Annotated in this window: 151 protein-coding genes and 2 pseudogenes (1 of these 153 running past the window's edge); 62 read left to right on the forward strand and 91 right to left on the reverse strand. The window is 73.6% G+C overall.

Translation table 11 applies throughout. The features are described from left to right. Positions 1-759, reverse strand: partial view of a DUF4349 domain-containing protein gene (locus tag FB457_RS09295; protein ID WP_145781459.1) — the 5' portion only. It extends 210 nt beyond the left edge of the window; 759 of the gene's 969 nt are visible here — the first part of the coding sequence; the start codon lies at positions 757-759; the stop codon falls past the left edge of the window. Between the two features lie 270 nt (positions 760-1029). Between FB457_RS09295 and hemG the strand changes: the two genes are divergently transcribed. Both hemG and hemQ read left to right on the forward strand, forming a co-directional pair. Next, positions 1030-2469, forward strand: coding sequence for a protoporphyrinogen oxidase (hemG, locus tag FB457_RS09300; protein WP_145781461.1), 1440 nt, complete (start codon positions 1030-1032; stop codon positions 2467-2469). Then, positions 2466-3212 (forward strand): hydrogen peroxide-dependent heme synthase, encoded by a 747-nt coding sequence (gene hemQ, locus FB457_RS09305; RefSeq protein ID WP_047018652.1) that lies wholly within the window; start codon positions 2466-2468, stop codon positions 3210-3212. Before hemG ends, hemQ begins: the two co-directional genes overlap by 4 nt. Positions 3213-3249: 37 nt before the next feature. Here the strand turns inward: hemQ and FB457_RS09310 are convergent, their stop codons facing one another. The 3 genes from FB457_RS09310 to hemE form a co-directional block, all read right to left on the reverse strand. Beyond that, entirely contained in the window at positions 3250-4905 is a 1656-nt protein-coding gene (locus FB457_RS09310; protein ID WP_486588967.1) for an alpha/beta hydrolase, read from the reverse strand. A 177-nt stretch (positions 4906-5082) separates the two neighbouring features. Beyond that, positions 5083-5817: a TIGR04222 domain-containing membrane protein gene (locus tag FB457_RS09315; protein WP_145781463.1), complete on the reverse strand. Its 735-nt coding sequence runs from the start codon at positions 5815-5817 to the stop codon at positions 5083-5085. A 137-nt stretch (positions 5818-5954) separates the two neighbouring features. Beyond that, positions 5955-6962 carry a uroporphyrinogen decarboxylase gene (hemE, locus tag FB457_RS09320; protein WP_253911655.1) on the reverse strand — a complete coding sequence of 336 codons (1008 nt, stop codon included), beginning with the start codon at positions 6960-6962 and terminating at the stop codon, positions 5955-5957. 191 nt (positions 6963-7153) lie between these two features. Between hemE and FB457_RS09325 the strand changes: the two genes are divergently transcribed. From FB457_RS09325 to FB457_RS09350, 6 genes are all read left to right on the forward strand, one after another. After that, positions 7154-7846 carry a DUF3000 domain-containing protein gene (locus FB457_RS09325; protein WP_047018648.1) on the forward strand — a complete coding sequence of 231 codons (693 nt, stop codon included), beginning with the start codon at positions 7154-7156 and terminating at the stop codon, positions 7844-7846. A gap of 206 nt (positions 7847-8052) precedes the next feature. Beyond that, positions 8053-8745, forward strand: coding sequence for a response regulator transcription factor (locus FB457_RS09330; protein WP_047018647.1), 693 nt, complete (start codon positions 8053-8055; stop codon positions 8743-8745). A 105-nt stretch (positions 8746-8850) separates the two neighbouring features. Beyond that, a complete protein-coding gene (locus FB457_RS09335; protein ID WP_078898486.1) occupies positions 8851-10110 on the forward strand; it encodes a ribonuclease D in 1260 nt (419 codons plus the stop codon). A 390-nt stretch (positions 10111-10500) separates the two neighbouring features. Continuing rightward, positions 10501-11721 carry an acetyl-CoA C-acyltransferase gene (locus FB457_RS09340; protein ID WP_145781466.1) on the forward strand — a complete coding sequence of 407 codons (1221 nt, stop codon included), beginning with the start codon at positions 10501-10503 and terminating at the stop codon, positions 11719-11721. Then, positions 11718-13850, forward strand: coding sequence for a 3-hydroxyacyl-CoA dehydrogenase NAD-binding domain-containing protein (locus FB457_RS09345; protein WP_145781467.1), 2133 nt, complete (start codon positions 11718-11720; stop codon positions 13848-13850). The genes FB457_RS09340 and FB457_RS09345 overlap by 4 nt, the downstream gene beginning before the upstream one ends. A 79-nt stretch (positions 13851-13929) precedes the next feature. Beyond that, entirely contained in the window at positions 13930-14322 is a 393-nt protein-coding gene (locus tag FB457_RS09350) for a PIN domain-containing protein (protein WP_047018644.1), read from the forward strand. Positions 14323-14412: 90 nt separating this feature from the next. On the opposite strand, the gene dxs is transcribed toward FB457_RS09350, so the two are convergent. The 5 genes from dxs to FB457_RS09375 form a co-directional block, all read right to left on the reverse strand. Then, the gene (gene dxs / locus FB457_RS09355) at positions 14413-16380 is read right to left on the reverse strand and encodes a 1-deoxy-D-xylulose-5-phosphate synthase (protein ID WP_145781469.1); all 1968 of its coding nucleotides are present in this window, start codon (positions 16378-16380) and stop codon (positions 14413-14415) included. Between the two features lie 218 nt (positions 16381-16598). Beyond that, positions 16599-17924 carry a sugar ABC transporter permease gene (locus FB457_RS09360; protein WP_047018642.1) on the reverse strand — a complete coding sequence of 442 codons (1326 nt, stop codon included), beginning with the start codon at positions 17922-17924 and terminating at the stop codon, positions 16599-16601. Further along, on the reverse strand, positions 17921-18712 hold the full coding sequence (locus tag FB457_RS09365; protein ID WP_047018641.1) for an ATP-binding cassette domain-containing protein: 792 nt from the start codon (positions 18710-18712) through the stop codon (positions 17921-17923). The genes FB457_RS09360 and FB457_RS09365 overlap by 4 nt, the downstream gene beginning before the upstream one ends. Before the next feature lie 121 nt (positions 18713-18833). Further along, on the reverse strand, positions 18834-19943 hold the full coding sequence (locus FB457_RS09370; RefSeq protein ID WP_078898485.1) for an ABC transporter substrate-binding protein: 1110 nt from the start codon (positions 19941-19943) through the stop codon (positions 18834-18836). Positions 19944-20073: 130 nt separating this feature from the next. Next, complete coding sequence (locus tag FB457_RS09375; protein WP_047020467.1) at positions 20074-21279, reverse strand: ROK family transcriptional regulator; 1206 nt, start codon at positions 21277-21279, stop codon at positions 20074-20076. Between the two features lie 479 nt (positions 21280-21758). On the opposite strand from FB457_RS09375, the gene FB457_RS09380 reads away from it, so the two are divergent. Together FB457_RS09380 and FB457_RS09385 are read left to right on the forward strand one after the other, a co-directional pair. Further along, the gene (locus FB457_RS09380) at positions 21759-22376 is read left to right on the forward strand and encodes a hypothetical protein (RefSeq protein ID WP_145781471.1); all 618 of its coding nucleotides are present in this window, start codon (positions 21759-21761) and stop codon (positions 22374-22376) included. Further along, the gene (locus FB457_RS09385) at positions 22367-23401 is read left to right on the forward strand and encodes a hypothetical protein (protein ID WP_145781472.1); all 1035 of its coding nucleotides are present in this window, start codon (positions 22367-22369) and stop codon (positions 23399-23401) included. The genes FB457_RS09380 and FB457_RS09385 overlap by 10 nt, the downstream gene beginning before the upstream one ends. Positions 23402-23481: 80 nt before the next feature. Here the strand turns inward: FB457_RS09385 and FB457_RS09390 are convergent, their stop codons facing one another. The 11 genes from FB457_RS09390 to FB457_RS09440 all read right to left on the reverse strand — a co-directional run bounded on the left by FB457_RS09390 (position 23482) and on the right by FB457_RS09440 (position 38163). Beyond that, positions 23482-24411, reverse strand: coding sequence for a carbohydrate ABC transporter permease (locus FB457_RS09390; protein ID WP_145781474.1), 930 nt, complete (start codon positions 24409-24411; stop codon positions 23482-23484). A gap of 50 nt (positions 24412-24461) precedes the next feature. After that, on the reverse strand, positions 24462-25493 hold the full coding sequence (locus FB457_RS09395; protein WP_145781476.1) for a carbohydrate ABC transporter permease: 1032 nt from the start codon (positions 25491-25493) through the stop codon (positions 24462-24464). Between the two features lie 44 nt (positions 25494-25537). Continuing rightward, positions 25538-26959, reverse strand: a complete 1422-nt coding sequence (gene ngcE, locus FB457_RS09400; protein WP_145781477.1) for an N-acetylglucosamine/diacetylchitobiose ABC transporter substrate-binding protein — start codon at positions 26957-26959, stop codon at positions 25538-25540. A 371-nt stretch (positions 26960-27330) separates the two neighbouring features. Next, complete coding sequence (locus FB457_RS09405; RefSeq protein WP_145781479.1) at positions 27331-27579, reverse strand: hypothetical protein; 249 nt, start codon at positions 27577-27579, stop codon at positions 27331-27333. 270 nt (positions 27580-27849) lie between these two features. Next, a complete protein-coding gene (acnA, locus tag FB457_RS09410; RefSeq protein WP_145781583.1) occupies positions 27850-30564 on the reverse strand; it encodes an aconitate hydratase AcnA in 2715 nt (904 codons plus the stop codon). A 218-nt stretch (positions 30565-30782) separates the two neighbouring features. After that, complete coding sequence (locus FB457_RS09415) at positions 30783-31607, reverse strand: SAM-dependent methyltransferase (protein ID WP_047020464.1); 825 nt, start codon at positions 31605-31607, stop codon at positions 30783-30785. Positions 31608-31746: 139 nt separating this feature from the next. Then, entirely contained in the window at positions 31747-33363 is a 1617-nt protein-coding gene (locus tag FB457_RS09420) for a hypothetical protein (protein ID WP_253911466.1), read from the reverse strand. After that, positions 33350-35398, reverse strand: coding sequence for an ATP-binding protein (locus tag FB457_RS09425; protein WP_253911465.1), 2049 nt, complete (start codon positions 35396-35398; stop codon positions 33350-33352). The genes FB457_RS09420 and FB457_RS09425 overlap by 14 nt, the downstream gene beginning before the upstream one ends. 36 nt (positions 35399-35434) lie before the next feature. Continuing rightward, on the reverse strand, positions 35435-36328 hold the full coding sequence (locus FB457_RS09430) for a hypothetical protein (protein WP_047018632.1): 894 nt from the start codon (positions 36326-36328) through the stop codon (positions 35435-35437). Between the two features lie 164 nt (positions 36329-36492). Then, positions 36493-36891 (reverse strand): RidA family protein, encoded by a 399-nt coding sequence (locus FB457_RS09435; protein ID WP_047018631.1) that lies wholly within the window; start codon positions 36889-36891, stop codon positions 36493-36495. 93 nt (positions 36892-36984) lie between these two features. After that, positions 36985-38163, reverse strand: coding sequence for an acyl-CoA dehydrogenase family protein (locus FB457_RS09440; RefSeq protein WP_047018630.1), 1179 nt, complete (start codon positions 38161-38163; stop codon positions 36985-36987). Between the two features lie 160 nt (positions 38164-38323). On the opposite strand from FB457_RS09440, the gene FB457_RS09445 reads away from it, so the two are divergent. The 3 genes from FB457_RS09445 to FB457_RS09455 all read left to right on the forward strand — a co-directional run bounded on the left by FB457_RS09445 (position 38324) and on the right by FB457_RS09455 (position 41835). Further along, on the forward strand, positions 38324-39961 hold the full coding sequence (locus FB457_RS09445; RefSeq protein ID WP_047018629.1) for an AMP-binding protein: 1638 nt from the start codon (positions 38324-38326) through the stop codon (positions 39959-39961). Positions 39962-39970: 9 nt separating this feature from the next. Next, on the forward strand, positions 39971-40807 hold the full coding sequence (locus tag FB457_RS09450; RefSeq protein WP_145781480.1) for a PaaX family transcriptional regulator C-terminal domain-containing protein: 837 nt from the start codon (positions 39971-39973) through the stop codon (positions 40805-40807). A gap of 200 nt (positions 40808-41007) precedes the next feature. Further along, positions 41008-41835: an alpha/beta fold hydrolase gene (locus tag FB457_RS09455; protein ID WP_145781482.1), complete on the forward strand. Its 828-nt coding sequence runs from the start codon at positions 41008-41010 to the stop codon at positions 41833-41835. A 135-nt stretch (positions 41836-41970) separates the two neighbouring features. Here FB457_RS09455 and FB457_RS09460 read toward each other — a convergent pair whose 3' ends face one another. The 4 genes from FB457_RS09460 to FB457_RS09475 form a co-directional block, all read right to left on the reverse strand. Beyond that, positions 41971-44280, reverse strand: coding sequence for a bifunctional salicylyl-CoA 5-hydroxylase/oxidoreductase (locus FB457_RS09460; RefSeq protein ID WP_145781484.1), 2310 nt, complete (start codon positions 44278-44280; stop codon positions 41971-41973). A 5-nt stretch (positions 44281-44285) separates the two neighbouring features. Continuing rightward, positions 44286-45113, reverse strand: coding sequence for an enoyl-CoA hydratase family protein (locus FB457_RS09465; RefSeq protein ID WP_047018625.1), 828 nt, complete (start codon positions 45111-45113; stop codon positions 44286-44288). 162 nt (positions 45114-45275) lie between these two features. Beyond that, entirely contained in the window at positions 45276-46274 is a 999-nt protein-coding gene (argF, locus tag FB457_RS09470) for an ornithine carbamoyltransferase (protein ID WP_047018624.1), read from the reverse strand. Between the two features lie 143 nt (positions 46275-46417). After that, a complete protein-coding gene (locus tag FB457_RS09475) occupies positions 46418-47368 on the reverse strand; it encodes an AraC family transcriptional regulator (RefSeq protein WP_047018623.1) in 951 nt (316 codons plus the stop codon). A gap of 102 nt (positions 47369-47470) precedes the next feature. Between FB457_RS09475 and FB457_RS09480 the strand changes: the two are divergent. Continuing rightward, a pseudogene (locus FB457_RS09480) lies at positions 47471-47847 on the forward strand (SDR family NAD(P)-dependent oxidoreductase); the annotation flags it as partial. Positions 47848-47863: 16 nt separating this feature from the next. On the opposite strand, the gene FB457_RS09485 reads toward FB457_RS09480, so the two are convergent. From FB457_RS09485 to FB457_RS09505, 5 genes are all read right to left on the reverse strand, one after another. Beyond that, complete coding sequence (locus FB457_RS09485) at positions 47864-49105, reverse strand: arginine deiminase (protein ID WP_047018622.1); 1242 nt, start codon at positions 49103-49105, stop codon at positions 47864-47866. Between the two features lie 117 nt (positions 49106-49222). Continuing rightward, positions 49223-51889 (reverse strand): polynucleotide kinase-phosphatase, encoded by a 2667-nt coding sequence (locus tag FB457_RS09490; protein ID WP_145781486.1) that lies wholly within the window; start codon positions 51887-51889, stop codon positions 49223-49225. Continuing rightward, complete coding sequence (locus FB457_RS09495; RefSeq protein ID WP_047018620.1) at positions 51886-53412, reverse strand: 3' terminal RNA ribose 2'-O-methyltransferase Hen1; 1527 nt, start codon at positions 53410-53412, stop codon at positions 51886-51888. The genes FB457_RS09490 and FB457_RS09495 overlap by 4 nt, the downstream gene beginning before the upstream one ends. A 327-nt stretch (positions 53413-53739) precedes the next feature. After that, on the reverse strand, positions 53740-54678 hold the full coding sequence (mmuM, locus tag FB457_RS09500; RefSeq protein WP_145781488.1) for a homocysteine S-methyltransferase: 939 nt from the start codon (positions 54676-54678) through the stop codon (positions 53740-53742). After that, positions 54675-55022, reverse strand: a complete 348-nt coding sequence (locus FB457_RS09505; RefSeq protein ID WP_145781489.1) for a nucleotide pyrophosphohydrolase — start codon at positions 55020-55022, stop codon at positions 54675-54677. The genes mmuM and FB457_RS09505 overlap by 4 nt, the downstream gene beginning before the upstream one ends. Before the next feature lie 117 nt (positions 55023-55139). Here FB457_RS09505 and FB457_RS09510 point away from each other — a divergent pair, with 117 nt between their 5' ends. Next, positions 55140-55877, forward strand: coding sequence for a TetR family transcriptional regulator (locus FB457_RS09510; RefSeq protein WP_222439491.1), 738 nt, complete (start codon positions 55140-55142; stop codon positions 55875-55877). Continuing rightward, positions 55840-56061 (forward strand): hypothetical protein, encoded by a 222-nt coding sequence (locus FB457_RS09515; protein WP_047018616.1) that lies wholly within the window; start codon positions 55840-55842, stop codon positions 56059-56061. The genes FB457_RS09510 and FB457_RS09515 overlap by 38 nt, the downstream gene beginning before the upstream one ends. 145 nt (positions 56062-56206) lie before the next feature. Here FB457_RS09515 and FB457_RS09525 read toward each other — a convergent pair whose 3' ends face one another. Further along, complete coding sequence (locus tag FB457_RS09525; protein ID WP_047018615.1) at positions 56207-56422, reverse strand: hypothetical protein; 216 nt, start codon at positions 56420-56422, stop codon at positions 56207-56209. 583 nt (positions 56423-57005) lie between these two features. Here FB457_RS09525 and FB457_RS09530 point away from each other — a divergent pair. After that, positions 57006-59846 carry an AfsR/SARP family transcriptional regulator gene (locus FB457_RS09530; RefSeq protein ID WP_164492595.1) on the forward strand — a complete coding sequence of 947 codons (2841 nt, stop codon included), beginning with the start codon at positions 57006-57008 and terminating at the stop codon, positions 59844-59846. Positions 59847-60046: 200 nt separating this feature from the next. Beyond that, positions 60047-61618, forward strand: a complete 1572-nt coding sequence (locus FB457_RS09535) for a helix-turn-helix domain-containing protein (RefSeq protein WP_145781491.1) — start codon at positions 60047-60049, stop codon at positions 61616-61618. A gap of 115 nt (positions 61619-61733) precedes the next feature. On the opposite strand, the gene FB457_RS09540 is transcribed toward FB457_RS09535, so the two are convergent. The 6 genes from FB457_RS09540 to FB457_RS09565 all read right to left on the reverse strand — a co-directional run bounded on the left by FB457_RS09540 (position 61734) and on the right by FB457_RS09565 (position 68076). Next, positions 61734-62528, reverse strand: a complete 795-nt coding sequence (locus FB457_RS09540) for an SDR family oxidoreductase (protein ID WP_145781492.1) — start codon at positions 62526-62528, stop codon at positions 61734-61736. A gap of 173 nt (positions 62529-62701) precedes the next feature. Further along, positions 62702-63985, reverse strand: a complete 1284-nt coding sequence (locus FB457_RS09545) for an AAA family ATPase (protein WP_253911464.1) — start codon at positions 63983-63985, stop codon at positions 62702-62704. Between the two features lie 149 nt (positions 63986-64134). Beyond that, positions 64135-64506: a cell division protein SepF gene (locus FB457_RS09550; RefSeq protein WP_047018612.1), complete on the reverse strand. Its 372-nt coding sequence runs from the start codon at positions 64504-64506 to the stop codon at positions 64135-64137. A gap of 296 nt (positions 64507-64802) precedes the next feature. Then, positions 64803-66368 (reverse strand): alkaline phosphatase D family protein, encoded by a 1566-nt coding sequence (locus FB457_RS09555; protein WP_047018611.1) that lies wholly within the window; start codon positions 66366-66368, stop codon positions 64803-64805. Continuing rightward, on the reverse strand, positions 66365-66946 hold the full coding sequence (locus FB457_RS09560) for a phosphoesterase (protein ID WP_145781494.1): 582 nt from the start codon (positions 66944-66946) through the stop codon (positions 66365-66367). Before FB457_RS09560 ends, FB457_RS09555 begins: the two co-directional genes overlap by 4 nt. 125 nt (positions 66947-67071) lie before the next feature. Next, complete coding sequence (locus FB457_RS09565) at positions 67072-68076, reverse strand: winged helix-turn-helix domain-containing protein (RefSeq protein ID WP_047018609.1); 1005 nt, start codon at positions 68074-68076, stop codon at positions 67072-67074. Positions 68077-68264: 188 nt separating this feature from the next. Between FB457_RS09565 and FB457_RS09570 the strand changes: the two genes are divergently transcribed. Then, positions 68265-69530 carry an SH3 domain-containing protein gene (locus FB457_RS09570; protein ID WP_047018608.1) on the forward strand — a complete coding sequence of 422 codons (1266 nt, stop codon included), beginning with the start codon at positions 68265-68267 and terminating at the stop codon, positions 69528-69530. A 46-nt stretch (positions 69531-69576) separates the two neighbouring features. Continuing rightward, positions 69577-70404 (forward strand): peptidoglycan DD-metalloendopeptidase family protein, encoded by an 828-nt coding sequence (locus FB457_RS09575; RefSeq protein WP_047018607.1) that lies wholly within the window; start codon positions 69577-69579, stop codon positions 70402-70404. Between the two features lie 154 nt (positions 70405-70558). Here the strand turns inward: FB457_RS09575 and FB457_RS09580 are convergent, their stop codons facing one another. Continuing rightward, positions 70559-71368 carry a hypothetical protein gene (locus FB457_RS09580; protein ID WP_145781495.1) on the reverse strand — a complete coding sequence of 270 codons (810 nt, stop codon included), beginning with the start codon at positions 71366-71368 and terminating at the stop codon, positions 70559-70561. Between the two features lie 175 nt (positions 71369-71543). On the opposite strand from FB457_RS09580, the gene FB457_RS09585 reads away from it, so the two are divergent. Further along, positions 71544-71783 (forward strand): hypothetical protein, encoded by a 240-nt coding sequence (locus FB457_RS09585; RefSeq protein ID WP_047018605.1) that lies wholly within the window; start codon positions 71544-71546, stop codon positions 71781-71783. A 3048-nt stretch (positions 71784-74831) separates the two neighbouring features. On the opposite strand, the gene FB457_RS09595 is transcribed toward FB457_RS09585, so the two are convergent. From FB457_RS09595 to FB457_RS09645, 11 genes are all read right to left on the reverse strand, one after another. Continuing rightward, positions 74832-75431: a hypothetical protein gene (locus tag FB457_RS09595; RefSeq protein ID WP_047018604.1), complete on the reverse strand. Its 600-nt coding sequence runs from the start codon at positions 75429-75431 to the stop codon at positions 74832-74834. A 195-nt stretch (positions 75432-75626) separates the two neighbouring features. Then, on the reverse strand, positions 75627-75818 hold the full coding sequence (locus FB457_RS09600; RefSeq protein ID WP_047018603.1) for a DUF397 domain-containing protein: 192 nt from the start codon (positions 75816-75818) through the stop codon (positions 75627-75629). After that, positions 75815-76663, reverse strand: a complete 849-nt coding sequence (locus FB457_RS09605) for a Scr1 family TA system antitoxin-like transcriptional regulator (RefSeq protein WP_145781497.1) — start codon at positions 76661-76663, stop codon at positions 75815-75817. The genes FB457_RS09600 and FB457_RS09605 overlap by 4 nt, the downstream gene beginning before the upstream one ends. A 145-nt stretch (positions 76664-76808) precedes the next feature. Next, a complete protein-coding gene (locus FB457_RS09610; RefSeq protein ID WP_145781498.1) occupies positions 76809-77831 on the reverse strand; it encodes an alpha/beta hydrolase in 1023 nt (340 codons plus the stop codon). Positions 77832-77906: 75 nt separating this feature from the next. Beyond that, the gene (locus FB457_RS09615) at positions 77907-79550 is read right to left on the reverse strand and encodes a phosphodiester glycosidase family protein (RefSeq protein WP_145781500.1); all 1644 of its coding nucleotides are present in this window, start codon (positions 79548-79550) and stop codon (positions 77907-77909) included. A gap of 144 nt (positions 79551-79694) precedes the next feature. Beyond that, positions 79695-82088 (reverse strand): glycoside hydrolase family 43 protein, encoded by a 2394-nt coding sequence (locus FB457_RS09620; protein WP_145781502.1) that lies wholly within the window; start codon positions 82086-82088, stop codon positions 79695-79697. After that, positions 82085-83554 (reverse strand): sulfatase family protein, encoded by a 1470-nt coding sequence (locus FB457_RS09625; protein ID WP_047018598.1) that lies wholly within the window; start codon positions 83552-83554, stop codon positions 82085-82087. Before FB457_RS09625 ends, FB457_RS09620 begins: the two co-directional genes overlap by 4 nt. After that, the gene (locus FB457_RS09630) at positions 83551-84534 is read right to left on the reverse strand and encodes an aliphatic sulfonate ABC transporter substrate-binding protein (protein WP_047018597.1); all 984 of its coding nucleotides are present in this window, start codon (positions 84532-84534) and stop codon (positions 83551-83553) included. The genes FB457_RS09625 and FB457_RS09630 overlap by 4 nt, the downstream gene beginning before the upstream one ends. Positions 84535-84596: 62 nt before the next feature. After that, positions 84597-85376 carry an ABC transporter ATP-binding protein gene (locus tag FB457_RS09635; RefSeq protein ID WP_145781504.1) on the reverse strand — a complete coding sequence of 260 codons (780 nt, stop codon included), beginning with the start codon at positions 85374-85376 and terminating at the stop codon, positions 84597-84599. Continuing rightward, positions 85373-86185, reverse strand: coding sequence for an ABC transporter permease (locus tag FB457_RS09640; protein WP_047018596.1), 813 nt, complete (start codon positions 86183-86185; stop codon positions 85373-85375). Before FB457_RS09640 ends, FB457_RS09635 begins: the two co-directional genes overlap by 4 nt. A 16-nt stretch (positions 86186-86201) precedes the next feature. Continuing rightward, a complete protein-coding gene (locus tag FB457_RS09645) occupies positions 86202-87404 on the reverse strand; it encodes an ROK family transcriptional regulator (RefSeq protein WP_047018595.1) in 1203 nt (400 codons plus the stop codon). Between the two features lie 272 nt (positions 87405-87676). Here FB457_RS09645 and FB457_RS09650 point away from each other — a divergent pair, with 272 nt between their 5' ends. The 3 genes from FB457_RS09650 to katG all read left to right on the forward strand — a co-directional run bounded on the left by FB457_RS09650 (position 87677) and on the right by katG (position 92813). Then, positions 87677-89029 carry a family 43 glycosylhydrolase gene (locus FB457_RS09650; protein WP_145781506.1) on the forward strand — a complete coding sequence of 451 codons (1353 nt, stop codon included), beginning with the start codon at positions 87677-87679 and terminating at the stop codon, positions 89027-89029. Positions 89030-89140: 111 nt separating this feature from the next. Beyond that, positions 89141-90226 (forward strand): magnesium and cobalt transport protein CorA, encoded by a 1086-nt coding sequence (locus FB457_RS09655; RefSeq protein ID WP_145781508.1) that lies wholly within the window; start codon positions 89141-89143, stop codon positions 90224-90226. Between the two features lie 355 nt (positions 90227-90581). After that, positions 90582-92813, forward strand: coding sequence for a catalase/peroxidase HPI (katG, locus tag FB457_RS09660; RefSeq protein ID WP_047018593.1), 2232 nt, complete (start codon positions 90582-90584; stop codon positions 92811-92813). Between the two features lie 99 nt (positions 92814-92912). Here katG and FB457_RS09665 read toward each other — a convergent pair whose 3' ends face one another. The 7 genes from FB457_RS09665 to FB457_RS09695 form a co-directional block, all read right to left on the reverse strand. Next, a complete protein-coding gene (locus tag FB457_RS09665; protein WP_047018592.1) occupies positions 92913-93380 on the reverse strand; it encodes a GtrA domain-containing protein in 468 nt (155 codons plus the stop codon). Positions 93381-93632: 252 nt separating this feature from the next. Next, positions 93633-94205 (reverse strand): dihydrofolate reductase family protein, encoded by a 573-nt coding sequence (locus tag FB457_RS09670; protein ID WP_047018591.1) that lies wholly within the window; start codon positions 94203-94205, stop codon positions 93633-93635. Positions 94206-94345: 140 nt separating this feature from the next. Further along, positions 94346-95443: a baeRF3 domain-containing protein gene (locus tag FB457_RS09675; RefSeq protein WP_145781509.1), complete on the reverse strand. Its 1098-nt coding sequence runs from the start codon at positions 95441-95443 to the stop codon at positions 94346-94348. 86 nt (positions 95444-95529) lie between these two features. Further along, the gene (locus tag FB457_RS09680) at positions 95530-96414 is read right to left on the reverse strand and encodes a universal stress protein (RefSeq protein WP_047018589.1); all 885 of its coding nucleotides are present in this window, start codon (positions 96412-96414) and stop codon (positions 95530-95532) included. Positions 96415-96626: 212 nt separating this feature from the next. Continuing rightward, positions 96627-98096, reverse strand: coding sequence for a glycoside hydrolase family 76 protein (locus FB457_RS09685; protein ID WP_145781510.1), 1470 nt, complete (start codon positions 98094-98096; stop codon positions 96627-96629). Positions 98097-98226: 130 nt separating this feature from the next. Next, positions 98227-99654 (reverse strand): multicopper oxidase family protein, encoded by a 1428-nt coding sequence (locus FB457_RS09690; RefSeq protein WP_253911463.1) that lies wholly within the window; start codon positions 99652-99654, stop codon positions 98227-98229. A 763-nt stretch (positions 99655-100417) separates the two neighbouring features. Continuing rightward, positions 100418-102733: a serine/threonine-protein kinase gene (locus FB457_RS09695; protein ID WP_145781512.1), complete on the reverse strand. Its 2316-nt coding sequence runs from the start codon at positions 102731-102733 to the stop codon at positions 100418-100420. A 185-nt stretch (positions 102734-102918) separates the two neighbouring features. On the opposite strand from FB457_RS09695, the gene FB457_RS09700 reads away from it, so the two are divergent. Beyond that, positions 102919-103599 carry a hypothetical protein gene (locus FB457_RS09700; protein WP_047018586.1) on the forward strand — a complete coding sequence of 227 codons (681 nt, stop codon included), beginning with the start codon at positions 102919-102921 and terminating at the stop codon, positions 103597-103599. Positions 103600-103669: 70 nt separating this feature from the next. On the opposite strand, the gene FB457_RS09705 is transcribed toward FB457_RS09700, so the two are convergent. After that, positions 103670-104788 carry a peptidoglycan recognition protein family protein gene (locus FB457_RS09705; protein WP_047018585.1) on the reverse strand — a complete coding sequence of 373 codons (1119 nt, stop codon included), beginning with the start codon at positions 104786-104788 and terminating at the stop codon, positions 103670-103672. Positions 104789-105048: 260 nt separating this feature from the next. Between FB457_RS09705 and FB457_RS09710 the strand changes: the two genes are divergently transcribed. From FB457_RS09710 to FB457_RS09760, 11 genes are all read left to right on the forward strand, one after another. Beyond that, positions 105049-105684: a helix-turn-helix domain-containing protein gene (locus tag FB457_RS09710; RefSeq protein WP_047018584.1), complete on the forward strand. Its 636-nt coding sequence runs from the start codon at positions 105049-105051 to the stop codon at positions 105682-105684. A gap of 64 nt (positions 105685-105748) precedes the next feature. Continuing rightward, positions 105749-106945, forward strand: a complete 1197-nt coding sequence (locus FB457_RS09715) for an NAD(P)/FAD-dependent oxidoreductase (protein ID WP_047018583.1) — start codon at positions 105749-105751, stop codon at positions 106943-106945. Positions 106946-107069: 124 nt separating this feature from the next. Then, a complete protein-coding gene (locus FB457_RS36015) occupies positions 107070-107321 on the forward strand; it encodes a (2Fe-2S)-binding protein (RefSeq protein ID WP_253911462.1) in 252 nt (83 codons plus the stop codon). Then, the gene (locus FB457_RS09725) at positions 107318-108679 is read left to right on the forward strand and encodes an FAD/NAD(P)-dependent oxidoreductase (RefSeq protein WP_216725725.1); all 1362 of its coding nucleotides are present in this window, start codon (positions 107318-107320) and stop codon (positions 108677-108679) included. Before FB457_RS36015 ends, FB457_RS09725 begins: the two co-directional genes overlap by 4 nt. Before the next feature lie 96 nt (positions 108680-108775). Then, positions 108776-109780: a proline racemase family protein gene (locus tag FB457_RS09730; protein ID WP_145781514.1), complete on the forward strand. Its 1005-nt coding sequence runs from the start codon at positions 108776-108778 to the stop codon at positions 109778-109780. Positions 109781-109876: 96 nt separating this feature from the next. Further along, positions 109877-110149: a hypothetical protein gene (locus FB457_RS09735; protein WP_253911461.1), complete on the forward strand. Its 273-nt coding sequence runs from the start codon at positions 109877-109879 to the stop codon at positions 110147-110149. 87 nt (positions 110150-110236) lie between these two features. Continuing rightward, positions 110237-112066 (forward strand): DNA helicase RecQ, encoded by a 1830-nt coding sequence (gene recQ / locus FB457_RS09740; RefSeq protein ID WP_047018580.1) that lies wholly within the window; start codon positions 110237-110239, stop codon positions 112064-112066. Positions 112067-112280: 214 nt separating this feature from the next. Next, a complete protein-coding gene (locus FB457_RS09745) occupies positions 112281-112907 on the forward strand; it encodes a (2Fe-2S)-binding protein (RefSeq protein ID WP_047018579.1) in 627 nt (208 codons plus the stop codon). Continuing rightward, positions 112904-113887, forward strand: a complete 984-nt coding sequence (locus tag FB457_RS09750; RefSeq protein ID WP_047018578.1) for an FAD binding domain-containing protein — start codon at positions 112904-112906, stop codon at positions 113885-113887. Before FB457_RS09745 ends, FB457_RS09750 begins: the two co-directional genes overlap by 4 nt. Further along, the gene (locus tag FB457_RS09755; RefSeq protein WP_145781515.1) at positions 113884-116070 is read left to right on the forward strand and encodes a xanthine dehydrogenase family protein molybdopterin-binding subunit; all 2187 of its coding nucleotides are present in this window, start codon (positions 113884-113886) and stop codon (positions 116068-116070) included. Before FB457_RS09750 ends, FB457_RS09755 begins: the two co-directional genes overlap by 4 nt. A 14-nt stretch (positions 116071-116084) precedes the next feature. Beyond that, positions 116085-117239 (forward strand): XdhC family protein, encoded by a 1155-nt coding sequence (locus FB457_RS09760; RefSeq protein WP_047020454.1) that lies wholly within the window; start codon positions 116085-116087, stop codon positions 117237-117239. On the opposite strand, the gene FB457_RS09765 is transcribed toward FB457_RS09760, so the two are convergent. Next, complete coding sequence (locus FB457_RS09765; protein WP_047018576.1) at positions 117236-118369, reverse strand: PQQ-dependent sugar dehydrogenase; 1134 nt, start codon at positions 118367-118369, stop codon at positions 117236-117238. The two genes, FB457_RS09760 and FB457_RS09765, sit on opposite strands and share 4 nt — an antisense overlap. A gap of 90 nt (positions 118370-118459) precedes the next feature. Here FB457_RS09765 and FB457_RS09770 point away from each other — a divergent pair, with 90 nt between their 5' ends. After that, positions 118460-119158 (forward strand): TetR/AcrR family transcriptional regulator, encoded by a 699-nt coding sequence (locus FB457_RS09770; RefSeq protein ID WP_047018575.1) that lies wholly within the window; start codon positions 118460-118462, stop codon positions 119156-119158. 104 nt (positions 119159-119262) lie between these two features. On the opposite strand, the gene FB457_RS09775 is transcribed toward FB457_RS09770, so the two are convergent. The 14 genes from FB457_RS09775 to FB457_RS09840 form a co-directional block, all read right to left on the reverse strand. Further along, positions 119263-120198 carry a phosphotriesterase family protein gene (locus FB457_RS09775; RefSeq protein ID WP_047018574.1) on the reverse strand — a complete coding sequence of 312 codons (936 nt, stop codon included), beginning with the start codon at positions 120196-120198 and terminating at the stop codon, positions 119263-119265. Beyond that, a complete protein-coding gene (locus FB457_RS09780) occupies positions 120195-121142 on the reverse strand; it encodes a shikimate dehydrogenase family protein (RefSeq protein ID WP_047018573.1) in 948 nt (315 codons plus the stop codon). Before FB457_RS09780 ends, FB457_RS09775 begins: the two co-directional genes overlap by 4 nt. Beyond that, positions 121139-121906 (reverse strand): bifunctional 4-hydroxy-2-oxoglutarate aldolase/2-dehydro-3-deoxy-phosphogluconate aldolase, encoded by a 768-nt coding sequence (locus FB457_RS09785; protein WP_486588968.1) that lies wholly within the window; start codon positions 121904-121906, stop codon positions 121139-121141. Before FB457_RS09785 ends, FB457_RS09780 begins: the two co-directional genes overlap by 4 nt. After that, positions 121903-122919 (reverse strand): NAD(P)-dependent oxidoreductase, encoded by a 1017-nt coding sequence (locus tag FB457_RS09790; protein ID WP_047018572.1) that lies wholly within the window; start codon positions 122917-122919, stop codon positions 121903-121905. Before FB457_RS09790 ends, FB457_RS09785 begins: the two co-directional genes overlap by 4 nt. Continuing rightward, positions 122916-124406: a xylulokinase gene (locus FB457_RS09795; RefSeq protein ID WP_145781517.1), complete on the reverse strand. Its 1491-nt coding sequence runs from the start codon at positions 124404-124406 to the stop codon at positions 122916-122918. Before FB457_RS09795 ends, FB457_RS09790 begins: the two co-directional genes overlap by 4 nt. Continuing rightward, positions 124403-125599, reverse strand: coding sequence for an ABC transporter permease subunit (locus FB457_RS09800; protein ID WP_145781518.1), 1197 nt, complete (start codon positions 125597-125599; stop codon positions 124403-124405). Before FB457_RS09800 ends, FB457_RS09795 begins: the two co-directional genes overlap by 4 nt. Further along, complete coding sequence (locus FB457_RS09805) at positions 125596-127146, reverse strand: sugar ABC transporter ATP-binding protein (protein WP_486588969.1); 1551 nt, start codon at positions 127144-127146, stop codon at positions 125596-125598. Before FB457_RS09805 ends, FB457_RS09800 begins: the two co-directional genes overlap by 4 nt. Before the next feature lie 51 nt (positions 127147-127197). Further along, positions 127198-128226, reverse strand: coding sequence for an ABC transporter substrate-binding protein (locus FB457_RS09810; protein WP_047018568.1), 1029 nt, complete (start codon positions 128224-128226; stop codon positions 127198-127200). A gap of 2 nt (positions 128227-128228) precedes the next feature. After that, positions 128229-128843, reverse strand: coding sequence for a glucose-6-phosphate isomerase family protein (locus tag FB457_RS09815; protein WP_047018567.1), 615 nt, complete (start codon positions 128841-128843; stop codon positions 128229-128231). Positions 128844-129055: 212 nt separating this feature from the next. Further along, the gene (locus tag FB457_RS09820) at positions 129056-129835 is read right to left on the reverse strand and encodes a GntR family transcriptional regulator (RefSeq protein WP_047018566.1); all 780 of its coding nucleotides are present in this window, start codon (positions 129833-129835) and stop codon (positions 129056-129058) included. A gap of 367 nt (positions 129836-130202) precedes the next feature. Continuing rightward, positions 130203-130640 carry a TIGR02611 family protein gene (locus FB457_RS09825; protein ID WP_145781522.1) on the reverse strand — a complete coding sequence of 146 codons (438 nt, stop codon included), beginning with the start codon at positions 130638-130640 and terminating at the stop codon, positions 130203-130205. A 126-nt stretch (positions 130641-130766) separates the two neighbouring features. Then, positions 130767-134777, reverse strand: a complete 4011-nt coding sequence (locus FB457_RS09830; RefSeq protein ID WP_486588970.1) for a golvesin C-terminal-like domain-containing protein — start codon at positions 134775-134777, stop codon at positions 130767-130769. A gap of 46 nt (positions 134778-134823) precedes the next feature. After that, on the reverse strand, positions 134824-135378 hold the full coding sequence (locus FB457_RS09835) for a hypothetical protein (protein ID WP_047018563.1): 555 nt from the start codon (positions 135376-135378) through the stop codon (positions 134824-134826). A gap of 133 nt (positions 135379-135511) precedes the next feature. Continuing rightward, positions 135512-137092: a helix-turn-helix domain-containing protein gene (locus FB457_RS09840; RefSeq protein ID WP_145781525.1), complete on the reverse strand. Its 1581-nt coding sequence runs from the start codon at positions 137090-137092 to the stop codon at positions 135512-135514. Between the two features lie 169 nt (positions 137093-137261). Between FB457_RS09840 and FB457_RS36020 the strand changes: the two genes are divergently transcribed. From FB457_RS36020 to FB457_RS09860, 4 genes are all read left to right on the forward strand, one after another. Continuing rightward, a complete protein-coding gene (locus FB457_RS36020) occupies positions 137262-137609 on the forward strand; it encodes a LacI family DNA-binding transcriptional regulator (RefSeq protein ID WP_486588971.1) in 348 nt (115 codons plus the stop codon). Continuing rightward, complete coding sequence (locus FB457_RS09850) at positions 137521-137904, forward strand: hypothetical protein (RefSeq protein ID WP_486588977.1); 384 nt, start codon at positions 137521-137523, stop codon at positions 137902-137904. The genes FB457_RS36020 and FB457_RS09850 overlap by 89 nt, the downstream gene beginning before the upstream one ends. Positions 137905-138500: 596 nt before the next feature. After that, on the forward strand, positions 138501-139496 hold the full coding sequence (locus FB457_RS09855) for a LamG-like jellyroll fold domain-containing protein (RefSeq protein WP_145781529.1): 996 nt from the start codon (positions 138501-138503) through the stop codon (positions 139494-139496). 139 nt (positions 139497-139635) lie between these two features. Continuing rightward, positions 139636-141159, forward strand: coding sequence for a PQQ-dependent sugar dehydrogenase (locus FB457_RS09860; RefSeq protein ID WP_047018559.1), 1524 nt, complete (start codon positions 139636-139638; stop codon positions 141157-141159). A 147-nt stretch (positions 141160-141306) separates the two neighbouring features. Here FB457_RS09860 and FB457_RS09865 read toward each other — a convergent pair whose 3' ends face one another. The 4 genes from FB457_RS09865 to FB457_RS09880 all read right to left on the reverse strand — a co-directional run bounded on the left by FB457_RS09865 (position 141307) and on the right by FB457_RS09880 (position 146005). Next, positions 141307-142017 carry a GntR family transcriptional regulator gene (locus tag FB457_RS09865; RefSeq protein ID WP_125937607.1) on the reverse strand — a complete coding sequence of 237 codons (711 nt, stop codon included), beginning with the start codon at positions 142015-142017 and terminating at the stop codon, positions 141307-141309. A 144-nt stretch (positions 142018-142161) separates the two neighbouring features. Beyond that, on the reverse strand, positions 142162-143025 hold the full coding sequence (locus tag FB457_RS09870; protein WP_047018557.1) for a dihydrodipicolinate synthase family protein: 864 nt from the start codon (positions 143023-143025) through the stop codon (positions 142162-142164). 193 nt (positions 143026-143218) lie between these two features. Then, entirely contained in the window at positions 143219-145486 is a 2268-nt protein-coding gene (gene secD, locus FB457_RS09875) for a protein translocase subunit SecD (RefSeq protein WP_145781531.1), read from the reverse strand. A 78-nt stretch (positions 145487-145564) separates the two neighbouring features. After that, positions 145565-146005 (reverse strand): hypothetical protein, encoded by a 441-nt coding sequence (locus FB457_RS09880; protein ID WP_145781533.1) that lies wholly within the window; start codon positions 146003-146005, stop codon positions 145565-145567. Between the two features lie 284 nt (positions 146006-146289). Between FB457_RS09880 and FB457_RS09885 the strand changes: the two genes are divergently transcribed. Further along, positions 146290-146952: an HNH endonuclease family protein gene (locus tag FB457_RS09885; RefSeq protein WP_047020452.1), complete on the forward strand. Its 663-nt coding sequence runs from the start codon at positions 146290-146292 to the stop codon at positions 146950-146952. A 548-nt stretch (positions 146953-147500) separates the two neighbouring features. Here the strand turns inward: FB457_RS09885 and FB457_RS09895 are convergent. Next, positions 147501-148016 (reverse strand): GNAT family N-acetyltransferase, encoded by a 516-nt coding sequence (locus FB457_RS09895; RefSeq protein ID WP_047018554.1) that lies wholly within the window; start codon positions 148014-148016, stop codon positions 147501-147503. A 298-nt stretch (positions 148017-148314) separates the two neighbouring features. On the opposite strand from FB457_RS09895, the gene rpmG reads away from it, so the two are divergent. Genes rpmG through FB457_RS09910 form a run of 3 tightly spaced genes read left to right on the forward strand, consistent with a single transcriptional unit; the run spans position 148315 to position 149919 of the window. Beyond that, positions 148315-148479, forward strand: a complete 165-nt coding sequence (rpmG, locus tag FB457_RS09900) for a 50S ribosomal protein L33 (protein WP_047018552.1) — start codon at positions 148315-148317, stop codon at positions 148477-148479. Between the two features lie 27 nt (positions 148480-148506). After that, the gene (locus FB457_RS09905; RefSeq protein WP_047018551.1) at positions 148507-148758 is read left to right on the forward strand and encodes a type B 50S ribosomal protein L31; all 252 of its coding nucleotides are present in this window, start codon (positions 148507-148509) and stop codon (positions 148756-148758) included. A gap of 3 nt (positions 148759-148761) precedes the next feature. Then, on the forward strand, positions 148762-149919 hold the full coding sequence (locus FB457_RS09910) for a CobW family GTP-binding protein (RefSeq protein ID WP_145781536.1): 1158 nt from the start codon (positions 148762-148764) through the stop codon (positions 149917-149919). A gap of 5 nt (positions 149920-149924) precedes the next feature. Here the strand turns inward: FB457_RS09910 and FB457_RS09915 are convergent, their stop codons facing one another. The 3 genes from FB457_RS09915 to FB457_RS09925 form a co-directional block, all read right to left on the reverse strand. Then, entirely contained in the window at positions 149925-150587 is a 663-nt protein-coding gene (locus FB457_RS09915; RefSeq protein ID WP_047018549.1) for a response regulator, read from the reverse strand. Then, the gene (locus tag FB457_RS09920) at positions 150584-152041 is read right to left on the reverse strand and encodes a sensor histidine kinase (protein ID WP_047018548.1); all 1458 of its coding nucleotides are present in this window, start codon (positions 152039-152041) and stop codon (positions 150584-150586) included. The genes FB457_RS09915 and FB457_RS09920 overlap by 4 nt, the downstream gene beginning before the upstream one ends. A 68-nt stretch (positions 152042-152109) precedes the next feature. After that, complete coding sequence (locus tag FB457_RS09925; RefSeq protein ID WP_347615710.1) at positions 152110-152973, reverse strand: hypothetical protein; 864 nt, start codon at positions 152971-152973, stop codon at positions 152110-152112. A gap of 383 nt (positions 152974-153356) precedes the next feature. Here FB457_RS09925 and FB457_RS09930 point away from each other — a divergent pair, with 383 nt between their 5' ends. The 10 genes from FB457_RS09930 to FB457_RS09975 all read left to right on the forward strand — a co-directional run bounded on the left by FB457_RS09930 (position 153357) and on the right by FB457_RS09975 (position 160669). Continuing rightward, entirely contained in the window at positions 153357-153806 is a 450-nt protein-coding gene (locus tag FB457_RS09930) for an SRPBCC domain-containing protein (protein ID WP_145781538.1), read from the forward strand. Further along, positions 153803-154201, forward strand: a complete 399-nt coding sequence (locus FB457_RS09935) for an ArsR/SmtB family transcription factor (protein ID WP_047018546.1) — start codon at positions 153803-153805, stop codon at positions 154199-154201. The genes FB457_RS09930 and FB457_RS09935 overlap by 4 nt, the downstream gene beginning before the upstream one ends. After that, the gene (locus FB457_RS09940) at positions 154198-155010 is read left to right on the forward strand and encodes an SDR family oxidoreductase (RefSeq protein ID WP_145781540.1); all 813 of its coding nucleotides are present in this window, start codon (positions 154198-154200) and stop codon (positions 155008-155010) included. Before FB457_RS09935 ends, FB457_RS09940 begins: the two co-directional genes overlap by 4 nt. A 7-nt stretch (positions 155011-155017) precedes the next feature. Further along, positions 155018-155221, forward strand: a complete 204-nt coding sequence (locus tag FB457_RS09945) for an isocitrate lyase/phosphoenolpyruvate mutase family protein (RefSeq protein WP_047018544.1) — start codon at positions 155018-155020, stop codon at positions 155219-155221. Continuing rightward, positions 155218-155610, forward strand: coding sequence for a SpvB/TcaC N-terminal domain-containing protein (locus FB457_RS09950; RefSeq protein ID WP_486588978.1), 393 nt, complete (start codon positions 155218-155220; stop codon positions 155608-155610). Before FB457_RS09945 ends, FB457_RS09950 begins: the two co-directional genes overlap by 4 nt. Beyond that, positions 155610-156125: a hypothetical protein gene (locus FB457_RS36025; RefSeq protein WP_486588979.1), complete on the forward strand. Its 516-nt coding sequence runs from the start codon at positions 155610-155612 to the stop codon at positions 156123-156125. Before FB457_RS09950 ends, FB457_RS36025 begins: the two co-directional genes overlap by 1 nt. A gap of 226 nt (positions 156126-156351) precedes the next feature. Then, entirely contained in the window at positions 156352-157440 is a 1089-nt protein-coding gene (locus FB457_RS09960) for a 2-keto-3-deoxygluconate permease (protein WP_253911456.1), read from the forward strand. Next, the gene (locus tag FB457_RS09965; RefSeq protein WP_145781544.1) at positions 157437-158699 is read left to right on the forward strand and encodes a four-carbon acid sugar kinase family protein; all 1263 of its coding nucleotides are present in this window, start codon (positions 157437-157439) and stop codon (positions 158697-158699) included. Before FB457_RS09960 ends, FB457_RS09965 begins: the two co-directional genes overlap by 4 nt. Further along, positions 158696-159784, forward strand: coding sequence for a 4-hydroxythreonine-4-phosphate dehydrogenase PdxA (pdxA, locus tag FB457_RS09970; RefSeq protein ID WP_047018541.1), 1089 nt, complete (start codon positions 158696-158698; stop codon positions 159782-159784). The genes FB457_RS09965 and pdxA overlap by 4 nt, the downstream gene beginning before the upstream one ends. 12 nt (positions 159785-159796) lie before the next feature. Then, a complete protein-coding gene (locus FB457_RS09975) occupies positions 159797-160669 on the forward strand; it encodes a UTRA domain-containing protein (protein WP_145781546.1) in 873 nt (290 codons plus the stop codon). Positions 160670-160700: 31 nt separating this feature from the next. On the opposite strand, the gene FB457_RS09980 is transcribed toward FB457_RS09975, so the two are convergent. The 6 genes from FB457_RS09980 to FB457_RS10000 form a co-directional block, all read right to left on the reverse strand. Beyond that, a complete protein-coding gene (locus FB457_RS09980) occupies positions 160701-162056 on the reverse strand; it encodes a type I glutamate--ammonia ligase (protein WP_047018539.1) in 1356 nt (451 codons plus the stop codon). A gap of 128 nt (positions 162057-162184) precedes the next feature. After that, positions 162185-162607: a VOC family protein gene (locus FB457_RS09985; RefSeq protein WP_173534947.1), complete on the reverse strand. Its 423-nt coding sequence runs from the start codon at positions 162605-162607 to the stop codon at positions 162185-162187. Between the two features lie 70 nt (positions 162608-162677). Then, positions 162678-163610, reverse strand: coding sequence for a DUF5996 family protein (locus tag FB457_RS09990; RefSeq protein ID WP_145781548.1), 933 nt, complete (start codon positions 163608-163610; stop codon positions 162678-162680). 18 nt (positions 163611-163628) lie between these two features. Then, a complete protein-coding gene (locus tag FB457_RS09995) occupies positions 163629-163988 on the reverse strand; it encodes a UBP-type zinc finger domain-containing protein (RefSeq protein ID WP_047020448.1) in 360 nt (119 codons plus the stop codon). A 183-nt stretch (positions 163989-164171) separates the two neighbouring features. Further along, positions 164172-164444: a carbohydrate-binding protein gene (locus FB457_RS36030; protein WP_486588981.1), complete on the reverse strand. Its 273-nt coding sequence runs from the start codon at positions 164442-164444 to the stop codon at positions 164172-164174. Beyond that, the gene (locus FB457_RS10000; RefSeq protein WP_486588972.1) at positions 164378-165097 is read right to left on the reverse strand and encodes an NEW3 domain-containing protein; all 720 of its coding nucleotides are present in this window, start codon (positions 165095-165097) and stop codon (positions 164378-164380) included. Before FB457_RS10000 ends, FB457_RS36030 begins: the two co-directional genes overlap by 67 nt. A gap of 209 nt (positions 165098-165306) precedes the next feature. Here FB457_RS10000 and FB457_RS36035 point away from each other — a divergent pair, with 209 nt between their 5' ends. Both FB457_RS36035 and FB457_RS35170 read left to right on the forward strand, forming a co-directional pair. Then, positions 165307-165648: a hypothetical protein gene (locus FB457_RS36035; protein ID WP_253911455.1), complete on the forward strand. Its 342-nt coding sequence runs from the start codon at positions 165307-165309 to the stop codon at positions 165646-165648. Positions 165649-165766: 118 nt separating this feature from the next. Then, positions 165767-166501: a GNAT family N-acetyltransferase gene (locus FB457_RS35170; protein WP_186461952.1), complete on the forward strand. Its 735-nt coding sequence runs from the start codon at positions 165767-165769 to the stop codon at positions 166499-166501. Here FB457_RS35170 and FB457_RS10015 read toward each other — a convergent pair. Further along, on the reverse strand, positions 166461-167831 hold the full coding sequence (locus FB457_RS10015) for a helix-turn-helix domain-containing protein (RefSeq protein WP_145781550.1): 1371 nt from the start codon (positions 167829-167831) through the stop codon (positions 166461-166463). The two genes, FB457_RS35170 and FB457_RS10015, sit on opposite strands and share 41 nt — an antisense overlap. Before the next feature lie 170 nt (positions 167832-168001). On the opposite strand from FB457_RS10015, the gene FB457_RS10020 reads away from it, so the two are divergent. Together FB457_RS10020 and FB457_RS10025 are read left to right on the forward strand one after the other, a co-directional pair. Next, positions 168002-168409: an adenosylhomocysteinase gene (locus FB457_RS10020; RefSeq protein ID WP_047018535.1), complete on the forward strand. Its 408-nt coding sequence runs from the start codon at positions 168002-168004 to the stop codon at positions 168407-168409. After that, positions 168406-169068: a haloacid dehalogenase-like hydrolase gene (locus tag FB457_RS10025; RefSeq protein WP_145781552.1), complete on the forward strand. Its 663-nt coding sequence runs from the start codon at positions 168406-168408 to the stop codon at positions 169066-169068. The genes FB457_RS10020 and FB457_RS10025 overlap by 4 nt, the downstream gene beginning before the upstream one ends. A gap of 63 nt (positions 169069-169131) precedes the next feature. On the opposite strand, the gene FB457_RS10030 is transcribed toward FB457_RS10025, so the two are convergent. The 4 genes from FB457_RS10030 to FB457_RS10045 all read right to left on the reverse strand — a co-directional run bounded on the left by FB457_RS10030 (position 169132) and on the right by FB457_RS10045 (position 171486). Beyond that, a complete protein-coding gene (locus FB457_RS10030; protein WP_145781554.1) occupies positions 169132-169488 on the reverse strand; it encodes a CU044_2847 family protein in 357 nt (118 codons plus the stop codon). Continuing rightward, positions 169485-169934: a hypothetical protein gene (locus FB457_RS10035; protein ID WP_047018532.1), complete on the reverse strand. Its 450-nt coding sequence runs from the start codon at positions 169932-169934 to the stop codon at positions 169485-169487. Before FB457_RS10035 ends, FB457_RS10030 begins: the two co-directional genes overlap by 4 nt. Positions 169935-169998: 64 nt before the next feature. After that, positions 169999-170976 (reverse strand): trypsin-like peptidase domain-containing protein, encoded by a 978-nt coding sequence (locus tag FB457_RS10040; protein ID WP_186461953.1) that lies wholly within the window; start codon positions 170974-170976, stop codon positions 169999-170001. 180 nt (positions 170977-171156) lie between these two features. Next, positions 171157-171486 carry a hypothetical protein gene (locus tag FB457_RS10045; RefSeq protein WP_186461954.1) on the reverse strand — a complete coding sequence of 110 codons (330 nt, stop codon included), beginning with the start codon at positions 171484-171486 and terminating at the stop codon, positions 171157-171159. 116 nt (positions 171487-171602) lie between these two features. On the opposite strand from FB457_RS10045, the gene FB457_RS10050 reads away from it, so the two are divergent. After that, complete coding sequence (locus tag FB457_RS10050) at positions 171603-172445, forward strand: alpha/beta fold hydrolase (protein ID WP_047018529.1); 843 nt, start codon at positions 171603-171605, stop codon at positions 172443-172445. Positions 172446-172652: 207 nt separating this feature from the next. Here FB457_RS10050 and FB457_RS10055 read toward each other — a convergent pair whose 3' ends face one another. Next, positions 172653-173864 carry a glycoside hydrolase family 5 protein gene (locus FB457_RS10055; protein ID WP_486588973.1) on the reverse strand — a complete coding sequence of 404 codons (1212 nt, stop codon included), beginning with the start codon at positions 173862-173864 and terminating at the stop codon, positions 172653-172655. Positions 173865-174590: 726 nt separating this feature from the next. Between FB457_RS10055 and FB457_RS10060 the strand changes: the two genes are divergently transcribed. Both FB457_RS10060 and FB457_RS10065 read left to right on the forward strand, forming a co-directional pair. Then, the gene (locus FB457_RS10060) at positions 174591-176597 is read left to right on the forward strand and encodes a glycoside hydrolase family 9 protein (RefSeq protein WP_047020443.1); all 2007 of its coding nucleotides are present in this window, start codon (positions 174591-174593) and stop codon (positions 176595-176597) included. Between the two features lie 285 nt (positions 176598-176882). Beyond that, positions 176883-177138 (forward strand): annotated as a pseudogene (locus FB457_RS10065) (cation:proton antiporter); the annotation flags it as partial.

Below are 177138 nucleotides of genomic sequence, written 5' to 3' on the forward strand. Positions count from 1 at the left end.
GGTGACGCCGGTGCCGTCGTCCTCGTCCGCCGGGGGCGCTGCGGCGGGCCGGCGCAGCTCCAGGGTGATCGTGCCGAGTTCCGTGCGCTCCTTGAGCGAGGACTGCTGGGCGAGGAGCGCTTCCAGGTCGGCCTGGCGGGTGCCGAGTTCCCCCTCCAGGGTGACGACGTCAGCGAGTTTCGTGGCGTCGTCCATCAGGTCCCTGATGCGTGCGACGCTCGCGCGCTGGGACCGTACCCGGCTGTCGACGTCCACGACCTCGTCGGTGACGTCCTTCACCTCCACGTCGCGGTCGACGACGCGGCCCAGCTCCGCGAGGTCGCCGAGGACGGCGTCGTACTCCCCCGCGGGGACCCGCAGGGTGAGCCTGGCGCGCGCGGGGGCGCCGGGCTCCTGGCTGGTCGACTCGTCGCCGACGTAGCCGCCGGCGCCCTCGGCGAGCGTGCGGGCGGAGTCGGCGGCTCCGGCCAGGTCCTTGGTACGGATGGTGATCGCGGCGGTGCGGACGAGGGCCTGCGGCGCGAGGGCGACGCCCTCGGCGGCGGTGGCGCCGCCGCGGGGTGCGGACGAGTCGGCGGAGTCACCGCCGGCGTCGGCGCCGCCGTCTTCGCGCGGTGCCGCCCCCTGCGCCTTGGCGTCGTCACGGGCGGAGCCGCCGTCGGCGGAGTCCGCCCCGCTGCCGGAGCAGCCGCCGACGGCGAGTGCGGCGGCGAGCAGCGCGGCGGCGAGCGCGGGTCTGGTGCTGATACGTGCGGGCATCGTCGAACCCCCCAGGTGTCGGGTCTGTGCTGCTTCGACGGGGCGGCGGGCGCGGAGGTTCGGGACGGCGGGTCCCGGAAGGGTCACGATCGGACTACGCGGAGGGCGCGGCGCGCCGGGCGAGGGTCCCGGCGGGTGCGTGCGAGGGCTTCGGTGGCGCGCGGCGGGCTCGTTCGCCGTCGCCTCCGGGGGTCTCGTACGCGGGGCGTCGGCGCGGGATGTCCACAGGCTCGCACGGCGTGTCCGCGGCGGTCTGAGACAGTGGCTTGCATGAGCAGCGCACAGCCCGCGGAGCCCGGGCCGCCCAGGGTCGTCGTCATCGGCGGCGGCATCGCCGGACTCGCCGCAGCGCACCGGCTGCTGGCCGGCGGCGCGCGGGTCACGGTGCTGGAGGCAGGCACCCGGCTCGGCGGCAAGCTGCACGCGGGCGAGGTGGCCGGCGTGCCGGCCGACCTCGGCGCGGAGGCCCTGCTGGCGCGCCGCCCGGAGGCCGTCGGCCTCGCCCGCGCGGTGGGGCTCGCCGACGCGCTGCAGCCGGTGGCGGCGGGCGGCGCGGCGGTCTGGACCCGCGGCAGGCTGCGGCCGCTGCCCGGCGGCCAGGTGATGGGCGTCCCCGGCGACCTGGACCGGCTGGCGGCGGCGGAGGTGCTGTCTCCCGAGGGCCTGTCGCGGGTCGCCCGCGAGGCGGAGCTGCCGCCGGCGGAGCCGGGCGAGGACGTGGCGATCGGCGCGTTCGTCGCCGAAAGGCTGGGTGCGGAGGTCACCGACCGGCTGGTGGAGCCGCTGCTGGGCGGGGTGTACGCGGGCGACGCGTACCGGCTGTCGATGCGCGCCGCGGTCCCGCAGTTGTTCGCGGCGCTGCGCGAGGAGCGGACGCTGCTGGGCGCGGCGCGGGCGGTGCAGTCCCGCGGCGCGGCCGCGGGCCCGTCGCGGGCGCCGGTGTTCATGGGCATCGAGGGCGGCGTCGGCCGCCTGCCGGCGGCGGTGGCGGAGGCGGTGCGGGAGGCGGGCGGCGAGATCGTCCTCGGCACGGAGGTCGCGTCGCTGGAGCGCAGGGGAGGTTTCCCCGGCCCCGCCCCCGCCCGGTGGCGGGTTCTCGCCGGGGGGCGGGCCTACGACGCCGATGCCGTCGTGCTCGCCGTGCCGGCCGCCGCTGCCGCGCGGCTGGTGCGGGGGGTCGCGCCGCGGGCCGCCGCGGAGTTCGACGGGGTGCGGTACGCCTCCATGGCGCTGATCACCCTCGCCCTCCCCCGCCGGGAGGCCGAGGCCCAGTTGCCCGCCGGGACCGGCTTCCTCGTGCCGCCGGTCGACGGGCGGACCATCAAGGCGTCGACGTTCTCCTCCGCCAAGTGGCACTGGGCCGGCGACGACGACGTCTTCCTCCTGCGCACCTCCGTCGGCCGCATCGACGACGACAAGACCCTCGAACGGGACGACGCGGACCTCGTCACCGCCTCTCTCGACGACCTCCGCGCCGCCACCGGGCTCGCCGCCCGCCCGGTCGCGAGCCGCGTCAGCCGGTGGCGCGGCGCCCTGCCGCAGTACGAGGTCGGGCACGACGCCCGCGTGGCCCGCATCCGCGGCACGCTGCCCGCCGGGCTCGCGGTGTGCGGCGCGCTCTACGACGGCGTGGGCATCCCCGCCTGCATCGCGAGCGCGCACCGGGCCGCCGACGAGTTGCTGGGGCGCCCTGGGACAATGACCGCATGAGTGACGCAACCCCCCCGCCGGCCGACGCGCCCGCGGCTCCGTCCCGCTCCGCGAACGCCGGCAAGAAGGCCAAGGACCTCAACGAGGTCATCCGCTACACCCTCTGGTCCGTCTTCCGGCTCCGCGACGCCCTCCCCGAGGACCGCGCGGGCTACGCGGACGAGGTGACCGAGCTCTTCGAGCAGCTCGCCGCGGAGGACGTCGTCGTGCGCGGCACGTACGACGTGTCCGGGCTGCGCGCCGACGCGGACGTCATGATCTGGTGGCACGCGGAGAGCTCCGACGCGCTGCAGGAGGCGTACAACCTCTTCCGCCGCACCCGCCTCGGCCGCGCCCTCGCGCCGGTCTGGTCGAACATGGCGCTGCACCGCCCCGCCGAGTTCAACAAGTCGCACATCCCGGCGTTCCTCGCGGACGAGACCCCGCGCGCGTACGTGAGCGTGTACCCGTTCGTCCGCTCCTACGACTGGTACCTGCTGCCGGACGAGGACCGCCGCCGCATGCTCGCCGACCACGGCAAGATGGCCCGCGGCTTCCCGGACGTGCGCGCCAACACGGTGCCCTCGTTCTCCCTCGGCGACTACGAGTGGATCCTCGCCTTCGAGGCCGACGAACTGCACCGCATCGTGGACCTGATGCGCCACCTGCGCGGGTCCGAGGCGCGGCTGCACGTCCGCGAGGAGGTGCCGTTCTACACCGGCCGCCGCAAGCCGGTCGCGGAGCTGGTCGCCTCCCTCGCCTGACCCCGGCGCCGGCGGTCCCCGGTCCGGCGCGCCGGCCTCAGGCGAGCGCCGGGCCGCCCGTTCCCGGCGCTGCCGACCGCTTCCCGCCCCGCTCCGCCTTCGGCTCCGGGTGCGGTGCGCAGCTCACGTCGCCGGGCGTGCGGCCGGTCAGCAGGTACGAGTCGACGTGCTTGTTGACGCAGCCGTTCCCGCCCCCGGCGAGCCCGTGCGACCCGGCGTCCTTCTCCGTCACCAGGTCCGCCGAGCCGCCAAGCCGCCGCGCGAGCTCCCGCGCGCCGTCGTACGGCGTGGCCGCGTCGCGCTCGGCGGCGAGGAGGAGCACCGGCGGCAGCTCGCCGGCGTCGGTGCGCACGTCGAGGGGCTGCTGCCGCGGGCCGGTCCAGAACGCGCACGGCAGGTTCATCCAGGCGTTCGCCCACGTCTCGAACGGCGCCACGCGCGCGAGCCGGCTGTTGTCGCGGTCCCAGGTCTCCCAGTCCGTGGGCCAGGGCGCGTCGTTGCACTCGACGGCGGTGTAGACGGCGTTGCCGTTCTCCTCCGCCGCGTTGTCCGACGGGTCGTCGGCCGCGAACTCCACCAGCGTCCTCTGCTTGCCGCCCAGGAAGTCCGCGAGCGCGGTGGCGGCCTGCGCCCAGTACCCGTCGGCGTATGCCGCACGCAGGAAGCCCGCCTGCAACTGGGCCGTGCCCACCCGCCCGCCGGCCGGCTCCTTCTCGATCGTCTCCCGGGCCCGCTCGTACGCCGCCGCCACCTCCCACCGGGTGCGGCCGAGGTGGTAGACGTCGTCGTGCTTGGCGACCCACCGCTGCCAGTCGGCCCAGCGCTCCTCGAACGCGGCGGACTGGCGCAGGTTGTTGCCGTACCAGATCTGCCGCGGGTCGGGGTCGACGGGGCTGTCGAAGACCATGCGGCGCACGTGGTCCGGGTAGAGGGCGGCGTACAGGCTGCCGAAGTAGGTGCCGTAGGAGGCGCCGAGGTAGGTGAGCTTGCGCTCGCCGAGCGCGGCGCGCAGCACGTCGAGGTCGCGGGCGTTGTTGAGGGACGTGTAGTGCCGCAGGCCCGCGATCTCCGCGCAGCCGTCGGCGTACGCGCGCGCCTTCTCGACCCGGGCGCGCTTCTCGCGCTCCGAGGGTCGCTCGGAGGTGTTCGACGGCGCCTTCATGAACTCCCCGGGGTTCTGGCAGGACAGCGCGCCGGAGCGCTGGACGCCGCGCGGGGCGTAGCCGACGAAGTCGTACGCCTCGGCCAGCCGCCGCCACTCCGGCGAACGGCTCAGCAGCGGGAAGTACGTGCCGGAACCGCCGGGTCCGCCGGGGTTGAAGACGAGCTTGCCCTGGCGCTCGGCGCGCGGTCCCGTGGCCCCGATGTGGCTGACGGTGAGCTTGAGCTGCCGGCCGCCGGGATCCGCGTAGTCCAGCGGCACGGCGACGGTGCCGCACTCGATGGGATTCGGCAGCCCCTCCGCCGCCGGGCAGGGGCCGTAGTCGACCCCGGCCTTCGCGGCGCGGGCGGCGGCGACGGCGACCCCGCGGGCCCCGGGCCCTTCGGCCGCCCGGGAGACGGGGGCGGGGGCGTGGGCGGGGGCGGGGGCGGGGGCGGGGGCGCCCGAGCGTGCGGCGTCGGCGGCGGGGGCCGCGGCGAGGCCGGTGAGAGCGAGCGAACCGAGGATTCCGTACAGCACTGCTGCTCTCACGAAGGGCCCTTCCGGCGTGACGAGGCGTGGCGAGGGGCGATGAGGCGTGGCGAACGGCCGCGCGGAGCGGCGTGCGCGACGGGAGTAAAAGAGGGTAAAAGTGATAATTCTTGGCGGAGTTGCTGATGTAAAGGACCCGGGCGGGGGTGTCGCGGTGCACGTCGGCCCGGACGGGACCTAGCGCGCGAGCGCGGCGCGCATCTCCGGGTCGGGCAGCGCGGCGGGCCCGTGGACGGCGAGTCCGGTGAGCAGCGAATCCGCCTCGTCGAGGGTGGCGAGCAGCCCGCGGCCGTCGGGCGTGGCCCAGCGCGTGTACTCGCCGACCTCCAGCCGGGCTATCGCCAGACAGCCGCAGACAAGTATCAGCGGCAGCACGAACCAGCCCGCGATCGGCTCCTGCTCCGGTGGCCGCAGCGCCAGCGCGGCGGTCCCGGCGCCGAGCACCACCACCCCCGCGATCCGTACCTGCCGCACCGCGGCGCGCACGGCGGACCGGATCGGCGCGGGCACCGCGAGCCCGGCCGCGGCGAGGCCGTCGTCCAGGTCGCGCAGCGCGTCGGCGGCGGAGGCGGCGGCGCGGATGGCCGGAATCGTGTTCTGCCCGCCGGACCCGGCGGCGGCGATCACCGCCCGCTCGACGGGGTCGCGCCCCTCGGGCGCCGCGACGGTCGCCCAGCCGGTGTGCGCGAGCAGCAACCGCCGCTCCCGCGCCAGCGCGACCAGGGTGACGTCGACGACCCGCCGCGGCCCGCCGGCGAGGAAGGCGGCCTCGTACAGGGTCAGCTCACGCGCCCTGCGGACCTGCGCCGGCTCGGGCTCCGGCTGTGCCGCGGCGACGGAACCGACGAGGACCAGTCGCCCGCACGTCAGCAGCGCGGCCGCCCAGGCGACGAGCGCGAAGCACACCCACATGGCGGTGTTCTACGCGATCGGGGGTACAGGGCGCCAGTCCTATCTTTCCGAACGCGGCCGTGATAGCGGGGTGTTGCGGACCCGTTGCCGACAGCAACCCGTACGGGCGGACCGGCCGGGCGGGAGTCAGGTCGGAGTCAGCGGGCCGAGGACTCGTGCACGTACTCCACGAGCCGCGTGAGCGCGTCCGGGTCCGTCGTCGGCAGCACCCCGTGGCCGAGGTTGAACACGTGCCCCTCCAGCCCCGCCGCCGCCTGAAGCACCTCGCCGGCCTTGGCCTCCATCGCCTCGCGGGGCGCGAAGAGCACCGCCGGGTCGAGATTGCCCTGCAGCGCCTTGCCGGGGCCGGCGCGGCGCGCCGCCTCGTCCAGCGGCACCCGCCAGTCGACGCCGACGACGTCGGCGCCGGACTCGCCCATCGCGGTCAGCAGCTCGCCGGTGCCGACGCCGAAGTGGATACGCGGCACGCCGTACCCGGCGACGGCCGCGAAGACCTCGGCCGACGCGGGCAGCACCGCGCGCCGGTAGTCGGCGGGGGCCAGCGCGCCCGCCCAGGAGTCGAAGAGCTGCACAGCGGAGGCGCCGGCCTCGATCTGCACCCGCAGGAACGCCGCCGTGATGCCCGCGAGCCGGCCGACCAGCTCGGCCCAGAGCTCCGGGGCGCCGTACATCATCGCCTTGGTGTGCTCGTGGTTGCGCGAAGGGCCGCCCTCGACCAGGTAGCTGGCCAGCGTGAACGGCGCCCCGGCGAAGCCGATGAGCGGCGTCGCGCCCAGCTCCTCCGTCAGCCGGCCCACGGCCTCGGTCACGTACGGCACGTCGTCGGGCTCCAGCGGGCGGAGCTGCGCGAGGTCCGCGCGGCTGCGGACCGGCTGGGCGACGACGGGCCCGACGCCCGGTTTGATGTCGAGGTCGACGCCGATGGCCTTGAGCGGCACGACGATGTCGCTGAAGAGGATCGCGGCGTCCACGCCGTGCCGCCGTACGGGCTGCAGCGTGATCTCGGTGACGAGGTCGGGCCGCCGGCACGAGTCGAGCATGGCGATGCCCTCGCGCAGCCGCCGGTACTCGGGCAGCGACCGGCCCGCCTGCCGCATGAACCACACGGGTGTGTGCGGCACCGGTTCGCGCCGGCATGCGCGCAGGAACGCGGAGTCGGCGGCCGGGCCCGCGGGGGCGGTGGCCGTGGAAGCGGCACCGGCGGTGGACGTGGCGGAGGGGCGGGGGGCGCTGTCGGCACTCACCCCAGCATCTTCGCACGGGCGTGGGAGTCGAGATCCGGCCACCCGGGTGTCCCGCAGCGCTTCTGCACGCCGCGCCCCCTAGTCTTCCGGGCATGGTTGCGGCTCCTGGACACCTCGTCGACGAACCCGATGGCCCCCCGGAAGGACGGCCGGGGGGCGGAGCGCTGCCGCCCCCGTTCCGGCGGGCCGTCGAGGCGCTCGACTCCGCTGCGGTACGACCCGAAGTGACCCTGCGGTCGACGCGTGCGCCGCGGGGCATCGCCCCGTTCGCGTACGCCCTGGAGGCGGACGTCGAGGAGGGCGCGGAGGGGGACGCCGAGCCCGCCGACGGGCGGCTGGTGCTGCTGCACGACCCGGACGGGCAGGACACCTGGCGCGGTACGTTCCGCTTCGTCACGCTGCTCCGCGCGGAGCTGGAGCCGGAGATGGCCGCGGACCCGCTGCTGCCGGACGTGTGCTGGTCCTGGCTGACCGGCGCGCTGGACACCCGCGGGCTGAGCTACGGCGAGCCCAGCGGCACGGTGACGCGCGCGTCCTCGCACCACTTCGGCGGGCTGGCGGAGCGCGGCACGACGACGAAGGTCGAGATCCGGGCGTCCTGGACGCCGCAGCCGTCGCGCGCGGCCGGGGACGGCGCACCGGACGCGGCGGCGCACCTGGCGGCGTGGGTGGAGATGCTGTGCCAGTGCGCGGGCCTGCCGCCGGCCGCGCCGCCGGCGGCGCCGGAGCCGGACGCCGCGCCGATCGTGTCGCTGCCGCAGCGCCGCGGCTCGCGCCGGCGCTGAGCGCGCGGCCCCGGGGCCGGGACGGCGCAGTCGATCGCCTATCCGAATTGTCCGTTTTTTTCTCACTAATTCGTGATCATTGCCTAAAGCCCCTCCGGGCTCCTGCCGAAGACGTGAGAGACCTTCCGTACGCGGCCCGTACGCGACACGGAACGTCCCGGCTCTCCCAGCCGGCCCCGTCCCCGCACACCGTCTGGAGGGACCTGGTGTCTGTTCTCCTCGAGCAACCCACAAGCCTGGTCGCCTACCGCCCCAACAAGCCGACGGCCATGGTCGTCGTGGCCGACCCCCGCGTGCGCTCGACCGTCACCCGCCACCTGTGGGCGCTGGGCGTGCGCGACGTGATCGAGGCGTCGTCCATCGCGGAGGCCCGCCCCCGGATCGCCAACCCCCGCGACATCTGCGTCGCCGACGTCCACCTGCCCGACGGCTCCGGCCTCACGCTGCTCTCCGAGGCGCGCTCCGCGGGCTGGCCCAACGGCCTCGCGCTCTCCGCCGCCGACGACATCGGCGCCGTACGCAACGCCCTCGCGGGCGGCGTCCGGGGCTACGTCGTCACCGGCACCCGCACCGGCATGGGCCTGCCCACCCGCCCCAACGCCGCGCACATCGGCGCCGCCGCGGGCCGGCTCCACCACCGCCGCCCACCGGGCTCCCCCGGCGCCGGCGGCAACTCCGGTCCGCCCGGACACCCCGGCGGTTACCGCGAGCTGTCCGGCCGCGAGGTCGAGGTGCTGCGGCTGGTGGCGGAGGGCCAGTCGAACAAGGCCATCGGCGTCTCGATGGGACTGTCCGCGCTGACCGTCAAAAGCCACCTCGCCCGCATCGCACGCAAGCTCGGCACGGGCGACCGCGCCGGCATGGTGGCGGTGGCACTTCGTACCGGGATCATCCACTGACCGGGGCCCGGTGACGGGCCCTCTCCAGGCAGCCGCGCGGCGCCCGTCGACGTAACGTTCCGTCGACGGGCGCTGTCGTGCACGACTCACAGATACCCTTGACACGTGACCGACGCCCAAGAGACCGCAGCAGAGGACAGACTCCCCGCCCCCGGAGCACCGACTTCCGGATCGGCGCCGGTCCCCCTTCTCGATCCCCGCGAGGGCATTCCTCCCGTCACCGCGGACCCCGGGGCGCTCGCCGAGGTCGTCCGCGCGTTCGCCGCGGGCAGCGGTCCCGTGGCCATCGACGCGGAGCGCGCCAGCGGCTACCGCTACGGGCAGCGGGCGTACCTCGTGCAGTTGCGCCGGGAGGGCGCGGGCACGGCGCTGATCGACCCGGTGGCCTGTCCCGACCTCTCCGGGCTCGCGGCGGCGATCGGCGATGCGGAATGGGTTCTGCACGCGGCGACCCAGGATCTGCCGTGTCTCGCCGAGATAGGCATGCGTCCTGGCGCGCTGTTCGACACGGAGCTGGCGGGGCGGCTGGCCGGCTTCCCCCGGGTCGGGCTCGGCGCGATGGTCGAGAACGTCCTCGGGTACGCGCTGGAGAAGGGCCACTCCGCCGTCGACTGGTCCACCCGGCCGCTGCCCGAGCCGTGGCTGCGCTACGCCGCGCTCGACGTCGAGCTGCTGGTGGACCTGCGGGACGCGCTGGTCGAGGAGCTGACGGCGCAGGGGAAGCTGCGGTGGGCGGAGGAGGAGTTCGCGGCGATCGCCGCGGCGCCGCCGCCGGAGCCGCGCCGGGACCCCTGGCGGCGTACGTCGGGCATGCACAAGGTACGGCGCAGGCGCCAGCTCGGCACCGTACGGGAGCTGTGGACGGCCCGGGACCGCATCGCGCAGCGGCGGGACATCTCGCCGGGCAAGGTGCTCGCGGACACCGCCATCGTGGAGGCGGCGCTGGCGATGCCGACGTCCACGCGGGCGCTGGCCGCGCTGCCGGGCTTCGGGCACCGCATGGGCCGGCGGCAGCTGGAGCAGTGGCTCGCCGCGGTGGAGCGCGCCCGCGCGCTGCCGGAGTCCGAGCTGCCGCAGCCGGGCCTGCCGCTGAACGGCCCGCCGCCGCCGCGCGCGTGGGCGGACAAGGACCCGGCCGCGGCGGCACGCCTGTCGGCGGCGCGGGCGGCGGTGACGGCACGCGCGGAGGAGCTGGGCCTGCCGCAGGAGAACCTGATCGCACCGGACACGGTGCGCCGCATCTGCTGGGAGCCCCCGAAGGAACCCACGGAGGAGTCGGTGGCAGCAGCCCTCACCGACCTCGGCGCCCGCCCCTGGCAGATCACCCAGGTCACCCCCCTCCTGACAGCAGCAGTCAGCAACTGACCCCGACCTCGGCCCAGGAGCGGTGCGGACCCCGGTCCGGTGGGGTGGGCGGCGACGCCGTACGGGCCCGAGGCCGGTAAACCATCGGACCCGGCGGGGGCGGCAAGGCACGCGGGCCGGAGCCCCGGCGCCCGGGACGTGCGCCCGGGCGAAGCCGTGGCGGCGGCCGGTCACCGGTCCCGGTGCCGTAAGGCGCCTCCCGCAGCCGCCCCGCCCGCCGCGCCGCAGCTCCCCATCCCGGTATCGTCCCCCCGGCGAGGGGACTGTGAGGCACAACTCCGGCAGGCCCCTGGGCAGCTTCTGTTACCCGTGAGTAGCATGGGGGCGAGCCGTGCCCGTCCCCCGCGGGCCGGTGCCGCGTGAACCCGCATCCCCTCCGGAGGAGAGCCCGTGCCTCGTACCGCAAGGGACGTCGTCTTCGTCGACGGCGTCCGGACCCCGTTCGGCAAGGCGGGCCCGAAGGGCATCTACCACGAGACCCGCGCCGACGACCTCGTCGTCAAGTGCATCCGCGAGCTGCTGCGCCGCAACCCCGCCCTCGACCCCGCCACCGTCGACGACGTCGCCATCGCCGCCACCACCCAGATCGGCGACCAGGGCCTGACCATCGGCCGCACCGCCGGCATCCTCGCCGGGCTGCCGCCGACCGTGCCCGGGTACTCCATCGACCGGATGTGCGCCGGCGCCATGACCGCCGTGACGACGACCGCCGCCTCCACCGCCTTCGGCGCGTACGACATCGCCCTGGCCGGCGGCGTCGAGCACATGGGCCGGCACCCGATGGGCGAGGCCGTGGATCCCCACCCGCGGTTCGTCTCCGAGAAGCTCGTCGACGAGTCCGCCCTCTTCATGGGCATGACCGCGGAGAACCTGCACGACCGCTTCCCGCACCTGACCAAGGCCCGCGCCGACGCGTACGCGGTGCACTCCCAGGAGAAGGCCGCCAAGGCGTACGCGAACGGGCGGATCCAGGCCGACCTCGTGCCCATCTCCGTCCGCCGCACCACCACCGAAGCCGGCGAGACCGGCTGGGGCCTGGCCACGCAGGACGAGCCGATGCGCCCCGGCACCACGCTGGCGAACCTCGCGACGCTGAAGACCCCCTTCCGCGCCCACGGCCGGGTCACCGCCGGCAACGCCGCCGGGCTCAACGACGGCGCCACCGCCTCCCTCATCGCCGCCGAGGACGTGGCGCGCGCCGCCGGGCTGCCGGTGAAGATGCGGCTGGTGTCGTTCGCCTTCGCCGGCGTGGAGCCCGAGGTGATGGGCGTCGGCCCGATCCCGTCCACCGAGAAGGCGCTCGCCAAGGCGGGCCTCGGCATCGGCGACATCGGCCTGTTCGAGATCAACGAGGCGTTCGCCGTGCAGGTGCTCGCGTTCCTCGACCACTTCGGCATCGCCGACGACGACCCCCGCGTCAACCAGTACGGCGGCGCCATCGCCTTCGGCCACCCTCTCGCCTCCTCCGGCGTGCGGCTGATGACGCAACTGGCCCGGCAGTTCGAGGAGCAGCCGCAGGTGCGGTACGGCATCACCACCATGTGCGTCGGCTTCGGCATGGGCGCCACGGTCATCTGGGAGAACCCGCACTTCGAGGGGGCAGGCAAGTGAGCAGCAGCACCGTGGAACTTCTCAAGGGCGCGGCCGGGCGCTTCCCGGACGAGGTCGTGACAGAGGCGCACGTACGCCACCTCGACCTGCCGGGCGGCGCGGGCCGGTTCGCGCTGATCACCCTCGACAACGGCTTCGACCACACCAAGCCGACCACCTTCGGCCCGCAGTCGCTCGCCGGCCTCGACGCCGCGCTCGACCAGGTCGAGAAGGAGGCCGCGGAGGGCGCGATCGTCGGCGTCGGCGTCACCGGCAAGCCGTTCATCTTCGCCGTCGGCGCCGACCTCAAGGGCGTCGAGGTGCTCGGGCGGCGCGACGAGGCGCTGGCCATCGGGCGCGGCGGGCACGAGGTGTTCACGCGGCTGGCCGATCTGGGCGTGCCGACGTTCGCGTACTACAACGGCGCCGCGATGGGCGGCGGCGTCGAGATCGGGCTGCACTGCACGTACCGCACCGTCTCCACCGCCGTGCCGGCGTTCTCGCTGCCGGAGGTCTTCCTCGGGCTGGTGCCCGGCTGGGGCGGCTGCACGCTGCTGCCGAACCTCATCGGCGCGGACCGCGCGGTCACCGTCGTGATCGAGAACAGCCTCAACCAGAACCGGCAGCTCAAGGGCAAGCAGGTCTACGACCTGGGCATCGCCGACGCGATCTTCGAGGGCGCCGACTTCCTGGAGCAGTCCCTCGCCTGGACCGCCGCCGTCCTCGGCGGCGAACTGGAGGTCGTACGCCCGGACATCGACCGCGGCGAGGCGTGGGACGCGGCGATCGAGCGCGGCCGCGCCGTCGCCGACGACAAGGTGCACGGCGCCGCCCCGGCGGCGTACCGCGCGCTGGACATCATGGCCGCGGCGAAGAACGGCGACCTGCGGCAGGGCTTCGCGGCCGAGGACGAGGCGCTGGCCGACCTGATCATGGGCGGCGAACTGCGGGCCGGGATCTACGCCTTCAACCTCGTGCAGCGGCGCGCCAAACGGCCCGCCGGGGCGCCGGACAAGAGCCTCGCCCGGCCGGTCACGAAGGTCGGCGTGGTCGGCGCGGGGCTGATGGCCTCGCAGTTGGCGCTGCTGTTCGTCCGCCGTCTCGAGGTGCCCGTCGTCCTCACGGACATCGACCAGGAGCGGATCGACAAGGGCGTGGCGTGGGTCCACGAGCAGATCGACATGCTGCTGCTGAAGGGCAGGGTGAACCAGGACGCGGCGAACCGGCTCAAGGCGCTGGTCACCGGGTCGATGGACAAGACCGCGGCGTTCGCCGACGCCGACTTCGTGATCGAGGCGGTCTTCGAGGAACTCTCCCTCAAGCAGCGGATCTTCGCCGAGCTGGAGGAGGTCGTCCCGCCGACCGCGATCCTCGCGACGAACACCTCGTCCCTGTCGGTGACGGAGATGGCCGCCGGGCTCCGGCACCCCGAGCGGGTCGTGGGCTTCCACTTCTTCAACCCGGTGGCGGTCCTGCCGCTGCTGGAGATCGTACGGGCCGCGGACACCGATGACGCCTCGCTGGCCACGGCGTTCGCCGTCGCCAAGAAGCTGAAGAAGTCGGCCGTGCTGGTCAAGGACGCCCCGGCGTTCGTGGTCAACCGCATCCTCACCCGCTTCATGGGCGAGGTGCTGGGCGCAGTGGACGAGGGCACGCCGGTGGAGGTCGCGGACGGGGCGCTGGCGCCGCTGGGGCTGCCGATGTCGCCGATCGTGCTGCTCGACCTGGTCGGCCCCGCGGTCGCCCACCACGTCGCGGGCACCCTCGCCGCGGCGTTCCCCGACCGCTTCGCGCAGTCGGCGAACCTGGGCCGGGTCGTGGAGGCGGGCAAGCGGACGCTGTACGTCCATGACTCGGGCAAGCCGGAGCTGGACCCGGAGGTGGCTGCGCTCTTCCAGGTCGGGGAGACGGCGCTGACGGAGGAGCAGGTACGCGACCGGGCGCTGGACGCCATCGCGCAGGAGATCCGGCTGATGCTGGACGAGGGCGTCGTGGCCGAGGCGCAGGACATCGACCTGTGCCTGATCACCGGCGCGGGCTGGCCGTTCCACCTGGGCGGTATCACGCCGTACCTGGACCGGGAGGGCGTCAGCGAGCGCGTCACGGGCCGCCGGTTCCTGCCGCCGGGCGTGGCGAGCGTCCCGGAGTAGCGGTACGTCACCGGTGCCCCGGCCGCCTGCGTGCGGCCGGGGCACGTCCGTGTCGTACGGGCGTGGGAGGGTGGGCGGCATGGACGCTCCCCTCCCGCTGCTCGTCGTGGACGCCGCCAACGTCGTCGGGTCGGTGCCCGACGGCTGGTGGCGCGACCGGCACGGGGCGGCGGAGCGGCTGCGCGACGGCCTCGTGCCGTACGCCTCAGCGGGCGTGGCGGGGCTGCCGGGGCCGGTGGAGGTGGTGCTCGTGGTCGAGGGCGCGGCCCGCGGGGTGGCTGCGGTGCCGGGGGTACGGGTGGTGGCGGCGGACGGCAGCGGGGACGACCGGATCGTGGAGGTAGTCGCCGAGGCGGCCGAGCGGGATCCGGAGCGCCGCGTGCTGGTGGTCACGGCGGACCGCGCACTGCGCGACCGCGTCCACCGCCACGGCGCGGCCACGGCGGGCCCGCGCACGGTCCGGCCCGGCTGACGCCCGCGGGCACGGGCGGGCGCGGGCCGGTGCCGAGACACGGCGAAGGGGCGGCCCGCACGAGCCGCCCCTCGTCCGCCGTCGCGGCGCTCAGTCCCCGGCGACCTTCGACACCGTGCCCTCCCCGGTGCCCTGGGCCGCGAGGTCATCGGCCTGGTCGTCCGCGCGCCGGTCGAGCCGGGCGACCAGGCCGGTGACCTGCCGGGCGATGTCCGGGGCCGTCAGGCCGATGTCGGCCAGGACCTCCTGGCGGGAGGCGTGGTCCAAGAAGCGCTCCGGGATGCCGAAGTCGCGCAGCGGCATGTCGACGCCCGCGTCGCGCAGCGCCTGCGCGACGGCGGAGCCGACGCCGCCGGTGCGGATGTTGTCCTCGACGGTGACGACCACGCGGTGCCGCTCGGCGAGCGGCGGCAGCGCCGCGTCGACGGGCTTGACCCAGCGCGGGTCGACGACCGTCGTCGTGATGCCCTGCTTGTCGAGCAGCCCGGCGACCTCCAGGCACATCGGCGCCAGCGCGCCGACGGAGACGAGCAGCACGTCGGGGTGCTCCGCGCCCTCGGTGCCGGCCGCCGGCTCGTGGAGCACGTCCATGCCGCCGGTCCGGCCGATCGCGGGGACCGCGGGGCCGACGGCGCCCTTGGAGTAGCGCACGACGGTCGGGGCGTCGTCGACGTCGACGGCCTCGCGCAACTGGGCGCGTACCTGGTCGGCGTCGCGCGGGGCGGCGATCCGCAGCCCGGGGACGACCTGGAGGATCGACATGTCCCACATGCCGTTGTGGGAGGCGCCGTCGCTGCCGGTGACCCCGGCCCGGTCCAGGACGAACGTCACCCCGCAGCGGTGCAGCGCGACGTCCATCAGCACCTGGTCGAACGCCCGGTTGAGGAACGTGGCGTAGACGGCGAAGACCGGGTGCAGGCCGCCGGTGGCCAGGCCGGCGGCGGAGACCGCGGCGTGCTGCTCGGCGATGCCCACGTCGTAGACCCGGTCGGGGAAGGTCTCGGCGAACTTCTGCAGGCCCACCGGGCGCATCATCGCGGCGGTGATCCCGACGACGTCGGGGCGCTCGCGGCCGATCCGTACCATCTCGTCGGCGAAGACGGAGGTCCAGTCGGCGCCGCCCGCGGCCACCGGCAGGCCGGTGTCCGGGTGGATGACGCCGACCTGGTGGAACTGGTCGGCCTCGTCCTGGCGCGCGGGCAGGTAGCCGCGGCCCTTCTCGGTCAGGCAGTGCACGATGACGGGGCCGCCGAAGCGGCGGGCGCGCTGGAGGGCGGACTCGACGGCGGCGATGTCGTGGCCGTCGATGGGGCCGACGTACTTCAGCCCCAGGTCCTCGAACATGCCCTGCGGTGCGATGAAGTCCTTCAGGCCCTTCTTGGCGCCGTGCAGGGTCTCGTACAGCGGCTTGCCGACGACGGGCGTACGGTCGAGCAGCTCCTTGCCGCGGGCGAGGAAGCGCTCGTAGCCGTCGGTGGTGCGCAGCGTGGCGAGGTGGTCGGCGAGGCCGCCGATGGTCGGGGCGTACGAGCGTTCGTTGTCGTTGACGACGATGACGAGCGGGCGGTCCTGCGCGGCGGCGATGTTGTTCAGCGCCTCCCAGGCCATGCCGCCGGTGAGCGCGCCGTCGCCGATGACCGCGACGACCGCGGCGTCGCGGCCGAGAACCTCGTTGGCCTTGGCCAGGCCGTCGGCCCAGCCGAGGACCGTGGAGGCGTGGCTGTTCTCGATGACGTCGTGGTCGGACTCGGCCCGCGACGGATAGCCGGAGAGGCCGCCCTTCTTCTTCAGCTTGCCGAAGTCCTGGCGGCCGGTGAGCAGCTTGTGCACGTACGACTGGTGGCCGGTGTCCCACAGCACCCGGTCGCGGGGCGATTCGAAGACCCGGTGCAGCGCGATACTCAGCTCCACCACGCCGAGGTTGGGGCCGAGGTGGCCGCCGGTGCGGGCGACGGATTCCACCAGGAAGGTGCGGATCTCCGCGGCCAGCCGGTCGAGCTGCTCGGGACCGAGCCGGTCCAGGTCGCGCGGTCCCTTGATACGGGCCAGCATTGCCACCCGTGCCTCCTTGCTGTCGCAGCCTGCCTTCGGGCCGTACGGCCCCGGGCCCCGCCGTCCGTACGGACGTGCCGGGCCCGGAACGTCCGGTCGAGTCTAATGTTCCCGATGTCCGGTCGCTGATCCGACAGTGCGATGTATGCCACAGGCCCGCAACGCCTACACCCCCGTACCGGGATCGGTACGGGGGTGCAGGCGGTTGGCGGGCGGGGCGCCGGTCAGGCGCGTCCGGCCGTTTTCTGGGTGCGGCGGGAGACGGAGTCGATCACGACCGCCGCCAGCAGCACCGAGCCGGTGATCATGTACTGCACCGGCGCGTCGATGCCCTTGAGCGCCAGGCCCGACTGGATGGACATGATGACCAGCACGCCGAGCAGCGCGGACCAGCTGCTGCCGCGGCCGCCGTAGAGGCTGGTGCCGCCGATGACGGCCGCCGCGATCGCGTTCATCAGCAGCGTGCCGCCGCCCGCGCCCTGGTTCGCCGCGGCGATGGTCGACGTCATGAAGAGGCCGCCGACCGCCGCCAGCGTGCCGGAGACGGCGAAGACGGCGATGCGCATCAGGTCGACGTCGATGCCCGCCCGGCGGCTGGCCTCGACGCTGCCGCCGAGGGCGAAGATCCGCCGGCCGAAGCCGGTGCGGCGCAGCGTGAAGTCCGCGCCGACGACCACGATGAGGAAGATGAGCAGCGCCAGCGGCAGGCCCTTGTACTGGTTCAGCACGTACGCCGGGACGTACGCGAGCACCGCGAGCACGGCCGTGCGCAGGATGATCTCGCTCAGCGGCCGCGACGGCACCCCGGCCGCCTCGCGCCGCCTCGCGCCGACGTACGCGGCGGCGAAGTAGCCGCCGACGGCGACCGTGGCCACGCCGTAGGCGGCGGCGACGTCGGTGAAGTAGTACGTGGTGAGCTTGCCGACCACGCCGTCGGAGTCGATGTTGATGGTGCCGGAGCTGCCCAGGATGTAGAGCATCAGGCCCTGCCAGCCGAGGAGCCCCGCGAGGGTCACGACGAGCGGCGGGACGCCGATCCGGGCGAAGAAGAAGCCGTGGAAGGTGCCGGTCGCGGTGCCGACGAGGATCGCGAGGATGATCGCCGGGACTTCCGGCATCCCCTCCTGGACGGCCAGCACGGCGAACACCGCGCCCGCGAGCCCGCTGACCGACCCGATCGACAGGTCGATCTCGCCGAGCAGCAGGACGAAGATGATGCCGACGGCTATCAGCCCGGGACCGGCGATGTCGATGGAGATGTTCGAGAGGTTCTGCGCGGACAGGAAGGCGTCGTCCAGGCCCTGGAAGATCGCCATGATGAGGATCAGGCCGACGATGACCGGGACGGAGCCCAGCTCGCCCCCGCGCATGCGGCGCTTGAACTCGGTCAGATAGCCGGCGAAGCCCTGCTCGCGGACGACCAGCCGGGGGTCGACGGCGGTGACGGCGCCCTTGGCGGCGCCGGGGACCGGCGGGGTGTCGGCGGGGGCGGCGGACTTCGCGAGGTCAGGCTTCGCGGTGTCCTCTTTCTTGGTCCCCTCGGTGCTCACTTTGCTGCCTCCGCACTTCCGCGCGCCGAGCGGCGCGTCACGGCGTTGTCCGTGGCGCCCGTGATGGCGGCGACGATCTCTTCCTGCGTCGTGGTCGCGACGTCGAAGACGCCGTTGTTGCGGCCGAGTCGCAGGACGGCGACCCGGTCGGCGACGGCCTTGACGTCCTCCATGTTGTGGCTGATCAGCAGCACGGCGTGGTCGCGCTCGCGCAGCCGCTCGACGAGGTCGAGCACCTGGGCGGTCTGTTCGACGCCGAGGGCGGCCGTGGGCTCGTCGAGGATGACGAGCTTGGGGTCGCCGAGGAGCGAGCGGGCGATGGCCACGGTCTGCCGCTGGCCGCCGGAGAGGGAGGCGGTGGGGATGCGGACGCTGGGGATGCGGATGGACAGGGTGGTGAGCAACTCGCGGGCGCGGCGCTCCATCTCGACCTCGTCCAGGACACCCGCGCGGCGGATCTCGCGGCCGAGGAAAAGGTTGCCGACGACGTCGAGGTTGTCGCAGAGCGACAGGTCCTGGTAGACGGTCGCGATGCCCAGGTCCTGGGCGTCGTGCGGCTTGTGGATACGAACGGGGCGGCCGCCCCACTCGATGCGGCCGTCGTCGATGGCGTGGACGCCGGCGACGGTCTTGACGAGAGTGGACTTTCCGGCGCCGTTGTCGCCGACCAGGGCGACCACTTCACCGGCGCGGACCTCGAGATCGACGTCGGTGAGTGCCTGGACGGCACCGAACCGCTTCGAGATCCCGCGCAACGCCAGCACGGGCGTAGCGGACACGTGAACCATCTCCTACAGGGGGATAGGGCGTGGACAAGAGGAGGGCCCGGGTGCCCGGGGACCCGCCGGCAGCGGGAGTCGGGGTGGCGGGTCCCCGGGCACGCGGGTGGCTGTCGGCCGGCTCAGCGGCTCACTGCAGGCCGGCGTCCTTGCAGGCGGACGCGAACTTGCCGGCGCAGATCTCCTCGATCGTCCACAGGCCGTCCTTGACGACCGTCTCCTCGATGTTCTCCGTGGTCAGCGCGATCGGGTCGATGAGCACGGCGGGCACGCCCTGCTCGGACTCGCTGTCCACCGTGCCGGTCGCGACGGAGTCGATCTTCTCGCCGCGGGCCAGCTTGACGGCCATCTCGGCGGCGGCGTCGGCCTCGGGCTTGTACGGCTTGTAAACGCTCATGTACTGCTCGCCGGTGACGATGCGCTGCACGCCCGCCAGCTCCGCGTCCTGGCCGGTGACCGGCGGCAGCGGGTCGAAGTCGGCGGCCTTCAGCGCGGTGATGGCGCCGCCCGCCATGCCGTCGTTGGCGGCGTAGACACCGATGATCTTGTCCTTGCCGACCGAGGAGATGGCGCCCTTCATGTCGGAGTTGGCGTTCTCCGCCTTCCACTCCTTGACGTCGTACTCCTTGCCGATGTTCACCTTGCCGTCGAGGACGGAGTGCGCGCCCTCCTTGAACATCGCGGCGTTCGGGTCGGTGACGGAGCCGTTGAGCATGACGACTTCGCCGTCCTTGGCCTTGTCGCCCAGCGCCTCCAGCAGGGACTCGGCCTGGACCTGGCCGACCTTGTTGTTGTCGAAGGAGGTGTACCCGCTGATCGGGCCCTCGGCCAGGCGGTCGTACGCGACGACGGGGATGCCGGCGTCGTCGGCCTCCTTGACGCTGGAGGCGACCGACTTGTAATCCACGGCATCCAGGATCAGCGCGTCGACCTCCTGCGTGATCATGGTGTCGACCTGTTGCTTCTGCGTGGTCGCGTCCTGCTTGGCGTTGTTGTAGATGACCTTCGTGCCCGGGGCCAGCTCCTCGATCTTCTTCTCGATCAGCGGCCGGTCGAAGTCCTCGTAGCGCGCGGTCTGGTCCTCCGGCAGGAGGAGACCTATCGTCAACGGCCCGTCGTTCTTCTTGTCGCCGCTGTCGGAGTCGTTGTCGGCCTCATCGGCGCTGCCACAGGCCGCGATGCCGACGGTCATGGTTACGGCGGCCAGTGCGACTGCCGCACGGCGCAGATAGGTGTGCACGGTCGAACCTCCCTGACGTGGCCGCGCCTTCGCGGCCGAGGTGTGAGGTAGTCAACTCGTCCGTAACCATGCCGTCAAGAAGTAAATGCTTAACGAGAAGGATACGATCGCCTGGTTTCTCTACGTGAACTCATCCGTCCGTGAGAGCGGGGGCGAGGACCGGTACGGCGCCGTCAAGGATCGAACGGTCGCCCATCTCGCTCAGCACCAGGGCGAGCGCCCCGAGCACCTCCGCGCGGCTGCCCAGCGCCCCGGAGGCGAGGTCGAGCTGGCGGGCGGCGCTGGGGATCGCGTAGCGCGCGACGGACTCCCCTATGGGCTGCAGGATCAGCTCCCCGGCCTCGGCGAGATCGCCGCCGAGGACGACCCGGCTGGGGTTGAGCAGGTTGCACAGGCTGGCCACGCCGCTGCCGATATGCCGGCCGACGTCGGCGATCACCCGGCGGCAGCCCGGGTCGCCGTCCCGCGCGAGCTGCACCATGTGCTCCACGGTCAGCCCGGGGCCGTGGCTGGCCTCCAGCAGGCCCAGGATGTAGCGCCCGGCGGTGAAGGTCTCCAGGCAGCCCCGGTTGCCGCAGCGGCAGACGGGACCTGATTCGTCCAGCGTGATGTGCCCTATCTCGCCGGCCGTGCCGCCGGGGCCGCGGTAGAGCTGGCCGTTGATCACCAGGCCGGCGCCGACGCCGCTGGCGACCTTGATGTACGCCACGTCCTTGGCGCCCCGGCCGCTGCCCCAGACCAGCTCGCCGAGGGCGCCGAGGTTCGCGTCGTTGTCGACGTAGACCGGGACGCCGAGGCGGGACTGCAGGTCGTCGCGCGGGTTCGTGCCGGTCCAGCCCGGCAGGATGCTGGTGGAGCCCAGCACACCGGTCTCGGTGTCTATCGGCCCCGGCACCCCGAGGCCCACGCCGACGACCTTGTCCGCGGGCACGTCCGTGGCCCCCACCAGGCGGCTCACCAGCGCCTCCGCGCGGTCCAGGCCCTGGGTCGCGGACGCATCCACGTCGATCGGCTCGGACTCCTCCGCGAGCACCTGGTGCGCCAGGTTGCCCACGGCCACCCGCAGGTGCGTGTGGCCGAAGTCGACCCCGACGACGATCCCGGCGTCCCCGCTGAGGGACACGGCCCGCGCCCGCCGCCCGCCCGCGGAGGTGGGCGTGACGCTGACCGTGCCGCTCTCCTGGAGCTCCCGGACGATGTTGGAGACCGTCGCGGCCGACAGCCCGGTGCTCCGCGCGATCTGCGCCTGCGTGAGCGAACCGGACAGTCGCACGGCGCGCACGACGCGCTCAAGGTTTGCCCGGTGCAGCGAGGACTGCGAGCCCGGAGTCTCCACGGCCATCCACTCCTGGTTCGGCGGGCGACACGACGGCCCCCCACCTCCCGGGCCACGCCGATGGGACCCGGATCGCCTACAACTTGTGAAGTCTAGGCTCGACGGCCATGGTTACCGCCGTCAAGACCTTGACGGCGTGACTATTCCGTAACCCGCGCAGCTCCGCGGCACCGGGGTCCGTACCGCCGGCCCGCGGGCCGGGACTCCCGGCGACCCCGGTCGAGGTCGGCCACCGGCGGACGCGGCCCGCCGGGCGCCAGGCGGCCCGCGTACCTACGTAACGGCTATGTCGCGAACTGGCAGCAGCCGGTGGTCCGTCCGGGACGTGGCTCGATAACGTTGCCCCGAACATGACGCGCGGGGGACGCACAACCGCTCGGGAGACCGAACGCTCCGAGCCCTCACCGGGCCGCCCCTGCCGCAGTCAGCCTGACGACGCTGGGAGTTGGTCACCGATGCGGCACCGCACCCTCGGCCGGGTGACGGCCACAGCCCTCGGCGCGGCGCTGCTGCTCACCGCCTGCGGCGGTTCCGACGACGGCGGCGGAGACGAGATCGTGGGCGCGAAGAACAACTCCTCCGAGTCCCCCAGCGCCCCCGCCGAAGAGGACCCGGACGCCCCCGCCTTCGACTTCCCCGACGACCTCGAGGCGGACGTGGAGCCCGCGGAGACCGGGGACGAGAAGAAGGACGCGGTGCTGCGCGACCAGGGCTACGCCCTCAGCGCCATGGTGGAGAGCTACGGGCAGCAGAAGGCCACGGCCAACTTCGAGCAGTACTGGCAGGATCCGGCCTACACCACCTATGTGCGGGACTTCGAGCGCTTCGCCGACGAGGGGCAGCGCATCGCGGGCACCGGACGGTACTTCGACCGCGAGGTCAAGCAGGTCAAGGACGGTTCGGCGCTGGTCGTGTTCTGCGAGGACCAGAGCGACGGCTACGTCGTCGACGCGGAGACCGGCAAGAGCGTGGGCGCGGAGGGCGGCGAGAACGCCGCGGTGTTGCGGCTGTACCGGCAGACGCTCACGCGCACGGACGACGGCACCTGGACGGTGACCGAGTCCGACTGGACGAAGGGGGACGGGACATGTCGGTGAGTTCGCGGAACGGGGCGGTCGTACGCCGCTCGGGAACGGGCCTCGCGGCCGCGGTCGGCGTGACCGCGATGCTGCTGGCCGCCACGCAGCCCGCGTACGCGCAGGGCGGCGGCTGGGGCACCGGCGGAGGCGGCGAGTCGGACGGCGGCGACGGCATCGGCGCGTGGACCAGCCAGGTGAAGGTCACCTCCACCGGCGGCGACCCCTCCGCCCCGCCGATGACTCCCGTCCAGGGCAACTGGACTCCCCCGCCCTGCTGGTACGAGCCGGTCATGACCTCCGAGGAGATGGCGGAGTGGGGCCCCGGCACCTGGACGCACTCGGAGAGCGCGCAGGCCGACTGGATCCAGGAGTGGGAAGACAAGGAGTGGAACAAGGACAAGGACGGCGCCTGGTGGGCCGTCGTCTACAACAAGGACATGGGCGAGGAGGAGGCGTTCCAGGCATGTGACATCCTCCAGGGCAACCCCTTCTGGGTGGACCAGGGAGACGTGCCTGAGGACGGCGTGAGCATCAGCCCCGAGATGCTCGCGGAGATCGCCTACAACGCGACCAAGCTGCCCGCCCCGCCGGTGAAGCTGAAGCCGGACCTCGCGCTGCAGAAGGTCAACCTGCCGGTGCACGCCACCTTCCGGAGCGACACCGGGCTCCAGCGGGTGTCGACCACCGCCAGCATCAACCTCCTCGGCGTGGAGTACGCCGCCACCACCGTGGCCACGCCCAAGGAACTGCGGATCGACGCCGGCACCGAGTACGCCGAGCCTGAATCGTGCACCTACGGCCTCAGCGGCGGCGCCGGCGGGTACGACGTCGACACGGCGGACGCCGGCTGCAACGTGACGTACCGCAAGTCCTCCGGCGAGGGCACCTACCCGCTGGAGGCGTCGCTCACCTGGGAGGTCCACTGGACCGCCTCGGCGGACCCGAACGGCCCGCCGGAGCCGGGCGACCCGCAACTGCCCGAGGGCATGTCCTCCGGCACGTACGACGTGACCGTCAAGGAGATCCAGACGGTCGTACGCTGAGCGCCGCGCGGAGCGGCCGGCGCGGTGGCCCCGCACCGGCCGCTCCGCGCTTACCGCACCGCATGCCGCGTCACCGCGCCCTACTTCACCGCGCCCGCCGTGAGCCCCGACTGCACCTGGCGCTGGAAGATGATGTACACGATGAGGATGGGCAGCGCCGCCATCACCAGCCCTGCGAAGAGCCTGCCGTAGTCGGAGCGGTATCCGGCCTGGGCGAAGAGCAGCCCGATGCCCTGGGTGAGCACGTAGTCGTCCTCGTTGCCCTGGTTGAGCGCGAAGGGCAGCACGTACTGGTTCCAGTGCCCGAGGAAGTTGAAGATGCCCACGCTGATCAGGCCGGGTTTCGCCATGGGGAGCATCACCTGGAAGAAGATCCGGGTGTGGGACGCCCCGTCGATCTCCGCGGCCTCGGAGACCGACGAGGGCAGGGTGCGGAAGAACGTGGTCATGAAGAAGATGGTGAACGGCATGGAGTACGCGATGTACACCATGATCAGCCCGTGCCGGGTGTCGAGCAGGGAGAGGTTCTTCATGACGAAGAAGAGCGGCACGAGCGCCATCACCACGGGGAACGCCATGCCGCCGACGAAGGTGAAGTAGACGATGCGCGCGCCCTTGAAGTCGAACCGCGCGAGCACGTACGCGGCCATCGACCCGAAGAGCATGGTCAGCGGCACGGAGATGGACACGATGAGGAGGGAGTTGGCCGCATACCGGCCGATCCGCGCCCGGCTCCAGGCGTTGGACCAGTTCGCCCAGTCGATGCTGCTGGGCAGTGCCCACGGGTTGGCCAGGATGTCGCCCGAGTCCTTCAGGGCGTTCATCAGGGCCCACACCAGCGGGCCCGCGGCCAGCACGGTCCACAGGATCAGGAAGCCGTGCGAGAAGACGTTGAGTACGGCGCCTTCGATCTTCTTCCGCGGCTCCAGCAGCGGCGACCGCGACGTGTCGTCCGCCACGTCCGCCTTGTCGAGCGCGGGTGGGCGGTCGGTGGGTTCCGCAGTGGTCATGACCTGGCCTTCCGGATCGTGCTCTGCACTCGATGCTCGCTACCCGATGCTCAGTACTCGACGCGGTCGCGGCGGCGGCCCACGGACAGCGCGGCCACGGCGAGGATCATGGTGAGGATGAAGAGCGCGACGCCCATCGCCGCGCCCCTGCCGGCCTGCAGTTGGCCGAAGCCGGTGTTCCAGAGGTAGACGCCGAGCACCATGGTGGAGTCGTCGGGTCCGCCCGGTCCCTGGGTGATGATGTTGACGACGGCGAACGACTCCGCTCCGAGCGCCATGATCCCCATGTACACCCAGCCCGTCTGCACGGTGTCGCGGATGAGCGGCAGGGTGATGCGGAAGAAGGTCGACGCCCGGCTGGCGCCGTCCAGCAGCGCGGATTCGTAGATCTCCTTGGGGATCTGCCCGATGGCCGCGGAGAACAGGACCACAAAGAATCCGACCATGGCCCAGCACATCACGATCATCACGGCCCACAGCGCGAACTTCGAGTCCGCCAGCCAGCCGCCGTTCGGCGACAGCGCCTCGGGCAGGACGGGGTCGAGCAGGCCCACATCGGGTTTGAAGATGTAGCCCCACAGTGCCGCGATCACGGCGATGGACAGTGCCTGCGGAAAGAAGTACACGATCTTGTACGTCTTGGCGCCGCGGACCCCGGAGACCGCCTCGCCCTTCTTGTGCCGGCCGCCGACGGTGACCATGAAGGCGAAGAACAGGCCGAGGCTGAGCGTCACGAACGGTACGGCGAGGGCGAGGATCAGGTTGTTGCGGACGGCGGCCCAGAAGGTCGAGTCGTCCAGCAGCCTGGAGTAGTTCTCGAACCCCACCATGTTGAAGTCGCTGCTGACGCCGGTCCAGTCGGTGAGCGAGTAGTAGAAGGTCTGGATGAACGGCGAGATGACGAACACCGCGTACAGCCCGAGGGGGACGATGAGGAATCCCGTGACGAAGCGGTACTTGAGGTAGGTCCGGTACCGCGGAGAGCTGATGAAGCTCTTTTTCCGCGGGGTGCCGGGCACCGGCCGCCCGGCGGGTTTCCCGGGCTCCCCGACTTTCGTCACGGCAAGGCCGTCGTCCGTCATTCCGGCGCCCCCATCTCGCTCGCTCACCGACTGGATCCGCCGTTTCAGTGCTTGTACTTCTTGATGCTGTCGTCCTGGGCCGTCTCGTCGGCGATGCCCTGGATCTTGTCGATGGCCTCGGCGGGCTTGATGCCGCCCTTCATCATGTCGCCCCAGACGAAGACGATCTTCTCCCGGTACGGGGTCGGGTACCAGTCGGGGAACCGGGGGTTGAGGAAGTTCTCACCGGCGCCCTCGAGGAGCCCGACGGCGGTGGTCAGCCCGGTGCCGAGCTGGAGGCCCTCCTCGGAGCCCTCGACGCAGGCCAGCGACGACACCAGCTCGGTGAAGCCCGCCGCGGACTTCTTGCTCAGCATGTTCCGCAGGAACTCCATGGCGCCCACGGAGTTCTTGCCCTTCGCCGGCACGATGAAGGGCTCGCCCGCCTGCGCCCAGATGGTCTCGAACGGCATCGCGTCGGAGCTGTCGAGGTTCGGCGACGGGGAGACGGTCATCTGGAAGTCGGGGGGCGTGGTGTCCTTGGACTCGTTCTCCACCCACGAGCCGTTCGGGATGAAGATGCAGTTGCCGCGTTCGGTCCAGTCGGTCTGAACGTCGGTGTGCGTCTTGCCGGGCGAGTTCTTCAGGACGTAGCCCTTGTCGTACAGCTCGTAGTGCGCCTCCATGACGCCCTTGACGGCGTCGTGCTTCCAGGCGTTGGGTTCGAGGTTGTCGATCGCGTCGAGCACCTCGACGCCGCCCACCTTGCCGATCATCGGCAGCATGCTGAAGCCGAGGTACTGGGGGTAGACGCCGGTGTACGCGAATCCGGCGATGTTCTGCTTCTTCGCGTCGGCGCAGATGGCGAGCATGTCGTCCCAGGTCTTCGGGTACTCCCAGCCGTTGTCGTCCAGCAGCTTCTGCGAGTACCAGAGACCGAACACCGAATAGGCGATGTTCATCCGGTAGACCTTCTCGTCACCGTACTGGCCCATCTCGACGGTGCCGTCGCGCAGGGTGTCGCGGACCGTCTTGTTCGGGTCGTCGACGGACGGGGCGTCGAGCAGCGGGGTGAGGTCCGCGAGCTGCCCCTGCGTGATGAGCGCGGGCACGTCCATGGCCTCGTCGCCGGAGTTGTTGATGAGGTCGGGCGGGTCGCCGGCCGCCATCCGGCCCTGGACCTTCGACTGGATCTTCTCGGTCGAGCCGGTCTTCACCTTGCCGAAGTTCTTCTGGTACGCGGTGGCGTCGTCGTCGACGTACTTCGTACCGAAACCGCCGTCGAACATCAGTACTTCGAGCTCGGCGTTCTTGTCCACACCGAGCGGGTTCTTGTCGGTCTTGTTGCCCTTCGCACCGCCGCCGTTGTCGTCGTCGCCACCGCTGGCGCACGCCGACAGCGCGCTGACGGTGGGGACGGAGATCAGGCCGAGGGCTACGGCCCGCTTGATCAGATCGCGGCGACCGACATGCGAGTTGGATCCCATGCTCAAGTCCTCACTCTCTCCAGGACTCAGGCGGTGTACCGGATCCCCGTTGGGTCGTGCCTCATGGTGCAGGAGCCGATTACCGCGGTCATCTGTTACGTGAGTGGTGCAGGGTGGTGCGCCGGAGGGTGGGGGGTGCCGCCGGGTGCGGACAGGTATAGTCCACTCGGCGCCGCCTAATCAAGATCGAATACAAGGTTCATCAAGAGTATTTCCCGACTTGAGACCTGCGGGAAACGCGCCGGAGCGCCACCCGCACCCGGTCGGCCGGACCACCCGCCGCGCACCCCCCCAACTGCCATTGGTCCAGCCTTTTGGAGCCCTCTTCCGGCCGCTCCGGGCCCCGCCCGGGGCCACCCGGAATGTCCTGATCAGCGCCAGGTTCGTACGTCCGTCTGCATGCCGGCGTCGAGGTCGATCCGGCCCCACACGTCCCCTACCCGGGTAGCCGCCACCACGACGGGACCGGTGCCGTCGAGGTAGGCGGTGTAGTACCCGATGACCGGGTGCGGCTCGCCCCCGGTCCGCGGCGCTTCCGGTCTCACCCGTTCGGTCCCCTCCGCGTCGAGGACGACCGCGTTGTCCTTCCTCGCCTCCGCGGGCGGCGTCGCCTCGACCACGAGGACGTGTCCTCCCAGGCCACGACGGACTACGGGGGCTCCGCGAAGCGCTTCTCCACCACGCCGCCGGGGCCCCGGACCCACCGCACGACGGACTCCCCTCGCCCACCGAACGGCGATCGCCTCGTGCTCGTTCACGCGGGCCAACTCGACTCACCGGCCGGGACCTCACCGGCACCGTAGCGCCCGGATGTACCCGTACGGTGGCCGTACGGAGAACCCCGCGCCCTCCCGGTGGGAGGGCGCGGGGTTTCGTGTGGCGGTGAGGGGTCAGTCGCGGATGAGGGAGCGAAGCACGTACTGGAGGATGCCGCCGTTGCGGTAGTAGTCCGCCTCGCCGGGGGTGTCGATCCGTACCACCGCGTCGAACTCCACGCCGGTGTCCGTCGTCACCTTGACCGTCTCCGGGATCGCGCCGTCGTTCAGGGCCGTGATGCCGGTGAAGGCGAAGGTCTCCTCGCCCGTCAGGCCCAGGGACTGCGCCGTGGCGCCCGCCGGGAACTGCAGCGGCAGGACGCCCATGCCGATGAGGTTCGAGCGGTGGATGCGCTCGTACGACTCGGCGATGACCGCGCGGACGCCGAGCAGCGCCGTGCCCTTGGCCGCCCAGTCGCGCGACGAGCCGGAGCCGTACTCCTTGCCCGCCAGCACCACCAGCGGGGTGCCGGCCGCGGCGTAGTTCTGGGCCGCGTCGTAGATGAAGGAGACCGGTGCGTCCGCACGGGTGAAGTCGCGGGTGTAGCCGCCCTCCGTGCCCGGGGCGATCTGGTTGCGCAGCCGGATGTTGGCGAAGGTGCCGCGGATCATGACCTCGTGGTTGCCGCGGCGGGAGCCGTAGCTGTTGAAGTCGCGGCGGGTCACGCCGTGCTCGGTGAGGTACGTGCCCGCCGGGGTGTCGGCCTTGATGGCGCCGGCCGGCGAGATGTGGTCGGTGGTGACCGAGTCGCCGAGCAGGGCCAGCACGCGGGCGCCCGCGATGTCCTCGACCGGCGCCGGGTCCATGCCCATGCCCTCGAAGTACGGGGGCTTGCGCACGTAGGTGGACTCGGGGTCCCAGGCGAAGGTGTCGCCGGTCGGGATCGGCAGCGCCTGCCACTGCTCGTCGCCCGCGAAGACGTCCTGGTACGACTCGGTGAACATCTCCTCGCCGATCGCGGCGGCGACGACCTCCTCGACCTCCTGCTCGCTGGGCCAGATGTCCTTCAGGTAGACCGGCTTGCCCTCCTTGTCCGTGCCCAGCGGCTCGCGGGTGATGTCGGTCTTCATGGTGCCCGCGAGCGCGTACGCGACGACCAGCGGCGGCGAGGCCAGGTAGTTCATCTTCACGTCGGGGTTGATCCGGCCCTCGAAGTTCCGGTTGCCGGAGAGCACCGAGGTGACGGCCAGGTCGTGCTCGTTGACGGCCTTGGAGATCTCCTCCGGCAGCGGGCCCGAGTTGCCGATGCAGGTGGTGCAGCCGTAGCCGACGAGGTTGAAGCCGAGCTTGTCGAGGTACGGGGTGAGCCCGGCCCGGTCGTAGTAGTCCATGACGACCTTGGAGCCCGGCGCGAGCGTGGTCTTCACCCACGGCTTGCGGGTCAGGCCCTTCTCCACCGCCTTCTTCGCCAGCAGCGCCGCGCCGACCATGACGGACGGGTTGGAGGTGTTGGTGCAGGAGGTGATGGCGGCGACGGTGACGGCGCCGTGGTCGATCTCGTACGTCGTGCCGTCGGGCGCGGTCACCGGGATGACGCGCGTCGGTACGCCGTTGGAGGAGGCGGGGGCGTCGGAGGCGGGGAAGGACTCCTTGCCGGGCTCGTCGGCGTCCTCGACGTAGTTGCGCACGTCGAGGCGGAACTGCTCGGCGGCCTTCGACAGCTCGATGCGGTCCTGCGGGCGCTTCGGCCCGGCGAGCGACGGCACCACCGTGGCGAGGTCCAGCTCCAGGTACTCGGAGTACTCCGGCTCGTGCGCCGGGTCGTGCCACAGGCCCTGGGCCTTGGCGTACTCCTCGACCAGGGCGAGCTGCTGCGCGTCGCGGCCGGTGAGCTTCAGGTACGTGATCGTCTCGGCGTCGATCGGGAAGATCGCGGCGGTGGAGCCGAACTCCGGCGACATGTTGCCGATGGTCGCCCGGTTGGCCAGCGGGATCTGGCCGACGCCCGCGCCGTAGAACTCGACGAACTTGCCGACGACGCCGTGCTTGCGCAGCATCTCGGTGATGGTCAGCACCAGGTCGGTGGCGGTGGTGCCGGTGGGCAGCTCGCCGGTGAGCTTGAAGCCGACGACCCGCGGGATGAGCATCGAGACGGGCTGGCCGAGCATCGCCGCCTCGGCCTCGATGCCGCCGACGCCCCAGCCGAGCACGCCGAGGCCGTTGACCATGGTGGTGTGGCTGTCGGTGCCGACGAGGGTGTCGGGGTACGCCTTGCCGTCGCGGACCATGACGACGCGGGCCAGGTGCTCGATGTTCACCTGGTGCACGATGCCGGTGCCGGGCGGGACGACCTTGAACTCGTCGAACGCGGTCTGGCCCCAGCGCAGGAACTGGTAGCGCTCGCGGTTGCGCCCGTACTCCAGCTCCACGTTGACCTGGAAGGAGTCCGGGGTGCCGAACTTGTCGGCGATCACGGAGTGGTCGATCACCAGCTCGGCCGGGGCCAGCGGGTTGATCCGGGCGGGGTCGCCGCCCAGGTCCTTGACGGCCTCGCGCATGGTGGCGAGGTCGACGACGCAGGGGACGCCCGTGAAGTCCTGCATGATCACGCGGGCCGGCGTGAACTGGATCTCCCGGCTCGGCTGCGCCTGGGAGTCCCAGCTCCCCAGGGCCCGGATGTGGTCGGCGGTGATGTTCGCGCCGTCCTCGGTGCGGAGCAGGTTCTCCAGCAGCACCTTCAGGCTGTAGGGGAGCCGGGCGGCACCGGGCACCTCGTCCAGCCGGAAGATCTCGTACGACTCGCCGCCCACCTGCAGCGTGCTGCGGGCGTCGAAGCTGTTCGCCGACACGACAGTCTCCTTCGTCATTCGCGTTCCACCGCAATCCTGCCGCTACGTCCGAAGCGGGGCGACTTGAGGGTGGCACCTTCGGCAGATATCTCGATGTCGAGATAAACCTTACTCCATGGCTCCGCCGGGGTGCCCACCCGTGTCGGGTACGAAACGGGGGCCGCCCCGCGGGACCGGCCCGCCGCGCCGCCCGGTCCGCGCGGGTTGCCCCGGTCGGGTCAGCCCGGCTTGCGGGCCACGCCGCCGTACATCGCGATGTGCGAGTTCGGCACCGACTCGCCGATGCCGTCCGGCCGCCAGTGGTGGACCAGCGTCACGCCCGGGTCGATCGGCTCCAGGCCCGCGAAGAACCGCTCCGCCTCGGCCCGGTCGCGGATCTGCAGCGGGATGCCGCGCTCGTTGTACTCGCGGCCGACGCCCGCGACGCGCTCCGGGTCGGTGTCGCCGGTGAAGACGGTCAGCGCCAGGAAGCTGCCCGGCGCCAGCGCGTCCAGCAGCCGGGCGACGATGCCCTGCGGGTCGTCCTCGTCGAGGATGAAGTGGACGATGGCGATGAGCGACAGCGCGACCGGCTTGTCGAGGTCGAGCACCGTGCGCAGCTGGGGGTCGCCGAGGATCGACTCGGGGTCGCGCAGGTCGGCCTGGATGTAGCCGGTCCTGCCCTCCTCGCTGCTCTGGAGCAGCGCGCGGGCGTGGGCGAGGACGATGGGGTCGTTGTCCACGTACACCACCCGGCACTCCGGGGCGACCTCCTGGGCCACCTCGTGGAGGTTCGGCGGTGTCGGTATGCCGGTGCCGACGTCCAGGAACTGCCGTACGCCGTAGTCGCGGGCCAGCGTCCTGGTGACCCGGTGCATGAAGACGCGCGTCTGCTTCATGGAGGTCGGCAGGCTGGGCCAGGCACGTACCGAGGCGTCGCCCGCGGCGCGGTCGGGGGCGAAGTTGTCCTTGCCGCCGAGGAGGTAGTCGTAGACCCGCGCGGAGTGCGGGCGGTCGGTGTGCAGGTCGATTTCGGGCTCGCCGTCGCGGGATAAGGGGTTCATGACGTGCGGTGCACCTTTCTCGTCGTATGCGGTCGTCATACGCGGTCCTCGTACGCGGTCCTCGTACGCGGTCCTCGTACGCGGTCCTCGTACGCGGTCCTCGTACGCGGTCGTCGGGCCGGATCGCCGGGGCGGGCCTTCAGGCCGGGCACGTGCCGTCCGGGGCCTGGAACGTCCGGTACGGCCGCGGCCGGTCCGCGTCCTCCGGGCGCGGGTACTCGATCACCGGGACCGGCTTGCAGACCGGCCAGTTGTCCTTCTCCACGTCGAAGCCGAACTGCCCGCTGGCACCGTGCACGCAGTCCTGGCACGGGTCGCCGCCCGCGACCACCTTCATGTTGGTGATGGTGTTGTACACGTCCAGCTTGGACGGCAGCCGGTCGGACTCGCCCCCGTCCGGCCGGTTCAGGTCGTCGAGCGCGGTGCCGACGGCCTGGGCGAGGACGGTGAAGGCGTCGTGGTGCATGATCGCGTACCCGTCGTCGAGCGCCTCCCCCGGCAGCCCGCTGACCTTCGCGAACCCGGTGGCGAAGGTGGTGAAGCGCTCGTCGGCCCCGTCCCCGGCCCGCCACGAGGGCGCGTCCGTCGCCGAGGCGCCGACGGTGACGACGCGGGCCTCGGCCATGTCGGCGCGTACCTGCTCGCCCGTCAGCCCTTCGGGCAGGCCGGTCGCCACCCGCAGGATGCGGATCTCGGTGTCGAAGTCGTCGCACTCCGGCTCGTCGGACAACTGGGTGATGAGGTACGGCAGGTCGGAGTCGCGGCCGGCGTAGAAGACCGTGTCGGCCTCCAGCCGGCATATCCCCCGCGCGGCCGGGGAGAAGCGGCGCGGCGCGCCCTTGTAGTCGCCCATGATGCCGACGAAGGAGGAGCTGCGGTTCTCCAGTTGGTACTCCTCGCCGAACACGTCGCGCATGTTGTCGCGGGTGTTGGTGACGTAGTCGTCCTCCTTGCGCGAGTCCCACACGAGGTAGCCGGAGGGCTTGCCGGGCCTGGCGCCCGGGTGTCCTTCGAGGTAGTCGGCGAGCGCGGCGACCGATTCGGTGTTGGACGGCGCGGACTTGAACAGGGTGTCGGCGCTGATCTCCGGCGAGCTGAGCACGCCGCTGACGGCCGGTATGTCGGCCCTGGAGAGCGCCACGGCCGCGTCCTCGGTGTCCTGCTCGCTGTTGGGCAGGCCGACCACGCCGACGAGCGGGGAGTCCCCCCTGGTCGGCGCCCTGCCGGTGGTGAGGGCGGCGAGCGCGTCGACGGCCGGCCGCCACTGCGAGAGGTCCTTGCCGACGTTGGCCAGCAGGAGCTGGTAGTTGACGCCCTGGCCGCGGTTGGCCGCGAGCTGGGCGGTGAGCACGCCGGCGAGGGTGTTCTGGACGACCTCGGGGGTCATGGCGCTGGACTCGGTGGCGTTGAACGGCATCATGAGCCCGACGCGCACGTACGGTTCGCGGGCGGAGCTGTCGTCGTCCTCCCAGCCGGCGCGGACCCGCTCGTTCTCCGCACCGATCTGCCGTACGAGGTCCGCGATCCGCTCGTCGGGACCGTCCGCGCCCGGCGCGAAGGCCGGCGACTCGGCGGTGGCGTCGGCGACGCCGACGCACTCCTCGCCGTTCGCCGACTCCACGAGCCCGTCGCCGCACGCCCCTTCGCCGCCGAGACCGAGGACCACCAGCACGGTGGCCGCGGTGATCGCCGCGACGGTCAGCATCCCCAGGATCGCCTTCTCGGCGCGGCCCAGCGGCCGGCTAAGGAATGGCATGGCCCCTCCCCTCCTCGCCGCCCTCGCGGCGTTCCACGGCCGAGTCCGGTGTGCGCAGTTCCTTGAGCGCCGCCGGCCAGTCCTGCGACGCGGCGTACAGCGCCCTGCCGCCGGTGGGGTGCTCGAACGACAGGAAGTCCAGCTCCCGCCCGATCCGGCCGCGCAGGTGCGCGTCGGGTACGGACAGGGGGTCGGCGGCGTACCAGACCGCGTGCAGCAGCCGGTTGACCGACCGCGCGACGGAGTCGGCGCCCGCCAGCGTGCCGTCCCGCTCCCCCGACGCCGTCGCCCGGCACACGTCGGCCCAGGCGGGGTCGGGCGGGTGCGGGGCGCGGGCGATGTGCCACAGGTCGGTGAGCCACCGGTCGGTGGCCGGCCCGTGGAGGGTCTCGGCGAGCCAGCGGGCCGGCTCGGCGGGGCGGCCCGCGGCCAGTTCGTGGTGGTGGGCGGCGGCGTGCTCGCCGCGGTCCTCGTGGTGCCGGCGCAGCAGCTCGTGCAGCTCCGGCCAGGGCTGCGGCGGGTCGGTGGCGTCCGCCGGGCGGCGGCGCAGCTCGTCGACGAGGACGGCGCGCAGGAAGTCGTCGCCGACGAAGGGCCGACCGGGCTGCGGCCACCGCTCGTCGCGCAGGTGGCTGCGTGCCTCCTCGACGGCGCCGGCCTGGTGGTCCCTGGTCAGGTACGCGCCGGCCAGTGCGCGGGCCGCGGCGGCGTCCTGCGCGACGGACAGCAGCACGAGGTACGAGCTGAGCCCCGCGTCGGGGACGAGCGCGGCGAGTATCAGCTCGGTCACGTGCTCCCCGGCGAGCCGCAGCCGCGTCAGCTCGTGCGGCTCGACGGCCGCGGGGTCCGGCGCGGCGTCGAGGGCGTCGTAGAAGATCCGGCAGCCCAGCGGGCTGCCGCCGGTGAACCGGTGCACGGCGCGGGCCACTTCCTGGCGCACCGCCCGCTCCTCGCCGACGTGCATCATCGACAGCAGCTCGTCGGGGTCCAGCGGCGGCAGCGGCAGGGTGACGAGTCCGGCGGCCGGGTCGCCCGGCTCGCCGCCGCGGCGCCACTCGCGCAGCCCGGGGACGTTCGCGGCGGTCCAGCGCGCCGCGCCGGCGTACCGGTCGCCGTGGGGCTCGCCGAGCGTGGCGGCGACGACGACCAGCGGGTCGGGCCGCTCGGCGGCGGTGACGCGCCGGGCGAGCAGCAGGTCGAGCAGCTCGGTGCCGGCGGCGGTGTGGACGTTGTCCAGGAGGGCCAGCGGCCGGGGCGCGGCGTTGAGGTGGCGCCATCCGGTGTACGCGGCCCGCAGGTCCTCCAGCAGCGCCTCGACCAGGTGGACCTCGATGCGCCGCCGCATGCCCTCGCCGAGGTGGAAGGCGCGGCACAGCGCGGTGAGCACGTGGTTGTCGTCCTGCTGCGAGGTGGGTACGTCCGCCAGCCCCCCGTACCACTGGCGCACCGCCCGGCTCTCCCGGAAGCCGAGGTACCGGTCGGTGAAGAGCCGGACGCTCGCGGCGGCGACCGGGCCCAGCTCGTCGGTGCCCCAGCCGCCGATGCGGTCGAGGACGTCACCGGGCCAGTTGCGGGCCCGTTCCGGGTTCTTCTCCAGCCCGCAGTCGGTGAGCAGCGCCTCGACGCGCTCGCGGGCGCACGCCTGCTCGTCCAGCTCGCCGCGGTGCCAGGCGCTGACGGCCACCAGTCCGGTGAGCAGCCGGGGCAGCCGCAGCCGGCCGAAGCCGGGGCAGTGCGCGCTCAGGCCGCGGGCCAGGCCGGTCAGCAGCTCGGCGACGGGCGAGGTGTTGGAGACGGCGGCGTCGTCGTCGCGGACGCCGGCGCAGTCGACGGCGGCGACGGGGACGCGGTCGGCGTACGCCTCGCGCAGCGCGTCCAGCACGGCGGTGCGGCCGCTGCCGTGCCCGCCGTGGAGGAGCACGGCGGGCACCTCGTCGCGCGGCTCCTGCCGTACGGCCTTCCGCTTCGTGTGGTGCAGCCCCACCATGCGGGGCACCAGTTCGCGCAGCACGGCATCACGTCCGTACAGGGTCAAGCTCCGCTTCCCTCCCGTTGCGCGACGGCGTCCCGGCTACCCGAGCATGCCGCCGACCTGTCGTGCCATGTCGAGCAGCAGTTGGCGCCCGGTGGTGTCAGGGGCGCTGGTCAGTTCCTCGCGGATCCGGTCGACGAGCGCCCGCAGCCGTCCCGGCCCGCCCTCCTCTGCCGCGCGGCGCAGCTCGTCCCCCTGCCGCAGCAGGTGCCGCAGCCGCTCCTCGTCGAGGCCGAGCCCGGGGCCCAGGCCGGCGAGTTCGTCGGCGAGCGTGCCGACGTAGGTGACGGTGCTGTTGCTGATGAAGGTGACCGGGCCCTGGATGGTGTCGATGCGGTACGTGGACTGCCGCTCGCGCTCCTGGCGCAGGAACTCGGCGAGGCCGGTGCCCGCGTGGCCGCAGTCCAGCCCGCGCTCGGTCAGCTCGGCCCGCCCGGTGACCACGTCCCCGTCGACCCCGTCGCCGGTGAGGCCCAGCAGCCCCGCGGCCCGTAACGAGCGGGCCGCGGCGAGGACTTCGCCGGCCCGGAGGGCGTCGCCGTGGAAGAAGACGTGGTCGGCCACGAAGAAGTCGCGCAGCAGCAGCGCCTCGTCGCCGCGGTGCTCGAACGCCCAGCGCAGCACCGCGTTCTCGGCGTACTCCTGGCGCGCCCCCGGGTCGCGGCGCTCGCGCTCCAGGCGCAGCGCGCGCCGGTGGCCCTCCGGGCGCAGCGAGGTGTCGGCGGGGGTGTGCTCGGGCCAGCGGTGGACGTCCACCAGGCCGCGGTCCGCCAGCGCGGCGATGACGGCGGAGACGCCGAGGGGCGGCTTGTTCTGCTCCAGGCCGAAGGCGGCGGTGCGCACGGGCACGTCGGGGCGGTGGCCGGACTCACGCAGCAGCCACAGGAGCAGGCGCGCCTCGTAGCGGCCAAGCTCCGTCCTGCCGTGTGCCATCGAAGCGCAACCTCTGTTCTGCGTGCGGCGGTTGGGGGTGCGCATGAATCTACCTACGATGCCGCCCGGTCACCAGTTCGTAGCGGCGTGCGGTCGCCGCACTGCGGCCGTCTCGTAGCGGGACCGCGACCTGCCGGGGGGTTTCTGCCGGTGTCGCGCCGGGGTCAGGGCAGTACCGCGATGCCGTCCAGCTCGACCAGCGCCTCGGCGTCCCAGAGCCGGGTGACGCCGATGAGGGCCATCGCCGGGTACGTGTCGCCGGCCAGCCGGCGCCAGATGCGGCCCAGTTCCGCGGCGTGGGCGCGGTAGTCCTCGGGGTCGGTGGCGTAGACGGTGACGCGGGTGAGGTGGGCGGGTTCCCCCGCGCAGGCGCCGAGCGCGGTGAGGAGGTTGCCGAGGGCCTGCTCGAACTGGGCGGGGAGGGTGTCGCCGACGACCCGGCCGGCGCCGTCGAGGGCGGTCTGGCCGGCGAGGAAGACGAGGGACGAGCCGGTCGCGGTGACGGCGTGGCTGAAGCCGGAGGGGCGGGCGAGGGAGGCGGGGTTGACGCGGTGGACGGACACGGCGGCGGGGTCCCTTCGGTGGTTCTGCGGTGGTTCCTGCGGGGCGGCCGGGTGGCGTACGGCGCCGGTGGCCCGCGACCGTACGCCCGCCGGTCACCTGCGGTACAGCTCCTTGGCGATGATGCTCCGCTGCACCTCCGTCGCCCCCTCGTAGATGCGCGGCGCGCGCACCTCGCGGTACAGGTGCTCCAGCAGATGCCCGGCCTCAAGCGCGCGGGCGCCGTGGATCTGCACCGCCGCGTCGACGGCCGCCTGCGCCGTCTCGGTGGCCAGCAGCTTCGCCATCGCCGACCGCCGGGCGACGTCCGGCGCGCCCGCGTCGTACGCCGAGGCCGCCGCGTACACCAGCAGCCGGGCCGCCTCGACGCGGGTGGCCGTCTCGGCGAGGGTGTGCGCGACGGACTGCAGGTCCTTCAGCGGCCCGCCGAACGCCTCCCGCCGCCCGGCGTGGTCCAGCGCCGCGTCGAGCGCCGCCTGCGCCATGCCGACGGCGAACGCGCCGACGGAGGGGCGGAAGAGGTTGAGCGTCGCCATGGCGGTGCGGAAGCCGCCGTCGACCTCCCCGAGGACGTCGGCGGCGGTGACGGGGACGCCGTCGAAGCGCAGGGTGCCGATGGGGTGCGGGCTGAGCATGGTGAGGGGCTCGCCGGTGAGCCCGGGGCGGCCGGCGGGCACGAGGAAGGCGGTCACGCCGCGGGCGCCGGCGTCCGGCGTGGTGCGGGCGAAGACGGTGGCGACGTCGGCCTCCGGGGCGTTGGAGATCCACTTCTTCTCGCCGGTCAGCCGCCAGCGCCCCGGCCCGTCCGGCTCGGCGGCCAGCCGCAGCGCCGCCGCGTCGGAGCCCGCCTCCGGCTCGGTGAGCGCGAAGGCGGCGACGGCCCGCCCGGCCGTCACCTCCGGCAGCCAGCGCTCCCGCTGCTCGTCCGTCCCGGCCTGCACGACGGGGTACGCGCCGAGCCCCTGGAGCGCGAGCGCCGTCTCGGCCTCGGTGCACTCGCGGGCCAGCGACTCGCGCAGCAGGCAGAGCGTGAGCGCCGAGACCGGCCCGGCGGCGGGGAACACCCGCGTCAGCAGGCCGGGTTCGCCGTCGTCGCCCGGGGCGCCGAGGGCGGCGAGGAGCGGCCGGTTGACCCGTCCCGGCGCGCCGGCCTCGGCCAGCGGGCGCAGCCGCCGCGCGGCGAAAGCACGCAGCTCGGCGCACCACGCCTGGAGCCCGGGGTCGAGCGCGAAGGGCTGCGGCGGCTGCGGGTGCGGCGGCGGCTGCTGCGCCATGCGGTGCTCCTCTCTCGCGGGGGTGGCGTCCGGTCCGCGCCCCAGGCGCGTCCGGTGCGCGTACGGGCCCGCCCCGGCGGTTATCGCGGACTGTTGACTGTCGTCACGCCAACGCTACGCTCCTTGGGGTACCGCAGGGCAGACCTAGGGGGCCTACGCCATGCAGCTCAAGCCTTCCGCCCACGCCGACACCTTCGCCCGCGACCACCTCCCGCCGCCCGGGCAGTGGCCGGACCTGGTCTTCCCGCTCCCCGGCCTGCACTACCCCGACCGGCTCAACTGCGGCGCGGAGTTGCTCGACGCCACCGTCGAGCGGTTCGGCGCCGGCCGCCCCGCCCTGCACACCGCCGCCGGCGAGACGTGGACGTACGGCGAACTGCAGCGCCGCACCGACCGGATCGCGCACGTGCTCACCGACGACCTCGGCGTGCTGCCCGGCAACCGCGTCCTGCTGCGCGGGCCCACCACGCCCTGGCTGGTGGCCTGCTGGCTGGCCGTCATGAAGGCGGGCGCGGTCGCCGTCACCGTGCTGGCCGCGCAGCGCGCGCACGAACTGCGCGGCATCTGCGAGATCGCGCGGATACGGCACGCGCTGTGCGACGCCCGTTCGCTCGACGACCTGACCCGGGCGGAGGTGGCGGGGCTGACGGTCGTCCCGTACGGCGGCGGGGAGCCCGGCGACCTGCTGCGCCTCGCCGACGCCAAACCCGACGCGTACGCCCCCGTGGAGACCTCCGTCGACGACGTCGCGCTGATCGCCTTCACCTCCGGCACCACCGGCCGGCCCAAGGGCTGCGTCCACTTCCACCGCGACGTCCTGGCCATCGCCGACACCTTCTCCGCGCACGTGCTGAAGCCCCTCCCCGACGACGTGTTCGCGGGCAGCCCGCCGCTGGGCTTCACCTTCGGCCTCGGCGGCCTCGTGGTCTTCCCGATGCGGGCCGGCGCCTCGGCGCTGCTGCTGGAGCAGGCCGGGCCCGACCGGCTGCTGCCCGCGGTCGCGGAGCACCGGGTCTCGGTGCTGTTCACCGCCCCGACCGCGTACCGGGCGATGCTCGACAAGCTCGGCGCGTACGACACCGGCTCGCTGCGCCGCTGCGTGTCCGCGGGCGAGAACCTGCCGGCGGTCACCTGGCAGGAGTGGCGCGAGCGCACCGGGCTGCGGATCATCAACGGCATCGGCGCCACCGAGATGCTGCACATCTTCATCTCCGCGGCCGACGACGACGCCCGCCCGGGGTGGACGGGCGTGCCGGTGCCCGGGTACGAGGCGCGGGTCGTGGACGCGGCCGGGACCGAGGTGCCGGACGGGGAGCCGGGGCTGCTGGCGGTGCGCGGGCCCACGGGGTGCCGGTATCTGGCCGACGAGCGGCAGCGGGAGTACGTGCGGGGCGGCTGGAACCTCACCGGCGACACGTATGTGCGCGAGCCCGACGGGTACTTCCGGTATGTGGCGCGCGCGGACGACATGATCATTTCGGCCGGGTACAACATCGCGGGGCCCGAGGTCGAGGACGCGCTGCTGCGCCACCCGGACGTGCGGGAGGCCGCGGTGGTGGGGCGTCCGGACCCGGAGCGGGGCACGGTGGTCGTGGCGTACGCGGTGCTGCGCGAGGGCGTGGTGCGGGGTCCTGAGACGGAGGCGGCGCTGCGGGAGTTCACGAAGGGCGAGATCACGCCGTACAAGTGCCCGAAGGAGATCCTCTTCACGGACGCGCTGCCGCGGACGCCGACCGGGAAGCTGCAGCGCTACCGGCTGCGGGAGGAGCAGGCCGGTCTGGCGGCCGGGAATCGCTAGAGTGATCGAGTGCCAGCCGAACGAACCCCGCGGTCCCTGATCGTCAGCTTCTACGGCGCGTTCGGCCGCGGCGAGGACGCGGGCTCCGGGCGCGTGCCCGTGGCGGCGCTGATCCGGCTGCTGGGCGCGGTGGGCGTGGACCCGCCCGCGGTGCGCTCCGCGGTCTCCCGGCTCAAGCGGCGCGGGCTGCTGGTGCCCGTACGGCACGAGGGCGAGGCCGCGTACGCCCTGTCCCCGTCCGCCCGCACCCTCCTCGACGACGGCGACCGCCGCATCTACCGCCGGGAGGCCCCCGCGGGCCCCGGCGACTGGCTGCTGGCGGTCTTCTCCGTGCCGGAGCAGGAACGCCGCAAGCGCCACCTGCTGCGCTCCCGGCTGGCCCGGCTCGGCTTCGGGCAGGCGGCCCCGGGTGTGTGGATCGCCCCGGCGCACGTGGCGGAGGAGACCCGGCACACCCTGAGCCGCCTGGAACTCGCCCCGTACGTCGACCTCTTCCGCGGCACCCACGAGGGCTTCACGCCGACGCCGGAGGCGGTGGCGCGGTGGTGGGACCTCCCGGCCACGGCGAAGCTGCACGAGGCGTTCCTGGACGCCCACGAGCCGGTGCTGGCGAGGTGGTCCGCCCGCCCGGCGGCGGAGCGGGCCGCCGGCCCGGACGCGTACCGCGACTACCTCCTGGCCCTCGACACCTGGCGCCACCTCCCCTACGCCGACCCGGGCCTGCCGCCCGGGGTCCTGCCCCCGGACTGGCCGGGCGCCCGCGCGGCGGCGGTCTTCGCGGCCCTGGACGACCGCCTGCGTGCCCCCGCGTCGCGGTTCGTCCGCGCGACCCTGCACGCACCGTGACCGGCGGTCCTGCGCGATGAGCCGCTGACCCCCTGCCTCCTCCACACCGGCCGTGCCCGAATTGCGGGGTTTAGTCGGCGTGGCGAAGATGAATGCGGTGCTGCCGCCCGTCTTCGCGGCCGCAATCCTCTCGTCATGCCTCTCCGAATCGCCGGGCGGCGGTCCGCCCCCGGCTGCTCCCGCGGGAAGGGATTCCTGACATGCCGGTTTGCACGACGCGCGACGGTGTCGACATCTTCTACAAGGACTGGGGCACGGGGCGTCCCGTGGTGTTCATCCACGGCTGGCCCCTGAACGGCGACGCCTGGCAGGACCAGCTCAAGGCCGTGGCCGACGCCGGCTTCCGCGGCATCGCGCACGACCGGCGGGGCCACGGGCGGTCCACGCCGGTCTTCGACGGGTACGACTTCGACACCTTCGCCGACGACCTGAACGACCTGCTCACCGATCTGGATCTGCGGGACGTCACCTTGGTGGCACATTCCATGGGCGGCGGCGAGCTGGCCCGCTACATCGGCAGGCACGGCACCGCGCGGGTGCGTTCCGCGGTGCTTCTCTCGGCGATTCCGCCGCTGATGCTCCAGGGCCCGGACAATCCCGCGGGCGTGCCGCAGAAGGTCTTCGACGACATGAAGGCCGGGATCCTCGACGAGCGCTCGCAGTTCTGGAAGGACGCGTCCGCCGGCTTCTTCTCCGCCGACCGCGAGGGCACCAAGGCGACCCAGGGCAACAGGGACGCGTTCTGGTACATGGCCATGGACGAGACCATCGAGGGCGGCGTCGCGTGCGTCGACGCCTTCGCGGCCACCGACTTCCACGAGGACCTCGCGAAGTTCGACATCCCGACCCTCGTCGTCCACGGCGACGACGACCAGATCGTGCCGATCGACGCCACCGCCCGCAAGACCGCCGAGATCGTCCGGGGCGCCGAGCTGAAGGTCTACGAGGGCGGCAGCCACGGCATCGCCCTCGTGCCGGGCCTCAAGGAGCAGTTCAACCAGGACCTGCTGGCGTTCCTCCAGAAGTGACGCTCCCGAACCCCCCACCCGGGGTGGTAGCGCATCGCGCCGTCCTTGGCGTACGAACGGACCTCGGTCTCCGACCGGTTGGGCGTCCGGCAGAGCTGACGCGCGGGGCACACCGGCCCCGCCGGCGGCCCGCGCTCAGCCGCCGTCCAGCGTCAGCCGCGGCTTCGGCCCGTCGGCGCGCCCGGTCGGCGGCCTGCGGCTGCCCGCGCGGTACGGGGCGGGCCACGGCGCGCCCGGTCCCGTGTAGCCCTGCTCGGCGGCGGCGTGCAGCGTCCAGTGCGGGTCGTAGAGGTGAGGGCGGCCCAGGGCGCACAAGTCGGCGCGGCCGGCGAGGATCAGCGAGTTGACGTCGTCCCACGAGGAGATCGCCCCGACCGCGATCACCGGGATCCCCGTCTCCGCCCGGATCCGGTCGGCGTACGGCGTCTGGTACGAGCGGCCGAACGCCGGCTGCTCGTCGGCGACGACCTGGCCGGTGGAGACGTCGATCGCCGCCGCGCCGTGGGCGGCGAACGCGCGGGCGACGGCGACCGCGTCGGCCGCGGTGGTGCCGCCCTCGGCCCAGTCGGTGGCGGAGATCCGCACGGTCACGGGGCGGTCGGCCGGCCACGCGGCCCGTACCGCGTCGAAGACCTCCAGCGGGTAGCGCAGCCGGGCGTCGAGGTCGCCGCCGTAGGCGTCGGTGCGGCGGTTGGTGAGCGGGGAGAGGAAGCCGGACAGCAGGTAGCCGTGCGCGCAGTGCAGCTCCAGCAGGTCGAACCCGGCGCGGGCGGCGCGGCGCGCGGCGGCGGCGAACTCCTCGCGGATCGCGTCCATTCCGGCGCGGTCCAGCGCGCGCGGCGTCTGGTTCAGGCCCGCGCGGTACGGCAGCGGGGAGGGGGCGACGACGGGCCAGTTGCCCTCGGGCAGCGGCTCGTCGATGCCCTCCCACATCAGCTTCGTGGAGCCCTTGCGGCCGGAGTGGCCGAGCTGGATGCCGAGGGCGGCGCCGGGCGCGTGGCCGCGTACGAAGTCGACGACGCGGCGCCAGCCGGCCTCCTGCTCGTCCGACCAGAGGCCGGTGCAGCCGGGGGTGATGCGGCCGCGGGGGCCGACGCAGACCATCTCGGTCATCACCAGACCGGCGCCGCCCAGCGCGCGGGCGCCGAGGTGGACGAGGTGGAAGTCGCCGGGCAGGCCGTCCTCGGCGACGTACATGTCCATCGGCGAGCACACGACGCGGTTGCGCAGCGTGAGGCCGCCGAGGGTGTACGGCGTGAACATCGGCGGCGTGCCCTCCGGCACCCCCGCCTCGCGCTCCACGGCGGCGACGAAGCCGGGGTCGCGCAGCCGCAGGTTGTCGTGGGTGATGCGGCGGCTGCGGGTCAGCAGGTCGAACGCGAACTGCCGCGGCGGGCGGCCGAGATGGCGCGCCAGGTCCTCGAACCACTCACGGCTGGCGTGCGCGGCGCGCTGGGTGGAGGCGACGACGGGCTTGCGCTCGGCCTCGTACGCGGCGAGCGCGGCCGGCACGTCCGGCTGCTCCCCGACGCACGCGGCGAGCGCGAGGGCGTCCTCGACGGCGAGTTTGGTGCCGGAGCCGACGGAGAAGTGCGCGGTGTGGGCGGCGTCGCCGAGGAGGACGACGGCGCCGCCGCCGGGCGAAGGATGGTGCCACCAGCGGTCGTTGACGACCGTGCGGAACGCCGTCCACTGCGAGCGGTTGCCCGTCAGCGGCCGGCCGCCGAGCGCGTCGGCGAAGTACGCGGCGCAGCGCTTGGCCGTCTCCTCCTCGCCGCAGGCGTCGAACCCGGCGCGGCGCCAGACCTCCTCGCGCATCTCGACGATGACGGTGGAGGCTCCTCCCGACGACGCGGCCGATATCGCGTACGGGTAGCCGTGCAACTGCATGACGCCCGCGTCGGTCTCGACGATCTCGAAGCGGAAGGCGCCGAACGCGAACGGCGCGGACAGCCACACGTACCGGCAGCGGTGTTCGGCGATCCGCGGGCGGAAGACGTCGGCGTGCGCCTCGCGGGTGGCGCTGTTGACGCCGTCGGCGCCGACGACGAGGTCGTGGCCGCGGGCGAGTTCGGCGGCGGGCGGCGCCTCGGTGCGGAACCGCAGGTCGACGCCGAGGTCGCGGCAGCGCTGCTGGAGCACCGCGAGCAGCCGGCGGCGGCCGAGGGCCGCGAAGCCGTGGCCGCCGGAGCGCTGCACGGTGCCGCGGTGGACGATGTCGATGTCGTCCCAGCGCACGAACTCCCGCTGCAGCGCGGCGTAGACGGCGGGGTCGGCGTGCTCGATGCCGCCGAGGGTCTCGTCGGAGAGCACGACGCCGAAGCCGTACGTGCTGTCCGGGGCGTTGCGCTCGTAGACGGTGACCGTACGGGCGGGATCGAGCCGCTTGAGGAGCGCCGCGGCGTAGAGCCCGCCGGGCCCGCCGCCGATGACCGCGGCCCGCACGGCGCTCAGCGCCCCTGCCAGGCCGGGGGCCGCTTGGCGGTGAACGCGGCGTGGAACTCGGCGTAGTCGGCGCTGTTCATCAGCAGCGCCTGGGTGGCGGCGTCCATCTCGACGGCGGCGGCCAGCGGCATGTCCAGCTCGGCGGTGAGCAGCGCCTTGGTCTGCGCGTACGCGAGCGTGGGCCCGGCGGCGAGGCGGCGGGCCAGCGCCTGGGCGGCCTCGTCGGCGCGGCCCTCGTCGGCGAGTTCGCTGAGGAGGCCGATGCGTGCGGCCTCGGCGGCGCGCACGGCGTCGCCGAGCATCAGCAGCCGGGTGGCGTGGCCGAGGCCGACGACGCGGGGCAGCAGGTAGGCGGCGCCCATGTCGCCGCCGGAGAGGCCGACGCGGGTGAAGAGGAACGCGAAGCGCGCGGAGTGGTCGGCGACGCGGAAGTCGGCGGCGAGCGCGAGGACGGCGCCGGCGCCCGCGGCGACCCCGTGCACGGCGGCGACCACCGGGAACGGGGCTTCGCGCAGGGCCCGTACGACCTGTCCCGTCATGCGGTTGAAGTCCAGCAGCCGGCCGGTGTCCATGGCCAGGGTGGCGCCGATGATCTCGTCGACGTCGCCGCCGGAGCAGAAGCCCCGGCCCGCGCCGGCGAGGACGAGCGCGCGGGTGCCGCCGGTGCGGGCCAGCTCGGCGATGAGGTCGCGGAGGTCCGCGTACGCCTCGAAGGTCAGCGCGTTGAGCTTCTCGGGGCGGTCGAGCGTGACGGTGACGACGCCGTCGTCTTCTGTGACCCGCAGATGCTCCCACTGCGCGGTGCGGCCGGCGGATCCGGTGAACGGGCTCATCGTGCGCGGCCCCTGTCTGCAGACGGTGGCGGGCGGTGGCGGTAAGCCGAAGTTATCACCTGTACGTGACTGTCGTCACGACCACGCGATACGGGGCCGGGGCGCACGCGTCCCGCCGCACGGCCCCGGGGAGCGGGCTGCCGGGCGGTCGGGGGCGGGACGTCAGCCCAGGGTGGCGACCATGAGCGCCTTGATGGTGTGCATCCGGTTCTCCGCCTCGTCGAAGACGACGGAGTGCGCCGACTCGAAGACCTCGTCGGTGACCTCCAGCGACGTCAGTCCGTGCCGCGCGTGGATCTCCCGGCCGACGGCCGTGCCGAGGTCGTGGAAGGCGGGCAGGCAGTGCAGGAACTTGACGTCCGGGTTGCCGGTGGCGCGCAGCACGTCCGTCGTCACCGCGTACGGGCGCAGCGCCGCGATCCGCTCGTCCCACACCTCCTGCGGCTCCCCCATCGAGACCCACACGTCGGTGGCGACGAAGTCGGCCCCGGCCACGCCCTCGGCGACGTCGGCGGTGAGGGTGATCCGCGCGCCGGAGGCGGCGGCGAGCCGGCGGGCCCCGGCGACGACGGCGTCGGCGGGCCAGTACTCCCGGGGCGCGACGATGCGCACGTCCATGCCGAGCAGGGCGGCGGTGACGAGGTAGGAGTTGCCCATGTTGAAGCGGGCGTCGCCGAGGTAGGCGTACGCGATCTCCCCGACCGGGCCCGGGCGGTGCTCGGACATGGTGAGCACGTCGGCGAGCATCTGCGTGGGGTGCCACTCGTCGGTCAGGCCGTTGTAGACGGGCACGCCCGCGTACGCGGCCAGCTCCTCGACGGCCGACTGGGCGGCGCCGCGGTACTGGATGGCGTCGTACATCCGCCCGAGCACCCGGGCGGTGTCCTTCACCGACTCCTTGTGGCCGAGCTGCGAGCCGGCCGGGTCCATGTACGTGGTGGACGCGCCCTGGTCCGCCGCCGCGACCTCGAACGCGGCGCGGGTGCGCGTCGAGGTCTTCTCGAAGACCAGCGCGACGTTCTTCCCGGCCAGCCGCCGCCGCTCGGTGCCCGCCCGCTTCGCCGCCTTCAGCTCGGCGGCCAGCGCCAGGAGGTGGTGCAGCTCCTCGGCGGTGCAGTCCAGCTCCTTGACGAAGGTCCGGCCGGTGAGGTCTATCGCCATGGTTCCGCGCTCCTGAGATTCTATGCGTGCGAACGCATCACTATACAGACCGCCCGGTGGGCCGGGCCCCGTCACCACCGTCACGCCGGTGACGCCTACCCGCCTCACGGCAGTGGTGCACAGGACGCCCCCGTCAGCTTCCGTCAGCTTCCGTTCGCGGTCGGCTGCGGCGGCTGCCGCGCCCGGCTCCGGAACTGTGCGGGCGACGAGCCGACCACGCGGCGGAACGCGGTGCTGAACGCGCTCTCGGAGAGGTAGCCCGTGGCCCGCGCCAGCTCGGAGATCGGCAGCGTGTCCCGGGCGAGGGCGTCGCGGGCGAGGCTCATGCGCCACTGGATCAGGTACTCCAGGGGCGGGACCCCGACGTGGCTCTTGAAGGCCCGCGCGAACGCGGAACGCGACATGCGGCTGATCTCCGCCAGCTCCTTGAGGCTCCAGGAGTGGGCCACGTCGGCGTGCACGGCGCGCAGCGCGGCGCCGACGCCGTCGTCGTTGAGGGCACCCAGCCAGCCGGTGGGCCGGTCCGTCTGGCCTGCGTGGGCGCGCAGCATGTGCACGAGCAGGATCTGCGCGAGGTGGTTCTGCACCAGCGGGCCGCCGGCCGCGGTGACGCCGACCTCGGTGGCAAGGAGATCGATCAGTTGCGCGAGCCGCCCGCCGTGGGGATCGGACACGCGGACGATCACGAGCGGCGGCAGGAGGTCGGTGAGGAGGCCCGCGTTCCGCTCGTCGAACGCGATGTGCCCGATGCAGAGGTAGAGGTCGTCCTCGGCCTCCGGGCCGATCCGCACGAACCCGTACGCCGCCCCCGCCAGCACCGGCTCCGCGGGACGCGGGCTGACGTCGGGCGAGGTGGCGAGCACGTAGGGCGGGGGGTTGCCCAGCATGAAGGTGTCGCCCTCCCGCAGGAGCACCGGCTCGCGCCCTTCGAGGATGAGCCAGCACGTGCCGCGCACGAGACCCCCGATGCGCACGTGCGGGAAAGGGTCGAAGCGCAACGCCCACTCGCCCGTGGCCCGGAGGCTGGGGCCGATCACCGTGCGGGGCCGGAGCAGGCCGATCGCGTCGGCCACGGGATCACGGAAGCCGAGCACCGGGCACCTCCTCCTGGACGATACGTAAAGAAGTCCGGACCCTCCATCATGGATCGTACTTCGCTCTTCCCGCAGTATCGATGCGCAGGGGAAACGTGAGCGCTGCGCAACGACGGGGCCTCGGTCGTCCTGGTCGGCTCGACCGCAGGCGACCGCGGCGTGGAGGCGTTCGGCGCGTACGCGGCGTCGAAGGCGGCGGTCCGGTCCTTCGCGCGGACGTGGTCCAACGAGCTGAAGGACCGCGGCATCCGGGTCAACGTGGTCTCGCCCGCATGGATCGAGACCCCCGGGGCACCGCCGCCTTCGGCGACGAGGAGACCGCGCGGGCCGTGAAGGAGAACGTCGCCGCGACGGTGGCCAAGGGCCGCATGGGCCGGCCCGAGGAGGCCGCCGCGGTCCTGGCCTTCCTCGCCTCGGAGCAGAGCAGCTACGTCGTCGGTGCGAACCTCTACGTCGACGGAGGCACCAACCAGATCTGAGCCGGCACCCCGATGCCTAGACCGGGTCGCGCTCGACGGGGCAGCTCATGCACCGCGGGCCGCCCCGGCCCCGGCCCAGTTCGCTGCCGCGGATCTCGATCACCTCGATGCCCTGCTTGCGCAGGAACGTGTTCGTGGTCGAGTTCCGCTCGTACGCCACCACCACGCCCGGCTCCACCGCCAGCACGTTGCAGCCGTCGTCCCACTGCTCCCGCTCCGCGGCGTGCACGTCCTGCGTCGCCGTCAGCACCCGGATCCCGTCCAGGCCCAGCGCGGCGGCGACGGCGTTGTGCATGTGCTCCGGCGGATGGTCGGTGACCTTCAGATCGTCGCTGCCCGAGCCGGGCTCGATGGTGTACGAGCGCAGCATGCCCAGGCCCGCGTACTGCGTGAACGTGTCGCCGTCGATCATCGTCATCACCGTGTCGAGGTGCATGAACGCCCGCGCCTTCGGCATGTCCAGCGCCACGATCGTCCGCGCGGAGCCCGCCGCGAAGAGCCCGCGCGCCAGCAGTTCCACCGCCTGCGGCGTGGTCCGCTCGCTCATCCCGATGAGCACGGCGCCGTTGCCGATGACCAGCACGTCGCCGCCCTCGATGGTCGACGGGTAGTCCTCCTGGCCGCCGGACCAGACGTGGAACTCGCCCGACTCCGGCCCTGCGAAGAGCGGGTGGTGCTTGTAGATCGCCTCGAAGTGGACCGTCTCGCGCTGCCGCGCCGGCCAGCGCATCGCGTTGATCGACACCCCGTCGTAGACCCAGCAGGAGGTGTCCCGGGTGAACAGATGGTTCGGCAGCGGGCCGAGGAGGAAGTCGTCCGGGTCCATCACGTGGAAGCGCACCGACGCCGGCTCGGCGAACCCGTCCAGGTACTCGCGCTTCGTCATCCCGCCGACCAGCGCCTCCACGAGCGCCGCGGAGTCCATGGAGTCGAAGGTGGAGCGGAGCTTCTCGGTGGCGAGCGGCCCGTACTCCTTCTCGTCGAAGACCCGGTCGAGGACCAGCGCCCGCGCCTCGGGCAGGTCCAGGCTCTCGGCGAGCAGGTCGCCGAAGAGGTGGACCTGCACGCCGCGGTCGCGCAGCACGTCGGCGAAGCCGTCGTGCTCCTCGCGGGCCCGGCGGACCCAGAGCACGTCGTCGAAGAGGAGGGCGTCCTTGTTGCGGGGCGTGAGCCGCTTCAGCTCCATGTCCGGCCGGTGGAGTATCACGCGGCGCAGGCGACCGGCCTCTGAGTCGACGCGGAATGAGGGCGCTGGCATGGGATCAGACTGCCACGCGGGGCGGCGCGGGGCAGCGGTTCGGGATCAGTGACGGAAACGGCGCGGGAGGGCGGGGGTGCGGCGGGCCCGCGGTGGTGGTGCGCGGGCCCGCCCGTCTCACAGCCGCGGGTCCACCGGCTCCGACTCCAGTGCCAGCACCGCGAACACCGCCTCGTGCACCCGCCACAGCGGCTCCCCCGCCGCCAGCCGGTCCAGCGCTTCGAGGCCGAGCGCGTACTCGCGCAGCGCCAGGGAGCGCTTGTGCCCCAGGTAGCGGCTGCGCAGCCGGGTCAGGTTCTCCGGCCGGGTGTACTCCGGGCCGTAGATGATCCGCAGGTACTCCCGGCCGCGGCACTTGACGCCGGGCTGGACGAGCCGGCCCTCCCCGCTCCGTACGAGCGCCTGGAGCGGCTTGACGACCATGCCCTCGCCGCCGGCCGCCGTCATCTCCTGCCACCAGGCCACGCCCGCGGCCACCGACGCGTCGTCGCCGGTGTCGACGTACAGCCGACCGGTGCGCTGGAGCAGGCCGGTGGCGTCCTGCGCCACCAGCCGGTCGAGGAGGGCGAGCTGCACGTCGTGCGGCTCGCCCGCCAGGCTCCGGCCCTCGGTGGCGAGGAGCTGGAACGGGGCCAGGCGCACGCCGTCGAGCCCGTCGACCGGCCAGCAGTAGCGGCGGTACGCGGCCGAGAACGACTCGGCGTCGGCGGCCCGCTCGCGCTGGCGGTCGAGGAGGGCGGCGAGCGCGGTGACAGGGCCGGAGTCCGAGGCGGTTGCGGGGTCGGTGCCCGCGGCCGGCGGTACCGCGGGCGCGGCGGCCGCCAGGCGCGTGCGCGTCGCCTCCAGCGCCGCCAGCGCACCCGGGAACACCGCCCGCGAGGCCGCGCCCACCGCGGCGTACTGCTGCCGCAGCAGCCCGCCCGCCTTCAGCGACCACGGCAGCAGCTCGGCGTCGAGCAGCAGCCAGTCCGTCCCCAGCTCCTCCCACAGCCCGGCCGCCGTCGCCGCGTCGCGGACGCGGGCGACCACCTGCTCGGTGCGCTCGGCGTCCGGGAAGAACGGGCGGCCCGTGCGCGTGTGCAGCGCGCCCGTCACGCCCGCGCCCGGCGGCAGGCCGAAGCGCTTCTCCGCGACGCCCGCGTCCCGGCACACCAGCGCCACGGCGCGCGATCCCATGTGCTTCTCCTCGCACACCACCCGCGCCACGCCGTCCGCGCGGTACGCCGCGAACGCCTCCGCCGGGTGCTCCAGATGCCCCTCCTCGGCGGAGGTGGCGGTCGGCGCCATCGTCGGCGGCAGGTAGAGCAGCAGCCGCGGGTCGACCGCGAAGCGGCTCATGACCTCCAGAGCCGCCGCCGCGTTCTCCTCCCGTACGGCGACGCGGCCGTGCTGGCCGGTCTCGACGACGCGGCGGCCCTGCACGTCGGCGAGGTCCAGCGGGCGGTCGCCCGCCGTACCCGCCGGTGCGGAGTCCGTACCGGCGGCGCCGGCCGCGAGGGGCTTGACCGGCTCGTACCAGACGCGCTCGGCCGGGACGTCGACCAGCTCGCGCTCCGGCCAGCGCAGCGCGGTCAGCTTGCCGCCGAAGACGCAGCCGGTGTCCAGGCAGAGGGTGTTGTTGATCCACGACGCCTCCGGCGTCGGGGTGTGGCCGTAGACGACGGCGGCACGCCCGCGGTACTCCTCGGCCCACGGGTAGCGCACCGGCAGCCCGTACTCGTCGGTCTCGCCCGTCGTGTCCCCGTACAGCGCGAAGGAGCGCACCCGGCCGGAGGTGCGGCCGTGGTACTTCTCCGGCAGGCCGGCGTGGCTGACGACGAGCCGGCCGCCGTCGAGGACGTAGTGGCTGACGAGCCCGTCGACGAACGTCCGCACCCGCTCGCGGAACCCGGGCTCCGCCTCCTCCGCCCGCTCCAGCTGCTCGACGGTCTCGGCGAGGCCGTGCGTCAGCTTGACGTTGCGGCCGTGCAGGAGGCGGCCCAGCTTGTTCTCGTGGTTGCCGGGCACGCACAGCGCGCTGCCCGCGGCGACCATGCCCATGACGCGGCGCAGCACACCGGGGCTGTCCGGGCCGCGGTCGACGAGGTCGCCGACGAAGACCGCCGTACGGCCCGCGGGGTGCACCCCGTCCTCGTACCCGAGGCTCGTCAGCAGCGTCTCCAGCTCGCGGGCGCAGCCGTGCACGTCGCCGATGAGGTCGAACGGTCCCGTGAGGTGGGCCAGATCGTTGTAGCGGCGCTCCAGCACGACCTGGGCGGCGTCGATCTCGTCCGTGCCGCGCAGGTGGTGCACGGTGCGGAAGCCCTCGCGCTGCAGCCCGCGCAGACCGCGGCGCAGCTCGCGGCGCTGCCGCGGGATGACGTGGGCGCCCATGCTGGCGCGGTCGGGGCGGGCGGCGTTGCGCTCGCGGCAGACGCTCTCGGGGACGTCGAGGACGATCGCGACGGGCAGCACGTCGTGCTCGCGGGCGAGCCGGACGAGCTGACGGCGGGCCTCGGGCTGGACGCTGGTGGCGTCGACGACGGTGAGCCGGCCCGCGGCGAGGCGCTTGCCGGCGATGTAGTGGAGGACGTCGAAGGCGTCGCCGGAGGCGGACTGGTCGTTCTCGTCGTCGGCGACGAGGCCGCGGCAGAAGTCGGAGGAGAGGACCTCGGTCGGCTTGAAGTGCCGGCGGGCGAAGGTGGACTTGCCGGAGCCCGTGGTGCCGATGAGGACGACGAGACAGAGGTCGGGGACGCCGAGGCGGCGGGCGGCGGTGCCGGGTGCCGGGGTGGTGTCGCTCATGACGCCTCCTTCGGGGTGTGGTCGGGGCCGGTCGTCCCGGTGGTGGTGCCGGTGGCCGGTTCGGTGCCGCTGCGGGCGGCGGTCCTGGTGAAGACCGCGAGCTGGGTCGGGTGGCCGACCTCCGGGTCGTCCTGGCCCACGCCCTCGTACGCCACCGCGTAGCCGAACCTGGCCGCGACCGGTTCCGCCCAGGCGCGGAACTCCGCCCGGGTCCACTCGAAGCGGTGGTCCGCGTGCCGGACGTGGCCGGCGGGCAGCGACTCCCAGCGCACGTTGTACTCGGAGTTGGGCGTCGTCACGACCACCGTCGCGGGCCGGGCGGAGCCGAACACGGCGTACTCCAGGGCGGGCAGCCGCGGCGGGTCGACGTGCTCCACGACCTCGCTCAGCACGGCGGCGTCATAGCCCGCGAGCCTGCGGTCGGTGTACGTGAGCGCGCTCTGCAGCAGCGACACGCGCGCGGCCTGCCGCTCGCCCATGCGCTCCAGCCGCAGCCGGCGGGCGGCGGCGGCGAGGGCGCGTACGGACACGTCGACGCCGACGATCTCGGTGAACCGCGGGTCGTTCAGCAGCTCCTTGACCAACTGGCCCTGGCCGCAGCCGAGGTCGAGCACCCGGGCCGCGCCCGCGGCGCGCAGCGCCTCGGCGATGGCGGCGCGGCGCTGCACCGCGAGCGGCACCGGCTTCTCCTCGGTGTCGGTCGCCTCGTCCACGGCGTTGTCCAGCTCCTCGGGCTCGGCGTCGTCGGACTCGGCGAGGCGGGCCAGCTCCAGCCGCTCCAGCGCCTCGCGCGCCAGCGACCAGCGGCGGGAGAGGTACCGGCCGGTGATGAGGCGCTGCTCGGGGTGGTCCTCCAGCCAGCCCTCCCCGGCGCGCAGCAGCTTGTCGACCTCGTCGGGGGCGACGCCGTAGTGCTTGGCGTCGTCGAGCACCGGCAGCAGGACGTACAGGTGGCGCAGCGCGTCGGCGAGCCGCACCTCGCCGTCGAGGACGAGGGACACGTACCGCGAGTCGCCCCACTCGGGGAACGCGGGGTCCAGCGGCACGGCGTCGGCGGTGACCCGCCAGCCCATGGGCGCGAAGAGCCGGGCGACCAGTTCGGGGCCGCCGCGGGCGGGGACGGCGGGGACCTCGATGCGCAGCGGGAGGGGCTGGGCGGCGCGCTCGGGGTGGGTGCGGCTGGTGCCGGTCATGGCGGTGCGGAAGACGCGGCCGAGCGCGACGGCGAGGAGGGAGGACGCCGCGTACGGCCGGTCGTTGACGTACTGCGCGAGGGCGGAGTCGGGGCTCTTGCCCTTGCCGCCCCTGTCCTTGCCCTTCGCGGCGCGCACGAGGCCGACGGGGTCCACTTCGAGGAGCAGCGCGGCGGTGCAGCGGGCGGGAGTCGCCTCGGGGTAGAAGACGTGGGCCGTGCCGCGTGCAGTGGCGAACTCCTGCGCCTTGCCGGGGTGCTTGTGCAGGAGGAAGCCGAGGTCGGTGGCGGGCGCGGCGTCGGTGCCGGTCGCGGTGATGGTGAAGAACACGTGAGCGAGTATTTCGTGCGGGGCGGGGCGCGGGCCATCGGGTTTCGGGCGGGGGCGGGGGGCGCGAGAGCGGTGCTCTTGGTACGGGTCGGCGCTCGCGGCCGGGAGCGGTGGTCTCGCAGGAGAGCGGCGGCCGCACGCGAGAGCGGCGCTCTCCGGCGGCGGTCGGTGCTCTCCGGCGGCGGTCGGTGCTCTCCGGCGGTGGTCGGTGCTCTCCGGCGGTGGTCGGTGCTCTCGGCGCAGAGCGGTGCTCGCGGTCGGGAGCGGTGGTCACCGAGGCGTCGGCCGCTCACCGCGCGGAGCGGTGCTCACCCACGGGAGCAGTGCTCACCCGGGCGTGCCGCTCCCGTGGAGTTCCGCCGCCAGGGCGGCGATCGCCTGCGGGCCGACGCGGCAGCAGCCGCCCACGGCGGCGGCCCCCGCGCGCCGCCAGCCGGCCGCGGCCTGGGCGTCGAACGAGCCGGGGCCGCGCCAGGCATGCGTCTCCGCGTTCCAGGTCTCGCCGCTGTTGGGGTACGCCAGCACCGGTCTGCCCGTGACGCGCGCCGCCGTCTCCACCGCGTACGCGACGTCCTCCGGCGCGCAGCAGTTGACCCCCACCGCCGCCACCGCCTCGTCGTCCGCCGCGAGCGCGAAGGCGTCCGCCAGCGGCTCGCCCGCCCGGGTCGCCCCGCCCGCGACCGTGTACGTCAGCCACACCGGTACGCCCAGACCCGCCGCCGCCCGCAGCAGCGCCGTCGCCTCCGTCACGCCCGGGACCGTCTCCAGCGCCAGCACGTCCGGCTCCGCCGCCGCCAGCACCTCCAGCCGGGGCCGGTGGAAGCGCTCCAGCTCCGCGACGCCCACCCCGTCCCCGTACCGGCCGTGGTACTCCGAACCGTCCGCCAGCATCGCCCCGTACGGGCCCGCCGACGCCGCCACCCACACCGGCCGGGGCGCCCCGTCCGCCACCCGCCGGGCCAGCGCCACGCTGCCCGCCAGCAGCCCGGCCGCCTCCGCCCGGCCGGCGCCCCGGCGCGCGAAGCCCTCGAACGTCGCCTGGTAGCTCGCCGTCAGCAGCACGTCCGCCCCGGCCCGTACGTACGCGGCGTGCGCGGCCTCGATCTGCGCCGGCTCCTCCGCGAGCACCCGGGCCGACCACAGCGCGTCGCGAAGATCGCAGCCCTGCGCTTCGAGCTGGTTCGACAGACCCCCGTCCAGCACCAGCGGCGGACCGCAGGACGCGGCGCGCCCGACCGCCTCCGCGAACGACGACGCGGGTCTCAACGCCCCTCCCCCGGCTCCGGGTCCCGCGGCGCCGGGAACCGCTCCTCGTTGCGCTCGATCTTCGCCGCCAGCGCCGCCAGCGGGTCCACCCCCACCACCGAGCAGAACTGCAGCAGGTACGACAGCACGTCCGCGACCTCGTCCGCCACCCGGTGCGCCGCGTCCGGATCCGCCATGATCCGCGCGGACTCCTCGGGCGTCAGCCACTGGAAGACCTCCACCAGCTCCGCGGCCTCCACGCTCAGCGCCGCGGCCAGGTTCTTGGGGGTGTGGTACCGCTCCCAGTCCCGCGCCGCGGCGAACGCCACGAGCCGCTTCTGCAGTGCCTGCACGTCGTCGCTCATGCGCCCCTGTCTACCACCCGGGCCACCGGTGGAGGCGCCCCCCGGCGCTCCCTTGCCCGACTTAACTTAACGACGTACAGTAAACTTTACGTTGTTCCGGACGGCCGGGAGGGTTGCGTGGAGTCCGACGGTTCTGAGGGCGGGGGCAGCCGCACCGCCGCGGCCGGCAGGGGCGTCTGGCTGCGGAAGGGGCCGGAGAGGCCCGGCCGGGCCTCTCCGCTCTCGCAGGCGCGCATCGCCGACGCGGCCGTGGCGCTGCTGGACGAGGGCGGCACCGACCGGCTGACGATGCGCGGCCTGGCCCAGCGCCTCGAGGTGAGCGCCACCGCGCTGTACTGGCACGTGGCGTCCAGGGAGGACGTCCTGGATCTGGCCTTCGACCACATCTTCGCGCAGGTGCCCATCCCGGAACCCGGCCCGGAGTGGGCCCTGGACGTCGAACGTCTGGTGGTGGGCTGGCACGCGGCGATGCTGCGGCACCCGTGGTCACCTGCCCTCGTGGGCAGGCCGATGCTCGGCCCGAACGTCCTCGCGCGCACCGAGTTCCTCCAGTCCGCGCTCGTCCGCGGCGGCCTGACGGGCCGGGCCCTCGCCCTGGCGACTCATCTGCTCGCGAACTACGCGATCGGCGCGGCCCTGGTGGAAGCAACCTGGCAGCGGGGGCGGGACCCGGCCGTCCGCGCCGAGGCGCAAGCCCACCTGGCCGCCCGCACCGACCTGTACCCGACGCTCCACGAGCACGGCCACCTGGACGACCGGTGGCCCGACGAAGAACTCTTCGCCGCCGGCGTCCACACGATCCTGGGAGCGGTGACCCATGACGCTGCTGCGCGTCGAACTCGACGCCGACCGTGACCGCGCCCGGCGCTTCGACGCCCGCGTCAGGCGCGGCGAGCCGTTCCCGAAGGAGCGTCAACTCGTCATCGACGAGGCATGGGCGCACGGGTACACGCCCACCGGCAAGGTGACCTACCGGGGCATCGGCCAGGGGCAGCCGGCCACGCTCAAGTTCGACGTGGAGGTCGACGTCTCGACGTGAGGGACGGCGCCGCCGCGGCGACCACGCCTTACACGCCAAGCTCCACCGCCTGGTCCTCGACGAACTCGGCGCACCTGGCGAGCTGGACTGGTCGCGGTGCGCGATCGACGGTCACTTCTGCCTCGGTGCCGGGCTCGGTGAGGGGCTATGCGGACAGGGCGGCCCCTGTTCGGGAGGCCAGGCGCAGGTTCGCCAGCGCGACGTCCGTGACGTCGTCGGAGTGGGAGGCGCGCGTCTGGAAGAGCCGCACCTGGTCCTGCAGGGCCCACGCGAGCTGCCACGCGGCGGGGCGCTTGCCGTCCACCCCGGTGAACGCCTCCCGGGTCTCCTGCTCGATCAGGGCCTCGCTCTCCGGGTGCAAGGACCGGGGTGGAGGCGGCCGGTCGGTGACCAGAGGGCCTTCGGCCAGGGCGGCGACTGCGTCCGCACGACGGCCGAGGCCAAAGCCGCAGACCCGCGGGCCTGCGGTCTCGAACCCGGTGACCAGGGCGGCGGGGGGATTTCCCCGCCAGAAGCTCGCCGAACTTCTCCCGAGCGAGGATAACCGAGTCGCCGTGAGAACTCCGGGCGGCCAGGTGAGCTCAACCATCGAGGGCAACCCCATGAAAGCCATACCCGGAGTCTCCGGGCCTCTGGACCCTACGACGGCCCGTCCAACCCACGATCAAGGTAGGACCCCATGACCGGCCCGGGTGGGCTGAGCATCGTGCACATCCCGTGCCCGGAATTGAGCATCGTGCACATTGGCGGGTCGCTCGCGCGTCCCTAGCCTCGTTCACGGACGGGCCGCGCTCGCGCCGGTCCCCGCGATACCGCCGACGCCTCCCCGAGGGGGACTTTCCCGTCGGCGGACGAGGTGCGCATGCGCAAGGTGAATGCGTGACGACATGCTCCCGGGGCGGAACAAGATGCCCTCGGAGCGGAACAAGCGGAGGAACGACGCAGTGAGCGAGTTGCGACTGCTGGGCCCGATGGAACTCCGCGGAGCGGACGGTCGGCAGTACCCGCTGGGGCCGCCGCAGCAGCGTTGTGTGCTCGCGGTGCTGGCGATGGCCCCCGGCAGGCCGGTCATGGTCGAGACGTTGATCAGGCACGTCTGGCGCGGCGAGTCGTCCGGCGCCGCTCGTGATGTGCTGTATACGTACGTCTCCCGGCTGCGTCGCTTGCTGCGACAGGCCGCGCAGGACGGTCCGTACGTTCCCGTACTGCGCCGTGGCAACGGCGGATATGCGCTGGACATCGCCCTGGAGAGCGTCGATCTGCAACGCGCTCGCGCGCTGGCCGGTCAGGGAAGGTCGGAGCGTTCCGACGATCCGGAGCGGGCGGCGAAGCTGTTCGGTGAGGCGAGCGCTCTGTGGCGTGGCACGCCGCTGGCCGGGCTGCGGGGGGAGTGGGCGGAGCAGGTACGGGCCGGGTTGGAGCGGGAGCGGGTCTCACTGCTGACCGAGTGGTACGACGTCGAGCTGGAGCTGGGCCGGCACGCGGAGTCGGTTGCGGGTCTGTCCGCGGAGGTCGTGGAGCACCCGCTGGCCGAGCCGCTGGCGGCGCAGTTGATGCTGGCGCTGTACCGTTCCGGGCGGCAGTCCGATGCCCTGCAGGTGTACGCCCGCACACGCGCATCCCTCGTCGCGGGGATCGGCGAGGAACCGGGTCCCGAGCTGCGCCGGTTGCACGAGCGGATCCTCCGCCGCAGCCCCGTCCTGAACCGGCGTCAGGAGCCGCACGGCTCTCCCGCGGACGAGGAGAGGGCCGTGCCCGAGGATGCCCCGCCGGCCGTACGCCCCGCGCAGTTGCCGCCGGGCGTGGCCGGGTTCACCGGGCGGGAGACGTATCTGCGTCGTCTGGAGCGGTTGCTGCCGGGGGCCGATGGGGGTTCGCCGGATGCGTCGATCTGTGCGGTGGTCGGTACGGCCGGGGTGGGGAAGACCGCGCTGGCGGTGCACTGGGCCCACCGTGCCGCGGAGCGTTTCCCGGACGGACAGTTGTACGTGAACCTGCGCGGGTTCGCGGCGGCGGACAGTCCCACGGGTCCGGCCGAGGTGCTGCGGGCCTTTCTGCAGGCGTTGCGGATCCCCGACAGCCAAATTCCCGAGGGCACCGACGCACGCACCGGGCTCTTCCGCAGCCTGCTGGCGGGCCGGCGGATGCTGGTGGTGCTCGACAACGCCCGGGACGACTGCCAGGTGCTGCCGCTGCTGCCCGGCGCCCCGGGCTGCGCCACCCTGGTCACCAGCCGCCACCGGCTTCCCAGCCTCGTCGCCCAGACGGGTGCGGATCAGATCGTGCTGGAGCCGTTCAGCACCGAAGAGGCGCGGCAACTGCTCGTGCGGCGCCTGACAGCCGACCAGTTGGAGGGCCGGGGGGACGCGGTGGCGGACATCGTGAAGGGATGTGTGCGGCTGCCGCTGGCCCTGGCGCTGGCCGCCGCCCACCTCGCCGCCCGTCCCGGCCTCACGCTCACCGCTCTGGCCGACCAGACCCCCGACTCCGGCGGCCGCGCGCTGACGGCGGACGTACGGACGGTGTTCTCCTGGTCGTACCGCATCCTCAGCCCCGCCACCGCCCGGCTGTTCCGTCTGCTCGGTCTGCACCCGGGACCGGAGTTCGGCACCGGCGCGGCAGCCGCCCTCGCCGGCATCGAACTGCCGCAGGCCCGCTCCCTCCTGCGCGAGTTGACCTGGGCCAGCGTGCTCGATGAGCGGGCGCCGGGCAGATTCGTCCTGCACGACCTGCTGCGCGACTACGCCGCCGAGCTGGCGCGCGAAGAGGATGAGGAAGAGCGGCGCCGGGCAGCCGTGCGGCGCGTGCTCGACTACTACCTGCACTCGGCGCACGGCGCGTGCCGCACCCTGTGGGCACACCGTGACCGGCTCACGGACCTCGGCCCCGCCCCGTCCGGCATCACCCCCGAGACCTTCACCGAGGCACCGTCGGCCTACGCCTGGTTCACCACCGAGCGGCGTACCCTCACCGAGGCCGTACGACTTGCCGTGCACACCGATCTCGACGAGCATGCCGTACGTCTGGGCCGCAGGCTGGGCAACCACCTCGACCGCGACGGGCGCTGGATCGAGCAGAACCGACTGCTCCAGACCGTCCTCGCGGCAGCCCGCAGGACCGTCGGCGACCCCGCGGGCGACGCCGAGCTGGCCGCCGTCCTGTGCGACCAGGCCCGCTCCGCCTTCCGCCTCGGCGCCCCCGATCAGGCCCGCGAGCATCTGGACAGCGCCTACGAGCTCTTCCGCGCCCATGACGACCTTGCCGGTCAGGCGGAGGTCCACCACTACATAGCCAACCTGCACGAGGTACAGGACGACCCGGTGCCGGCCCTCCGGCATGCACGCACATCCCTCGCCCTCTACCGCGCGGCCGGTGACCGCCGCGGCCAGGGCCGCGAACTCAACCTCATCGGCTGGATCTACGGCCTGCTCGGAAAGCCCGAGTCGTCACTCGCCCGCTCCCGGCTGGCACTGGCCGTACAGGAGAGCGTGGGCGACCTGTACTTCATGGGCATCACCTGGGACACCCTGGGCCGCGCCCACCACCGCCTCGGCGACCCACACGAGGCGATCTCCTGCTTCAGACGTGCGCTCGACCTGCTGGAATCCCCCGACGCCGCGGACCTGCTGAACGCCGCCAAGGCACACACCGCCCTGGGCGACGCGCAGGCCGACACCGGCGACAACGCCGCCGCCCGGGCCTCCTGGACACGAGCCCTGCGCATCTTCGAAGACCTCCGCCACCCGGCCGCCGCCGAACCCCGGACCCGCCTGCAAACCCCGTAGGCGACCTCGCCGCCGTCCTGCCTCCGGACCAGATCCCGTCCAGGTTTCGTCAAGACGCGCCCGCCAGAATTCCGGTACCGGTATCGCCGGGCGCCGCAGGCGGCGAATACGGCCGCGCAGACCCGCTGACGACCAGGCGGAGCTGCGGCCGGCCGTCCGCAGGCCGGGGGAGTCAGGACGAAGGCGGAGGGGCGACCGTCGTGGACGTAGCGCGTGGGGACATCGGAGGGCCCGACGGGCTGCTGCGTGAGGTCAGACGTCAGGCATCCCGCCGGGACGAGCCCGATACGCGGGAGATCCTCGACTGGCTGCACCGGCACACGGGCGCGGACTTCGCGCTGGTCGCCGAGGACGGATTCACGGTGGACTCGTCCACCGCGGGCTTTCCCCGGGAGATCCTGCCTTCACTCGCTCCGCTGCTCGCGCGGCTGTCCGGCGGGCAGTTGGCCGCGGCCGCAACCCGGGCCGGCGAATGGAACGTGCACTGCGAGGTTCTCGGTGTGCACGAGTCGCGCCCTGTACTGGTGGCCGTCGCCCGGTCGGCGCCGAGTCCGGAGACCGTTGCGCTGATCTCGCACACCGGCACAGTCATCACCCTGCTGCGCCGCGCCACGGACGGCGAGCGGACGTGGCGCGGCTTCCAGTACAAGGCGCGCCAGGTGCGGTTCGGCGTGCTCTCGGCGCTGCTCGCCGGAGGGCCGGTGCTGGCGCGCCGCATGACGACCGGCGCCGTGCCCCCGCTACTGAAGGCCGAGCGGCTGCGGGGCCTTCTGCTGCACTGCTCGCCGGCCGACCGCGACCGGATCGTACGGGTCTACCAGGATCCCTCCGGCTACCACGGCCCCGATCTGATGGTGCACTGCCCTGTCTTCAAGGAGCACGTGATCTGTCTCATCGCCGAGGACACCGTTGCCCGGGGCGGGGGCGGGGGCGGGGGCGGGGGCGGCCCGGGCGGCCGCACCGGTGGCCTGGCCGAGGAGTTGCGCCGCGTGGTGCGGGAGAACCCCGGTTACGCGATGGGCATCAGCGGTCCGCATCCGCTCGGCGCGACGGCCGAGGCGTACGGTCAGGCCGCTCACGCCCTGGCTGCCGCCCGCTCCACTCCCGGCCATGTGGTCTCCTACCAGGGGCAGACGCTCTTGGACAACGTTCTGCCCCGCCGGCCCGCGCTCGCCTGGGCCCGCACGTTCCTGCGCCCACTGGACACTCTTCCGCAGACCAGCGTCGACATCACCCGTCTCCTGATGAGCATGCCCCGAGCGGCGGTGGCCCGCCTGCTCGACCTCAGCCGCAACACCGTCACGGCCCACATCAGGCGCGCGGAACGGGCCCTCGGCCTGGATCTCGCCGACGTCCACGCCCGCGCCGCCGTCCAGCTCGCCCTCGCACTCGCCGGCCCTTTAACCGCACATGAACCCGATGAGCGCCCAACACCCCCCAGACTGGAGGACTTGCTGCATTCCGAACCCGCCGCCGCCTGGGCCCGGACGTTCCTGCTGCCCCTGCAACCCCGGCAGCGCCGCACCCTTCAGGCGTGGATCGACGCCAACACCGACGGCCAGCAAGCCGCCCGCCGGCTCGGCATCAGCCGCAACACCGTCCGCGCCCACCTGCGTACCGCAGAAGCCCACCTCCGCCGCGACCTGCTGACCGCCGGGGCCGGCATCCACGACGTCGTCCACGCTCTCCACATCAGCACCACCGCGATGGGCACCCGGAAGGGAGGGGACTCCTCGAAGAGCGCCCAAGCGGGTCCGACCCCTCGCGTGTGATCTGGCCCCACCGGGATCATCGGAGCAGGATGCGGGCTGCTCACACGGCGACGACCAGCCTTGTCCTGGCCCGCCGACGACTCCCCGAACCCGTGATCCGCACCTGGAACAGGGCCTAGTACACCCAGCGACGGAAGCCCGATTCCGCGTCGACCGTGTTGCCCGTGATCGTCGCCGCGTCGCCGCCCACGAGGAGTGCCACCACGGCCGCCGCCTCCTCCGGCGTGTTCCACGTTCCGCGGGGCAGCGCCCGGCCCACCTGGGCGGCCAGTTCGTCGGTCGCCCAACCGGTGTCCGTGGGGCCGGGGTTGACGCAGTTCACGGTGATGCCGCGGTCGACGAGGGCGTCCGAGAGCGTCAGCGTCAACTGCTGGAGCGCCCCCTTCGTGGCGGCGTACGGGATCTCCTGGCTCATCGGTGCCAGATGCTGCCCGGAGGTGAAGAGCACGACCCGGCCGCCGCCCCGCTCCTTCCCCGCCGCCGCGTCGTACTGCGCCGCGTACGCCTGCACGAGCAGCAGCGTGGCCCGGACGTTCACCGCCCAGCACAGGTCCAGTTCGGCGGCCGTCAGCCCGTCGAGGTCGTACGTGGAGCTGCGGGCGTGGTTGACGACCAGGGTGTCCACCATCCCGTACCGCTCCCCCGCCGCGGCCAGCAGCGCGGCAGGGGCGCCGGGTTCCGCGAGGTCGGCGTGGGCGTAGGCGAGCCGGCCGCCCTCGCCGCCGAGGGCGGCGGTGACGGCCGCGGTGCCGCCGCGGTCGGCGCCCCAGGGCATCTCGTCGTCGTGCGGCGTCCAGCCGTGCGCGAAGACGCGCGTGCCGTCGGCCAGTAGCCGGCGGGCGATGGCGAACCCGATTCCCTGCTCACGGCTCACGCCGGTGACCAGTGCGGTCCGGCCCTGGAGGGGCATGGGCACTCCGTTTCGGGTCGTTCGTGGGGGCGCCTCGCCGGAATCGGCGGCTCCCCATGATCGGGCACACCCCCGCCTGCCCCGCAACGCCTTTTCCCACGACCTGACGACTGACAGATTTCGCCATCTGACATCCGCCAGTCGTACGCCGTCATCCCGTCGTCATTCCTCCGTCATTCCTCCCCCTTCGCGCCCTCCCCCTGCGGCCCCGGCCGCTCCCGCCGTTGCGGCAGCGGCACCGCCGTGGCGCACTCCGCCTGCGCAAGCGACGGGTCGCCGACCGAGCCCAGCACCCGGATGTGGCCGCGCTCGCCCATCCGCCCGGACAGCGCCACGAGTTCGCCCGCCTGGCGGGCGTCCATGCTCCGGTCGAGCCCGTCGGCCAGGACCGTCAGCACCTGGCGGGCCGGCAGCACCTCCGAGGCCGGGTCCACCGCCAGCACCCCGGGTCCGGTGAGCAGGACCAGCGCCAGCGCGAGATAGCGCAACTCGCCGTCGCCCAGGGTCTCGACCGGGGTGCTGCGCCGGCCCGGTTCGCGCAGCAGCACGGCGCGGACCAGCCCGTCCCCGTACTCCTCCGTCGTCAGGTCGTGGACCGGGCCCGCGCAGCCGCCGCGCACGGCGTCCACGAGAGCCGCGTGCCGCAGGCTGCACTCGTCGCGTACGCGGCGCAGGACGGCGGGGAGATTGCGGCTGTCGGGGGTGAGTTGTTCGCCGCCGATGGGCACGGCCGTGGCGGCGCGCATCAGGGCGGGGTGCGGGTCGCAGGGGTAGACGGAGCGGAGGGCGAGGACGGCTTGTTCCGCGGCGGCGAGCACGAGTTGTTCGCCGTCCGTGCGGCCGCCGATGCGGAGCGGTAAGAGAGCGGTGCCGAGCCGGTCGTCGGGGAGCGGGGCGCGGGTGACGGGGGCGGGGCCCGCGGTGTGCCAGGTGGCCTGGACGCGGTCGCGGCGGGGGTCGCGGAGTGCGGTGGCGAGCAGGGTGTGTCCGGCGCCGGTGAGGCGTTCGCCGACGATGCGGAGTTCGGGTTCCGCCTGTACGGCGACGTCGAGTCGTACGTCGCCGAGGGGGCCGCGGACGGTGCAGCCGAGGCGGACGCCGCGGCGTCCTGCGGAGTCTGGTCTGGCCCGCTGCGGTACGCAGGCGGCGGCGCCTCCCGGCACCGGGGCGAACGCCTCTTCCAGGGTGGCTCCTGCGCCGAGTCTGGCCAGGACGCCGCAGGCTTCGAGGGCCGCGGTCTTGCCGCTGCCGCTGCCGCCGGTGAGCAGGGTGACGGGGCCGAGGCCGAGCCGGGTGCCGCGGTGCGACTTGAAGGCGGAGACGCGGAGTTCGCCGAGGGTGGCGCGGTCGGTGTGGGGGTGGCGGCCGGTGTGGGCGGTGCGCAGGGTGGTGTCCCGCGGCGGGTCGCGCAGGAGGTCGCGGGGGGCGCGGGGAGGGTGCCCGGTGGGGGAGGTCATGTTCCCTGACGCTATTGAGCGCACCGGCCGCGGAACCGTTCCGGCAGCGGCACCTTCGCCCGAACGGGCGAGCCCCCGCGGATCCGTGGGGCCCGCCCGTTCGGGCACGGTAAGGACGCCGTGCCGGCGGCCGGTGTGCGACGGGGCCGTCAGTGGCCGGCGACCGGTTCGACTTCCGTGCCGAGGGGGGCGAGGAGGAAGACGTTGCGGTCGACGCGGTGCATGGTGCTCTGGATGCCGAAGGTGACGCCGCTGGCGAAGTCGAGGATGCGTTTGGCGACGTCGATCTCGGCGCCGGTGAGGTCGAGCAGGACGGGGACTTGCGCTATCAGGTATTCGGCGACGCGCCGGGCGTCGGCGAAGACCTGGCAGCGGATGACGACGAACTGCCGCTGGTCGGCGTCGACTTCGGGGTCGTCGAGGGCTTGGTGCCCGGTCCAGGAGGGCCATTCGTTGCCGCGCAGGGGGACGACTTCGGCGAGCCCCTGCCACTGCTCGTCGGTGACGTCATGTCCGGTCAACGTGCCTCCTCTGCGGTTCCGCGTGCTCCCGGTGCGGCCATCGGGCGAGTCTATCGATGGGCCGAACAGGTGACCGCGCAGGGACACACGGGATTCCGGGTTTCTGCGTCCTGTGCGACTCCAAGGTTCCGCTCGGCTCGTGTTAAGCAAATCCGAGGATTGACTTGGGTGTTGGGCGCGGCGGACGATCGGGCGGGATCCCCAGGCGGCAACCCGGCCCGGTCCCGTACGCCGTGCGGCCGGCGGCGTACGGGACCGGCCGGGTGCCGACCGCCTGCGTGTTCCGGTCGCGCGGGTCAGTCGCGGCGGTACTGGGCGGGGGAGTTCTTCGTCGCTTGGTCCTCGTAGCTGCCGGTGCTGCCACGGTCGACGTGGAAGGTGGTGAGCGTGGTGACGGGCGAGTCGGGGTCGCGGCGGTCGCCGATGACGCGCATGTGGGCGCTGAAGCGTCCGGGGGTGACGTCGTAGACGTCGTAGCCGTAGCGGTTGCCCTCGAAGTACTTGAGATGCGGGTTGGCGGCGCCCATGACGGGGCCGTTGGTCCGGTTCCAGTCCGGTGAGTACGCGCCGGAGGTGACGGAGTGGGCGGTGAACTCGGTGCCGACGAGCGGTGATTCGGGGTCGTCGTAGTCGGTGCGGATGTCGTCGACGAAGGCGGAGTGCCAGTCGCCGGTGACGACGACGAGGTCTTCGAGGCCGGCGGCGTGGACGTGCTGGAGGATTTCCTTGCGTTCGGCGAGGAAGCCGTCCCACTGGTCGGTGAACATGTACGGGCCGCCGGGTGAGCCGCGGAGCTGGCTGAGCATGATCGAGTTGGCCCAGACGTGCCAGGTGTCGGGGGCGTTGTCGATGTGGTGCTTGAGCCAGTTCTTCTGGTCGGTGCCGAGGATGGTGCCGTCGGGGAGGTTCTGCGCGGAGCGGTGGGAGCGCAGGTCGAGGATGGCGAGCTGGACGAGTCCGCCCCAGTCGCGGGTGCGGTGGATCTCCGGGTCGGGGAGGGCGGAGTCGCCGAAGGAGTCGCGGTGCGGCATGTGTTCGTACCACGCCTGGTAGGCGGCGGCGCGGCGGCGTACGAAGGGGGCGCCGCCGGTGCTTCCGCTGTAGTCGTTGACGACTTCGTGGTCGTCCCAGGTGAGGAACCAGGGGTGGGCGGCGTGGGCGTCGCGGAGTGCGGGGTCGCCTTTGTAGAGGGCGTGGCGTTTGCGGTAGTCGGCGAGGGTGAGGATCTCGGGTCCGTCGTGGTCGCGGACGTGGTCTTCGGGTACGCCGCCGACTTGGCCGTGTTCGTAGATGTAGTCGCCGAGGTGGAGGACGAAGTCGACGTTCTCGGCGGCGATGCCGCGGTGGGCGGCGTAGTAGCCGTCGTGGAATGCCTGGCAGTTGGCGGCGGCGAAGCGGACGCGGCCGACGGTGCCGCCGGGGGCGGTGCGGGTGCGGCCGGTGCGGCTGGTGCGGCCGAGGGCGCTGAAGGCGTAGTGGTAGGTGCGGCCGGGGGTGAGGCCGGTGACGGGGACGTGGACGCTGTGGCCGAGGGTGGCGGAGGCGGGTGTGGTGCCGCGGGCGACGACGCGGCGGAGTCCGGGGTCTTCGGCGAGGGCCCAGCGGACTTCGACGATGTCGGGGAGGTCTTGTTCGGCGGCGAGGGGTTCGGGGGCGAGGCGGGTCCAGAGCAGGACGGAGTCGGGCTGGGGGTCGCCGGAGGCGACGCCGAGGGTGAAGGGTGCGGTGTCGTATGCGGCGCCGAGTCTTTCGGCGGCGGCGCGGGCCTGGGCGGGGCTGAGTCCCGCGGTGAGGGGCCAGGCGGCGCCGAGGGCGCCGGCGGCGGCCGCGGACTTGAGGAGGGTGCGGCGGTCGACGGTCACGGGCGGCCTCCTCGGCGGGTGGTGGTGAGGGTGAGGCTGAGGGCGTCGGCGTAGCCGTCGTTGGCGGTGCCGCCGGCGCGGGTGAGGGTGAGGAGGAGGCGGGCGGTGCGGGCGCCGGGGGGTACGGGGGCGGTGGCGGTGCGTTCGAGGAGGGCGGTGCGGCCGGCGCGTTCTTCCGCGGTGACGGGGCCGAGGACGGTGAGGGCGAGGGGGGTGCCCCGGGTGTCGCGGAGTTCGGCGGAGAGGCGGGCGCCGTCTTGCTGGCCGGCGTAGCCGCCGAGCCAGGCGGTGAGGGTGTAGTGGACGCGGCCGGCGTCGATGGCCTTGTGTCCGGTGGGGCCTGTGCGGGGGAGGTCGATGTCCTGGAGGAGTGCGGTGCGGGGGCTGTTGCCGCCGGTGAAGAAGCGGGTGCCGCGGTGGGCGGGGCCGGGGTCGCCGGGGGTGGGGTAGCCGCCGCCGAGGTCGTAGGGGACGAGGGCGGGGCCGCCGTGGGTGAGGCGCCAGCCGTGGACGGTGGTGACGGGGTCCGGGGTGCCTCCGGGTCCGGTCTCTGCGTCGCCGTTGACGACGAGGTTCACGCCTGCCTCCCTGGTAGTGGGGGTGGTCGGGGTGGGGGGCGCAGGTATCACACCAGCGGTGGGTGAACCTGCGGGGGACGTGCGGCGAATGGTGCCGGGCGCGGGTGGGGCGCGGGTTGTACGGGTCAGGCGTCGAGGAGGTGCCGGCCGCGGGCGGTGAGGCGGTGGACGACGTGGGGTCCTGCGCGTTCGCTTTCCGCGAGTCCTGCGCGGCGCAGCACGGTGAGGTGGCCGCTGACGGAGGAGGCGGGCATGCCGAGGCGGGCGGCGATGCCGCCGGTGGTGGCGGGGACGGTGGTGGGGGTGAGGGCGGCGAGGACGCGGGCGCGGCTGGTGCCGAGGAGTGCGGCGAGTGCGGTGTCGCGGTGGGGGGTGGGGCCGTTGGCGGGGGGCGGGGCGGGGTGGCGGCGTACGGGGTGGACGACGACGGGTGGGAGTCCGGGGTCGGCGAGGGCGATGGGGGTGGTGTGGCAGAAGTAGGAGGGGATGAGGCGGAGTCCGCGGCCGTGCAGGTGGAGGGTGGAGTCGACGGGGTAGGGGGCGGTGAGGACGGGGTCGGTCCAGGTGAAGGGTTCGAGGGTGGCGAGGACGGCGGGGAGGCCGGCTTCGAGGGCTTCGAGCTGGCGGGCGCGGTCGGCGGCGACGGTGGCTTCTATTTCGCTCCAGTCGGGGGCGACGAGGTGGTGGTGGAGGTGGTGTAAGGCGTCGGCGAGGTCGGCGAGTACGGTGCGGTCGCCGGCGGCGAGGCGGCGGGTCCAGGAGGGCAGGGGGCGGTGCCGGGCGGCGAGGCGGATTTCGCGGGCGAGGCGGGTGGCGGGGGTGGCGCGCAGGGTGCGCAGGGCGGCGGTGATGCCGTCTTCGGATTCTGCGGGGGTGAGGAAGTCGGGGAAGTAGGTGGCGTCGGCGGGTGCGATGCCGTTGACGAACCGGCAGGTGCGGCGCAGGTCGTGCTCTTGCAGCCGGTGGCGGGCGCGGCGGTGCCAGGGGCGCAGCCGGGCGGGGAGGCGGGGTGCGGGGGTGTACGCGACGTGCAGCCCGAGGATCGCCTCCCAGATCGGGTCGGCGGTGCGGGCGAGCTGGACGTGGCGGAAGTCCCGATCGTTGAAGTGGACATGAAGCTTTCCGGCCATACCCGAGGGTAACCACCCGCGGCCTGCGCTGTCTCCGGCGCGGGACCGCTCCCGTTCGGGCGGCGGTGGGCTCGGGTTTTCGACGGTGGCGGAAAACCCGTGCGGCACGGGGGTCGCGGGGTGCCTACGATGCGTCGCCGCACGGCCAGCACCTTCGCGAGCAGCTACGGAACACGGGAAGGAGCCAGATGCAGCGCACACCAACACGGAGCCGGTGGCGCAGGGTTGCGCTGACCGGCGTGATCTGCGCGGCCGCCGTCGCGCACCCGGCGTATGCCGGGGCGGCCGGCGGCTCGGCGGGGGCCGGCGGCCCCGCGCCGCCCGCCACCTGGCGGGCGGACCTCGCGGACGTCGGCGCGGACGACGTCAACGTCCGGTACGTACAGGGCGATCTGCGGCTGCGTTCGCGGACGGCCGCGCCCGCGTCCCTGGGGTCGGTCCCCGGCGAGGGCAGCCAGGTCCTGGCCCCGGAGCGGCTCGACCGTCCCGTCAACCGGGTACGGGCCGAGCTGGACGCCCGGGTCCCGGCGGGCGCCGGGGTCGCGGTCGACGTCCGCGGCCGGGCACAGGACGGCGGCTGGACGGAGTGGCTGCCGGCGGGCGCGGAGGCGGCGGAGGCGGCCCGGCTGCCGTTCGCGGTCACCGACGTCCAGGCCCGGCTGACGCTGCGCGCCTCCGGCACCGGCGCCGCGCCGGCGGTCCAGGGGCTGCGGCTACGGGCCGACACCGACGCGGCGCCGCGCGCCCGCGCCGCCGCGGCGCCGCTGACGTACCGGCTGTTCGCCACCCGCGAGGGCCTGGTGGGCGGCACGACCGCCAACGGCCATGTCATCCAGCCCAACGACCACTTCGTGGCCCTGCCGTCGCGGCGCGGGCTGTCCCCGAAGGGCAGCGCCGAGTACTCGGTGCAGGTCTGCGGCCCGGCGCGGTGCGAGACGGCGCCGGTGTGGGACGTGGGGCCGTGGAACACCAAGGACGACTACTGGAGTCCGCCGTCGGTGCGCGAGTCGTGGCGTGACCTGCCGCAGGGCATGCCGGAGGCGCAGGCGGCGTACCAGAACGGCTACAACGGCGGGCGCGACGAGTTCGGCCGCCGGGTCGCGAACCCGGCGGGCATCGACCTCGCCGACGGCACGTTCTACAACGTCGGCCTCAACGACAACGGCTGGGTCGACGTGACGTTCCTGTGGACCGGCGACCAGACCGGCAAGCGGTTCCCCACCTGGGGCACCGACGTGCGGGTCCGCCAGGCGTCGAACACCTCCTCCGCGGTGCTGACCACCCTGCCCGGTCCCACGCAGGTGCGAGTGGAGTGCCAGGAGCGCGGCGAGCAGATCACGTACGACGGCCACACCAACGACGCCTGGGCCTACCTGCCCGACTACGGCGGCTACATCTCCAACATCTTCATCGACGTCGCCGACGCCTGGCTGCCGGGCGTCCCCGAGTGCTGAACGCGCCACCCCCCACCCCTCCACCCCCACCGAAGGAGGCGACCCGATGCCTCGCAGACCCCTCCATTCCTCCGCCCCCGCCCGCCGTCCGGCGCGGCGGGCCGCGGCCGCCGTCGTCGCGGCGCTGCTGGCACTGCTGGGACTGACCGCGGCGGTGCCCGCGCAGGCCGACACGGGCCCCGAGCTGGCGCCGAACTTCAAGGCGCCGTTCCCGTGCGGCCAGCAGTGGACGTACAGCCACCACAGCGCCGAGGTGCGCCGCGCGCTGGACTTCATCCGCTCCGACGGCGGGACCACGGCGGGCACGCCGCAGGTCGCGTCAGCGGCGGGCACCGCGACCCGGCACAGCCAGCCGAGCGGCGCGGGCAACTACATCGTCATCGACCACGGCGGCGGCTGGAAGACGTACTACTTCCACTTGGCGTCGTTCTCCGTGGCCAACGGCCAATCGGTCGCGCAGGGCCAGCAGATCGGCATCACGGGCAGCACCGGCAACTCCTCCGGCGCGCACATCCACTACGAGCAACTGCTCAACGGCGTCGGCCAGGACATCCGCATCAACGGCTCGGCGCTGCCGTATCCGGGCTCGTACGGCCAGTACCACCTGCGCAGCGACAACTGCGGCAACACCAACTTCACCACCTGGGGCAGCGGCGTGCGCGTCCGCGCGGACGCGCGTCTCAGCGCCCCGGTGGTGACGACCCTTTCCGGTCCGACGAGCGTCTTCGTCGAGTGCCAGAAGAGGGGCGACGTGGTCAACGCCGAGGGCTACACGAACGACTGGTGGAGCCGCCTGCGTGACCAGCGCGGATTCATCTCCAACATCTACATCGACCATCCGGCCGCGCAGCTCCCGGGCGTGCCGCTCTGCTGAACCCCCTCGGACCCGCAGGGGCCGGCGTCCCGCGCCGGCTCCTGCGCCGGGTCCTGCACCGGGTCCGGGCCGGGCGGCGCGCGGAGGGCCCGCACTGGTGCCCGCTCCGGATCCTGATCCGGGCCCTGCGCCGAGATCCCGCGCCGGGCCCGCCTCACCAGGGCGGCGCCTCGTCGCCCTCCCGGTCCGGGCCCTCGCCCTCGCCCTCGCCACGTCGTCTACGGGCCCTGCCCGCCAGCGCGATCGCGACGGGGGCGACGGCCACGGCGGCGAAGACGACCGCGATGACCCCGCCGGGGATGTCCGGGAAGGCGTCGGCGTTGCCCGTGGCCAGGAAGACGACGGCGACGACCAGGATGCAGCCGACCAGCACGCGGACCGCGGTCAGGCTGAAGCCCATGGCCTCGACGAGGGCGTTCTCGTTGCGCTCGGCGGCGTCGGCCTTCGCCCGTGCGGCGGCGGTCACCTCCGGCCGCGGCGTCCAGTCCTCGCCGCGGCGGCGCTCCCAGACCTCGCGGATCGCCTGCACCTCCCGGTGGGCGACCAGGCCGCGGGTGTCGATGACGTTGGGCAGCGTCAGCCGGCGGCCGTCGCGGTGGTAGACGACGACGCCCATGACGGGGCGCTTGCGCTCCGCCGACGCGGGCACGTTGTGCTCCAGTTCGACGGCGAGCAGGTCGGGCCAGGCCAGCCGCCTGGTGCGCAGCCAGCGGATCGTGATGCCGCCGTCGTCGACGACCGTCACCCCGCGCACGACGCAGAACGTGAGCAGGAACAGGCCCAGCGCGACGGCGCAGAACGGGATCGCGACGGCGGCGGGCGCGTCCGCCCCGATGACCAGCAGCAGCCCGAAGAAGACGAAGAGGGCGCCGAAGAGGGCGCACAGCAGGGCGAGCAAGACCATCGACGCGAGGTTCCCGCGGTACGTGCGCACCCGCTCCCCGCCACCGTTCACACCCGCCATCGCGCACCCCGTCCCGTACCGTCCCGGACTCCACGGCCCGCGCAGCCGCTGCGGGCGGACCGACAGTAGAGGGTAGAGGCCGCGCCCAGGGAGGGCACCCGCACGGTGGCGCCGGCCGGGGACGCGCGGCTTACCACGCGTGGCGGGCGGCTCTGGCGTAGCGGGAGGCGAGCGCGTGGTACGGCTCCCCCGGCTCCGCCGCTCCCACAACAGCAGCCCCGGCCGGGGCAACGGCAACGAGCCCGCCGCCCCGGCCGGAAACCGCTTCAGGTCACCCGCGGAGGAGATCCAGTTGCAGGCAGTCCAGGTTGAAGTTCTGATAGGCGTCCTCGTCCATGCGCACCACGAGTTCGTGCTCGCCCTGCGACTGGTGCAGCGGCTGCCGCGTGAACGCCTCGTGGTGCAGGGGTGTTGACGATGCCGACCGGGGCGGCGGCGGTGCCGGTGCCGGGGGGTGGGGCGGTGCCGGTGCCGGGGGGTGGGGCGGTGCCGGGGGGATCCGCTGTTCGCCCAGAACCCACGCCCCCTCACGCCCGCCCAAGGGTATGCGCCCGCTCTGACAAAGAGCCCGGGTTACCGGCGTCGACGACTGGTCTGTCGTGTGCGTGGGGCGGGTGCGGGGGTACGCGTCGGGGTGGTCGGTCGTCCGTGGGGTGGGGCCGGTGCCGGGGTGGGCGGTGCCGGGGTGGGCGCCTGTCCGTGACGGAGGCGGCGTCGGTGGGGTCCGTGTCGGGGTGGGGCGGTGTCGTTGGGGCTCCCCCCGGGCCACCCTGCTTGTTGATTGTCGGGCCTGCGTCCGACGTCAAGGGCGTTTCCCTCCGCTTCGCTGCGGGAACGTCGCTTCGCGATGGGGCTTCGCCCCACCCTTGACCCCGGACTCCGGCCCGTAACGACCGGCAGCTAAGGGTGGCCCGAGGGGAGCGGGCGTCCTTTGACAAGGGCTACGGATGCCGGGCCCGGCGGACGGAGGGCCCGAGCACCGGATCCGGGCCCGCCCGGATCGCGGGCGCCCCGGTGGACGGGGGGCCGGAGGGCTGCGATCGGGGCCGCCCTGATGGCGGGCGGCCCGGTGGACGGAGGGCGGGAGGCCGGTGCCGGGCCCGCCCGGTCGCGGTCGCTCCGGCGGGCGGGTGCCGGAGCCCGGGTGTTGGGCCCCCGGGTGCCGAGGCGCCCGGCAGACGGGGGCAGGCCCGGTGGGCGGGGAGGGTTTGGTGGTGGTGGACGTCGGATCGGGGCTCAGTCGGGTCTGCTGGGTCGCGGGGTGTGCGTGCGTGGGTGGGCGAAAGTCGTGGCGCGTGGGCGTTTTGGATTAGTTTGGTGGGTGGGTTACCGCGAGTTTGCCCCGGTGGCGTGCGCACAGGCCGCTCCAGGCCGCGAGTTCAGGGCCTCGGGTGGGTTTGTGCGTGCCGCGGGGCAAAACTCCACCCCCGTGGGCGTTTTAGCTTAGTTTGGGGGGGGAGGGTAACCGTGAGTTTGCCCCGGCCGCGTGCGCACAGGCCGCTCCAGGCCGCGGATTCGGGGCTGCCGGCGGGTCTACGAGCGGGTTTGTGCGTGCCGCGGGGCGAAACTCTCTCCCCATGGGCGATCTAGCCTGGCTTGGCGGGCCTGTGGTGGCGAGTTTGTGCCGGTGACCCGCATTCCGGGGCGGCCGGGCGGTGACACGCGCGGCCCGGGGCAGGTCGGCGCGCGACATCGGGCAAAACTCGAACTCCGAGGGCGATTTGCCCTGATTCGGCGGGCTGGTTGCGGTGACTTCGCGCCGGAAGCGCCCCTTCCGGGCCGCCTGGGCGGCGGCAGGTAAAGACCGAGGCCCGCTGGCACGCCTGGCTGGGCGGAATATGACCTTCAGTGCCCGGATCGGCCCGGATCAGGGGCGCTACCGCGAGTTACGGCCAGATTCCTCCGCACAAGACTCCCACACGAGGGCTTCCCCTGGCAGCCCATGCGGCAGCCCATGCGGCAGCCCATGCACAAACTCAACCGGACCAACGCCGGTTCCCGCCGACTCACCAAGGGCGCCCGCGATCGAGCGTCGCCCGGCCCAGCCCCACACCGAGCCGACATCCGCCCGCGACCGGAGCGAGCCCGGCACCGGCCCCCGGCCCCGCGTCCACCGGCCCGCCCGCGACCGAAACGGACCCGACCTCGCTGCCCGGCACTCCGGTCCACCGGGACGCCCGCGACCGGAGCAGACCCGACACCGGCCTCCACCCCCCGCCCACCGGCCCATCCGCGACCGGGACGAACCCCACCCCCGGGGCTCCGCCCCCCGTCCACCGGAGCCTCCGCGCCCCAGGGCGGACCCCCTTCCGGTGCCCGGCCTCCGCCTTCCGTGCCGCCCGTGACCGGGGCGGGCCCGGCTCGGGTGGGTCGGCCCCCGTCCGCCGGGGCTGCCCCGCTACCCGGGCAAGCTCACCCCTGGCCTCCGGCCCCCGTCATCCGGGCACGGCATCCGTAGCCCTGTCAAAGGACGCCCGCTCCCCTCGGGCCACCCTTAGCCGCCGGTCTGTCACGGGCCGGAGTCCGGGGTCAAGGGTGGGGCGAAGCCCCATCGCGCAGCGACGTTCCCGCAGCGAAGCGAAGGGAAACGCCCTTGACGCCGGACGCAGGCCCGCACACTCAGGAGTGGGGTGGCCCGGGGGGGAGCCCCCACGACACAGGCCAGCACCGACACGGACCCCACCGACGCCGCCTCCGTCACGGACAGGCGCCCACCCCGGCACCGGCCCCACCGGACCCGGCCCACCCCACGGACGACCGACCACCCCGACACGTAACCACGCACACGACACACCAGCCGTCGACGCCGGTGACCCGGGCTCTTTGTCAGAGCGGGCGCATACCCTTGGGCGGGCGTGAGGGGAGATGGGAGTGTCGAACTGGGCGCCGAAGGCGTCTCTCCCCCACATGCTTCTCCGTTCGCCGCGGCAGCACCTAGATCTCGGTTTTCGCCGTTCGCCCAGCAACAGGAGACGGTCGAAAAGGACGCGGGTGACCTCCACCCCGCCCATCTGCCGTTCCAGCAGTTCCTGCTCACGATGAAACCGAAGTACCTGTTCGGGCGGCGGCCGGGCCGCCGCGGCGGGACCCGTGGCGACCAACGGCGATCGCCGCTGCGGCGGCGAGGAGGTGTCGCGTCGTTCTTCTCACCATGGCGGACCAGCCTCTCACCATGGCGGACCAGCCTCGGCCGGGCGGGCGGCAGCCGGGCGAACTTCTCCGGCGGTCTTCCCGGACAGCTCGCTTCCCGGCCGCGGGCAGCCGCCCGAGGGGAAAAGCGACCTCCACCACGGCGCCTGCGTCTCGATGAGCAAAAATCGAGCCACATGGGCGTTTTGGGGCGATTTGGCGGATGGGTTACCGCGAGTTCGTCTCGGCGGCACTCATCGGCTCGCCGCGCCGCCGCCCCGGACGGCCCCGGGACCGACGACGCGGATGGCCGACCGGCACGAGGCATTCACGTTCAGGAGTCGGCGAACACCTTGCGCAACGGATCAAAGTCGTCCCCCTCGGACGCGAACTCCTCCAGCCAGTCCACGAACCGGGTGCCGTACTTCTTGCCGCCCGACCCCAGGATCTCGTCGGCTTCCGCATCGGTGGGAGGGGTCAGGCCGAACGTCTCCTCCAGCCAGACCACGTACGCCTCGTGCCCAGGGGAGTGCTCCTCGTCCGGGTCCGCCTCGCGCTCCTCGTCCCAGGGGCTGAACCACTCGTCGTCGATCGCAAGCAGCCGGAACATGTTCCGCAGGCCGTCGATGATGTCGAGATGGCCTTCGTCGCCGAAACGGACGACGGGAAGCGTGGCGAGGTCGGCGCGGTCGTCGCAGTGCCACAGGGCGTAGAACGAACCGGAGGCGGTGGCCTGGGCGAACGGGGTGAGCCGGTCGAGGTGGCTTCGCGCTTCCTCTTCCCGCCTCTCCAGGCTCAGCCACTCCACCAGACCGGCGTCGGGCCGGCCGTACTCGTAGAACTCGAACCCGTCCGAGAAGTAGGAGTCTCCAGGTCCGTCGGAGAACTCCTTGAGCAGGTTCAGTTCGGAAATGGGTGAGTAGGCGTCGGTCATGTCATCCCCGGTGCGGAATCGAGTGGTTGAGTGCGGCGCGCACGCTACCGCCCGGGACTGACACCGAAAGCCGCCCTGCACGTAAGAGGCATGGCAGTCCTCCTGCCCGAGAGTCCGGTGGGCCGGACACGGCAGGCTTGCGGCCTGGGCCGTCCGCGCGGCCTGCCGGGGTACGGCCGCACGGACGGGGGGTGCTCAGAGTTCGACGGCCTTGGCGAAGGTGACGAAGTCGGCCCAGGCCGCGGGGGTCACGGAGAGCTGACCGCCCTCCCGGTCCTTGGTGTCACGGACGAGGACAGCCTGCGGAGTGACGGCGACCTCGATGCAGTTGTCGCCATCGCCACCGCTGTAGCTGCTCTTGAACCACTCCGGTCCGATCCTGCTCATAGGTCTCCTCGCATCTGCTGCAACAAGTCCACCGTAGCTTCGTGGCTGAGCGCCTGGGAACTGAGCTTCCGGTAGCGCTGCTGGAGCATACCCACATCGGCCAGGTCGCTGATCAGATTGCTCGACCGCTGTCCCTCGGAGTAGCCAAGCCACTTGTGGTCGACGGTTTCGGCAAGGTAGAGAGAGCCGTCTCCCCCGGCGTGGTTCTCCATCCGACGCGGCATCACCTGGATCTCGACGTTGCGCCGTTCGCCCGTCGCGAGCAGGTGGTCGAGCAGGCGGCGAGCGACCTCCGCGCCGCCCATCTGCCGGTCCAGCAGCGCCTGTTCCAGGATGAAGCCGAAGAACGTGTTCGGCCGCTGATCAAGCACGGCCTGCCGTTCCAGCCTTGCCGCGACCCGCTGCTCGATCTGCTCTTCGACCAGCGGGGGAAGAACGACCTCGAATACGGCGCGGATGTACGGCTCCGGCTGCAACAGCCCCGGAATCGTGCGGCACTCGTACGCGTACAGCGTCAGCGCCTCCTGCTCGATCACCGCCCAGTGCCTGAACCGCGACGCCAGGCCCGCCTTCCTCGTCAGGCTCAGGCGCGTCTCCCGCAGCAGCCTCGCCGCCAGCGGGCCCAGCACCTCCTCCGCCAGCTTGTCCAGGTCCCTCGGCGGGAACCGGCCGCCCCGCTCGATCTTGGAGATGTGTTCCACCGAGTATCCCAGGCCGTCGGCCAGCGCCTCCTGCGTCAGCCCCGCCTCGTCCCGGAGCACCTTCAGCATCGCCCCGAAAGTCTTGAGATTGTCCGCCGCCTCCGACTCGCCCCCGTACAGGCTGACGTTGCCGACTTTCCCCATGTCCGGCCACCTCTCATGTGTCACTGCCGGAACTCCGACACCGCCATGATTACGGACCGTGACTGCTCCAGTCCAGTGAGTAACCCGCCCAACCGGCGGCTGGGCGGGTCCTGTACGGGTTCGACAGCGCACCGTCAGCGCACCGTCAGCGCACCTTCAGCGCGTCCAGCAGCATCGGCAGCGAGGCGTGCAACTCCCGCTCCCAGTAGGCCCAGCGGTGGGTGCCGGGACCGTAGAGGTTGGTGATCACCCTTTTTGCGCCGACCCGCTTCAGCTCGTCGGCCAGCGCCTGGTTCTGCCTGTTGAAGTCCGCCTCCAGGGCGTCCCTCGCGCCGGGCGGGTCCAGCGGGCCCGCCGTGCCGTCGCCGCAGGAGAGGTAGACCGGCGTCGACTTCAGCTTCTTCGCCAGGTAGTACGGGTCGTGGGCCTGCCAGATGGCGCGCTGGTCGACCGGGTCGCCCCAGACGCGGCGCGGGTCGTCGCCCTGGCCGGCGAAGAAGCCCATGATGCGGTTGACCGACTCGTCGTTGAGCAGCGGGTGTGCGGCGCCGGAGTAGGCGGCGGCGGCGCGGAACATGCCGCGGTGGCGGGCCGCGTACATCAGGGCGCCCTGGCCGCCCATCGACAGGCCCGCGACCGCGCGGTTGCTGCTTGCCCCCCAGTCGCTCTCCAGCAGGCGGCGCAGCTCGTCGGTGTGGAAGGTCTCCCACGCCGGGTCGCCGCCCGCGCCGAAGTTCCACCAGTCGCTGTACCAGCCGTTCCAGCCGGCCTCGGGCATGACGACGAGGACGTTCCGCAGGTCGTCGGTGTCCTCGACGTCGGTCGCCGACGTCCACGACGTGTAGTCGCCGCAGCAGCCGTGCAGCAGCCACAGGGTGGGCCAGTTCCGGCCGCGCTCCCTGGCGTCCCAGCCGTCGGGGGTCAGCAGGCGTACGGGGACGGTGCGGCCACCGAGAGCGGGGGACCGAACCGACAGGTCCACCAGGCGCTCGCCGACCTGTTCGACGCCGACGACCTCGGCGTCACCCCGGGGCCCGCCCTGCGCGGCGGCTCCCGCGAGGGCTTCCGGGGCGGCCGCGGCCAGCGTCGGGGCGGCGGGGACGAGGGTGAGGAGGAGGGCGGTGAGGATCGGTAGCAAGCGGTTTCTCACGGTCTGAACTACTGTCATGGCGGCTCCCGTTGGTGGTGTGGGTCGCTGGACGTGCGTGTTCGGACGTGCGTGTTCTCGGCGCGGGAAACGTCGTCAGTGCCGCTTCGGCAGGATCAGCAGCGCGTCGCCGACCGGCCGCTCCCCCGCCGCGTCGGACGGGTCGTTGATCACTTCGCCGCCGACGGCCATCGTGGTCGAGCCGCCGCCGTCGAGGTTCACGGCGTCCCGCAGCCCCAGTGCGCGGGCGACGTCGGCGCTTTCGGGGATGCTGAGGCCGAGGGAGTCCGTGGCGCGGCCGTCCGCGGTGACGAGGACGGTGCGGCCCGCGGCGTCGACGCCGGCGAGGGTGCGCGGGTTCCGCTTGTGCATCCAGCCGTAGTAGAAGCTCGGGTTCGCCGGCTGGACCATGCCGTCCGCGGCGGGCGTGACGTGCGTGCGGCCGTCGCGGACGAGTTCGGGACCGCCGCCCGCGACCGCCGTGCCGGGCGGGGTGGCCAGCGGACGGCCGCGGTCGTCGTGCAGCCCGTGGCGTACGCGCAGGTGCTCGCCGGGGCGGGCGAGGGCGGCCAGCTCGTCGGCGTGCGCGCCGGTGGCCTGGACGGAGGTGCCGCCGGCCGGCAGCGGGCCGCCGCGCGGGGAGCGCACCTCGACGACCCGGCCGCGGGCGTCGAGCACGGTCTCGGTGCCGTCGCCCGCGGGGGTGCGGGCCCCGTACTCCCCGGTGAAGGCGACGACTTCGTCGTCGTCGGTGCAGGTCACGTCGTGCCGCGGAAGGGGTGTCGGGGTGTCGTCGGCGGTGCCGCCGCAGTTGCGGATGAGGCCCGGTACGCGGTCGATGCCGTCCAGCGGCAGCGCGCCGCCGCGGGCGGTGACGCTGCCCTGCCAGCCGAGCCGGGTGACGCTCGTGTCCCGGGCCGACTCGCGCAGCACCAGCGCGGGCCGGGTGCCGACGGACTCGCTGAGCACGCGGCCGTCGTAGACGCCGGCGCCCGCGGGGTCGCCGGGGGCGCCGGCCTTCGGGTCGAGGACGAAGAACCCGGCGTTGACCCCGGCGGTCGCGCCCGCGGCGGCGGCGAGTTCGCTGGTCTTCTCGCGGTTCTCCAGGTCGGGACCGTACGAGGCGGTGAGCCCGCCGCGGAAGGTGCGCGGGTCGACGGTGAGCACGTCGACCCGCCAGGTGCCGCGGACGCCGGGGTCGCCGTCCCAGCCGGTGTACGCGGCGGAGCCGGTATAGCCGGCGGCGACCAGCCGGGCCCGTTCGGCGTTCGCGGCGGCCTGCCCGTCGAACGACCCGACGCGGACCCGCCAGCCGAGGGTGCCCCCGGCGAAGTCGGCGAGCGCGGGCGTCGTGACCTCCTCGGCGCGGGCGGCGAAGCCGGCGCCGGTGAGCTTCGCGGCCAGCTCCTCGGCGCTGGCCCGGTCCCGCAGGGCGGCGGGCGGCGCGTCGGGGTCGGGCGAGCCTTCGCCGCCGGGGATGGACACCTCGACGGTCCACGGGAGCCGGGGGCTGCCGGCGCCGCGGACGATGCGGGTGAGGGTGACGCCGGGCTGCAGCGTCTCGGTGGTCCTGGTCTCGGTCAGGCCCGGGTCGCCCAGCGGCAGGGGCTTCGCCGCCGCCTGGGAGGCCGGGGCGGAGGGGGCGGACGACGCCGGCACCGAAGCAGACGCCGGGGGCATCGCGGCGGCGGAGGCGAGGAGCGCCAGGACCGTGCCCGCGCCGAGCAGTTTGCTGTTCACGAGGACCTCTCCGAGGTGACGTACGGGGACGCACGAGGCGGCCCCGCCGGCACCAGGAGTGCCGGCGGGGCCGGTGGACCAGCCTCAGCAACCGTGAGCGCGGCCGGGCCGATCGTCAAGACGTCGGAACCGATCAGCCTGCGATCACCGGCTCCGGTGGGTGCGTACGTAGTCGAACTTCGCGACCGCTCCTTCCTTGTTCATCGACACCAGCCCGATCTGCAGCCGCTCGTCCCCGGGCAGCGTCCACACGCCGTTGTGCACCCAGGCGCGGCCGTCGCGGCTGGTGGCCGCGCGCACCTCGTGCTCGCCGTTGTCCGCGTCGTGGTGGTACGACAGCCGCAGCCACATGGTGTCCGCGGTGGGGCCGCCGAACATGGGCGCGTTGGCGACGGGCGTCGGCGGCGAGGTGGTGGGGCGGCCGCCTTCCTTGCCGAACTCGCTGACGTCGAGGACCGTGCCGCCGCCGCGGTTCAGCGGCAGCGCGGAGTGGGTCATCTTGACGTACTTGTCGTCGTCGGCGTAAAGGAGCAGTCCGGCCTGCTGGTTGGGCTGGGCGGGGTCGAAGTCGAGCTTCGCCGTCACCGTGTAGTCGCCTTCGGGGGCGTCCCGCAGCAGGACGGAGGCGGTGTTGTTGTTCAGGTGCAGCTCGCCGTTCTGCGTGGGCCAGACCAGTTCGCCGCCGTCCGCGGTCACGCCGGGCGCCGGGCCGCGCAGCCACCGCCACGGGGAGCCGGGCCCGGTGCCGGGCACGGCGGGGGTGTCGAACTCGTCGCCGTAGCCGGGCAGGAGACGGCCCGTGGCCGGCTCGGGTACGCGCTTGGTGACCGGTTCGTGGAGCCGGGCCGCGCCGACGTTGTCGGCCGCCGCGCCGCCGCCGCGGGCCGCGGTGCCGACCGCGCCCGTCCCGACGGCCGCCCCCGGCAGCTTCCGCTCCTGGGCGGCGACGGCGTCGCGCAGCCGGTCGCCGCTCACCTCGACGCTCATGCGGCCGCCGCGGATCTCGGCGGTGACGTTGTGCCAGGAGTCCCAGTCGTACGAGGCGGGCAGCGGCGTCACCTGCTCGCCGCGGCTGCGGCCGCCCACGACGACGTCGGTGACCAGCGCGCCGCGTGCGCGGTCGAGCCAGACGGTGGTGTGGTTGCGCGGGTCGCGGTAGCCGACGGTGAGGCCCGCGGCACCGTCGGACGAGGTCACCCGCAGGTCGGCCTCGGCGCGCAGGTCCCGCGGCGCGGACCGGTCGGTGACGAGGAACGCCGCGCCTTCGCCGCCCCCGTGGGTCGCGTACGGGCCGGAGTCGGCGTCGTCCGCGACGGACCAGCCGCCGGTGCCGGCGCCCTCGGCGCGCCAGCCGTCGAGGGAGCCGCCGGCGAAGGTGCCGCCGGCGTCCCAGCCGGTGACGGGGGCGCGCTGCGGGCCCTCGGAGGGCCCGGCGCCGGCGCGGACGACGGGCCAGCCGCCGATCCAGTCGAGCCGGTCGATGAGCATCGGGCGCCGGGTGAGCTGGCGGTCGGGCAGTTCGGGGAAGCGGTCGAGGTCGGGGGCGTCGGCGGGGATGCCGTGGTAGACGAGCCAGTCCTGGCCGGCGAGGTCGGTGGTGAGCCCGTTGTGCCCGGGGCCGATCCAGCGGTTGCCGTTGGCGCCGAGGACGATGGCGCCCTTGCTGGTCGGCGCCATCAGGTCGACGCCCTCGTCGTCGCGGAACGGTCCTGTGGGGCTGGTGGAGCGGCCTGCCTTGACCTGGTAGCCGCTGTACGCGCCGTCGCAGCAGCCGGCGTCGGAGTAGAAGAGGTAGTAGTGGTCGCCGCGGCGGACGACGAATGCGCCTTCCATGCGCCGGCCCTGGGCGACCTTCGTCACCTCGCCGGTGATGCGGGTCCGGTCGGCGTTCATCTCGGCGACGCAGAGGATGTCGTAACTGCCCCAGTACAGGTACGTCCTGCCGTCGCGGTCGGTGAACTGCGCCTGGTCGATGCCGCCGGTGGGGCAGCCGCTGGGTGCGGGCAGCACGGGGCCGGTGTCCGTCCACGGTCCGGTCGGGGTGGGCGCGGTGGCGCCGCCGACGGTGTCACGTCCTGGGACGGAGTAGTAGAGGGTGTAGTGGCCGTCGTTGTAGCGGATGTCGGGGGCCCACAGCCGGGAGCCGCGGTGCCACTCGGGCTGGGTCTCGGGGGTGAAGACCTCGCCCGCGTACTCCCAGTTCGCCAGGTCCTTCGACCGCAGGACGGGCAGCATCCGCTCGCCCTGCTCGCCGCCGGTCTGGAACACGGGGTTCTGGGTGCCGTAGGAGTACCAGTAGCCGTCCTTGCCGCGGATCGTCACCGGGTCGGGGAAGGTGTCGACGACGCCGTCGGTGACCGGGTTGGTGTACGTCCCGGGGGTGCTCTCCTTCGCCGAAACCGAAGCAGGCGCCGACGCCGGGGCCTGGGCCGGACCCGGCTCCGGGGCCGGGTCCGCGGCCGTCGCCGACGACAGCGGCAGCAGTCCCGCGAGGAGCGCGCACAGCAGCAGCGCGGTCCGTGTCCACGTCCGTCTCATGCGGTGGTTCCTTCCGGTTCGAATGCGCTGAGGGTCGGGTCGTAGTCGAGGTCGCCGACGTCGTACATCGGCGTCATCCAGTGGTAGAAGTTGTCGCCGCGCTCGCGCAGCAGGTCGTACAGCCGGCGCAGCAGCCCGCGGCGTACGGGGAGCATCTCGGGGTGCGCGTAGCGGTTGGTCAGCTCGTGCGGGTCGGCGTGCAGGTCGTACAGCTCGTTGACGGACTCGGGGTTGACGACGAGCTTGTAGCGCTCGTCGCGGATCATGCGCTGCGGGTACGGGAAGTGGTGGCCGTGGAACTCGGCGAGCAGTTCCGCGGGCCACTCGGGGCGCTCGCCGCGGACCAGCGGCAGCAGGCTGCGGCTGTCGACGGCGGGCGCGGTGTCGCATCCCGCGAGGTCCAGGATGGTGGCGGTGCAGTCGGTCAGGGTCACGAACTCGTCCCTGACCTGCGGCGGGGCACCGGGGACGCGGACGATGCCGGGGATGCGGTAGATGTCCTCGTACATCGCCGGGCCCTTGTCGTGGAGCCGGTGGGCGCCGGTGAACTCGCCGTGGTCGGCGGTGAAGAAGACGGCGGTCTCGTCGGTGAGGCCGAGTTCGTCGAGGCGGGCGAGGATGCGGCCGATCTGGCGGTCGATGAGGGTGACGTAGCCCCAGTAGACGGCGATCAGCTTGCGGGTGACCTCGAGGGGGAGGGTGTCGAAGGTCCAGTGGGCGCTGTAGTTGCGCTGGACCGCCGGCTTGCCCTCGAAGGTCTCGGCGATGGACGGCGGCAGTTCGACCAGATCCGGGTCGTACATGTCGTAGTACTCGTCGGGCAGCAGGTAGGGCAGGTGCGGGCCGAAGAAGTGGGTGGCGAGGAAGAAGGGGCGGCCGGTGGCCGCGTAGGCGTCCAGGTGCTCGATGGCGCGGGTGGCGAGGTAGTGCTCGAAGGTGGCCCCGGCCGGCTGGTGGAGGCGGGCCGCGAGGAGGTTGCCCGGGTTGCCGTTGGGGGTGGTGCCGCGGATCGGCTCCGAGATCCGGTACGGCGGCAGCCCCCGCTCGTCGAGGTAGGCGAGGTAGTCGGGGTGGTCGACGGGGTTGTGCCAGCCGGGCAGGTCGGGTCCTTCGAAGCCGTAGGAGGCGGCGTTGCGGTGGGTGCCGCCGTGCCATTTGCCGATGAGCCCGAGCTGGTAGTCGCGGGCGGCGAGCGCGCCGGGGAAGGTGAACGCGTCGTCCCGCAGGTCCTCCAGATAGCCGACGTTGCGTTCGTAGTTGGCGAGCAGCCGGTGGCGGAACGGCGCCTGTCCCGTGAGCAGGCTGGCGCGGGCGGGGGTGCAGATGGCGGTGGGGGTGTAGCACCTCTCGAACCGGGTGCCGGTGGCGGCGAGCCGGTCGAGGTGGGGGGTGGCGACGTGCGGGTTGCCGTAACAACCCAGGGTGTCGACGCGGTGCTGGTCGGTCATGAAGAACAGCAGGTTCACTTCGCGGACGCCTTCGTGTAGAGGTCACCGAGGTAGTAGTCCGCCGGGTCGGGGGCCTCCTGGAGCTGGCCGGTGCCGACGAAGAACTCGGCGAGGTCGTTCAGCCAGTCGCCGACGGTGCCGTCCTCGGTCTTGGCGACGAGGTCCTTGGTGGGCAGCAGCTCCTGGTTGGCGGCGTCGGCCTTCACCTTCTTCTCGTCGAGCTTGAGCATGGCGGCGGTCTCGGCGACGGACTCCCCGGGGTTCTCGAAGCGCCAGTCGTTGGCCTTCTGGAGCACGCCGACGACCTTGGTGGACAGCTCGGGGTCGACGCCGGTGCCGGCGACGAAGGCGGTGGGGAAGAAGCTGTCCTGCATGTCCCGGGTGCTGGCGACCTCTTCGAGGCCGGGAACCTTGGCCTTGATCTCGTCGATCATCGGGTACCAGAGACCGGCCCCGTCGATCTGCCCGGAGGAGAACGCGGAGACGATGGTCGCGGGGTCCATGGGCACCTTCTCGACGTCGTCGATGGACATCCCCTCCTCCTGGAGGGCGAGGCCCAGCGCCATGTCGCCGGAGGTGCCCTCGGGGACGCCGACCTTCTTGCCCTTGAGGCCGGCGAGGGAGGTGATGCCGGGCTGGGCGATGACGCGGTCGGCGTAGCCGAGGGTGTTGACGGCGATGACGTCGGCCTTGCCGGAGGCGGGCAGCCACATGGCGCCGGGGCCGATGTACCCGAAGTCGAGGTCGCCGGCGCCGAGGGCCTGGATCTGGATGGGGCCGTTGTTGAAGACGGAGACCTCGGCGTCGAGTCCGGCCTCCTTCCACAGGCCCTGCTTCTCGGCGATCGCCAGCAGGCTGGCGCCGTTGTAGTCGTTGATGTAGCCGAAGCGGACGGTGTTGCCGTCACCGCCGCCGCTGTCGTCGGAGCAGGCGGCGACCGGGAGTGATATGAGCGCTACGGTGAGTGAGAGGGCGAGGGTACGACGGGTCGCACGCATGGCGGAGTGGTCCTTTCGGGGTGTGCTGAAGTCCTGTGCGGTGTACGGGCGTCGGGGTGCGGTCAGGCGGCGGCCGGGGCGGCGCCCTGGTGGTAGACGGAGTGCCAGACCTCGTTGCGTATCCGGCCGAACTCGGGCGACAGCCGGATCTCCTCGGTACGGGGGTAGGGCAGGGCGACGTCGACGATCCGGTGGATGCGCCCGGGGCGGGCGGCCATCACCACCACCCGGCTGGCCAGGTAGACCGCCTCGTCGACGTCGTGGGTGATGAACATGACGGTGCGCTTGTCCTGGCTCCAGGTGTCCAGGAGCTGGTCCTGCAACTGCACCCGGGTCAGCGCGTCCAGCGCCCCGAACGGCTCGTCCATGAGCAGCACCTGCGGGTTGACCGCGTACGCGCGGGCGATGGCGCAGCGCTGCTTCATGCCGCCGGAGAGGGTCTTGGGCAGCGCGTCGGCGAAGTCGGTGAGGCCGACCAGCTCGATGGCGCTGTCGGCGCGCTTCCTGCGCTCGTCCGCCGCGAGGCCGGCGAGCTTCAGCCCGAACTCGACGTTCCGCCGCACCGTCAGCCAGGGGAAGAGGGCGTACTGCTGGAAGATCACGCCGCGGTCGGGCCCGGGACCGGTGACGGGGCTGCCGTCGACCAGCACGTCGCCCGAGGTGGGTTCCGCGAGCCCGGCGGCCATGTTGAGCAGGGTGCTCTTGCCGCAGCCCGAGGGGCCGACGACGGTGACGAACTCGCGGTCGGCGATGTCCAGGGACACCCCGTCGAGGGCGGTGAAGTCGGTGCCCTTCATCGGGAAGGTCTTCACGACGTCCCGGAAGGAGATTTTCTCGGTCAACGGCGCTCCTGCCAGTCGGTGAGACGCCGTTCGGCGAGCAGCAGCAGCCGGTCCATGACCAGGCCGAGCACGCCGATGGTGATGAGTCCCACGAAGATGGTGTCGAGGTCGTAGTAGGTCTGGGCGTGCTGCATGCGGAAGCCCAGGCCCTCCTGGGCGGCGATCAGCTCCGCGGCCACCACGGTGGCCCAGGCGGCGCCGAGGCCGATGCGCATGCCGACGAGGATGAACGGGGTCGACGCCGGGATCACGACCTTCAGGAAGATCACGCGGTCGGAGGCGCCGAGGACCCGGGCGGCGTTGATGAGGGTGCGGTCCACGTCGACCACACCCTGGAAGGCGGCGACGACGCACGACAGGAACGCCGCCAGGAAGATGACGAAGACCTTCGGCGTCTCGCCGATGCCCATCAGCACGATCGCCAGCGGGATGAGCGCCAGCGGCGGGATGGTGCGGAAGAACTGGACGTACGGCTCCAGCAGGCCGCGGGCCGTGGGGTACCAGCCCATGAGGAAGCCGACGGGGATCGCCAGCGCGGTGCCGAGCGCGAAGCCGGTGAAGACGCGGCGGAGGCTGGCGAGCAGGTCGTCGGCGAGGGTGCCGTCGGCGATGAGGTCGCCGGCCTTCTGCGCCACGGCGAGCGGTCCCGGCAGGCTCTCGACGTTGAGCACGGCCAGCACCGCCCAGAGGGCCACGCCCGCGGCGAGGGCGATGAGGTTCAGTGCGAGGGAGCGGACCTGGCCGCGCCGCTCGCTGCGGCGCGTACGTGGCCGGGCGGCCCGCTTGCGGGGTGTGGTGATCACGGCCATACGTACCTCGTTCGTCTCACGCGTCGTCCTGGGGACCGGCGTCTGCGGGGTAGTGGGAGAGCAGGGGGGATTCGTGCAGCACCAGCGCGATGGCGCCGAGCGCGCCGCCGGTGGCGCCGAGGGTCGCGGGGCGCAGCACCACGCGGTCGCGGGAGGCGGGCATGATGTGGGCGCCGAGCGCCTTCTCGATGGGGCCGGTGAGCGCCTCGCCGGCGCGGGCGAGTTCGCCGCCGATGACGATGACGCCGGGGCCTATGGCGTTGCAGACGGCGGCGAGCACGGTGCCGATGTGGGCGCCGGCGACGGCCAGGACGGCGCGGGCCGCGGGGTCGCCCGCGGAGAGCGCGGCGGTGAAGGCGGCGAGGTCGCCGGCCTGGCCGCCGGCGGCGCGGTAGGCGTCGAGTACGGCGCCGACGGAGGCGACGGTCTCCAGACAGCCGGCGCCGCCGCACTCGCAGGGCGCGCCGGCCGGTACGGCGGTGACGTGGCCGAGTTCGCCGGAGAGCCCGAAGGCGCCGCGGTGCAGGGAGCCGCCGACGATGAGGCCGCCGCCGACGCCGTGCGAGACGCGCAGGTAGAGGACGTCGGCGTCGTCGGCGGCGGCGCCCCAGGTGGCTTCGGCGAGCGCGGCGAGGCGGGTGTTGTTGTCCAGGAGTACGGGCACGCCGAAGCTCTTGCGCAGCAGGTCCGAGAGCACGTCGAGGCGGCGGCCGCCGGCGGTGAGGTCGCCGGGGGCGCCGATGGGGCCGACGACGCCGACGCCGATGGCGTCGAGCGCGCCGAGGCGCAGCACGCCGCCGGTGAGGGTGCCGACGAGCCGTTCCGCGAGCCGTACGCGCTCCTCCCATGAGAGGTCGGGGGCGTGCTGTTCGCTGGCGGAGCCGACGATCTCGTGGGCGACGTTGACGGCGGCGACGTGGACGGCGCGGCGGGCGAAGTCGATGCCGAGGGCCTGTCCGGCGTCGGGGTTGAGGGAGAGCTTCTCCACGGGCCGGCCGCGCCGCCGCTCCTCTGCCAGCGGCACGGCGGCGACGACGGCGCCGCTGGCGATGAGGTCGCCGACGATGTCGTAGAGCGTGGTGCGGGAGAGCCCGCAGCGGGTCCCGAGTTCGCCGCGGCTGAGGGGGCCGTGCTTGCGCAGCAGGGAGAGCACGAGCTCTTCGTGCTCGCGGCGGAGGCGGGAGAGGGGGCCTGCGGAGGGGTGCATGGCCGACAGCATGGGGACGCCCCGAGTTTTTCGTCAACAGGTCGGAAAAAAGAAACACACGGCCGCAAGACTCCCGTCACAAAACTCCGTTGCCGCTGCCGCACGATGGGATCCTGCGTGACCTGCGGCGATGCCCCGGGGCGCGGACCGGGCGGCGATCACGGCCCGGCCGGATTATTTTTCCGACCTGTTGACGAAAATCTTGGGGCGTTCGCATGCTGTGCGCCAGGACAGGTCCCGGGGCCGCCGGCGTGCGCGGCACGACGAGGGAGGACGAGAAGAAGATGACCCACCCAGCGAGCGGTTCGTCCATCGGCCGGCGGTCCCTGCTGGCCGGCGCCGGCTCCGTGGGAGCGGCGGCGGCGCTGGCGCCCGTGCCGGCGTCCGCGGGACCTTCCCCCGCCGCCGCCCCGGCCGGGGGCGGCGGCAACACCTCGGGGAACTGGCCGGACCCCGAGCCGTACGGGCTCGCCGACACCCGCGCCGACCTGTGGCCGCGCGACGACAACTCCTTCGTGCTGCCGCTGGAGTTGCGCCCCCGCGACGAGGAGCGCGGCGTCGTGTGGATGCGCGACACGTACGTCAACTGCTTCTCGGTGGACGGCCGTCCGCTGTACGTCGCCACCGGCACCACCCGCGTCCCGGGGCTGACGACCGCGAGCCCGTGGAACGACGGGATCTTCGTCTGGACGGCCCGTTCCCTGCGCGGCCCCTGGAAGCTGGCGGACACCACCGGCATCCGGCCGGACGCGGAGAAGGGCAAGGTGTGGTCGCCGGAGTTCGCCGGGGAGAACCGGCCGGGGCGTACCGTCGTCGCGCCGTGGCAGGAGTACTGGCACGACGACATGTTCGGCAAGCGCGCCAACGCCTGGGCGCCGGAGGTGCACTACTTCCACGGCCGCTGGTACATCGTGGCGTGCATGGGCGACCACTCGCGCCTGGTCGGCTCGTTCATGCTGGTGAGCGAGGGCGGGGTGGAGGGCCCGTACCGGCTGGTCGAGGGGAATCTCGACAAGCCCTTCGGCGATCCGGTCAAGGGCGGCCCGTCGTTCATCGAGCCCGGCGCGTACCACCACATCGACGGCAGCCTCTACAGCGAGGGCGGCGACGCCTGGCTGGTCCTCCACAACGACCTGTACGCGAAGTTCCGCGACGACATGGAGGACATCGTCCCGGCGACGGACCTGCCGCGCTTCGAGCAGCAGCGCTACTCCCCCGAGCCGTATCTGGAGGGCGCGTACGTCTTCCGGCACCGCGGGAAGTACTTCCTGCTGCACGCCGCGTGGAACCGGGCCTCGCTCGACGCGTACGGCAGCACGCGGCACGCGTACGAGCCGGGCGGCGCCGGCCGCGTGCAGTACCAGTACGACGCGGTGGTGGCCGTCGCCGACCGCTTCGAGGGCCCGTACTCCAGGCGCTGGACCGCGGGCGTGGGCGCCGGGCACAACAACTTCTTCGCCGACGCGGGCGGCCGGCTGTGGGCGACGTTCTTCCGCAACCCCAACTTCGGCTACTGGGCCGACCCCGCCCGCATCGACGACGCCGCCGTCCCCGGCGTCGTACGCCTGGAGTGGACCGGCGGCCGCGACGGGCGTATCTACGTGCAGCGCCGCCGGGGGCGCACGGCCGCCGACTGACCGCGCTCCCCCGCTCCCCTCACGGCCCGCGGATGATCGCCGCAACGCGCCCGGCGCGCGGCGGACCGGTGGCAGACTGGCACCGGTCCGCCGAAGGAGCCCGCAGTGTCGATGATCAAGAGCCTCCGCCACGTGGTGCGCAGGGCACCCCGGCGCACCGTGGACCTGAGCCACCACGCCCGCTCGCCGCTCGGCACCGCGGTGGTGAACTGCGTGTCGTACCTGGACGGCGCGCGCCTCCAGCAGGGGAACTGCCCGGCCGCCGAGGCGCTGCGGCAGGTGCGCAGGCGCGGGCACGGCTTCGTGTGGATCGGGCTGCACGAGCCGCGGCAGGAGGAGTTCGCCGGGCTCGCGGACCTGTTCGGGCTCCATCCGCTGGCGGTGGAGGACGCGGTGCACGCGCACCAGCGGCCGAAGGTCGAGCAGTACGACGACACGCTCTTCGCCGTCTTCAAGACCGCGCGCTACGTGGAGCACGCGGAGCTCACCGCGACCAGCGAGGTCGTCGACACCGGCGAGCTGATGGTCTTCGCGGGCCCCGACTTCGTGATCACCGTCAGGCACGGGCCGCACGGCTCCCTCGGCCCGCTGCGCGAGGCGCTGGAGGCGGCGCCCGAGCAGCTCGCGCAGGGCCCGGCGGCGGTGCTGCACGCGATAGCCGACCACGTCGTCGATGACTACCTCGCGGTGACCGACGCGGTGCAGCGCGACATCGACGACGTGGAGACCGCCGTCTTCAGCGAGCACGCCCGCAGCGGCGACGCGGGCCGGATCTACCAGCTCAAGCGCGAGCTGCTGGAGCTGCGCCGGGCCGTCGCCCCGCTGGACCGGCCGCTGCAGCGCCTCGCCACCCACCCCATGCCGCACATCGCGCCGGGGATCCGGGCCTACTTCCGGGACGTGGCCGACCACCTGCAGCGGATCACCGACCAGATCACGTCGTACGACGCGCTGCTGGACTCCATCCTCCAGGCGCATCTGGCGCAGGTGACCGTGGCGCAGAACGAGGACATGCGAAAGATCACGGCATGGGCGGCGATCATCGCGATCCCGACCATGGTGTGCGGGGTGTACGGGATGAACTTCGACCACATGCCCGGGCTGGAGTCGGTCTACGGGTATCCGGCGACGCTGCTGGTCATCGCGGTGGCGTGCTCTGTGGTGCACCGGGGGTTCCGGCGCAACGGCTGGCTCTGAGGCCCCGTTGGCACCGCACTGGGACAGGTGTCCGGATCCGGCGGGCGGGCGCCACTCCGATCCGTTACTAAATTGGCGTCCTTCTTGACTTAGAATCTGTCCACCGTAGGATCGGGGTCGGCGACAGCCACAGGAAACAGGAAGAACTCGTACGGCAGGAACGAAGACTCCGACATGCGCGTACGCCGCCGTTTCGAACCGCACGGCTGCCCGGAGCCCGGTTCGAGGGTCGCGTCCAGGTGTGAACCGGCCACACCGCACGGTTCACGTCCGGCTGCCCCGGCGCTTCCGTACTTCCTCCGCTCCGCGGCCCCCGAGCGCCGCACCCTCAACCGCATGGTCCGGAAGGATTTTCATGGCCGACAAGCCTGAAGCACACGTCACCGACACCCACCCGGAGGGGGCTGCAGGCTGCCCCGTCGCGCACGGCCGCGCCCCGCACCCGACCCAGGGCGGCGGCAACCGCCAGTGGTGGCCCGAGCGTCTCAACATGAAGATCCTCGCCAAGAACCAGCCCGCCTCCAACCCCCTCGGCGAGGACTTCGACTACGCCGAGGCGTTCCGCAGCCTGGACCTGGCCGCGGTGAAGCGGGACATCGCCGAGGCGCTGACGACCTCGCAGGACTGGTGGCCGGCCGACTTCGGCAACTACGGCCCGCTGATCATCCGGATGGCCTGGCACAGCGCCGGTACGTACCGCATCCACGACGGCCGCGGCGGCGCCGGCTCCGGCCAGCAGCGCTTCGCCCCGCTGAACAGCTGGCCGGACAACGGCAACCTCGACAAGGCCCGCCGGCTGCTGTGGCCCGTGAAGCAGAAGTACGGCCAGAGCCTGTCCTGGGCCGACCTCATGATCCTCTCCGGCAACGTCGCGCTGGAGTCGATGGGCTTCACCACCTTCGGCTTCGCCGGCGGCCGCGCGGACGTCTGGGAGGCCGAGGAGGACGTCTACTGGGGCCCCGAGACCGAGTGGCTCGGCGACAGCCGCTACAGCGGCGACCGCGAGCTGGAGAACCCGCTCGGCGCCGTGCAGATGGGCCTCATCTACGTCAACCCCGAGGGCCCCAACGGCAACCCCGACCCGATCGCCGCGGCCCGCGACATCCGCGAGACCTTCCGCCGGATGGCGATGAACGACGAGGAGACCGTCGCCCTCATCGCCGGCGGCCACACCTTCGGCAAGACCCACGGCAACGGCCCCGCCGACGCCGTGGGCCCCGCCCCCGAGGGCGCCCCGATCGAGGCCATGGGCCTGGGGTGGATCAGCACCCACGGCAGCGGCAAGGGCGGCGACGCGATCACCAGCGGCCTTGAGGTCACCTGGACCGGCACCCCCACCACCTGGGACAACAGCTTCTTCGAGATCCTCTTCGGCTACGAGTGGGAGCTCTTCAAGAGCCCCGCGGGCGCCCACCAGTGGCGGCCGAAGGACGGCGCCGGCGCGGGCACCGTGCCCGACGCCCACGACCCGTCGAAGCGGCACGAGCCGAGGATGCTGACGACCGACCTGTCGCTGCGCTTCGACCCGTCGTACGAGCAGATCTCGCGGCGCTTCAAGGACAACCCCGCGGAGTTCGCGGACGCCTTCGCCCGCGCCTGGTTCAAGCTCACCCACCGCGACATGGGCCCGAAGGTGCGCTACCTCGGCCCGGAGGTGCCGGCCGAGGACCTGATCTGGCAGGACCCGCTGCCGGAGGTCACGCACGAGCTGGTCGACGCGGCGGACGTCGCGGCGCTCAAGGCCAGGGTGCTGGAGTCCGGGCTTTCGGTCTCCGAGCTGGTCTCCACGGCGTGGGCCTCGGCGTCGACGTTCCGCGCAAGCGACAAGCGCGGCGGCGCCAACGGCGCCCGCGTCCGGCTGCAGCCGCAGATCGGCTGGGAGGTCAACGAGCCGGACCGGCTGGCGCGGGTGCTGCGCACGCTGGAGGGCGTGCAGGAGGAGTTCAACGCGGCGCAGTCCGGCGGCAAGCGCGTCTCGCTCGCCGACCTGATCGTCCTCGCCGGCGCCGCGGGCGTCGAGAAGGCGGCCAGGGACGGCGGCGTCGAGGTCCAGGTCCCGTTCGCGCCGGGCCGTGCCGACGCCACCGAGGAGCAGACGGACACCGAGTCCTTCGCCGCGCTGGAGCCGGCCGCGGACGGCTTCCGCAACTACCTGGGCAAGGACACCCGGCTGCCGGCCGAGTACCTGCTGCTCGACCGCGCCAACCTCCTTAGCCTGACCGCCCCGGAGATGACCGTCCTCGTCGGCGGCCTGCGCGTGCTGGGCGCCAACTACCAGCAGTCCGCACAGGGCGTGTTCACCGACGCCCCGGGCACACTGACGAACGACTTCTTCGTCAACCTGCTCGACCTGGACACCACGTGGACGTCCGCCAACGGCGACGGCCAGCTCTTCGAGGGCAGCGACCCGGCCACCGGCGAGGTCAAGTGGACGGGCACGCGCGCGGACCTGGTCTTCGGCTCGAACTCGGAGCTGCGCGCGGTGGCGGAGGTGTACGCGAGCGACGACGCGAAGGAGAAGTTCGTGCACGACTTCGTCGCGGCGTGGGACAAGGTCATGACCCTGGACCGCTTCGACCTGGACTGATCCCGGTCCGACCCCCGTCCGACCCCATGTGCCGGCCCCTCCCGCTTGCGGGAGGGGCCGGCCGTCTTCGAGGGGCCGGGGCCCGGCCGTGCGGAGCCGCTACGCGGCCATCGTCACCGACGTCCGGGCGAGGGCCGGCGTGCGGTGGCCGCGGCGGGTGCGGCGGTCGTCGGCGAAGACGACGGCGCGGAGGACCGCGAAGCGGCCTATGCCCGCCAGGGCCGACGCCGCGAGGTAGACGGCCTGTTCGGTGACGACCGAGGGGTTCGCCTGCGCCGCGTGCAGCGCCAGCAGCGCGGCGGTGGTGAAGGCGTAGCAGACGGCGACCGTCAGCGCCGACTGGAGGTGGACGCGCCAGCCGCCGCGCTCGCTGCGGAACGACACCCGGCCGTGCAGCTCGGTGGCCAGCAGCGTCGAGACCACGGTGATCAGCGCGTTGGCGACCATCATCGGCATGGCACCGTCGAGGAGCACGAGCGCGCCGCTGGAGGCCAGTCCGACGCCGCCGCCGCAGGCCACGAACCGGGTGAAGGCCGCGACTGCCGGGCGGCTGGGGAGCTGGATCACGGTGTCCTCCGAGGTCGGTGCGCACCGCCGTTGCGATGCCACCCTCGAAGTTACGGATCATCCGCGCCCGGCACGATCCGGGTTCCCCCCGGCCCTGGTAGGGGTTACCCCCCCTTCGCCCCCTAGGGCTGGACTCCCCCTGCGGTAGCGGTCAGGGCCACCGCGCCCACCGGTCCCGGGGCCCCGGACCCGCCCTCCTGCCAGGGCGGTTACCCCGTCGCGCACCGGAACCTCCCCGCCCGCCGGGGAGGTTCAGTGGAGGACGTCGAAGACGTTCTTCTGGATGCCGTTGGCGTACGCCTCCGCCGCGACCAGCTTCAGCTTCTGGGTGTCCTTGGAGGTGTCGCTGTAGAGGCGCTTGCCCGCGCCCAGCAGCAGGGGGAAGACCAGCAGGTGGTAGCGGTCGATGAGGCCCGCGTCCGCCAGGCCGTGGTTGAGGGTCGCGCTGCCGTGGACGATGATCGGCGCGCCCTCCGTCTCCTTCAGGGCGGCGACGTCGTCGAGGGAGCGGAGGATCGTGATGTCGCCCCAGTCGGTGACGAGGTCGTCCTCGGCGAGGGTGGTGGAGACGACGTACTTCGGCAGCACCTTGTATCTGGCGAACTCCTCCATGCCCGGCCACACCGGGCTGAACGCCTCGTAGCTGACGCGGCCCATCATCAGCGCGCCGGCTTCCTCCTGCTCCTCGCCCTTGAGCGCGTACGCCTCCGGAAGGAACTCGGTCTCCTTGAAGGTCCAGCCGGAGTTGCGGTAGCCGGGCTCGCCGCCCGGGGCCTCCATGACGCCGTCGAGAGAGACGAAGGCGGTGCTGATGAGAGTGCGCATGGTCGGTGGCTCCTGGTCCGGTGGTGGCTGCGGCGGGGTGGCCCCGCGCCGCTTGCTGTCATCCTTTACGACGGCACCGGCGCCCGGAAGTCATCGCCCGCCGCGCGCCTGCCTTCGGCTCCCGGTCCCCCGGCGCGGCCTCAGTAGCGCAGCACCGCCGCGATGCGCTCGTGGTCCGCGAGGGCGTCGTCGGGGACGAACGTGACGTCGGCGCCGGTGTCGAGGGCCTGCTCGACGATCTCGTCCACGATGTCGTGGCGGGCCTGCGGGTCGTCGTCCTCGGCCGGGACCAGGTGATCGTCGTCGGCCGAGCGCACGGTGACGCGGTAGTTCTCCTCGACGACCAGGCGGTGGACGCGGCCGTCGGTGACCTTCGACCAGACCTCGTCCACGCCGCCCGCGAAGGCCCGGCGGCCCCGGGCGTCGTCCAGGGCGGCGATGGCCGCGGCGGCGTGCTGGCGGGCCTGGGTCTCCCGGGCCGGGGCGACGGCACGGGCGACCGCGTCCGGCGGGCCCTGGGCCAGGCCGCCGTGGTGGATGTGGACGGCGGTCGCGGAGGCGGTGCCGGTGCCGGCGAGGAGGGCCAGGGCGGCGTCCTCGCCCGTGGCGTAGAGGGGCCGGGGGTCCTGGGCGAGGACGGCGTGCAGCGCGGCATCGGCGTCGCGCAGGAAGGTGCGGACCTCCTCGTCGCGGAACTTGCTGGGCGTGTCCCCGATCCGCTCCTCCCGCTCCGTGTCCGGGTTGTCCACCGTCCTGGTCATCGGGAAGCCCCCGGCGGTGGCCTCGGTGACGCGCTCGCCCGAGCCGCTCCACAGGGTGACGCGGTCGGCGGCCAGGGACAGCACCCAGTACGGGCGCTGCGCCGCGTAGGCCGCCACCAGGTTGCGGGTGAGGAAGGAGTCGGCCAGCACGACCCGCTCGGGGACGGCGCGCGGGAGGGCGAACACCCGGTGCTCGGCCACGGTGGCGAAGATGACGACGCCGTCGAGCGCCAGGGAGAGGTCGGTCTCCTCGACGGCCGCGGCGAGCTGCGCGCGGATCTCCTCGCGGGCCGCGCGGGTCACGCCGGGGTCGCGGTCGAGCTGCCGCTCGGCCTCGGCGATGACGTTGCGCAGCCGCACGGAGTCCTCCGCGTTGCGGGGCGCGCGCCGGTGCGTGGGCAGCGTGAGCGACACGGCGGGGTACGGGCGCCGCTCGCGCAGTTCCGCGAGCGCCGTGGGGGTGAGCGAGGTGTCCATCGTGCCTCTCCAGGTCCTTCGGCCGTCGGTGCGGCGGGATCAGGGCCGGTCAGGGCCGGGGGTCGGGGCGTGGGGGCCGGTGCCGGTCAGGAGCGCCCACCCGCGCCGCGTACGACGGCGACCGGGCAGTGCGCGTGCTGCAGGAGCGCCTGGCTGACCGAGCCGAGGAGCAGCCCGGCGAAGCCGCCGTGGCCGCGGGCGCCGGTGACGAGGAGGCCGGCGTCCTTGCTGGCCTCGATGAGCAGTTCGCGGGCCGAGCCCTCGACGGCGGTACGTTCGACCCGTACGTCCGGATACGACTTCTCGGCGCCCGCCAGCGCCTCGGCGAGCACCCGGTCGCCCTCCGCGGCCGGTCCGTCCGCGGTGGGCCTGGCGGGCTCGTCCCGCCGCGGCGCGTACCTGGTCCAGGCGCTCCACACGTGCAGCGCGACGAGTCCCGCGCGCCGCCTGGCCGCCTCGGCGAAGGCGAACTCGACGGCGGCGGCCCCGGCCGGCGAGCCGTCGACCGCCAGCAGCACGGGACCGCGGGGGCCCGCGCCGCCGGCGCGTACGACGAGCACGGGGCAGTGGCCGTACGCGGACAGGTGGACCGCCGTCGAGCCCACGAGCAGCCGGGTGAACGCGCTGAGGCCGCGGCCGGCGACCACCGCCAACTGCGCGGTCTTCGTCTCCCTGACCAGGATCTCCATGGCCTCCCCGGTCACCACGGCCCCGTGGGCCGTGACCCGGGGCTCCGCCGAGCGGGCGTGCGCCACGGCGTCCTCGACGGCCTTCTCCGCCTCCTTGCGCAGCGCGGTGTCCCCCGGGAGCATCCCGGGGGCGCCGGGGTAGGCGCCGAAGGCCGGCCAGAGGAACGCGTGCACGACCCGCAGGGGGCAGCCGCGCAGCTTCGCCTCGCGCGCGGCGACCGCGACCGCGTCGAGGCCCGCCGCGGAGCCGTCCACGCCCACGACGACCGGCGCAGTCTCCATCCCGCCACTCTCCGTTCCCGCGCGCCTCACGCCTCCCGCGGGCCGCACACCAGGGGTCCTGACCCGAGCCTGTGCCACCCGCGCCGGACACACCAGCGCTACGCCCGCAGTCGGGTGACCGCCCCCGGGGCGTGCCGCCGGCGGCGCCCCGGGCCCGGGAGGAGACGACCGCGGGAATCGGGGAGCGCGGTCCCGGTGATCCGTGACAACGGCTACGGGGCCGCGTTCATCAGGTCCAGGGCGCTCTGCTGGCGGGCCGCGTCCGTCGTGTCCAGGGGGCCGTACCAGCGCAGGCCGTACTGGTCGAGCGCGTTGCGGTCGGCGGCGTGGGCGCGGTCCGCCTGGCGTGTGAGGTAGGCGGTGTACGGGTGGTCGGGCAGGGCGGCGTTGAGCTTGCCCAGGCCGCGGACGTGGGCGCCCTTGAAGGACGGGCCGTCGGCGCCGCAGTCGCCCGACTCGCAGGGGTCGCGCAGGATGCCGTCCGCGGTGTGCAGTGAGGGCGCCGTGGTGGCGGCGTCGGCGAGGCGGCGGGCGGTGGTCAGGAGGGTGTCGTCGCCGGTGGCGCGGTGGAGTTCGGTGAGGGCGCCGAGCAGCACGCCCTGGTTGTACGACCAGACCGGCTGGCCGTTGTTGCGGCAGGTGCCCAGGTCGATGCCGTCGTTGACCAGGGAGGAGCCGTTGATCATGCCGGTGCCCTGGAACCAGCTCCAGCCGTCGCGCGCCCGCTTCAGATACGCGGTGTCGCCCGCGATGCGGTTGTGCAGGGCCGCGTTGAGGTGGATGTAGAGGGAGTTGGAGATGGCGTTCTTGTACGTCTTCGCCTGGCTCCACCACACGCCGCCGCCGCAGCGGCCGTCCCAGTACGCGGCCATGTGGTCGGCGTCGGCGCGGGCGGTGTCGAGGTAGCGGCGGTCGCCGGTCAGGTCGTACGCGGCGATCCAGGCCAGGCCCCACCAGCCGGTGTCGTCGATGTAGTCGTTGCGGAACTGACCCTGGTGGGCGCCGAGCTGGCGGTCGTAGGTGTGCCCGATGGCGTACTCGTAGCTGCGCATGCCGCTCACGCGGATGTTGTCGATGACGGCGGTGAGGGCGTTGGCGGAGTTCCACCAGCCGGTGGTGGCGAAGAGGCCGGTGGCCTGGTCGTAGAAGGACATCTGCGCGGTGGCGGCGGCGGTTCTGCGGTCCCAGGCGTTCCAGGTGCTGCGGGCCCACGGGGTGCAGGCGATGTCGGGGCGGTCGGCGGCCTTGCCGCAGGCGCGCAGGGCGCCGACGCCGCGGTTCGCCCAGTCGTCGACGTTGTACATGCCGGTGCGCCAGCCGCGCTGGCCGGCGGGGACGGCGGTGTTGCCGAGCCGGCTGCCGGAGGCCCAGGTGCGGCCGCCGTCGAAGGAGCGGTCGAGCCAGACCTCGTCGCCGGGGCTGCCGTTGCCGATCGTCGCCCAGCCCATGGCGCTGTCGTCGTCCACGTGCAGCGCGAGGGTGCGGGAGAAGAGGGTGGCGGTGACCGCGGTGCGGTCGCGGGTGGCCTGGGCGGGATCGCGGGCGTCGCAGTAGACGTTGCAGATCCGGGCGAGCTCGGGCGCGGCGGGTGTGGGCTGCGCGGCGGAGGTGGGGGCGGGGACGGCGGCCAGGGAGCCGGCGGCCAGCGCGGCCGCCGCCGTCAGCGTCGCTAAGCGCTTCATAGGCACACAGTGACCGGATGTCATGTTTACGTCAATGACGGTCGGCCGCGTCGTACTCGACCAGGGCCGGGGCAGTACGACCAGGCCGGCCGGGGAGGCCCCCGGCCGGCACGTCGGCGGGCCGTTCCGGTCAGGCGATCTTCATCGTCGCCATCATGCCCATCGCGGAGTGGTCGAGCATGTGGCAGTGGTAGACGTACGAGCCCTTGTGGGTGTCGAACGTCGCCTGGACCTTGACCGTCTCGTTCGGGCGCAGGTTGACGGTGTCCTTCAGCCCCGCCTCGCCCGGCCCCGGCGCCTGGCCGTTGCGCTCCAGGACGCGGAACTGGACGAGGTGCATGTGGAAGTTGTGCCACGCGATCTGGTTGAGGTTCTTGATCGTCCAGATCTCGCTGGCGCCGAACCGGATCTGCTGGTCCACCCGGGCCGGGTCGTACAGCTTCTCGTCTATGTACGCCTGCGGGGACGGCCGGCCGTCCTCGTCCATCCGCAGGGTGACGGTGCGCTCGGCGGTCGGCTGCGGCAGCGGCGGCAGCTCGCGCAGCACGTCGGGCACGCGGCTGCTGTCCTTCGCGGTCCTGACGATGTCGAAGCGCAGCACCTGGCCGACGAGTTCGGGGGTGCCGAAGCCGCCGGTGTTCTTCAGCACGACGCTGCTGCCGACGGCGTAGCGGGAGAAGTCGATGACGACGTCGGCGCGCTCGGCGGCGGACAGCGGGATGGCGGTGGTGCGGTACGGGCGCGGCAGCAGCCCGCCGTCGGAGCCGATCTGGATCATCTCGCTGTCGTCCTCCAGCCGCAGTTCCATGAAGCGCTGGTTGGAGGAGTTGAGGAGCCGGATGCGGTACTTGCGGGCGGCGACCTGGACGTACGGGTACGCCTTGCCGTTGGCGATCATCGTGGAGCGCTGCCGGTCGCCCATCGTGTAGTGCAGTCCCGTCGCGTCCACGTTGGCGTCGCGGATGGCGATGGGCAGGTCGTACTGCCCGGTGGGCAGCGGCAGCGCCTCTTCGACCTCGTCGGTGATGAGGTACTGGCCGGAGAGCCCGCGGTAGACGTTCTCGGACTCGATGTGGTGGGCGTGGTCGTGGTACCAGAGCGAGGCGTGCGGCTGGGTGTTGGGGTAGTAGTACGTACGGTCGGCGCCCGGGGCTATGGTCTCCATCGGCTGGCCGTCGTGCTGCGGCTCCACCTCCCCGCCGTGTAGGTGCACCGACGCGGGCACGTCGAGCCGGTTGCGCTGCTGGATGACGACGGGACGGCCGCGGCGCGCCTTGATCAGCGGGCCGGGGAAGCTGCCGTTGAACGTGAGCACCTGCGACTGGACGCCGGGGATTATCTCCGCGGTCCCCGGCTGCATCGTCATGACGTAGACGTCGACGCCGCCGGCCGTCGACACCGGGGACAGCACCGTGGGCCGCGGCATGGGCTGGGTGAAGGGCGTGACCGCGAGTGCGGTGTTCGCCGCCCGCTCCGCGCCGGCGGGCTCGGCCCCGGCCGGTGTGGTCACCAGCGGCACTAACGCCGCGCCGGTCACCCCCGTGCACGCCGTTGCCATACCCGCAGCGAGCACCCTGCGCCGACTCACCATGAAAATTGCCTCCATCGAACTGTGAACTTGTGTGCGCCCCGGAACGCCGGATCGCCACGGCGCCGTGGCGGACGGGGATCAGGGGGTGCGGGAGGGATGAGGGTCGTGGTGTCCAGACGGTCCCGGGGGTGTGCCACCCGGGCCGTGGACAGTCCGTGCGGTCACCGGTGCGGGCCGGGTCCGGGAGCCTTTGGGCCCGGCCCGCAACGGGTTCTGCGGGATCCGTAACGGATCGACAGGAGAGGTGTGAGCGACTCGCACCCCACGTCCGCAGTATGGATCGCCCCACTTGGGACTGACTTGATTTCATGCAGGAGGGATGGCGGCAAAGCCCGAAGCGGACTGATTCATTCTTCAACAACATGAACGCGGACCGGACACGGCCACGCGCGGGATCCGGCCGGCACGCACGCCGCGGGCGGTGCTCCGCCGCAGGTAGGCGGCGGGTTGAGGGGCCCGCCGCGCGGCGGTCGGCGGCGGCCCCCACGGAAGGCCCGCCTCCACCCGCCCGCGGGCGCGCACTTCTTGACGACTTCTTTACTCACCGATGGGCGGGCGGGCGGCCTGCCGTCCAGCCCTCGGCGGCGGCGAGAGTGCGGACCAGCGCCGCGAGACCGGGGGCCCCGGCTTACGCTCCGAGCGGCACGTGCCCCGCCACCGATGGGAGTTGGCCATGACGACCGACGCCGGCACCGCGGCCTGAGACCGCTCCGGATGCCGCCGCCGGGGGTCAGACCGCCGGTTCTCCCTCGGTGGCGGTGCGGTGGGCGGCGACTTCGGCCCGCAGGCGCTCGGCCTCGTCGTGCTCCCCCGCCTCGTCGAGGTGGAACGCCTGCCACTCGCGGACGCAGAGGGCTTCCGGGTTGCCGGGGCCCTCGACGCGCGCCCAGTCGGCCGCGACCTCGGCCAGCAGCCGGGCCGCCTCGGCATGGTCCCCCGCCCCGCCGACGTAACGGGCGTGGAAATAGCGCGCGTTCATGGTGTCCTTGCAGTCGGGCCCCATGACGCGCTCCCAGTCGGCCGCGACCTCGTCCATCAACCGCGCCGCCTCGGCGTATTCGCCCGCCTCTCCCAGCTCCCACGCGCTGAGGTGGCGGGCGAGCAGGGTGTCGCGGTGGTCGGGGCCCAGGAGGCGCGCGTGGTCGGCGGCCAGTCCGGCGTGCAGCCGGGCGGCCTCCACGTGCTCCCCCGCCGCGCCGAGATAAGTAGCGTGGCGCTCGCGCGCGCTCAGGGTGTCGTCGTGGTCAGGACCCAGGACGCGACCGGCGTCGGCGGCCAGTTCCGCGTACGCACGCACGGCCTCCGCGTGCTCCCCGGCCTCCCCGAGATGGCGGGCCCTGCTGCCGCGGGCGGCCAGGGTCTCGGCATGGTCGGGCCCCCGCACCCGGGAGAGGTCGGGGATGAGTTCGCTCATCAGGCGGGCGCCTTCCGCGTACTCCCCCGCCGATCCGACGTAGTGGGCGTGGAGCATGCGGGCGACCAGGGTCTTCTCGTGGTTGCGGCCGTGCACGCGGATCCGGTCGTCGAGGAGGTCGGCGAAGAGGCGCGCCGCCTGCGCGTAGTCCCCCGTGTCCGCGAGGTTGCAGGCGTGCAGATGGCGGGTGAGCAGCGTGTCGGGGTGGTCGGGGCCGCGCAGGCGCACCATGTCGGCGACGAGGTCGGCGAGCAGGGGCACGGCTTCCCCCGGCCGGCCCGCGTTCCCGAGCGCTTCCGCGTGGTGCCGGCGGGTGAGAAGCGTGTCCCGGTGATCGGGCCCCCGCAGCCGCAGAATGCGCGGCAGGACGTCGGCCAGCAGCCGCTCGGCCTCCGCGTACCGGCCCGTCTCCGCGAGCGCCCGGGCCTGGTGCTGGCGGGTGAACTGCACGTCGGGATGGTCGGGTCCCAGCACGCGGGTCCGGTCCGCGACGAGTGCGGCGAGCTGCCGTTCGGCTTCCTCGTACCGGCCCGACCTGGTGAGCTTGAGCGCCTGCCGGTGGCGGCGCCGCAGCGCGCGGGGGCGGTCCTCCTTCGGTACGCGGCCGGAGGCGGCGGGGGCGGGCGGGGCTTCCGGCTCCGGCTCCTGCGGCTGCCCCGGCTCCGTCGGGGTGTACCGCGGGGGCGCGGTGGCCGTGGGCGCGGCATGCGGGGGCGGCGGGGCGCCGTCGGGTTCGGTGGCCCGCGCCGTACCGGGTACGGCGCGGGCCTCGATGAGGGTGTGCACGGCCTCGGGCCACGGCGCCGCGGCGGAGAAATCGTCGCCCGGGTCCCACTCCGCGGCGATGAGGCCGAGGAGTTCGGCGGGGGTGGGCCGGTCGTCCGGGTTCTTGGCCAGGCACGCCGCGGCGAGGGTACGTATCCGCTCGGGCACCTCGTCCAGGTGCGGTTCCGCCGTCACCACGCGGTGCAGCACGCCCAGCGGCGCGCCGTGCCCGAACGGCTCGACGCCGCCGGCGGCGTAGGCCAGTACGGCGCCGAAGGAGAAGACGTCCCCCGGCTGGCGGACTTCGCCGTCCTGGGCCTGCTCCGGGCACATGAAGCCCGGCGTGCCGATGGTCGCGCCCGTCCCGGTGAGCACGGTGCCGTCCACGGCCCGGGAGATCCCGAAGTCGATGACCCGCGGGCCGTCCGCGGCCAGCAGCACGTTCGACGGCGTGAGGTCGCGGTGGAGCAGCCCTTCGGCGTGGATGGCCTGGAGCGCCTCGACCAGCCCGGCGGCCAGCGGCCACACCGCGTCCTCGGGGAACGGCCCGGCCGCGCGCACGGCTTCGGCCAGGGAGGGGCCGGGGACGTAGAGCGTGGCGATCCACGGCGGATCGTCCTCCGGGCCCGCGGCCATCACGGGCGCGGTGTACGCGCCGCTGACCGACCGCGCGGCGGCCACCTCCCGCCGGAACCGGCCGCGGAACTCGGGCTGCCGCGCCAGGTGGGCGTGCACCACCTTCACCGCCGCGGCCCGCCCGCCGGGCGACCGGCCGAGGAACACCTCCCCCATGCCGCCCGCGCCCAGCCGGCCGCGTAGCACGAAGTCGCCCACCCGGGCGGGATCCCCAGCCGCCAGCGGCTCCACGGCACTCCTCCTTCCGCACCGGAGCACACGTCCCCCCGGCACTGCTCGACCCCTACCCAACCACCTGGAGAGCCGCCGTAGTCGACCTTGGCGGCAGGTGCGCGCGAATCACCTCGTGACGGGGGGACCCGTCCCGGGCCCGGGGCATTATCGTGCGGGCGGATCGTGGCGGGAGGAGCGGCATCGTGGGACGTGCGCGACGGGGCGTGGCCGGGCTCGTGCTGGCCGCGGTCGCCGGGCTGGCGGGGACCGCCGCCTGCACCGGGGGCGATGACGGCGGTGACGCGAAGGGGCGGAAGGAGGCGGACCCGACCGCTTCCCCCGACCCGCTGCCGCGTACGCCGCCGCCGGCGCGGCAGACGGTGGCGAGCAGCGAGGACGCCTGCGACTTCACCGGGCCGTTCGAGGCCGGCAAGGTGAAGCCGTACCTTCCCGGCGGGCCCGCATACGAGGGCCCCGGGCCGCATCCGGCCGTGCTCTTCAAGGACGACATCGCCGTCGACGAGAGCGAGCCGCCCCAGCTTCCGGGCGACTGGACGCCGGACTTCGCGAACACCGACACCCAGCTCGTGGTCTGCCAGTACGACGACGACAGCCACGACAGCCGCACCGTGGGCACCTGCACCTATCTCGGCGGCTCGCACAACACGGGCGACGGCGTGGTCGACGTGCAGAGCGCGCGCTACGTCTTCCGGGTCTTCGAGGCCGCCACCGGCGAGCCGGTGACGAAGTTCGCCCTGGACGGCACGACGAGCCCGCAGCAGACGTGCCCCGACTCGGCCCTGTATCCGGCCACGGACTTCCAGTTGGTGACGAGCGAAGCGCTCGCCGACCGGCTCCGCCCGTTCGTGGCGGGCCGCCGCTGACACCGGCGACCGTCGCGGGCCCTCGGGGGGCGCGGCGGTCGCCGGTGCCGTTCCGTACGTGCTCAGGCCCTCAGGACAGCAACTGCTTCCACACCGTCGCGTCCAGCTCCCGGCCCGCCGGCGCCCGCCGCCCGCGGCCGAGCAGCGCCTCGACGGCCTTCCCGACCTCGCCGCCCGCCCCGGCGCGCCCGCGCGGGGTGATCATCGGCCAGATGTCCGCGCCGAGATAGCCGGTCTCGTCGTTGCGCTTGTGGAACTCCGCCGAGCAGGAGTGCCGCTCGACACCGCCCTCCTCGGCGAGCTTGGCCACGGCCCGCTTCGTCTCCGGGCCGAAGAGCCCGTCGGCGGGCAGCCCGGTGAACCCGCGGGCGCGCAGCAGGTGCTGCGCCGCGCGCACCACGGGGCCGCTGTCGCCGGGGCGCAGCAGCGGCCAGACGGCGGTCCGCTCGGGCTTCGGGGCGCCGAGCACCCCGGCCACCGCGTCGCGCAGCTCCGGCAGGCGGGCGTAGAGCACGTCGCCGGGGCACTCGGTGGAGTTGAAGTCGCGGTGGCCCTGGATGTTCTCGACCGGCCGCCCGTACTGGCCGGCGATCCAGGCGACCATCGCGACGAGCGAGTCCCACAGCGCGGTGGGCACGTCGACGTCGGTGTAGAGGCCCTCGTTCTCGATGCCGATGACCTCGCTGTTGCGGCCGCCGACATTGGCGCCCTGCACGTGCTGGGTGCCGCCGCGCACGACGCCCAGGCTCTCGTGCCGGCCTTCGAGGCAGTATCCGCCGCGGCTGATGGTGAACTGCTGGCCGGTGTCGCCCCACCCCTGGGTGTCCATGTGGAAGTTCTGGATGGACCGGCAGATTTCCATGGCGTGTTCGAGCGAGTAATCCTCGCTGTTGCCCGGTTCCGCGGTGTGGTGGACGGCGATGTACGTCGGCACGTGGTCGAGGATGACGATGTCGGTCGCCGGGGGTCGGGCACCCCATTCCGCGGTGCCGTAGATGCGCGGCTCGGGCGCCGCGAGCGCGCGGGCGCCGCGCGCCGGGGCGGTGGCCGCGCCGGGCGCGGCCAGGGTCGCTGAGCTGGGCGCGGCGTGTGCGAGCCCCGCAGCGCCGAGGCCGAGCGCACCGGCCGCGGAGGCGGTCAGTCCGCCGCGCAGCAGGGCGCGGCGGTCGAAACCCGGATGTGCTGCCATCCTGGTCTCCTTCTTCAGGTGGGGGGTGGATGTGGGGGGATCAAGGATTGTGCGCGCGCTGTCCGGTCGGCCATGAAAACATCCAGGACATGCACACGACAACCCCTGAGTAACAACGGCCCCTATTCCACGGGGAATTGGGGTCAAATCCCGCGTCAATGGGCCGACCAATGAAACCGACGATACGCGAATAGCCAATACGCTCGTCGCCGCCTCGCCGGGCGCGGGGTAGCCTCTCGCACGACTGTCGAGGAGGTCCGGTGGTACGCGAACAGGCAGGCCGGGTGCTCGGGGCCAACCTGCGGGCGCTGCGCGCCCGGGCGGGGCTCTCCCTCTCCGGGCTGGCGCGCGCCTCCGGGATCGCCAAGGGCACGCTGTCGCAACTGGAGTCCGGGACCGGGAACCCCACCATCGAGACGGTGTTCAGTTTGTCGAACGCTCTGGGGGTGCCGGTGTCCTCGCTGCTCACCGAGCGCGAGGACCCCGACGTGCTGCTGGTGCGCTCGGCGGGCCTCGACGTGCTCAGCAGCAACGCGGTCGACCTGCGGATGCTGCGCCGGATGGACCTCACCGACACGGTCGTCGAGCTGTACGACCAGCGGGTGCGCCCCGGCGAGGTGCAGCACTCGGCGGGCCACCCCGGGCGCGAGCACGTCGTCGTCACCTCCGGGCGGCTCCGGGTGGGCCCGCCGGAGGCACCGTACGAGCTGGGCCCCGGCGACTACGTCTGCTTCCCGGCCGCCGCCCCGCACGTCTACGAGACGGTCGGGGGCCCGGTGCTCTCGGTGCTGATGCTGGAGTACCCGGCCGCCGCGCACCCGGTCCCGCCGGTCGCCTCGTGCGCCGTGCCGGCGCCGCGGCAGAACGCACCTCGCGTCCCCGGAACAGGGGCTTGACCGCCGATCGGCGCCCTCCATACGCTCGTTGGCGTTCGTTTTAATGAACGGAGGTGGGCGGCAGGTGGCGTACGACGTCGTGGTCGTGGGCGCCGGCGTGATCGGCGCGGCCTGCGCCGAGGCGCTGACCGCCGCCGGGCTCTCGGTGGCCGTGCTCGACCGCGGCGCCCCCGCGAGCGGCACCACCGCCGCGGGTGAGGGCAACGTCCTGGTCTCCGACAAGGCGCCGGGACCCGAACTGGCCCTCGCCCAGTGCTCCCGCCGCCGCTGGCCCCCTCTGCTCGCGGAACTGCGCGACCTGCTCGGTCCGCGCCGCGCGGAGGCGGAGTGGGAGGCCAAGGGCGGCCTCGTCGTCGCCACCGCGCCCGCGGCGGCGAGCGCGCTCGCGGACTTCGCCGCGGCCCAGCGCACCGCGGGCGTCCGGGCGGAGCCGGTGACCCCCGCGGAGGCCGGGGCGCTGGAGCCGCACCTCACCGTGGACGTCACGGCGGCCGTCCACTACCCGCAGGACGGCCAGTTGCAGCCGGTGCTCGCGACGACCGCGCTGCTGGCGGCGGTACGGGAGCGGGGCGGGCGGGTGCGCGCCGGTGTCACCGCGCGCGGGGTCGAGACCGGAGCCGGGGGCGCCGTCACCGGCGTGCGCACCGACCGGGGCACGGTGCCGTGCGGCGCGGTCGTCAACGCCTGCGGCCCGTGGGCCGGCCGGTTCGCCGCGGCGGCGGGGGCGCCGGTCGCGGTACTGCCGCGGCGCGGTCTCGTCCTCGTCACCGCCGCGGTGCCGGCGGGCACGGTGCGCCACAAGGTCTACGACGCCGACTACGTCGGCGCGGTCGCCGGCGGCACCGCGGCGCTGCAGACGTCGACCGTCGTGGAGGCCACACGTGCCGGGACGGTGCTCGTCGGCTCCAGCCGGGAGCGGGCCGGCTTCGACGAGACGGTGCGGGTGGCGGTGCTGCGCGAGCTGGCGCGCAAGGCGGCCGGGCTGTTCCCCGTGCTCGCCGGAGTCCCGGTGATCCGCGCGTACGGCGGCTTCCGGCCGTACGTCCCCGACCACCTGCCGGTGATCGGCGAGGACCCGCGGCGCCCCGGGCTCTGGCACGCCACGGGCCACGAGGGCGCGGGCATCGGGCTGGCGGCGGGCACCGGGAAGTTGCTGGCGGACCTGTTCACGGGGCGGGCACCCGAGGTGCCCGCGGAGCCGTTCCGGGTGGACCGGCCGGGAGTCATGGCGGAGGCGGAGGCGGCGGATGAACCGGCGTAGGCGGGGGCGGGCGTGGCGCGGCGGCGGGGCCGGTGCGGGAGGACCGTTGCCGGACCGTGCGGCGGGGGCCGGTGAGCGGCGTCCGGGCGCGGCCCCGGCGGGACGGGGCGGGGACCCGTTGAGCGTGCGGGTCGACGGGGAGGAACTCGTCACCGAGGCGGGGCGGACCGTCGCCGGGCTGCTGCTGGCGCTCGGCCGGGTGTCCTGGCGCACGACCCGCGGCGGCGGCCGGCCGCGCGGCGTCTTCTGCGGCATCGGCGTCTGCCACGACTGCCTCGTGGTCGTCAACGGGGCCGCCGACGTCCGCGCCTGCCAGCGCCTCGTCCGCGACGGCGACGACATCCGCAGCCAGGACGGCGCGGAGCTGCCGGCGTGAGCGGGCCCCGGGTGGAAGGGCCCGTCGTCGTCATCGGCGGCGGCCCCGCCGGGATGGCCGCCGCCCGGGCCGCGGCCCGGCACGGCGTCCGCGTCCTGCTCGTGGACTCCGGCGCGGCGCTCGGCGGCCAGTACCACCGGCAGAACTCCCTTGCGGGCCGCGACCGGTTCGCGCTGCCGCCCGGCGTCGGGCATCTGCCGCACACCGTCGTCTGGGCGCTGGAGCCCGTGCCGGAAGGCGGGCACCGGGTGCACCTGCACACCGGCCCCGCCGACGGCCCCGGCCGTACCGCGCGCAGCGTGGCGACCCGCGCGCTGGTGCTGGCCACCGGGGCGTACGACAGGGCGCTGCCGTTCCCCGGCTGGGACCTGCCCGGCGTCTACACCGCGGGCGCCGCGCAGGCGCTGGCGAAGGGGCAGGGCGTGCGCGTCGGCGAGCGGGTCCTGGTGGCGGGCACCGGTCCTTTCCTGTTGCCGGTCGCCGCGTCGCTGACGGCGGCCGGGGCCGGGGTGGCCGGGGTGCTGGAGGCCGCCGAGCCGGTCACGGCCTGGCTGCGCCGGCCCGCCGACGCCGTCGCCGGATGGCGCAAGTCCGGCGAACTCGCCGGGTACGGCGCGCTCCTGGCCCGCCACCGCATCCCCTACCGGCGCCGCACCGCCGTCGTCGCCGCGCACGGCACGGACCGCGTGGAGGCGGTCACCACCGCGCGCCTCACTTCCGGCTGGGAGATCGTGCCGGGCAGCGAGCGGCGGGTGGAGGCCGACGCGGTGTGCGTCGGCTTCGGGTTCGTCCCGCAGGTGGAGACCGCCCTCGCCGCGGGCTGCGCGCTCGACGGCGGGTTCGTCGCAGTCGACGCGGCGCAGGCCACCTCGGTGCCGGGGGTGTTCGCGGCGGGCGAGCTGACGGGGGTCGGCGGCGCCGGCCCCGCCGCCGCGGAGGGCGAGGTCGCGGGCGTCGCCGCCGCGAAGCTCCTCGGCGCCCGCCCGGCGCCCCCGGCGGCGGCGCTGCGCCGGGTACGGGCCGGACGCGGGTTCGCCGCCGCGCTGGCGCGGGCGTACCCGGTGCCGGACGGGTGGCGCACCTGGCTGGCCGACGACACCCTGGTGTGCCGCTGCGAGGAGGTCCCGTACGGCGAACTGCGCCGCGCGGTGCGGGAGCGCGAGGCGCTCGGGGTCCGGGCCGTGAAGCTGGTCAGCAGGGCGGGGCTCGGCCAGTGCCAGGGCCGCGTGTGCGGCCCCAACGTCGCCTGCCTGACGGGCCTGGCGGACGCGGCGGCGTTCGCGCGCCGCCCGATCGCGTCGCCGGTACGGCTGGGCGAGCTGGCCGAGCCGCCCGCGGACCCGGAGCCGGGAACGTGACCGTCCCCGTACCGCCACACCGTCCTTTCAAGGAGAGCGCCATGCCGCACGACACCCTGGACAGAGCCGCCCCGGCCCACCCGGCGGGGGTGTGACATGCGCGCCTCCCGCTACTTCACGGCCGTCGACTCGCACACCGAGGGCATGCCGACCCGGGTGATCACCGGCGGCGTCGGGGTGGTCCCGGGCGCCACGATGGCCGAGCGCCGCGCGTACTTCGCCGAGCACCTGGACGACATCCGGCAACTGCTGGTGAACGAGCCGCGCGGGCACGCCGCGATGAGCGGCGCGATCCTCCAGCCGCCGACCCGGCCGGACGCCGACTACGGCGTGCTCTACATCGAGGTCTCCGGGCTGCTGCCGATGTGCGGGCACGGCACGATCGGGGTGGCCTCGGTGCTGGTCGAGACCGGGATGGTCACGGTCACCGAGCCGGTCACGGAGGTCCGTCTCGACACGCCCGCGGGGCTGGTGACCGCCCGGGTCGCGGTCTCGGGCGGCAAGGCGGAGTCGGTGTCGTTCCGCAACGTGCCGTCGTTCGCGCTGGAGCTGGACGCGGCGGTGGAGGTACCGGGCCTGGGGCGGGTCACGTACGACATGGCGTTCGGGGGCAACTTCTACGCCATCCTGCCGATCGAGCGCCTGGGCATCCCGTTCGCGAAGGCGGAGAAGGAGCGGATGCTCACCGCGGGCCTGGCGATCATGGACGCGGTCAACGAGCGGAACAGGCCGGTGCACCCGGCGGACCCCCGGATCTCGGGCTGCAAGCACGTCCAGTTGACGGCGCCGCCCGCGGGCGGCCCGGCGGACGCGCGCAACGCGATGGTCATCCACCCGGGCTGGTTCGACCGCTCCCCCTGCGGCACGGGCACGTCGGCGCGGATGGCGCAGTTGTACGCGCGCGGGGAGCTCGAGCTGGGCGCGGACTACGTCAACGAGTCGCTGCTCGGCACGCTGTTCACGGGGCGCCTGGAGGCCGGGACGGAGATCGCCGGCCTGCCGGCCCAGATCCCCACGGTGACGGGCCGCGCCTGGATCACGGGCATGTCCCAGTACCTCCTGGACCCCGACGACCCCTTTCCCGCCGGCTTCACACTGTAGTTCCGGGCCCCCGCGGGAGGGCTCCCGGGCGCTCCGTCCTACGGTGCCGGTGGTGGCGCCCGGACCGCCGGGTGCACCGACGCGGAGGAGCGTGGCATGGCACGGCGGTGGAAGCTCGGCGCGACGGCGATGGCCGCGGGCACGGCACTGCTGGTCGCGGGGTGCACCGACCCCCCGACCGACTCCAGCGAGATCGTCACCTTCACCGACGGGCACGGCCGCGTGTGCACGGGCTCCGTCGTCGTGGACCGGGAGCAGAACGAGGGCACCGACTACGAGATCACCGGCCTCGACTGCGAGTACCCGCCCGAGGGCCGGAGCCCGGGCCCCGACTCGTACCGCCCGCTGCCGCAGCGGGAGTCCGACTAGCGCAGGACCCGACCGGACCGGCCGCGCCCCCCGGCCGGTCCGGAGGTCGCCCCGCGGGGTGTCGGTGGCGGGGCATAAACTCGCCCGATGAGTTCCACCGAGGCGCTGCAGGTCCTCAGCAAGGTCTTCGGCTACGAGTCGTTCCGCGAGGGGCAGCAGGAGATCATCGACCATGTCGTGGGCGGCGGCGACGCCCTCGTGCTGATGCCCACCGGCGGCGGCAAGTCCCTGTGCTATCAGATTCCCGCGCTGGTCAGGCCCGGTACCGGTGTGGTGATCTCGCCGCTCATCGCGCTCATGCAGGACCAGGTCGACGCGCTGCGCGCCCTCGGCGTGCGGGCCGGGTTCCTCAACTCCACGCAGGATCCCGACGAGCGGCGGATGGTGGAGGCCGAGTTCCTCGCCGGGGAGATCGACCTGCTCTATCTGGCGCCCGAGCGGCTGCGGGTGGAGTCCACGATGCGGCTGCTCGACCGCGGGACCGTCGCGCTGTTCGCCATCGACGAGGCGCACTGCGTCGCGCAGTGGGGGCACGACTTCCGGCCCGACTACCTCGCGCTGTCGGCGCTCTCCGAGCGCTGGCCGGACGTGCCGCGCATCGCGCTCACCGCGACCGCGACCAAGGCGACGCACGCGGAGATCGCGAGCCGGCTGCAACTGGAGCAGGCGCGGCACTTCGTGGCCAGCTTCGACCGGCCGAACATCCAGTACCGCATCGTGCCCAAGCGGGAGCCGAAGAAGCAGCTCCTGGAGCTGCTGCGCACCGAGCACGCGGGCGACGCCGGCATCGTCTACTGCCTGTCGCGCAAGTCCGTGGAGGACACCGCGGCCTTCCTCGTAGAGAACGGGATCGACGCGCTGCCCTACCACGCCGGGCTGCCCGCGGCGACCCGCGCCGAGCACCAGTCGCGGTTCCTGCGCGAGGAGGGCATGGCGATCGTCGCCACCATCGCGTTCGGCATGGGCATCGACAAGCCGGACGTGCGCTACGTCGCCCATCTCGACCTGCCGAAGTCCGTCGAGGGGTACTACCAGGAGACCGGCCGCGCAGGACGCGACGGCCAGCCGTCCACCGCGTGGCTCGCGTACGGGCTCCAGGACGTGGTGCAGCAGCGCAAGCTCATCGACGGCTCCGAGGGCGACGACGCGCACCGGCGGCGGGCGAGCGCGCACCTCGACGCGATGCTCGCGCTCTGCGAGAGCGTCGACTGCCGGCGCTCGCAGTTGCTCGCGTATTTCGGCCAGAGCGGCTCCCCCTGCGGCAACTGCGACACGTGCCTCACGCCCCCCGAATCCTGGGACGGCACGGTCGCCGCGCAGAAGCTGCTGTCCACGGTGGTGCGGCTGCGGCGCGAGCGGCGGCAGAAGTTCGGCGCCGGGCAGATCGTCGACATCCTCATGGGCCGCAAGACGGCCAAGGTCATCCAGCACGACCACGACACGCTCTCGGTCTTCGGCGTCGGCGACGACCTCGCGGAGCACGAGTGGCGCGGTGTCGTACGGCAGTTGCTCGCGAAGGGGCTCCTGGCCGTCGAGGGCGACTACGGCACGCTGGTGCTCACCGAGGAAGCCGACGAGGTGCTCTACCGGGGCCGCAAGGTGCCGCTGCGCACCGAGCCCAAGCGGGCGGCGAAGGCGGCGAAGGCGAAGTCCGGGTCCAAGCGCGCCGAGGCCGTCGATCTGCCGGCGGAGGCGGCGTCGCTCTTCGAGCGGCTGCGCGCGTGGCGGGGTGCGACGGCGAAGGAGCAGGGGGTGCCCGCGTACGTGATCTTCCACGACGCGACGCTGCGGCAGATCGCCACCGAGCGCCCCGGCTCGCTCGCCTCGCTGGGTTCCGTCAGCGGCGTCGGCGAGAACAAGCTCGCGAAGTACGGCGAGCAGATCCTTGCGGTCGTCGCGGAGGACGACGCCGGCTGAGACCGGGCGGCCCCTGCCTCGGGGCGGGTCCCGGCGAGCCGGATCCCGGGCAGGGGCACGGGCAACGGCAGCAAAGGACAGCGGCACCGGACCCTCGCGCGACGGCGGTATCAATGTAAACAGTTCTGAGTTATCACCTTGACCGTTCCGACGTTAACATGCTTCCGTTATCCACGGAAACAGCGTGTCGGGGCGATCCAGGAGATGCAGACATATGTCCGAGCACGAGCACACCACCACCGCCGGGCACAGCCGCCGCGGCGTGCTCAAAGCAGGCGGCATCGCCGCCACCGAGCTGGTCGCGACAGGCGGCGTGACCGCCCCCGCGATCGCGGCCGCCGGGGAAGCCGGGGCCCACGCTCCCCCGGACCCGACGGCCGAGATCACGCTCCGCGTCAACGGCGAGGCGCGCCGGGTCACCGTCGAGCCCCGGGTCACCCTCCTGGACGCGTTACGCGAGCGGCTGGGGCTCACCGGCACGAAGAAGGGCTGCGACCGGGGAGAGTGCGGCGCCTGCACGGTCCTCGTCGAGGGCCGCCGCGTCTCGTCCTGTCTGACGCTCGCCGTCATGGAGGACAGCCGGGAGATCATGACGATCGAGGGCCTGGCCGACGGGGACGAACTCCACCCCGTGCAGGCGGCCTTCATCCGCCGGGACGCCTTCCAGTGCGGATTCTGCACCCCCGGGCAGATACTCTCCGCCGTCGCCTGCATCGACGAGGGCCACGCACGGTCCGACGACGAGATCCGGGAGCACATGAGCGGAAACCTGTGCCGTTGCGGCTGCTATCCGAACATCGTCGACGCCGTGCGGGACGCCGCCAGGAGGGCCGGACGATGAAGCCCTTCGACTACGTACGCGCCTCGGGCCCGTCCGAGGCCGCCGGCCTGGTCGCCTCCCGCGACGCAGCGGCGTTCATCGCCGGGGGCACCGAGCTGACGAATCTGATGAAGGACGGCGTCCTCGCTCCCGACCTGGTCGTGGACGTGGGCGGACTCCCCCTCTCCGGCGTCGAACTGCGCGGCGGACGGCTGCACATCGGGGCCACCGCCCGGATGCAGACGGTGGCCGATCACCCGGTGGTCCGCGAACGCTTCCCGGTGGTCTCCCAGGCCCTGCTCGCCTCGGCGTCCCCCCAGGTGCGCAACCGGGCCACGATCGGCGGCAATCTCATGCAACGCACCCGCTGCGGGTACTACCGCGACACCGGCAGCCCGTGCAACCGGCGCATGCCCGGCAGCGGCTGCCCCGCCATCGACGGGCAGAACCGCCGGCACGCGATCCTCGGCGGCAGTTCCCACTGCATCGCCGTGCACCCCTCCGATCTGGCGGTCGCGCTCACCGCTGTGGACGCCCTCGTGCTCACCCTCGGACCCGCGGGCCGGCGCTCGATCGCACTGGCCGACCTCCACCTCCTGCCCGGCTCCACCCCGCACCGGGAGACCGCCCTGCGCCGCGGCGAGATCATCACCGGGGTCGAGGTCCCCGTCTCCCCGGCGGCCCGCACCTCCCGGTATCTGAAGCTGCGCGACCGGGCCTCGTTCGAGTTCGCCGTGGTCTCCGTGGCAGCCGCGCTGGCCTTCCGGGGGAGGGTGGTGACCGACGTCCGGCTCGCCTTCGGCGGTGTCGCGCCCCGTCCGTGGCGCTCGGCCGCGGCCGAGGACGCCCTGCGCGGCCGGCCGTTGACCGGCGCCGCGGTCGCCGCGGCCGGCCGGCATCTGGTGCGCGGCGCCGAGCCGCGCGAGCACAACCGATTCAAGGTCGACTTGGTGCAGCGCGCCCTCGCCGACGTCCTCGACGCCCTGGGAGGCGACCGATGAGCCGGATCGTAGGCAGTCCCGTTCCCCGGATCGACGGTCGCGCCAAGGTCACCGGCGCGGCCACCTACGCCGCGGACGCCGTGGTCGGCGGGGCGCTGCACGGCTTCCTCGCGACGAGCACCGTCGCCCGCGGCCGGATCACCGGCATCGACACCGAAGAGGCCGAGCGCTCGGCCGGGGTGGTCGCCGTCTTCACCCACCGGAACATGCCGCGCCTCACGCGGCCGACATACCTCAGCTTCCTCAAGAGCTCCATCCCCCTGCAGGAGACGGACATCCACCACAGCGGGCAGCCCGTGGCCTACGTCGTCGCCGGGACACTGGAGCAGGCCCAGCACGCCGCCACGCTCGTCGACGTCTCCTACGACACCCGCCGGCCCCGCTCCGCCGTCGCCGACGCGCTCGACGACGCCTTCGTGCCTCCGCCCGGCCTGGCGGGCCCCAACGAGACGACCCGCGGGGACGTGGCGGCAGGGCTGGCCGACGCCGACGTCAGCGTCGACGTCACCTACACCACGCCCATGCACCACCACAATCCCCTCGAACCGTCCACGACGACCGCGGTCTGGGACGGCGGCCGGGTGACGGTGTACGAGTCCGCCCAGGGCGGCCACGCCACCAGGATCTGCGTCTCCGAGGCGCTTGAGGACCTCCCCCTCGGCAACGTGCGTGTGCTCTCGCCGTTCCTGGGCGGGGGCTTCGGCGCCAAGGGTCCGGTCTGGCCGCACACCCTGCTCACCGCCGCCGTCGCCCGGGAGCTGGGGCGCCCGGTGAAGCTGGTGCTCTCCCGCGCCCAGACCTTCACCTCCAACGGGCACCGCGGCGAAGCCCACCAGCGCCTGCGGATCGGAGCCAGGCGGGACGGCACCCTGACCGCCATCGACCATGTCAGCACCCACCAGGTCACCCGCACCGAGCAGGGCATCTTCTCCACCAGCCACTCCACCCGCGTGCTGTACGCCTGCCCCCACGTGCACGTCGCCCAGCGGGCGGTCCGGCTCGACCTGTCCGCGCCGAGCTTCATGCGGCCACCGGAGTCCGTCGGCTCCTTCGGGCTGGAGTCGGCCCTCGACGAACTGAGCTACGCGCTGGACATGGACCCCGTCGAACTCAGGCTGCGCAACCACACGGCCGTCGACCCCGAGACCGGCGAACCGTTCGGCAGCAGGCACCTCATCGAGTGCTACCGGCGCGGAGCGGCCATGTTCCGCTGGAGCGAACGCGATCCGCGTCCGCGGTCGATGCGCGACGGCAGCACCCTGATCGGCTGGGGCATGGCCACCGCGGGGCACACGACGGGCGGCAGGCCGGGCGCCGGCGCCCGGGTGGTCCTCTCCACCGCGGGGCGGGCGGTGGTCCAGGCCGGCACCCACGACATCGGCACCGGGACCTACACGGTCATGACCCAGATCGCCGCGCAGACCCTGGGTCTGGACCTGGACGACGTCGGCTTCGAACTGGGCGACACCGACTACCCCTTCGCCTTCATGTCCGTCGCGTCCGCCACCGTCCCCGGCGTGGGGGCCGCCGTCGCCCGGGCCTGCACCGCTGCCCGCCGATCGCTGATCGGCATCGCGGTCGCCGACCCCCGCTCCCCCCTGCACGGTGTCGCGGCCGAGCAGGTCACCGCGGAGGACGGGGTCCTGTACGTGACCGGCGAACCCCGGCGCCGGGAGCGCATCCGTACCGTCCTCGCCCGGCACGGCAGAGTGGTCGAGGCCACCACCGACCCCGTGCCCATCCCTCCCGGCTACTCGGTCGGCGCGGAGTTCGCCGAGGTGCGCGTCGATCCCAGGACCGGGCGGGTCAGGGTGACCCGCATGGCCGGGGCGTACGACGCCGGCCGCGTCCTCAACCGCAGAACCCTGCGCAGCCAGGCCCTCGGCGGCGCCGTCTGCGCGGTCGGCTTCGCCCTCACCGAGCACACCCTGGTCGACCCCCACCGGGCCCGGGTCGTCCATCCGAACCTCTCCGGTTATCTGGTGCCCGTCAACGCCGACATCCCCCGCATCCAGACGGTGTTCCTCGACGAACCCGACCCTGTACAGCAGGAGGCACTGGGGGCACGCGGCTTCGGCGAGACCCCGGGGACCGGGATGACGGCGGCGATCGGCAACGCCGTCTACCACGCCACCGGGCGCCGGATCCGCGCCCTGCCCATCACCCCGGACAAGCTGCTGTGAGGGGCGCGCACACGGTGAACGCCCTGTGGGAGCGCCTGCACCGGCTGTGGGAGGCGGGCACCCCGTGCGGACTGGCCACGGTCGTGTCCACCTTCGGCTCCGCCCCGCGGCGGCCCGGAGCGATCATGATCTGCGCCCCGGACGGCGGGGTCACCGGCAGCATCTCCGGCGGTTGCGTCGAGGGCGCCGTCCACGACCTGGCCCAGCAGGCCGTCGCGGACGGCACCGCCGTGCTCGAACGCTACGGAGTGGCCGACTCCGACGCCGGGGCCGTCGGTCTGACGTGCGGCGGCACCATCGAGGTCCTCGTCGAGCGCGTCGACCGGCGGTCCTTTCCCGAACTGGGCGTCCTCCTCGGGCACCTGAGATCCGCGACTCCCGTCGCCCTGGCGACCGTCGTCGAAGCCGACCCGTCGTGGCCGGAAGCACGACCGGGGGACCACCTGGTCTGCTGGGCCGGCGGCGCGGCGGGCAGCACCGGCAGCCCCGTCCTCGACGCGCAGACGGCCTCGGCGGCCCGCCGGCTGCTGGCCCAGAACCGCTCCGCCACCGTCCGCCCCGGTCCGGCCGGAGCGGAGTGCGCGCACGGCCCGCGGATCTTCGTCAACTGCCTTGCTCCCCCGCCCCGCATGCTGATCTACGGTGCGGGCGAGTTCGCCTCGGCTCTCGCCCGCCAGGGCGCCCTGCTCGGCTACCGCGTCACGGTCTGCGACGCCCGCCCCGTGTTCACCACCCCGGAGCGCTTCCCGGACGCCGACGAGGTGGTCGTGAACTGGCCGCACCGCCACCTCGCCGACGAAGCCGAGAAGCGGCGCATCGACGACCGCACCGTGGTCGTCTCGCTGACGCACGATCCGAAGTTCGACATACCGCTGCTCACGGCCGCCCTGGAGAGGGATCTGGCCTACGTCGGCGCCATGGGCTCCCGGCGCAGCGTGGCCCAGCGCATCGCGGCACTGCGGGCGGCGGGACTTCCCGCCGCCCGGCTGGCGCGGCTCAGCTCCCCCGTGGGACTCGACCTCGGCGGCGCCGACCCGGCGGAGACGGCGGTCTCCATCGCGGCCGAAATACTCCTGCTGCGCCACGGGCACCACGGGCTCCGCCTGTCCGAGACCGCCGGTCCCCTCCACCGCGAGGCGGCACCGGCACGGATCGCGGGCTTCCGCTAGGAGAGGCCGATCCGCAGGATTCGATCGTCGCCGGGCCGGGGCTCGGTGCCGCCCCAGGTGGCTCCGTCGGTGTTCGACGTCGTGATCCACAGCGAGCCGTCGGGCGCGGTTTCGACCGTCCGGATGCGGCCGTACTCGCCGACGTAATGGGCGATCGGATCGCCGGCCGCCCGGGGGCCGTCGACCGGCAGTTGCCAGAGCCGCTGCCCGCCGAGCGCGCCCATCCAGAGCGAGCCGCCCGCGTAGGCGATGCCGGAGGGCGAAGCGTCGTCGGGGTGAACCGTGAAGAGCGGCGGCTCCCCCGTCTCTCCCGCGGTTCCTTCGGTCTCCGGCCAGCCGTAGTCCGCTCCGGACCGCAGGACGTTCACCTCGTCCCAGGTCCGGTGCCCCAGCTCGGAGGCGTACATGGTGCCGTCCGGGCCGAAGGTGAGGCCCTGCACGTTGCGGTGGCCGGTGGAGTAGACCGCCGTACCGAAGGGGTTGTCGTCGGGGACCGACCCGTCGGGCCGCACGCGCAGCACCTTTCCGCTCAACGACGAGTCATCCGCCGCGTTCCCGGGCCGGAACGCGTCCCCCGTGCCGATCCACAGGTTGCCGTCCGGCCCGATGCGCAGGCGGCCACCGTGGTGGCGATCCGCCGTCTCGATGCCCGAAAGCACCACCCGCTCCCGGGTCACCGACCGGAAGTCGTCCCCGATCCGCAGGGCGACGACGCGGTTCGTGGGCGCCGCGGACACGTAGGCGTACACCGTCCGGTCGCTCGCGAAGTCCGGGGAGGCCGCCAGGCCCAGGAGGCCGCCCTCGGAGCTCTTCCGCACCCCCGGCACCGTGCCGACGAGCGACGTACGGCCTCCGGCCGCGGGGACGCGGCGGATCTCCCCGGACAGCCGGGAGGAGACCAGGGCCGTCCCGTCGGGCAGGAACGTCAGCCCCCAGGGCATGTCGAGCCGTGTAGCGATCTCGGACACCTCGCCAGGGACGACCGCGGCGTCCGCACCGCCGGTGCCGGCGCCGGCCGGGGGCGCGGAGGCCGCCGGCCGGTCGTCCGGCGCCGTACACCCGCCCAGCGCAACGGTCAGCGCGATGACCGCCGCGATGCCGGATCGCCTCTTCGGGATGCTCTCGTTCATGCCCACCGCCTCGACCGCGTATCGCTGGAAACGGAATCACGATAGCACGGATAACAGAATCGATAGCACCTCTCTGTTAACGTTGGAAACATGGAGACGAGGAACAATCGCGACCGCATCATCGAGGCGGCCGCCGCCCTGCTCGCCGAGGGCGGCGGGGACGCCGTGTCGACCCGTGCGGTCAGCGCGGCGGCCGGCGTCCAGGCCCCGGCCATCTACCGCATCTTCGGGGACAAGCAGGGACTGCTGGACGCCGTCGCGAGCCACGGCTTCGCGGATTACCTGCGCAGCAAGACCGCCGGACAGCCGACCGACGACCCGGTGGCGGACCTGCGCCGCGGGTGGGATCTCCACGTCGGCTTCGGCCTGGCCAACCCCGCGTTCTACACCCTGATCTACGGCGACCAGCGGCCCGGCACCGAGCCCTCGGCCGCACGGGAGGCATCCGCGGTCCTGGCCGGCATGATCAGTCGCATCGCCGCAGCGGGGCGTCTGCGGATGAGCGAGGACCGGGCCGCCTTCCTCGTCCACTCCACCGGGCGTGGCGTGACGCTCACGCTGATCTCGCAGCCCGAGAATGCGCGCGACATGTCCCTCTCTGTCCTCGCCCGGGAGTCGGTCATCGCCACCGTCACCACCGATCCCCCCCGGCGCACACAGCCGGACGGCGGCGGAGTGGTCGGCCACGCGGTCGCACTGCGCGCCGCCCTCCCGCAGACCACCTCCCTGACGGCCCCCGAACGCGCCCTGCTCACCGAGTGGCTGGACCGCATCGCCACCGCGGACTGAGCGCCGCGTCCGCCCTGCTCAGCGCGCGAACCCGTACCGGCGAGCCGTCTTCGGGCTCTGATCCCGTCTCAGGTTGCGCTCAGGCCGGTGGGGCGGGCGCCGGATCAGCCGGCCCAGTCCAGCAGCCGGGCGGGGTTGGTGACCGTCACCGCGCGCAGGAGTTCCTCGCCGCCCTCGGCCGCGACGCGCGGGAGGAAGCGGCGCGGCAGATAGTCGAGGCCCGGCATGCCGCCGTAGGCGCGGTAGCGGCTGCGGCGGGCCACGTCGCCGCCGACGACGAGCCGGTCCGGGCCCGCGCGTTCCGCGGTGGCCAGCAGGCAGGCCAGCACGGTGGAGTCGGGGTGGCTGCGGTGCCGGGCCATGCCGTCGTAGCCGAGGTACGCGCCGGCCGCGCAGAGCTCCGCGTGCAGCCCGGGGTCGGGGTTGCGGTCGGCGTGCGCCAGGACGACCCGGTGCGCCGGCACCCCGTGTCCGGCCAGCTCCGCCAGCACCTCGAACGCCGCGCTGCCGTACTCCAGATGCACCATCACCGGCGCCCCGGTGGCCCGGTGCGCGGCACCGGCCGCCGCGAGCACCCGGTGCTCGAACGGGGTGAGCGACCAGTACCCGGCGCCCGCCTTGACGATCCCGGCGCGCACGGCGGGCCCGGTCCGTACCGTCAGGTCCGCGTCCGCGTACATGCCGTCGGTGAGCTCGGTGGTGAAGAGGCCGGCCAGTCCGGCTTCGGTGAGCGCGAGCAGCGGGTGTCCCGGCGCGTAGTGCGGCTCGCGGTGGGCGCCGGTGGTGTGCACGACGTGCAGCCCGGTGGCGCGCGCGATGCGGGCGACGCCCGCCGGGTCGCGGCCCAGGCCCACCGGGGTCGCCTCGATCATCGCCGTGAAGCCGGCCGCCCGCAGGTACGCGGCCTCCTGCCCGCTGCGCGCCTCGTCGTCCAGCTCGTCGCCGGGCAGCAGCGGCGAGACCTGGAAGAGGTGCTCGTGGTAGTCGGTCCGCCCGAGCCGGTCCGCGGGCAGGTCGCCGAGGACGGTGCGGACGCTCACCGTACGGCCTCGGCGGCGGCGGACAGCCGGTCGACGGTCGCGGCGTCCAGGGTGAGGCCGAACACCTCGGCTGTCACCTGGGACCAGCCGTGGATGAAGTACCGCCAGCCGTCGACGACACCGAGGTCCCGTTCGGCGGCCTGGGCGCGGGCCGCGTGCAGGAAGGGCAGCGCGCCGCGGTAGTTCAGCTCCCACGCCACGGCCCCGCGCGGGAACCGCGCGGCGGGCGACAGCGGCGATCCCGGCCGGTCCTTGCCGAGACCGGTGGCGTTGACGACGAGGGTGCCGGGCGGGGCCGCCGCGAGCAGGTCGTCTGCGTGGCCCTCGGCGACGACGGTACGCAGCCGGGCAGGGTCCGCGCCGCCGCGCCGGAGCACGTCGGCCAGCTCGGCGAGCCGGCCGGCGGAGCGGTCGGTGCAGACGATGCGGGCGGGGGCGTCGGGGCGGCGGGCGAGGTAGTAGCTGATCGCGGTGCCGGCGCCGCCGGCGCCCAGGCACAGCAACTCGCCGCCGGTGGCGGCGAAGTGGCCGGGCGCGAGGAACTCCTCGATGGCCAGGCCCGCGGTGAGCGGGTCCTTGGCGTGGCCGATGAAGCGTCCGTCCCGCTTGGAGACGGAGGACACCTCGCCGCAGAGCCTGGCGAAGTCGTCCAGCTCGTCGAAGAGGTCGGCGGCGGCCCGGTAGACGCCTATCTTGTGCGTGGTGATCAGCGCGCCGAGGAGCAGCGGGTCGCGTCTGATCCGCTCGGCGACGGCACGGTAGCGGGCGGGTTCCGCGTCCGGCGGCAGGTCGAAGCCGACGAGCCGGGCGGTGGGCAGGCCGAGGAGGCGGGCCCACTCGGGGAAGATCCGCATGATCGACGACTCGCCGGTGCTGACGCCGACGAAGGCCATGGCCGCCGTGTCCGCGGCGGTGCCGATGCCGGCACCGGTCGGCGCGCTCAACGGACCGCCTCCGCACCCGGGTCTGCGGGCTCCGGCGCCGCGGCCGGTTCCACGGGACCGGCAGCGGCGCCGGAGCCGTCCGCTCCGGACGCCGCTTCGCGGACCTTCGCCAGCGCCGCCGCGAACGCCCGTGCCCGTACGGTGAGCGAGTCCCAGCGGCCCGCGGCGATGTGCGCCGCGGAGGCCAGCTCGCCGCCCGCGCCGACCGCCAGCGCGCCGGCGCCGAACCACTCCGCCAGGTTCGCGGCGGAGACCCCGCCGGTCGGCACCAGCGGCACGTCGGGGAACGGGCCGCGCAGCGCGCGGAGATAGCCGGGGCCGCCGAGGGAGGCGGGGAAGACCTTGACCGCGTGCACGCCGAGCGCGGTGGCGGTCATGACCTCGCCGGGGGTCAGGGCGCCGGAGAGCACGGGCAGGCCCGTGTCCAGCATGGCGGCGGCCAGTTCCGCGGTGGTGCCGGGGCTGACCAGGAACGCCGAGCCGGCGTCGGCCGCGGCGGCGGCCTGCGCGGAGGTGAGGACCGTGCCCGCGCCCACCAGCGCCTCGGGGTGCCGGGCGCGCACCTCGGCGATGACCGCGGGCGCGTCGGGCGTGGAGTAGGTGATCTCGATGCCGGTGACACCGCCCTCGATCAGCGCCGCCACGGCGGCCAGGGCGCCGTCCGGGGTGGGGGCGCGGAGGACGGCGACGACGCCGGCGCGGCGCAGGCCGGCGAGCGGGGACGGGGGCGCGGCGGGGTTCGCGGGGGACTGCTGGGTGGTCACGGTGCGCTCTCTTCGGTGGCCGGTACGGGCAGGGGTACGGGGTGCGCGGGCTCGCGTCCTGCGAGCACGTCGAGGACGGCCCGTACGGCACCCGCGCCCATCCGGTCCACCGCCTCGACGGTCTGCGCGCCGAGGTGCGGCGTGAGGACCACCCGGTCGGCGAACTCGGCCGCCAGTAGCGGGCTTTCCGCGGCGGCGCCGCCCTCGCCGGCGAGGGTGTCCGCGGCGTACGCGGCCAGCCTGCCGTCCCGCAGCGCCGCGGCGACGGCGTGCTCGTCGACGAGGTCGGCTCGTGCCGTGTTGACGACGATCAGCCCCGGCCTGGCCCCGGCGAGCCACCGCTCGTCGACCACCCGGGTGCCGCCGGGAGCGTGCAGGCTCACCGCGTCGCACCGCCCGGCCAGCTCCGCGAGCGGCGTCCGCCGGACGCCCAGCACCTCGAAGACCACCGGGTCCAGGTACGGGTCGTGCCCCAGCACCTCGGTGCCGAACCCGGCGGCGCGCCGCGCCACCCCGCGCCCGACCCGGCCGAGGCCGACGACGCCGAGCGTGAGGGTGCCCAGCTCCCGGCCGCGGCGCGGCTGCCAGGACCCGGCGCGTACCGCCCGGTCGCCGGCGGCGACGCCGCGCAGCGCGGCGAGGAGCAGCGCGATGCCCAGGTCGGCGACGGCGTCGCTGTTCGCGGCCGGGGTGTGGGTGACGGTGACGCCGCGGCGGGCGGCGGCGGCCAGGTCGACGCTGTCGACGCCGACGCCGTAGCGCGCGACGACCTTCAGCCGCGGCGCGGCGGCCAGATGCGCGTCGGTGACGGGCGCGGTGCCGGCGATCCAGGCGACGGAGCCGGCCAGCAGCGGGGCCAGCTCGGCGGGGTCGTGGACGGTGGAGCCGCGCACCACGCGCAGCCCGGCGGCGGCGAGCCGGTCCTCGACGGGCGCGGTGCCGCTGCCGAAGGACCGCGAGGTCACCAGCACCACGGGGGCCGCGCCCGCGGCGGATTCGGGTATGCCGCTCATCGCTTCTCCTTCGCGAACCACGGTTCCAGCCGCTCGTACGCCTCCAGGAACAGCGCGTGCCGCCACCGGTAGTCGGCGTGCCGTCCCGGGTCCGGGGTGAACTCGGCGGTGACATCGGACAGGTCGCGGGCGACGGCGAAGCCGTCGACGAGGCCCGCGCCGACGCCCGCGGTGACGGCCGCGCCCAGGCTGTTGGCCTCCTCGACGATGCTGCGGCGGCGGACGGTGGCGCCCCAGACGTCGGCGAGGATCTGCAGCCACAGGTCGCTGGCCGCGCCGCCGCCGATCGCGTCGACCCGGTCGACCGGGTGGCCGGCCTCGCGGAACGCGCCGACGCAGGTGGCGAGGTTGAACGCCACGCCCTCCAGCACCGCGCGGGTCAGATGGGCCTCCTGGTGGTGGCGGGTGAGGCCGAGGAACGCGCCGGCCGCGGCGGCGTTCCAGTACGGGGAGCGCTCGCCGAGCAGATGCGGCAGGAAGTACAGGCCCGCGGTGTCGGCGTCGGCCGCCGCGGCGAGCAGGTCGGGGAAGCGGTCCCCGCCCTGGCCGGGACGGAGCACCTCCGCCACCCAGTCCAGCGACGCGCCGCCCGCCTGCATGGTCGCGGTCGGCACGTAGCGTCCCGGGACGACGTGGTCGAAGGTCATGGTGCGCATCCGCGGGTCGTGCAGCGGCCGTTCCGCGGAGAGCGAGACCCAGGAGGACGAGCCGAGGTAGGTGTACGCGCCGTCGGCGGGGTCGATGACGCCGGCGCCGAGCGCGGCCAGCGGGCCGTCGCCGCCGCCGAGGACGACGGGGGTGCCGGCGGCCAGCCCGGTGGCCTCGGCGGCTTCGGGAAGCAGCGGCCCCGCGACGGTGGTCGACGGCACGATCTCGGGGAAGAGTGCCGGGTCGAGGCCGGCCGCCGCCAGCACCTCGGCGGACCAGGCGCCGGCGGGCTGGTCGTAGGCGTTGGTGCTGGAGGCGTCGGAGCGGTCGGTGGCCAGCACGCCGGTGAGCCGGTGCACGACGTAGTCCTTGGCCAGGCAGACGTGGGCCACCCGGGCGAAGGTCTCCGGCTCGTGGTCGCGTACCCACATCACCTTGGTGAGCGAGTAGGTGGGGTGGAGCTGGTGGCCGAGCAGGCGGTACGCCCGCTCGGCCACCAGCGCCGCGGTCAGCCGGCCGGCCTGCTCCTGGCTGCGGTGGTCGGCCCAGATCAGCGAGGGCCGCACGGGACGGTACGCGGAGTCGAGCAGCACCGCGCCCATCATCTGCCCGCTGAACCCGACGGCGGAGACCTCCGTGGGGCGGACGCCGGTGTGCTCCAGCAGCCGCCGGGTAGCGGCGCAGACGGCGCGCCACCACACCTCGGGGTCCTGCTCGGCGACGCCGCCCGCGCGGAAGTCGGTGCCGTAGTGCTCGGTCAGGGCGGCGACCGGGGTGCCGTCGTCGGCGTGCAGCGACGCCTTGTCGCCGGTGGTGCCGAGATCGTGCGCGATGATCATGGTGCCGCTCGTTTCGTCGGGGTCGGCTCACCGGCAGTCTCGTCGCCCGCGGTCCCCCGGTCCGGTTGCGCCGTGCCGCCCGCCGGCACCGGCTCTCCCGGCCCTCCGGGCGGCGGCGCGTCCGCCACCGGCTTGGCCTTGCCTCCGCGGCGGAGGTTGTGGACGTGCTCGGTGGCGACGGCGGCGAGGATCAGCACGCCGATGACGATCTGCAGCCAGAAGGGGTCGATGCCCAGCAGCGTGCCGCCGTTGTTGAGCATGCCGACGACCAGCGCGCCGACGAGCGCGCCGAGTGCGCTGCCCTTGGCACCGAAGAGGCTGGCGCCGCCGATCACGCAGGCGGCGATGGCCTGGAGTTCGTAGCCGTTGCCGGAGGTCGGCACGCCGTTGCCGAGGCGGGAGGCGAGGAGCACGCCGGCCGCGGCGGCGAGGGTGCCGGAGAGCACGTACGCGCTGACGAGCACGCGGCGTACGGGCACGCCCGTCAGCCGGGCGGACTCGGCGCTGGAGCCGACGGCGTAGACGTACTCGCCCCAGATCGTGCGGCGCAGCAGCAGCGCGAAGAACACCGTGATGAGCACCATCAGCCAGGTGAGATGGGAGATGCCCAGCAGGCTGCCGCCGCCGATCTCGGCGAAGCCGTCGGGCAGCGGCTGCACGGTGCGGCCGTCGCTGAGCAGCAGGGTCGCGCCGCGGGCGGCGCCCATCATGCCGAGCGTCACGATGAACGGGGGCATCTTGAGGAACGCGACCAGCAGGCCGTTGATCAGCCCGGCGGCGGCGCCGACGAGCAGCGCGAGGAGGACCGCGCCCGCGATGGGCAGTCCGCCGCCGGTGTCGTAGACCACCTTGGCGGCGACGATGCCGGACAGGCCGACGACCGAGCCGACGGACAGGTCGATGCCCGCGGTGAGGATGACGATGAGCTGGCCGACGGCGATGATCGCGAAGATGGACACCTGCCTGCCGAGGTTGTCCAGGTTGGTGCCGGTGAGGAACGACTCGGTGGACATGGTGAGCGCGAAGGCCAGCACCAGCAGCACGGGGATGCCGCCGGAGGTGCGGCCCAGCACCTGGCCCAGGCGCAGGATCTCCCCGTCGGCGGGCTGGCGGGCGGGGCGTTTGCCGAACCGGATGCCCTTGGACGTGCCGCCGCCGGCGGCGGGGGCGGTGGCTCTGGCGAGGTCGGTCATCGGTTCTCCAGGGACGGTGCGGAAGGTTCGGCGGGTCCTGGCCGGCCGGTCGCGGGGGCGCCGGCGGCGGGGGGCGCGGCCGCCGGGCCCACGGGGCTCGCCAGCCGCAGCACGGCCTCCTCGGTGGCCTCCGCGGCGGGCAGCGAGCCCACGAGACGGCGCTGGCGCACCACTTCGACGCGGTCGCACAGGCCCAGCAGTTCGGGGAGGTAGGAGGAGACGACCACGATCGCCAGGCCGTCCGCGGCCAGTTCGGCGATCACCTGGTAGATGTCGGCCTTGGAGCCGACGTCGACGCCCTTCGTGGGCTCGTCGAGGAGCAGCACCTTGGCGCCGGTGGCCCGCCAGCGGGCGACCAGCGTCTTCTGCTGGTTGCCGCCGGAGAGTGAGGAGACCGGGTCGCCCCAGTCGCCGAGCTTGATGCGCAGCCCCGCGGAGGCGGCGGTGACGTGCTCGCGCATCCGGCGGCGGCGCAGCACCCCGAAGGTGCCGGCGCGCGGCAGGCTGGCGATGGCCACGTTCTTCTCGATGCTCAGGCCCGGCAGCAGCCCGGACTCCTTGCGGTCCTCGGGCAGCAGCCCGAGCCCGGCCCGGGCGGCGGCCCGCGGGGAGGTCGCGTGGACGCGGCGTCCGTCGACCAGGACCTCGCCGCCGAGCACCGGGTCGGCGCCGAAGGCGGCGCGCAGCAGTTCGGTGCGCCCGGAGCCGAGCAGCCCGGCCAGGCCGACGACTTCGCCGCGGCGTACGGTCAGGTCCACCGGCGCGGGGAAGCCGGCGGGGCGCAGGCCCCGCAGCTCCAGCCGTACGTCCCCGGGGTCGGGGCGCTCGCCGGGGTACAGGTTCTCGATCCGGCGGCCGACCATCGACTGCACGAGGGAGTCCTCGTCGTACGCGGCCATCGGCCGGGTCTCGACCACCCGGCCGTCGCGCAGCACGGTCACCCGGTCGCCGACGGCGGACATCTCCTCCAGCCGGTGGGTGACGTACAGGACGGAGACGCCCTCGTCCCGCAGCGTGGCGATGCGGGCCAGCAGGGCGTCCGCCTCCTGCGCGGAGAGCGCGGTGGTCGGCTCGTCGAAGACCACGAGCCGCGCGTCCTGGCCGAGCACCCGGGCGATCTCGACCAACTGCCGGGTGGCGGTGGTCAGTTCCGACACCCGCGTACGGGGGTCGAGGTCGGCGAGACCGACGCGGGCCAGCATCTCCCCGGCCTGCGCGCGCTGCCGGCGGCGGTCGACCCAGCCGGCGCGCGCCGGCATCCCGAACATGCTCAGGTTGCTGGCCACGGTCAGCTCGGGCATGAGGCTCAGCTCCTGATACACCACGCCGATGCCGGCGGCGCGGGCCTCCGCGGGGGTGACGTGGGCGCGCATCTCGCGGCCCAGCACCCGGTACGTGCCGCCGTCGCGGGCCACCGCGCCGGTGAGCACCTTGATGAGGGTGGACTTCCCGGCGCCGTTCTCGCCGGCGAGGCAGTGCACCTCGCCCGGCGCGATGTCCAGGTCCACGGCGGCCAGCGCCGTCACGGCGCGATAGCTCTTACCCACGCCCCGCAGGCTGACCACGGGGCTCGACTCGGGGGTTGCCATGGCCGGCCCTCAGCCCTTGGTCTTGGGCGGGTTGAGCAGCTGCTCGTACTGGGCCTCGTCCACGGTCGACCTGTCGATGACGACGGCGCCCGGGTCGAGCCGGACCGGCGGGGTGCTGTCGCCGGCGGCCATGGCGGCCTCGACGACGCCCTGGTAGCCGAAGAAGAACGGGTTCTGGACGATGATCGCGTCGATGGACCCGTCGCGTACGCCCGCGATCTCCGCGGGGTCGGAGTCGAAGGCGACGACCGCCACGCGGTCACTGGCGTCGCGCTCGGCGACGGCCTTGGCGGCGCCGGTGCCGGAGGTGTTGTTGTCGGCGAAGACCCCGGCCAGGTCGGGCGTCGCGGTGAGGGCGTCGTTGACCTGGGAGACGGCCTTGTTGAGGTCGTTGTCGTTGACGGAGGTCTGGATGATCTCGGCGTCGGGGCACTTGGCGGCCAGGCCGCTCTTGAAGCCGTTGAAGCGGTCGACCAGGACCTGCTGCCCGGAGGTCGAGCTCTCGTGCAGGATCTTGCCGTTCTTCTGGCCCTTGTCGGTGAGCAGTTCGCACATGCGTACGCCGGCCTGCTCGCCCGCCTTGACGTTGTCGGTGCCGATGAAGCCCTCGGCCTCGGTGGTGACCGCGTTGTCGACGGTGATCACCTTGATGCCGGCGTTGCGGGCCCGGTCCACCGCGCCGTTGAGCGCGGTGGAGGAGTTCGAGGCCAGCACGATGGCGTCGGCGCCCCGGGAGATGGAGTTCTCCACCAGGCTGACCTGCTCCTCGATGTCGGTCTCCGAGGTCGGGCCGAAGAGCCCGAGGTCGATGCCGAAGTCGTCGCCGGCCTGCTTGGAGCCGGCGAGCATCGACTGCCAGAAGTCGGAGTCGGTGGCCTTGGTGATGACGTCGACCTTGGTGCCGCCGACCGCGGCGCCGCCGCCCGACGAGGAGCCGGAGTCGTCGAACGCCGCCTTTCCGGCGGCGACGCCGCCGGCCGCGAAGACGACGGCCAGCGCGGCGGCCACCCCCGAGGAGACGAAACGGATGCGCGCCATGGCTACTCCTGGTTGCTAGGGGACGTGCGGGGGGACGAAGCGGTGAAGGGGACCAGCAGCGGCGGGGCGCCGTCCGGGGCGCGCCGGACGCGGTAGCCCATGCCGTGGTCGAGGACCCAGCCGTAGTCGTGCCCGGCGTTGCCGGGGTAGACGGCCAGGAAGCGGTACGGCTCGTCGCCGGTGTTGACGCTGCGGTGCGCCCAGCCCGGCGGGATGTAGCCGATCGCGCCCGGGTACATGTCGATCCACCGCGGCCGGCCGCCGTCGAAGAGCAGCAGCCCGCCGGTGCCGGCGAGGCCGAGGTAGATCTCGCCCTGCGGGTTGGGGTGCTGGTGCCCCTTGGTCATGTGGAACTCGCCGCCGACCGTGCCGGGCCGGATCGTGGTGATCGACTGCGGCAGCTCGCCCTCCGCCTCCGGCACGGGCGAGGAGGCGACGTCGTACACGACGGGGTCGCCGTCCCGTACCGCGGCACGCCAGGCGTCGCCGTCGGCGAAGAGGCCGTCGAGATCGGACATGCGCCGGGTGAGCACCGGGCCCGACGGGCTCATGCCGCCGGCCCGCGGATCGAAGGTGATGAGACTCGGCTCGATGGGGGGCGATGCGTATGACGGCACCGTGGCCTCCTGGGGTCGTGCGGGGTGCTTCCGGAGGGCGTCAGCGTGATGATCTGGTCATTTGACATCCTGTACGGTCAGGATGTCAAGAGTCCCCGCAGCGGCCCCCACGCTCCCCGCAGACGCGTCGCGGCCGGCCCGCTCGGGTGAGCGGACCGGCCGCGTGGGTCGTGCCGGATGAGGGCGTACGGGACCCGTACGCCCCGGGCGCGTCAGTCGGTGACGATCATCAGCGGGCGGGGCGGGGCGCCCTGCCGGCGGGAGAGCTCCACCTCGAAGCGGCTGCGGTCGCCGCGGTGGAAGGCGACGAAGCTCTCCACCGGGCGGCCCTGCTCACCGACGCTGACGCTGCGCAGCACGAGCACCGGTGCGCCCCGGTTGACGCCGAGGCTGCGGGCCAGCTCGGTGGAGGCCACCGCCGCCTCCACCGAGCGCCGGCCCTGCACGAGCCGTACCCCGAACCGGCCCTCCAGCAGCGCGTACAGCGACTCCTGGGTCAGGTCCTCGTCGACCAGCCCCGGGGCGACCTCCTGCGGGACGTGGGTGATCGTGAGCACCCACGGCTCCTCCTCGACGAACCGCAGCCGCTCGATGACGATCACCGGATGCCCCGGCGGTACGTCCAGGGCACCCGCGACCTGCGCGTCCGCCGGGACGACTTCGAGCCGGCGGACCTGGCTGCGCAGGTGGCCGCCGCGGGCGGCGACGTCCTCGTACAGCCCGGTGAGGGACTGGACCAGGCCCTCGGGGGTCTTGGGGTGGGCGACGAAGGTGCCGCGGCCCTTGATCCGCTCGATGACCCCCTCGGACTCCAGCTCCGCGAGGGCCTGGCGGACGACCGTCCGGGAGACCCCGTAGCGTTCGCACAGCTCGTGGTCCCCCGGCAGCCGGTCGCCGGGCTTCAGCTCGCGGCTCTCCATCTCGCCCAGGAGAATCTGCTTGAGCTGGTGGTAGAAGGGGAGCAGCGACGAACGATCGATACTTGACTGCATGTCATGAGAGGATAACAACTCTCTCGACACGGCCGCCCGCCGGGCGCACCCCTTCCGCTGTCCTCGGTCGGCCGGCACGAACATCTTCAGAGCCGCCTTCCCCACACTGGTGGCGCAGAGGCGACGGGGGGGACGGACATGGCGGCGCGCACAGAACCGTCGCAGGCACCGCGACCGGAGCGGCGGCCGGAGCTGGACGCGATCCGGATGCTGGTCGTGATCGGGCTGGTCTTCTTCCACTCGGCGCTCAACCCTAGGGGCGTCTCGTGCCGGGCCCCGGCCCGCAAAAGCGGGCCCCGGCGCGCAGCGTCGTGGCTGCGTACCGGGGCCGGCCAGGCGCGGTGGGATGGGGGCCGCGCCCGGGGGCTCAGACCTTCCAGGGCATCTCAAAGCCGAACTCGTACAGGTAGATACCGAGCAGTACGCCGCAGATCACCAGGCCGATCGCGGTCAGGATCGCGTTCCGCCGGCGGACCTTCGGGTCCAGGGCGCGCTGCGCGGCCTCAGTGACCTTCCGCTTCGTCCAGTGCAGGATTATCTGCGCCCAGACGAACTCCGTCGCCCACACCGCCATGCCCGCGAAGATCACCAGCCAGCCGGGGCCCGGCAGCGGCAGCAGGATGATGCCGCCGATGACTATCGCCAGGCCCACTATGAAGACCCCGACCTGCCAGCTCAGGTGCAGCGCACGCGAGCGCTGGATGAAGTGCGGCGCCTTGGACCCCCAGGTGCTGTGCTCCGGGGCGTCCGGCTTCTCCGGCTCGTCCAGCTTTGCCACCGGAGCGTCGGTGTCGGTTTTATCCACTCTGTCGCCCCCCTGATCGCCACGCTCGACATTCATGAGCACACGTTACGGGGTAAGGCGCCCCCGGCCGTCCATCCGATGGACAGTCGTGCCGGGGGCGCCTCCTCCCCGGGGCGTAGGCCGTCCCTACGCTCCGGCGGCGCCGGCTCGGCCTGCCCTCTCCCGCAGCGTCTGCTCCAGGGTGTTCGCGTAAAGCCGGGCCCCGTCGATCTTCGGGTGGAAGGACTGGGCGGAGATACCTCCCTCGAACGCACCGAAGTCCCACATCGGGTCGTCGCCGGGCGTGAGGTCCGTCACGACGCCGTGGACGGCCTCCGGGTCACCGCAGATCGACTTGTCCTCGAATGCCCCCGTCGGATCGGAGAACACGGCATACGTCTCGCCCGAGGCGGCGTTCGCCTCCGTGACCGCGTCGGCCATGCTCTCGTTCATGACCCCGCCCATCTCGTTCATCCACGCGGCCTCCTCGCCGCTGATCCCGAGGTAGTTGAGGCAGCTACCGCTGTCGGAATAGAGCAGCGGATAGCCCATCAGCACGACCTCCGCGTCGGGTGCCTCGGCCCGGACCGCCCCCAGAGTCTCGACGATCGCCGCCTTGACCTGGTTGCGGATGTACGCGGGCTCCGCCTCCTCAAGTGGTGCGTCGTCACCGTCCAGGGTCTCCCGATAGCACTCGTCGAAGGCGCGGACGCACTTGTCGACGATGTCGCTGAAGCGGGCGTCGTTGCCGCCGATCGACAGCATCACCAGCGAGGTGTTCTGGTCCAGGTAGCCCTGGGCAAGCTGAGGCAGCTCCCCGTAGCCCCCTTCACCCCCCACCGGGAAGTCGTCGGTCGTGGCGCCGGAGCAGGCGGTCATGTGGTAATCGAGCGTCTCGTCCCAGTTGGCGACCCGCTCCCCCACGCTCGTCCCGTTGCCCGGCAGCGCCGCCTGGCGCGACCATGCCTCGGTGGAGCGGTGGCAGGCGTGACGCAGGTCGCCCTGGTCGCCGCCCCAGTCGGTCTCGGGGAGGTAGTCACCGCCGCCGGACGCCGAGGCACCCTCGCCGGAGGAGTACGAATCGCCCATCGCCACGACGAAGTCCGCGGGCTTCTCCGGCAGCGGCTGGAACGCGACGGCGTCCCAGGCGACGTCCTCGCTGCCGTTGCCGTCGGCGGTGTCCGTACCGAGCGACACCTTGGGCGTACCGGTGAACCGGAAGACTCCCAGGTCCACCCACCGGTTCTCCCTGGTGCGCTGCGGATGCACCCGCACCGGGCTGGTGGAGTCGGTGCCCTCGATCACGTATGCGGCCTGGCGGGTGTGCGCGCCGTGATCCGGCATGTGCACCAGCACCCTGGCCCAGCCGTCGAGCTGCCGGTTCAGTGTCCAGGTGCCGGTGGTGGCCAGACGTCTGCCGTCCGTGTCCTGCGGATCGTGGGTGTCGCGGGTGTGGCCGAACCAGAAGTGGTTGCCGTAGCCCGCGCCGATCTGATGGGTGTCGATCTTCCCCGGGTACTGCCCCTCGTCCTCGGTGAAGGTGAACTCGAACGAGCCCTGCGAGCGGAAGCCCGCGCACTGCCGTTCGGAGGAGCCGGCCGATCCGGCCTGGTCGGGCAGGTCGTCCACGATCAGCGCCCCCTGCGGCAGCCCGCTGATGCAGCGCGGCGGGTACGAGTTGAGGTCCGGCTGTTCGGGATAGTCGCCGTTGTTGAAGCGGTGCACGGGATACCCGCAGGCCGCGTTGAGGTCGCAGTCCTTCCACGCGGTGGACTTGTTGAACCAGCAGTACAGGTCCTCGCGCTCACACGCCCCGAGCCCGGGGTCGTTCTCGTCGTCCGGACCGATGAGGGCGGGGTCGCACTCGTTGGAGGCGTCGCAGAACAGGCTCTCCGGCGGCTTCACCGCGGTGCGGTCGGCGTGGGAGTTCCACCACGACCCGACGTAGCCCGCGGCGAACTCGCCCGGCTCGACCAGCGCGGAGATCGGGCGCCCCGCCCAGCCGAGCACCTTCTCCTGGTACGGCCAGTCCTGCGGGTGCGCCGCGTGCGAGTAGTCGTCCCCGCCCGAGGCGCTCTCGAGGAACGGCAGGCGGTTCGCCTTCCAGAGCGGGTTCGCCGGGTTGTTGGTCCACCCCACGCCCCACTTGCCCTTGTTCTGGTCCGCCTGCGACTCCGGGTAGAAGCCGGAGTTGTACGCCCACAGGGCGTAGAACCAGTTCTCGATCCACTGCGGCTCACCGTTGTTGACGGTCATGCCGGCGCTGCGGGTCTGGTTCCACTTCTCCGCCAGGATGTCCGCGCCCGCGGCGATGTTCGCGGTGTAGTCCAGGGCCGCGGCCTCCTGCTGCTTCTCGCTCAGCGTCGGCTGGCCGTGGCCGGGGAGCCGCATGCCGTCGGTGACCTGGGTGATGCCGTAGCCGCAGTCGGCATCGGCCCAGTTGATGCGCCAGGGGTCGACCTGGGTGCCGTCGGAGGCGTAGTTGGTGCCGTAGTAGTTCCCGATCAGCGGGTTGGCCGTCACGCCCGGCACGGCGAAGCGGGTGGCCTGCCACATGTTGGACTCCTGCGCGGTGATGCCGAGCAGGATCTGCGCGGGTATGTGCCACTCGTCGTCGCGGTCCACGGTGCCGTTCGGGTCGCCGGCCAGCACCCGCAGCGGGAACAGCTCCTGCGGGCTGTACGCCTCCATCCCGGTGTTCTTCCAGTTCGCCGGGCGGTCGATCCACTTGTCCAGGCCGTCGATCACGGCCTGGTCCACGGCCCACTCGACCTGCCGCGGACTCGGCTGGAACGCCTGCTTGCGAGGGTCGCCGCGGGGCACGGAACAGGTCCGTTCCGACTCCACCGGATCGTTCGGATCAGCGGAGGCCGCGGTCCCGCCCCGCTCCGTACCACCTGCCCCGATGAGGGCGGGTGAGGTCTCACGGCCCGACGCCACCGCACTCCGGGCCACCGGTTCAGCAGCGGGCAGGGCGCCGAGCCGTGCCGTCTTCCCGGTCCCCGGCACGGTGAGATCGACGGTGACGGCGCGTACGTCCACGGCGTCCTCGGCGGCGGACCGGAAGTCCCCGCCGTCCGCCCACCCCGTCGCCACGACCGCGTGGCCCCGGGTGCTGGGCACGGCGTCCTTGGCCAGCCCGCCGGGATTGTGCAGATGCGCGGGGGCCTTCCCGCGGGCGCCGGCCTCACCGGTGACGTACACCTCCCCGGACGCCGAGCCGATGAGGTCGAACGCGGTCAGCTCGCCGGTGGCGACGAGCCTCGGCTCCGGCCGCGTGCCGCCGCGCCCGGCCGCGGACACCGCCGAGGCGGGCACGAACCGTACCTCGCCGGCGGTGCCGCCGGTCCGCGCGTCGCGGCCGGGGCGGTCGACGTAGCCGATGCCGCCCGCGGCGTCCCGGGTGAGCCGGAACGGGGTGGCGGCCGTGTCGGCGATCTCGGCCCGCCTGCCGCGCTCGTCGATCCGCACCAGGCGGGTGCCATCGGCGGCGACGATGGTGTCGCCGTCGTACGGAATGGCGGAGGTGACCTGCCCGTCGAGCGTCAACGGCTCGGCCGTCCGGCCCGCCGCGGCGTCGACGGCGATCAGCCGGGTGGAGTTCTCCGCCATCGATTCGTCCGCGAACTGCGCGAGCACCGCGCGCTCGCCTGCCCCGCAGCCGGGCGAGAAGTAGGCGAGCGACGCCTGCACCGGCAGCTTGGTGACCTCGCCGGTCCGCAGGTGGACGACCGCGGTGAACGCGCCCCTGCTCATCAGCTCGGGGTCGTTCGTGAACGTACGCGGTGCGTACGCGACGACGGCGCGGTCGCCGGACTCGGTCACGCAGGCGTTGCCGATCCAGGCATCGGCCTCGAAACCGGGCTCGGCGAGTGTCGCCGCCGTACGCCAGCGGTAGCCGTCCGCGGCATCGGCCACCAGCACGTGGAAACCGGCGGCGTCACCGGAGGTGGTCCACGCCCGGTCCTCCGAGGAGCGGTAACCGTCCCCCAGCACGCCCGGCCGGTCGGCGGGGGCGATCCGGTCGGGGCGGCCGCCGGGACCGGCCGCCGCCGGGGACGCCGGCGGGAGCGGGCCGGCGGGAGCGGCGAGGGCGGGTAAGGCGAGCGGCAGCGAAAGGGCCGCCGCCACCACGAGGGAGGCAGCGGTGGGGAGCAAGGGTCTCCGCCCGCGCCGAACGTTCCTCATATCCGTCTCCCCGCCCTCAGTTGCAGGTGTTCGCGGTGCGAACGGCGTCGATGAGGGCCTTCTCGCTTTCCTTGGTGTTCTTCATGATCGCGACGACCTTGGAGCACTGCGGGTACTTCCAGTGCAGGCCGGTGTAGACCGGTCCCGCGTACTGGCTGAAGTCACCCTGATCCGTGCGGCATTCCGGGTCCTCGAGGGTGTACTCGCACGTCCTGAGCCGCATGTACTTCGTGCTACCGGTGTTGTTGTCGAAGAGCATGCAATAACGCCAGTTGCCCCCGGACGTCAGCTTCGAATAGCGGAACAGCGTCCCCAGCCGCCAGCCGTCGTCCGGAAGCTGCTCGGCCCCGACGAGGTTGTAGCCGTCGCCGCACAGCGTGGCCATCGTCTGCACCGCCTGCGGATCGGATGCGGCGATCCGCCGCGTCTCCTCGTCCGCCTGTGGCGCGACCAGTTCGTCCAGGGCGTCGGCGGTGGACGCCTGCGCGGACCACGCTCCCACGGGGGTGACCCCTCCGATGCTCAGCGCCAGAGCCGCACCGACAGTTGCGCCGGCCTTCACCCACTTCATGCCGCCTCCCCAGATTCCGATTCTTTGCTTTGTTCCGTTCATGACCGAAAGGACGCTAAGCGGGGCGGGGTTCGGGGGACAACGAGCACGGCGCGCAACCGGGCCGGGCGGACTGGGCACGGTGCACGGATTCTCAGGAGGTTCTCAGGAATCCTTCACGGACGACCGCCGCACGCCCTTCCGCGATGGCGAAGGCGTGGACGAGGTCGTAGCTGCCGAAACCGGTGGTGAGCAGGTCCCGGTTGAGCAGGGCCTCGGCGGTGCGCAGCCGCGCCCTGACGGTGTTGCGGCTGATGCCCAGGTCGCGGGCGGTGCGCTGGGCGTTGGCGTTGGCGGCGACCCAGGCCCGTGCGGTGGTGCGCAAGGTGTCGTCCAGCGGGTGCAGGAACGCCGCCGCCCAGGCCGCCGCGGGCCGCGCTCGGATCAGCTCGCAGACGGTGGGCGCGGTGCCGGTGCGGGCCGTGGCCGGGGGTGGAGGGTCCGCCAGGGCAAGCGCGAGGTGGAGCAGGGCCCGGGAGGTGACCTCGTCGAGGTCGAGGCCGAGCAGGCGCTCGGCGCGTCTGAAATGTGCCGCGACCGTGTTCCGGCTGACGTCGAGGAACCGGGCGGCCCCCGAGCGGGACACGGTCAGCCCGACCCGCAGGATCTGCGGGGTGAGCCTGGGCGCGCCGGCCAGGGGACGGAGGAAGGAGCGCGCCCACTCCACCGCTTCCGGCCGGGGCAGGAGCTGCGCGAGGGGTGACTCGCCGCGGTAGGACGCCACGGCGCCGGGCAGGTTCCGGGCTACGGCGAGCGCGTGTCTGGCCTGGTCGTACGCCTGTGAGGTGTCCTCCAGCGCATGGACGGCGCTGATGCCCACGGCGTAGCCGGCGCTGCCGGCCGCCAGCCTGCACAGCTCCGCGCCCCGGCCCGCGGGTGCGCGGTCGTCGTCGGAGTCTTCCGAGACGAGGCAGATGAGGTGCTCGCGTATGACCGGGCACTGCACCATGAGGTCACGGTCGTGGTAGCCCGAGGGGTCCTGGAGGACGAGGGCGAGCCGGTCCCGCTCGCCCGGCGGGCACTGCAGGAGGTAGACGCGCAGGGTACGGGCGTCCAGCAGCTCGGGGACGGCTCCGGTGGTCATCCGGCGGGCCAAGTCGGGGTCACCGGCCAGAAGCGCCTGGAGCACGGCGAAGCGTACCTGCCGCGCCTTGTGCTGGTAGTTGCGGTGCACCGCTGCGGCTTCGTTCAGGCGCAGCAGGAGCAGGGCGGAGCGGGCTGTGTCGGAGGCGAGCAGGGCGGGCTCCCGGGCGAGTGGCGCCGCGCTCGCGACGACCAGCACCGGCCGCGGAGGCCGCGGACCGGTGCCGCCGCCACCGGGGGCGGCCGGACGGGCGCGGGGGTCGGCCGGCCGGGGCTGCGGTTCGAGGGCTTCGAGACGCAGGTGGAGACCGCCGGCCTCCAGCCCGGCGACCACGCCCCGGCCCCCACCGAGCCCGGGCAGCCGAGTCGCCAGCGCGCTCAGCACCGCGCGGGGGAACCCCGCGGAGGTCGCGGCCACCGTTCCCGTACTCCAGACGAGCGCGACGTGGGCGTCGATGTGCCTGCATAACCAGTCGCAGATGCGGCGCAGGTCGGGTTCGCCGGGCCGCTCGGCCTGCCGCTGCGTCTCACGGAGCAGCTCGTCGGAGCGCGCGACACGCCAGTGCGGATCCCGGACATCTGGTGACTGCATGGCACTCCCCCTGCGTCAGGGCAGACATTCTCCCGCTGTTTCTGAGGGCATCCCCTCGGGAGAGCCTTGGGACCCGTCCCGCCGCCCGGGAGGCTTTGACGCTGGGAGGGTGACCCGGATCACGTTGGGCAAAACGGTTTGGCAAACCGATGTGCGTGAGGAGAGCGGGATGGCACCGGTCATAGCGGGTGTCGCCGCCCGTGCGGGCGTCAGCAGGACGACCGTCTCCCACGCCCTGTCCGGCAAGCGGCCCGTCAGCCCCCGCGTGCTCAAGCGGGTGCAGGAGGCGATGGCCGAGCTGGGCTACGTGCCGCGGCGCGCGGCCCAGACGCTCAAGAGCGGCGCCTCCCAGATCGCCGGGCTCATCGTGCAAGACGGTGCTGCGGGACGAGGCGACGCTGCTCGCGGAGATCGACGGCGACCCGCTGATCGCGGTACGCGAGGTGGGCGCGGGCCGGACGGCGGTCTTCACCTCCGGCATGTCGGCCCACTGGGCCCCGGCGGGACGCACTGCTGACCTGGACGTCGAAGGCGCCCCGGGCCGCGGAGCCGGCGACCCCGGGGACGGCGATGCGGTAGACGGCCCACCCGGGCCCCGAGAGCCGGGCCCGGGGGGCCGGGTGAGAGGGGCGGGGGCACGGGGACTTGGGGCTGGCGCGGGCGGTGTCCGGCCGCAACATCGGGGGCGCGACCGGCCGCCGCCCCGCCACGCGCGGCGGCCGCGCGGGGCGGGGACGGGGCACCGAGCCGATCACGCGTGGGGCCGCCGGCCGGGGCCGAACGAGGGGCAGGAGCTGCCGGGGCCGGGGTGACGGGCGGTGTCCGACCGCGATATCGGGGGTGCGGCCGGGCGGCGCACGCCGCGCGCGGCGGCTCCGTCGCCGGGCCTTCGCCGTGCGGGCCGTGCGGCCCGCCGCCGACGCGCCTGCCGCGGCCGGAGCGAAGGCACCCAGAGCGACCGCACGTTACGCGGCCCGCCGGGCCCCGGGAGGGCGGAGGCAGGGCTGCGGCCGGCCGGCCCCCGGGGGGCCAGGGCGCGTCTGCCGCGTCCGCGGCTCCGCCGCCCGGCGCCGCGCCGCGTACCTTCCTCTGGCACCGCCTCGGTGCGGGCAGGCCGCCCAGACCTCGGCCTGCTCACCGCCTCTCGGCTCTCCCAGGCTGCATCACCGGCCGACCCGCGTCGGCTTCAGCGGCTCTTGCTCCCGTGGCCGCGCCGGCTTTCCCGGCGCCGGGCTCCTCCCGGTTCCCGCGGCGGAGCCGCGACGGTGCCGGGCCCTGTCCCGGTTCCCTGCGGCGGAGCCGCGAGCGCGCTTGACGCGGTCACGTCGCGCGGATAGCGTCCGCCAAGGCGTTTTAGCAAGCGCTTACTGGGACGGTAAAGTCCTCTTCTGGCAGGGGAGATGACGCAATGCGCAAGCACAGCGGGAGCGTTGCCGCGCGGGCCGTCGCGGCGGCCGCGGCGCTGGCACTGACCGCCCTCGCGGCGGGGCCGGTGCAGGCGGTGCAGGGTGGGGACACGGCGGAGGCGGCGGAGCGTGGCGCGCCCGTCGTGTTGCCCTCGCTGGGGCCCGACCTCGTCGCGTACTACGACTTCGGCCATCCGGTCCGCGGCAACCCCGCCCTCGAACGCGACCGGGGCCGCTCCGGCACCGACATCGAACTCGTCAACGGCGGCGCCGCCATGCGCGTGCCCGACAGCGCCTTCCCGGGCGCCGGGTCCGCGCTGCAGACCGCCCAGGTCTCCCCCGCCACCGCCGGGAACGACGACTGGAAGGCCGGCGTCTACCGCCCCGGCGGCGTGCCGAGCATGCGCGCGTTCAACGGGGTGCAGTCCGCCACCGTCATGGGCTGGTTCAAGATGACCGGCGACAACCCCTCCCCCAACTCCAACACCTCCGACCCCGACGACCGTTACGGCGCCATCGGCCTCGCCGGCGTGCTCTCCGGCACCTCCGACGGCCACGGCGTACGGGCCCTGCTGGAGCTGATCGAGGTGAACGGCGAGCTGCGGCTCGTGGCGCTGGGCCGCCGGGTCGACGAGGGCTCCTCGCAGACGTTCGCCGCCGCCGAGGACTGGCGCCGGCTGCTGCCGCCCGACGAGTGGGTCTTCCTCGCCGCGACGTTCGACTACTCCGACGGCACCATGGCGCTCTTCCGCAACGGTGAGCGCCTCGACGGCTTCTCCACCAACCCCGGCGATCCCTGGCAGGTCGGAGGGCCCGGCGAGCACCGCGCCTCGCCCACCGACCCCGCGGGCATCAAGATCGGCGGGAGCTTCCCGCAGAACACCCGCGAGGCCAATCCCTGCAACTGCCGCATGGACAGCCTGATGTTCCTCGACCGCGAGCTGACCGGCAGTCAGGTACGGGCGCAGTACCGGCTGATGGTCGCGCCCCGGTCCTGAGCGAGCGCCACCCCGCCACCCCGCCACCCGGCCGTCCGGCCGCCCGGCCCACCGGTCCCCGCCCGCCCCCTTCCCGTACGCCGTCCGCCGCACCACGCGCCCGCGCACCCGCACACGCACCCCCAGAACGGAGCCCGGCATGCACCCACCCACCCGCCGAAAGCGCCGCCTCCTCGCCCCCGCGCTCGCCGCCGCCGTGGCCGCGACCGCCTTCCTCACCGCCCCCGCCGAGGCCCGTACCGAGCCGACCGCCGCGCCGGGCGCGACCGCGGGCGCCGCCGCGCCCGGCGACTCCCTCCTGCCCACGCCCGTACCCGCCAAGCTCGGCCTCGTCGTCGAGGAGTACGCGCAGTTCCCGAAGTCCGAGCCCACGCCCCCGCCGTCCGACCCCCGGCTGATGCGGCACGCCCGGATCAACGCGCTCACCGAACTCCCCGACGGCTCCGGCCGCAAGGCGGTGCCCGACCTCAACGGCAAGCTGTACCTCGTCGAGGACGGCGCGCAGCCCCGCACGTACCTCGACGTCGGCGCCGCCTTCGCGCCGCAGTTCTTCTCCGGTCAGGGGCTCGGCCAGGGCTTCGGCTACGCGGCCTTCCACCCCGACTTCGCGCGCAACGGCATCTTCTACACCGTGCACACCGAACTGGCCTCCACCACCGGCAAGGAGCCGGACCTCACCCCGCAGCCGAACACCGGCTACCACGGCATCATCACCGAGTGGACCGCCGACGACCCGGCCGCCGGCACCTTCTCCGGCACCCGTCGCGAGGTGCTGCGCCTCGGCTTCAACGGCCGCATCCACGGCATCCAGCAGATCGCCTTCAACCCCACCGCCCGCGAGGGCAGCGCCGACTACGGCAAGCTCTACCTCGCCGTGGGCGACGGCGGCACCGGCGTGCGTACCACCGAGCCGCAGAACCTCGCGCTGCCGCACGGCAAGCTGCTGCGGATCGACCCGCGCGGCAGCAACAGCGCCAACGGCAAGTACGGCGTCCCCGCCGACAACCCGTTCGCCGACCGGCCCGGCGCCCTCGGCGAGGTCTTCGCGTACGGCTTCCGCGACCCGCACCGCTTCAGTTGGGACACCGGCGGCAAGCACCGGCTGTACCTCGGCCACATCGGCGAGCACGCCATCGAGTCGATCTACGAGGTACGGGCCGGGGACAACCTCGGCTGGAGCGAGCGCGAGGGCCCGTTCGTCTTCGACAAGAACCCGGCCGACCCGTGCGACGCGTACCAGCCGCTGCCGCCCGACGACGACCAGTACGGCTACACCTACCCCGTCGCCGCCTACGACCACGACCCGCCGGCCGACTGGAACTGCACCTCCGACGTCGGCCGGGCCGTCTCCGGCGGCTTCGTCTACCGCGGTGACGACCTGGACAAGCTGCGCGGCACGTACCTCTTCGGCGACCTGGTCGACGGCCGCGTCTTCGGCACGAAGACGGGCGAGATGAGGCGCGGCGCGGAGATGGCGACGATCCACCGGCTCAGGCTCTACGACGCCGCCACCGGAAACCTCGTCACGGCGCAGGACCTAGCCGGCGACACCCGCGTCGACCTGCGCTTCGGGCAGGACTCGGCGGGCGAGCTGTACCTGCTGGCGAAGGCGAACGGCAAGGTCTGGAAGGTCACCGGCACGCGCGGCCCCGCACTGCCGTAGCCGAAACAGGGAGGGCCCGTACGCAACGGGCGCGGGCGGCGGCCCGGGAAACCGGGCCGCCGCCCGCGCCCGTTCCGGCGTTCCGGGACGGACACCGGCCCGGCGGCGGCCGGACTCCCGTCGGCGCCGCGGTCGGCGCGGCGGAAGTCAGCCCTCGCCGAGGCGCAGTGCGCTCGCGCGCTTCGCGGCGCTGCGCCGGCCTGCCGCCCAGAGGGTGCGGATGTGGCCGAGGTGGCTCGCCATCAGCTCCTGGGCCGCGGTGGCGTTGCCGGCGATCATCAGGTCGAGCAGGGTGAGGTGCTCCTGCGCGGAGTCGACGAGCACGCCGGCGCGGTCGAGGTCCGTCAGGCCGTACAGCCGGGAGCGGTTGCGCAGTTCGGCGACGACGGTGACCAGGTGGTCGTTGCCCGCGAGCGCGAGCAGGCTGAGGTGGAAGCGGCGGTCTGCCTCCAGATAGCCGATGAGGTCGTGGTCGCGGGTGGCCTTGACGATGTCCTCCGCGAGCGGGCGCAGCGCCTCCAACTGCTCCTCGGTGGCCACTTCCGTCACCCGGCCCACGGTGGGGACCTCGATCAGCTCGCGGATCTCCGTGTAGTTGTCGAGGTCGCCCTCGGTCATCTCGGTGACCCGGAAGCCCTTGTTGCGCACGGCCTCGACCAGGCCCTCGCGGGCGAGGTCGAGCATGGCCTCGCGCACGGGCGTGGCCGAGACGCCGAACTCCGTGGCCAGCGCGGGCGCGGAGTAGATGACGCCGGGCCGCAGCTCTCCCGCTATCAGCGCGGCCCGCAGGGCGTTGGCGACCTGGTCGCGCAGGTGCTTCTGCACCGAGATGAGCTTGCCCCGCTTCGCCTCAGCCATGGTGCTGCCTCCGGGAGCGGCGGGAGCCCGTTGCGCGATGTGACATTGTTGTAGCGTACCCCGCCCTCCCGCCCCGGCGGCCGGGACGGAAAGTGGCTGCGGGTTCCGTACGCGGGTGTGCTCCGGCCGCGGTGGTCCGCCAGGTCAGCCCAGGCCCTCGGCGAGCAGCTTCTCCGTGACGCCCCTGACCACCGCGGCCTGTTCGTCCGTCAGCGGGGAGCGCGGCGGGCGGCAGGGACCCCCGTGCAGCCCTGCGACGTCCATGGACAGCTTGATCGCCTGCACGAACTCCGGCTTGGAGTCCCAGCGGAGCAGCGGGTGCAGGGCCCGGTAGAGCGGCATGGCCAGCGCCAGGTCGCCGCCGGTGGCGGCGCGGTAGAGGGTGGCGCAGGCGTCGGGCAGCGCGTTGGGAAAGCCGGCGATCCAGCCGACGGCACCGGCGACGGCCAGTTCCAGCAGCACGTCGTCCGCGCCGACGAGCAGGTCGAGTCCGGGCGCCAGTTCGGCGATCTCGTAGGCGCGGCGGACGTCGCCGGTGAACTCCTTGACGGCCACGATGCTCTCCTCGCCGTGCATGGCGGCGAGGAGCGCGGGGGTGAGGTCGATGCGGGTGTCGTACGGGTTGTTGTACGCGACGACCGGCAGGCCGGCCTTCGCCACCTCGGCGTAGTGCGCGCGCACCGCCGCCTCGTCCGCCCGGTACGCGGTGGGCGGCAGCAGCAGGACCGAGCCGGCGCCGGCCTCGGCCGCCCGCTCGGTCCAGCCGCGGGCCTCCGCGCTGCCGTACGCCGCCGCGCCCGCCATGACCCGGTCGCCGTCGCCGGCCGCGGCCACGGCGGTGTGCACCAGGCGGACGCGCTCGTCGTCGGTGAGGGTCTGGTACTCGCCCAGCGAGCCGTTGGTCACGACCCCGTCGCAGCCGGCGTCGAGGAGCCGGCGCACGTGCGCGGCGTAGGCGTCGAAGTCCACGGTCAGGTCGGCGCGGAGCGGGAGCGCGGCGGCGACCATGAGGCCGTGCCAGGGGCGGGACCGTTCCTGTGGGGCAGAGGTCATGGAGTTCTCCGGGTGAGTCGCGGCAGGCAGGCGCGGGCCGCGCGGGCGCGGGCCCGTGGAGAACAGTACAATGTCACATGGTTCGTTGGATACCGCCCGGACGGCCGGTGCCCCGCCGTCCGCGCGCCAGGCGCGCGGACGGCGTCGCTCACCGCCTCCTCCCGGCGTCGAGTTCGATGGCGAGCGGGGTGGCGGTGAAGACCGAGGAGTACGTGCCCGCGGCGATGCCGACGAGGAGCGCGAGCGCGAAGTCGGTGAGGGCGCCGCCGCCGAGCAGCGCCAGCGCGGCGAGGATGAAGACGGCGCCCATGCCGGTGTTCACGGTGCGCGGCAGGGTCTGCAGGATCGCCGTGTTCGCGGCCGTGCGGAACGGCTTGCGGCGGTCGGCGGCGACGAGTTCGCGGACGCGGTCGTACAGGACGACGGAGTCGTTGACGGAGTAGCCGATGACCGTGAGCAGGGCGGCGAGGAAGACGCCGTCGATCGGTTTGCCGAGCCAGGCGAAGACGCCGACGAGGATCACCGCGTCGTGGACGAGCGCCGCGACCGCGGAGGTGGCGTACGTCCAGCGGAAGCGGACGGCGAGATAGACCAGTTGGGCGGCGAGCACGACGCCGAGCGCGATGAACGCGCCGGTGCGCAGCTCCTCGCCCAGGCTGGGCCCGATCATCTCGTCGCGGACCATCTCCGCGCCGCCGCCCAGCTCGTCCACCGCGGCGGTGACCTCGGCCGCCTCGTCGTCGGAGAGTTCCTCCGTACGGACGGTCAGCTCGCTGTCGCCCGAGGTGTTGACGACGGCACGCGGCTGCCCGGCGTCGGCGAGCGCGGCGCGGGCGTCGTCGGCGTCGACGGGCTGCGTGGTGGCGTACTCGATGAGCCGGCCGCCGGTGAACTCCACGCCGAAGTCCAGCCCGCGGGCCACGATGCCGCTGCCGGCCAGCAGCAGGGCGACGCCGGAGAGCGCGAGCCAGCGGCGCGAGTGGCGCATGAGCTTCGGGTCGCGCCGGACCAGCCAGGCCCGTACCCGGCCGTGGCCCGCGATCCCGGAGCGGCCGGGGCGTACCCGCAGGGCGCGGCGGCCCGCGGCGTACTCGGCGAGGACCCGGGTGACGACCAGGGCGCTGAACATCGAGGCCAGCACGCCGATCGCGAGCGTGACGCCGAAGCCGCGGACAGGCCCGGAGGCCAGGAGGAAGAGCAGCCCGGCGGCGATGAGCGTGGTGACGTTGGAGTCGGCGATGGCGCTGAACGCCTTGCGGAATCCGCCGGCCAGCGCGGTGCGCACGGTCGGCCGCCGGCCGGCGGCGTACTCCTCCCTGGCCCGCTCGAAGACGAGCACGTTCGCGTCCACGGCCATGCCGATGGCCAGCACGAAGCCGGCGAGCCCGGGCAGGGTGAGGGTGGCGCCGAGGGCGGCCAGGGCGGCGTACGAGATCAGCGCGTAGCAGGCGAGGGCGACGGTGGCCAGGAAGCCCAGCAGCCGGTAGACGACGATGATGAAGACCGAGGTGAGGGCGGCGCCGATGAGCGCGGCCCAGGCGCTGGCGGAGATCGCGTCGGCGCCGAGGGTCGGGCCGACGGTGCGCTGCTCGACGGTCTCCAGCGGCATGGGCAGGGCGCCGCCGTTGACGAGCAGGGCGAGTTCGCGGGCCTCGTCGCGGCCGAAGTCGCCGGTGATCTGGGTGGAGCCGCCGGTGATGCCGGTGCGGCAGCCGACGCCGGGGTCGACCTGGGGCGAGGAGATGACCTTGCCGTCGAGGACGGTGGCGATGCGGCGCGCCTGGTCGCCGGGGGGCGCGCACGCGGCGGCGCCGGTCAGTCCGGCCCAGCCGGAGCCGCCGTCGCCGTCGAAGCCGACGGTGACGAACCAGCCGCGGGCCTGCTGGGTGTCGAAGAGCGCCCCGGCGTCGGCGACGTCGGCGCCGGTGAGCGCGGCGGGCCCGAGGCGCAGCGGCTGCCCGGCCTCGTCGCGCAGCACCTTGCCGTCCGCTTCCTCGCCGTCCGTTCCCTTGCCGTCCGTTCCCTTGCCGTCTGCTCCCTTGCCGTCCGCCGCGGTGCCGTCCGCGAGGCCGAGGACGGGGTGGAAGGTGAGCTGGGCGGTACGGCCGAGGAGGTCGGCGGCCTCGCGGGGGTCCTGGACGCCGGGCAGGTCGACGATGATGCGGTCCTCGCCGGAGCGGGTCAGGGTGGGCTCGGTGACGCCGAGGGCGTCGACGCGGTTGCGCAGCACTTCGAGGGTGTGGTCGGTGGTGTCCGCGTCGGCCTTCGCGGCGTCGGAGTCGCGGGCCTCCAGGACGATCTGGGTGCCGCCGCGCAGGTCGAGCCCCAGGTGTACGGGGACGAGGACGGCGACGGCGACGGAGAGGGCGAGCACGGCGAGGGCCAGCACGGCCCGCACGCGGGTAGCGCGTGTCATGGGGTTTGCTCCAGCCAGGCATGGCGCGGTGGCCCGCGTGCGCGGGGGCGCGCCGGGGTGGACGAAAAGGGGGTGGTGTCAGATGCCTGGAACCGGCGGAGGTGCGCGTTCCCCGCCGGGAGCGGGGCTGAAGCCGGGGAGGGTGCCGCCGTCCGGCGGGGCCGGAGCGGGGACGGAGGGGGTACGGGGGAGGTCGTACGGGGGCCGGGGTACGGCGACGAACGGCGCGCAGGGGCGCTCCGCGGGGGCGCCGCGCTGGCCCTGCTGGGGTGCGGCGTGGTCCTCGGGCCCGGCACCGGGGGCGTCGGCGAGGTGCTGATCGGCGCCCGGGGCGGGCTCGCCGACGACGTCGAAGGCGGCACCGTACGGCGAAGGACCGCCGAACACCGCCGCCCCGCCACCCTGCCCGGCGCCGGCCCCGAGCACACCGGCGACGGCGAGCACGACGGCGACGACCACACCCCGCCACCGGCCCCCACCCGGGGAGCCGGGACCGACCGCGCGCGCGTACCTGCTCATACGCGGTCTCCTAGGTAGCCGGACGGGGCCCGCAGCGCGGGCACGAACAGGCCACCCTACCCACCCCCGCCCGGCAAAGACACCCGCCCCCGCCGCCCCCGGCAACGGGGGCCCGGCGCCCGGCGGATGCGGCGGCGCATAGGGAAGGTTTGTCATGGGCATGTCTATACGCGTAGACGGCGCGGGGTGCTCGAACCCGCGTCAACCGTAGTGCAGTTCGACACCGGCGGACCTCGCCGGCTCTCCCTCGGTCGCACACGCTCCTCCTCACCCCCCTGGAGGCCCTGTTGCCCGGATCCCCGGCGATATCCCCGCGCGGCCTGATCGCCGCGCTCGCCCTGCTGGCCCTCGCCCTCGGTGTCGCGCTCGGTGCGGCGCCGCCGGCGGCGGCGTTCCCGCCCGACGTGCCGCCCAAGGCGCAAGTGCAAGCCGAGCTCAACAGCCTGACGGTGGCCGCGGAAGGCTCGATGACCGGCTACTCCCGTGATCTCTTCCCCCACTGGACCACCGTCTCCGGCACCTGCAACACCCGCGAGACGGTCCTCAAGCGCGACGGCACCAACGTCACCACGGGCGCCGACTGCTACCCCACCGGCGGCTCCTGGTACAGCTACTTCGACGGCGTCACCCGCAGCTCGCCCGCGGACATCTCCATCGACCACATCGTGGCCCTGGCCGAGGCATGGCGATCCGGCGCGAGTTCGTGGACCACGGCCCGCCGCCAGCAGTTCGCCAACGACCTCACCGGCCCGCAGCTCATCGCGGTGACCACCGAGGTCAACAGCTCCAAGGGCGACCGCGACCCGGCCGACTGGAAGCCCCCGCGCACCGCGTCCTGGTGCGGATACGCCAAGTTCTGGATCCACACCAAGTACCGCTGGAACCTGAAGATCGACTCCGCGGAGAAGTCCGCGGTGCAGAGCATGCTCAACGGCTGCTCGTACTAGGGTCTGTCTTCGATCTCGCGTCGTTCGCCCGCGGGGCGGGCGGGGCAGGGGGCACCGCCCACGCCCCAGGGGCGTAGGGGGAGGCTGTGCGTGCGATCGCAAAGGCGGAGAGCCGACCGCATAGATCCTCTTCGGCCGATCCCGACAACGCGGCGAGCGTGCGTGCCAGGCTCCCCCACAGCGCGCTGCGCGCCCGTGGGCGGTGCCCCCAGCCGCAGGCGGGAGAGTGAGGACAGACCCCAGACACCACCGCCGGGCGCCCCGGCCGACAGCCGGGGTGCCCGGCGCCGCCGGGTCCGGTCAGTTGAGCACGCGCAGCACGGCCCGTACGGCTCCCGAGATCCCCCGGCCGATCCACCCGAGCACCCCCAGCGACACGGCCGCGCCCGCGCCTTCCGCGGCCACGTCGGCCCGGCTCGACCCGGCCCGGCGTGCCGGGCAGGAACGGGGCCAGCGGCGCTTCCCCGCACCGCACTTCCTGCACGTCGCCACGAACTCGATCCCCCCGCTGCTCCCGGCCCGAGGCCCCGTACGGCGTCCGGATCAGGTTACACAGCGGGCTGCGGGCCCTCGCGGGACAGGTCGCGCCGGTACCACGTGCCCTGCTTGCCGCCGAGGTGGGCGGGATCCGCCGGCCCCGCGGCTGCGAAACCCGCCTTGATCAGCACCCTGCGGGACGCGGCGTTCCCGTGGACGATGGCCGCGCGCAGGGTGTGCAGGCCGTACGCGCCCGGCGCCCGGCGGCACAGCTCCCGGACGGTCGCGGTCGCCAGCCCGCGGCCGGTGGCGTGTTCCGCGACCCGGTAGCCGAGTTCCGCAGTCCCGTCCTCGATGTCGACCAGGTTGAACCTGCCGAGCACCGCGCCGTCCTCGCCGACCAGCACGTGGAAGGCGCAGACGCCGGCCTCCTGCTCCGCCAGCAGCGCGCCGAACCGGTCCGGGAAACGGTCGAAGAAGGCGTCGCCGCGGTCGGGGACCGCAGCCGCGAAGTAGGCACGGTTCGCCAGCTCGAACGCCAGGACCGCGGGCGCATGTCCGGCACGCAGCCGCTCCAGCTCGGGCATCGTCCGACTCTATCCGCGCGGCCCCGCGGAAGGCCCCCGGTTTTTTCGCCGGGGGGCGGCGTCAGCGGGCGCCGTCCGGCAGGCGCGCGCCGTCCGCCGGGGCGAAGTAGTGCAGCGCGCCTCGGGACGCATGGCGAGGTCCACGGTGTCGCCGGACTCGACCGGCATGTCCGCCGGGACACGGGCGCACAGCAGCCGCTCGCCCCCGGCACCGGCCGGGCCCGCCGGGCGGTCCTCCGGGCGGGGAGGGAGCGCCAGATATTTGAAAATGAAAACCGTTACGATGTATCCTGCGGGCATGGCCAGCAACGAGCTCCGTCCGGTGATCAAGCTCCGCTCCACGGCGGGCACCGGCTACACCTACGTCACCCGCAAGAACCGCCGGAACGACCCGGACCGGCTGCTCCTGCGCAAGTACGACCCCGTCGCGCGCCGGCACGTGACCTTCCGCGAAGAGCGCTGAGCCGCGCGCAGAAAGGAGCCGACCAGCATGAAGACCGGTATCCACCCCTCCTACGGGCCCGTCGTCTTCCGCGACCGGGCGGCGGGGTTCGCCTTCCTCACGCGGTCCACCGCTACCGCCGGGCCCACCGTCGTCTGGGAGGACGGCAACACCTACCCCGTCATCGACGTGGAGGTCTCCTCCGCCAGCCACCCCTTCTACACCGGCAGGACCAAGGTGCTGGACACCGCCGGCCGCGTCGAACGGTTCCGCCGCCGCTACGCCCCCCGGGAGCAGTGACCCATGGCGGAGGATCCGTCGCCGCTTCCCGTCGTCGTCGTCGCCGGGCTTCATCGCGAGGCCCGGCGGCGGGCCGTCGAGACCCTGCTGCGGGCCGTCCCCGGCGCCGTCGCCGTGCACCACGACCTGGACGCGATCGAGGACGGCCGCGTGCCGCGCACCCTGCGGGACGCGGACGGGGTACGGGAGCGGGGGCGGCCCCGCATGACGGCGCCCTGCGCCTGCTGCGCGGTCCGCGACGACCTCGTGCCCACGCTGCTCTCCCTGGCCGTCGGCGGCACGTATCCGCTGGTCGTCGTCGAGCTGTGGGACTCGGTCGAGCCGCGCGCCCTCGCCGAGTTGATCGCCGCCGCACCCGCGGAGGCCCTCCGGCTCACCGGGGTGGTCACCGTCGTCGACGTCGACTCGCTCGTGCCGTACCTCACCTGCGGCGAGGACCTCGCCGAGCAGGGCCTGGCCCTGGCGCCCACCGACCGGCGCACCGTCGCCGACACCTTCGCCCGCCAGCTCGAATACCCACCGCTGCTGGCCGTGACCTGCCTCGGCGACCCCGACCCCGCCGACGTCGCGCTGCTCGACCAGCTCCACGCCACCGCCCGCCGCGTGTCCCTCGGCTCGCCGGAGCTGGCCCGCGCGGCGCTGGCCGGGGTCGACGTGGACGCCGCCGCGACCCGCCACCACCCCGCCTGCGCCCTGCTGCCGCAGGAGGCCGACGGGCACGGCGTGGCCACCCTCGTCTGGCGGCGCGCCCGACCTCTGCACCCCGGCCGGCTCTACGCCGCCCTGGAGGACCTCACCTGCGCCGCCGTACGCAGCCGGGGGCGCCTGTGGCTCGCCGACCGCCCGGACGCCCTGCTGACCTGGGACGCCACCGGCGGCGCGCTCTGCATCGAGCACGCGGGACCGTGGCTGGCCGCGCTGCCCGAGGCCGCCTGGGAGCTGGAGCCCGCCGCGCGCCGGGTCGCCGCCGCCCTCGACTGGCACCCCGAGCACGGCGACCGCGGCCAGCACCTCACCTTCACCGGCCCGGGCCTGGACCGCACCACGCTCCGCCGGATGCTCGACTCCTGCCTGCTCACCGACGCCGAGTACGCCGCGGGCCCGGACGGCTGGCGGGCGCTGTCGACCGCCTTCGACGCCCTGCTGGGCATCCCCGTCTGACCCGGTCAGCCCGCAGGCTGTACGAGGCGGGTCTCGTAGGCGAAGATCGCGGCCTGGGTGCGGTCCCGCAGCCCCAGCTTCTCCAGGATCCGGCCCACATGGGTCTTGACCGTGGACTCGGCGACCACCAGGCGGGCCGCGATCTCGGCGTTGGACAGCCCCTGCGCGATGAGGGCCAGCACCTCCGTCTCGCGGCCCGTGAGACCGGCGACGCGGGTCTCCGCCGGGAGGTTCAGCACCGGCTTGCGCTCGGCGAAGGCGGTGATCAGGCGCTTGGTGACGGTGGGCGCGAGCAGGGCCTCGCCGGCGGCGACGACGCGGACGCCCTCGGCGAGCTGGCGGGCCGAGGCGTCCTTGAGGAGGAAGCCGCTGGCGCCGGCGCGCAGCGCCTCGTAGACGTACTCGTCGAGGTGGTACGTGGTGAGGATCAGGACCTTGGTGCCGAGCCCGGCGCCGGCGATCCGGCGGGTCGCCTCCAGCCCGTTCACCTCCGGCATCCGGATGTCCATGAGCACGACGTCGGGTGCGAGCAGGCCCACCTGCTCCACCGCCTCCCCGCCGTCGGCGGCCTCGCCGACGACCTCGATGCCGGGCTGGGCGTCGAGCAGCACGGTGAACCCCTCGCGCACCATGGACTGGTCGTCGGTGATGAGCACCCGGATGGTCACGTGCCGAACGCCTTCTCGCGGATGCCGTCGGCGGGTGCGGCCACGGGAGCGTCGGCGAGGGCTTCGTGGGGGTCGTCGGTGAGGAGCAGCACCGCCACCTCGTAGCCGCCGTCCGGGGTCTCCCCCGCGGTCATCCGGCCGCCCAGCATCGCGACGCGCTCGCGCATCCCCGCGACGCCCTGCCCGGCACCGGGCGACGGCGGCCGCTCGCCGGCCGGCGCCTCGTTGACGATCCGCAGGGCGAGACCGCCCAGGACGTACGACAGCTCGACCTTCGCGGGGGCGCCCGGCGCGTGGCGCAGGACGTTGCTCAGGGCCTCCTGGACGATGCGGTAGGCCGACAGCTCGACGCCCTGCGGGAGTTCACGCCGCGCGCCGGTGACGGTCTTCTCGACGGCCAGGCCCGCGTCGCGGACGTTGCCGAGCAGCCGGTCCAGGTCGGCGAGGGTCGGCTGGGGGGCGGACGGCGTCCCGTAGTCCTCGGTGCGTACGACGCCCAGGACGCGCCGGAGTTCGGCGAGCGCGGCGACGGCGTTCTCCCGGATCGTCGCGAAGGACGCGGTCAGTTCGGGCGGCGGGTTCTTTACCCGGTAGGGGGCGGCCTCCGCCTGGATCGCGACGACGGACATGTGGTGCGCGACGACGTCGTGCAACTCGTGCGCGATGGACGTGCGCTTCTCCAGCCGCGTACGCCGGGAGCGCTCCTGGGCGGTGAGCGCCCCGCTGGCCTCGGCACGGCGGCTGGCGGCGGTCCAGCCGCGTACGGAGACGGCGACGGCGATCACGACGGCGGAGGCGACGGCCATCTGGACGGCGTTCACTTCATCACGGGACCGCAGGCTCAGCCAGGACCCGACGAGACCGCACAGGGTCGTGAGGAGCCACATCGCCACGGCGGTGCCGACGCTTCGGCGCAGCGCGGCGATCGCGAGCACCACGAGGTGCGAGACGAAGGTCGCTTCCCCCCAGGGCCAGTCGTCCGCCGAAGTGATCGTCGCCGCGATGGCGAAGCACACCACCAGGGAGAGCCACCAGGCGCCGACCGGCCGGAAGAGGACCAGCAGCAAGGGGAGCGCCGCGGCCAGGCTGACGGGCAGACCGATATGGCCGCCTTCCAGGGTGCCCGCGAACGGATCGTGGGTCCCGAACTCGTCGTAGTACTCGCTGTCGCTCATCCCGTACCAGCCGCTGCCCCAGCCGAAGAGGTACAGGGCAAGCGCGACGATCGCCATGTGCGGCAGCCGGACGACCACGCGCCTGACGGCGGGGGGCATGCCTCTCACCACCGGCGCGTCCGGGGGCAGCGCGGGCTGCGGCGTCAGCGCGAACGCTTCCCTGAACAGCTCGCGGCGCGTCGTACGCGTCCGGAGGCCCAGCAGCCGCAGGCCGTCCCGGATCACCTCGAACTCGCCGCGGACGCGGGGGGCTTTGTGTGTCGACTCGGTCACCCGCACACCGTACGGGCGTGCGCGGCGCGGCGGCGTCCTTCCGGATAGGGATCCGGGCGGGTCCTCCTCAGGTACTACGCCGGGTCGCAGCGGCCGGGCCGGGCGTAGACCGTGACGCGCGCGCCGTGGACCTCCGTGGTGCCGCAGAGGCGGAAGTGCGCCCGCAGGACCGCCCGTTTCACCTCCTCGACGGGGGCGGCGTCGGCCGGTTCGCCGGCCGGGGCGCGCAGCGCGACGATCCGCTCGGCCGTGAGCATCCGGGCGCGGACGGCGGCGGGCGGCAGCTCCACGCCGTAGAGGGTCCCGGACGCGCGCGGGTCCTCCCGCACCGCGAGGTCGACCAGCCCGGCGTACGCCGCGGGGGCGGCCGCCTGCCAGCCACGGCGCCTGCCCGGCATGAAGAGCAGCCCGTCACCGGGCCGCCCCTGCGCCTGGACGGCGCGGGCGATGGCGGCCAGGTCGTCCTGGCGGCTCTCCGGGCCGCGCAGATGCAGCCCGACCGGAACCAGCGCCACCAGCACGCCCGCCGCGGCGAGTGCGGCGAGCAGCCGCCGGTGGCACCGGCGGCGCCAGAGGTGGTCCAGCGCCGCGCCGAGGAGCAGCGCGAGGCCGGCCTCCTCGTAGAGGACGTAACGGGAGACGTAGAGCGGCATGATCGCGGAGGAGAGCAGCAGGAGTCCGCCGGGCAGGATCAGCAGCGCCAGCGCCAGGGACCGCACCAGCCGCGCGGCCGCCGGGAGGAGCGCGGCGCAGAGCAGGCCGGCGAGGGCGGGGACGACGTAGCCGAGGAGCGCGCCGGCGCCGGGCGGTCCGATCCAGGCGACCTGCGCCGACTGCCGGGAGCTGAGCACGGCGAGCGGGGCCAGCGCCGCCGCCACCGCGCCCGCCGTCCAGGTCCAGGCGGGTGGCGGAGGACGGCGGGCGGCGGGCGCGCACATCGCCGGGGCGGCCCCGGCCGCGACGGAGGTCGCCGCCCTCGCTGCATCACGCGGACTGAAGGGCGCTCCCTTCGCGTGGGGCGGCGGCCCGCCGCCATCGGGCGGTCCTGGTCCGTGCGCCCAAGGCCCGCGGATGCCGCAGTGGACGTAGCAGCCGGCTCCAGCGCACGCCTCTTGGCCCGGTCGGCACCCCGCTGGGCGAGCAGCGCCCCCAAAAGAACCCCCGCCACGCCGGTGATCGCAATCGGTACCGCCCCCACACCCATGGGATCACCCTCGGCGGCGGGGCCGCGCCTCGCCATTATTGCGCAACAGAAGGTTGCGAATTGCCGCTGCGACCGCTAGCGTGATGCGCAACCGATGGTTGCTTATTGGAGGTCGTTGTGGAGTTCGGAAAGCTGGAGCGCGAGATCCGTATCGATGCGGCACCGGAGATCGTGTTCGAGGTGGTGAGCCGTCCCGAGCACATCAAGATGTGGTGGTCCGACGATGCGTCGTTCGAGCCCGCGCCGGGCGCGGTCGGCGAACTGGTGTGGGGCGACCGCGCTACGGTTCAGACGATCACGGTGGTCGACGTGGAACCGCCCCACAGGTTCACGTTCCGCTGGGTCGCCCCTGATGGTCAGCCGGCCGATGCGGACAACTCTCTCCTGGTCACCTTCGAGCTGGAGCCCTCCGGCGACGGCACGATCCTGCGCCTGACCGAGAGCGGCTGGCGGGAGAAGGGCTGGGAAGCCGCTGTGCTCGAGGATGCCTTCCACGACCACGAGCGCGGCTGGGACCTGTTCCTGCCCAGGCTGCGGAAGTACGCCCCTTCCGCGGTGACGCGATGACCGTCGCCGTCGACGACGAACTCTGGTCGGCGATCGGCGACCCGATCAGGCGCCGCCTGCTCGACCTGCTGCTCGCGGAAGGAGTAGGTACGCCGACCAGCCTGAGCGATCGCCTCCCGGTCACACGCCAAGCGGTCGCCAAGCACCTGGGCGTCCTCGATCGCGCCGGCCTCGTGCACGCGACGCCGATAGGCCGAGAGCGGCGCTACGAGGTCGACGAGGCGCAGCTCGCCCGCGCCGTCCGGCAACTGAACGAGGTCGGCAAGACCTGGGATGCGCGGCTGAACCGCATCAAGCGCATCGCGGAACAGATCCAGCGCCAGAAACACGACCGAGAAACACGACCGAGAAACACGACCGACCGACAGGCCACCGCACCTTTGGAGGACACATGACCGGACTGCTGCTTCGCGACAAGAACGCTGTGATCTACGGAGGCGGGGGCGCCATCGGCGGCGCCATCGCACGGGTATTCGCCCGGGAAGGCGCGAGAGTCTTCATCGCCGGGCGGACGCAGGCGAAGCTCGACGCCGTGGCGCGTGACGTCACCGCCGCGGGCGGAACAGTCAGGGCCGCGAAGGTCGACGTTCTCGATGAACAGGCGGTCGAAAAGCACGCCGATGAGATCGCAGCGACGGTCGGCGGCATCGACATCGCCCTCAACGCCGTGAGCGTCATGCATGACCAGGGGACCTTGCTGGCGGACCTCTCGCTGGAGGAGTTCATGCGGCCGGTCGACGGCTTCCTGCGGACGCTCTTCATCACCAGCAAGGCCGTGGCACGGCACATGGGTCACGAGCGACCCGGTGTCATCCTGACGCTGTCCGAGCCGGGTTCCAAACTGGCTGTGGGCGGCATCTTGGGGCACAGCGTGAGCGCGGCTGGCAAGGAGGCTTTCTCGCGAGTTCTGGCCGCGGAGCTGGCACCCAGCAACATCCGGGTGATCTGCATCCGTCCACACGCTGTCGTCGATGCGCCGGAAGCGGGTTCCTACACCAAGGAGCTCTTCGAGCAAACCGCGGCAGCGGCCGGGCAGTCGGTCCAGGAACTGCTCGAAGACGGGGCGATGGCGCAGATGACGCTGCTCAAGAGGCTGCCCACACTCTCCGAAATCGCCGAGACGGCCGCGTTCCTGGCTTCGGACCGAGCCGGAGCCATGACCGGTGCCATCGCCAATCTGTCCGCCGGCGCACTTGTCGACTGAGGCCGCTGTGACCGATCAGGCCGACAAGGCCGAGCTGCTTCGTTCCCTGCACATCCCGGGCGTTCCGCTGATGCTGCCGAACGCCTGGGACGTGGGCAGCGCCCGCGCCGTCGCCGCCGCGGGCTTCCCCGTGGTCGCGACCGCGAGCAACGCGTCGACACCTCCGCCCCCGAGGAGCGCAACCGCGCCCGGGTCGCGGGCCGGTACCTGAAGCGCATCCGGTACGGGAACACCGAGCCCGGCACCTCCGCCGACTTCTGCTTCGAGGTGGTCTTCGGCTACGGGGAGCACGACGAGGACGCGCCCGCTCCCGGCGAGGTCCTTCCGTGGCCGGTGCGCGCCGACCCGTGGTCGACCCGCCGGCCCGGCTTCGAGGTGCGCACGTACCGGCTCTGCCGCCGCGTGCTGATGTTCCACCGGACCCCCGAACTCGGGCCCCGGCCGCAGTCGGCGAGCGCCCTGCTGCTCGGGTACGACGAGGACCCGGCCGCCACCAGGCTGGTCTCCCTCACGCACCGCGGCTACGTGCCGGACGGGCGTGGCTACGCGTACGCGGAGCTGCCCCGGCTCACCTTCGGCTACACCGGGCGGACCGGCTGATCGAATACGGCTGCGGCGCCCGTACCTCCTACGCCTACGAGCGCTCACCGCGGGCCTGCACCGGGCGGCGCCCGGCGGGGCCGGGGTCCCGCCGCCGGGCGCGTGGTTCCCCGCGCACGAACTCCCCGCGCCGCGCCGGTGGTTCGGCCCCACGGAGGGCGCCGTGCCGCTGGCGGACGGCGGGGCGCAGGCTGTCCTCTGCCGAACTCTTCGACCCGGCCACCGGCGAGTGGACCTGCGCCGCGCCCATGGCCGACTCCCGTAGCGCCCATCCCCTGGGGCCGCTCCAGGACGGCCGGGTGCCCGGCGCCGGCGGCCGACGGAGCATCGGCCGCGGCCGGGGCATCGTTCTGCGAGCTGAACGACCCGGCGCCCGACGCCGGGACGCGCACCGCCAGCCTGGCCGCCGCCCGCGCGGGACACCAGGCGACGCCGCTGGCCGTCGGCACCGTGCTCGCCACGGGCGGCACGGTCCGCTCGGGCCGCGCCACCGGCGCCCGGCGCGGACGAACTGACCGCCACCACCGGGGTCTTCCGGATCTGAGCGGGGACGCGCGCGCCGCCCTGCCCCGCGGCCCTCCGCACCGGCCCCCGCCCAGGCGAGGGCCGGTTCTCCGCGTCCGCCACCGGGTCCGGAGAGCCGAGGCTTCCCCTTCCCGGCCCGGTGTGGCATCTTGTACGTACAACAGATACGTACAAGTTCGGCGCCCGCGCCGTCCTGATGCCGACGAGGAGGTTGGCGTGAGCGGTCCAGAGAAGTCCAGGGTCCCCCTGTTCGCCACCATGCAGCGCATACCTGGCGGACTGATGCTGATCCCGCTGATCCTCGGCGCGGTCTTCGGCACCTTCGCCCCCGGGGCCCTCGGGATCGGCAGCTTCACCACCGCGCTCTTCCAGGACAGCGCGCTGCCCCTCATCGCCCTTCTGATCTTCGCGACGGGTACCCAGGTCTCCCTCCGCACCGGCGGCCCGATCCTCGCCCACGCGGGCACGGTGCTGCTGATGAAGAGCCTGATCCCGGCCACGCTGGTGGTGCTGCTCGGGCTCGGCGTCGGCCTCGACGGGCTGCTGGGCGTCTCGCTGCTCGCCCTGCTCGCCTCGATGGACAACAGCAACGGCGGCCTGTGGCTCGCCTTCTCCGGGCAGTACGGCGACGAGCGGGACCGCGGCGCGTACGTGGCGAGCGCCGTCAACGACGGGCCCTTCCTCACGCTCCTCTTCCTCGGCGCCTCCGGCCTCGGCGACATCCCGTTCCTCGCCCTGCTCGGCGCGATCGTCCCGTTCCTGCTGGGCGTGCTGGTGGGCAACGTCGACGCCGAGTGGCGCAAGGTCGTCCAGCCGGTGCCGAACATCGTGATCCCGTTCTTCGCGTTCTCCCTCGGCACCGGCATCGACCTCGGCGACATCGTCACCGGCGGCGTGACCGGCCTGCTCCTCGGCCTGGTCATCGCGCCGTTCACCGGCTGCCTGGTCTACCTCGGCTACCGGTACATCCTGCGCCGCGGCACCATGTCCGGCCTCGGCTTCGCCGCCGGCACCACCGCGGGCAACGCCATCGCCACCCCCGCCGTCGTGGCCGCCGCGGACCCCCGGTTCGAGGAGTACGTCGGCACCGCCACGGCACAGGTCGCGGCGTCAGCCCTGGTCACGGCGATCGTCGCGCCGCTGCTCGCGGCGTACATGCTGAAGCGGAAGGGCGCCCTGCGGCAGGGTGGCGTCCCGGACGAGCCGGCGGACGCAGCCGGGGCGTCCGTGACGGCCGTCGCAGCAGACGCGGACACCACCGCGGGGGGCCTCGCGGACCGCCCGGAGCAGGAGCAGCGCGCATGACGTACGAGGTGGCGATCGTCGCCGACGACCTCACCGGCGCCGGCGACACCGCCGTGCAGTTCGCCGGGGCGGGCTGGCCCACCCTGCTGCGGCTGGGCGGGGACCGGCCCGGGGACACCGAAAGCGGCGGTGACGTCGCCGTCGTGGCGATCACCACGGACTCCCGCGCCCGGCCGCCCGCCGGGGCGGCGGACCTCGTACGCGAAGCGACCACCGGGCTGCTGCGCCGCGGCGTGACCCACCTCTTCAAGAAGGTCGACTCGACGGTGCGCGGGCCGGTCCGCGCCGAGATCGACGCCATGCTCGACGTGCTCTCCCCCGGCACCGTCGCGCTCGTGTGCCCCGCCTTCCCTGCCGTGGGCCGCACCGTCGTGGACGGCGTCCTGCTGGTCGGGGGACGCCCGGTCGGCGAGACCGCGGTGGGCCGGGACCCGGTGACGCCCGTGACGGTCAGCCATCTGCCGACGCTGCTGGACGCGCCGCTCGTACGCCTCGATCCGCGGGGCGCACCCGCCGCCTGGGCCGCGGAGGTCCGCGCGGCGGGCAGCCGGATCGTCGTGCTCGACGCCGCGGACGACGCGGACCTGGACCGGATCGCGCGGAGCGTCGCGGACCTCGGCGAGCGGGCGCTGGCCGTCGGCTCCGCGGGCCTGGCGGGCCCGCTGGCCGCCCGGTGGCGGCGGGAGGCGCGGGCGCCCGGCGCCGCGCCGGAGGACCGCGCGGGCTCCGTGCCCGCCAGGGATCCCGCGGGCACCGCCCTCGTGGTCGTGACCAGCCTGCACGACGCCTCCCGCGCGCAGGCCGAAGCCCTCGCCGCGCACTCCGCGGAGCACCTGCGGCCCACCGCCCGGGACCTCACCGAGGACGACGCGTGGGCCGGGTTCCTCGACCGGGTGCGGACAGCCGCGGCCGGCCGTCCGGACACGCTGCTGCTGAGCACCCCGGACCGGGGCGCCACGGCCGTCGACCCGGAACTGGTCGCCCGCCGGGTCTCGGACGCCGCCGCGCACGCGGTGGCCGCCGGCTCGGTCGCCGGCCTCGTCGCCACCGGAGGCGACGGCGCCCGCGCGGTCCTGGCGCGCCTCGGCGGGACCGGGATCAGGCTGTACGACACCGTCGAGCCGGGCGTGCCGGTCGGCGTCGTCGTCGGCGGCCCGGCCGCCGGGCTGCCCGTGGCCACCAAGGCCGGGGGCTTCGGCAGCCCCGACGTACTGATCAAGGCCGCGCAAGCGGTGCGAACGGAGAGGAGTCACCGGTGAACGACCCGCAGGTGCCCACGCTTGCCCTCACCCTGGGCGACGTGGCCGGAATCGGACCGGAGATCACGGCCCGTACCCTGCTGCACCACGACGAACTGCGCGGCGTCAGCCGGCCGGTCGTGATCGGCGACGCCGACGCCGTCCGCAGGGCCGTCGCGCTCATCGGCGAGGACCCGGGCGCGGTGCGCGTCGTCGACTCGCCCCGCGACGCCGGGAACGAGCCGGGGACCATCGACCTGGTGCAGGACGGCCCCTCCCTGGGCGCGGTCCCCTACGGCGAACTCAGCGCGGCGGCCGGCGACGGCTCCGCCCGCTTCGTCAAGCGCGCGTGCGCGCTGGCCCGCGAGGGACTGGTCGACGGCATCGTCACCGCGCCGCTGAACAAGGCCGCCATGCACGCCGGCGGCCACCTCTGGCCGGGGCACACCGAGCTGCTGGCGCACGAGTTCGGCGTCGAGAACTTCAGCCTCGTGCTCTCCGCGGGCGAGCTGTACTTCTTCCACCTCACCACCCACGTGTCCCTCACCGAGGCCATCGCCGGGGTCTCCCCCGCGCGTACGGACAACGTCCTGCGCCTCGTCGGTTCGTTCGCCCGCGCCCTCGGCCTGCCCGAGGAGCCGATCGGCGTCGCCGGACTCAACCCGCACGCGGGCGAGAACCGCCTCTTCGGCGACGAGGACGCCGACGTGCTGGCTCCCGCGGTGGAGCGGGCGAACGCCGCGGGGATCCGCGCGGTCGGGCCGCTGCCCGCCGACGCGCTCATCCCCGCCGCGGTGAAGGGCGCGTGGAAGTTCGTCGTCGTCTGCTACCACGACCAGGGGCACGCCCCCTTCAAGGCGGTGTACGGCGACGACGGCGTGAACATCACCGTCGGCCTGCCCGTCGTCCGGGTCTCCGTCGACCACGGCACGGCCTTCGACATCGCGGGCAAGGGCGTGGCCCGGGAGGCGAGTCTGGTGCTGGCCACCCGGCGCGCGGCCGAACTGGCGGCGGGCTGGGGCCAGGTGTGGCGGACCGCGCAGGCGGGCGAGTCGGCCGCGGCGAGCGCGGCAGCCGCCGTGGAGCGGCCGGGGACGGCCTCGTAGACTCCGGGCGATATGGCAGTCGACAGAAGTGACCCGCGGCCCCTGCACCAGCAGGTGGCCCAGTCCCTGCGCCAGCAGATCCTGGGCCACGACCTGCCGCCGGGGGCGCCCCTGCCGAGCGAGGCCGAGCTGTGCGCCACCTTCGGCGTCGGGCGCAGCGTCGTACGCCAGGCGGTGGCGGGGCTGGCGGCCGACGGCCTGGTCATCCGCCGGCAGGGGCGGCCGACACTGGTGGCGTCGCCGGCCGAGTACCGGCGGCTGGTGCAGCGGGCGACGGGGCTCTCCGACCAGTTCGCCGTCGCCGGGCAGGAGTTGCGCACCGTCGTCCGGACGCTGGACCCCGGCACCCCGCCGCCGCGCGCGCAGGCGTTCCTGCATACCGCGGACGCGCTGAAGCTGGAGCGCCTCCGCCTCGTCGGCGGCGACCCGCTGGCGTACGTACGCACCTGGCTGCCCGCCGCGAAGGTCCCGGGGCTGCGCGCCGAGGACCTGACCGACGCCTCGCTGCACCGGCTGCTCACCCGCAACTACGGGCTGCGGCCGGTCAGCGGGCGGCGGCAGGTCCGCGCGGTCGCGGCCGACGACATGCTCGCGGAGGCCCTGCGCACCGAGCCGGGCGGCCCGCTGCTGATGCTCGAAGGCGAGACCACGGACCAGCACGGGCACGCGCTGGAGTGGTTCACCACCTGGCACCGCGCCGACCGCGTGGTCTTCGACATCGACGTCTCCGAGACCAGCGAGACCGTACGGCTGAGCGCGCTCGGCGCCGCAGGCGCCGAGGCCCCCGAGGCCGGCCCGGACACCCGCGGGGCGGGGGCACCGGCACCCGCCGATCTGGAGCGGGCGCGCGAACTCGCCGAGGAACTGCGGCGGCTGCTCGGCTGACGGGACCGGCGGGCCGGACGGTACGTCCCGGTCAGTACCGGCGGCGGGTGGCGTCGACGGTCTCGGCCCGGGAGCGGTCGGCGAAGAGACTCTCCTCCGCCTCGCGTACCGCGAGCAGCGCGTCGAAGAGGTGGTCCCCCATCGCCTTGCGCAGCACGACCGAGCCCCTGAGGTGCCGTACCGCCTCCGCCAGACCGGTCGGCAGCCGCTCGATGCCGCTCCGTGCGAGTTCACCGGGGTCCGCGTGGGCCGGGTCGTCGGTGAACTCCGCGGGCAGGCGCAGCGCGTCCTCGCGGCCGGCGAGCCCCGCGGCGATGACCGAGCCCACCACCAGGTACGGATTGGCCGCCTGGTCGAAGCACTTGAGCTCGGCGTTCGCGCGCTGGGCCGCCTCGCCCGCGGGCCCGGTGATGAAGCGCAGCGCCGCCTCCCGGTTCTCCCAGCCCCAGCAGCGATAGGCGCCCGCCCACGACGACGGTGCCAGCCGCAGATAGCTGGCCGGGGACGGGCAGCCGACGCCGGTCAGGGCGGGCAGCGACCGCAGCAGCCCGGCGAGGAACGCCTCGCCGTCCGGCGTCATGCCGCGCGGGCCCGTACCGCCGTGCATCAGGTTCTTCTCGCCGCGCCAGAGGCTCAGGTGCACGTGCCCGCCGTTGCCGATGCCGGAGTGCCCGGGGAGGGGTGCGAAGGAGGGCCGCAGCCCGTGGGCGTGGGAGACGGCCCGTACCGTGTGCCGGACGAGGACGGCGGTGTCGGCGGCGTCCAGCGGGGCTTCCGGGACGGTGGAGATCTCGAACTGCCCCGGCTCGTACTCCGGGTGGATCTGCAGCACCTCCACGCCCTGCGCGGTGAGCGCGTCGACGATGTCGAGGAGGTACGCGCCGGAGTCCGCCAGCCGGGACAGCCCGTACGCCGGCCCCTCGCCGAGGGCGCCGGGGCCGACGCTCCACTCGGTCTCGAACCCCATCCGCAGGCTCAGCCCCTGGCCGGCCGCGGCGCGCACCACGCGGTTGACGAAAGACCGGTGGCACCCCGGGTACGGCTCGCCGTCCTGGCTGTACCGGTCCGCGGGCGCCCACGCCCAGCCGGGCTGCGCGGCGAGCCGGGTGAGCCGGTGCAGGTCCGGCAGGAGGAGCAGATCGCCCACGGGGCCGCCGTAGCCGTCGGTGCGGGCCATCGAGTCGTCCACGAGGAAGGTGTCGAACACCGGGGACATCCCCACGCCGTGGACCGCGAGCCGGGGAAGCCGGGCGAGCGGCACGGTCTTGACCCGGCCGATGCCCGCGTTGTCGACCCAGCTCAAGGCGATGAGCCGGACGCCGGCCTCGGACATCGCGGCCATCGCCCGGTCCACCGATGCCGCTCCGTCAGCGGTACGCACAGTCATGGCCCCATGTTTGGGCCGGACGGGTCACCGGTGCTCCCGCCACTCCGACGGCGGACACGGCGTTCACCCGATCGGCGGCAGCGGCGTGCCGCACCGGCGGGTCGGCCCGGATCCCGCGGCGGGGTCGTTCAGCCGGGCAAGTCCTCGGGGCGCTTCTTCGCGAAGACGCCTTCGAGCATGCCGGTGGCCTGGCCCACCTCGATCAGATAGCCGTCGGGGTCGCGCAGGTAGCAGCGCTTCTCCGGCCCGCGGTCGAGGGGCGGGGTGAGGAAGGTGGCGCCCTTGGCGCTCCAGTCCCGGTAGACCGCGTCGATGTCGGCGACGCGGAGGTTCATGAAGCTGGAGACGGTGTCGCCGGGCTCGTAGTCCACCACGGTGATGTCCGGCTTGTCGGGGGTCGGACCGCCGCCCGGGTTCATGATCACCCAGGAGTTGGCGAGCTTGACGATGCAGGGGTTCTCCTCCAGGACCACCTGCCCGCCCAGGACCTCGCTGTAGAAGGCCCGGGAGCGGGCGACGCGCCGGACGGTGAGGAAGAGCGTCACGGCCATCCCGGTCTCGGGAGCGGGCAGGTTCTCCAGGTCGATGGCCGGCTTCCGGTCGGTCACGGCTCTCCTCCTGTCAGCGGGGTCCCGCCCGGCGGGCAGGGTCGTCCTCCAGGGCGGCGCGGTCCCAGTCGCCGTGGAGGGCGGCCGCCTCGTACGTGGACTGCAGGAAGCCCAGCAGCAGGGCGTCGGGGTCGGCGGCGGTGCGTACGGTCTCGTACGGCAGGAGGAACTGCTTCCACTCCGGCGAGTAGGCCCCGGCCGGGACCGGATGGTCGCTGAAGCCCGGCGGCTCCGGGTAGGCGTACGCGTAGAATATGCCCTCGCCGTCGCCGCCGGGCCAGAAGCCGGCGCTGCTCAGCTCGTGCGAGTAGCCCTCGGTCATCACCCAGTCCGGGCAGTTGGGGGTGGTGCCCGCGTGGACGGGCGCGGTGCGTCCGGAGAACCGGGTGACGGCCATGTCCATGCCGCCCCAGAAGAAGTGCACGGGGCTGACCTTGCCGATGAAGCCTGAGCGGAACTCGTTCAGCACCCGCGACGCCTGCACCAACTGCCCCCAGAAGGCGTGCGCGTGGGCGGGGTCGTACGCGGCGTGGGTGCGGTCCTCGGCGAACGGGATCGCCACCTCCACCTCGACGGGGCGGGCGAGGATGGAGACGTCGACCCCGGCCCGCTCCAGGGCGGCCATCGTCTCCCGGTAGAAGTCGGCGACCGGCTTCGCCTCCAGCGCGACGGTCTCCACGGCGCCGGCCGTGGTGCGCAGCCGCAACTGGTGGTCGATGAAGTCGAACTCCATGTCGAACGTGCGGCGGCCGGGGATCGCGGACGTCGTCAGCCCGCGGGCGGAGACGTAGAACGCGACCTGCCACCAGTGGTTGACCATCGGCGCCAGCGCCAGCCGGACCTTCCCGACGATCTGGGTCCACATGTGCAGGGTCTCGCGGGTGTCCGCCCAGTCCGCGACGCGCAGTGCCGGCCACGGGTCGGCGGTGGGAAGCACATTCGTCATCGACAGCTCCAGGACGCGTCAGTGGAGGTGCTGCTGCCAGTCCTGCGGGACCTTCCCCGCGGGCCCCGGCACCGGCTGCCCGTCGGGGTGCGCGTGCGGCGGGCTCATCGCCGGGCCGTCGACGAACTGCCCCGTGTCGGCGTTCCAGAACCAGTCCTCGCCGGGTTCGAAACTGGTCAGCACCGGATGCCCGCTCTCCCGCGCATGCCGGCTGGCGTGCTGCGAGGGCGAGGAGTCACAGCACCCGATACGCCCACAGGCGGCACACCGCCGCAGGTGAAACCACCACCCGGGTCCCTCCCCGGCCACACACCCGGCACACCCTTCCCCGCTGGGGGTGGAGGCGGGATCGATCCCGGACATCCGCTCGGCATCCATACCCCCATGCTGCGCGCCCGCCCCCACCCCAGCCTCCCGAGACACCCATCCGGGTGCCCCCACCCCACCCGGCGGGCCTCGACACGCGTCGCGAAGTCGCAGCTGAACCCGCCTGCGTGGGGTTACGGACCGGAGTCCGTACCCCCACGCGGCCACGCGTCGTGGCGCTCCCGGCCCAGGGGCCTACGGCGTGCCTCCCCGAGGGCCCAGGGAGAGGCGGTCGAGGTCCGGGGCGGAGCCCGCGGCGTTGCCGACGGTGATCGTGTTGGTGCCCGGTTGGAGGGTGATCGGGAGTGACCTCGTGCGGGGGGTGTTGTTGCCGATGTCCGTCACCGTCGCCTCCGCCGGGGGGCCGCCGTTGACGCTCACCTGGAACGTGCGCGTGCCGTTCACCGTGTAGTCGATGTACAGCGTCCGCTCACCGCCCTCGTCCACCCGCACGTCCGGGAAGACCACCGACGCCCCCGGGCCGCCGCCGATGCTGCGGACCTTCTCGTCGCCCGAGCAGGGACCGCACCCGGTGATCCCCGGTCGTGCCGAGGTCGTTCGCCGAGTCCTCCGCCTCCCGCATCCACTCCCGGTCCGCGGGCAGCGTCCGCAGCGACACCTCGTCCGACACGCTCATGCCGCGCCCGAGCACGTCGAAGTCCGCCCGCCACCGGGATGTCCGCCGAGCCGATGTCCTGCCCGGGCGGCGACGTGACCGTCCAGCTCGCCTCCAGCGTCTCGCCCAGCCGCAGCGACGAGGCCGTGACCGGCCCGCCCTCCGCCGTCCAGCCGGCCGGCAGCCGCGGCGCGAGGCGGACGCCGGTGAGCTGCTCGTCGTGGTCCAGCCGGAGCCGCTCCGTGACGTCGGCCGTGCGCCGGCCCGGTCCCGCCCACTGCAGGCCGTGCGGGCGGACGGTGAGCGTCGTCCTCGGCCGGTACGAGGCCGGGGGCAGCGGGCCGACCGAGATCCGGTCCAGGCCCGGGCCCCTGCGGTCGGTGCTGAAGACCTTCACCGTGTTCGCCCCGGCCTTCAGCGGCACGGAGACCGCCGTGCTCTCCGGCACCTCCGCGTTGCTGCCAGCGACGGACACGCCGACCGGCGCCGCACCGTTGACGCTCACCGACAGCGACGAGTCACCGCCCGCGGTGTGGTCGAGCTGGAGGCGGTAGTCGCCGTTGGCTCGCCCCCCAGACAGCAGACCAGCCCGGGTGGCGGCTGCTGCTCCGCGCGGGTGACCACGACGACCTGCGCGACGGCACCGGCGCGGACCTGCGGAACGGGACCGCCACGTACCGCCTCGCGCAGTTGCTCCACCGGCCGGACCGGGCGGTGAGGGAGCGGGCCCGGCTGCTGTTCAGCCGGGCCGCCGCCTCGGAACCCGACCACCGCGAGCTGACGGAACTCCTCCGGTCCCCGGACGTGCTGCGCCCGTGCAACCGGCTCCTGGCCGATCTGCGCCACCGCGCGAATGCCCTGCTGGACGATCTCTCTCCCGATTCCCCCTGCACCGGCCTGCTGCGCGCCCGGGTCGACGCGGAAGCCCGTCCGCTCGGCGTAGGTGAGGAGGAACGCCCCGCCGCCGCGCCGCACCCGGTGGACCCCGGCGGCACCCCGGTCGCCCCCCGCCCCCGCGTCGCACCGGGAGGTGAGGTGAGCCAGACCTCCGATTAATCCGTCCCAAGTTCCGCTGTTTGTCCCGTACTTGAGGACGACGCGGCCCATTGACATCCGATGAACGTGCCTTTACGTTCCTCCGCGACCCCCTGACAGGAGAGTACGCGCCGGGGCGATGCCCAGCGCCCGCGGGGTGCAGGTCGTCGACATCGGCGACCAGCGGACCCGGTACCTCAAGCTGGAGGTACGCAGCCTCTGGGGCGGCCCGCAGGCCCCGGAGTTCTTCGGCCGGCTGCGCGTCGACGAGATCCAGGTGGCCCACGGCCGTCCGGCGGCCACCCGCACCGGGCTGCCGCTGGAGGCCGAGGCACGGGACAACCGGCTCCAGGGCGGGGCCCGCGAGGCAGGGTGCGACGCCTGCTCCGGCGCGCGGCTCGTCGCCGGTCTCGGCGGCGGGGAGCACAGCTCCGTCACGTACCGCGACGTCCGCGCCCCCGCGGCGGTGGGGTGGGTCGGCATCGGCGACCGCGCGGAGTACCCGCGCCTGCAGCGTTCACCGGTCACCAGGGCCCTCGATGACACGCCGGTCTGGGTGATCACCTGCCTCTTCGTCATCCGTGGCCACCGCCGCCGCGGGCTCCAGACGAAGATGATCAGCGCCGCCTGCGACTTCGCCGCAGAACACGGCCGGAACACGGTCGAAGCCTTCCCCGTCGCCCCCGCGCCGGGCCGGACCGCGAGCGCGGACAACGCGATGACCGGCATCGCGTCGGCCTGGGGCAGCCGGCTTCACGGAAGCAGCCCGCCGCAAGAAGGACCGCCCGGCGATGCGCCGCACCCTCACCGGCACCTGACGGCCGCCGCTGACCTCAGAAGGGGGCGGCGGCCACGGAGGGCCGGCGGGCGGTGAGCCGGAGGGTGAGGTGGTCGAGGGCCCGGTCGGCGTAGACCGAGCGGATCGTGCCGTTGAGGCGGCGTGCGTGGCGGGCCAGTTCCGTCGCCGCGCCGTGTTCGTGCCGGCGCAGGTGGCTGTGGGCGAGCCATGCGGTGTAGAGCACGGTCTCGCGTACGCGCCGCGGATCGCAGCCGGCGAGGGCGGCCCCGATGCGGTCGCCGCCGCGCCGCGGCCGGCCCAGGGCGATGTCGAGGCGGCCGGCGATGATCTGCATCTCGTCCGGGGTGAGCCAGTATGCCCACGCCGGGTCCTGGTCGGTGCCCGCGCGGCGTGCGCCGTAGGCGTCCTCGGCGCGGCGGAGCGCCTCGTCCGCGTGGTCGGGCTCGCCCGCCGCGGCGTGGGCCCAGGCGGTGCGGGCGTGGAGAAGCGCGCGGACGGCCGGCGTCGCTTCCGCCGCCTCCGGAGCGCCGTGGCCCACGGCGTCCAGGCGGGCGAGTGCGGAGCGGCTGACCGTGACGGCGTCCCGGCCGTGGCCGTGCTCGGCCAGGTGGTAGCCGAGGCTGGAGACCAACTGCGCGGCCAGCACGGGCGCGTCCGCCGCGTGTGCGGCCTTGATGCCGTGGGTGTGATGGCGCACGCCCGCCCCCTCGTCCCCCGCGTCCGCGGCCGACCAGCCCGCGAGCCCGCACAGCTCGGCGAGGAGCCGCAGCAGGCCGCGGCCGACCGCCGCGCTGTACGACGTGGTACGCAACAGGGCGGCCGTACGGGCGAGTTCGTCGCGGACGGCCGGGTACAGGTCGCCGCCCGCGACCGTGTCGTCGGTCCGGTGCAGATAGCGCAGCCGTCCGCGTACGCCGTCCAGATCCGTCGCGCCGAGGCGGCGGGGCCGTCCGTGCGCGCGGTGGGCGCGGGCGGGCGGCGGCGGGGTGATCAGCCACTGGTGTACGACCCGTACGGCGTGGCCGTGCCCGCCCTCCCCTCCCCCGGGCTCCGGCGCCGCGCCCGCCGGGGGCGCGCCCGCGCCGAGCCGTACGGCGAGGTCGTCGCGCTCCGCCGCGTCCCAGATGTCCTTGATCAGCACCGGGAGCTCCCCGGCAACGCCGTGCCCGGCGGCGGGCCCGGCGGCGGGCCCGGCGGCGGACGCCGGACCGAGCAGGGCGGCCAGGTCGTCGAGGGTGACGGCGAGTTCGCCCGCGAGTGCCCGGCGGACCCCGGGCGAGGGCGTGGAGATCCCGCGCTCCCAGCGGGCGACGCTGGAGACGTCCACCCCGAGGCGCTGCGCGAGCGACTCCTGCGTGTGGCCGCGGCTGCGGCGCCGGCGCGCCAGGGCGGAGGAAGGAGGCATGCACCGAAGCGTAACCAGAGACAGGCGACCGGCCCGGTGGGCGCCCGCGGACCGCCGTACGGGTGCCGGATGACGGGCAAGTGCCGGGTTTTCGCCCTGGCCGGGGGCGGTGGGAGCGGGTGGACTCGGTGCCGTTCACCCCCCGCCCGTACGTCCAGGGAAGGAGCCCCATGCCGCTGCTGCGCGACCCCGCGCTCGCCGAGGAGGGCGCCCGGAAGATCGACTTCGCCTACAGCCGGATGCCGGTGCTGCGCGCGCTGACCGCGCGGTGGGCGGAGGAGAAGCCGCTGACCGGTGCGCGGATCGCCGCCTGTCTCCACGTGACCACCGAGACCGCCAACCTGTGCCGCGCACTGGTCGCCGGGGGCGCGCAGGTGGCGCTGTGCGCCTCCAATCCGCTGTCGACGAAGGACGACGTGGCCGCGGCCATCCAGCGCGACCTCGGCGCCGAGGTCTTCGCGGTGCACGGCTGCGACCGGGACACGTACTACCGCCAGCTCGACGCGTACGGGATCACGCTGGACGAACTCGGCCCGCACCAGCGGGACTACCTCGCCTCCTGGCGGACCGGCACATGACGCCCGGCGGGATCACCCACGTCGTGTGGGACTGGAACGGCACGCTCTTCGACGACGCGGACGCCCTGATCGCCTCCACCATCGAGGCGTTCGCGCGCCAGGGGCTGCCGCCCGTCACGCCCGAGCGCTACCGGGCGCTGCACACCCAGCCCATCGACGCCTTCTACGACCGGCTGCTGGGCCGCACCGTCCCGGCGCCGCTCCGCGCCGCGCTGCACGCCGCCTTCCACGACGCCTACCTGCGCCGCAGGCCCGGCATCGGCCTCGCCCCCGACGCCCTCGCCGCACTGCGCACGGCGGCGCGGGCGGGGCTGACGCAGTCCGTCCTGTCCATGCATCCGCACGACGTGCTCGCGGAGTTGATCGAGCGCTTCGTGCTGGGCCCGCACCTGGTGCGCGTCGACGGCCAGCGGGGCGCGGACGCGGGCCACAAGCGCGACCACCTCGCGGCCCACCTGCGCGCCCTGGACCGTCCGCCCGGCGCCGTCCTGCTCGTCGGCGACAGCGTCGACGACGCCCGCGCGGCGGCGGCCGTCGGCACCCGCTGCGTGCTCTACGCCAGCGGGCTGCACTCCGGCACCGCCCTCCGCGCGGAGGGTGTCCCCGTCACCCGGACCCTGGAGGACGCCCTGGCCGTAGCCCTCGGGCCCGCCCGGTGACGGCTCTGGGGCCGCCGCGCACCCGTCGCCGTGAGCGAGGCCCCTGACGCACTGTCCGCCGCGTCAGCGCCCGTTCGGGACCGGATACGTGAGGGTGACCGCGACCGACGCCTCGGCCGACCCGCTGAAGAGGACGACGTTGCCCTCGCTGGCGATCGTGATGCCGAACTCGATCGAGACCGACTCGGGCGCGGTGGTCTGCGCCGCCAGTTCGCCGACGGTGCGGCTGAACCGCTCGGCGACGACGTGGATCGTGTTCTGGACATGGTCCAGCGCCTCGGTCGCCTTCCGTCCCGCGACCCTGCGCAGGTTCGACGAGGTGGGTTCGGAGCCGGGGAGCCGGTGGACGGCGATGTAGACGTCCCGGCCGTCGATGACGGTGGGCAGCGCTTCCTGCTGGGGGTGCACGGGCCTGTTCACCCCTCTTCCAGCTTGTAGGTGCCGCGGAACAGGAGCTTTCCCTGCGGGTAGAGGTAGTAGCCGGTCCCGGCCGGTTCCTTCTCCCACCGCCAGTAGTGCCGCACGGCGGCTCCGGCGATGTTGACCAGCCTGCCGAGAGGGGTGGCGTTCCGGAGGTTCCGCAGGAACCGCGAGTCGAGGAAGGCGTGGATCGCGTCCCGTAGCGGCTCGAAGCTCCGGTCGGCGTGGTCCAGCGCGAACATGTGGCGGGCGCCCTGGTCGTCGGTGAGGACGAACGCCAGGATCACCCCGGTCTCGCGGTGTATGTAGGCGTCGCCGGGCTCGATCCTGATCGAGTCCGGCGTGCCGTCGTCGAGGACGGCGGGCAGGGGCAGGGGGACGCCGTTGAGTCGGGAGACGTTCATCAGCCAGCGGCCGTAGTCGCTGGCGTGCGGGCTCTTGTCCACCTCGGGTGCCTTCCGGTGACGGGCCGCCGGTTCCCGCGCCGCTCGGGCCCGGGTGAGCGGCGGCCTACAGGTTGTCCAGGATCCAGCGGGTGACACGCTCCAGCGCGCCCTGCGACACCTCCTCGGCGACGGCGTCCGGCACGGACTCGCCGGATCCGCCCGGCAGGGGCGCGGGCCCGGTCAGGGGCTCCGGCACCGGCACGTCCGCGGCGCCCGTCCCCGTCCCGGTTCCGGCGGGCGCGGCGGGCGCGGCGGACGCCGCCGGCTCGCCGGGCTCGCGGCCGGGCGCGGGGGCAGCCTCCGTACGCACCTCGATGTCCGGTCCTTCGCGGCGCTTGCGCAGCATGTCCTCGGCCACCGCCGCCGCGGCACCGCCGCCGGCCGCGGCGGCAGCGGCGGGGAAGCCGGCCCACCGGCTCCCGTCGAGCTCGACACGGCCCGCGCAGAGGGCGCGCACGTCGTCGGCGCGGCCCGCCCACACGCTGTTGGCGAGCCAGCCGTCGGCGGTGTTGTAGCGGGCGGAGACGACACCGACCACGCTGTCGTCGCTCCGCTGCCGTACCGGCGCGCCGCTCATGCCGGGCAGCACGTCCCGCGAGTGGAGGCGTCCGAGGGTGACGTCGTCGGTGCGGCGCACCTCACCCTGCCACTCGCCGAGCGCCTCCACCCACACGACCGGCGGCGTGCCGGCCGTCTCGTACATCAGGGCGTGGCCCACCACCGTCACGGGTTCGGCGTGCGCGACGGACCGGGAGGCGCGCAGCAGCCGCGCGCTCCCGGGGAAGGCGGCGTCCGCCGCGAGCAGCGCCAGATCCGTCTTCCGGTCCTCGGCCAGGACCCGTGCCGTGGTCCGGTCGGCACCGGGGTCGCGTAAGCGGTCGACCGTCAGCACCCCGTCGTCGCCGAGCGCCAGCGTGCCCTGGACGACGTGCCAGGCGGTCACCAGGTATCCCGGCGCCAGTTGGAAGCAGGTGCCCTGGGGCACGCCGGAGGAAGAGAGGATCCGGCCCACGTAGTCCGGTACGGGATGGGAGTTCTTCACGCCTCCACCTAGCGATCGGGCCATCGGCGTGCGTTCGCACGCAACCGGTGGAGGGGGGTGGGCGGGGCGCCGACCGGCCGCATGTCCATGGTGCGCCCGTGCGGGGCAACTCGTATGCGACTGAGCCAAGTTGTGCGACCTTGTCCGTTCATGTCGCGATGTACGGGGACCGTACGGACCTCAGCGGTGCCGGCCGGCGTCCGGGGCCCGGCGCAGCAGCCGCCGCATCCACAGCCGGTCGGCGGCGAAGCGGCGCGCCGGCCCGGCGGCGTACGAGCCGGACGGCGCGTACGGCGCGGCGTGCCCGCCGGGCTCCCGCGGCGGGACCGCCTCCCAGAGCAGCACCGGAGGGTGCGGCACGGCCACGGGTGCGCCGAGCCGCAGCGGCGGGCCGCTGCCCGCGACAACTGCCGCGCGTCCCCTGGAGTGGCGGCGGTGCTGCTCCAGCTTCGTACGGTGTCGACCTGCCGTCCGTCCGCTCAGCCCGGGGCGTCCGTCTCCGTCGGTCACCGATGAGTCCTGGCGGTGGATCGGGTCTGTCCTGGTATGAATCTCCTCTACGCTCACGTCTCCGTCCCTCGCGACGGCCGAGCCACACCACTGCCGCCCCGGACCGGGGAGAGCCGATGACCACTGTGCACGCCAACGGGGTCGACCTGGGCATCGAATCGTTCGGTGCCGACGACGCGCCTCTCGTCCTGCTCGCGGGCGGGACCACGATGCTCTCCTGGCCCGACGCGCTCTGCGAGCGGCTTGCCGCCGGAGGGCGGCGGGTGGTCCGTTACGACCTGCGCGACAGCGGGGAGTCGACGACCGTGGATCCGGATGCGCCCGCCTACACCCTGCGCGACCTCGCCGCGGACGCGGCGGCCCTCGTCGAGGTGCTGGGCGGGGGGCCCGCGCATCTGGCGGGGATCGGTGTCGGCGGGATGGTTGCTCAGGTGGCCGCGCTCGACCATCCCCGTGCGTTCTCGGCGCTCACCCTGGTCGGCACCCGCGCGGTCGCGCCCGGGCCGCCCGACGACGACCTCCCCGACCACGACGGGGCGACGATGGGCCGGCTCTTCGGGCAGCCGATGCCCGACTGGAGCGACCGGGAGGCGGTGGCGGAGTTCACCGCTGCCGGCGCGGCGATCCTCGGCGACGACCCCGCCGCCGCGCGCGTGAACGGGGGGCGCGTCTGGGACCGTACCCCCGGCACCGCGCCCCCGGTCCAGATGGCGAACCACCTGGGCATGGTGTTCTCGAAGCTCGACTGCACACCCCGCTGGCGCGAGCGGCTGCCCCGGATCGACATCCCCACGCTCGTCGTCCACGGCCGTCGCGACTCGTTTTTCCCCGTGGGCAACGGCGAGGCCATCGCGCGCGAGATCCCCGGTGCCCGGCTGCTCGTGCTGGAGACGGCCGCCACCGCGATCCCCGACGCGGCGGCCGGCGAGGTCGCGGAGGCGATGCTCGCGCTCGGGTAGCACGCCGGGGCAGGGGCGCGGCGGGCTGCCGTACGGGCGCGGGTCCGCGGTTCGGGACCGTACGGCCGCCGCACGGTCAGCCGGGAAAGAGGAGCCCGCGGTGGCCGTGGAAGCGGCGGCGCGGATGCCGAAGATTGCGCATCCGCGCGCCGCCGCGGGCTCCGTCACCAGAGGAGACCTGCTCTGGACGGCAAGCCCGGGTTGCCCTCAACCGCCGTCGACGCCGCTCATGATGGCGCTGAGGATGCCCTGCTGGGTCACGGTGTAGGAATTTCGGTCGAACAGACCGAACCCATACCGTCCGTTTACGCCGTTGTCCCAGTAGACGCTGACTGCCCCGTACTTCTTTGCCGTGGCCGCCAGGGTGTGTACAAAGTCGGCACGGTAGCTGTTGTTCGCCGAGTCGAACGACGACTTGTCGATCGCTCCGTATTCACCGACGACTACCGGATATCCCTTCGTGACGAACCCGTCATGCATCTTCTTCAACTGCGCGTCCAGATGGTCCTCCTGTCCCCAGGTGGACGTCTTCGACGGGTCCGTCGCGGCCGGGCCCCACTGCGTGATGTTTCCGTTTTCCTCTCCAGCGAAATCCCACGGATCATAGTAGTGCACGGAGATCATGATCCTCTGCTCGTCGCCGGGAATGGAAGGCGAACGGTACTCGTCGGTCGGGATGGCGAAGCCGTAGTCGCCTGCGGTGTAATCGATGTTCGTGTTCCAGCCGGGGACGAGCAGCCATCGTGAGGTGTTGTTGCCACCGGTCCGCCGTACCGTGTCCACGAAGATCTGGTTGTAGTCGTTTATGTTCGAGTAGCACGGTTGAGTCGGCTGACCGTACTGACCGTCGAACTCTTCGTTCATGGACTCCAGGATCAGGTGCTGATCGTAGCCCTGGAACCGCGACGCGATCTGCTGCCATACCTTCCGGTACTTGTCCTTGATTTCCGTCTGAGAAGCTGCGTCACAGATCAGCCAGGAGCCGTTGATCGTTTTGTAGCCGTCACCGTGCATGTTGATCACGACATACATGCCTCGGCGATAGGCATAGTCGACGACTTCCTGGACTCTGTTCAGCCAGGACGAGTCGATCGTGTAGTCGGGGCCAGGCCCTATGTTGCGCAGATAGGAGACCGGGATCCGGATCGTTTTGAATCCCGCCCCGTGCACCTTGTCGATGAGGGCTTGCGATACCTTGGGATTACCCCACGATGTTTCGCCGGGATATCCGTCGATGTTGGCTTCGAGTTGGTTCCCCAGGTTCCAGCCCGCGCCCATGTCGGCAACGATCCGGGAAGCGTCCGACCGGGCCGTCTTACCGGCAGATGCCGCATGAGCCGAGACGCCGTACACAGATGCGGCCACTGCTAATATCATGGCCACGAGTACGGCTTTGATCTTCATCGTTTTCGCAGTCATGGCGTTCTCTCCTCCGGTCTTGAGGTGCCAAAAACGATGCGAATTCACCTGACGCTGCGCAGCGGGCAGCCATGGGTGGCTTCGTGGCCCACTGACGGTGCGCGACCCCCGCGCTCGTCGAATTACAGTCGAAGCGCTTCGATCGAATATTCGACGATCTCGGTCTGTTTCTTCCAGCCGAGAAGATAGACTCATGCCGCGGTCATGACAATACCCTCGCGCCCGGATTTGTGGACAGGCTGCTCGCGGAGGTCGGAAACGCAGGTCGGTCACGGCAGCGGCAGTTCCGATCACGGCCTGACCTGGAGAGGGCGAGGACAGCCGCAGCGACCAGACAGAGTTGCCGGACCGTGGAGGGCTGCGGCAGCAGCGGCTCGACCCTCCACTGCTCGTCCGGCACGATCCACGGCGGTGCCTCCCCACCGTATGGAACGCTCAACTCCCGCATCGGACACAACAGCCAGGGGCGATCCACCTCGTCGCGTCGCGGCCGACGGGCGTGGGACCGCAGCCCGGCAGTGCCCCCTTCGGCGCGCCACCATGGACGCCATCGCCAACGAGCCGGGGACCGGAGCCGCTTGGGCGGTCACCACCGGCGCCGGACACCCCGTCCGCCGCTCACATCATTGACGTGGGCACGGCACAAGAGGAGCATGAGAGGCGATTGGGAGCGCTCCCACATCCTGCCGGGAACCCGCTGACCACCGGAATCAGAAGGGCCGCCGCATGCCGACTTCCGCATCCGCTCGTCCCGCCCGCGGCGCCGGCCGCAGAGGCCCCCGCCGATGGAGCCGCGGCCGGTCCGGGCTCGTCGCCGGGCTGATCGCCGGCGTGGTGTTCGGCGGCGGGCTGCTCGCCCCGCCCTCGGCAGACGCCGGCGAGTCGCCCGAGGCGGGGTTCAACTACGCCGAGGCACTGCAGAAGTCGATGTTCTTCTACGAGGCGCAGCGCTCCGGCGACCTCCCGGCCGGCAACCGCGTCGGCTGGCGCGGCGACTCCGCGCTCGACGACGGCTCCGACGTCGGTGTCGATCTCACCGGCGGCTGGTACGACGCCGGCGACCACGTGAAGTTCGGCTTCCCGATGGCGTTCACGACCACACTGCTGGCCTGGGGCGGGCTGGCCGCGGAGGACGGCTACCGGCAGTCGGGCCAACTCGCGTACCTCAAGGACAACCTGCGCTGGGCCAACGACTACTTCATCCGCGCGCACCCCGAGCCCGACGTCCTCTACGCCCAGGTCGGCGACGGCGAGGCCGACCACCGGTGGTGGGGACCGGCCGAGGTCATGCCGATGGAGCGGCCGTCCTACCGCGTGCACCCCGGCTGCCCGGGATCGGACGTCGCCGGCGAGACCGCCGCCGCCATGGCGTCGTCCTCGCTGCTCTTCGCCGACGACGACCCGTCGTACGCCGCGACCCTCGTCCGGCACGCCGAGGAACTGTACGACTTCGCCGACACCCACCGGGGCGTCTACTCGGACTGCGTACCCGCCGGCAACTTCTACCGTTCCTGGTCCGGCTACCAGGACGAGCTGGTCTGGGGCGCGTACTGGCTCTACAAGGCGACCGGCGACGCCTCCTACCTCGCCAAGGCCGAGACCGAGTACGACCGCCTCGGCACCGAGCCGCAGACCGACACCCGCAGCTACCGCTGGACCATGGCGTGGGACAACAAGGCGTACGGCGCCTACGCGCTGCTGGCCATGGAGACCGGCGACGACCGGTACGTCCAGGACGCCAACCGCTGGCTCGACTACTGGACCACCGGCGTGGACGGCCAGCGCGTGCCGTACTCGCCCGGCGGCCAGGCCGTCCTCGACACCTGGGGCTCGCTGCGCTACGCCGCCAACACGGCCTTCGTCGCCCTGGTCTACTCCGACTGGCTCGCCGCCACCGACCCGGACCGGGCGACGCGCTACCGCACGTTCGGCGAGCGCCAGATCGACTACATGCTCGGCGACAACCCGCGTGACTCCAGCTACGTCGTCGGCTTCGGCGCCAACCCGCCGCGCAACCCGCACCACCGCACCGCCCACGGCTCCTGGACCGACCAGCTCACCGCACCCGAGACCAACCGCCACGTGCTCTACGGCGCCCTGGTCGGCGGCCCCTCCGGCCCCGACGACGAGTACACCGACGACCGCCAGGACTACGTCGCCAACGAGGTCGCCACCGACTACAACGCCGGACTCTCCGGCGCGCTCGCCGCCCTCGTCGAACGGCACGGCGGCACCCCGCTGCCCGACTTCCCGCAGCCCGAGGAGCCCGACGGCCCGGAGATGTACGTCGAGGCGTCCCTGAACGCCGACGGCGCGGGATTCACCGAGGTCAAGGCGACCGTCCGCAACCGCAGCGGCTTCCCCGCACGGACGCTGGACCAGGGCACCTTCCGCTACTGGTTCACCCTCGACGAGGGCGTGGACCCGGCGGACCTCACCCTGTTCTCCGGCTACAGCGAGTGCCCCTCGCCACTGCGCGGCCCCTTCCAAGCGGAGGGCGACCTCTATTACGTGGAGTTGGACTGCACCGGAAAGGCGATCTTCCCCGGCGGCCAGTCCCAGCACCGAGCCGAGGTACAGTTCCGCATCACCGGGGGCCCCGGCTGGGACCCCACCGACGACTGGTCGTACCAGGGACTGACCAACCAGCCGGCCCGCGCCGAGAACTTCCCGCTCTACGACTCGGGAGAGCTGGTCTGGGGCGAGGGCCCGGGTCCGACGCCCGGAGGCTGAACCGGTCACGCCGGGGAGGCGGTCGCCGGGCCGTATCAGGGGCGGCATCGGCCGTCCTCCGCGTCTTCATCGTGAACCGGGGCCAAGGGCGAGACCGGGCCCGAGGTGTCTGCCCAACCGTCCCACTCGTCCGCGGTCAGCGGGCAGGGCCTCTCCCGGTGCGTGCTCCGGGTAGCGGCAGCGGTGGAGGGGTGCGTGGGAGTGGGATAGGGTTCCCGGCGGTGTGCCGGGAAGTCTGGTCGGCGAGCAGGGGATTGGTCTCTTTGCTGATCGGGGGCTTCTGTCGTGGTACTTATCGCGGTCTTCGGGGTGGCGCTGCTGGTGGCGGTGCTGCTGTCCGGCCTGGCGGCCCGCTCGGTGCTCTCCACGTCGCTGCTGTTTCTGGTCGGTGGTGCCCTGGTCAGCGACGGATTCCTGGGTCTGATCCACATCACGCCGGACAGTGGCCTGGTCGCGGTTACCGCCGATCTCGCATTGTTCGCCGTGCTGTTCACCGACGGCATGCACGTGTCGTTCCCCGCTCTGCGCAGCGCCTGGAAGA

Source organism: Streptomyces sp. CNZ287, assembly GCF_007827615.1.

What these genes read in the sequence shown, in the direction of transcription:
- hemG (WP_145781461.1), top strand. Translation starts at nt 1,030, where the DNA reads ATGAGCAGCGCACAGCCCGCGGAGCCCGGGCCGCCCAGGGTCGTCGTC.
- hemQ (WP_047018652.1), top strand. Translation starts at nt 2,466, where the DNA reads ATGAGTGACGCAACCCCCCCGCCGGCCGACGCGCCCGCGGCTCCGTCC.
- FB457_RS09315 (WP_145781463.1), bottom strand. Translation starts at nt 5,817, where the DNA reads ATGTGGGTGTGCTTCGCGCTCGTCGCCTGGGCGGCCGCGCTGCTGACG.
- FB457_RS09325 (WP_047018648.1), top strand. Translation starts at nt 7,154, where the DNA reads ATGGTTGCGGCTCCTGGACACCTCGTCGACGAACCCGATGGCCCCCCG.
- FB457_RS09350 (WP_047018644.1), top strand. Translation starts at nt 13,930, where the DNA reads ATGGACGCTCCCCTCCCGCTGCTCGTCGTGGACGCCGCCAACGTCGTC.
- FB457_RS09365 (WP_047018641.1), bottom strand. Translation starts at nt 18,712, where the DNA reads ATGGTTCACGTGTCCGCTACGCCCGTGCTGGCGTTGCGCGGGATCTCG.
- FB457_RS09385 (WP_145781472.1), top strand. Translation starts at nt 22,367, where the DNA reads ATGTCGGTGAGTTCGCGGAACGGGGCGGTCGTACGCCGCTCGGGAACG.
- FB457_RS09390 (WP_145781474.1), bottom strand. Translation starts at nt 24,411, where the DNA reads ATGACCACTGCGGAACCCACCGACCGCCCACCCGCGCTCGACAAGGCG.
- FB457_RS09395 (WP_145781476.1), bottom strand. Translation starts at nt 25,493, where the DNA reads ATGACGGACGACGGCCTTGCCGTGACGAAAGTCGGGGAGCCCGGGAAA.
- ngcE (WP_145781477.1), bottom strand. Translation starts at nt 26,959, where the DNA reads ATGGGATCCAACTCGCATGTCGGTCGCCGCGATCTGATCAAGCGGGCC.
- FB457_RS09415 (WP_047020464.1), bottom strand. Translation starts at nt 31,607, where the DNA reads ATGAACCCCTTATCCCGCGACGGCGAGCCCGAAATCGACCTGCACACC.
- FB457_RS09420 (WP_253911466.1), bottom strand. Translation starts at nt 33,363, where the DNA reads ATGCCATTCCTTAGCCGGCCGCTGGGCCGCGCCGAGAAGGCGATCCTG.
- FB457_RS09430 (WP_047018632.1), bottom strand. Translation starts at nt 36,328, where the DNA reads ATGGCACACGGCAGGACGGAGCTTGGCCGCTACGAGGCGCGCCTGCTC.
- FB457_RS09440 (WP_047018630.1), bottom strand. Translation starts at nt 38,163, where the DNA reads ATGGCGCAGCAGCCGCCGCCGCACCCGCAGCCGCCGCAGCCCTTCGCG.
- FB457_RS09445 (WP_047018629.1), top strand. Translation starts at nt 38,324, where the DNA reads ATGCAGCTCAAGCCTTCCGCCCACGCCGACACCTTCGCCCGCGACCAC.
- FB457_RS09455 (WP_145781482.1), top strand. Translation starts at nt 41,008, where the DNA reads ATGCCGGTTTGCACGACGCGCGACGGTGTCGACATCTTCTACAAGGAC.
- FB457_RS09465 (WP_047018625.1), bottom strand. Translation starts at nt 45,113, where the DNA reads ATGAGCCCGTTCACCGGATCCGCCGGCCGCACCGCGCAGTGGGAGCAT.
- argF (WP_047018624.1), bottom strand. Translation starts at nt 46,274, where the DNA reads ATGGCGATAGACCTCACCGGCCGGACCTTCGTCAAGGAGCTGGACTGC.
- FB457_RS09485 (WP_047018622.1), bottom strand. Translation starts at nt 49,105, where the DNA reads ATGCCAGCGCCCTCATTCCGCGTCGACTCAGAGGCCGGTCGCCTGCGC.
- FB457_RS09490 (WP_145781486.1), bottom strand. Translation starts at nt 51,889, where the DNA reads ATGAGCGACACCACCCCGGCACCCGGCACCGCCGCCCGCCGCCTCGGC.
- FB457_RS09505 (WP_145781489.1), bottom strand. Translation starts at nt 55,022, where the DNA reads ATGAGCGACGACGTGCAGGCACTGCAGAAGCGGCTCGTGGCGTTCGCC.
- FB457_RS09515 (WP_047018616.1), top strand. Translation starts at nt 55,840, where the DNA reads ATGACGCTGCTGCGCGTCGAACTCGACGCCGACCGTGACCGCGCCCGG.
- FB457_RS09540 (WP_145781492.1), bottom strand. Translation starts at nt 62,528, where the DNA reads ATGCCCCTCCAGGGCCGGACCGCACTGGTCACCGGCGTGAGCCGTGAG.
- FB457_RS09545 (WP_253911464.1), bottom strand. Translation starts at nt 63,985, where the DNA reads ATGACCTCCCCCACCGGGCACCCTCCCCGCGCCCCCCGCGACCTCCTG.
- FB457_RS09565 (WP_047018609.1), bottom strand. Translation starts at nt 68,076, where the DNA reads ATGGCCGGAAAGCTTCATGTCCACTTCAACGATCGGGACTTCCGCCAC.
- FB457_RS09570 (WP_047018608.1), top strand. Translation starts at nt 68,265, where the DNA reads ATGCAGCGCACACCAACACGGAGCCGGTGGCGCAGGGTTGCGCTGACC.
- FB457_RS09575 (WP_047018607.1), top strand. Translation starts at nt 69,577, where the DNA reads ATGCCTCGCAGACCCCTCCATTCCTCCGCCCCCGCCCGCCGTCCGGCG.
- FB457_RS09580 (WP_145781495.1), bottom strand. Translation starts at nt 71,368, where the DNA reads ATGGCGGGTGTGAACGGTGGCGGGGAGCGGGTGCGCACGTACCGCGGG.
- FB457_RS09595 (WP_047018604.1), bottom strand. Translation starts at nt 75,431, where the DNA reads ATGACCGACGCCTACTCACCCATTTCCGAACTGAACCTGCTCAAGGAG.
- FB457_RS09600 (WP_047018603.1), bottom strand. Translation starts at nt 75,818, where the DNA reads ATGAGCAGGATCGGACCGGAGTGGTTCAAGAGCAGCTACAGCGGTGGC.
- FB457_RS09605 (WP_145781497.1), bottom strand. Translation starts at nt 76,663, where the DNA reads ATGGGGAAAGTCGGCAACGTCAGCCTGTACGGGGGCGAGTCGGAGGCG.
- FB457_RS09610 (WP_145781498.1), bottom strand. Translation starts at nt 77,831, where the DNA reads ATGACAGTAGTTCAGACCGTGAGAAACCGCTTGCTACCGATCCTCACC.
- FB457_RS09620 (WP_145781502.1), bottom strand. Translation starts at nt 82,088, where the DNA reads ATGAGACGGACGTGGACACGGACCGCGCTGCTGCTGTGCGCGCTCCTC.
- FB457_RS09630 (WP_047018597.1), bottom strand. Translation starts at nt 84,534, where the DNA reads ATGCGTGCGACCCGTCGTACCCTCGCCCTCTCACTCACCGTAGCGCTC.
- FB457_RS09640 (WP_047018596.1), bottom strand. Translation starts at nt 86,185, where the DNA reads ATGGCCGTGATCACCACACCCCGCAAGCGGGCCGCCCGGCCACGTACG.
- FB457_RS09645 (WP_047018595.1), bottom strand. Translation starts at nt 87,404, where the DNA reads ATGCTGTCGGCCATGCACCCCTCCGCAGGCCCCCTCTCCCGCCTCCGC.
- FB457_RS09650 (WP_145781506.1), top strand. Translation starts at nt 87,677, where the DNA reads ATGACCCACCCAGCGAGCGGTTCGTCCATCGGCCGGCGGTCCCTGCTG.
- FB457_RS09655 (WP_145781508.1), top strand. Translation starts at nt 89,141, where the DNA reads ATGATCAAGAGCCTCCGCCACGTGGTGCGCAGGGCACCCCGGCGCACC.
- katG (WP_047018593.1), top strand. Translation starts at nt 90,582, where the DNA reads ATGGCCGACAAGCCTGAAGCACACGTCACCGACACCCACCCGGAGGGG.
- FB457_RS09670 (WP_047018591.1), bottom strand. Translation starts at nt 94,205, where the DNA reads ATGCGCACTCTCATCAGCACCGCCTTCGTCTCTCTCGACGGCGTCATG.
- FB457_RS09675 (WP_145781509.1), bottom strand. Translation starts at nt 95,443, where the DNA reads ATGGACACCTCGCTCACCCCCACGGCGCTCGCGGAACTGCGCGAGCGG.
- FB457_RS09680 (WP_047018589.1), bottom strand. Translation starts at nt 96,414, where the DNA reads ATGGAGACTGCGCCGGTCGTCGTGGGCGTGGACGGCTCCGCGGCGGGC.
- FB457_RS09685 (WP_145781510.1), bottom strand. Translation starts at nt 98,096, where the DNA reads ATGAAGCGCTTAGCGACGCTGACGGCGGCGGCCGCGCTGGCCGCCGGC.
- FB457_RS09690 (WP_253911463.1), bottom strand. Translation starts at nt 99,654, where the DNA reads ATGGCAACGGCGTGCACGGGGGTGACCGGCGCGGCGTTAGTGCCGCTG.
- FB457_RS09705 (WP_047018585.1), bottom strand. Translation starts at nt 104,788, where the DNA reads ATGGCAGCACATCCGGGTTTCGACCGCCGCGCCCTGCTGCGCGGCGGA.
- FB457_RS09730 (WP_145781514.1), top strand. Translation starts at nt 108,776, where the DNA reads ATGCGCGCCTCCCGCTACTTCACGGCCGTCGACTCGCACACCGAGGGC.
- FB457_RS09735 (WP_253911461.1), top strand. Translation starts at nt 109,877, where the DNA reads ATGGCACGGCGGTGGAAGCTCGGCGCGACGGCGATGGCCGCGGGCACG.
- recQ (WP_047018580.1), top strand. Translation starts at nt 110,237, where the DNA reads ATGAGTTCCACCGAGGCGCTGCAGGTCCTCAGCAAGGTCTTCGGCTAC.
- FB457_RS09745 (WP_047018579.1), top strand. Translation starts at nt 112,281, where the DNA reads ATGTCCGAGCACGAGCACACCACCACCGCCGGGCACAGCCGCCGCGGC.
- FB457_RS09750 (WP_047018578.1), top strand. Translation starts at nt 112,904, where the DNA reads ATGAAGCCCTTCGACTACGTACGCGCCTCGGGCCCGTCCGAGGCCGCC.
- FB457_RS09755 (WP_145781515.1), top strand. Translation starts at nt 113,884, where the DNA reads ATGAGCCGGATCGTAGGCAGTCCCGTTCCCCGGATCGACGGTCGCGCC.
- FB457_RS09765 (WP_047018576.1), bottom strand. Translation starts at nt 118,369, where the DNA reads ATGAACGAGAGCATCCCGAAGAGGCGATCCGGCATCGCGGCGGTCATC.
- FB457_RS09770 (WP_047018575.1), top strand. Translation starts at nt 118,460, where the DNA reads ATGGAGACGAGGAACAATCGCGACCGCATCATCGAGGCGGCCGCCGCC.
- FB457_RS09790 (WP_047018572.1), bottom strand. Translation starts at nt 122,919, where the DNA reads ATGAGCGGCATACCCGAATCCGCCGCGGGCGCGGCCCCCGTGGTGCTG.
- FB457_RS09795 (WP_145781517.1), bottom strand. Translation starts at nt 124,406, where the DNA reads ATGATCATCGCGCACGATCTCGGCACCACCGGCGACAAGGCGTCGCTG.
- FB457_RS09800 (WP_145781518.1), bottom strand. Translation starts at nt 125,599, where the DNA reads ATGACCGACCTCGCCAGAGCCACCGCCCCCGCCGCCGGCGGCGGCACG.
- FB457_RS09810 (WP_047018568.1), bottom strand. Translation starts at nt 128,226, where the DNA reads ATGGCGCGCATCCGTTTCGTCTCCTCGGGGGTGGCCGCCGCGCTGGCC.
- FB457_RS09820 (WP_047018566.1), bottom strand. Translation starts at nt 129,835, where the DNA reads ATGCAGTCAAGTATCGATCGTTCGTCGCTGCTCCCCTTCTACCACCAG.
- FB457_RS09835 (WP_047018563.1), bottom strand. Translation starts at nt 135,378, where the DNA reads ATGAAGTGGGTGAAGGCCGGCGCAACTGTCGGTGCGGCTCTGGCGCTG.
- FB457_RS09840 (WP_145781525.1), bottom strand. Translation starts at nt 137,092, where the DNA reads ATGCAGTCACCAGATGTCCGGGATCCGCACTGGCGTGTCGCGCGCTCC.
- FB457_RS36020 (WP_486588971.1), top strand. Translation starts at nt 137,262, where the DNA reads ATGGCACCGGTCATAGCGGGTGTCGCCGCCCGTGCGGGCGTCAGCAGG.
- FB457_RS09855 (WP_145781529.1), top strand. Translation starts at nt 138,501, where the DNA reads ATGCGCAAGCACAGCGGGAGCGTTGCCGCGCGGGCCGTCGCGGCGGCC.
- FB457_RS09860 (WP_047018559.1), top strand. Translation starts at nt 139,636, where the DNA reads ATGCACCCACCCACCCGCCGAAAGCGCCGCCTCCTCGCCCCCGCGCTC.
- FB457_RS09865 (WP_125937607.1), bottom strand. Translation starts at nt 142,017, where the DNA reads ATGGCTGAGGCGAAGCGGGGCAAGCTCATCTCGGTGCAGAAGCACCTG.
- FB457_RS09870 (WP_047018557.1), bottom strand. Translation starts at nt 143,025, where the DNA reads ATGGTCGCCGCCGCGCTCCCGCTCCGCGCCGACCTGACCGTGGACTTC.
- secD (WP_145781531.1), bottom strand. Translation starts at nt 145,486, where the DNA reads ATGACACGCGCTACCCGCGTGCGGGCCGTGCTGGCCCTCGCCGTGCTC.
- FB457_RS09880 (WP_145781533.1), bottom strand. Translation starts at nt 146,005, where the DNA reads ATGAGCAGGTACGCGCGCGCGGTCGGTCCCGGCTCCCCGGGTGGGGGC.
- FB457_RS09895 (WP_047018554.1), bottom strand. Translation starts at nt 148,016, where the DNA reads ATGCCCGAGCTGGAGCGGCTGCGTGCCGGACATGCGCCCGCGGTCCTG.
- rpmG (WP_047018552.1), top strand. Translation starts at nt 148,315, where the DNA reads ATGGCCAGCAACGAGCTCCGTCCGGTGATCAAGCTCCGCTCCACGGCG.
- FB457_RS09905 (WP_047018551.1), top strand. Translation starts at nt 148,507, where the DNA reads ATGAAGACCGGTATCCACCCCTCCTACGGGCCCGTCGTCTTCCGCGAC.
- FB457_RS09910 (WP_145781536.1), top strand. Translation starts at nt 148,762, where the DNA reads ATGGCGGAGGATCCGTCGCCGCTTCCCGTCGTCGTCGTCGCCGGGCTT.
- FB457_RS09925 (WP_347615710.1), bottom strand. Translation starts at nt 152,973, where the DNA reads ATGTGCGCGCCCGCCGCCCGCCGTCCTCCGCCACCCGCCTGGACCTGG.
- FB457_RS09935 (WP_047018546.1), top strand. Translation starts at nt 153,803, where the DNA reads ATGACCGTCGCCGTCGACGACGAACTCTGGTCGGCGATCGGCGACCCG.
- FB457_RS09940 (WP_145781540.1), top strand. Translation starts at nt 154,198, where the DNA reads ATGACCGGACTGCTGCTTCGCGACAAGAACGCTGTGATCTACGGAGGC.
- FB457_RS09965 (WP_145781544.1), top strand. Translation starts at nt 157,437, where the DNA reads ATGACGTACGAGGTGGCGATCGTCGCCGACGACCTCACCGGCGCCGGC.
- FB457_RS09975 (WP_145781546.1), top strand. Translation starts at nt 159,797, where the DNA reads ATGGCAGTCGACAGAAGTGACCCGCGGCCCCTGCACCAGCAGGTGGCC.
- FB457_RS09980 (WP_047018539.1), bottom strand. Translation starts at nt 162,056, where the DNA reads ATGACTGTGCGTACCGCTGACGGAGCGGCATCGGTGGACCGGGCGATG.
- FB457_RS09985 (WP_173534947.1), bottom strand. Translation starts at nt 162,607, where the DNA reads ATGGCCGTGACGCTCTTCCTCACCGTCCGGCGCGTCGCCCGCTCCCGG.
- FB457_RS09990 (WP_145781548.1), bottom strand. Translation starts at nt 163,610, where the DNA reads ATGACGAATGTGCTTCCCACCGCCGACCCGTGGCCGGCACTGCGCGTC.
- FB457_RS09995 (WP_047020448.1), bottom strand. Translation starts at nt 163,988, where the DNA reads ATGGATGCCGAGCGGATGTCCGGGATCGATCCCGCCTCCACCCCCAGC.
- FB457_RS35170 (WP_186461952.1), top strand. Translation starts at nt 165,767, where the DNA reads ATGCCCAGCGCCCGCGGGGTGCAGGTCGTCGACATCGGCGACCAGCGG.
- FB457_RS10015 (WP_145781550.1), bottom strand. Translation starts at nt 167,831, where the DNA reads ATGCCTCCTTCCTCCGCCCTGGCGCGCCGGCGCCGCAGCCGCGGCCAC.
- FB457_RS10020 (WP_047018535.1), top strand. Translation starts at nt 168,002, where the DNA reads ATGCCGCTGCTGCGCGACCCCGCGCTCGCCGAGGAGGGCGCCCGGAAG.
- FB457_RS10025 (WP_145781552.1), top strand. Translation starts at nt 168,406, where the DNA reads ATGACGCCCGGCGGGATCACCCACGTCGTGTGGGACTGGAACGGCACG.
- FB457_RS10050 (WP_047018529.1), top strand. Translation starts at nt 171,603, where the DNA reads ATGACCACTGTGCACGCCAACGGGGTCGACCTGGGCATCGAATCGTTC.
- FB457_RS10055 (WP_486588973.1), bottom strand. Translation starts at nt 173,864, where the DNA reads ATGACTGCGAAAACGATGAAGATCAAAGCCGTACTCGTGGCCATGATA.
- FB457_RS10060 (WP_047020443.1), top strand. Translation starts at nt 174,591, where the DNA reads ATGCCGACTTCCGCATCCGCTCGTCCCGCCCGCGGCGCCGGCCGCAGA.